Source organism: Albibacterium profundi (genome assembly GCF_042159835.1).
Lineage (GTDB): Bacteria > Bacteroidota > Bacteroidia > Sphingobacteriales > Sphingobacteriaceae > Albibacterium > Albibacterium profundi.
The window spans coordinates 692,059-922,744 of record NZ_JBBVGT010000002.1; the positions used below are offsets into that span (position 1 = coordinate 692,059).

The following is a 230,686-nucleotide window of genomic DNA, read 5'->3' on the forward strand; positions in this document are numbered from 1 at the left end:
ATTCTTGTTGTACCATGTTACTTAGCCTTTTCTAAAATTTCTACTAATCTCCAGTTCTTTGTTTTACTCAAAGGACGTGTTTCCATAATTAATACCTTATCGCCGATACCGCAGGTATTAGACTCATCATGAGCTTTGAATTTTGTAGTCGTTTTAACGAACTTACCGTACATTGGGTGCTTTACTTTACGTACCACAGCCACAACGATGGACTTGTTCATTTTGTCACTTACTACTAATCCAATTCTTGTTTTTCTTAATTTTCTTTCCATTTGGATTTCTAAAATTATTGTTCCTCAGTGGCTGTTTCTTTCACCTCTGCTACATCTGCAGCGTTACGGTTAGTTAATTCCGTTTGTAAACGAGCTATTGTTTTACGTGCAAACTTAATCCTGTTAGGATTTTCAATTGCAGAAACAGCATGAGCAAATTTCAATTTACTGAGAGTAGCTTTCTCTTCAGCGATCTGAGCTATAATCTCTTCAGTTGTCAGATTTAAAATTTCTGAATTTTTCATTTTTTATTTTTCTTAGTCCTAGCAAGAAACTTTGTTTAGATACGATTCGGTTGGTAACGGCAACTAAATCAACAAAGGTTCGCACTAATATTTTATGCCTCTACGTAATCTCTACGAATAACAAATTTAGTTTGAACAGGAAGTTTCTGCGCAGCAAGACGTAAAGCTTCTTTAGCTACTTCTAGAGGAACTCCTTCAGCTTCGAATAACATCCGACCCGGCCTTACAACGGCAACCCAATATTCAGGAGCACCTTTACCTTTACCCATCCGTACCTCAGCTGGTTTCTTAGTAACCGGCTTGTCTGGAAATATGCGGATCCAAACTTGACCTTCACGTTTCATGAAACGCGTAACTGCAATACGTGCTGCCTCTATTTGACGGCTTGTAATCCAAGCCGGCTCTAAAGACTTAATGCCAAACGATCCGAAAGCTAACTCGGCTCCACGGCCTGCATTACCTTTCATACGTCCCTTCTGCATTTTTCTGAACTTCGTTCTTTTTGGCTGTAACATGTTCGTATTATTTAATCCCGATTAAACGGAAAATATTATTATTAAAATTTAATTTCGTCCCTTTGCTCCACCACGTCCATGCTGTCTGCGATCACCGCGACGACGGTCATTTGGTGAGCCACCTTCATGTCTTCCTTTCGGTCCGCTAGCCTGTCCGATATTTGGAGACAGATCACGCTTTCCGTACACTTCGCCCTTGCATATCCATACTTTCACTCCGATTTTACCATATGTAGTATATGCTTCGGCTAACGCATAGTCGATATCCGCACGGAAAGTATGCAAAGGAATTCTACCTTCCTTATACTGTTCTGTACGTGCCATTTCAGCTCCACCAAGACGACCTGAACACATGATTTTTATTCCTTCTGCACCCATTCTCATCGTTGATGCTATTGAAGTCTTCATGGCTCTACGAAATGAAATACGAGCCTCAAGTTGTTTAGCTACACCTTCAGCGACTAACTGCGCGTCTAATTCAGGACGCTTAATCTCAAAAATATTAATCTGAACGTCTTTCTTAGTTAGCTTTTTTAACTCTTCTTTGATTTTATCTACTTCCTGGCCACCTTTACCAATTACTATACCTGGTCTCGCGGTGTGAACCGTAACTGTGATACGCTTTAGCGTACGTTCTATAACAATCTTTGAAACACCACCCTTCGCAATACGCACAGAGAGATATTTTCTTATTTTTTCGTCTTCAACTAATTTATCGGAGTAGTCGTTGCCACCGAACCAGTTAGAATCCCAACCTTTGATGATTCCTAATCTGTTACCTATTGGATGTGCTTTTTGTCCCATTTCTCCTTAATTAGTTTGTTCTTCAACCAAATTTTTATTACTATCTACAACTACAGTCACGTGATTCGAACGCTTACGAATTCTATAACCACGTCCTTGAGGCGCAGGTCTTAATCTTTTTAATTGACGACCGCCGTCTACAGAGATTGTTTTAACATATAGTTCGCTCTCTTCCGGACGTTGACCTTCATTTTTTAACTCCCAATTTTTAATTGCTGACAGCAAAAGCTTTTCAACACGCTGTGCGGCTTCTTTATTGGTATACTTTAAAATATATAGTGCCTTTTCTACACGTTCACCACGAATTAAATCAACCACTAAGCGCATCTTTCGTGGCGAAGTCGGGCAATTATTTAATTTTGCTACTGCTTCCATAGTTTATCTTTTCTTTTCAGAGTGACCTCTAAATGTTCTGGTTGGCGCAAATTCTCCAAGTTTATGGCCAACCATATTTTCTGTTATGTAAACCGGAATAAATTTATTACCGTTGTGTACCGCGAAGGTATGGCCAACAAAATCTGGAGAAATCATTGATCTTCGCGACCATGTTTTAATAACTGACTTTTTGTTGGTTTCATTCATAGAAAGAACTTTTCTTTCTATGTTATGGTCAATATATGGACCTTTTTTAATTGAACGTGCCATTATTTTTTCCTTCTCTCAATGATGTAACGATTCGATACTTTTTTCTTATAACGGGTTTTGAAGCCTTTTGCTAACACACCGTTTCTTGATCGCGGATGTCCTCCCGACGTCCTTCCTTCACCACCGCCCATCGGGTGGTCAACCGGGTTCATCGCAACACCACGAACTCTTGGACGACGTCCTAACCAACGCTTTCTACCTGCTTTACCTAATACTTGATTCGCCCGCTCCGAGTTTGACACAAAGCCCAAAGTAGCCAAACATGTAGCTAAAATCATTCTGGTCTCTCCCGAAGGCAGCTTCACAATAGCATACTTCCCATCACGAGCCGACAACTGAGCGTATGTACCAGCACTTCTTGCAATAGTGCCGCCTTGTCCGGGATTTAATTCAATATTATGAATAATTGAACCTAGCGGAATGTTTTTTAGAGGTAAAGTATTTCCAACTTCTGGAGCCACATTTTCACCAGAAACAATCGTATCACCTACGGACAGCCCATCAGGAGCAATGATATAACGTTTCTCTCCATCTGCGTAATGAAGTAGAGCGATCCTTGCAGAACGGTTAGGATCATATTCTATCGTTGCTACTTTTGCGGGGATATCTTTTTTATCGCGTTTAAAATCTATCAATCGGTATGATTTTTTATGTCCCCCACCGATGTAACGCATAGTCATTTTACCGGAACTATTTCTTCCACCTGACTTCTTAATTTTTACAACCAATGACTTTTCAGGCACATTAGTTGTAATTTCAGAATAATCGGCGCCAATTCTAAAGCGCGTTCCAGGTGTTACCGGTTTGAATCTTTTAACTGCCATGTCTTATTGTATAGTACTGTAAAAGTCAATTACTTCGCCATCATTTAACGTAATGATAGCCTTCTTATATTTTGGAGCACGACCGGAAGATATTCCAGTTTTCGTTTGACGCATCTTAACCTTACCTGTAACAACCGATGTATTTACGGATTTCACATGAACATCAAACATCTTTTCTACCGCATTTTTTATCTGCAGCTTATTTGCTCTATGATCTACTTGGAAAGCATAACGATTTAACTTTTCAGTTAAAATAGAAGCTTTCTCAGTCAATATAGGTTTCTTTAATATTTCCATCTTATTTGGCTAATGCCTCCTCCAAAATTTTAACGGTATCTGCAGTAAGCAATAATTTCCCTGCATTTAATACATCATATGTATTTAATTGATCTGCAGTAATCACTTTTACTTTCTTCAGATTTCTACTTGATAAATAAACATTATTATTAATGGAAGGTAGAACCATTAATGTCTTTTCTGTTGCTACATTTAGATCAGCTAAAAGCTTCGAGTAGTTCTTAGTCTTGATTGAATCAAAGTTCACCTCGTCTAATACTAGAATATTACTGTCTTTAGCTTTATAGCTCAAAGCAGACTTACGAGCAACGACTTTTAACTTCTTATTTAACTTAAAGCTATAATCACGAGGTTGCGGACCAAAAATACGTCCTCCACCATTAAATAATGGCGACTTAATACTGCCGGCTCTAGCCCCTCCAGTACCTTTTTGTTTATGTAGTTTACGAGTTGAACCAGCGATTTCATTACGCTGCTTAGACTTATGTGTACCTTGTCTTTGATTCGCAAGATATTGCTTAACGTCTAAATAAATAGCATGATCGTTAGGCTCAACACCAAATACTGCTTCAGGAAGTTGCACCTTGGCACCTGTTTCTTTACCTGATATGTTTAAAACTTTAACTTCCATCTTCTTATTTATCGACAATTACATAAGAACCCTTTGCTCCCGGTATAGAACCACTCACTACTAAAAGATTCTTGTCTTCATACACCTTCAACACCTGTAGATTTTGCACTTTCACGCGTTCTCCACCCATACGGCCAGCCATACGGATACCTTTAAATACACGCGAAGGCCAAGACGCTGCTCCTACCGAACCCGGTGCGCGCAAACGACTTTTTTGACCATGCGTTTGTGCAGAACCTGCAAATCCATGACGTTTTACTACGCCCTGAAAACCTTTTCCTTTAGAGGTACCTGCCACATCGACAAAATCACCCTCTTGGAATACCGATACAGTCACGATATCCCCTAAGTTTTTCTCTTCCGAAAACAATTCGAATTCAACCAATTTACGCTTAGGCGTTGTGTTTGCTTTAGCAAAGTGCCCTTTCAAAGATGCCGGTGTGTTCTTTTCTTTCTTGTCATCATAACCAAGTTGAACAGCAGCATAGCCATCTTTCTCTTCCGTACGTATCTGCGTTACCACGCACGGTCCAGCCTCGATAACTGTACAAGGAATGTTCTTACCTTGTTCATCGAAAATGCTGGTCATACCTACTTTTTTTCCAATAATTCCTGACATTTCTATTTAATTTCTGTTAACGTCCATCGAAGCAGTAGGGCTTCGTTCAAGACATAGTAATTCCCTAAGGGACGGCAAAGATAGAAAAATTACAATAAGTATCAAACACTTATGTTCTTTTTTCTATTAATTTTTAACTTTTTTTTTACTCCTAAGAACTTCGAGTAAAGGAGGAAGAATAGATAGGATTATAATAGCGAAGATGACTAACGTAAAGTTATCCTTAATAATGGGTAAGCCTCCAAAAAAGTACCCCAAAAAAAGAAAGCTGACCACCCATAAAACGGCGCCAATAATATTATAAGAACCGAAGCGCTGATAACTCATGGTCCCAACACCAGCAATAAAAGGAGCAAAAGTGCGGACAATAGGAATAAACCGAGCATATATAATGGTTTTGCCTCCATGTTTTTCATAAAAGGCTTGTGTCTTATCTAAGTACTCCTTTTTCAAGAACTTTATTCGACCGCTAAACGCCTTCGGACCTATATATTGACCAATATGATAATTTACCAAGTCTCCCAAAAAACCTGCAGCAATTAGCAGGAAACACATAAAGAAAATATTCAGATCAGTTTCAGGTTTGGCGATAATAGCACCAGTAGCAAAGAGAAGGGAGTCTCCAGGCAAGAATGGAGTAACCACAAACCCGGTTTCTGCAAATACGATGAGAAAGAGTATCAAATACGTCCAAGTCTGGTAGGAGTTTACGATCTCCACCAAATGTTCATCAATGTTAAGAACAAAATCTATTAATGTTTGAATTAATTCCAATTTTTTTTATTTGAATATTTTAGGCCTGAGTGTTGAGCATAACTGGCATAACCAACATCAAGACATCCTCATTTTCATCGGACGAAATGGGTGTTAGCAGTCCAGCTCTATTCGACGTACTCATCTCCAACTGAACTTCTTCACAGTCTAAATTATTTAACATCTCGATTAGAAATTTGGCATTGAAACCTATCTCCATATCGTCACCTTCAAACTGACAACTCAGTCTTTCGTGCGCCTCGTTAGAGAAGTCGAGGTCCTCGGAAGAAATATTAAGTTCACTGCCAACAATTCGCAACCTGACCTGATGAGTCGTTTTATTAGCATAAATGACTACTCTTCGTAATGAATTTAGCAACAACAAACGGTCAATGGATAATTTATTAGGATTAACTGTAGGTATCACCGCCTCATAATCCGGGTAGCGTTCGTCGATTAACCGACAAATCAAGTGGATATTCCCAAATTTGAAGAATGCACTTGTAGAATTGTATTCAATTGAAACATCAACATCCTCTGAAGGTAGCGACGCTTTAAGCAGACTAAGCGCTTTTTTGGGTAAAATCATCGATGTCTCTACTTCCGATCGAATGTCAGTCCGTCTGTATCTTACCAACTTATGAGCATCAGTTCCAACGAAGGTTGTATTTTGTGGAGTGAGGTGACAGTAAACTCCTGTCATAGCAGGTCTTAGCTCATCATTGCTAACCGCGAAAATTGTTTTATTGATTGATTCCGCTAGTACAGACGCAGATATTGATACGGATGAAGCGTTGTCTACTACGGGTATCTTTGGAAAATCATCCGCATTTTCACCGCTCAATTTGTATTTACCATCACCTGCACTTATTTCTATCGCAAAGGTTGACGGATCAACTGTAAAAGCTATCGGCTGATCTGGCAACGTTTTAAGTGTGTCCAATAAAATCTTCGCAGGCACCGCTATTCTCCCCTCTTCTTTTGACTCGACTTGCATAAACGTAACCATACTCGTCTGTAAATCCGTAGCAGAAATAGTTAAAATATTGTCCTTAATTTCAAATAGAAAATTCTCCAAAATAGGCAATACTGTGCTGCTACTAGATGCACCATTAACGGATTGCAACTGCTTTAGTAAAACTGATGTAGATACTATGAATCTCATAACGAAAATATATAACGCAATGATACGCAAAAGTTGCGATAATTACTGAATGAAATTAAAAATGAAAGTAAACATGATCATGTTTTTACTTTGTAAATTCGGACGTCAACACATTAACCTAATCATCTTTTATATGGGTTGCATTCTCGCAACTGCGGACGGGCCGACGGACAAAACGATTAAGTGTCCCCCTCAACTTTATCATCGGTACTATTTTCACTTCCAATTGTATTTTTTTCTTTATCGAACTTCTCGTTTAATTCATCCAAGACAGAGTTTTTCCAGAGCTTTGTCCCCGAGAAATAGGCTACTCTGCCAATCAACTGCGCGCCAACGGGTGAAGTCAAAAATAGAAAGAGAACAATCGCTAAAGCTTTCGTTGTAACCGGCAATTCGCCAAAGTACATAACTGAACTCAATAAGATAAAACCGACACCCAGGGTTGTAGCCTTGACGGTTACCGACAATCGTAAGAAGAAGTCTGGCATCCTAACAATGCCAATTGACGCAATTAAAATAAAAATCGACCCCAGACCACTAAACACCATCACCAACAAATCAGTCATCTCTTCTTCTCCTTTCTATATAATAAGAATATGCAACAGTACCTAAGAACGCAATCAGTGCCAAAATCATCGCTACGTCTAAAAAGGTCGAGTTATCACTCAGCACACAGAAAACGGCGATAACTGCGATACCTATTGATATAAACAGTTCCAGAGCAACTGCCCGATCAAAAGTATGGGGGCCTTTAATAAAACGATAACATACCAACAATAACGAAATACTTAAAATTGGCATGATGATATAAACCAAAAAGCTATATAAAGTCATCGCAGCACCTCCAATAATTTTCTTTCTAAACCATTTCTCAAGTCTTCTACAAATTTGTTTCTATCTTTTAAGTACATTACGTGAATAAAAATCGCCTTTTTATCATCGCTGATAGCCAAAATCAGTGTGCCAGGTGTTAATGAAACACAATTAGCCAACATTGTTATTTCGAAATCAGTCTTCGCTTTCATCGGAAACATCACAATGCCGGGCTTCATAAAAAAGCGTGGAGTCACCACATCAAAAGCTACTTGCAGATTCGCCTTGAGCATTTCGTATAGAAAGAATAGCGCAAAACCAATTATTTTCGGGATGCGACTAAAATAACCTACACCTCCCTTGCGTAATGAGGTCATCCGCAAAATAAAATAACCTAAAAAAAAGCCGAAAGCGTAATTGCCCAAAAAGTAATTGCCCGTTAAAGCAACCCATACAAAGGTCAACAATAAGTTAATTAAAAATTGTTTTAACATAACACCTAATTAACATTCAAATAATCAGCCCCAAGTACAGCCTGTACATACGCTGATGTATCCATCATTTCGGCGGCAATCCGTTGGGACACTGCCATAACATAATCTGCTCCAAAGCCTATATAAATACTAACCGCAGTCAGTAAAATCACTGGTAATACCAATAATGATTTGTCAAAGGTTCGTAGAGAATCAAATCTATTAATTCCACTTCGCTCCCCAGGCAACAAAACAGGTTGGGGTTTCCAGAAAACCTCCGACCACATTCGAGCTATCACAAAAAGTGTGATAAAACTAGCGAGTATCAGTGCTCCAATCAATAAATAGCTGTACTGTTGAAATGCCGCCTGAAATAGATTAATTTTAGGCCAGAACCCTGACAAAGGGGGAACACCAACAATTGAAAAAAGGACAATAGCCATAACAAATGAAAGCTTCGGGTACACCGTATACATCCCGCCTAAGTTCAACATATTTCTAGTCCCTTTGATCCGGTATATCAATCCTCCAATTAAAAACAAGTTAGTCTTAGCAATAATGTCATGAAAAAGATAAAACAAAGCGCCCGCCAGTGCCAATTCAGAGAACAAGCCCAGGCCTGCAACCATATAACCTATATGACATATGATTAAATAAGAAAACATTCTTCGGAAATCATTTTTTACCAACATTCCCAAAGCTCCAGTAATGAGCGTCGCCACTGCGACATAAGTCATTAAATTTGTTGTAAATTCTGTTGGAACAACAATAAGTGTAAAGAAACGCATAAGGGCATATATCCCCATTTTAGTTAATAAACCACCAAAGATTGCTGCTATCGACGATGGCGGCGTATGGTACGACGATGGCAACCAGAAATACAATGGAAATACGGCCGACTTTATCCCGAACCCAATAAAGAATAACAAACCTGTCACGTTAATGAGGGGGCGATTGTCGATTTCAGCAATTTTCAAAGAAAGATCTGCCATATTCAAACTTCCTGTAAGGCCATACAGGATAGCGATTGCCGTTAAGAACACAACAGAGGCAAGCATGTTTATCGCCACATACTTAATAGCACTTTCCATTTGGGGTTTCTTCCCACCCAATGTCATCAACACAAAAGACGATATAATAACCACTTCAAACCAGACATACAAATTAAAAACATCTCCGGTCAAAAACGCACCGTTCAGTCCCATGAACAAGAAATGGGAAATAGGAAAATACCCATACTTCATTCTTGCTTGATTTACTCCGACAGTTGAGTATATACTGATACACAGGGCGGAGATTGCTGTTAACAAAACCATCGTACTACTGAACATATCCGACACAAATGTTATCCCAAAAGGAGCCGGCCAATTACCCGCCTGCATGGTTAAAACTCCTTCGTTCCAAGTTCGTGTCATCAAGATAATGCTGACAATCAAGATGGCGAAATTGGATATCACGCTTACGACTCTATGCACAATACTTCGGTTCCACAAAAGCAACAATAGTATTGCAGTCGCCATGTGCATTAATAATGGTAGAACAATAAAGTTATCTATCATATATCTTGTTCATGAGTGTTTAAGTCATCTAAATTTTCGGACCCTGTGGCCAAGTAAACCTTTTTCAACAAAATTATCGCGAACGATTGTAGACCGAAGCTGATAACAATCGCTGTGAGAATCAAAGATTGAGGTATTGGATCTGCATAAATCTCCATAAAAATATTTGAGTCGGAAGGGATCACAGGAGGCCTACCTTCTGTCAGATCACCAAGCAGAAAAATCAGAAGGTTTGCTCCATTTCCGAGCAGTAACAAACCTAACAGTAATTTCACCATACTTCGTCTAAGCATCATATAAATTCCCGATGCATACAAAAGACCAATTAAAAAAACTATAAGTAACTCCATATTATTAAATACTCTCGGAAATCGTAAATAAAATAGTTAACGTAACTCCAATGACAACAATATAAACCCCGATGTCAAAAAACAAAGCAGTACCTACCAACCCGATGATTGGAAGCGCATTTTCCATCCACAAGCCAGTCATAAACGGCTGTCCAAAAAACAAAGGTAACAGACCACTTAGCATGGCCATCGCGAGACCAAAAGGAATCAAATAAAAAGGCGGCCGTCGAAGAATCTTTTTAGTATTGTTAAGCCCATGGGCCAGGGAATGCAAAATAAAGGCGATTGAGGCAATCAACCCTCCAACAAACCCTCCGCCAGGCTCATAATGTCCCCGCAGCAATATAAAAACGGAAAACAACAATAAGAGTGGCAACAAATAGTTTGACGCTGTACGAAGTAAAAGTATTTTCATTCTTATTCAATTTCTGATGATCGTATCTTCAACATCCCAAAAACACCAATGGCAGCAATCGTTAAAACTGTTATTTCGACAAAAGTATCATAACCTCTAAAATCAACTAAGATTACATTTACTACATTTTTCCCCTTTGCTAATAAATAGGCATTATCTGCATAAAACATACTAACCGTTTTATCGGTCGGTTCATTTAAAACCTGCAGAGCAATGACCGAAATTATTAAACCAACAAGCGCGGCTAGAATACCGTCCTTTGTCCGAGCTAAGGTGTCTTTCGTATTTAAGAATGACGGAAGTTTGAGCAATACTAAAACAAAAAGCACAGTGGTTAACGTATCAATTGTAAATTGCGTCATTGCTAGATCAGGTGCACCAAAAAACACGAAGATTAAGCAAATACAATAACCAACCACGCCCGTTCCGATGATAGCAATTAACCGCGAGGGAGAAACAATGACCGTGATCACCGCCGCTACCATAATGAGAAAGACCACGACTTCATATATCTTAATAGCAGTTAAATTATCCAGATTAATTTGCAGATGAACATTCTTAATGAGATAATAGCCGATTAAACACACAAAGAAGAGTGTAATCTTTCGCAAATACGAACGCAGATAGTCGTTATGCATAAAAAGGGTATAACGCCCTGCAATATTCTTAAATCCTCGCGTGATAGTATTCGCGATAGACTCAGGAGAAAGATGTTCTAACTTTGTGATAAAGTCCATTTTGATTCTAGACGGTTTCCACACGAAAAACAAAACAATCCCTAAAAGAATAGTGACTAAGCTTATTATTAACACCGTATTAAATCCGTGCCATATCTTTAACGAGATCCTTTCGCCTTGTTGCATCGGCAAAATAATTTGCTGGATCATTTCATTCATAAAACCAGGGAAACAACCGAACAGGAGACCTAACACTCCTAATAACAACGGAGGCAACCACATTAAAACAGAAAGAGGACGTTCAGTCTCGAGTTCAGCCAAACGCCTTCCGACAAAAGGTTTGATCCCCGCCAAATATCCAGCACAAGCCAATAGCACATTAACTAAGAAAGCGCAAAACGTAAACACGGAGCTGTAACTTCCTGTCAACGTAGCCTCATAAATCAAATCCTTACCTATAAAACCAAAGGTTAACGGTATTCCAGCGCTTGACAACGCAGCTAACAATCCGGCAACAGCGAGTAATGGCATGGTAAAACGCAAACCACTCAGCTTCGTCAAATCCCGCGTCCCAGTTTGATAATCTATAACGCCAGTGATTAGAAACAAACCCGCTTTATACAAGGCATGTACTAGAATGAAAACAATCGCGGCGGTGAAGGCGGCATGAGTCCCCAAGCCAAATAGAAAAACCAAAATCCCCAATGCCGAAATCGTAGAATAGGCCAAAACACTTTTCATGTCGATTCTGAAAATCGAGTGATATGCTGCATATAGCATCGTAACCCCTCCGATAGTTAACAAAGTGGTGTTCCAATAGACCGTTCCACCTAGAATTGGAGTAAATCGCGCTATCAAATAAATTCCCGCCTTAACCATGGTGGCCGAATGTAAATATGCAGACACTGGTGTAGGTGCTTTCATTGCTCCAGGTAACCAGAAATGAAACGGGAACTGAGCGGATTTTGTAAAAGCACCCATAAAAAACAGGAACAGAATTAACCCGTATAAAGGATGGTTCTTTAAGACGTCACTTGAGCCCAACATCTCCTGGATAGAGTATGTTCCTGTAATGCTGCCAATAAAGATCAGCCCGGCCATCAGAAAGAAACCCCCTCCCGCCGTGATTCCCCATGCAACGAGCGAGCTTCTTCGTGACGCTGCGCTTGAATTATTGAAGCCAATTAAAAAGAAAGAACTAATAGCCGTTAACTCCCAGAAAATAAATAATAACAACAAATTATCCGCCAAAACTAAGCCGAGCATTGATGCCATAAACATGCTTAGATAGGCATAAAATCTATTAATATATTGATGCCCCTTCATATATGCGGATGAATAAATGAAGATCAAAAACCCAATCCCCGTAATCAACATAGCAAATAGAACCGAAAGGCCATCAACCTTAAATTGCAAGTTGATTTCCATCGAAGGAACCCAAAAATAGTTATAGAATAAAGTCTGCCCAGAGAGTACGCTCGAAAGCAACAAGAGAAAATAAGAGAATAATCCAGCTGGCAACAACGACAATAACGGAGATACTCTTATACTCAAAGGTTTAGTCAAGCATAGCAATAAAATAGCAACAAGAAAACCTGAGAGGACAGCTATTATCATATATATTAATTTACGCGGTGGTAACAAATATAATAATCCTTGCCAAGATCCGATTAAAATTAAGGAATAATTACATTACGGCTACTTTTTTGGTCTATAACAGCCAAATACATCGTATTTATTACAAGTTTTCATAAATCAGGTTATATTTGTCCTACTATGAGCAAAACTGACGATATTTTAAAGAATGTAGTATCACATGCCAAAGAATACGGATTTGTATTCCCATCAAGTGAAATTTATGACGGACTAAGTGCTGTTTATGATTATGGCCAACTAGGGAGCGAATTAAAAAACAACATCAAAACTTATTGGTGGAAATCAATGGTTCAACTCCATGAAAACATAGTAGGGATTGATTCCGCCATTTTTATGCATCCCAAGATCTGGAAGGCATCTGGCCATGTTGATGGGTTCAACGACCCGATGATCGATAATAAAGATTCAAAAAAACGCTATCGCGCAGACCAACTTATTGAGGACAAGATCACTCGTTATGAAAAAGACAAAAAGCTTGAAAAGGCTAAAGCACTCCAGGGCGATCTCGATGAAGCTGTAAAAAGCGACAACCTAACTCGGCTAAAAGAGATCATTATCGAACACGGGATAGTTTGTCCGGTCTCCGGCACGAAAAACTGGACGGATGTACGTCAATTCAATTTGATGTTTTCTACAAAAATGGGTGCCATGGCAGATGGCTCGGAAGTAGTGTATCTTCGACCCGAAACTGCGCAAGGCATTTTTGTAAACTTTCTCAATGTGCAAAAAAGTGGACGAATGAAGATCCCGTTCGGAATAGCACAGATTGGAAAAGCATTTAGAAATGAGGTAATTGCCCGACAGTTTATAATGCGGATGCGCGAGTTCGAGCAGATGGAGTTACAGTTCTTCGTAAGGCCTGGCACTGAAATGGAATGGTATGAAAAGTGGAAAGAAACACGACTCAAATGGCACCTCGCATTGGGAGGAGATTCATCTAAATACCGTTTTCATGACCATGTGAAACCCGCACACTATGCTAACGCCGCAGTAGACATTGAATATGAGTTCTCTTTCGGCTTCAAGGAAGTAGAAGGCATTCATTCTCGCACGGATTTTGACCTCAGACAACATCAAGAGTTCTCAGGCAAGAAGATGCAATTTTTTGACCCAGAGATTAATCAAAACTACATACCCTATGTTATTGAAACATCAATCGGCCTCGACCGCATGTTCCTAACTGTTCTCAGTAATGCATACCACGAACAGGATCTAAGTACAGCCGAGAAAAAAGATCAACGTACCGTGCTTCATTTTCACCCTGCTCTTGCACCTGTAAAAGCAGCCGTTCTTCCATTAACTAAAAAAGATGGATTACCAGAAAAAGCGCGAGAAATACTTGGTGATCTGAAATTCGACTTCAATACACAATACGATGAAAAAGATTCGATAGGAAAACGTTACCGCAGACAAGATGCAATAGGAACTCCAGTCTGCATTACGGTTGACCACCAGACACTAGAAGACAATACAGTTACCATACGTCATCGCGATTCGATGGAACAAGAACGTGTATCAGCAAAAGATTTGAGTTCGATCCTTCAACAATTGACTGGATGGAGCTCACTCCTAATGACTACGTAAAGACCATTGCGGTTCAAACTGCCTACGGTCATTACTTGCAAACATTCATCAAAAAGATCTGTTCAATTATCAACAACAGATTTTTTTGATGAATACTACCTACGAAATTCATAAAGAGAATTCTCCAATAATTTCTCTAGCCTTACACGACGGGCACTATATCCCGCCCGATATCCTACGGAATATCAAACTCGAGGAACATGAACGTTTCCGAGAAGAAGACCCCTACACGGCCCAAATGGCAGATCTTCCTGTGAATAAGGTTGTCGTAAACACATCCAGATTCTATGTCGACCTGAATCGACTCAAAGACGAGGCTATCTACAAGCAACCCGAAGACGCATGGGGTTTACAAGTGTGGAACGGAAAGTTTCCGGAAGAAATCGAAAAAAAACAGATGGCTTATTACCATCAATTTTATTCTGATATTCAAATACTCATCCAAAACACGATTCAAAATTTCGGTTTTTTTATAATCTTAGACATCCATTCTTATAATCATCGTCGCGAAAGTCCAGATATTGATGCGCCATTTGAAAGTAATCCCGAAATCAACATTGGGTCGAAATACAATGAATCGAAATGGAATATACAGACAAACAACTTCATAAACTTCCTATCAAACTCAACGATCAACGGGCACGCTCCGGATGTGAGAGAAAATATTAAATTTAAAGGGGGCGGCTTCTCTCAATGGGTGAATCAACATTATAGCGAACATGGTTACGTTCTATCGATTGAGTTCAAGAAAACTTTTATGGATGAATGGACGGGAAGAGGAGACATTGCCCATATTCAAGATATACGCCGAGTACTTATCGACTCAATACCATTTTTAACAGACGATATTCAGTCAGCATCCTAATAAAATGACAAACGAAAGCGACAACAATACACCAGAAAGAAAAACGCTCAACCGTATTTTAAGTAAAATTCAAAATAACGAGCCACTCCGGATAACTCTTCCTAATAAAGGCTTGATTAATATGGAAAAGCCGGTTCCATTTATGGTGGTATATAGAATTCCCCCTAGTGGCAAAGATGGGTTTACATCACGTCTTGGAAAGACAGAATCATCCTATTTACATGCACACGACAGTGCGGCGACCTCCGAAATCATTAAAAGTGTAGCAAACACGCTAGCAGACAGGTTTAAAGGCTTTCTTCTACTAGAGGTGTGGTTAGCGGAAGAGGGAAATGTTGCACCTTTTACAGTTCATGTTGGACAGAAAAGCGGAGCCGAGGTAGCTGAAAAGTTAAAAACTGAGCTTTCAAAGATAAAAATTCTAGGAAACTTCTTGAAAGCGAATGTCAACAAAGGTAAAAATGTAGTCGCACCCGATTACTATAAACCACTTATTGAAGCCAAAGAAGCAAACAAATCTTCTATTACTCTTATCGGTCTAGAGATAGCTCCTGTATATATGAACGAAGCGACCGGCAAGGCTTATCCCCTTTTTCTGCGTGACCTCCGTGCAAAATTTAGCAAAGCCATACGAAAGGGTTTCTTTGAATTTGTAAGAATGCACACTTCGTATAATGCAACTAATTTTCAAATGTTGGGAACAACCAGCTTGAGGAAAAATGTCTTTGAAATTGACAAAGAATTAGCCCATTACAGCAATCTATTTGACTTTCTTCTTCTTGTCACACCGATAAATGCGGATGAAGCCTGGAAAGATTTCAAGAAATCTAACTTTTTAAAAGAGCCGGTCTTCCACTATCGACCAATGCCGATCGACCCTGAGCTGATTAAAAGAAAGATATATAATCTGCCCATAGAAGAAATCTCAGACCCGACCTTAGCCTTTCTTTTCCGTGATAAGAGAAAAGAGATCGATCGAATGCTAGACATGATGGCAGAAAGAGAAAAGCCTGATTTTATGCTGACCAGCCTGCAACTATTTGGGCCAATCGATGAAAAACTACTTGAAACAGCTAAAGCTATCCTGATTGCAATTGAAATTCCGGAGACAACCAAGAAAAAGAAGATGATCTCTGCTAAAGAATTTGCCCTCATGGCGGAAGAAGAATTAGAGTGGTTAAAACTTCAGGATCCGTCGATATCGACTGCGGTCCGTATTCGTGATGATATTGAAGGCATCCTGGTCAACAGAGGCACCTTGAACATTAATAAGAATTTCCAAGTGTCAGAAGAACGTGCCTTTGCCCTTCTGCAACATGAAATAGGAACTCACGTTGTTACTTATTATAATGGGAAAGCACAGCCTCTGCAACTTTTCTACATCGGTGTTCCTGGATATGAAGAGCTCCAGGAAGGTCTAGCTGTATTCGCCGAATATATGGCAGATGGTTTAACGCTGAGTCGACTCAGAACCATCGCAGCCCGAGTGGTCGCTGTCCATCAAATGGTTTCAGGCTCTTCATTCATTGATACCTTTTTTTTACTTGTAGATAAATATGAATTTAGTGAAAGTGCAGCATTCTCTTTAGCAATGCGTGTTTACCGTGGAGGGGGATTAACAAAAGATGCGGTATACTTGAAAGGGCTACTGAACATTATTGATTACATTAAAAAAGGCAAGAGCCTGGAACCCCTTCTAATCGGAAAGATACGACAAGGATATATACCTGTCGTACAAGAACTTATACACAGACAAATTTTAACAACAGTACCGATAAAACCTCGCTATTTAGATGAAAAATATTTAGTTAAATATGAAAACATTCGCTCGGGTGGAAACGTTTTCAATATGATTCATGAATAAGTTTTCAACTTATTATTAATAACAAAAATAAACACCTAACCTTAAAAATATGAAAATAGGATTTGTTGTCAACCAAACACCTAAAGAATTAGCGCCCTATACAACGACTGGACTTGCTTTACAAGCCAGCAGAATGGGACATGAAATTTACTATATTGGAGTGGGCGACTTTGTATACCTTCAGGACGAACAGATGGGCGCACATGCTCGCAAAGCTCCTGACCGAGAGTTTCGAACAAACGAAACTTTTCTTAATGCAATCAAAAAAGCGAAAAAGGAGTTAATCACAGCAAAAGAACTGGATGTTCTGATGCTCCGAAACGACCCATCGACGGATTTCGATCATCGTCCTTGGGCACAAAACTCGGGAATAGTTTTCGGCCAGTTGGCCCAACGCCATGGTGTAGTTGTCTTAAACGACCCGAATACGCTAGCAAGCGCTTTAAATAAAATGTACTTTCAATATTTTCCCAAAACGGTTCGACCGGAAACAATAATTACAAGAAATATTGATGACATCAAAGCCTTCTATCGACATTTCAATAAACACATTATCTTGAAACCTTTGCAAGGCTCAGGCGGAAAGAACGTGTTTATGATAAAAGATGATATTAAAAACTTAAATCAAATTGTGGAAGCAATTTCAAGAGATGGCTTCGTAGTAGCGCAAGAGTATCTGCCAGATGCAAAACATGGTGACATACGTCTCTTCCTGCTTGATGGGCAACCCATCACTGTAAATGGGAAAACAGCGGCACTTCATCGTACTCAAGCCAAGAACGATATACGAAGTAACATCCATCAAGGAGGAACGGCGAAGATCGCGAAATTGTCAAAACGATGCTATGAGATAGTGGAAGAGGTAGCCCCGAAACTGATTAAAGATGGGATGTTCTTAACTGGTCTAGACATTGTTGGCGACAAGTTAATGGAAGTAAATGTATTCAGTCCGGGTGGTTTAGGCAACGCTGGAAAGCTAAATAAGGTCGACTTTATGGAGCCTGTGATTAAAGCTATTGAAAGAAAAATAGTCTAAGAACATCAACCAAAGACTTCCTCTAGAATATAATGAGATTTTACACTTCCGAAATTATCGACATGCAGTGCATAATACTCCATTAGATTATTCAGAAGCGCACGACGGTCCTCTAACGATATACGAACGTCATGAACATTTTGAAACGAACTCGACAAGATTGCCGACCATTGTCGGGTTCGCTTTTCATCGAGGTAGAGGTGATGATAGGGAATACTAATACAGAAAACGCCCTCTTTAAGGTCAAAAAATGGCAAATTATCGTTTGAGACTGCCGGATAAAACCCTAAAAACTTACTTAAACGTAACAGGAAGTACAAATGGTAGTTGGCTGAAGCTTCGGATGATTGGTCCAGCCAAAGAATGGAATGATAGATATACTCGAACAGCGGCTCATCGGAGCTTTGTTGCTTTAAGCATTTCGACAATACTTCATTAAGAAAGATAATCAACGACCTTTTCTTGTCATCATATGGAATGCTCTGAAAAACTGGCACCTGTCTCGCCTCAGAAACTCGCTGGATCCCCCCCGTACCCTTATGGTACACGATCATATCCAATAAATGAAGAGGCTGCAATATATTAATATGGATCTTTGCTTTGTTTCTTTTTACACCATTGATAATATATGACTGCAAGCCGAATTTTTCAGTGAAAATCTGACAGATCACACTCGTTTCGCGGTGATCGATAGTCTTCAAAACAATACCTCGCGTTTTATGTAACATAATTACTTATAGTTCAACCCCAAAAATTTTAGGAAGATAAATATAAGCTCCACAGAGCAAAGCAAAAATCGACAATACGAGCACAGCCGCTGCAGCAGCATCCTTCGCTTTTTTAATCTGTCGGTTGGGCGCCAGTGAAACAGCGTTTGCAAGAGACTCGACAGCCGTATTGAATAACTCCGCGGCAAAAACCAGGGAAATAACTAACGTAATACAAAACCATTCGATGACTGAGATATCTAAGAAGAAGCCTAAGACCAATGCAACACAAGCTGCTAAGGCATGAAACTTAAAATTATATTCGCTTCTAAAGCTATCTCTAATACCTTGAAAAGCATACACGAACGAACGTAAAAAATTATGCTTCTTCATCTTCTTCTGTTCGTTGTTCTGAGCGCTCTTCTAATATACTTCTTCTCTCAATCTTCCGAATCAAACCGTAAAGAATCGTTAAAAAACCAATTCCAAATACGACGACTGCCAGAATAAGCAACCATCGATATATTCCCCGATCTAACTCTTGCATGTAACTTCCGATCAAACCAACTCCAATACCGGTTATTGTTAGCAAAATTCCTCTTCCTATGTATTTATTCATCTTCATTGTCGGACATATTAAGTCATTGTATTAAACAAATTTAAGCATAGCGTTCTAAAGGTTTGCTATTTAATTTGATAAACCTGAAAGCGGATTTATCCTGTATTCGCTCCGCATTTATACCGCATTTAAGGCGCAAAATGCGGAACGAATACGAAAGTTCCCTTTCTACAGTTTCCCAGCGAGTAAACCGAATTTTAATCCATTCCACCGCAGTCCTTTCATTTCCGTTTTAAGCATTTATTCTTAACTTTGCATCCTCAAATTTAAGATGCAAATACTTGATGTACAAAGAATATAAACAATTAAATCTTTCAGAAATCGGAAAAGATGTTCTGGATAATTGGAAATCCACGAAAATTTTCGAGAAGAGTATAGCAAACCGCCCCTCTTCTAAGCCATATACCTTTTATGAAGGCCCCCCGTCTGCTAACGGAATGCCTGGAATACATCATGTTATGGCTCGTACAATTAAAGATATTTTTTGCAGATATAAAACGTTGAAAGGGTTTCAAGTAAAACGAAAGGGAGGCTGGGATACACATGGTCTGCCCATCGAGCTCGCAGTCGAAAAAACACTTGGAATAACGAAAGAGGATATTGGCAAAACCATTACGGTTGAGGAGTATAATGAGCATTGCCGTAAAGAAGTGATGAAATATACGGATGTATGGAATGACCTCACTGAGAAAATGGGCTATTGGGTCGACCTTGAAGACCCATACATAACCTACAAAAATGAATACATCGAAACTTTATGGTATATCTTAAAAGAATTCTATAAAAAAGGGTATCTCTATAAGGGTTACACCATTCAACCTTTTTCACCGGCTGCAGGAACTGGACTGAGCTCTCATGAGTTAAACCAACCGGGCACTTATAAAATGGTCAAAGATACAACGATTGTCGCGGAGTTCCGGATTCGCAGAGACCAGGTGCATCCATTACTAAACAGAATATTCACATACGATGAAGAAGATACGGCATTTGTTGCCTGGACCACCACTCCGTGGACACTTCCGGGAAACTCGGCACTGGTGGTCGGAAAGAATATCTCGTATGTAAAGATACAAACGTTTAACCCATATACCCATTTGCCGGTCAGTGTTATTCTGGCCAAGGATCTTGTCGGAAAGTTTTTCAAAAAAGAAGCCAAAGATCAAGATTTTAAAGCATATCAAGCTGGAGACAAATTAATACCCTGGGAGATAGTAGACGAGTTCAAAGGCAGCGATCTTGTTAATCTACGCTACCATCAGTTAATGCCGTATGTAAATTCACCAGAAATAGAAGAGCAGGCTTTCCGTGTGATTTCCGGTGATTTTGTTAGTACGGAAGACGGTACCGGCATCGTGCACGCCTCCCCGACATTTGGTGCTGATGACTTTAGGGTATGTCAGGAAAATAATATACCCCCTATCACCGTAAAAGATGAGAACGGAAAAGACTTGCCTATAGTCGACCGTCAGGGGAGATTCATAAAAGAAATCACCGACTATGCAGAACGTTTTGTCAAGGAAGAGTACTACGCAGACGAAATTCGCAATGCACCCGACTTTAAGCCTACAGATGTTCTGATTGCTATTCAATTAAAAGAACAAAACAAAGCTTTTGAAGTAAAACGCTATGAACACAGTTATCCACATTGCTGGCGAACAGACAAACCGGTTTTATATTATCCGCTCGATAGCTGGTTTATCAAGACGACAGCTGTAAAAGACCAATTAGTGGCATTAAATAATTCCATCAATTGGAAACCAGAAGCTACGGGTTCAGGTCGCTTTGGCAATTGGCTCGAAAATCTTGTGGATTGGAACCTCTCCCGTTCTAGATATTGGGGAACACCCCTGCCTATCTGGCGGAGCGAGGACGAAAAGCAAGAAATTTGTCTCGGATCCATCACTGAATTAAAAGCTAGAATCAAAACCAGCCTTGAATCTACTGTGATTAATGCAAACGAAAGAGCGGTGCTGGAGGACTATCTGACAAAGATCGATGAAAACAGCTTTGACCTACACCGTCCTTATGTTGATAACCTGGTGCTTGTATCAGATGATGGACAAAAACTATTCAGAGAACCGGATCTAATCGACGTATGGTTCGATTCGGGTGCTATGCCCTATGCGCAATGGGGAATTGACCATGAAAAGTTAGCAAAGGGCGAAAAAAATCCATTTAAAGCGGGTTTTGATTTTGCCTATCCAGCTGATTTTATCGCTGAGGGGGTCGACCAGACACGTGGCTGGTTCTTTACCCTTCATGCAATATCGACGATGCTCAACGGGTCAGTGGCATTTAAAAATGTAGTTTCTAACGGACTCGTTCTTGACAAGAATGGGAACAAGATGTCTAAACGTTTAGGCAATGCAGTAGACCCGTTTATTACCATCGAAAAATACAGTGCAGACGCTACCCGCTGGTATATGATCAGCAATGCAGCGCCTTGGGACAATTTAAAGTTCAACGAAGAAAGTCTGGATGAAGTTCGCCGAAAGTTTTTTGGAACTTTATACAATACGTATTCGTTTTTCGCCCTCTATGCCAATATCGATAAGTTTAGTTACTCAGAGGAAGAGGTCCCTTTTCAAGATCGCCCGGAAATTGACCAGTGGATCATTTCCCTTCTTAATACGCTAAGCATTGAAGTGGACCAGTATTATGCTGATTTCGAACCGACAAAAGCAGCACGCGCGATACAAAATTTTGTCGACGAGAATCTGAGCAATTGGTATGTCCGCTTATCCAGACGCCGCTTCTGGAAAGGTGATTATTCGAACGACAAGATATCAGCCTATCAAACGCTCTATACTTGTCTGGTTACCATTTCTAAGCTCATCTCACCGATTGCTCCTTTCTTTAGTGACCGTTTGTTCAGAGATCTCAATTCAGTCACAAACAAAGAGAACGTTGAATCGGTTCACCTTTCCGACTATCCGGAAGGAAATAAAGATTTAATTGATTCGCAACTCGAAGAGCGAATGAAACTGGCTCAGGATGTCTCATCCTTGGTACTCTCGTTAAGAAAGAAAACCGGTATCAATGTCCGACAACCCTTAAACAAAATACTTCTTCCCGTTTTAGATGGCATGTTTGAGGAAAAAATAGAAAGCGTAAAAGATTTAATTCTTTCTGAAACAAATATCAAGCATATTGAATATATTCAGGACACTGAAGGAATTATCACAAAGAAGATAAAACCAAACTTTAAAGCATTAGGGCCCAAAGTCGGCAAAGACATGAAGCTCGTTAGTTCGGCTATTTCTGCACTCGATCCACATCAGATCCGAACATTGGAAAGTGAGGGGCAATTGAAGCTTCCTGGAAGCGAATATACTATCGGATTAGATGATGTAGAAATCATCGCAGAGGACGTTGAAGGTTGGCAAGTAGCAAATCTCGGAAAATTAACCGTAGCGCTGGATGTGAACATTTCAAGTGAACTAAAACAAGAAGGGGTCGCTCGTGAACTGATTAACCGAATCCAAAACTTACGAAAAAACAAAGGTTTTGAGGTTACAGATAAAATAATTGTTAAGATTGCAGGGGAAAAAGAGTTCTCAGAAGCAGTTGAAAACAATTTAGCCTATATTTGCAACGAGATTCTAGCAAGTGACATTCTTTTTGTAGAAGCATTGACTAATGGAGAGGATGTAATTGTTGAAGAGAAAAAACTAAAGATAAATATTGTAAAGGAATAAATTATGGAGAACAAAGAAAAAACTCGGTATAGCGATAGCGAACTGAAAGAATTTAAGGATATCATTTCCGAAAAAATTAGAGTTGCTAAGGAAGAACTAACATCATTGACCCAGTCATTGAGCAGTCCTAATAGCAATGGCACTGACGATACAGCAGGAACATTCAAAACATTGGAAGACGGATCAGCGACATTGGAAAAAGAACAAATAAACCAATTAGCCGCCCGTCAAAAGAAGTTTATAGAAGGATTAGAAGCAGCATTAGTTCGTATAGAAAATAAAACCTATGGAATCTGCAGAGTGACTGGTAAGTTAATCCCGAAAGAACGTCTCCGCGCAGTGCCTCACGCAACATTAAGCATGGAAGCGAAATTAAACCAAAGGAATTAATTTTCCATCCCAACTGTATGAAAGGATTCACCAAACCTCTTATTCTAATTTTCGTCACGCTACTGCTCGACCAAGTTCTCAAATTCTGGATCAAGCTGAACATGACGCTAGGCCAAGAGTTTCATATTATCAAAGATCGGGTTATTATCCATTTCACGGAAAATAACGGTATGGCATTCGGACTGGAGCTTGGCGGTGAGATGGGGAAATTGGCTTTATCGTTATTCAGAATCATTGCAATTATTGCTATTGCTTATGGTCTCTATTATATGATTCGCCATAAATATCATCGTGGACTAATTTTGAATGTCTCATTAATCTTTGCTGGCGCAGTTGGAAACATAATTGACTCTGTATTTTATGGTGTTATTTTCAGTGAAAGCACCTGGTATACCAAAGCCGAACTATTCCCTGAAGGGGGCGGATACTCAAGTCTCCTTCACGGAAAGGTTGTAGATATGTTCTATTTCCCCATTATTAATGGCAACTTCCCCACTTGGCTGCCTCTTTGGGGTGGACAAGATTTTATATTCTTCCGACCAGTTTTTAATTTAGCAGATACAGCTATCTCAGTTGGAGTCATTCTGATCTTACTGGGACAAAAGCGCTATTTTAAAGAAGATGTCCCCACAGTATCCAATCTAAATAACGAGATTGTTGAAGATTAATTCCTCTATCTAATATTATCGAAAGACGTCTTTACTGTAAACTTTTGATCCCGAGTAGCTACTTTGTGAACAAATTTCATTAAATTGGATTATAACTAATAAATCCAAAACCATGAAACATAAAATAGCTTCTCTTAAAAAACTTCAAGACGAAGGAAAAGACATTCATAGACTCCCTTTCTCCATTCGAATTCTACTTGAAAACGTTTTAAGAAATCATGACGGCTTCGCGATTACCGACGACCATCTTGATACGCTCATCAATTGGAATGCGAACGGTACGGATAAGGACATCCCTTTTAAACCGGCTAGGGTTCTCATGCAAGATTTTACAGGTGTACCAGCTGTAGTAGATATTACATCAATACGAGCTGAGTTTGTACGAAAAGGGGGAGACAGTGCAAAGATCAATCCGGCTATTCCGGTCGATTTAGTTATAGATCACTCAGTTCAAGTAGACTATTTCGGAACAGACTATTCCTACCAAAAGAATGTCGAACGAGAATACGAAAGAAATGCTGAACGTTATCAATTATTAAAATGGGCACAGCAAGGTCTTACCAACTTGACCGTTGTCCCACCTGGCATGGGAATTTGTCACCAAGTAAACCTTGAATATTTAGCAAAAGGAGTAGTGGAACGTGATGGATGGGCATTCCCTGACACCTTGGTTGGCACTGATTCACACACTCCTATGGTAAATGGTATCGGCGTTCTCGGTTGGGGAGTCGGCGGTATCGAAGCCGAAGCAGCTATGTTGGATCAGCCTGTGTATTTTACATGCCCTCAAGTTGTCGGGCTCAAACTGAGCGGTGAAATTCCGGCCGGTTGTACGGCTACCGATATGGTCCTCTCGATTACAAAAATTCTAAGAGACACTGGAGTTGTAGGGAAATTTGTTGAAGTCTTTGGAGATGGACTTGATAAATTATCAGTAACTGACCGCGCCACCATATCGAATATGTCACCGGAATTTGGATGCACGGTTACCTATTTCCCTATTGATGATCAGACATTGGAGTACATGGACCGAACCAATCGGTCACAAGAACAGATAAATCTGGTTAAAGAATATTGTCAAGAGAATATGCTCTGGCGTACAGGCACGGAAGAAATCGAATATTCGAAAGTAGTGGAACTCGACTTGAATACCTTAGAGCCTACGGTAGCTGGACCTAAACGACCACAAGACAAAATACTTGTGAAAGAGCTAGATTCTAAATTCTCATCAATTCTTGAGACTGACTTTGATAGAAACTACGTTCCCTTTGATGACAGGAGAGAGCATGCCTGGTTAAACGAAGGCGGATCGGGTACGCAGTACATAGAAGACGATACTGACAAGCATCAAGATACCGTAACTGTGGAACCAAATAATTTACGATCCGTAAAGATCAAGCTTAAGAACGGTGAGTATCGACTGAGCGATGGTAGCATTGTGATTGCCGCAATTACAAGCTGTACAAACACCTCCAACCCAAGTGTGATGGTTGGTGCAGGTCTTGTCGCAAAAAAGGCTGTCGAAAGAGGATTACGTACAAGATCGTGGGTGAAAACCAGCTTGGCGCCGGGCTCGAAGGTAGTTACGAAATACTTAAACCGATCAGGTTTATCGACGGATTTAGAGGCTTTACGTTTTCATACGGTGGGCTACGGATGTACATCTTGTATCGGAAATAGCGGTCCCCTGCCAACACATATTGCAGAGGCAGTTGACAATAGCGAGATGATTGTAGCTTCTGTTTTATCTGGCAACAGGAATTTTGAAGCAAGGGTGCACCCACAAGTTAAGATGAACTTTTTGATGTCACCGATGTTGGTTGTTGCCTACGCTTTAATTGGCCGCGTAGACGTTAACCTGCTTGAACATCCACTATCCTACGATCCGAACGGCGAACCGGTGTACCTCAAAGATATCTGGCCAAGTCAGGAAGAAATTAATCAGACGATAAAAGAAGCAATGCGTAAAGAAGACTTTGAAGAGGTATACAGTGTTATTTTTGATGGCGAAGAAGAGTGGAAAACTCTTCCGGCGCCAGAAGGAAAAGAGTATATATGGGATGATAGCTCTACGTACATTCGAGAAGTACCTTTCTTTCAGGATATATCATCAGAACCTATTCCCCTAACCGATATTGAAAGCGCAAGGGTACTTCTATTTTTAGGTGATTCAGTAACGACTGACCATATATCTCCTGCAGGTTCCTTTAACGAGGAAAGTGCAGCTGGACAATATCTTTTAAGCCAGGGTATTGAGCGGAAAGATTTTAACTCTTACGGATCACGACGCGGCAATCATGAGGTTATGATGAGGGGTACCTTCGCCAACGTCCGTATTAAAAACAAGATCACTGACAGGGAAGGTGGCTTTTCCGTGCATTTCCCTTCGAATGAAACATTGACCGTATTTGATACAGCTATGAAGTACCAAGAAACCAACACTCCGTTGGTTGTGTTAGCTGGAAAAGACTATGGAAGTGGCTCGTCGCGAGATTGGGCTGCTAAAGGTTCTAGCTTATTAGGAATTAGAGCGGTTATTGCTGAAAGCTTCGAAAGAATCCACCGGAGTAATTTGGTCGGGATGGGAGTACTTCCACTTGAATTTCCTGCTGGTGAGAGCGCAGAGTCGTTAGGGCTTTCGGGCAAGGAAGAATTTACAATTACCGGAATTGCGGAAGACTTAAAACCTTTCAAAATGGTGCATGTATCTGCGAAGAAAGAATCTGGTGAAACGGTTGTCTTTGAAGCAAAAGCACGTTTAGACTCTGATATTGATGTCGAATATTTTAAACATGGTGGTATCCTACAATATGTTCTTAGAGGGTACTTGAAGAAATAATAGCTCAGAGGAATCTCCAAGTAATAATAAGGGCCGTGCTTATCAACACGGCCCTTATTATTACTAGTTTTATTGTTATAGCTAATAACACCATTTTAAAAATTAATCTATAAAATCAAAACGGGTATAAGGCTTTAACACATCAGGTATAGCTACGCCATCTTCTGTTTGAAAATTCTCCAAGATAGCTGCCACAATGCGAGGCAGCGCTAATGCACTACCGTTTAATGTATGCGCTAACTGACTCTTGCCATTTTCCCCCTTAAAACGAACTTTCAATCGGTTACTCTGGTACGACTCAAAGTTTGAAACCGATGATACTTCTAACCACCGCTGTTGCGCCGCGCTCCAAACCTCCATATCATAGGTCAATGCAGACGTAAAGCCCATATCTCCACCACAAAGACGAAGTACACGGTACTGCAGACCCAATTTCTGCAATAACGACTGGACGTATAGGTTCATTTCTTCTAAGGTGTCATAAGATTTGTCAGGATGAACAATCTGAACCAACTCTACCTTATCAAATTGATGTAAACGATTTAATCCACGAACATGAGCTCCATACGAACCTGCCTCTCTTCTAAAGCAAGGCGTATATGCGCAGTGTTTTATTGGGAAACTTCCTTCGCTTACAATCGTATCACGATAAATATTTGTAACAGGGACCTCTGCTGTTGGTATCAGGTAAAGATCATCTTCACCGATATAGTACATCTGCCCTTCCTTGTCTGGCAACTGCCCCGTCCCAAATCCTGACGCTTCGTTAATTACAATGGGTGGCTGCACTTCATTATAACCTGCCTGAGCAGCCTCGTCCAAAAAGAAATTAATTAACGCACGCTGTAGCTTTGCTCCTTTCCCTTTATATAAAGGGAATCCAGCACCCGAAATCTTAGTCCCAGTCTCAAAATCGATGATATCATATTTAGTCGCGAGCTCCCAGTGTGGCAAAGCTTCTTGTTTAAAATCAGGTGTTTCGCCATGCTGCAGAACAACCTCATTATCCTCGGCTGTTAAACCAGCTGGCACAGATTCGTGTGGAAGGTTAGGAACAGTAACCAATAGAGAGTAAAAATCACTCTCTAACTTATTGAGCTGATCTGAAAAACTCTTTATCTGTTTCTTAAATTTTGATGTTTTTAGCTTAATCGCCTCAGCTTCCTCACGCTTACCTTGACGCATCAACTCGCCAATCTGGCGCGCTGCGTTATTCGCTTGTGCAGCGATATCATCCGATTCAGACTGAAGCGATCTCTTTCGTTCGTCTAACGCAATCAATTCTTCAATTTTACCGATCTCTTTAAAGCCACGCTTGTTCAAAGCCTCGATAACTTTTTCCTTGTTTTCTCGGATATAACTAATCTGCAACATATCTTTGTGGTTTATGGCAAAGATAATAGTTAATACATAAATCTATTTAAAAAAAACAAAATGCTCTACCTCGTTCCCACACCAATCGGCAATCTAGAAGATATAACTCATCGTGCCATACGGGTATTAAAAGAGGCCGACATTATTTTAGCTGAAGACACGCGTACAAGCACTCCATTACTGAAGCATTTTGGTATTGAAAAACGAGTTTTATCTCATCATCAACACAACGAACATAAAGCTGTTAACGAAATAGTTCGCTTCTTAAAAGAAGGTCAAGAAATTGCACTGATTTCCGACGCAGGAACGCCAGCCATCTCAGACCCTGGTTACTTGCTGGTACGAGAAGCGATTAAAAATGACATTGAGGTTGTGTGTTTGCCTGGGGCTACAGCTTTTGTACCAGCGCTTGTAAATTCCGGCTTACCAAATGATCGCTTCGTATTCGAGGGTTTCCTTCCCATAAAAAAAGGGAGGCAGACACGATTAAAAGTCCTTACAGATGAGCAAAGAACCATGATCTTTTACGAATCGCCACATCGAATAATCAAAACATTGCGAGATTTTTCAGAATATTTCGGATCTAGAAGACAAGCATCTATTTCTCGAGAAATCAGCAAAATATACGAGGAAACGATACGAGGAAGCATCGAAGAGTTAATCATTCATTTTGAGAACAATTTGATAAAGGGTGAGTTTGTAATATGTGTAGACGGAGCCGACAACAACGTTAAAAAGAGTTGAGCAAAATAGGTATATTAGTAATATATTATTGACGAAATATGAACATAGACCGCTATATCAACGAAGAACAAGACCCAAAAACGGTCGAAAAGATATTGGGAAAATTACAAGATATCCTCGACTCTGGAGAACTGGTAACGTATATCGCTGTACAAAAAAAACCGGCAGTAACTCTCTTACCAGACAGCATCGTCTTAACTAACAAACGTATTTTCCTTTGCGAGGCCACGAATCTAGGTCTTAGTACTAACTTTGAAATTTTCAAATGGAGTGACCTAAAAACAATCACGTTCAAAGAAGAGTTCTTCGGCGCAAAATTCACTATTGTACCCACTGATGATGAAAACCTGACGGTGGACTATATACCCAAAGTTCAAGCAAGAAAGCTCTATCAATTTGCAAAAGAGTCTATGGAAAAACAGCAAGAACAAGAACGTCGTGACCAAGAGAACAAACCGGGCAGTGAAACAAGTGACGATCGTCCATCGATCCAACATAACTTCAAATTAATGCCGGAAGAGGAGCCTATTTTGAAAGATGATGATGATGAATTGACCAAAAAATTAAAGAAGCTCAAATCACTTTATGATAAACAGTTAATCACTCAAGAAGAATATAACAGTAAAAAACAGGAACTTCTAAGCCAGCTGTAACCGTGAAAAACAATTATCTATTAGCATTATTAAGTGGCTTTTTACTATGGTTAGCTTGGCCACCATTTACTTATACTACTCCGCTCCTATTCATCGCCTTTATCCCCGTCCTCTTCGCATTGGAAGAGATTATGCGAGGAGAATATAAAAAGAAAGGCAAAAAGATATTTTTGACCGCAGGAATTACATGTTTATTCTGGAATACGGCTAGCATCTATTGGGTGTTTAACGCCGTTAATGAGATCATGCCAACCGTAATTGCGGCATTGATTTCTCTCATTCCTTTTGGTCTCGGAGCCGTGCTCATGGCTATTGCGTTTCGCTTATATTATCAATTAAGAAAGAGATATAGCTACAGTATCGCTGCGGCAGGATTAATTTCTTTTTGGATTGCATATGAGCTCCTACACCAGAGCTGGGACCTTTCGTTCCCGTGGATGAATCTAGGGAATGGCTTTGCGGGATTCCATCAGTTAGTGCAATGGTATGAATACACCGGCGTGTATGGTGGAACGGTATGGGTGTGGCTTAGCAATCTTATTCTCTTCCAAATTCTCTATACCTATCGGCTCAATAAAGGGAATAAAATTGCACAAAAAGGCATCATCATGCCTCTCGTCTGGTTAGCTATTATAATTATCCCATCTGCATTGTCAATCACCCGGTATTTGGGCTACGAGGAACACACAAACCCGGCAGAGGTTGTTGTGGTTCAACCAAATGTCGAGCCCTACAGCAAGTATACAACAATGACAGTTGAGGATCAAATAAACAATCTTATTCGTTTATCTGATTCTATAGCCCAACCCAATACAGAATTCTTTATCTGGCCAGAAACGGCCATTTCGGAACTGACCAACGAAGAAACAATACATACATCACGAATCTTTGTAAGGTTACAGGATTTTTTAAACCGATACAAGAACGGCAACATTCTATCAGGAATCGAGAGCTATTTAATGTATGACACGGCGAAAACGAGTAGTGCACGACCGCTAGAAAATGGTATGTACTGGGATGCTTTCAACGCCGCAGTACTTTTAGAAAACTCGGGCAAAGTTCAGTTTTATCACAAATCGAAACTGGTTCCCGGCGTGGAGAAAATGCCATTCAGAGAATCTCTTTCTTTTATGACACCTTTGTTCGCCGCATTCGGAGGATCAACAGGCGCGTATGGCTCCCAAGCAGAGCCTTCTGTTTTTTATGCTCAGAGCGGCATCGGTGCAGCTCCTGTAATCTGTTACGAATCGATTTGGGGCGACTATGTAGCTGAATACATTAAGAAGGGAGCACAGTTTGTCGCAATTGTCACAAACGATGGTTGGTGGGGTAACACTGCCGGCAAGGATCAACATCTTGCCTATGCTAAGCTCCGTGCGATCGAGAATAGACGCTGGGTCGCACGTTCAGCAAATACCGGAATTTCAGCTTTTATCAACCAACGTGGAGATATCGTTCAACAGACGGAGTGGTGGACACCTACTGCTATCAAGCAAGAAATCAATTTAAACGAAGAACTTACCTTTTACACCAGACATGGCGATTACCTAGCCTACATTGGAGCTGGGGCGAGTTTTCTTTTCCTCATTTTGATTGCACTCAGGCTTAAAAAAACTAAGCCAGTTTAGCAACTAGCGGCAGATTCAAACCACTACCAAATGCACGCGGTGAGACCCGTAAAGCCGGTGGAGTTTGGAACAACTTAAATCCGACTCTACTCATCATACGAACAATACGCTCGACCTCGTTTTTATCATGACCTAATTCCACAATCTGGGAAGTACTCAGGTTCTTCTCTATCAATAAATAGAGAATAGGATCCAGAATTTCATACACTGGTAGACTGTCGCTATCTTTTTGTCCTGGTTTCAGTTCCGCGGAAGGCGCTTTATTTATTGCATGTTCAGGGATCAGCTGTTGATTGCGATTTACATAGCGCGATAATTCAAACACTTGAGTCTTATAAACATCTCCTAACACACTAATAGCTCCTACCAAATCGCCATATAGTGTGCCATAACCCATGGCCGCTTCACTTTTATTTGAAGTATTCAGAACCACGTAGCCTTGTTTGTTTGATATCGCCATCAAAACAACCGCGCGCACTCTTGCTTGAATGTTCTGTTCGGTCAAATCAACTTCTGCACTATCTTCTGTACCAAATACAGGATTCAACATCTCTATAAATGCGTCATACCCCCCTTTAATTGGTACGATCTCGTATTCAAAACCGAAATTATTTGCAAGATCTTCAGCATCTTTCACCGAGTGTCCGGTAGAATACATAGATGGCATTAAAATACCTTTTACATTCTCCGCGCCTAACGCTTCGCAAGCGAGCGCAGCAACGAGTGAAGAATCGATTCCGCCAGACAATCCGATAAGCGCTTTTTTCAGACCATTCTTATCAAAATAATCTCTGATCCCTAAAACCAAAGCCTCATACAATAGCGCTGTTTCCGTATATTTTTCCGTGTCTATCTTTGGTTGTAGTGACTGCAACGATTTCCCTTCCAGCCTAAACAACTTAAAATCTTCTTGAAAAGCTTTAAGCTTATCGAAGTAGCCTTCTGTAGAATTAACAACCACCGAGCGTCCATCAAATATAAGTTGGCCCTGAGCACCGACTTGGTTAACTTCAACCATCCCTGTCGCCAATTGTTGAGATACTGCTTTAATTCGTTCCATACGCTGATCATATTCAGTGTATGAGAAAGGTGAGTTTCGTAAAGATATTATCAAATCGACCGAATCCGCAATTTCATTCTCCAAGACATCATCTAATGTTATTAGCACCCTACTTCCCTTAACCTCAATTTGATCGGCACCGCTACCAGAAACGAAATATGGCGTTTCATGAATTAAACCTTGATCGTTAAGCTCTCTCTTAGAAATAACACGTTCAACTTTTCCTTGACTGCAAAACAAAGCTCCATTATAAACCTGGCCAGAACTGGAATCCCGATAAGGCGCACCAACAATACAGTCAATATTTTTACAAGATCGCGCAATCTCCTGAACGGCTTCATCTACCTGGTTAAGGAAAACACTAGACTTCAGTAGATCTAAGGCAGGCGCTCCACTCACAGCAAGCTCAGAAAACAAAACAAGGTCGGCACCTTGAGCATGTGCTGATTGGATTGCTTCGATTATCTTCCGAGTGTTGACAGCAAAGTCTGCAATCTTGAAGTTGAGTTGTGAAATAGCAAAGTTCATATATCTGATTAACGAGTTTAGAAGAAAATAGCGAAATTAAAAGCCAAATAAGAATCTTTAGGTTTACCGTAGCCATCATCCAGAATTTCAGTAAAACCATTATTAAAAGTTAGACCTGTTACCATACTTAGCTTATGATCCAATTGCCATTCGATCCCTCCACCAATAGCCAAACCCAAACGAAACGTCTTTGATTCGAAATCTTCACGTCCCATATCCTCAACTTCCTTATCACCTGCAATACGAATTCCACCAGTGAAACCAAACTGCCCGTAATAGCTTCGATAATATCGTTGGGTGCTTTTAAGTTTGAGCCCAATCGGCACCTCTGCATATTGTGTTCTATAAGTTGTCGACAATTGTTCCGGTCCCACATCAACGGATGATTTAATGTTATTAATAAGAAAACCTGTCGAGAAGTAATAATTTTCGGACAAACCGAAATCAGCGAGCAAACCATAACCGTAACCCACTTCCCAATCCTTCTCGATATCAACCCCCGCGCCATAGCGGTGCCAACTCACATTAGGTGCAAATGTAATACCCAAGCTAATCGGTTTGTAGGTATAGGTAGACCCATAGTAGTCCTGAGCACTAGAACTTTTGGTAAAACCTACTAAAAGGCAAACCACAAGCGTAATTTTCGTAAAAAATCTAAAATTCAATGCCATTACTAGTGATATCAATATATTAATAACGAACAGTCAGGCATTTTATGCTATGCCGTAGCCAAATCTACCAATTCCAACAAATAAATACCGATTATTTTTTAGAAAAATCGAAATTTGTCAGCTCTTTTATCTCACTAGTCCCGTCGATACCCGGCGAACCCGAATAAACCTGGCCTTGCGGAAGCTGCCCCAGAGGCCGGGACCCGCTTCCAATACGACTATAAATATTATAAAGATCGCTCCTGGAATTTACAGAATAGCCTCCCGCCTTGGTGTCTACTTCTAGATAACCTTCTGCCTTTTCATCGGCAGTCTGAGGCACGACTCCATCGCTAAGATAACTTAACAACACTTCTCCTCCATTTCCATTCGGATATGTGCGACTACCATTGTTGGCGTCCCGGCCACCTGCTAACACAAACAAAGAGCCCAATTCGTCAAACCTTATTGTGATATCCATGTCTGATCCATTATTTTTTCCATCTGTCGCTGAGATATAGGCTTTTTTGGGAATGATGGCATGTTTCACCTCCAATATAACATGTTTTTTCCCGTAAAACTGCAATGATGCTCTATCATGCATAATCAATGTATCAATTACAACATGTTGAGTTGAATCCGCGCCGGAAATGTGCTCACGCTTTTTCTTTTTAATTTCCAACTTTGATATATGAGTAACCGAATCCACTTGTGCAAGCGCTGCGGTCGCAAAGAATATACTTAAAATGGTAAAAACAAAATACTTCATACCTTATAAACACGCTGAGAAACAAAAGGTTTAACCATCTGAATAAAAACAAAAAATCCATTTAGAATCTAGTCTAAATGGATCTGTTTTTATAAATAACACAGACAAATCTGATTACCGTATTATGATATGTCTATTTAAGAATACGAAGTATAGTTCGAATGGCCATTACTGAAGCAACAACTAAAAGTATATTAGCAATCGTGTCAAATAAAAACGTCTCCTGAATAAATCTCACAAACACGCCGGCCATACCGATAGCAATCGCAATAACAAGGGATACATAATAATGCGTTTCATTCGCATTATTATCAGTCTTTACATGTGGTCTTGGTTCATTTTTCGTGTTCATAGCATTTTATTTGCCACAAAAATACAAAATATTTAAATGATTAGAAATCTAATTGACAACAAAAAAGCCTCTACATAAAGTAAAGGCTTTTTAAACTCATATTGGATACGACTACCCTTCAGATAATGCCGCTGCACCGCTCACAATCTCCGTCAATTCGGTAGTGATCGCGGCTTGTCTAGCTTGGTTATATGATAACTTCAATGCCTTTAACAGTTCTCCGGCATTCTCAGTCGCTTTATCCATAGCTGTCATCCTCGCACCATGTTCAGAAGCATGTGAATCCAAAACAGCTTTATACAATTGAATCTTAATCGATTTCGGTATTAAGTCTTCCGTGATCTTTTCTTTGGAAGGCTCGAAAATGTAGTCGACTTCCGTCTGTGTTTCGGTTTCTTCTCTAACAGTAGGCTCCAACGGCAATAATTGCTCTGTACTCAAGATCTGTACAGCTGCATTCTTAAACTGATTGTACACAATCTCAACCCGATCATAATCGCCATCAACGAAACCTTTCATCACCAGCTCTGTAATTGCCGAGGTATTTTCAAAATTCAACTGTGAAAACAACTCACTGTGGTTACCAATCATAGCGTAATTTGCTTTCGAAAAATGATCATGACCCCGCTTTCCTATAGCCAAAATACTAACATTCCCCTTTCTGTGTTGTTCAGCATATTTCTGGGAAATCAGCAAATTCGTCGCCTTGATTATGGACGAGTTAAACGCACCTGCCAAGCCTCTATTAGAAGTAATTACCACCAACAGCACCTTCTCTGGACTTCTGTTTTCCAAATACGGAGATGCATTCCCTTCAATGCTAGCTGAAAGGTTTGACAATATTTCCTTTAATTTAGTGGCATAAGGCCGCAAGTCGACAATTGCATTGGTAGCTCTTTTCAACTTAGCAGCAGAAACCATTTTCATAGCATTGGTGATCTGCTGAGTTGAGGTTACCGATGAAATTCGATTTCTTACTTCTTTTAAATTCGCCATTTCTTAGTATCGATGAAATCTGTATTAATATTTAGCAACGAGCTCCTTAGCGACCTTTTCTAAAACACCGGTCAAATCATCATTAAACTTACCGCTCTTTAGTTCTCTAAGCACCTCTGGATGCCTTAATTCTAATTGCTGTAAGTATTCCTTTTCAAACTCTCTAACTTTCTCCACAGGAACAGTTCTAAATAAACCCTTAACACCTGCATAAACAATTGCTACTTGCTTCTCAACAGCAACCGGAGAGAATTGAGGCTGTTTCAAGATCTCTACGTTTCTAACGCCTTTGTCAAGTACAGCCTTGGTAGCTGCATCGAGATCAGAACCAAATTTTGCAAAAGCTTCTAGTTCGCGATACTGGGCTTGATCAAGCTTCAATGTACCAGCTACTTTCTTCATTGACTTAATTTGTGCATTACCTCCAACGCGCGATACAGAGATACCCACGTTAATCGCCGGACGAACGCCCGCATTAAATAGATTAGACTCAAGGAATATCTGTCCGTCGGTAATAGAAATTACGTTTGTCGGAATATATGCTGAAACATCACCGGCTTGAGTTTCAATGATAGGCAAGGCCGTCAAAGATCCTCCTCCTTTCACCTTATCTTTCATCGAGTCAGGCAAATCGTTCATTGTTTTTGCAATTTCATCATCTGATGTAATTTTTGCAGCACGCTCTAATAAACGACTGTGCAGATAGAAGACATCACCCGGATAAGCTTCACGACCTGGTGGACGGCGAAGCAATAAAGATACTTCGCGATAAGCTACAGCTTGCTTCGATAAATCATCATAAACAATCAGAGCAGGACGTCCTGAATCACGGAAGTATTCACCAATTGCAGCTCCTGCCATAGGTGCGTAAAACTGCATCGGTGCAGGATCTGAAGCAGATGCAGCGACTACCACAGTATATGGCAGTGCACCATTTTCTTCCAAAGTACGAACAATGTTCGCCACTGTTGAGTTCTTCTGTCCGATAGCTACATAAATACAGAAAACAGGTTCGCCTGCTTCATAGAATTCCTTTTGATTGATGATCGTATCGATACATACAGCAGTTTTACCGGTTTGACGGTCGCCAATTACCAGCTCACGCTGTCCACGACCTACCGGTATCATAGCGTCAATCGCTTTAATACCAGTTTGTAGAGGTTCTGTTACCGGCTCACGGAAAATTACTCCGGGTGCCTTCCGTTCAATTGGCATCTCAAAAGTTTCCCCTGTAATAGGCCCTTTACCATCAATAGGCTCACCTAGCGTGTTCACAACACGGCCAAGCATACCTTCACCAACCTGGAGTGAAGCAATCTTATTGGTCCGTTTGATCGTATCTCCTTCTTTTATCTCATCAGAAGAACCGAGCAAAACAACACCCACATTGTCTTCTTCTAAGTTTAGTACGATACCTTTCAGGCCATTTTCAAATTCAACTAATTCTCCAGATTGAACTTTAGTTAAACCGTAGATACGAGCAATACCGTCACCGATCTGCAATACGGTACCTACTTCTTCAAGTTCGGCTTCTGATTTAAAGTTAGACAATTGCTCCCTGAGAATTGCTGATACTTCATCTGGTCTTACCTCTACCATAATTATTTATTAATATATGTTATTTATTCTGATAAATGCTGTTCTAATTTATTCAGCTGACTAGCGATACTCGTGTCAACTTGCTTATCTCCTACACGAAGGATGAAGCCACCAATCAAATCTGGATTCACTTCGTTTGTAAGAATTACTTCATTACCATAATCCTTCTTGATTAAAGAGATAATTTCATTCTGATGTTCTTTTGATAAAGGTACAGCAGAAACAACTGACGCTTCTACGATACCCTTTTCTCTGTTATATTCAGAAACGAATTCCTTGGCAGTAGCGTAAATCACCCCTGCACGTCCTTTTTTTACCAACAAATCAAAAAAAGAAATTACAGCTGCATGAGCCTTTGCTCCGAAAATTGCCTTTAAGATGTTCGACTTCTTATCCAATTTTATAATTGGATTTTTCAATACAGCACGCAAATTAGAGTTCGACTTGATAACGTCAATTACTTGCAGCATATCTCCGTGTATAGCTTCCAAAGCATTCTGCTCTTTAGCCAAGTCAATCAAAGATTTTGCGTATCGAGAAGCTACTTTAAATTCTGACATCGATTTCTTAATTTAACTTAATGTCCTTCAATAATTCTTCGACCAACTTTTCCTGATTAGCTTGATCCTCAAAATTATCTTTCAAAACCTTACGAGCGATATCTAAAGCCAAACCTGATACTTCATTCTTCACTTCGACCAATGCCTGAGTCTTTTGATGTTGTATTTCTAAGCGGGCTTTTTCAATCATTTTAGCACCCTCTTCCTCTGCAGAAGTTTTAGCGTCCAAAACGATTTGATCTTTTAACTCTTTTGCTTCTTTTAAAATCTGGTCACGTTCAGCACGCGCTTGGATTAACAACTGTTCGTTCTCATTAGTCAAACGAGCCAGCTCTTCTTTGGCTTTCTCTGCCGAGTCAAGTGCCTCTTCTATCGAACGCTCCCGATCACTGATCGACTTCATAACTGGCTTCCAAGCAAATTTAGTAAGGAGGAATAGCAAAATGAGGAAACCTATAGTTTGCCAAAATATTAAACCAATCGCAGGGGTAACTAATTCCATTATATATCGTGTTTATTAAATATCATTGTTAAATAAAAAGAATTGATTGGCGGCAATCCCACCAATCAGTTCTTCTTTTAATACTTAGTTACCTAAGAAGGCAACAACCACTGCGAATAGAGCAACCGCCTCAATAAGGGCAGCAGCAATAAGCATTGCAGTTTGAATCTTTGAAGCAGCTTCGGGTTGGCGAGCAATACTTTCCATTGCAGAACCACCAATTCTTCCGATACCAATTCCGGCGCCGATTGCGGCTAAACCGGCTCCAATTGCAGCTAACGTTCCAGTCATTTTAATTTAATTTAATATTTAGTTTAACAATAATGTTCGTTATTAATGATGCTCTTCGATCGCCATCCCGATAAACAGAGCTGATAGAATGGTAAAGATAAACGCTTGGATAAAAGCTACCAACAGCTCAATCAATGAAATGAACAAAACAAAGAGTAATGAGGCAGGGGCAACCGCTACCGATTTGAAAACAAAAATAAGTGAGATCAATGCCAGCACCAAAATGTGTCCTGCAGTAATGTTCGCAAACAAACGAATCATCAATGCTATTGGCTTGGTAAACATACCGATGATCTCCACCGGAATCATCAACGGATATAACCACCATGGCACGTGAGGCTTAAAAATATGCGCCCAGTAGTACTTATTACCATTAACCGTCGTAATAATAAAAGTTATTGCAGCTAAAACCATCGTAACCGCAATGTTACCCGTTACGTTTGCACTCCCTGGGAAAAACGGCACCAGACCTAACATATTATTAAACCATATAAAAAAGAACACGGTTAATAAATAAGGCATAAAGCGCTCATATTTGTACCCTAAATTCGGACGTGCAATATCGTCTCGCACAAAAATAATAATGGGCTCAACGAGCGACTGAAATCCTTTTGGAGCTTTACCCTCACGTTTCTTATATGAATTTGCGACGCCTATGAAAAGAACGCACAAGACGATGATCGAGAAAAAGATGGTGAACACATTTTTAGTGATCGAAAAATCCAATGGCTTTGCGTTTAACACTTCATGATGCCCATCAGCAGCCGTCTCCATCTCTAAATAAGAACCATGCACCATTTCTTCAGAAGCATAGTATATTTTATTGTGATAACGAGTAAAGTATTGGCCATTGCTCTCAGCAACAACTTTCCCTTCGTTATCCAACTGAAACTTCTTTGAGGAGAAAATCGTCAAACCATTGTCTGTCCACAGAATAATCGGAAGATGCAAGCCCTTCCAACCCTCTCCTTCACCAAAGAAATGAAATTCATGAGCATCCGCAATGTGATGTAAAATAAAACTATTAATATCTACTTCCTCTCCATCCTCAGAAATTTGTTCCGGCATTTCCTCATGAGGCTGGACGTCATTTTGGGCATTTACAGTAGAAAAAGCGAAAAAAAGCGCGAGAAAAGCAATAATCTTCGTACTCTTCAATTTAAAAATAGGGCTGAATTCCATCTATTCCGTGTTTTTTACATTTTATTTTGGTCGCGCAAGTTACGCAACAAACAGATAACTTCAAAGAGTGTAAATAAGAAATATATATAAAAAAAGTTTCCGGCTAAAACCTTTTGATTATCAGCACCTTTCAAAAGTAGCATCAGAACCATTGCTAAGCTAAATATCATCTTCAAAGTTAGGCCTCCTAATAGGGCTAAAACGGAGGTTTGTCCACCTTTTTTAATCCCAAAAAAAGACAGTACGTAGACAATTGTTGTCAAGACAAAAAGAAAAACAAATAAAGGAATGTAATATTCGGAAACCAGATCCCTCCCAATCACATTACTGAGCCCATAAGGCAAGCCAAAAACGAAAATCGCAAAAAGTGAAAAATATAATATAAATTTGACTATACTCATTTACTCACCCTTTTTCTTATTAACCGATTTGATAACCGTATAGAGGCTCGAACAAACACCTATCAAACCTAAAATCGCAGTAAAAACCGCCTTTTCATTACCCTGCCATTCATCGATTTTATAACCAATGAACGTAAAAACACCAATAATAGCGATCATTTGAAATCCCAAACCGGAATAATAAGCATATCTGCTTAGCTGGTTTCCCTTTGTCTTTTCATCGGTCGACTTTTGATCCTTATTCGTCATTTCTATTCCGTCTTTAGAATGTTATATAGTTTTCAGCATCGACCGGATTTCCATAATGCCACAGCTCGAAATGTAGATGCGGACCGGTCGACAGCTCTCCGGTATTTCCAACCATAGCAATGACCTCGCCTCCCCTTACAAAACTTCCCACTTTCTTCAAAAGAACCGCACAATGTTTATAAACCGATATAATGTTATCAAAGTGCTGAACAATAATCACATAACCGGTTGCCGGTGTAAACGATGCGAAAATCACATGACCATCGAGCGTCGTTTTAATCGGTTCGTTCAATTTGGTCGCAATGTCCGTCGCGAAATGCTGTAACTCTTCATCATATTGAGCACTAACAATTCCCTTCACCGGACTATAAAACGTATAAGAAGATATTCCTCGTTCACCCACATCGTCATCTAGGGCTTTAGCACTGGTCCCGGAAAGCAACAAATCGCGTAGCACTTGCTCATCCTCAGACAACTCAGTTGTTTCCGTAGCGGGCTTTGCTTCTCGCATCTGCTTTTCCTCGCGCGCTACAGCCTGTTCAATCGTCTCTCCTACACTACCACTCAATACACCTTGTATATTATCCAGATAAAGCTCATTATCGCTAACTAATCTACTCAACGAGTCGATACGACCATAAGCTTCAACCAGATCTCTGCGATTTTCATTGTAATCAGTCACGAAATATTCCTGCAAGGGACTATATCTGGCTACAAGCAAAACGATAAAAAGAACGACAAGCATTAGAGCAACGAAGGATGAGATGAAAACCCACATCGGCGCCTTAAGCGATAGCTTTTCCTTAAAACTATCGTCCTGCAATAGTTTTATCTGATACTTTCGTTTCAGTGTTTCTATAAATGCTTTAATACCTCTTTGCAATTACTAACTTCTTGACTTGTACAAACGCTGCAAATATAAGTAAATGCTTTAACCATTTCACTTACAATATCTTTAATACAAACGATGATCATTCAACAATAGAGACCGATAGCCTATTTTTTAAAAAAATAAAAGACCGTATCTTTGACGCATAATTAATAGATAAGACAGTTTCGATTAAAATAGGCACGAAATTAGCTACCATCGGTTATCCAACGAATGGACTTACAATAAATAACGCCCATAGTTTCAAATGCAGCGAAAAACAAAAACTGATAAATTAACCAAAGACGATGTAAAGCGATATACTCGCAATTTTTGGAAGTTAATAATAGGCGCTATCGCACTCGGCTTCCTATTCATCTTATCCGTAAGGCTAGGTCTATTTGGCCCTTTGCCTTCGTTCAAGGAGCTCGAAAATCCTAAAAACAACCTTTCTAGCGAGGTAATATCAGCTGATGGTAAGGTTTTGGGGTCTTATTTCGCGCAAAACCGTTCCAATGTCACATACGAGGAACTCTCGCCCAATTTAATTAATGCTCTTATCTCCACCGAAGACATCCGATTCTATACGCATTCGGGTATCGATTTTAAACGTACGTTTACCATTATATTCTATAACTTGGTAGGAAAACGGCAAGGAGCCAGTACCATCACTCAACAGCTTGCGCTTAATCTTTTTTCGGAAGGCCGGGCCCGAAACACGTTTAAACGTATTATCCAAAAGTTTCAGGAGTGGATAACAGCTGTACGACTCGAACGAAACTACACTAAGGAAGAGATCATTACGATGTATTTCAATACGGTCGATTTCGGTGCATATAATACCTATGGCATTAAATCAGCTGCGCGGACATACTTTAGCACTACGCCCGCGGAGTTAAGTCCTGAACAGGCGGCTGTTTTAGTAGGTATGCTCAAAGGCACTACTCTGTATTCTCCGATTAAAAACCCTAAGAACTCATTTTCTCGTCGAAATACAGTGCTTGAGAACATGCGCAAGGCTGGATTTATTTCAAGAGAAGAAGCTGACGAACTCAAAGCAAAGCCTCTCGTATTAGCTTTTAATCCGGTAAGCTACGGCGAAGGTTTAGCTCCTTATTTCCGTGCAACCTTAAAAGAAGAACTTAAAAAGATATTTTCAGAAACGTCGCGAACCAAGGCTGACGGCACACCTTACGATTTGGATAGAGATGGTTTAAAGATCTATACGACCATCGATTCTCGTATGCAACGTTATGCTGAAGAAGCGCAGAAAGAATGGTTACAACAACTACAGCAACAATTCAACAGAGAATATCGCAACCGTGACCCCTTTGCCAAGTATCAAGTATTACTCGATCAAGGCGTAAAACAATCGGGGCGCTATTGGTGGTTAAAGCAAAATGATGCATCTGAAGATGAGATTACGGAAAGTTTTAATACACCGACCGAAATGAGCATCTTTAGCTGGAAGGGAGAAATGGATACGGTCATGACTCCAATGGACTCGATACGGTATCATAAACTTATCCTCAGAAACTCTCTCATGTCTATGGAGCCACAAACCGGGCATGTTAAGGCTTGGGTGGGAGGAATCGACTTTAAGCATTTTAAATACGACCAAGTAAAAGTAGGGACGCGCCAAGTAGGATCAACTGCGAAACCATTTACCTATGCGGTGGCAATCGACAACGGCTATTCGCCTTGTTACCAAGTACCCAACCGACCAATTACGATTGGCAATTGGACACCACGAGGTAGATCAATCGGAAGCCCGATTACGCTTCGCCGAGCCTTGGCTCATTCCCAAAACTTCGCAACGGTTGATATCATGCAGCAGGTTGGCCCGGTTCCGGTAGCAAATCTTATCCGCAATATGGGCATCACAAGTCCAGATTTAAAGCCCGTGCCTTCTATTTCTTTAGGCTCTTTCGATGCATCTCTATATGATATGGTTGGAGCCTACTCTACTTTTGTAAACCACGGAATATGGACGGAACCAACCTATGTATTAAGGGTTGAAGACCGAAATGGCGCTGTCATCTATGAACACAACCCCAAAATATCCGTTGTCCTTAATGAACAAACCGCTTACGCCATGGTCGACATGCTACGGAGTGTTGTCGATGAAGGAAGCGGTCACCGTATCCGCTGGATGTTTAATTTTACCAACCCACAAGGCGGAAAAACAGGGACAACGAATAACAACTCAGATGCTTGGTATATTGGTATCACACCGGATCTCGTGACTGGCGTATGGACAGGTGCAGAAAACCGTGCCATTAGCTTTAGCTCCACGGCGATAGGTCAGGGTGCCAATGCGGCTTTGCCTGTTTACGCTCTCTATTTGCAACGAGTATATGCTGATAAAGAGTTACACTATACTCAGGGTGATTTTGAATTGCCGAAAAACGGACTACAGATCACCTTAGACTGTAATGAATACACAGATCAGTTTTATCAAGGACAGGAAGAAGAGGAAACTGTGGAAGACAGACTAGGTTTTTAATATCATCTAAAGCCAGGATAAATAAATTAATAAGGGCTGGAAACAAATGTTTCCGGCCCTTATTAATTTACGGTAAAACAGCTTAGTCGCTATTCGCTCTTAAATTACCTAAAAACAACTTCCAAGCTCTCAAAAATTGCACGCTTCGTTTTCTCCAAATCAGTTTTGGTATGTGCACTCGAAACAAAACCAACCTCATAGCCTGAAGGTCCAAAATAAATACCGCGATTCAACAATTCACGGTGCATCACTTTATACTTTTCCATGCTCGCCGGATCTATGTCCGATGCTGCACGAATTTGCTCCTGATCTGTAAAAGCAATCCAAAAGATCGATCCCACAGAGAATATTTTTACTTTATAGTTCTTCGCTGCAACAAAACGGCGAAGTGCCTCCACAAAGTCTTTTGTCTTACTATTAAGGGATTTATAAACTCCATTTTTTAAGACCGTTAACTGAGCAATCCCTGCCGCCATTGCGATAGGATTGCCCGACAAAGTACCGGCCTGATAAACCCCACCATCAGGAGATATATAACTCATGATGTCACTGGATGCACCATAGGCGCCAACTGGCATTCCACCACCGATAATTTTCCCGTAAGTAATGATGTCAGGCTGGATATCATAATAAGCAGCAGCACCCTCAAAGCCTAAACGGAATCCGGTAATCACCTCATCAAATATTAGTAAAGCATTATTCTCCGTCGTTATTTTACGCAGGTATTCTACATACTCCTGTTCTTGGATCAGCAAACCGTTATTTGCCGGAATCCCTTCAATAATCACCGCTGCAACTTGATCCTTGAATTGTCCAAAGGCGTCTTCAATGGCGTCTTTATCGTTGAGAGGAATAACAATGGTTTCATCGGCAAAGCTTTTCGGAACACCCGCAGAAGAAGTTTCCCCAAAAGTCACCAAGCCAGAACCGGCCTTTACCAGTAAAGAGTCGGAATGACCGTGATAACACCCCTCAAATTTGATAATCTTGTCCTTTTTTGTATAACCTCTTGCCAATCGAATCGCAGACATCACAGCTTCTGTTCCGGAACTTACAAATCGGATTTTTTCCAGATACCGGTTGTTTTGCAGGATCAATTCGGCCAATTCGTTTTCTAACACGGTCGGCGCCCCAAAACTAAGGCCATTCTGTAAGGCTTCCGTAACACTCTCACGAACTTTCTCGTGATTGTGACCCAGAATAAGCGGGCCCCATGAACAGCAGAAATCAATAAATTCATTACCGTCGGCGTCCCAAATTCGGCAGCCGTCACCCTTCTCAATAAACAAAGGCGCCCCGTGAACCGATTTAAAAGCACGTACTGGTGAGTTCACCCCACCTGGAAAATATTGTTTGGCTTTCTCGTAAAGTTGTGTCGATTTTTCTCTAGAAATATCAGGCTTAGAACCGTCGTTATAACCACCCGATTCACTCGAAGAAAACATTTTTTTAATAGAATCTATCATCATTCATTTTTATTTTTTAGGACAGCCAGCCCTTTTCTACCAAATCCCTTGCATGATAGGTTATAATAATATCTGCGCCCGCACGAGCGAATGCATACATATTCTCGAGTACTAATTGCTGCTCATCAATTAAACCCGCTCGCGCACCCATCTTTACAAGCGAATATTCGCCTGATACGTTATATGCTGCCAAAGGCAAGGACGAGCTTTCTTTAACTTCCTTAATAATATCGAGATAGGCCAGCGCAGGCTTCACCATTAAAACATCCGCACCTTCATCCTCATCCAACTGAGCTTCACGAATTGATTCTCGTGAATTACGATAATCCATTTGATATGCCTTACGATCGCCAGATGACGGAGAAGAATCTGCCGCTTCCCTAAAAGGACCGTAATACGCTGACGCAAACTTCACGCTATAACTCATAATCCCTACTTGTTCAAATCCACTATCATCCAGCAAGTTGCGAATACCAGCTACGCGACCGTCCATCATATCGGAGGGAGCAACCATATCTGCACCTGCTTGTGCATGAGATAAGGCCATTTTAGCCAACACCTCAACGGTCTCATCATTTTGAACATAACCGTCCCTCAAAACCCCACAATGTCCATGCGTCGTATAAGCACAAGCGCATATGTCGGTAATAATAAAAATACGGTCTTGGAACTCCTTCTTCAATGCTTTAATCGCCGTCACAACAATGGAGTTATTATGATAACATGAGGATGCGTCTTCCGTTTTTTCTTCGCCAACACCAAAAAGAAGAACCTTGTCGATTCCAAGATTCAAGCCGATTTTCACATCTTCGATCAAGGTATCAACCGAAAAATGATAAATACCAGGCATCGCTTCTATTTCATGCTTAATCCCCTCGCCAGGCATAACAAAATATGGATACACCAACATGTCTCTGGACAAGCGAGTCTCTGCCACCATATTCCTGACAATGGCATTCCGTCTTAATCGTCGTGGTCGTATAATCATTGTATTATTATTTTTATACGTAGTCTTCTATACGTAATTTTTATACCTTTTATAAGGATAAAGCAAAGACAGCTTCCGCCAAACCAATCTCATCTGGCGAATAAGGCAAGGAATAGGACACTCCATATTCTTCGAGTTTCTTGCCGGTCGAATAACCAATACTGATCACACGCTGTCCGGGATCAATCAAGTTCGTTGCGAAGTATGCATCCACATTGCTCGGGCTTGTAAATATAAGAACCTCGGCATTGGATTTCGATACATCATCTGCCAAAACAGTTTCGTATACAGGCAAGTCAATTACTTTAATATCATCCGACATCTGACTTTGAATAGTTTTATACGAACCTTTGGCTCCAGGGAACAAAACGGTTGTATTGGGGTTAGCAGCGGCAAACACCCTGCCTATCTCGGCTGTATCAATACCCTCATCTTGTCCGGTATATGCAGCATCGTGTCCAAATTGCTTCAGCATTGCTTCTGAGCCACGCCCTACAACAGCAAATTTCGTTTTCTTACTTAATCTTGGCTCAAGACTAAAGAAATTCTCTATTCCATTTTTGCTACTAAAGAAAACCCAATCCACATGCTTCAGAATAAAAGGATCAAGCTTATTAATTATTGGGTATATTCGAATCAGGGACTCTCCTTCCAAACTTATATTATTTTTTTTTAGCGCTCGGAACAAATAGCTATTTTCGTCTATATCTCGGCTGATAAAGACGCTGGACGGCAGTTTCCTCTCTTCATTCTTATAGACATCAAAAATCTTCTCAGCTAAACCTTCGGAATGTTCAGAAGCCATAAAGACCCGGTCAGGGAAATGATTACTTGTTTCAGCCATGGAGGTCCATACTTCAAATTGGCCATCCTCATAACGGGAATAACAACCCAAAGGTAGGTGACATCCGCCGTCAAAAAGATTCAACACCTTTCTTTCAATGGAAATTATTTCTTCCACAGCCGTTGAGTTTATTTTCTGTAAGATTTCTTTTAATTCTGTATTGTTCTCATTGATTTGTACGGCCAATACTCCTTGCGCTGGAGCCGGAACAATCTCCGTCGGATTAATAACTTCAACGTGAAACTCACTCAGGTCAATCTGAATACGCTCAACACCCGCCTTCGCAATCATAATAGCGTCATAATTTTCATCACGGAGCTTCTGTATCCTCGTATTGATGTTTCCTCGCAAATCCTCTATCTCCAGATCCGGACGCAAGGCCAAAAGTTGTGATTTCCGTCTGTTGGAAGAAGTCCCCACGATCGCATTGTGTTTCAATGCTAGCTTCTTTTTCGAGTCGACGCAATCCTTTAAAATCAATAGCAATTCCGACGGGTCTTCACGGTCAGAAACAGCTGCGATGATTAACCCCGGAGGATTCGTTGTCGGTAAATCTTTATGCGAATGTACGGCGATATCAATTGTACCTGATAAAAGTTCCTCTTCAAGCTCCTTTGTAAAGAAGCCTTTCCCTTCCAGCTTATCCAAACGTAAGTGTTGAATATGATCGCCCTGTGTCTTAATGATTTTAAGTTCGGCGGGGTAGCCAAATTCTGCTAAACGATCTTTTATATGATTGGCTTGCCAAAGCGCAAGTTCACTACCTCTGGTTCCAATAGTAAAAGTTTTCTCCACAGTAATATCCTTAAATGAAAAAGTAAACAGACGCTAAAATAGTAGAAATTATTCTATCTCGCTATTCTTTACCAAGATCTCTTTCGCCATCACCATGGGCACGCTAATATATTTCTTTTCAAGATAATTTACTACCTTTTCCAACACTGCTCTCGAGTTCTCATCCAGCGTACTCACTTCTCGTGCAAAAACAGTGTTTAGAGCAAAAGAATTGATTTCCTTTACTTTTTGCGGAACTTCACGCATCGCTAATTCCACTTTACGTTGTTTCAATAAAGGCAGAAACTCTTGTATATTCTCGTCAATGATCCGTTCGGCATGGACCAACTCTTCGTATCGATCTTGTAAATTCTTATTAGCAACAGATTGAAGGCTGCTTACTTCAATATAATTAACAGCATTATTAGCCAGCACCTCTTCCGATATATCATTAGGAACAGCGAGATCAATAATCGTCTTTTTACTTTTGTCGTCACCAATCAGCTTCTGATAGAGGTCATTAGTAATAATCGCCTCAGTAGAACCCGTACAGGTAATCAGTACATCAAAGCCCCCGTTATAATTTTCAAGCTCAGATAATGGATAAGCACGGCCGTTCAACTCCTTTGCCAAAGCTTCTGCTTTTTCAAACGTACGGTTAAACACAACAAATTCTGAGTCCTTATGCTTTTGAATATATTTGGCGATATTCTGATTCGTTTCACCAGCACCGACAATCAGGAAGCGTGGATTTTCAACTAACCCCTGTTCTCTTAAACTACGATAGGCCAATGAAACAACGGAAATAGGCTTTCGTGAAATATCTGTATTAGTATATACCTCCTTAGCGGTCTTAACCAATTGATTCATCAACATGCGCATAAAATCTCCTGTAAAACCGGCAGACCTTGAACGTTCGTATGCTTTCCGTACTTGAGCTAAAATCTCCTTTTCACCCACTACTAGACTTTCCAATGAGCAGGAAATACGAAACAAGTGATTAATCGCTTCTAAGCCTTCGTAAGATTCTAATTGGGATAAAACAGGATTGAACTTGCATTCTGGAATGGAAATACTTAACGCTTCGAAGAAACGTGTTTTAAATTCATCATCTAGGTTATTCTCATCATAAAAGACAAACTCCACTCGATTACATGTTCCTATGTAAAAAAGTTCATTTGTTTTTAAGACGTTTTTTAATTGCAACAGCTTCGGATCCAACTCTTCATCACAGATCACTAAGTTACCCAGATCCTTCAGATCCACATTTTTATGCGTATATGCAATTACTTTAAGATTTTTCAAGGTATCGTATAGTGCTTTTAAAACAGCTACAAAAATAAGCAATAAGGTACATGCTCATTGTCAATTGTTTGTAAAACAGGTATATTTAGAACGTTTATAAATAAAATCAAGACTTAACACCCTCATCTTCAATCCACTTCCCATCCGCTTTAATGATTTCTATCAATTCATCCAACGCATCATTCGTATCAACGTTCTTCTTTACCACTTGCTTACCCCGGTAAAGGGTGATTTTCCCCGGCCCCGCACCGACATACCCATAGTCTGCATCGGCCATTTCGCCCGGCCCGTTCACGATACAACCCATGATACCAATCTTCAAACCTTTCAAATGGTTCGTGCGACTTCGAATAAGCTGAGTAGTTTCTTGTAGGTCGAAAAGTGTCCGCCCGCAACTCGGGCAGGATATGTATTCTGTTTTTGATATTCTTGAACGTGTTGCTTGTAGAATTCCAAAGGAAATCGACGCAACGTGTTCCAATGGGGTTGCTCTTGAATCAAGCCAGATTCCGTCCCCGTAGCCTTCTGTTAACAAGCCTCCAAAATCCGTACCTGCATAGATCTGCAATTTAGATATAGGTTCATTCGGGTTCATCAAGTCACCCTTAGGTCCACTAAAATCTTCGGGGTCATATGTCCGCTTGATAATTACCGGCACATCAATCCCGTTTTCTACCAGTTGGCAAAAAAACCAACGTTGATCTGCCATTCCATGCGCTTGGTCGGTCTCTAAAACAAAAACGAGTGTCTTATCAAATTGGAGCTCAGCAAAAAGATCGCCTTCCAAATCGTTGGCCTTAACCCTAACTAAATTGAGTTGAGCATCCCGCTCTTCGGCGGACAAATACTCTTTCAAACTAAATAGCGGATGAATATTGACAGGTTGTCTGAAATTCTTCCAAGTCTCATAGTCATAAATCTGTTTCAGATTGGCGGGCATAATAAAAGATGGGAGCTGATCCGCCAAATAGACGAAATCGACCGACTGCTCACCCATGTGATATTTATCCAACAAAGCGTCGTAACGATAGCCCACAGGTGTTAATATGAACGGGTCGAGCAAGTTCTCCCGAGAAATATCAGCTACAACTCTTGGAACCTGAGAACTACCAATAAAATTATTTACCTCGGTCGTTTCTCTTCTCGTATGGTCTCTCGCCGGCAAGCACATCTCTTTAAAAGAAGAAAACACATCCGGAGAAACTTCTTTTAACCGACGTTCATTATAGCGTTCTACTAGCGCAATAGCCACTGGCGCCTCTAATTCGGGCTCTTCTGTCAATGAAACACGCACCGTATCTCCTAAACCGTCTTCCAAAAGAGTTCCGATACCTACAGCCGATTTGATCCGTCCATCTTCACCATCGCCTGCTTCAGTTACCCCTAAATGTAGCGGATAGTTCATACCCTCTTCAGTCATTTTCTCGACCAATTGCCGATAAGCCTGAATCATCACCTGCGGATTACTAGACTTCATTGAAATAACCAGATTATAGAACTTCAAATCCTCACACATGCGGATAAACTCCATCGCAGATTCAACCATACCCTCCGGCGTATCACCATAATGACTCATGATCCGATCTGATAAAGACCCATGGTTCGTACCGATACGCATCGCGGTACCATATTCTTTGCAAATATTGACAAGGGGAGAAAACTTTTTGTAAATCCGTTCCAGTTCGTTTTGATACTCGGCTTCGGTATAGCTTAGTTCATTAAACTTTTTCTTATCCGCATAATTACCGGGATTAATTCGCACCTTCTCAACAATTCTGGCTGCTACTTCCGCAGCGTTTGGCGTAAAATGAATATCGGCTACCAATGGCACATTGCAGCCCCTCAATCGCAATTGCTTCTTGATTTCAGCAAGGTTCTGTGCTTCCTTAATGCTAGGTGCTGTAATACGCACATATTCACAGCCGGCATCTACCATTCTCAAGGTTTGTTCAACAGAACCTAGCGTATCCATTGTATCGACCGTTGTCATACTCTGAATACGAATGGGATTATTCGCGCCCATCGGCACATCACCAACCGTCACTTCACGTGTTTGGTATCGGGAATAATGCAACAAAGAATTGCAATACACTCCCGGAAGCTTCTTACCAACTGTAGTATCCATATCCATTATTATATACAAAGTTAGGAAATTCCCTTGAAGTGTCGCATACGATAGCAGTTCATAGCCACCCGTCCCAATTGTTTTACTAACTGATAGTTAGCAACAGCACCAACTGCTGCCCCAATTATTGGAACCAATTGCGCCAACTTAGCTAAATCTATGTAATCACGATATTCTTGCTGAAAGGTTCGCCAATCGAAACTATCAATATCTTCTGGCAAATTCTGACTGAAGTGATCCCAATCCGCTATAATCTTATACACCTTGTTCCGGCCTTCTTGACTAGAGAATGTCAGTTGGAATATATATAAAATGAATAAACGTTCCTTAAAATCCTTTACATTATAGCCATATAAAGCCGCCACCTCAAAAAGCATTTTCATCTTAATGGCAAGAAACGCCGGGAAATCCACAAAGCCCATCACCAATCCGCCTGCACCGGTAACCGCCCCCTCTACTGACGCAGTTTTTTGATAAAACTTGATCTGCTTTTTGACATAGGCCTCCCTCAATTGAAAGGAAGCATCTACTTTCGGCTTCGGCGTGATGTATTTCGTGCCGAATAACACGCCGTTCACCATTTTCTCAATCGCATACGTAATCCCCTGATGAACTTTTTCAGGGATCATATTATTCAGCTTCACCTGCACTTTTTTCGTGAACCGGTTTGTCAAGGAAGCCTTTTTCTGCATTTTCATTTGCCAATAAGACAGTTCAGCAGTAATGCGTTCTTCATAAGGAGTCATATACAAATAAACATAATTTTTACGAAGGGTATCTCACAAATACCGTGCTTTTTCATATCTTACCCATGAGGAACACATATGAACTTTTTATCGCATTACTATTATACCCAGTCGACCACCAATCCCTATTACACACTGGGTGCGGTACTGCCCGACCTCTTTCGGAATCACCATCACGAATGGAAATTCCACGAGATCGATATCGTTCCAGATGATGAGGACATGACCTGGCTCCTTAAGGGATGGTTACTTCATATCGAAGTCGACCGCATTTTTCACAGCTCCACACCCTTTGCTGACCACACATCCCATCTGCGGAAGAAACTTGTCCACGTTTTTACACAACCACCCAAACGACCCTTTTTTTTAGCTCATATCGGTTATGAACTGATACTTGACGCCCTTTTAATACAAAGCAAATATCTTGACGCACATCAGTTTTATCAGCAATTGAGTAAATGTGACGCAACTGTACTAGACCGATTTATGACTCAGCTTGGCATTCAAAATACAGAAGGGTTTCACAAGTTTCTGAAAAGCTTCATTGACAGTCGCTACTTGGTTGGTTATAACCGTCCGAAAAGCTTAGTCTATGCGATGGACCAAATTGGCCGACGGGTCTGGGTAGAAAAGTTCACCGAATTTGAAACAAGAAACGCAATGGAGGCTGTCGATTCAACCATGAAGGAATTAGATCCCGCCTTTATCGACGTTTTTCATTGGGTCGAAAAACGTCTTCATCTCGTATAATTCATTCATTACCATGCATAGTCAAATCAGTATTTATTAACGAATATGTTCATTCATTTTGGAAAGATTTATCCCAAAAACTGTAAACCATTTTCATTATCGGACCATGTGTATAGTTATAATAGGATAAGACACACGGAAAATACTCGTTTTAGCTAAACGGTGGTTGAACAGTGGTCAAACAGTGGTCAAACAGACCTCTACCCGTGGGAAAAGGACTGTTTGACTACTGTTCTATAACTGATTAAAGACTATTTTACAAAAACAAGTCTGCAATCGTGTATTAAGTACTTTTTTTATATCTTCAAATCCGATTAACCATAAACTTATTTTATTACCTCATTCGGATCCATGCTAAAAAGACACGTCAAGACCCTTAATTTCATCATCGGCCCTCTGCTTTTTTTAATTGTTAATCTAATTCCTTTTGATGGCCTATCTCCTCAGGGCAGGGCGGTTCTTGCTTGTACCATCTGGGTGGCTTTCTGGTGGATTACCGAGGCAGTTGAGCTTCCCGTGACGTCTGTCTTGCCAATTGTGATCTTCCCCTTAGCAGGAGCGTTAACCGTATCGGAAACAACTAGTTCCTATGGCAATCCTTACATTTTTTTATTTATGGGAGGCTTTGTTATCGGCTTGGCGATCGAACGGTCGGGTCTGCACAAAAGAATAGCTTTTAATATCATTAACGTAGTCGGCACCAGTGAAAAGAACGTTATTCTCGGATTTATGGTAGCCACAGGCTTCTTATCCATGTGGATATCCAATACGGCTACGGCGATCATGATGTTGCCCATCGGCATTTCGGTAGCCAGTCATTTTGGTGATCGACAACCCTTTTCCAAAAATCTCATGTTGGGTATTGCCTATGCCGCCTCAATTGGAGGCATAGGTACCCTGATAGGTACGCCACCCAATATTATTTTGGCCGGCATCGTTAAAGAATCGCTGGGTTATGAAATATCGTTCCTCAACTGGATGCTTTTTGCGACCCCTTTTGCCGTGATCCTCATCTTGATCACTTGGTTCACCCTAACGAGGTACAAAACGGACAAAAATTCCGAACCTGCTAATTATGGACTGAACACCTTAGGTAGAATGTCTGTTGTAGAAAAGCGTGTAACCATGGTTTTTATCCTTGTAGGTTTTTTGTGGATCAGTCGTTCATTCCTCTGGAACAACCTTCTACCGATGCTTGATGATACTATGATAGCGATCCTGGGAGCCTTACTCATGTTTACCGTTCCCGCTGGCGACGGCAAGGGGTCGCTCATGAACTGGGAGTCCGCGAAAAAGATTCCATGGGATGTACTGCTGCTTTTTGGAGCGGGACTGGTCATCGCCAAGGGTTTTTCAACAACCGATCTGACCACATGGTTAGCAGAGCACTTTACCTATTTGGATTTTCTCCCGGTGACTGTATTCACCCTTCTAATCATTGCGAGTATTAATTTTTTAACGGAAATCACCTCCAATACCGCTACAGCTAGTATGTTACTTCCCGTACTAATTACAATTGGCATGTCGTTGAATATGGATGTTCTACCCTTGTTGGCATCGGCAGCTATCTCTGCATCCTGTGCTTTTATGATGCCGGTAGCAACGCCACCCAATGCCATCGTTTTCAGTTCAGGGAAAGTAACGATTTCCCAGATGATCCGAGCGGGATTTGCCTTGAATATAACCGCTATCCTTTTAACTTTTATTTTCGTCCAATTTGTATGGGGACTTATCTTTAAATAACTATGCAGCCTTAAACAGCCAGGCAGTCAGCCACCTCCAATTCGAGATATAATTTCTTTAGATTTGCGAATATGATGAAAAGTCGTGTAGCCATCGCCAAAAAGGCTTTCCCTATCATATTAGCCAATGCCAGTGTCCCCCTGCTCGGTCTGGTTGACACAGCCACAATGGGCCATACCGGCGGCGCTCAGGAAATCGGCGCCATTGCTTTAGGGGCCTTAGTATTTAGCTTCCTCTACTGGGGATTTGGTTTCTTAAGAATGGGCACAACCGGTTATGTTTCTCAGGCCTTCGGAGCGGGACGCTACGATGAGATACGAAATATAGGTCTGCGCTATGCTGTGATTGCAGCTGCTATAGGTGTCCTTTTTATTTTTTTACAGCAGGTCATCCTTCCGATATCTCTTTATCTGCTAGACACGAGCGAAGCAATTAAGCGATTGGTTGGCGACTATTTTCATATCCGAATATGGGGCGCGCCGGCAACGTTAGGTATGTATGCTCTACTGGGCATCCTGATTGGTTTGGGGGAAACCAAAAAGCTATTGATACTGCAATTGATCCTTAATGGTCTCAACATCATGCTGAACGTGATTTTCGTCGTATTTTTAGGCTTCGGGGTTAAAGGAATCGCACTAGGAACCGTCCTTGCTGAGTGGACCGCCCTTCTTTTCGGCATCTGGATGGTTTGGCGAACTCTTAATCGGCTTTCTCCAATTGCAAATCAAACCATCAATTGGAAGCTCCTCTTTGAAAAGAGTCAATTGACCGAAATGATGCAGACCAATGGCAACATCATGGTTCGTACCCTGGCGCTGCTGTTTGGTTTTGCTTGGTTTACCAATCGCGGAGCTGGTTTTGGCGATGGTACTTTAGCAGCCAATCACATTCTTTTGCAGTTTGTATCTTTGTCGGCTTTCTTTCTTGACGGCTATGCTTATGTGGTAGAGATGATGATGGGTAAGAATATCGGAGCGCGAGATGAGCAGGCTTTTAAAACCGAATTGAAGCTAGCCAACGAACTGGCAGGAGCTACCGCTTTAGTCCTGGCCATATTGTTTTTCTTTGGAGGTGAGCTAGCGATTGATGGTCTGACGACCGATCAAACCGTTCGTGAATTCGCCTATCAGTTTCTTCCTCTAGCCTGCCTTTATATCCTTTTTTCTTTCTATGCTTTCCAGTTAGATGGCGTATTCATTGGGGCTACCCTAAGCAAGGAAATGCGTAATGCGAGTGTATTTTCGGTGCTCGTCTTCCTTGCCTGTAGCGTTCTGCTTAGCCATTTTTTTGGAAATAAGGGTCTATGGGCATCTTTTATCATTTACGTCTCCGTACGCGGCCTGAGCCTACACTATTACATGCCGCGGGTAAGAAACTTATTTTAGCACCTTCCGTGCAGCTGCTTCTGGGACTTTTACCGAATCCTGCAACAAATTCCGCTTAGAACGACCAAATTCTAAATCAAAGTGACCATACACTCAATGTGGGTATAATTTGATAATCCGTCTTGATACATTTGTTATCATAGATAACGAAAGAAGGAGTAGTAAATGGAAAATATTATCAAAGCCGAAATCGATTTATTCAGCCAACCGTCTGATAATGCGAGCCTGTTGCTTTCTTTCTCCCGAAAAATATATGCGGCACGTACCAAAGCAGGGGACTTTATGCTATACGTGATTTTAAGATTATGGAACAATAAATAAACAAAACGATGATGATAAAAAGTAATTTAATAACTGCATTAGCTCTGTTATTCTTGTTCTCTTCTGTAGCCTGTTCCAATTTTTCGAATAAGGAAGGTACAGAGAGTCGAGAAGCGAGCAATACCGAAAGTTCCTCAGGCGAGGATATGATTTTGGCATATCAAATTAAATATAAAGGAGAAGAAGGCTTGAAGCCGGCTGGGAGTATTAGACTGTCTTTTTCTGACGGCTCCGTTCGTTCAGAAATGGACATAAAGATACGAGGGCTGAACATGAAAATGACCATGCTTGGCAATGCGGATAAACCCGATGAGACCATTATGCTGAATACAGAGAAAAAAACCTACAGTAAAATGGATGTCAGCGGAATTGCCGACAATGAGATGACGAAGAAGATGCAGGAAATGCAAAAGGACAGCCTGATTGTTGTAGGAGAGGAAAAAATCAATGGATATGATTGTATACAAGTCAATGTGGTGACTACTGTCGAAGTGCCTTCTGCTATAAAGGGTATCATCGGAGCTGATGGTGAAACGGTTACTCAATATTGGATGACGAAAGATATTCCAGGCTATGAGAAGTATCAACGATTATTGGAATCGCAACCCGAATTAATGAGTGAAAGCAGTGCCGCTATTTATCAATACGGTATACCCGTAAAACAAGTCACGCTTGAATCTGGCGAAGTCAATATGATCATGGAACTAGAGTCTGTGGAACAAGTAGATATCCCAGACAGCACATTTGAAATCCCCGACGATTATAAATACAAAAAAACAACACCATGAAAACACAGTTTATACTATACAAGAGATGCGCAGGAGTGCTACTTTGCAGCGCACTCCTGCTCTTTTCCTGCTCCAAAAAGGATGGGACAGGCGTTGAACCCGATGAAAAAGAACAGCAATACCAAACGGATATTTATGTTGCGGGATATGAATCTAATGGACGTGTTCTTATGCCCAAATGCTGGAAAAACGGTATTCCCGTAGACTTGGAAGTCGGGTCTCAGGGCGCTGAAGTGTACGCTATGACAGTGGATAGCGGCGACATCTATCTTGCCGGATACACGTGGGACCCGGAAGGACGGGATCGTATTGCCATGTATTGGAAGAACGGAAAAGCTGTCGAGCTGATCGATGGAAGAGCATATGCGATAGCCGTAGAAAATGGCGACGTTTACGCTGCCGGAACGCATAATATCGACCCGGTATACTGGAAGAACGGAAAACTTATAACATTGAGAGACGTGCCTGGAAACGAATATGTTGCAGGCATAGCGGTGGACGGTAGCGATGTGCATACCGTCATACGTAGGTTCCCCTCCTCTGTCTATGAAGTGGGAACAATCCTATACTCAAAAAACGGAGGAGTGCTTAATACGTTGAGCACTAATGGTGTTGCATTTGCTATTGCCCTTAATGGGAACGACGTTTATGTCGTTGGAACTGAATGGAACGGTTCAAATTCTGTCGCTAAATACTGGAAAAACGGAAAAGCTGTAGCCTTGTCCAATAAAAGTACGAATACAGTCGCAACGGCTATAACAGTGGAAGGAGGAGATGTTTACATAGCGGGAACGGAAACCGCACCAGGTGAATCCTCGACAGTCAAATATTGGAAAAATGGAATAGCTGTAGCCCTAGATCTAGGTGAATATGACGGAGCATACGCAGCGGGTATCGCGGTGGATGGGGATGATGTATACGTAGCGGGACGAGTATTTACAGATGGTAAAATCAAAGCCGCTTATTGGAAAAACGGATCCCTTGTGACTCTCACCGACGAAAATGAGAGCGTTGATGCAGTTTCCATTGTTGTAGTCAAAACCCCAGTGGAATAATCCAAACTTCTGCCACTGAGAGCTGATATTAGCGGCAATAAACGGTGGAAAGCAAGCCATTTTTTAAGTGAAAACAAAAACAAATAATTATGAAGCTGATTAAATATTTAGTGATGATTGTCCTGACAGTGGGACTTGCCTCATGCGGCAAAGATGGGTCAGTGGGCCCCGCAGGCGAAACAGGTGCACAAGGCGCCGATGGTGTCGATGGTATAGACGGTAGAACCATCCTGAACGGAACAGCAAACCCCACAAAGGATGCAGGTCAATTGGGTGATTTCTATTTAAACACCAATAGTTACGTACTCTTTGGCCCGAAAACAGCCTCGGGTTGGGGAAGTGGTAAAAGTATATTGGGGGCTAAAGGAGCCACGGGAGCTAAAGGAGACAAGGGAGACACAGGAGCTAAAGGAGACAAGGGAGACAAGGGAGACACAGGAGCTAAAGGGGATAAGGGGGAAGCCGATTATGTCATTTTAAGTGGGTCCACTGATCCCGCCTCCAATCAAGGCGAGCTGGGTGATTTTTATTATAACACGGCAAGTAAAACACTGTTTTACCGTGCTGGAGTCGGACGCATCAGTACATGGAAGCTAATCGCTAAATTAGCTAATACCATACAATTTTCGTTAAAAACCCAATTACCTGAGGCTGGCTTTATTACTTTAATTGATATCGATCTGCCGTTCGAAGTGCTTGAAAGAAGTGTGGTAAACGCTTATGTACAACCCTATACTCAGTTTACACATTGGTATCCGCTTCCCGGAGTAATATCCACTTCCGGTACGGGTGATGAGTTTCTTATATATTATACAGAGAACAATAGCAAAACAAATGTTCGGATCCACAGACAATCTGGAACGGGTTCCTATCCAAATGACGTTAAGCTCCGCATTTTGGTAACAGAGGCTGATGTGTTTAAAACTATGTCAAAAAAGGTTGATTTTAACAATTATAAGGACGTAAACCGTTATTTCAAATTAGGGAATTAATTACATATAGCTCGGAGGACATCTCCGAGCTATTAACGTTCACTGATTCTTTTCATTCAGGAACTGCATCGTATACGAACAATCATGAGACTAAACGCTTTAATATTCAACAAATACCTCGGCATATTATTATGCAGCACCCTCCTACTTGCTTCCTGCTCTAAAAATAACGGGCCGGATCCTAATAAACAGGAATTGGTAGTCGTTGCATCTGCTACTGAAATTGATAAAGGCGACGAAGTAACTTTTGAAGTTACAGCCGGTGACAAAGCCATAGATGCCGATATTTATATCAATAACACAAAAACAACCAGTACTGCCCACACTTTTAATGAAGCCGGCGCCTACCAGATTGTAGCCAAAAAAGAAGGATACCCGGAAAGCGAAGCCATTACGTTAAAAGTATATCAAGTAGATGTATATGTGGCTGGAGTTCTGAAAAAAGGACAAAAACGCACCGCTGTGTATTGGAGAAACGGTAAGCCGGTAATGCTCACAGATGGCACCCGGCATGCCGAAGCAAACGACATAGCAGTGCACAACGGAGATGTTTATGTAGTGGGATACGAGCATCAAGCTTCCAGACCTGTAGCCAAATATTGGAAAAATGGTAAAGTTGTAGCCTTGACCGATGGGAGTAAACGTGCTGCGGCCCATTCCATTTTATTAGACAAGAAAGATGTATATATAGGCGGATATGAGGGTCAAACCGCCATATATTGGAAAAATGGCCAAGCGGTTGAGCTATCCCAGACAAGCAACGACGCTTGGGTGTTTTCTTTAGCGATAGATAACGGAGATGTTTATGCAGCCGGTTACGAATATAACGGAGTTGTATATGTTGCCAAATATTGGAAAAATGGCAAACCCGTAGCACTGACCGACGGGATCCAACCAGCCGGCGCGCATGCTATAGCCGTGAGCGACGGAGACGTTTATGTAGCAGGATACGAACATAACGGATCCAGAGATGTAGCCAAATATTGGAAAAACGGCACCGCTGTCGCCTTGACCGATGGGAGTAAAAATGCAGACGTATTCTCGATTTTCATAGACAACAAAGATGTATATATAGCAGGAAGCGAGGATATACAGGCTAAGTATTGGAAAAATGGCGCTGCCATAAACCTCACCGATGGAATTAATTTATCGTCTGCCCGTTCCATTCTTATTGATAACGGAGATGTATATGTAGCAGGCTCCGAACTTAACGACTCAAGGGATATTGCCAAATATTGGAAAAATGGTGCTGCAGTCAATCTTACAGATGGAGTTCAGGGCGCTTATACAAGATCAATTTTTATCACCCGGACGCTGGAGAATGAATAATAATAAAAGGTATTTACAATAAAATCAATTAATCATGAATATAAACAATTTTACGCTTAACAAATACGCCAGCGCACTGCTATGAAGCATATTGGTACTCCAGTTCATCTTCTACCGTAATGGTTTCCCGTTTACTGTTTTGCAATACACCGCGCAATAAGCTGGAAAAATTATCCAGGTAATGTATCGCACCTTCAGTCCTTTCGGTCATAATTAAATTCTTAATAGCGTTCATACTATTGAATATGAAATGCGGGTTCATTTGAGCCCGCAAGGCCAGCATTTCTCTTTCCTTTATCTTCTTCTGGGAAAATTCAAATTTAATCTCTTTCTCCCTTTGTTTTTCCATATCAGAATACACTTTAACCAGCTCATCTGTTTTCTCGCTTAAGAAACGCGAAGCCCTGAATTTTTATTCCTTTTTACCCTATCTTTGCATGATGGCCGGTATTGAAAACCACACTGACTATCAGTCAAATACAAACAAGGAGTAACAAATAAGAAACTCCATAAACCCTTAAATAATGACATTAGGATTGCAATCCCCTTAGCTTTATGTAATATTTGGTTAGTTCTATTTTCCCATTTCCCATAAATCCCATATACCAAGCAATATGTCAAAGAACTAATTCTTTCTATATATGTCCGACCGATATACCCAGTTATTCAGAAAACAAGAATCATATTTCAAAAAAAGTCGCCCAAATAGGGAGTAATAAAAGGCTCAGGTCCACCACTTAATGTAAAATACAATATAATATGAAGTGGGAAAGTAATTAATACACTCGCGACGACTCCAGATGGTATAAACAGTACCATCGCAGCCGCTCTCCAATATCGTTTTTCATTTTTAATCGTGTTGATTGAGTCAAAATAATCTAAATTTTATGTTTGATGAGAAGGTAAATATAACAATATATTGCAAAGGATACCATATTATGGAATTCCAATACTGAGAGCAAAAATCGATAAAAAAATAATGAGTAGAGGATCATCAATAAAAATCAGTGGAAAAGGAAATAACCCCACTGATTTTAACGATTGAACAGTAGTCCATTCTGTCTGTTACAGATTCTCAGCTTCTCTCCTAATCTCTTCAGCTTCTCGCTTTTTTTCCTCAGCTGCTTTTCTAAGTTCTGTCTCCGCTTCTAGTTTCGAAATAATTATTTTAGCCCGTTCTGGATCTTTGTTCAAAAAGCATATCAAGACCATCAATTTCATCGTTGGCCCGCTATTATTTTTACTAATCAATGCAATTCCCTTCGAAGGATTATCTCCACAGGGCAAGGCTGTTCTCGCATGTACTCTGTGGGTTGCCTTTTGGTGGATTACCGAAACAGTTGAGCTACCAGTTACATCGATTTTGCCCATCATCATCTTCCCTTTATCGGGTGCACTGACTGTTGCCGAGACAACCAGTGCCTACGGTAATCCTTACATTTTCTTATTTATGGGAGGCTTTGTCGTCGGTTTGGCCATTGAACGATCTGGATTGCATAGGCGGATTGCCTTCAATATTATCAATGTAGTCGGCACCAGCGAGAAGAACGTCATCTTAGGCTTTATGATTGCTACAGGCTTCCTGTCCATGTGGATATCCAATACGGCAACTGCTATTATGATGCTGCCAATTGGCATTTCCGTCGCTAGCCATTTCGGCGATCGGCAACCTTTTTCTAAAAATCTAATGTTTGGTATAGCCTATGCTGCTTCCATCGGTGGTGTGGCAACATTAATAGGGACTCCGCCGAACATTATTTTAGCGGGCGTGGTAAAAGAGTCTCTTGGGTACGATATTTCATTTTTAAATTGGATGCTGTTTGCAACACCTTTTGCTATTATCCTTTTGCTTGTTACTTGGTTTGTGTTGACGAGATACAAGACAAAGATAGAGTCGGGGCCAGTCGATTACGGATTAGACAACCTAGGGCAAATGTCTCTCGTTGAAAAACGTGTTACCATTGTTTTTATTCTAGTAGCATTTCTATGGATCAGTCGTTCTTTTCTTTGGAATGACATCCTGCCTACACTTGATGATACCATCATCGCTATCGTCGGTGCCATGCTGATGTTTACCATTCCTGCCGGCAACGGTAAAGGGCCTTTAATGAACTGGGAAGCGGCAAAAAAAATACCGTGGGATGTGCTCTTACTTTTCGGGGCAGGTTTAGTCATTGCAAAAGGTTTCTCTACGACAGACCTCACCAATTGGCTCGCTGGCCATTTTGCACAGCTTGATTTTCTACCGGTAGCCATATTTACGCTACTAATCATTGCGAGCATTAACTTCCTAACGGAGATCACTTCAAATACGGCGACAGCCAGCATGATATTACCGGTACTGATTACCATCGGGATTTCCCTGAATATGGACACCCTGCCACTATTGGCCGGTGCAGCCATATCCGCATCTTGTGCATTCATGATGCCGGTCGCCACCCCACCCAACGCCATCGTCTTTAGCTCAGGTAAAGTAACCATTCCTGAAATGATTCGCGCTGGCTTTGCTTTGAATATTTCGTCGATTATTCTAATTTTTATCTTTATCCAGTTGGTATGGAGCCTTGTTTTCAAGTAAAGATCTTGATCCCATTCGGCAGCTGCTAATCACGGCTACGAACATAATTTCATTAGCTTTACGCACAAGATGAAAAGTCACTTAGCAATCGCACGAAAGGCATTCCCGATTATATTGGCGAATGCTAGTGCGCCATTATTAGGACTTGCTGATACAGCCGCTATTGGTCACATGGGCGGTGCCCAGGAGATTGGTGCTATTGCTTTGGGAGCTCTGGTCTTCAGTTTCCTCTACTGGGGCTTCGGTTTTCTGCGAATGGGAACCACAGGCTATGTAGCCCAAGCGTATGGAGCCGACCACCACGATGAAGTTCGAAACATCGGACTACGATACGGGGTGATAGCCATAGCCGTCGGAACCATCTTTATACTTCTACAGCAGGTCATCTTGCCTATATCGCTCTATTTGTTAGATACCAGCGACTCCATCAAACAACTAGTTGCAGATTATTTTTATGTCCGAATTTGGGGAGCACCAGCAACATTATGCACTTACGCCTTATTGGGAATCTTGATTGGCTTAGGGGAAACCAAGAAACTACTCGCCCTCCAACTACTGCTTAACGGACTCAACATCACACTCAACATTATTTTCGTTGTTTTCTTAGGTTTCGGCGTTCAGGGTATCGCTCTCGGAACCGTATTGGCAGAGTGGTTCTCCTTTCTTGTCGGCACTTGGATGGTTTGGCGGATATTAAATCGACTTTCTCCAAAAGCAAAAAAAGCTGTCGCCTGGAAGACATTGTTCGAAAAAAGCCAATTCGCCCAAATGATGCAGACCAATGGAAATATCATGATCCGCACATTGGCCCTTCTCTTTGGTTTCGCTTGGTTCACCAATCGCGGTGCAAGTTTTGGTGATGGAATTCTTGCAGCCAACCATATCCTCTTGCAATTTGTATCACTATCCGCATTTTTCCTTGATGGTTATGCCTATGTCGTCGAAATGATGGTCGGAAAAAACCTTGGTGCGCGCAACCAAATAGCATTCAGAACTGAACTCAAGATGGCCAATGAACTTGCGGCAGTTACCGCCTTAATCTTAGCCTTATTATTCTTCTTCGGTGGAGACTGGGCTATCCGTGGACTAACAACCGATGAGACTGTCCGTTCCTTTGCATCCGATTATTTACCGTTTGCTTGTTTGTATATCTTAGTTTCGTTCTATGCATTTCAACTCGACGGAGTATTTATTGGCGCTACGTTAAGCAAGGAAATGTGCAATGCCAGCATATTTTCCGTTTTTACTTTTCTTGCTTTCAGTACCCTGCTTAGCTGGCATTTTGGAAATAAAGGTTTATGGATAGCTTTTATTATTTATGTATCTGTAAGAGGTCTAAGTCTGTATTACTATATGCCCAGAATTAGGAGGCTATTTACGAAACATTAATTAGCGATAAAGACAGAGTTTTATTACCAGTCTATTCGACGTCACTTAGATTCTTTGGCGCCGGTTTTAATCTATATCCCATAACTTTATTCATGATTACACTTACCATTGCATCACCGCTAACATTAATGATGGTTCGACACATATCAAGAGGCCGATCCACAGCAAAAATGAGAGCTATACCCGCTGGACTTACCCCAATGGATTCCAAAACTATGACAAGCATCAACACGCCCGCACCGGGCACTGCTGCCGATCCGATTGAAGCCAAGGTTGCCGTCGCGACAATGGTTAGCTGCTGAGATAAAGTTAAATCATAACCCAACACTTGAGCAATAAATACTGCTGCGACACCTTGATACAAACAGGTGCCGTCCATATTTATGGTCGCTCCGATAGGCAGCACGAAACTACTCACTTCTTTATTTACACCAATATGCTCCTCAACACATTCCATTGTTACTGGTAATGTAGCCGCGCTGGAGCTGGTCGAGAATGCAACTAACTGCGCTGGCGCGAGTTTCTTATAAAAGTTTATTGGACTTGTTTTCGCCCAAAACTTTAAAATCAACGGATATATGATATAAAGAAGAGTCGCCAACCCCAATAACACCGTAAAACTATACATTCCTAAAGCAACAAAAATATCAGCTGATGGTGATTCAGTAATCAACGAAGTAATTAAGGCGAATACTCCTATTGGTGCGGTCAACATGATTATATCGACAATTTTAAGAACCACCTCATTAAGACCGTCAAAGAAATCTTTGACTGGCTTACTGCTACTCGATGGGATCAAAATGAGACCTACACCGGCCAAAATTGTAAAGAAAATAACTTGCAGCATATTACCGTTTGAGCTAGCTGCAAAAAAGGCATTCTCCGGAACGATGTCTACTAATGGCTGCAATGGCCCCTGCTGCTTGGTTAAAGCAGCCTCTGCTTGTTTCTCTTCCGCGGTACTCCCAAAGACACTTAACATTTCATTTCGTGTTGCTTCCGAAACAAACTCGCCTGGCTGGATAATATTCACAGTCGTTAGCCCGACGGATACAGCAATAAACGTAGTCATAACATAAATACCAAATGTGCGAAAGCCCATTTTAGACAACTTCGTTATATCTTTTAAATCCGTTATTCCTTTAATCAACGAAGCAATAATCAGCGGAATAGCGATCATTTTCAGGAGATTAATAAAAATTGTACCAAACGGTTTAATCCAATTTGCTACAAAGGTATTTCCCCAAGGAAACTGAATAAAGAGAATACCGGCTGCAACTCCTGCTATAATTCCCAATAAAATCTGCCAATGCAATGCTAATTTCTTCATATAAGTTTGTCAATATATTGATTTTTGTCAAAAAACACATAACCATTTTAAATTTCCCCACACTGATGTAATCTTTAATCGTTCGGTTTTTTTGTAAGACGATGCGGACTCACAATTTCATCTTACCTTTGTCTCATGGCCGGTATCTATATCCACATCCCTTTCTGCAAGCAAGCATGTCATTATTGCGACTTCCATTTTTCGACTTCAGTTAAATATAAAAACGAAATTATTCAAGCTATCCAGAGTGAGGTTGAATTAAGAAAAGATTACTTATCCGGAGCATCCATAAGTAGTATCTATTTCGGAGGAGGTACACCTTCGCTGCTTTCCGCAAAGGAGATCAACCGGATCATCGACCAAGTTTATCTTATACACCCCGTCGAAAATGATATAGAAATCACGCTTGAAGCCAATCCGGACGACTTAACCAAAGGTAAAATTTCCGAGCTCCGCACTACACCGGTCAACAGATTTAGTATTGGTATTCAATCCTTTTTCGAAGAGGATTTGAAATGGATGAACAGAGCGCACAACGCTCAAGAAGCTGAAAGCTCCATCAAACGAGCGCAAGATGCGGGCTTCAACAACATTACGTGCGATCTTATCTACGGGTATCCGTTGCTTTCCGAAGCAAAATGGACGAACAATATCAACAAGATGATTGAATTTGAAGTACCTCATCTTTCTGCTTACAGCATGACCGTTGAGCCGCAAACAGCATTAGGAGCCTTTATCCGCAAAGGCAAGCAACAGCCCATGAACGAAGGGCAGAGCGCTGATCAATTCATCTTGTTGATGCAGAAGATGCAAGAGAACGGATATGAGCAATATGAAATTTCAAACTTCGCACGGGATAAAAACTACTCACAGCACAATACCAGTTATTGGAAAGGCATACCCTATATCGGCATCGGTCCGTCAGCTCATTCGTTCAACGGAGTTGAACGCCAATGGAATGTGGCAAACAACATGAAGTATCTAGAGTCGATATCGACCGATCAGGTACCCGCAGAAAAAGAACTCCTGAGCTTATCCGATCAATTCAACGAGTACATCATGACATCGTTGCGAACAAAATGGGGGGTCGACTATGCCTATCTCGAGAAGAGGTTCCCTTCCGATTTCCTAACTGAAATAAACGAACCTTTGCAATCATACATCGCCAGAGGGAAGGTTCAAAAATCAGAAAAACATTACATCCTCACGGATGAGGGTAAACTCATCGCCGATCAGATTGCAGCCGACCTATTCATAACCTAAAGAGACAAGACGGGTCACCATCGTTTAGCAGCGTTCAGTTTATTGACGTTATTAGCTTACTCAAGTTAACTAAGCTGGTCCTCCACAAAGCCCATAATCCGCTCAGTCGCCCCCGCCTGTTGCTGCACGTAGCCAACCGCACGATTTCCTGCCTCTATACGTACTTTATAATCCATCAGTTCGTCCATGACAAGTATTAATTCCCGTTCGTTGCTGATCGAGTAAGCAGCTTTCGCCTGGATAAGATCTTTCGCTTCTTGGAATTTATGATAATTAGGGCCAAAAATAACCGGCATCCCATAAGCCGCGGCTTCCAGCGTATTGTGAATACCCACGCCAAAGCCCCCTCCGATGTAAGCGATATCGCCGTAGCCATAAAGAGAGGAAAGCATCCCAACATTATCAATGATCAGAATCGGAGACTTATGTTCGGGAATCATATCAGCCTCGGTATCGGTATCATGATATGCTAAGTCCATATCTACTTCCCGCTGTTTCGACTGATCTCTTTTCAGTTGCTCAGTATGCATATAGTCGCTCAACTCGGAAAATAAGATCCCAGATGAAAATATTTTACGTGTATAATCAATGCTTTCTTTGTTGACTTCATGCGGTGCGATGATCAATTTCCAGTCGGGAAAAACTTGATGAAGTGCCAATAAGCGCTCTAGATCCTGAGGCCAGGTACTGCCGGCAACCATCACCCGATGTCCTGTCGCAAAATATGATATAACTGGTAACTCACGAACATTTTTTGCAATCTTCACAACGCGGTCAAATCGGGTATCGCCACTTAAACTAACATTATCAAAACCAATCCCCTTCAAGAGTCGGACACTCTCCTGGTTTTGCACAAAAAAATGACTAATATAGGATAACATTTGTCGAAAAAGGCCTCCATACCATTTAAAGAAAACCTGATCGGGCCTATAGATCGCCGACACCATATACAAGGGAATATTCTTAGCTTTCAATTCCCGGAAATAAAACAACCAATAGTCGTATTTTGTAAAGAAGACCATTTCAGGGTTGATTAACGCGACAAAACGCTTGGCATTAGACCGTGAATCAGCCGGCAAATAAAACACATGGTCCGCCAACGAGTAATTTCGCCTAATTTCATAGCCCGAAGGTGAAAAAAAGGTAATGACGATAGATTTATCCGGAAAACGCTTCTTAAACTCCTCTAACACAGACCGTCCTTGCTCGAATTCCCCCAGAGAAGCAAAATGAAACCAACTATGTTTCCTTGAGCTATCTACTTCGTTTTTAATCTTCTCCAGCAGTCCCTTTCGGCCGTCTACCCACTTTTTAGCTTTATTCCCAAAAATAGCACCGACTCGAATCAGAAAATGAAAAAAAGAAATACCAATGCTATACAAAACTGTCATAAAGGGAGCCAATTAATATTTTAATTAAAAGAACAACTAAAAATACAAATGTTTGCAAAAAATTTAATATTTTGTTTTTGCCAAATTAATTACCTTCGCCAAAGGTAATCATTATAATAAATCTCAATCATGAATAGAAAACGGATTCTTATTACAGGCGCAGCGGGTTTCCTGGGCTCACACCTCTGCGACCGATTTATAGCTGAGGACTTTCATGTCATCGGTATGGATAATTTAATCACCGGTGACTTACGAAATATTGAACATCTATTCCCGCGCGAAAATTTCGAATTCTATCGCCACGATGTTTCAACCTTTGTCCACGTTCCCGGCAAGCTCGATTACATCTTACACTTTGCATCACCTGCGAGCCCAATTGATTACCTAAAAATACCGATCCAAACCTTAAAGGTTGGTTCACTGGGCACGCACAATCTTCTTGGCCTTGCGCGTGCTAAAGGTGCTCGCATTCTGGTAGCCTCTACATCAGAAGTATATGGCGATCCAACCGTTAGTCCGCAAACTGAAGATTACTGGGGAAATGTCAATCCCGTTGGACCAAGGGGCGTTTATGATGAAGCTAAGCGTTTCCAGGAAGCCATCACCATGGCCTATCATACATTCCATAACTTAGAGACGCGCATTGTCCGAATTTTCAATACCTACGGCCCCAGAATGCGTCTGAACGACGGTCGCGTACTACCGGCTTTTATTGGTCAAGCCCTCAGAGGAGAAGATTTAACTGTATTTGGTGACGGCACACAAACTAGATCATTTTGTTATGTAGACGATCAGGTAGAGGGAATATTCCGTCTGCTGATGAGCGATTATGCGCAACCGGTTAACATCGGCAATCCTGATGAAATTACCATTAACCAATTCGCTGAAGAGATCATCAAATTGACAGGAACCAAACAGCGTGTTGTTAATCATGCACTGCCGGTAGACGATCCCAAACAACGACGCCCCGATATCAGCAAAGCAAAAGAGCTGTTGGGCTGGTCTCCAAAAATAGACCGGAAAGAGGGTTTAAAGATTACATACGAATATTTTAAATCGCTTCCAGAACAAGAAATTAATCATAAAGACTTTTCGTATTACAATAAATAAAAAATAAAATGAAGAAAATTTTGGTAACCGGCGGAACGGGATATATCGGATCACATACCGTTGTTGAACTTTATGAAGCAGGCTATACACCGATCATCGTTGATAACCTATCCAACTCCAACATAGGTGTGCTGGGTCAGATTGAAAAAATAACAGGAAAGAAACCGGAATTCCACAACTTTGATCTTTGCGATGAGAGAAAAGTCCAAGACTTTGTGAGTAGTAACCCCGATATTGAAGGCGTGATTCATTTTGCTGCTTACAAAGCCGTTGGTGAATCAGTTGAAAAACCATTGAAATATTATCACAACAATTTCTTTTCACTCATCAATCTACTTAATGCTTTTTCTGCTAAGCCGGTTAATTTCGTGTTTTCATCAAGCTGCACTGTTTATGGTCAACCCGACGAATTACCGGTAACCGAGGCAGCAGAAGTTAAACGGGCCGAGTCGCCTTACGGAAATACCAAACAGATTGCAGAGGAGATCTTACGTGAATCAGCAGCGAGCAATTCGAACTTTCATATACTCTCACTTCGCTATTTCAATCCCGTAGGTGCACACAAAAGTGCTTTGATTGGTGAATTACCGCTTGGTATTCCTCAAAACCTTGTACCTTTTATCACACAAACAGCCATTGGCAAGCGTGAAAAGATTACGGTATATGGGGATGACTATAATACACCTGACGGATCAGCTATCCGTGATTACATTCATGTGGTCGACTTAGCTAAAGCACACGTAGCAGCCATCCAATTGCTTGAGCAGGGAGGCAACAATAAAAACTACGATGTCTTTAATATCGGAACCGGCAAGGGAAGCTCGGTTCTCGAAGTTATTAACGCATTTGAAAAAGCAACAGGCGAAAAATTAAATTATCAGATCGGCGCACGTCGGAGTGGCGATATCGAAAAGGTGTGGGGCGATGTGAGCAAATCAAGCAAAGAACTAGGATGGAAAGCTGAATTGGACATCGAGGAAATGATGCGTTCAGCTTGGGCCTGGGAAGTATATTTGAAGGACGTAAACCCATTTGATACGGAATAACATCATGAAAAAAATTATCATCACCGGCGGAGCGGGTTTTATAGGCTCCCATGTGGTTCGTCGAATGGTGACCACCTACCCTGATTATGAGATTATCAACTTGGACAAACTCACCTATGCGGGGAATCTAGAAAACTTAAAGGATATCGAAGACAAAGCCAACTATCGCTTTATCAAAGGTGATATTGTTGATGCGGACTTCATCGACCGTCTATTCGAAGAAGAAAAACCGGATGGCATTATCCATCTAGCTGCGGAATCACATGTAGACCGCTCCATCAGTGATCCTTCTGCTTTTGTGATGACCAATGTGATCGGGACGGTTAACTTGCTGAATGCTGCGCGCAATAATTGGGAGGGCGCTTATGACCAACATCGCTTCTATCATGTGTCAACCGACGAGGTGTACGGAGCCCTGGGAGCCGAAGGGCTTTTTACTGAAGAGACGAGCTATGACCCGCATTCGCCCTACTCGGCTTCAAAGGCAAGCTCTGACCACTTTGTTCGCGCTTATGGCGACACCTACGGTTTGAATATCGTTATTTCCAATTGTTCCAATAATTATGGGTCGCATCATTTCCCGGAAAAACTGATTCCTCTAGCTATCAACAATATCAAGCATAACCAACCTATCCCGATTTATGGAAAAGGCGAGAATGTACGCGACTGGCTATGGGTTGAGGATCATGCACGGGCGATCGACTTGATCTATCACAAAGCGGCCGGCGGGTCCACTTACAATATCGGCGGCCATAATGAATGGACGAACATCGATCTGATTCATTTACTTTGCGAGATCATGGATCGGAAACTAAATCGTCCACAAGGCAGTTCTGCTGAACTCATTACCTATGTGACCGATCGCGCCGGACATGATTTGCGTTATGCTATCGACTCAAGTAAATTACAGAAAGACCTAGGGTGGACACCCAGCATTACCTTTGAAGAAGGGCTGGAGAAGACAGTCGACTGGTTCCTTGAAAACGGAGAATGGCTGGAAAATGTGACGAGCGGACAGTACTTGGAATACTATAAACAGCAATATAAAGACTAACGGATACAGGTAAAATATTCTGAATGATTTATTCGTATCGCAAGGCCTCCACAGGGTCTAGCTTGGAGGCTTTCGATGCGGGATAAAAACCAGAAATCACGCCGACGATAACACAGACGGCGATACCTACCACCATCCATAGCCAAGGAATGAGGAAGCTGGCACCCAATATAAGGGCGACACCATTTCCTATAATCAAGCCAAGAGCAATTCCAGCTATCCCTCCCATAATACAGATCACAATCGCCTCTGTAAGAAACTGGCGTCTGATTAATTGTGGATTGGCACCCACCGCCTTTCGCAGTCCTATTTCGCGAGTACGTTCGCTTACCGAAACCAACATAATATTCATAAGACCAATCGACGCCCCGACCAAGGTAATTAATCCAATCACTATAGCACCCATTGTAATATAAGCCAAATTACTCATCAGGGTCTGTACGATGGCATCACTCTTCGTAATCTCAAAATTATTTTCCTGTTTAACCTCCACGCCACGAATATTTCTAAAGAGGGCTGTCGCCTCACCAATTCCGGCATCCATCATTTCAGGCCGATCCAACATAACCGTGATGGTATAAGACGGTCTGGTTGCTGGCATAATAGCCCTTGCCCTTACCAAAGGAATAATGGTTGTATTATCGCCACCCATTCCAGCACTTGATCCCTTGTCTTCCAATACACCAATAATGGTAAAACGCATATTCCCGATGGTGATGATTTTATTCAGCGGATCTTCATTATTCTTAAAAAGACTGCTTTTGATCTTCGATCCAATGATGACAACGTTCGTTCCGAGCTCTAGTTCGCGCGAAGTAAAATTACGTCCCAACCCCAGTTTATAACCACCAGTTTCCAGAAAATGAGCATCTCCTCCCTGAACCGAAACATTCGGATTAGTCTTCTCACTTCCATATTTGACCGTTGAGCCGCCTGTTACCCATACCTTAACCGACACCTTCGCCGGAAAAGTAAATTCATCACGAAAGGCAACCGCTTCATCATAGGTGATATTAGGATAAGTTTTCGGTCGCTCACCTTGTCCGCCAATACGGATATTGAGTCCTCTATTCTGGATATTAAAGGCGCTGGAGCCCATCGCCGAGAATGATTCGGTCATCGATTTCTCAATAGCGTCAATCGACGTAAGAATCCCCACCAATGCGGTGATCCCAATAGCAATAATTAAAGCAGTCAAAAATGCGCGCAGGCGATTGCTCCCGATGGATTGCAGCGAGATTTTGACCGTTTCACGCAAAGACATTTTTACTGCCATAAAATTACTGTTTTACGTTAGACCGTCCTCGGATACGAATGTTACAGAAAGAAGAAGATTAGGCTGGATTTTCTCCGCGCTGCAGCTCAAACACGGTAATCTCAGGCAAAATACCGACACGTCCGGGATAGCCTAGGAAGCCAAAACCGGTGTTAACATAAAGCTGTTGTCGCCCCTCCTGATACAGACCAGCCCACTCTTTATAAATATACTGAACCGGGCTCCATTGGAAGCTTTTAGTACGGACACCAAACTGCATCCCGTGTGTATGACCACTAAACGTAGCATCCACATCCGGATGATCCAGTATTTGCGCGCGCCAATGTGATGGATCATGAGAAAGCAATAGCTTCACAGGCATATCTTCCGTTCCTACTAGTGCCTCTTTCAAATCACCATATTTCGGGAAGCGCGTTCCAGCACCCCAGTTTTCGACACCAATGATACCAATTTCCTCATTGTCAACCTTCAGCTTGCGATTTTCATCCAATAGCAAGTCCCAACCCATCTCACGTTGCGCCTTTTTAATCAGCTCCAAGTTCCGCGCTTTCTCGGGAGATGGTGCATGACCAAAGTGATATTCGCCATAGTCATGGTTACCTAAAACCGAGTAAATACCCAGTGGAGCCTTTAGTTTTGCAAAAATATCTTTATAGTCTTTCAACTCAGACGCAAGATTATTAACCAAATCACCTGTAAAGAAGATCACATCAGGCTTTTCACCCAAGACCTTCTCAATGCCTCCCAAGACCGCCTTCTGATTATAAAAGCTTCCCGAGTGTATGTCAGACAGCTGAACAAGTTTCATCCCATGAAAAGCCTTCGGCAACTTGGGTAAATACAACTTTTGTCTTCTCACCCGATAGTCGTATGCACCCGATACAATCCCCCAACTTAGCGTCGTGAAGGGCACAGCTGCTAGTACGATCCCTGTCTTGGCCAAGAAATCCGATCTAGAAATCCCCTTCTTCTTCTCATTCAGCAGCGCGCCTTCTTCGGGCAGCTTGTCGCTCACCTCAGCTGGCAAAGGCTCGCCGGCATCCCGATTCTTATTAAAGAGCCGTCTCGTCACCCATAGCGCTCCGCGCCGTACATCGTCAATTAGAAAAAATAGAGCGAAGACTACTTTGGTAACGAACGTAATAAAGAAAGCCACAAGGACGATCGACCGGACGGTTAGTCGCAGATCCAGATAAACCGTCGCAATAATCCCAATAAATAATAGTACCGAATATGTCCACCAAAGTATAGAAAAGACCCTTGATTTCGCCCACTTAATATTCGTGGCGCGTAAAGCCTTATAGATATAAATATCTAAAACGAGGAGAATAATCGAATTTAAGATGATAAATCTCATGAATATGACTTAGGCAAGTATTTGCTTTTCTTCTTTTAGCACAAAGTTTTTTAAGATATCGATCCAACGAGGATCATCATTCAAACTTTCCACTAATTGCACTTTTTCTCCACCCGCTTCAACAAATTCCTCCTGATATTCAACCGCAATCTCGTAAAGTGTTTCCAGACAGTCCGCCACAAAAGCCGGGCAAAAAACCAACAAACGTTTTTTACCTTCCTTCGCCAGTTCGTGAATCGTCTGACTGGTGAAGGGCTCTATCCACGGTTCCTTTCCTAAACGCGACTGGAAGCTTACCGTATATTGATCTTTCGTTAAGCCTAAATTCTCAGCAATCAAACGTGCGGTATCAAAACATTGTGCCGAATAACAAAAGTAATTCTTATCTGTAATCGTTTGGCAGCAGTCGGCGCCTTTCAAGCAATGCAGTTTCGTGTCATCTGCTTTTAACAATTGGCGTTGAGGCAATCCATGAAAACTAAAGATCACATGATCATAATTTTCGACACCGTATTTACGACCATTATCAGCAAAAATATCAATCATTTCCGGCAGATTATGGTAAGAGTTCATGAAGTTGATTGCTGGAATCACCTGCCATTTACTAACAATCTCCATAACCTTTTGATGCACAGAACCGGTAGTTGCTGAAGCATACTGCGGAAACAATGGTATCACCTGAATAGACTTCACCTTTTGAGCCCGCAGTTCGTTGAGAGCCGACTCAATTGACGGCTTCTGGTAGCGCATCCCCAGCGCAACTACGTATTCATCGCCCAACAGTTCCTGCAGTCTTTCTTTATTCTGCATACCGTAGATCAACAATGGCGAACCTTCATCTGTCCAAATGGCCTTGTAAATCTTTGCAGACTGCGGAGCACGAAAAGGAATAATAGCACCACGCACCAATAAGTTTCTTGGGATCGGCTTGATATCAATTACCCGTCCGTCCATCAAGAACTCATCTAAGTACCTACGAACATCTGAAACCGATGGGCTGTCGGGGGTGCCCAGATTTATTAACAATATTCCCTTTTTCATCATGCCGCAAAGTTACGAAAACCAAGAAATTAAGAAGTAAACTTGTGATAATCGGAGATTAATATGACCCAAATCAATATTTTATTAGTTCATCACGAACATTTTCCATCAACCACATAGGCGTGGAGGTTGCCCCGCATATACCTACACGGTCATTTTCCTGAAAGATGGTAGCGTCTAATTCGCTCGGGTCAGAGATAAAGTATGTATTCGGATTCGCTTTCAAACACACATCATAAAGAACCTTACCATTTGAAGACTTCTTGCCTGCTACAAAGACAATTTTATCATAGCCTTGAGCAAAGGTACCCAAATCTTCATAGCGACTAGAAACTTGGCGACATATCGTGTCATTCGCACGCACATCATAACCCCTGTTCAAGAGCTCCTCTTTGATTTCATAAAACTTATCGGTACTCTTGGTCGTTTGGCTATATAGCGTAAATTTTTGTGGCAAGTCCACATGATCCAACTCTGCTATATCTTGAAAGACAATGGCCTCTCCATTCGTTTGCCCCTGCAGACCGATCACTTCGGCGTGCCCATGTTTCCCAAAGATCAGCACCTTCTCCTTTTCATCAAAGGTGGTTTTGATACGATTCTGAAGTTTCAGCACAACCGGACATGAAGCATCAATCAGCGTAATATTATTCTCAAGCGCAATCCTATAAGTCTCCGGTGCCTCACCATGAGCGCGAATCAATACCTTCTCATTCTTTAAATTCGGCAAATCTTCATGACCAATAATGCGGAGACCTTTGTCTTTTAGTCGCACTACCTCTTTATCATTGTGAACAATATCTCCTAGACAATACAGATAGCCATCCTCTTCCAAAATCTCCTCGGCCATATCAATAGCGTAAACAACACCAAAGCAGAAACCAGAGTCTTTATCGATTGATACTGATAAGTTTAATCCCATGACATACAAAGATAAGCAATTGCGCTATATTTAGCTAGCACTCTATTTTCTAGCACTCTATTTTAAGGCATCCAACATTTTAAACATTTTCAGTCGCATCGGTTGCGAGCGTCCCATGTGATTGTTGATCAGAAACGAAAAAACAAGTGGTGTACCATCCGGAGCCGTATGGTAGCCCGTATAGCCCAAAACCCCACCAATCGTACCACTCTTCATCTTCATGTTGTTATAAGTTGGCATATTTTCATAATAACTTCCAAACCAGTTTTGCTTTTTAGCATATAAGAGGATCTTCGCCATCGCCATGGTTGTTACCCGACTTTCAGGCGATAGGCCGCTACCATCCTTGATTTTCAACGCGCCTTCATCTTCGCCGATTTTTTCACTCCAATACTCGCGTTCCCAGTCGACCGCCTCGCCTGTCTCCGGATCAGAACCTTCCTGCAGCGCTGCCGTTTTCAATAGCGCCTCGCCATACAGGTTAATGCTTCGTTTCATAAACCAATAACAGATCTGACTGATCGTTGGAGAAAAGTAACGATCTAGCAAGGTCGTCTCTAACGGTATTCCCTCGCCATCCGACTTCATCAAAAAGGCCGTATTAGCAGGCTCCGCCACCGAGACCCCTGCTTCATCCAACGCCATTTGCAAACTCCACGCCGCATCCAAGGCTCCATCAGGAATTGATATTTCAATTTGCTTATTCAAGTCGGAAGCATAGGTTCCTCTCAAAACGATAAACGACGAATAAGGCGCTGAATATGCATACACCTGATCACCTGTACCCGCTTTGCCTATTGTTACCTCATTAATAATTTTCAGATAAGGCTTATTCGGAGACGTACGGAGCAATGAAGCCGGACCGCCCACCTTACCTTTTCCGGATAGAATAATTTTAAATTTATTTTCACGCCAATTTAGCGAGGATACACTAGAGCCATAGTATTGTCCCATATCAACCCAAGTCCACCCGCTTGGCGCCATCTGTCCATTAAACAGAATATCGTCACCGATAATAGATCCATTGATTTTCTTAATACCTGCACGCTTTATCGCCGAGACCCACTGCGCGAGAATGTTTTCTGGTTTAGTTTCTTCAAAATTTTCGCTACCTAGAGAAGGATCTCCCGTACCTTGTATAATCACATCGCCATTCAACACACCGTCGCCGTCGATCTGACCACTATAGCGTAAACTGGTTTCATATTTATAGTTACCCCCCATAACCGAGTAGGCGGTCGCCGTCGTAATCGCCTTCATGGTCGAGGCCGTCGCCAAACCCGTCCCCTCATTTTTTGCATACACCGTTTCCCCGGTATTAGCATTGAGTACGGTGATGGATGCAATTCCGTATTTCATATTCGGATCCTGCTCAAAGGCTTCAAAAGCATTTTCAATCTTTTGACTTAGGTTTTGAGCTAAAGAAGCTTGCGTGAAAAACAGCAAAGTAACAATGAGTGTAGAAAGGTATTTCATAGACATATGGATTAACAATAAGGGTAAAAATACAAATTAGAGGCATATCTAAAGATATATTTTTCTTTTAGGCATAAAAATTGCCTTCCAGTGTATAAATAATCTTCAACCATCACATTATGAATGTAAAAAGAACTTTTGGAACCATTCTGACCGTGCTCGGAATCATCGGATTAATCTATGTAGGTGTGCAATTTGTACAGCACAGCGAAGCCTACAGACAGTTGCTAGTTATAGGTATCATCGGCATCATCTTCTTTTTCTCGGGTATCGGACTTGTCCGCAATACGAAAGACGAAGCTTAGATCAGTCGGTCTTTAACAACCAGTGTATTGGCCAGTTTATCATGCCAACATTGCTGTTTACGGTTAAAGAAGCCGAGCAGAAAACCCAAGCCAAAACTCAGAAAACCCAGTACTTTGCCAAAATTTCGCAAAAGCGACTTGGCGAAGCTGATGGGTTGGCCGTGGGCATCACAAACCCTGATTCGAAGAATTAATTTCCCCGGGCTGCCTTGATATTTAGAACACTCCATAAAGAGCGTTATCAAAAACTTTATAGGAATCAATGCAAGCAGGCCGGTCAATGCTAAAGGGAGACGCTCTTCCGGCAGCGTAATCCCGATAATTGGCACGAGTACTAAGATACAATAAACAGCGAAAGCCAGAAAAAAGTCAATTGCCCACGCTAGCAGTCGCACATCCAGAGTCGCAAAGTACTGCGGTTCCGTCGTTTGGTATTCAACGGCCAACAAACGACTTAATTCGGGCAATTCACGTAACTCCTTAAAGTCGGAAGCCCCTTGCTCTTTGACAAAATCACTCGTCTTTAGATTCAGCAACTTCAACTCCGCCAAGGTATAGGCTTTGCTGGGTTTGCCGTGCTGAACAACCGTATACCGCTTCTCTTCCACAGGCTCCTATTTTTCAATCAATATTGACTCACCCGTACACTAGACAGGCCACTCTCAATATGAATTGTATATCGCTTCTCAGCAGCATCAAAGTTACCTAACACATAAGAGCCATCGCTTTGCTTGCTAAAGCCGTCGAAGTTCTTTGATGACAGTGCAGATTCAGCGATGATACGACAAGCAGCTTCTTTCGGTATCTCCAATTCAAATTCAGCGAGTCCACCTTCAAAATCGACTTCCGACTTGGCAGACTGGGGCATTCCGAGCCTAGCTTTGACACTAGCCACACCGCCCTCGATCGTCAGTTTTTCCAATTTATAGGCGCTTAGATCGAAATTTGCCGTCCCAGCACCAATTTCCAAGCTGATGTCCCAAATCGGATTCGTATTCAAATGCATGATTACCGAGTTATCGTTGCTATCCTCACCTGAACGCTTAGAATCCTCATCAGACATCCTAAAGTCCAAATCAGCTTTAGAACCCGAACGAACTTCTTTTAACGAAAAGTTCGAAAAATCAGAAGCAGCATCGGCCTCAAATAGCTGATCGGTTGGTTCTCCGATGCGATAGGAAATTACCCCACCTTCAATAGACAGCTCTGCAAATTCGATCGCCGTATCATAAGGACTTTTGAAGTTCTTACTAGCCCTAGTCGACGTTCCATGATCTGACCCCGATGAATCCCATTCAAAATTTCGATCGTGATCATTAAATATCCGGCCCAAAAGACCGTTATTCTTGGGTACAGTGAGTCCTTGATAGGCAAAGAGAGCCAATACACCCAAGGTTACAAAAACCATGATATAATTACTTTCGGTTTTCTCCGGCAAAAGGTATCCGATTCCAATTAAAATGATCAATACCGGCCAAAGTGAAAAAACAGCCGACCAGTTAAAGTTGATATATCCTAGATTTGTAAACAGAAGAATGAATCCTACAAAGAGGACCAACAAACCCCAACTTATTCTTTTCACATTCATAATAAAAAACCTTTAGGTCCATATTTAGATCTGCCCCCTTCGAGGTCGAACCACTATTTTATCCACATTTGCACCTTCACTCATTGATAGTACAGATACCACAGCCTTGGCAATATCTTCCGGCAATATAAATTCGCTTGCCGGCACGGTGGTGCCATCCCAAGAGGAGGTTAAAGTAGAACCAGGAACGATCTCAGTGACCTTGACCCCATGTTGCTTTAGTTCCTCGCGAATGACATTAGTTAGACCAGCCAGCGCCGACTTTGTTACAGAATAGGAAGCCGCGCTTGGCACCGCTTCTCTCGCCGCTACGGAGCTAATCGTAAAAACATACCCCTCGCTACGCGCTTTCATAGACTTGGTAACGGTCCGAGACAAGGCATGGGGCGCAAACACATTTACCTGCATATGTTGCCGTAGGGCATTTTCGTCTTCATCCAAAAAATGACCCGGGACAAACAAGCCCACATTATTAATCAGCACGTCTACCTGTTCAACTTCCCGCTCCAACCAGACACATAAGGAACGTACTTGTTCAGGATCAGCAAAATCGCAGGAACGAAGGTACACTTTCACCCCTGCGTTCACTTCTTGTATTTCCTTTTCCAGCCGGAGCAAGTCGTCCTGCTTCCTGGCACAAGCTATCACATGATAACCCTCATGAGCCAAAGACAAGGAAATGGCTCTACCCATCCCTTTTGTCGCTCCCGTAATCAGTGCTGTTTTCATAATTATTTCTACTCTGCTAGCTAGGTTTTAAAAAATTAAAATTACAAATTTTAAAACATTATATTTACCCCAATATATCGTTATTTATGTTTTTTACGCATTTCGGCAAATATCTAATTCTTTTAAAAAAGGTCTTCAAAAAACCTGAAAAGTGGAGTATCTATTGGAAAGAGATTTTCTTAAACATGAATAATATAGGTGTTGGCTCGCTGGGACTGGTAGGCATCATATCTACCTTTATCGGAGCGGTAATGACCATGCAGATAGCCTTCCAGTTGGTTTCCGACCTCATCCCCTCTTCCATTATCGGACAGATTAACCGTGACTCCAGTATATTAGAATTGAGCCCGACCATCACCGCCCTCGTTTTAGCCGGAAAGGTCGGATCCTCTATTTCCTCCCAGATAGGCTCCATGCGCGTATCGGAGCAGATCGATGCCTTAGAAATCATGGGTATCAATGCACCGGGCTATTTAATCCTACCTAAGATATTAGCCGGCATCACGATGGTACCCCTTTTGGTTATCGTCTCTATTTTTCTTGCCTTAGCTGGCGGTTTAATGGGAGGTGCGCTGTCTGGAGCCGTTACGCCGGCCGAATACATCACGGGTATCACGAGCGATTTTAATGGCTATACCGTAGCCGTAGCCTTGGTAAAAGCCTTTGTGTTCGGATTCATCATCACGTCGGTTTCAGCATTTCAGGGCTTCTATGTAACGGGAGGATCTCTGGAGGTAGGTTATGCCAGTACGAAGAGTGTAGTTGTTAGTTGTATTACCATTTTAGCTTGCGATTACATTATAACGGCTGTCATGTTATAACAAATAAAATCCATAATAGGGAACGCATGATTGAGATAGTTGATATTCATAAATCGTTTGGAGATAACGAAGTCCTTAAAGGAATTTCTGCAACATTTGAACCCGGTAAAATAAGTTTGATTATCGGCGGATCGGGCTCCGGTAAAAGTACCTTACTAAAATGTATGGTTGGCTTACACAAGCCCAATGCCGGCAGAGTCCTGTACAACGACGTCGAATTTACGCGATTGTCTTTTGAAGAAAGAATCCCCATCCGGAAAGAAATCGGCATGCTTTTTCAAAATTCAGCCCTCTTCGATTCCATGACCGTAGAGCAGAACATTATGTTCTCCCTGGATATGTTTACCGAGATGAGTCGCGGCGAGAAGGTAGATCGCGCCAACTTTTGTTTGGAGCGGGTAAACCTGAAAGGCACCAACGATCTCTATCCGGCAGAACTGTCGGGAGGTATGAAGAAGCGAGTTGGTATTGCTCGTGCTATTTCCATGACTCCAAAATATCTTTTTTGTGATGAGCCAAATTCAGGACTGGATCCACAAACCTCCATCCTGATCGACGAACTCATCCAAGATCTAACCGAAGAATTTAATACAACCACCATTGTCGTTACCCACGACATGAACTCAGTAATGGGCATTGGCGACTATATTTTATTTCTTTACAAAGGCCATAAAGAATGGGAAGGCTCCAACAAAGAGATTGCCCACACGGAGGTCGAAGAGCTAAACAAGTTTGTCTTCGCTAGTCCCTTTATGAAAGTTGCCAAAAAAAGTTTCTAGTCGCTTAATACATGGCCAAAACATCACAACCCTTACAAACTACTCCCAGCGAGTGGAACGATTACCAACTTGTCGATAGCGGTAATGGAGAAAAGCTCGAACGTTTTGGTGCCGTTACTCTCATCCGACCCGAGCCGAGCGCCAATTGGCCGAAATCGCTTTCCGGCGAAGAGTGGCATCAGAAACATGACGCACGCTTTGTCGCACGCTCCAATACCCAAGGTGAATGGGTTAAAAAATCAAAAAACAAGCCATCCGAATGGCATATCAATTACCATGTCGGTCAGGTCAACATCAAGCTTCGCTTAGCGCTTACCAAATTCAAACATATCGGTATTTTCCCCGAACAAGCCGCCAATTGGCAGTATATCGCGTCGTCCCTCATTAAATTTAAAAATCCGGCACCCAAGGTATTGAATCTTTTCGCTTATACAGGTGGTGCATCCATCGTCGCCAAAGCCTGCGGTGCGGACGTCACGCATGTCGATTCCATTAAGCAGGTGGTCACCTGGGCCAATCAAAATCAGGAACTATCCGGACTAAGGGACATCCGCTGGGTAGTGGAAGATGCGTTTAAATTCGTGAAACGCGAAATGAAACGAGGCAATCTTTACAACGGCATCATCCTCGACCCGCCGGCATACGGTCACGGTCCGAAAGGCGAACGTTGGAAGCTGGAAAATCAGATTGAAGAAATGATCGAACAGGTAAGTGGACTACTGGATCCGAAGGAACATTTCCTAGTGCTTAACACCTACACCCCGGGCTTCAATACAGAGGATATTGAACGAGTGATTAAAACCCATAATCCGCGCATAAGGAACCTGGAAACAGGCGACCTGTATTTACAATCATCGACAAAACGTAAGCTGATTATGAGCAATTACGGTCGCTTTAGAAAATCATTATAATATCCTTATGAAAAACAATATCTTCTTCCAATTGATTTACCTGACGACAGCCTTCGCAGTCTGTTTGTCATCTTGTGGTTCAAGTGTAGATCAAGCCAACGGTCAAGAATCGCATAGCGACAGCCTCACAGTTGACAGCTTAGTTAAGGTCGAGCCGGAAGCCGAAAAACCGGTCTCCTTGATGGTAGACTCTAGCGAGTTTCGCGAGCAAATGCAGGCTTTGGTTAATGGAGACACCACCGGTATATGGCCGGTCGATGATCAACCGATCCCTCTCGCGGGAGCTATCCTACCGCAAAAAAGAATCATAGCGTATTATGGCAATCTATACTCAAAGCGCATGGGTATCCTTGGTGAATATGCGCCGAAAGAAATGCTTTCTCGCCTCGATCAAGAAATAGAAAAATGGAATCAAGTAGATTCCACACGCGAAGCCATACCGGCACTCCATTATATCGCCGTTGTAGCCCAAGGCAGTGCCGGCAAGGATGGAAAATACAGAAATCGGATGCCCGACAGCCAAATCGACTCTGTACTGGCTATTGCTAAGATGCGTGATGCACTTGTCTTTTTAGACATCCAAGTTTCCCTGAGCACCATTCAGGATGAGCTTCCCCATCTTGATAAATACCTCAAACTTCCTCATGTGCACTTGGGTATCGACCCCGAATTCTCGATGAAAGACGGATCCAAACCCGGCAGAAAAATAGGTCATTTTACAGCAGACGACATTAATTACGCCAGTAACTATCTGGCCAAATTGGTCCAGGAACACAACCTGCCGCCAAAAGTATTTATTGTCCATCGTTTTACACAGGGTATGGTCAGAAACTATCAGGACATCCAGTTACATCCCGAGGTACAGACCGTCATCCATATGGACGGATGGGGACCACCGGCATTAAAAAAAGACACCTATAGACGCTATATCTACAAAGAACCCGTAGAGTTTACCGGCTTTAAAATCTTTTATAAGAACGATATCAAACAAGCCCCCAATCGTCTACTAACCCCTGGGGAACTGATGGAACTGAAACCCATACCAGTTTACATCCAGTATCAGTAAATAATTATGCGTAAATTTGATTCTTTATCAATTCAGGTAAAATAAAAAATACAAAACCGATGAAAGCAACTTTAGGAGGCGGATGTTTTTGGTGTACGGAAGCTGTTTTCCAAAAGCTAGAAGGCCTCAATGAAATCATACCCGGGTATATGGGCGGAACGACCCCTAACCCCAGCTACGAGGAAGTATGTAGCGGTACAACAGGACATGCCGAGGTCATCCAAATAAACTACGACGAAGATCAATTAAATTATCAAGATATCTTAGGTGTCTTCTTCAAGACACATGACCCTACCACCCTTAATCGTCAAGGCAACGACATTGGGACCCAGTATCGTTCAGAAATATTTTATCATAACGAAGAACAAAGAGAACAAGCAGAAGCCTTTATCAAAGGTTTAACAGAGCAACAGGTCTTCGACAGGCCGATTGTAACCAAAGTATCTCCGGCCGATACCTTCTATGAGGCAGAAGACTATCATGTCAATTATTTCAACCGCAATCCTAACCAACCTTATTGCGCAGCGGTCATCCGTCCGAAAGTCGACAAATTTGTTAAAAGTTTAGCGTAGAAATAAAACAAATGGGCTAGAATAAGCCCATTTGTCCTTTATCGTCCATCTCCAGATCGTCTGGGTTGGTGATTTCCAATTCAATCTTAGAAGACTCCTTTTTGGCAGGATCTTCCTTTTTATCATCAGCCGACTTCGTATCAGCAGGCTTAGTATCAGTCCCCTTTTCTTCCGCCTGAACCGTATTCGGTTCATCCGAAACTTCCTGATCACCCGCTATTTTTTCTGTCGAAAGCAATTGAAGCTTCTTCACGTCATGCGGCGTTAGTCGGTTGCCTTGTGCCTTCATCCCTTTCACGTCGATAAATTCTGCTAAGTCCTGCTCGTAGCTTTCTGGTGTTTTCGATTTACCTTTTAAGATATCCACCTTAACTATCGGATTATCCGCATTACTGATGACCATCAGCTTAGAACCCGCCTCCTCATTTATCAGGCTTGTCCGCTTTCCGATAGGCATATTTTCAATCAAGAAACGCTTCACATAGTAATTACCCGACTTCCCGTCCTTATGAATCACCGAATACACCCGCTCCGGATCATATTTCTCAATCTTAACAAACTCATGGTCGAAATGCGTACTCAAGTCGAACGAACGCAACTCATAGCTACCATCCTTTAACACCACCAAAATCTTATCGTCCCCATCAAACTCACCCAGGTACAGACCTCGTTCATCCACATTCAAACGGTTCAACGTCTCATCAAACCATATCTTGCGACCAGCTAGCGTAGACACCCCTTCTTTTTTCAGCACAATCTTCTTGATCGGATACTTCGTAACGATATTCCCCTTTGAGCCGCGACCCTTGATTGCTATCTCAGCAAAGTCAATATCAAGTTGTAGCTTCCTTAACTTCGAATGCGCGCGCAACTGCACATTCACGACTTCCGCCTCACCATTTGGATTGGCCGTAAAATATAACATCTTATTCCCCTTGTTGCCTGTTGTCAAGTCATATTCCTTATCACGCGTTACCCCTAAAATCGAGAAACGTTTTACATAAGAAACCCCAGTCTTCCCATCTCGGTAAATCATATTGTAAACCGTACGATCATCCCCCTTCTTAAACACGGCTACGTGAACAATCCCTTTCCCCACAAATACCTTATCCTGAATTTTTGTCACCACCATCTTACCATCTTCCCTAAACACGATGATATCGTCCAGATCAGAGCAATCACCCACATATTCATCCTTACGCAGTCCCGTACCGATAAACCCGTCGGCCCGGTTCACATAAAATTTGATATTCGCCAAGGCCACAGCCGCAGCTTCTACCTTCTCAAAAGTCCGCAACTCAGTTTTCCGTTCCCTTCCTTCACCATACTTTTCCTTCAGCTTTTCAAACCAAGCAATCGCATAATCCGTCAGATGCCTCAAGTGATGCTTCACTTTCTTAATCTCCTCCTCATAGCCCTTCATCTGTTCATCCGCCTTTTTCACGTCGAAACGCGTAATGCTACTCATCGGCTTATCGATTAACCGTTTGTAATCTTCCGGCAAGATTTCACGATAAAACTGAGAGAAGAAAGGCTCAAACAAGGTATTCAAAACCTCCACTACCGTCTCAAAGTTGCCCGCTCCCTCATAGTCTGGATGCTTATACATCCCTTCCTGAATGAAAATCTTCAAGAGCGAACTAAAGAAAATCTTCTCGAGCAACTCATTGAGCTTAATCTCTAATTCCTGCTTCAACAAGCCTCGTGTAAACTTCGCATTTTCGATCAGCACATCGTTTACACTCATAAACTGCGGCTTCTCATTCCTGATCACACAGGTATTCGGAGAAATAGACACCTCACAATCCGTAAATGCATAGAGCGCATCAATCGTCACATCCGGAGAAACCCCAGAGGCCAGGTGCACGATAATCTCGACATGTTGAGCCGTATTATCCTCAATCTTCTTAATCTTTATTTTCCCTTTGTCGTTCGCCGAGATCACACTGTCAATCAAACCGCCCGTCGTCGTTCCAAACGGAATCTCCGTAATCGCCAGCGTTTTCCGATCCCGTTCCTCAATCTTGGCGCGAATCTTAATCCGTCCCCCACGAAGTCCTTCATTATAAGCCGAGCAATCTGCCATCCCCCCCGTTGGGAAGTCCGGAAAAATATTAGGCCGCTCACCCTTCAATGCCAAAATACAGCCGTCAATCAACTCAATAAAATTATGCGGCATAATCTTGGTCGCCAAACCTACAGCGATCCCTTCAGCCCCCTGTGCCAGCAGCAGCGGAAACTTCACCGGCAAGGTCACCGGTTCCCTGTTCCGCCCATCATAACTCAACTGCCACACCGTCGTATCCGGATTGAACACCACATCATTGGCAAATTTTGACAAGCGTCCCTCAATATAACGCGGAGCAGCGGCTGAGTCGCCCGTTATCGGATCCCCCCAGTTACCCTGCGTGTCAATCAACAAATTCTTTTGCCCCAATTGCACCATGGCATCACCAATGGAAGCATCCCCATGCGGATGGTACTTCATTGTATTACCGATGACATTCGCCGCTTTGTTATATCGGCCATCGTCCAATTCCTTCAAGGAATGCAGGATCCGCCGTTGAACCGGCTTTAAACCATCGTTAATATAAGGAACCGCCCTGTCAAGAATCACATAGGACGCATAATCTAGAAACCATCGCTCATATAAACCCGAAAGAGGAATCACCCGACTACCCGATAACTCACCATTCCCTTCTCCCTCCGGCAATTCGTTGTTTTGATTTATTTCTTCACTCATATCAAATAATATATGCAATTAAATTTAGCATTTGCTGTAAAAATACAAATTCAAGTAAATTATACTATTTTTATTTTTTATTTCAAACCAACGAACACATTATTACCGATGAAACAAACACTCACCTGTCTATTTCTTGCCAGCGCAACCCTCGTTGCCTGCAACAATAACGAAAGCACTGAGGCCCCTGCGGTTGACTCCGTAGCCATGAATGCCATCAGTGAAGAAAGCTTTGTCAACACCGTTAAGACCCTGTCGTCCGACGAATTTCTTGGTCGCATGCCCTTCACCGAAGGCGAAACCAAAACCATCAACTATCTCAAAGAACAATTTGAGAGTCTTGGATTGGCGCCCGGCAATGGCGACAGCTATTTCCAGGAGGCACCCCTGGTTGAAATCACCTCCTTCCCCAACCAGACCCTGACCCTAAGCGGTGAGAACGGAAGCATCAACCTCAACCTCCTTGACGATTTCGTTATGGGCAGTCGGCATTTAGAAGAAAACATCCAAGTAGAAGACAGCGAGCTTATCTTTGCCGGCTTTGGAATCGTAGCCCCTGAATATGATTGGAACGACTATGAGGGCCTCGATGTAGAAGGCAAAACCGTTGTAGTGATGGTCAATGACCCCGGTTATTACGACAAGAGTTTATTCAAAGGTGAAACCATGACCTATTACGGTCGCTGGACCTATAAATTTGAGGAAGCCGCCCGCCAAGGCGCTACCGGCATTCTCATCATCCACGACACCGGAGCCGCCAGCTATGGCTGGAATGTTGTACGTTCCGGTTGGAGCGGCCCGCAAATGGCACTCGAGTCAGAAGACAATGGAGCTTCACTTGCCAAATTCGAAGGTTGGTTAAGCGCAGAATCCGCTAAACAAATGTTTGCCCTTGCCGGAGTTGATGCCGACATCATCGAACAAGCCAAAAAGCCCGGCTTCAAAGCCGTGGACCTGGGCCTAAGCACCAGCGCCAGCATCCGCAATGAAGTAGAACACTCCACCTCCAATAATGTTATCGCCAAATTAGAAGGCAGCGAGCGCCCTGACGAAGTGATCATCTATGCCGGCCATTGGGATCACCTAGGTATTGGCGAGCCCTTAGAAGGCGACTCCATTTACAATGGCGCGATTGACAATGCTACCGGCATTGCAGCCATCCTAGAAATTGCCAAGGCATTTACCCAAGCCAGCGTAGCACCCGAGCGTACCATTCTGTTTATGGGACTCACCGCCGAAGAGCAAGGACTTTTAGGATCAGAATACTATGCCACTCACCCCATTTACCCATTATCGAAAACCGTTGCCAACATCAACATCGATGCGATGGGCGCTACAGGTGAAACCAAAGACATCACCGTCATTGGTCTTGGTCAGTCCGAAATGGACGAATACGTTGAAGAAGCCGCTAGTCTACAAGGCCGCAGCATTCAGGGCGACCGCAACCCATCGGCAGGGTCCTTCTTCCGTTCAGACCATTTCAACTTTGCCAAAGTTGGCGTTCCGGCCATCTATGCAGGCGGCGGAAGCAACTATGTTGACCAAAGCGAAGAAGCCCAGAGCAAGCGCGAAATGTTTGCCGGTAGGTATCACACCCAGAAAGACGAGTACGACGAATCTTATTGGCAGCTGGGCGGTATCATGAACGACATCAAGCTGTTCTTCCAAGTAGGTTATACATTAAGCATGGAAACCACTTTTCCTAAATGGAAAGAAGGGTCAGAATTTAAAGAAGCTGGAGAGAAGAGGTAATTACACTTTACCTCTCCAACTTTGTACGTCGACAGTGCTTCGTGTTAGCGACTGGTCTCCACCATAAATAAGATGAGAATGAACCGGTGCCGATTGTATAATCTTTGCAAAATGCTGTAGATTCTTAAATATGTCGTTATTCAGTGTCTGTGTAGCTTTTATTTCAAAAACGTCGAAATATTCTGGAGTCTTCAGAAGCAGATCGACTTCAAGTCCGTTATGATCTTGCCAGAAATAATAGTCACGATGCAAATATCGGTGCTCATTTATTTTTTGAAAATTTGCTATAACCATATTTTCGAAAAGATTCCCTTTCAAGCGGTTCGTCAGAACTTCTTGATGCTCTCTTATTCCCAATAAATAGCAGATCAGCCCCGTATCATAAAAATAAAGTTTTGGAGTTTTGACGAGCCGCTTATTGAAATTTTCATGATAGGGATACAGCAAGAACACAATATAGCTACTTTCTAAGATCGATAGCCATGCTTTAGCAGTGGGTTGGGAAATATTGCATTCATTAGCAATAGCATTGAGACTCAACAATTGCCCTGCTCGCGCGGCGCAAAGCTTCAGAAAAGTCCGAAAGCTATTGGTATCCCGTATATTGATCAACTCCGTTACATCCTTTTCGATATAGGTCTGTATGTAGTTGGTATAAAAATCTGGCGGTTCAATACCTCGATGGTAAACCGCAGGATACCCCCCTTTAAAACATGCTTCTGCATAACTGTCTGGCAAAATCGAGGTGTCCATCATTTCCTCCTGATCCAATGGTAGTAATCGGAACAGAGCAACTCGGCCAGCGAGAGTCTGCGTAATATTCTTAACCAAATGAAAGTTCTGTGAGCCAGATAAGATATATTGCCCCATTTGTCCTAACGCGTCTACTGCTGTCTGCAAATAAGAAAATAGTTCTGGCACGCGTTGAACCTCATCGAGGATAACCCGTTCAGAATACATTTTCAAAAAACCATTCGGATCCTCTCCTGCGAATGAGCGGTTGTCCGGATTTTCAAGTGACACATAAGTATAATCTGGGAACATCGCTTTTAGCAAGGTTGTTTTACCTGACTGTCGGGGACCGGTTACAGCGAGAATTGGGAATTTATCCTTGCGTTCAGAAATCTCTTTTGCCAGATTACGAGCGATTAATTGAGCCATATCAAACATTCATTTAATACAAAAATAAGATAAACTTTGAAATATCTACACGCAAACTTTGAAATATCGAGTTCTAAACTTTGAAATATCTGATAATATATTTTGAAATTTACGTTAAAAAAGGAAAGTCGTACAGAAAAATGTAGTATTTCACAAAAAGTCGTACGTGAAAGTGTATATTGAAAATTATATTTACACCAACTTTATTAATAACCTATAGTTCCTCATAAGCAAAATCATCTTTAGTAGGAATATGAGAATACCTATGAGAACACACCGGAATACCATATTATATCAGCTGGCTCGTTATTAGGAGTTGCATTAGCAAAAAACACATCCTTCCCGGTCGGCAAAGTTGACTTCCTCAATATGCATCCTTTAAGCTTCCACGAGTTTATGCTGGCCTTAAAGAAAGACAGACTTGGAGAACTGATGCAGAGCAATGATTGGGAATTAATAAAAAACTTTAAGAACGAGTACATCGAGCTACTAAAACAATATTACTTTGTAGGTGGCATGCCGGAAGCAGTACGACAATTTGCCGAAAACCGTGATTTCAAGGAAGTAAGAGATATTCAAAAAGCAATACTCTTAGCTTACGAACAAGATTTTTCCAAGCATGCACCAAATGACATTGTTCCACGAATCAGAATGCTATGGAATTCGATCCCGGCACAGCTAGCTAAAGAGAACAAGAAATTTATTTACGGAATCATCCGACAAGGTGCGAGATCAAAAGACTATGAATTAGCTTTAGCATGGTTAATAGATTGTGGTCTTTTACATAAAATAAACAGAGTAACTAAGTCGGCAGTACCATTAAAAGCTTATGAGGATTTCAGCGCATTTAAATTATTTTTGGTAGATGTCGGCCTACTAGCCGCTATGTGTAACCTTGATACCAGAATCTTACTTGACCAATACAGCGTATTCGAAGAGTTCAAAGGAGCCCTTACCGAACAATACGTCCTCAACCAACTAATCGGCAGTCATCACAACATGGATGTATATTATTGGTCTGCCGAAAACGCCCGAGCAGAGATTGATTTCTTGATACAGTTAGGAGTACATACAATTCCGATTGAAGTAAAAGCAGAAGAAAATCTACAATCCAAAAGCTTGCGAACAATTAACGACAAGTACAAGCCGAAGATATCCATACGAACCTCTATGTCCGATTTCAGGAAAGAAAACTGGCTAATAAACCTACCTTTATATGCCATTGATGAATATATTCTGCGTATAGTTACGTCTAACTCTAATACAGGAAACTAAACAAGAGCTATCCTTATCTTAGATAATGTCCCTACGCCCCTATCAGCTCCTCCTCTACATCCAGTTCTACATGTAGATTATTGACAATATGTTTCTGACGGTCGGGTGTGTTTTTACCCATATAATAGCTTAGCAGCTCGCCTACCTTGTTTTCTTTCATGAGCATAACGGGGTCTAGACGCATATCAGCACCAATAAAGAGTCCAAATTCTTCTGGGGAAATCTCTCCGAGCCCTTTGAATCTGGTGATCTCTGGCTTGTTGCCGAGCTTGGCGATGGCGGCAACGCGCTCTTCATCGCTATAGCAATAGATGGTTTCTTTCTTGTTCCGTACTCTGAATAGCGGGGTCTGCAAGATGGATACATGGCCTGCTTTTACCAGATCAGGGAAGAACTGCAGGAAGAAGGTCATCAGTAATAAGCGGATGTGCATTCCGTCGACGTCGGCATCGGTGGCGATAACGATGTTATTGTAGCGCAAACCGTCTAAGCCGTCTTCGATATTTAAGGCGTGCTGAAGGAGGTTGAATTCTTCATTTTCATAGACTACTTTTTTGGTGAGGCCGTAGGCATTGAGTGGCTTCCCTTTTAGACTGAATACGGCCTGGGTTTGTACGTCTCGCGATTTGGTGATGGATCCGCTGGCGGAATCTCCCTCGGTGATGAACAGGGTGGTCTCTTGGTTGCGCTCGTGCTTGTCGTCGTAATGAATCTTGCAATCACGAAGCTTCCGGTTGTGTACGGAGGCTTTCTTGGCACGTTCGTTAGCAAGTTTCTTGATGCCTGCAATGTCTTTGCGCTCACGCTCGGATTGCAAAATACGTTTTAAGAGTGCATCGGCGGCTTGTTGGTTGCGGTGCAGGTAGTCATCAAGGTATTTTTTGATAAAATCATTGATAAAGGTACGTACGGTCGGGCCCTCTGGTCCGATGCTCTGGGAGCCGAGCTTGGTTTTGGTCTGCGACTCGAAGACGGGTTCCTGAACTTTGATGGCGATGGCGGCAATGATGGATGCACGGATATCGGCTGCGTCAAAATCTTTTTTATAAAACTCACGAACGGTTTTAACAATGGCTTCACGGAAGGCGGCTTGGTGTGTACCGCCTTGGGTGGTGTGCTGCCCGTTGACAAAAGAGTAGTATTCTTCTCCGTAGGCTTGGCCATGGGTAAGGGCTACTTCGATGTCTTCGCCTTTTAAATGAACAATGGGATAACGCATGCCTTCGGGCTCTACGGTTCGCTCTAACAGGTCTTTCAGACCGTGTTCTGAATGGAACTTGGTGCCGTTGAAGTTGATGGTGAGGCCAGAGTTGAGGAATACGTAGTTCCAGATCATGTTTTCTACAAATTCCATGCGGTATTTGTAGTTCTTAAAAATGCTTTCATCGGGATGAAAAACCACGGCGGTCCCGTTGCGCTGTGAGGTTTCCTTTTCGTGATCATTCAATAGCTCGCCTTTGCTGAATTCAGCTATGCGGGTTTTGCCTGCACGGTAGGATTGTACGGTGAATGCATTGGAAAGGGCATTGACGGCCTTGGTACCAACGCCATTGAGGCCGACTGACTTCTGGAAAGCTTTGCTGTCGTACTTACCGCCGGTGTTGATCTTGGATACGACGTCTACAACGCTCCCTATGGGGATACCGCGACCGTAATCACGGACGGCTACTTTGGATTCGGTAACGTTGATGTCGATGGTTTTGCCGGCACCCATAACGAATTCATCGATGCTGTTGTCTACAACTTCTTTTAACAGTACATAGATACCATCGTCATAGGCTGAACCGTCTCCTAATTTCCCTATATACATACCGGGGCGAAGCCTGATATGTTCTTTCCAGTCAAGCGACCGTATGCTGTCTTCGTTATAATTTGTCATTTGTTTGCTGCGTATCCTCTATCTGATAAAACGTCTGTAAAAATCCTCTGCGTGAACACCTGCTGTATGAAACCCACTACGTGAACTGGCTATCTGCCGAAATCGTCTTGAACGCGTACAATGTCTTCTTCGTTGGACGGATTGGCCGGATCTGTATGCTGCCAGATTTCTGCCAATACGGCCCAATCGCCTAAGCCTACCAAACGGTGACGCTGCCCTTGCTCTAATTTGATAACATCGCCTTCGTTTAATGTTTGAAGTTCTCCTTCTTCGTCTGTCTGACTGGTGATGACACCAACTTCGCCTTGATAAACTTGCCAGATTTCTGCACGGCGATGATGGTATTGCCAAGATAGCTTTTTATGAGGGGCTACGAACAATATCTTCGGACTTAATTTGCCAGCAATGCGAAGTTCCTTGACATCGATGCCATTGAAAAAGGCATCTGCAAATTGCTGTGCCTGCTCTTCGTCAATAACAAAAAAACCTCCCCAAGGGCGGTTTTCATCGCGTTCCACAATGGTGAACCCATGGTTTACGAGGGTTTGTTCTATATCTTTAAATAGTTCTTCTTTGGATTGAGTTGCCATTTTTTTGTTTTTTGTGCTAATATAATGAGATATTTTTTGTTCTGATAAAAAGGCTGTACTTTTAATCTGGAAATGGAAGTGGAAACTAATGACATTTTTTCGAAAGCTGCATCTTTTGTTATTCATACAAACAAGCCAATTTTCCTGACGGGGAAGGCGGGGACGGGAAAAACGACTTTTCTGAAATACATTCAAAAAAACTGTGCGAAGAAAATGGTGGTCACAGCGCCCATCGGGGTAGCGGCAATTAACGCAGGAGGCACGACACTGCACTCGCTGTTTCATTTGCCTTTTGGGACTTATATTCGCGATCACCAATTGCGCTGGGATGAGCATGATAGTCATATTTATAACCGACAGCGACTGCTAAGCAAGATTAGACTTTCTGTGGAACGCCGAAATTTGCTTCAGGAACTGGAACTATTAGTAATAGACGAGGTATCGATGCTGCGGGCGGATGTGCTGGATGCTATCGACGATGTGCTAAAGTCGGTTCGCCGAGATATGCGACCGTTTGGTGGTTTGCAACTCTTGTTGATTGGTGATCTGTACCAGTTGCCACCGGTGGTGAAGAATCAGGAATGGGCTTTTCTACGGGAGCATTATTCTACGCCTTTTTTCTTTGATTCGATGGCGGTACGGGAGCTGGATCTGGTGCAGATTGAACTGGAGAAGATTTATCGCCAACAGGATCCTGTTTTTATCGATTTACTTAATAGTATTCGGAATAATGCGTGTACGACGGAACATATTCGTTTGCTAAACGATCATTACCGGGCCGATTTCAAACCGGATAAGGACGATGTATTTATTACGCTGTGTTCGCATAATGCGCAGGCGGACCGGATTAATCGGGAACGACTGAAGGAGCTGAAGGGTAAGACGATTGCTTTACAGGCCTTGGTGACGGGTGATTATGCGGAATCGGCCTACCCTACCGAGCAGATCTTGCAATTGAAGATTGGTGCGCAGGTGATGTTTATCAAGAACGACAAAGGGCTGGAAAAGCGCTATTATAATGGTAAAATTGGCTTTATCAAGGATATTAGTGCAAATAAACGGGATATGTGGATTGCTTTTAACGATGGTTCGGAGGAGGTAAAGATCAGTAAGGAAGAGTGGAAAAATGTTAAGTATAATTACGATAAGGCGGAAGATAAAGTTCAGGAAGAAACGCTGGGTACCTTTAGCCAGTTTCCGATTCGACTGGCTTGGGCGGTAACGATTCACAAGAGTCAGGGATTGACATTCGACCGGGCGATTATAGACGCTGGTGCTGCTTTTGCAGCAGGACAGGTGTATGTGGCGCTGAGCAGGGTGCGGTCGTTGGAGGGTTTGGTATTGAGATCAGTAATCAACCCGAGTAATATTTTCACAAACCAATCGGTTGTGGATTATTCGCGGAGGAAGTTGGCGGGTGATGAGTATGATGAACTGCTGCGGGAATCGCAACGCTTGTACTTGATGAACTTGCTCTTGGAGACGTTCGACTGGACTGTGATAAGGGAACAAGCGACGACTCTAAAGAATGAAACGGGCGAGAAGAATATTGCTGATAAGCAGGAGGCGGTGGAATTTCTAAATGCGCTTTCAATTGCTTGCAACATGCATCAGGAGGTCGCAGCGAAGTTTCAAGGGCAACTTAATAGTTTGTTGGCGAATTCGCCGGTCGCATTGCAGCAAATTGATGAGCGGACGGAGAAAGCGACGTCTTGGTTTATAACCAAATTAGAGAAACAAGCGCTAGATCCGCTGGAGAATCATATTAAGCTATGGACAGCGAAGAAGCGGACAAAGAAGTATATCCAACAGTGTAAGGCTCTGCTAATCGACTGTTATCGAAAATTGGATCGACTCAAAAAATGCCGCTCGCTGAGTAAGGCTTTGTTGGAGGAGATGGAGATTGCGGATATCCTGGAACAGGTGAAGGATTTTCACTCGATTCGCATCGATGCTGAATTGACGGGCAAGGGCTCTTCGGTGCTGGAAGGTAGTATTTTAGGCACTGGAGGTGCTGGATCTGCGAAGCCTGCCAAAGCTCCTAAAGGCCAGACGAAGGTGATCAGCCTTCAGTTTTTTAAAGAAGGTAAAAGTATTGGCGAGATTGCTACTCTCCGTGGTTTGACTGAAAACACAATTACCAATCACTTGATTTCTTTTATTGGAACCGAGGTTTTGGCTGAACAGCTGATAAATCTGCAAAAGTTGGATACGATTCTGAGATACATGGAAAAGAACGCCGGACAGACTACCGCTGAGCTGAAGCAAGGTTTAGGCCATGAGGTCAGCTATACGGATATCAAAATAGCGCAGCAGGTGAAAACCAACGCGAAACTGCAAAAAACGCTTGATTAAACTCGGACAGCTAAAGCTTTTACGGAAATTCTCATATACTTTTGCTAGTTCTTGCTCTCTTTCTGCGACGGATCGTTTACCGCACCGGTAAAGAGTATCAAACCACAGTTATTTTCACGGATTAGGAAGAAAAAGGGTTTGTCGAAGGTGAGTGTTTGGACGATCGGCATGGAGGTAACGCTAACGCCTACACCGGTAACCGCCGCGGCTTCGGTTCCTTCTTCGTTGACTTCAATAAATGCTTTTTGCTTTACTTCACTAAGCATAAGTGATTCATCGGCAATACCCGAAAAGTCTGCGCGATCTGTAAAAGCGATGTCCATTCCCATTCGTTTGAGTTCATCATTCAAGGTATTTTCATAAGCAAACTTGAACTTTGGTAACGAGAGATTGGTTTCCCGTTTACTGAAACCTCCGTACACTTCAGCAAGAAAATTACTGTCGTCAAATTTCTTTATAAACGTTTTTAGAGGGGTATCGCCTGTTGGCATGAAAACATACATACTGAACTGACCATCGCCGTAGGGCAATTCGACTCCTTGTACGTCTTTGCTCTGAACGATGTTGAATTTTTCCTGAATGTTCATGAAATCGGTCTGAAGGTCACTCCCACTCGGACGTTTAAAAGGCATTTCTCGCGTACGCTCCGGATCAAATTTCTCCTGCCAAGCGCCTTTAAAATAAATAGCGTTGATGAGGTACATGACCATATCGGCAGGGATGTCATCTACAATGCTTGGAATCTTTCCGTTTGTATTATCACTCACCCAGTCGTTGATCTGGTCAGGTGCTTTGGGGCTTTTGAAATCCAGAGCACTGAGTTCGGCATGATAAAAACTGCGATTGATATCTAAGAAGGAAGGTTTGGCGTTGAATTCTTGCCTATACCATATGGAGTTGGCGATGTCCAATGTGGTATTAGGATCTAGGTGAGGCAATACATCGATAATCTTTTGATAATAAGTATTGATTTCTTCATCGCTAAACCCGTCGAACTTGAGCGCTTGTCTAATTGCCTCTTTAGTTTCCCCTTCTGCGCCATTATTGAGCATGGCGAGGGCTAAACTAGCGCTGACAGGTGACATAAGAATATTATCGCCGTTTTCTAAACTGCTGAGTGCTTCGCCAAAGAGGCTTAGGGTGAATTCGTTATCCTGGGCAAGTTTCTGCTCCTCTTTGGGTGTAAAGTCAAGGTTACGGCGAACCTCATCTTTCTGAAGGTCGGCAGAATCTTGACAGGCCATGGGGGCAATGGCTAAAATGGTAAAAAAACTCAGTATACTAAGGCTCAATGTATTCATCTTATTATGTTTTAATTATGTTCTTTAAAGCAAAAACCGCTCCTTGCTTCTCCTAATACGTAAGAGAATCTAAAAACGCAACAATTAATCGCAAGTTTTGATTGATTTTTGATTGATTTAAAAGGAAACTATCTTTAGATTTATAGACGTAAAACGAGAATCCGTCGTTGATTAACAAAGTAAAGTAGATTATGAGACAAGCTTTAATTGCAGGTGTATTCGTTATTGGAGGAATCCTTTTGGTTATGGCGATGTTGTTGTTTTTACAGCCGGTCGACTTTACGAAGAACAATAACTTGGCGAAAGGGATAGCGGCTGGTAACACGAACGGGGCTGCAAATGAACTGTTGGAACCGGAGAAGATCGAACATTTTATGTACATGGATTCTTGCGAAAAATATGTAATGGAGGACTTTGTTAAAGCAGATGATCTTTTTGAAAAAAATAAAGAAGACTTGAAGCCACGAGCCTCTACAGTTATTTATGAAGCAGGGAAAAAGTTGACTTTGGTGCTTAAGCAACTGGAAGAGGAAGGCCGACTTGGCGATTTTACGCTTGTGTTGGAAGGTAACCTTGCAAACGAGTGGACAGAAGATTTCGAGCTCAATAACACGTGGGCGTATCGCTTGAGTTATGAACGCGCATTGATTGTCTACAAAGCTTTGTTAAAGGAAGAAATTGATTTGCGAAACTACGATATCGAACTTGTGATCTCGGGCGGTGGTTATTATGGGTTGTGCCCTATTAAGGACGAGGAAGCTAAGCGCTTTTCTGTACAATTGATTCCTAACGGTTAACTGCTGCGCTGTATTCTCATATTGAAATCTGACAGACGGAAATTTTAGTTTACTAGCTCCTTTTCGTTCGTTGAAGAGTCCTCTACTTGTTGTGCTTTGTTAACTCCTTCTGGAGATGTGGGTGTATCTGTCCGTAACACTTCGCGGATGTAATTCCCAGCTTCTGTTAACTCGTTAGCTTGCCAATGCGCATCTATCGGTGCACCGGGTTTTAATAACGCAGATGTTTCATCTTTGTCGGTTATGTTCCAATTTGCCCAACTAAGCTGGTGGGTGTCCATCCACTCGACCCACCGATTGGTGGTTTCCAAATTAAAATCACCGTCTCCATTTGACTCACTCACGCCCCATTCGCTTACAATTATGGGCAAGCCTGCTTGCATAGCTTCTTCAGCTTTTTTCCGCAAGTTCTCCTGATGCCACGGGTCGCTTGTATAGAAGTGAAATGAATAAATGAGTTGCCCGTCGCTCGTAATCGGGTCCTTTGCAGTGATATCGACATCCTGATCCCAGCGAGCACTGGGTATTACAATCAAGTTTTTCTGATCATGTACACGAATGGTCTTAATAAGTTCTTCTGAATAGGCTTTTATCTCAGCCCAACTATGCTCTTCTGGTTCATTCCAAATTTCATACAATACGTTCGGAACATCCTTATAGCGCTGTGCCATTTCATCGAAAAAGTATTTTGCTGCATCAATATTCTCATTGGCGTGATGATCATGCCAGTCGATTAGCACGTATACTCCTCGGTCAATTGCATGGTCGATCATGCCGGTAATAAGTGCTTTTTGCTCGTCAGGAAAGTCAAGATAACCGCTGTCGGGCTCGATAGCCATCGAAAAACGCAGTAAATCAACTTGAAAGTCGTCAACTATCCAATCGATAACCTCGGTATTGTAATACTTCCTCCCCTCCCAGATGCTCCAGGAAAAACTAATGCCGCGAAGTCGGGGGGCGACTCCGTTTTCATCAACCATTTTCCCATCTTTAATAGTTAACCAACCGTGCTTGTCTACCGCGGTGGGTATATGGACGGCTTGTGATTGGCGACTGGTACAACTGCTTTGACTTGCAGTAATTAAAAATAATCCTCCTAGGATTACAATGAAACTAGCTAGCTTTTTCATAATCGTCTTCTAATTGATTCCACCAAGTTTTCTTCAATATAATAATAATACCGCCTAAAATAAACAGCGTGACAACAAGTGGCATCGTTGACTGAAGAACCAAATACATCGGCACTAGGGTCAAACATAGCTGTCCGATGATTCCTATGGCCACATTAAACATGTCCTTGCCGAAGTTTTTATTCCGAAATTCGACGCCCTCTTCTTGTTCAAGTTGTCTCCGGATAGGCCTCCAAAAGCCCCAAGGCTTGACAGTTCTATAAAATGATTTCAATATGTTCTCATCTGTCGGCGGTGCGGTAAAAGTCCCAACAATACTGCCTGCCAATGAAATGATGAAAAGTAAAGGAAAATAATAAAGATCTAGCGTATCAAAAAATAGTGGAAATACCAATGCTGATGCAACCCCAGCGAGCATTCCCCAGAAAAAACCATTTGCATTGAACCGCCACCAATGCCATTTCAATATATTGGACGCAATATAACCGCCGTAAAGAGCAGAAACAATCCACTGCAATACGCTATTGATATCATCGACAAATAAACCCAATAAAATTCCTAAGAATGCAATTGAGACGCCCGAGAGGTAACTCATATTACGAACAGACTTGCTTGAAGCCTTCGGATGAACGTACTTGAGGTAAATATCGTTTACAATATAGGCCTGTGCCGCATTGAGGGTCCCTGCAAAGGTACCCATAAAAGCAGCGAGGAGTGCAGCTACAAGTAGCCCGGTGAGACCGACCGGAACGAACTCAACAATAGCCGCTGGCAATAGCCGTTCAAAATCAATCCCGCTCGCAGACGATAAGTCTAACTGATCGTAATAGAGCAAGCCCAACACGGCAAATCCCATAATCAGTGCATAGCGCACTGGTAGCAAAACTATGGACACCAAACCACTCATCTTCGCTGCGTCTGTCGGTGATCGCGTGGATAAGATCTTCTGCATATCATAGTTCGGTGCTGGCCCAGCCAATGAAGCAAAAACACCTTTGAATAACATCATCATAAAGAAAATACCAAACAACGAAAAGCCGTCCTCTTTGATTTTTTGATTGACTTCTGATATATGTGGAGTCCAGTCCATATCGAGCGTCCAACCAAAGAAAGGATTGAACCAGCCCGCCGGAACGTTTAAAGACCGACCTGCCAGATGCTGCATAGCAATAATGGCGATGACAATGGCCGCCACAGTGGTAACTGTATACTTTACTAGATCACCAATAACAATACTTGTCATCCCTCCCGTAACAGCATAAATTACCGTTAAGACCGAAAAGATAATACCATAGAAATGCGGGACAAACTGTGAGTCCACATGAAAAGGGATATATGGACTGACAAGTTCCCAAGGAAGAAAAATCTCTACAAACTTTCCTAAGCCGATAAAACCGTATGCCATGAAACCCAAGCCACTCAATAGAGCAAAGACGACGACGATAATATGTGAAGGCCTCACACCTTCCCCTGTCAGTCCAAAGCGAGTGGCCATCCACTCAGCACCGGTGGTTGCATTGGAACGTCGCAACCAAATCGACAGGTACATCATCATGAATATTTGATTAAAAACGGGCCACAACCAAGGTATCCAGATACTTTTAAGCCCGTATACAAATGCCAAGGTTACCATCCACATCGTGCCGGAAATATCAAACATATCGGATGCATTTGATAAACCCAACATATACCATGGTAATTTCTTCCCACCGAGTAGATAGGACTCCTTATTACGTTGCGCACGCTTCTTGAGCATGAAACCCAGCGTCACCATCACGACAAGATATCCGATGATAATAATGATATCAAGAGTAGATAGCCTCATGAGGGTCCATAAGTAATATTTAGCATCGATTTATTGTCTAGGTTAGAACAAACATAAGACTGTTAAGCTAAACTACATAACACTATTTTAACTTTATATCAATTTGGATGAAAAAAAAGTACTAACTTACTCAAACTAACCAAGCTAAGATTTAGAAGGATGAACCAGGAGATCATAAAGGAAATAACGCCACTGACTGAAAGTGACTTCTATATGCTTTTCGCGAGAGAGAAAGATACCTTCGATTTCCCCCTTCATTACCATGAAGAATATGAGCTCAACCTCATCATCAATGCAAGCGGAGCACGTCGAATCGTTGGAGATCATATCAGTACGATTGACGAGCACGAATTGGTATTCATAGGATCAAATTTACCGCACGGTTGGTTTACTCATGAATGTACGAGCAAGCTTATACGCGAAGTAACCATTCAATTTAGCAATGAAATATTCAATGAAAATTTCTTGAATAAAAATCAATCCAATCATCTCAAAAAAATGTTTGCAGATGCAAAAAAAGGGATTGCATTCCCTGCTGATACGATTATAGGTATAAAAGACAAAATCTTTGATCTAAAATTAAAACAAGGATTCCCCTCCTTTTTAGACTTCATGTATATACTACATGAACTATCCTACTCTCCGTACACTACTTTATCGAACGAAGGTTTCCAAGAGGTCTCCCTGGCTTCAGCAACGAATAGCCGTAGAATCAAAATGGTATTCGACTATATGCATAAGAATTTCAGAAAAGAAATCAGTCTAGAAGGTCTCGCTTTACTGGTCAACATGCACGAAGCCTCATTAAGCAGATTCATTAAGAAGAAAACGGGAAAGACTTTTGTCGACTGTCTCAACGAAATACGCATCGGTCAAGCGAGCCGCCTTATTATTGATACTACTCAAAGTATCTCAGAAATCGCTTATTCTTGCGGGTTTAATAATATATCTTATTTCAATCGAGTATTTAAGAAACAGAAAAACTGTACGCCTAAGGAGTTTCGGGAAAACTTTACTGATACCAGACTTTATATTTAAGGTAATTCAACCTAGGGCGATTCGCTTTGATTCAACGAGAATAAAAACACAAAAAAAATAAATAATAACTCAAATCTAAGAAATCGTAAAGAGAGTTAAAAGTAAAGGGATTGACTCTCGTAAGTCGAGTTTCCAGTTTTATAGGTGTTGATCTTGTTGTTGATTTGAATTTTGGCATTAAATACCACGGGCCCGTCCACGATGTGTGAACGGGCCCGGGAAAAGGGTAGGGCGCCGACCTACTCTCCCACCTGTTACGGCAGTACCATCGGCTCTGGCGGGCTTAACTTCTCTGTTCGGTATGGGAAGAGGTGGACACCGCCGATATAGGCACCTGAAAATCTTGATATGCAAGCCCCTAACAGGGGAACAAGCAATGACATGCATTGGAAGAAAAAAAGAATCGAGAGAGAAAACAACAGTCTATCTGCTTTGAGAAAGCTTCGGGTGATTAGTACCGCTCGGCTTTGGTATTCCTACCTTTACACCTGCGGCCTATCGACGTCGTAGTCTGCGACGGCCCTCAATGGAAGTCTCATCTCGTGGCTAGTTTCGCGCTTAGATGCTTTCAGCGCTTATCTATTCCCAACATAGCTACTCTGCGGTACAGCTGGCGCCATAACAGATACACCAGAGGTTGGTCCATCCCGGTCCTCTCGTACTAAGGACAGCCCCACTCAAACTTCCTACGCCCACAACAGATAGGGACCGAACTGTCTCGCGACGTTCTGAACCCAGCTCGCGTGCCACTTTAATGGGCGAACAGCCCAACCCTTGGGACCTTCTCCAGCCCCAGGATGTGACGAGCCGACATCGAGGTGCCAAACCTCCCCGTCGATATGAGCTCTTGGGGGAGATCAGCCTGTTATCCCCAGAGTACCTTTTATCCTTTGAGCGATGGCCCTTCCATGCAGAACCACCGGATCACTATATCCGTCTTTCGACCCTGATCGACTTGTAGGTCTCACAGTCAAGCAAGCTTATGCTATTGCACTCCACGTACGGTTACCAAGCGTACTGAGCTTACCTTTGAAAGCCTCCGTTACCTTTTTGGAGGCGACCACCCCAGTCAAACTACCCACCAAACAATGTCCCCCGCTACAGCGGGGTTAGGAACCGGTTACAGAAAGGGTGGTATTTCAAGGATGATTCCACGATGCCTGGCGACACCGCTTCACAATCTCCCACCTATCCTACACATCCTGTACCCAGTCACAATGTTAAGCTATAGTGAAGGTTCATGGGGTCTTTCCGTCCCGTTGCGGGTAATCGGCGTCTTCACCGATACCACAATTTCACCGAGCTCATGGCTGAGACAGCGCCCAGATCGTTACACCATTCGTGCAGGTCGGAACTTACCCGACAAGGAATTTCGCTACCTTAGGACCGTTATAGTTACGGCCGCCGTTTACTGGGGCTTCGATTCAATGCTTCGCCTTGCGACTAACATCCCCTCTTAACCTTCCAGCACCGGGCAGGTGTCAGGCCTTATACTTCATCTTTCGATTTGGCAAAGCCATATGTTTTTGTTAAACAGTCGCCTGGGCCGTTTCACTGCGGCTTCTCCATCCCGAAGAATGGAGGAAGCGCCCCTTCTCCCGAAGTTACAGGGCCATTTTGCCGAGTTCCTTAGCCATGATTCACTCGAGCACCTTAGGATTCTCTCCTCGACCACCTGTGTCGGTTTGCGGTACGGGTTTTTATAACCTGAAGCTTAGCGGGTTTTCTTGGAAGTCTGATTACCTGCACTATCAGCGCACCCGAAGGCTTGCTGTACTGTCGGGATTCAGCAAGTACGGCGGATTTGCCTACCATACCTATACCTACACCCTTCAACGAACTATTCCGTCAGTTCGCGGCAGTGTCACTACTCCGTCACCACATCGCAGTTATAAAAAGTACTGGAATATTAACCAGTTGTCCATCGGATTCCCCCTTCGGGTACACCTTAGGACCCGACTAACCCTGATCCGATTAGCGTTGATCAGGAAACCTTGGTCTTTCGGTGGGCGGGTTTCTCGCCCGCCTTATCGTTACTTATGCCTACATTTGCTTTTCCAGAAGATCCAGCACGGCTTACGCCATACCTTCAGCTCCGCTGGAATGCTCCCCTACCGATCTTTCGATCCCATAGCTTCGGTGATACACTTGATGCCCGTTTATTATCCATGCCCGATCGCTCGACTAGTGAGCTGTTACGCACTCTTTAAATGAATGGCTGCTTCCAAGCCAACATCCTAGCTGTCTGTGCAATCGGACCTCGTTAGCTCAACTTAGCGTATACTTGGGGACCTTAGCTGATGGTCTGGGTTCTTTCCCTCTCGGCCCTGGACCTTAGCACCCAGAGCCTCACTGCCGGTTATATTTCATAGCATTCGGAGTTTGTCTGGATTTGGTAGGATGTGACTCCCCCGCACCCAATCAGTAGCTCTACCTCTATGAAACTCAACACCGACGCTGTTCCTAAAAACATTTCGGGGAGTACGAGCTATTTCCCAGTTTGATTAGCCTTTCACCCCTACCCACAGATCATCCGGAAACTTTTCAACGTTTATCGGTTCGGTCCTCCAGTACGTGTTACCGTACCTTCAACCTGTCCATGGGTAGATCACAAGGTTTCGCGTCTACCTCCCCTGACTATGCGCCCTATTCAGACTCGCTTTCGCTGCGGATCCGTGGCTGAACCACTTAACCTTGCCAGGGAAGAGTAACTCGTAGGCTCATTATGCAAAAGGCACGCCGTCACGGAACAAGTCCGCTCCGACCGCTTGTAAGCACACGGTTTCAGGTTCTATTTCACTCCCCTGTTCGGGGTTCTTTTCACCTTTCCCTCACGGTACTAGTCCACTATCGGTCTCTCAGGAGTATTTAGCCTTACCAGATGGTGCTGGCAGATTCCCACAGGGCGTCTCCGACCCCGCGGTACTCAGGATACTGCTAGACCAGGCTCGCTTACGTATACGTGGCTGTCACACGCTATGGCTCCCGTTTTCCACCGGAATTCTACTTCGCTAACCTGTAATCACATCGCAGTCCTACAACCCCGAACATGCCGTAACATGTCCGGTTTGGGCTCTTTCCCTTTCGCTCGCCACTACTCAGGAAATCATTGTTATTTTCTTCTCCTCCGCCTACTTAGATGTTTCAGTTCAGCGGGTTTGCTCTTCTTCGTGACATGTCTTCAACATGCCGGGTTGCCCCATTCGGAAATCCACGGATCAAATCATATGTGCTGATCCCCGTGGCTTATCGCAGCTTATCACGTCCTTCATCGCCTCTGAGAGCCTAGGCATCCACCGTGTGCCCTTTCTTACTTTCTTCTCCGCATACCCTTTTGCTAGTATATGCGGATGCTTTTATTGTCTGTCGGCAAACTCTTCTGCAGCCTACCGGGCAAGCCCAATAGCCTAACATCAAAGCAGCCAACGTCTCTACTGTTGTCTTCTCTTCAATTTTCTTTTTCTTCCAATATGTCAAAGAACGTTCGGAAAACCGATTATACGAAACCAAAAGGCGGATTAGACCTCCCGGAAACATCACGGTCCCTAGATGTGGAGAATATCGGAGTCGAACCGATGACCTCCTGCGTGCAAGGCAGGCGCTCTAGCCAGCTGAGCTAATTCCCCCTCTTTCGATGGTAGTCCCGAGCAGATTTGAACTGCTGACCCCTACATTATCAGTGTAGTGCTCTAACCAACTGAGCTACGGGACTAGCTTTTCCAATGCTGCAAGGGTACCCCATAGGGGACAGGTACTCTTATTCTTCATTCTTTATGTCTTTATCAAGAAAATCTCATGGCGCAACGAGTGACAATAACCGGCCACTCTAGAAAGGAGGTATTCCAGCCGCACCTTCCGGTACGGCTACCTTGTTACGACTTAGCCCCAATTACCGGTTTTACCTTAGTACGCTCCTTGCGGTTACATACTTCAGGTACCCCCAGCTTTCATGGCTTGACGGGCGGTGTGTACAAGGCCCGGGAACGTATTCACCGCGTCATTGCTGATACGCGATTACTAGCGAATCCAACTTCACGGGGTCGAGTTGCAGACCCCGATCCGAACTGTGATCGGCTTTTGGAGATTGGCATACCATTGCTGGTTAGCTGCCCTCTGTACCGACCATTGTAGCACGTGTGTAGCCCCGGACGTAAGGGCCATGATGACTTGACGTCGTCCCCACCTTCCTCACTGTTTGCACAGGCAGTCTGTTTAGAGTCCCCACCATAACATGCTGGCAACTAAACATAGGGGTTGCGCTCGTTGCGGGACTTAACCCAACACCTCACGGCACGAGCTGACGACAGCCATGCAGCACCTAGTTTCGTGTCCCGAAGGACGTATCCGTCTCTGGATACTTCACTAACTTTCAAGCCCGGGTAAGGTTCCTCGCGTATCATCGAATTAAACCACATGCTCCTCCGCTTGTGCGGGCCCCCGTCAATTCCTTTGAGTTTCAACCTTGCGGCCGTACTCCCCAGGTGGAATACTTAACGCTTTCGCTTGGACGCTGACTGTATATCGCCAACATCGAGTATTCATCGTTTAGGGCGTGGACTACCAGGGTATCTAATCCTGTTTGATCCCCACGCTTTCGTGCCTCAGCGTCAATCATACTTTAGTAAGCTGCCTTCGCAATCGGTGTTCTGTGACATATCTATGCATTTCACCGCTACTTGTCACATTCCGCCTACCTCAAGTACATTCAAGCCCGACAGTATCAAAGGCACTGCGATGGTTGAGCCACCGTCTTTCACCCCTGACTTATCAGGCCGCCTACGCACCCTTTAAACCCAATAATTCCGGATAACGCTCGGATCCTCCGTATTACCGCGGCTGCTGGCACGGAGTTAGCCGATCCTTATTCGCCGGGTACATTCAGCCCTCTACACGTAGAGGGGTTTATTCCCCGGCAAAAGCAGTTTACAACCCAGAGGGCCGTCTTCCTGCACGCGGCATGGCTGGTTCAGAGTTGCCTCCATTGACCAATATTCCTTACTGCTGCCTCCCGTAGGAGTCTGGGCCGTGTCTCAGTCCCAGTGTGGGGGGTCATCCTCTCAGATCCCCTAGACATCGTCGCCTTGGTGTGCCGTTACCACTCCAACTAGCTAATGTCACGCGAGCCCATCATTGTCCCATAAATGTTTGATCATAATCCAATGCCGGAAAATGATGTTATGCGGTATTAATCCGGATTTCTCCGGGCTATCCCCCAGACAATGGTAGGTTGCTCACGCGTTACGCACCCGTACGCCACTCTCACCCAAGATAAGCAAGCTTACCCTGGGATCCCGTTCGACTTGCATGTATTAGGCCTGCCGCTAGCGTTCATCCTGAGCCAGGATCAAACTCTCCATTGTAAAAATGTTGGTTTGCTACCTGACCCTATTCACTCAAAATCTGTTAATAGAATCGGTACTGTTATATCTACGGTACCGGTCATTGACTTGGTTTGAACTTCTAACTTTCGTTATCTCTCAAACTACTCGTTACGCTACATGATAATCTTCTCTTTTAAGAACTTCTGCGCCGGTGGCCTCACGGTCCGACTTTTTATATCTTTCAACCAGGGACTGACCCCGATCATCTGATCCTTTTTTCAACACTCCCGAGCGTCGCGCTCAGGACCCCGTTCGTTTCGGGATTGCAAAGGTAAGAGGTTTTTTTGATTCCGCAAAATAAAAAATTTTATTTTTTTTCGCACCCCTCGTCTCCAGCAAATCCCCCGAAATGCCGGGCTGCAAAGATAAGGGCTTTTCCTGTCATGGCAAAATAAAATCCGAAAAAAATACACCAGATCCTACCGCTCAAAAACATCGAAAATAAACCCCAGAACTCAATGAACAATCCGCAATACCTCGTTTGCGGGATGCAAAGATAGGAACTACAAGCCAACTTCCAAACACAAAGAAACTTTATTTTAACAATACCACGCAAAACGCTGGATAACAATACGATTGTTTTTCAGAAATGAGCCGCCACGCCCTGTACGAGCAAAGGGGACGGCGGCGCAAGCGCCTGGAAAACATCAAGGCAGTCTGGAAAAGGCAACAACGGACTAGATTCAATTGACCTCAATAAATTAAAACAACAAACAGCGATAATCCTTTGATAAAAATCGTATGTCTTATGAAAAAAAAATATTACCTTGGACTTAATCAAAACAATAGTATTGAACTTGTGTGATTAACAGTATAGCCATTAGATAACCTTAACGTATAAGCCCCTTGCAACTGATTTTACTTTCACTTGTCATACTTTTACAGAACTTTGTCCAGCAACCTATCGGACAGAATGAAGCATTTATTTTTGAGGACCCCTCTAACACAATGAACGTAACTGCAATTCATCAAGCATTTATTAATGGTGAATTCGAGCGACTAGAAACCCGAGATTATAATCCGGGTTTTACAAAATCGACTTTTTGGCTTGCCCTACGCTTACATCCGCAAGAGGTTACACAAAACTATTACTACGTAATTGGGAACCCACATATCAACTGGATCAACTTTTTTGAAGTAGAAAACAATCAAGCGCGCCTAATCAATGAAACGGGAGATCATATGCCTTATGATAGTCGGCCCATATATTCGAAGAAGTTTGCTTTCCCGATCCAAAGCTCAGCCGACACAGAATCTTTATACTTCGTAGAAATCGACAAGCATCATGAATCTCTCCAGATCAGTCAGCAACTCCTGACAGTCGACGCTTATCATAAAGCTCAATCATCAGAGCAGCTGATCAGCGGTATTTTTATGGGAATGGTTATTTTACTGGTGCTCTTTGGGGTATTCCTTTTTGCAACGATGGCTGACGTTCTGTATTTATTTTATGCAGCCTTTATATTGTCTGGCTTTTTGTGGGTATCAACCAACCTGGGTCTGGGCTATCAATTATGGTGGCCAGACTTTCCGATGTTTGAGAATAAAGCACGTCCTATATTTAGCTGCGCTCAAGCTGTCACAGCTTTATTATTTATCCAGGCATTTTTGAAGCTGAAAAAGCAAGGCTACATATACTATATTAATATAACGCTTGTATATATAGGTTTGGCTATTCTTTTGTTCTTTGCTATTCCGGTCGACTATTCCCAGTTTCCCGAATTGGTTCTATCCGTTCTGATTGTCCATAACACTTGGAACCTCCTGTTGGTCGTTCAATTTTTGTTCATTTGTATCAAGGAAAGTCTGCAAGCGAATCGGAATGCATGGTTCTTTCTGCTGGCATTTACCGTATTAATCGCATTCTCAATCATTGAGCTTTTAGCACATACGGGCACAAGCGTGTTCAGCGATAATTATCTAGCGAAGCATGGTGTACAGACTGGGTATATGATTACGTCGGTTATTTTAACATTTGGGTTGGTTTATCGGTTCAATACCTATGAAAAAGATCAAGAGCGCCTTCTCCAAAATATTAACCGACAGCAGCAACAGCATAGCGAGCAGCTCCGCGAAATACAGGAAAATGAGCGCAACCGCATAGCTGAGCAGCTTCACAACGACGTAGGCTCTATGTTATCCGTCGCATCCCTTCAATTATCGTCGATCAAAGACGCTAATCTGCCGACTGATATTCAACAACAGGTAAATACAGCTGAAGATATTATTCATCAAGTAAACAGCCAAATTCTTGCTATCGGCCATCTACTTGTTCCCTTCCATCTCCAAAAGCTGGGATTTGCGGCGGCGATTAGTTATTTCTGCGACAATATTAATCATGCGCAAACCATTAATCTCGAGTATAAAATCATTGGTTTTGAGAACATGGATCGTTACAAGAAACCAGCTGTAATCGATCTATACAGAATTGCACAGGAGCTCTTGTCGAATATCGTACAACATTCATCAGCCAAAAATGCATTTTTGCAGATTATTGAACACGAAAGCCAGATAACCATCGTTGCCGAGGACAATGGCAGTGGAATAAAAACTGATAGCCCACAGGCTAAAGAAAAGAAATTGAGTATATCAAGTAAGATTAATTATTTTAACGGCCAGATAGACGTATTAAACAAAAAAGAAGGAGGCGTGTTGATTTATATCCGAATACCTTCGAGCAAATTGATTCAGAATGAAAATTAAAATCTTGTTTGTTGCTGATCGGTCTTTTGCTGCCGAAGAGCTTATTTCATCTGTAGGCGAAGATGAAATATTCGAGCTGCAACCTTCGGTAAATACAAGAAAAGCCCTGGTGGTCTCACTTCGTCAGGATCTGCCGGATATTCTGGTTCTGGATATTAACCTGCCGCTTGTTGACGGCATTGATGCGCTACTGGCGATCTCACGAAAATATCCGTCTGTAAAAACGATTGTCATCAGTGACTATCGCTCACCGCGGCTGATTGCTGAAATTAAAACCTTAGGGGCAAAGGGGTATTTCGTCAAGGGAATTCGATTCGATGAGTTCAAGAAAATGGCATTGGAGGTGTATGAAGGGCTAACCTGGGGAGAGCACCTTGACGCAACGGCTGTGATTCCAAAACCATATTATTTAAGTGAGGAGTTAAGGGCTTATCACCTGACTGAGCGAGAAGTGGAGGTCATCCAACTGACACTGAAGGATTTCAATCGGAAGGAAATTAGCGATTTCCTTTTTCTAAGCGAATTTGCGATACAAACCATTATGGAAAATATTTATGTAAAGCTTGGTATTCAGAATGAAAATCAATTAATTAGCTTCGCAAAAGAGAAAAAGATTGTTGATTAAACAGAAACACGAAGCGAGATGAGAAGTAATGAAGTTCGTATTAGCAAGAAGAAGCCCATATTTCCGGTAATTCCTTCGTTAAAAAGGTATCTGCATTCATACCAACGTGCGGCAAACCTTCCTCTACGCTATTCCGAGTTACTTCATTTTGATGAGACGGTACCTGTACTCGACAAGAATGGCAATGATACCTTATGGGAAAGTCCGCTCTATCCCTCGCATGAAATAGATCGCATCCATGAGAGATTAAAAATTATCTACGCAAAATTAAAAGCATCGGGAAATTATCGTGTAGTAGAACATAAAGCCATTGAACGCATCGAATATTGCACATTTGGAAATACGCATCCATTTCGAGTTAAGATTGTCAATCGACTCAACGATGTCTACGATTACTTTTATGTAAAACAAGCAGATGCTTCAAGGATATACGGACTGGAACTTGAGGAGATTTTATCGCCAAACCAGGTCAACTATTTAGTGGACGGAGATACGTTAATCGAAGAACATATTGCTGGAATACCGGGAGACGTCTTCGCAAGTCACCGCTTTGACAAATCGGATTATAACCATCGACGTATTGCAAAGGAATTCGTTAAATTTAACGAACGCTGTGTGATCACGCTACTGGGAGATATGCGATCCTATAACTTCGTTGTACAAATCACCCCAGATTTTGATGATTTCCAGTTCCGCATCCGGTCGATTGACTTTGACCAACAAGGCTATGAAGGCAACGTAAAAATTTATCTACCTCAGTTTTTCCGAGACAATTATGCATATGTGCAAATCAGCATGGCAAATCTGACGGAAAAGACGGTTCTCCAATACCAACAAGAGGAACGCTCATCGCTGATTCAAAGAGCGCGAATGGAAAGACACCGTATAGCCGATTTACGGGATGCGTCATCCGATCATGTGATTACGACCGATGAGAATATTAATCGTCTAAAGAAAGGACTGGCTAAGTATTTCAAGGAAGACAACTATGATCATTGTAAAACGATGACTGACCTAATTGAGCAAAATCTCCGCAACGTGATTAACCAAATTGGCAGTTGATGGCTATGCAGAGAGACCGAATTGTTAAACTTTGTTAAAAGGAGTACGCCCTTGCTCATATTAAATATATTGACAATATCTTGGTAGCGAAAAAATATAATTGCTACATATTTTTAATTCAACTATCTTTGCAAAATGTTTAAAAACAAACGTATAGTACAAACGCTTGCAATCTTGATGCTCGCTGTCGTTGGCTTTTCTGGCTGTAAGAGTAAATTCGAGAAGCTTCGCGCCAGCAATGATACTGGCAGAAAATACCAAGAAGCTATCCGATATTATAATGAAGGAAAGTTTTCTAAAGCTCTTGTTTTATTCGATGATCTGGTGCAAAGATACCGCGGGCGTCCTGAAGCAGAAGATTTAAATTATTATTTCGCATATACCAACTTTCAGTTAAAAGACTATACAACAGCTCGCTATCAATTCCAGAGCTTTGCAGAAATGTACCCCGGCAGTCAGCGAGCTGAAGAATGCAGGTATATGGCGGCCTATTGTTATTATCTGGAATCGCCAGTATATTCACTAGATCAATCCAATACGCTAAAAGCGATTGAGGCACTGCAATTATTTATCAATATCTATCCGGAAAGCGAACGTGCAGAGGAAGCGGCCAACCTGATTGATAACCTTCGGGCAAAATTGGAGCGCAAATCATACGAAAATTCTAAAATTTATTTAGATATTGGTGACTACTTGGCTGCTGTGATTGCTTTTGACAATTCGTTGAGAGATTACCCAGACACCAAGTATGCTGAGGAGCTGGAATACTATAAAATTGAGGCACAATATTTATATGCTTTGAACAGTTCAGAGCGTAGACAGGAAGAACGCTTTAATGATGCAATTGAATTTGCGGATGAGTTCGTTGATGATTATCCAGAAAGTGAACACTTAGAGGACGCTCTTAAATATAAAGCTGATGCAGAAAAAGGAATTGTACGAGTTCAACAAACCTTGGCAGAATGGTCTGTTTTACAGCAGGAAGCAGAGGAAAGACAACAGCGAAGAGAAGAAAAAGCTAAAACTGAAGAAATTATAGAAGAAACACCTGTTAGTCCTCAAGGATAACTCTTGGTACTAAAAAGGTAGAAAATAAAAGACTATGGACAATAATACAGAAAAACAAGTGGTTCCAGTTCCAACCACAACCGTTACTCGTGATTTACGCGACCTCGATAAAAACACCGAGAACATCTATGAATCGATCGTCATCATCGGTAAACGTGCAAATCAGATCGCAAGCGATATCAAAGAAGAACTTCACAGTAAACTCGCTGACTTCGCGACTGTTAATGATAATTTAGAAGAGGTGTTCGAGAATCGTGAGCAAATCGAGATTTCTAAACATTACGAACGCATGCCTAAGCCTACACTGCTGGCTGTGAACGATTTTATGAATGACAAGATTTACTACCGAAATCCTACTGCAGAGCAGGATTAAGTCCATACCTCCGCGCCTATGCTCAAAGACAAAAACATCATACTCGGGGTATGTGGAAGCATAGCGGCTTATAAATCAGCTTTTTTGCTTCGGCTTTTAGTAAAGGCTGGAGCAAATGTACAGGTGATTATGACGCAAGATGCGGTAAATTTTATTACCCCGCTTAGCCTTTCCACATTATCCAAACGCCCTGTTTTAACTGATTACTTCAACGCCAAGACGGGTGAATGGAACAATCATGTCGACTTGGGACTATGGGCAGATCTGGTACTTATAGCGCCGGCGAGTGCGAACAGCATTGCTAAGTTTGCAACAGGTATCTGTGACAATCTACTTTCTGCAGTTTACCTGTCAGCACGTTGCCCGGTCTACCTGGCTCCGGCGATGGATTTAGATATGTGGGCGCATCCTTCTACTCAGTCTAATATTAGTCGATTAAATTCCTACGGCAACCACTTGATCCAACCAGCGAAAGGCGAACTTGCGAGTGGTTTGTTTGGGGAAGGACGACTGGCCGAACCGGAAGAGATTGTTGATCATCTACAAAAGGAATTAAAAACCGAATTACGTTTTCGAGGAAAGAAGGTACTGGTTACGGCAGGTCCGACACACGAAGCGATCGACCCAGTGCGCTTTATCGGCAATCATTCGAGCGGAAAAATGGGTTACGCGATTGCACATGTTCTCCAAGACATGGGTGCTGAAGTGACCTTGATTAGTGGGCCGAGTTATGAGCAGGTGCCAAACGGGGTTAAACTAATAAAAATTACGTCTGCTCAAGAACTACTGGATGCCTGTTTAGAAAATTTTGACAATACTGACATCACTGTTATGAGCGCGGCAGTTGCCGATTATCGACCTAAAGTCATAGCCGACCAAAAAATCAAAAAGAAATCAGATTCGCTGTCCATCGAATTGGAGAAGACTCGTGATATTCTTAAAACGCTAGGCACCCGGAAGACAGATAAGCAAATCTTAATTGGTTTTGCCTTGGAAACACAAAATGAGATCGAAAATGCAGAGGGCAAACTTGTGAGTAAGAACCTAGATTTTATCGTACTCAATAGTCTTCAAGATCAGGGTGCAGGATTTGCAGGCGACCAAAACAAAATAACCATTATCAACCGTACAGGCGAGCATTACCATTTCGAGCTAAAGGCCAAGGTTGATGTAGCAAAAGACATAGCCAATCACATACTGAGCATACTTTAGGTGGCTTTTTTGCGTATCTTTGAGTTAAAGATCAATCAACTTTTATTAGACATATAAATTAACATTTGCATGCTGGTACGTTTGTCGATAAAAAATTATGCATTAATCGATGAGATTGACATACAATTTGGAGGTGGGCTGAATATTATAACTGGGGAAACGGGTGCTGGTAAATCGATAATTTTAGGCGCATTATCCCTTATTCTAGGTCAACGATCCGAAAGCAAATATTTTTATAATCAAGAAAAAAAATGCGTAATTGAGGGTTATTTTGATATCCAACATTATGATATTCGTGATTTTTTTGATAAGTATGACTTGGATTATGAACCGCAGACGATTATCAGACGTGAAATATACCACGAAGGCAAATCACGCGCATTCATTAATGACACACCCATCAAGCTTAATTTGCTAAAATCTCTCAGTGAAAAGTTAATTGCGATACACTCGCAGCATGCTACGCTGGAGGTCAACACACAAGCATTTCAGTTACTAAGTATTGACAGTGTTGCAGAGAACAAAAAGCTTCTGCAGGAGTTTCAAGATGCCTATCATCACTTCCTGCAAGTAGATAATGAGTATCAAACCCTATCACAACAGAATACACAACTGCAAACAGAAATGGATTATCATCAATTTTTGTTTGACGAGCTTCAGACAGCAGACCTAAATGCAGAGGAACAACATCAACTTGAGGAAGAACAGTCGCTGCTTAGTCACGCTGAAGACATTAAACGCAGTTTGCAGCAGGCAAACTACCTGCTTGATGAGCAGGACCAATCGTCCCTTAGCTTACTAAAACAGGGCTTGCAACAACTACAGCAGGTTGAGCAGCTTTTCCCTAAGCTGGGTGAATTGAGCGGTCGGCTGAACAGTAGCTTGATAGAGCTTAAAGATATTAGTAATGAGATCAGCCTCCTAGACAGTGAAACTACAGTTGACGCCGAACGAATGCAGTATCTGGAAGATCGACTAAGTCTGATATACAAACTACAACAGAAACATCAGGTGGACGACATCCGCTCCTTGCTACGAATACAGGAAGAGCTTGATGAAAAGATCAATGCGGTCATGCTTAACGACGAGAGACTCGGCGAGTTGACAGAAGAGCGAAGCAAAGCCTATAAACAGAGTCAAGAACTCGGAAAAAAACTAACCGAGAGTCGTCTAGCAGCGATTCCACTAATCGAAGAATCTATTAAAAGTTCCTTAGCAGAAGTCGGCATGCCACATAGCATCTTTAAAATTAAGCTCAGCTCGTTCCCTGATGAAAAACTCAAAAAGAGCGGACGCGACGAAGTGGTTTTCTTGTTTTCAGCGAATAAAGGGCAAGAACCGCAATCCGTGAGCAAAGTTGCATCCGGTGGTGAACTATCGCGACTTATGCTGGCTATCAAATCGCTAATTGCCAAAACTTCGGCGTTACCTACTATAATATTTGACGAGATTGATACAGGCATATCGGGTGACGTGGCCGTGAAAGTCGGAGAGCTCATGCGCGACCTGACGGACAATTTACAAGTAATTGCTATCACACACTTGCCACAGATTGCTTCCCAAGGGATTCATCATTTTAAAGTTTATAAGAAACAGCAAGACAGTCGAACCCTAACGAACATCCGATTATTAGACCATGAAGATCGGGTAAATGAATTAGCACAGATGCTAGGCGGAAAAGATCTAAGTGAAACGGCTGTCTTACATGCAAGGGAACTACTTAATCTTCATATGAAAAACTAACATTTTTATTATTTATAATCAGCACTAGACAAAAGGTATGGGTAATTTGGCAAATTAGCATCTTTTTCCAACCTTTGGTTTAGTTTTTAAAAGCAAATTAATCAATCCATTATGGCATATAATTTATTAAAAGGAAAAAAAGGTATCATCTTTGGAGCGTTAGATGAGCGCTCTATTGCGTGGAAAACAGCTTTACGGTGCGTCGAAGAAGGTGCAGAAATTGTACTCACAAATGCTCCGGTAGCATTACGTATGGGAACGATTGATCAACTTGCTAAGGAGTGCAACAATGCTCCGGTAATCCCCGCCGATGTGACCAACCCAGCAGACATTGAAAACCTATTCGACCAAGCGATTGAACACTTTGGAGGCAAGGTTGATTTTATTTTGCACTCAATTGGTATGAGTATAAATGTGCGTAAAGGCATCCATTATACGGAAAACAATTACGACTATATGCATAAGGGGTTTGACATTTCTGCCATCAGTCTTCATCGAATTCTTCAAACAGCGATGAAAAAGGATGCAATCAATGAATGGGGTTCTGTGGTAGCGCTTAGCTACATTGCAGGTCAACGTGTATTCCCCGACTACAACGATATGGCAGATGCTAAGGCTCTCTTAGAAAGTATCGCTCGCAATTTTGGTTATCAGTATGGCGTAAAAAAACATGTGAGAATCAACACCATCAGCCAATCCCCGACTCGCACTACGGCAGGTTCTGGAGTCAAAGGCTTTGATGGCTTTGTAGATTACGCGGACAAGATGTCTCCACTTGGAAATGCTACTGCAGATGAATGTGCTAACTATGCTGTCTCTTTGTTTTCTGATCTAACCAAAATGGTGACTATGCAAAATCTTTTCCACGATGGCGGTTTCTCATTTACAGGTGTCAGTGAAGCCATTATCCAACATATGGGAGAAAGCGAAGATTAATTCGCTCTAAAACTTATATTAATAAAAAAAGGACCACAGAGAAAACGTGGTCCTTTTTTATTACTGCAGCTCGAAGGATTGGTGTCTCGAGGGAATTTCTACCTGATAGCCTTTTTCTTCAAGCACAGCTTTGAAGACCGTCTGTGTATCTAGCTCACCATGAACAAGGAATACTTTCTTCGTAATTGCGGGGTCCTGCGACGATAAAAATTGCATCAAATCGTTTTGATCACCGTGTGCACTCATCGACTGAACACTTTGGACTTGAGCATTCACTTTAAATTTTTCACCAAAAATAGAGACAGAGGCCGCTCCCCCTTTTAGGCGACCGGCCAGTGAACCGGGTTCACTATAACCGACGAGTAAAATCGTGTTCCTCGTATCTTCAACATTATTTTTTATGTGATGTTTTATTCGTCCAGCTTCAGCCATTCCTGAAGCAGAAATAATGATGCACGGCTCCTTTCTAAAGTTAAGAGATTTCGATTCTTCAGCATCCTCGACAAAATGAAGACCCGGAAAATCAAAAGGATCATCATCATTTTTCATCACATCCTGGACTTTGTCATTGAAGTTCCAAGGATGGGACTTAATAACCAGAGTTGCCTTTTCAGAAAGCGGACTGTCGACATAGACAGGTACCGCAGGGAGGTGTCCTTTTAAACTTAGGTTATTTAAGTGATACAAAAGTTCTTGCGTACGTCCCACACTAAACGCTGGAATAATCACCTTGCCTTGTCGCCCTACACAGGTTTCATCAATTATCCGTCGCAGGTTCTCCTCTGCCGGCTCTGGTTTTTGATGTAATTCATCACCATACGTAGACTCTAATAAAACATAATCTGCCTGTCTAAAAATTTCTGGCGATTTTAAGATCAAATCTCCGTATCGTCCAACATCACCAGAAAAGGAAACTTTGATTGTTTTTCCGTTTTCTGTGATATCGAGATGAACTGAAGTACTTCCTATAATATGCCCCGCATCGGTATAGGTCAAGCTCACATCTGAGTTTATTTGGAAAGGAGTCCGATACTTCACCTTTCTGATTAAAGATAGCGCCATATAAGCATCTTCTTTATCATATAAGGGTTCAACCTCTGGCTTACCTTGTTTCCGTCGTTTCTTATTCAAATATCGGACATCTGACTCCTGGATATAGGCAGAATCAAGCAAAAGGATCTTACATAAATCTCTTGTAGCAGGTGTACAAAATATTTTCCCTCGAAAACCTTGTTTTACTAGGAAAGGAAGCAAACCAGAATGATCAATGTGTGCGTGTGAAAGGACAACATAGTTGATATCCTTCGGATTAAAGCCAAAATCGCGATTCATAACATCGCTATCGAGACCTCGGCCTTGAAACATGCCACAATCCAGCAGTATTTTTTGGCCGTTGTCTAGATGAATCAGATGCTTACTACCAGTTACAGTTTGTGCAGCACCATGGAAGGCTATTTTCATAAAAATTAAATTTTGAAATTAACATAAAACGTCAATTTAATAAAAAGTCAGTATAAACGAAGAACGGCAGCCATGTAGTAGCTGCCGTTCTTCGTTTATTTGATTTAATAACCACCGTGATCTTACTTCAATTCTTTAAACTGAAGACTAGGTGAATTAAACAGTCCTTGATAATCTAAATAATCAGTCGTTGTCAGGATAACCTTCGCCGTTACGTCGCTATTAGGGGCCTCAATCGTAACTCCATCATCTGCAAGAGGATCTTCAATATACACTGTAACCAAGCCGATGGTATAGTTAACTGAATATGACTGAGCCGCGAAGGTAGTAGGTAGAACATCGTAGGTCTGTTCGTTATCAAAGCTCAAGGCGACTGCCACGCCACCCTGCAACATGTAGTATTCAGTAAGATCTTGAAGTGGAATATCGAAAGCTATAAGAGAATTACTTATACGTTCCCAACCACCTGGATCGAGAGTCACAACAAAAGCTGTGTTGGGGTTTTCGATCGGTTGAACATTATCATCATCATCACATGCTGAAAATCCAATTAACAGCAGCGAGCATATTAGTAGTAGGTGCTTTTTCATATTTTGATTTGTTGTTTAATAATTAGAGCAATAAATAGTTAAAAGGTTTAATGCAAACAACACGCCAAAATAAAAAAGGGCATGATTAAATAGATATTTATCATGCCCTTCAAGTCTTAACCGTGAAGAATCAATTATTTCTCTTCTTTTTTATCATCCTTCTTGCTTGGTTTAGGAGTTACATCTGTGGGTTTCGATGATTTACTCTTACCTTCCTTCGCTGATTTAACAACCATCTCAGATTTATCGGAATTAAAATCAATCATCAACGTACTGCCCTCCACGAGCTCACCTTTGAGAATTTCTTCTGCAACAGGATCTTCCAGATATTTCTGTATCGCACGTTTTAACGGCCTTGCACCGAAGTTAGAGTCAAATCCTTTTTCAGCAATGTGTTTTTTAGCCGCATCGGTCAACTTAATTGTATACCCTAATCCTTCGATTCGTTCGAAAAGAGTTTTCAGCTCGATATCAATAATCTTGAATATTTCATCCTGACCAAGCGAGTTAAAGACGATGACATCATCTACCCTGTTAAGAAATTCAGGAGCAAAGGTACGCTTTAACGCATTTTCGATGACACTTCTTGAATGCGCATCTACCTGTCCTGCCTTGGCAGATGTGGTAAAACCTACACCCTGACCAAAGTCTTTTAGTTGTCGAGCACCAATATTCGATGTCATAATCACGATGGTATTACGAAAATCCACCTTTCTTCCAAGGCTATCGGTTAATTGACCCTCATCCAATACTTGTAATAATAAATTAAATACATCAGGGTGAGCTTTCTCGATTTCATCTAATAGAATAACCGAATACGGCTTTCTACGAATCTTTTCAGTCAGCTGCCCCCCTTCTTCATAGCCTACATACCCCGGCGGCGCACCAACCAGTCTCGATACGGCAAATTTTTCCATATACTCGCTCATGTCGATTTGAATCAAAGAATCTTCGCTGTCGAACATAAAGCGCGCAAGCTCTTTAGCTAACTCCGTTTTACCAACTCCAGTAGGTCCTAAGAAGATAAAGGAACCAATCGGTTTTTTAGGATCTTTCAATCCTGCTCGAGTACGTTGGATAGCACGTACCAGTTTCTGAACAGCATCATCTTGCCCGATAATTCGGTTCTTCATCGCCTCGCCCATACCCAATAGCTTCTGACTATCGGTCTGACCAACGCGTTGTACCGGTATGCCTGTCATCATCGAAACCACCTCAGCGACATTTTCTTCGCCAACAGTATAACGCTTAGTTTTGGTCTCTGCCTCCCAAGCCTTCTTTTCCTGCTCCAATTCATCTAACAGGCGCTTCTCGGTATCACGCAACTTAGCGGCCTCTTCGTATTTCTGGCTTCTGACCACCTTGTTCTTTTCAATCTTAATTTCTTCGATTTTCTCTTCGATATCAATAATCGATTGGGGAACATGAATATTATTCAGGTGAACACGTGAACCAGCTTCATCTAACGCGTCAATTGCTTTATCCGGCAAGAAACGATCAGTCACATATCGCGTAGTCAAGGTAACACAAGCATTAATTGCTTCAGGAGTATAGGAAACGCCGTGATGCTCTTCATATTTTTCCTTAATACGATTTAAGATTTCGACAGTTTCCTCATGTGTAGCTGGCTCAACAAGAACCTTTTGGAAACGACGATCTAGCGCGCCATCCTTTTCGATGAATTGTCTGTACTCATCGAGCGTCGTTGCACCAATGCATTGAATCTCTCCGCGAGCCAAAGCCGGCTTAAACATATTCGAGGCATCAAGTGAACCTGATGCACCTCCTGCACCTACAATGGTGTGAATCTCATCAATAAATAAGATTACATCAGGCGATTTCTCCAGCTCATTCATAACCGCCTTCATTCGCTCCTCGAACTGGCCTCGATACTTCGTGCCCGCAACTAAAGACGCTAAATCCAAAGTCACAACCCGCTTATTAAAAAGCACCCGTGACACTTTCCGTTGCACGATCCGTAAAGCTAAACCTTCCGCAATAGCCGACTTACCAACACCTGGCTCACCAATTAAGATTGGGTTGTTCTTCTTTCTTCGTGAAAGGATCTGAGAAACACGTTCTATTTCCTTTTCGCGCCCTACGATGGGGTCTAAACGACCTTCTTCGGCAGCGCGGGTCAAATCACGCCCGAAATTATCTAATACCGGGGTCTTCGATTTGATATCAGAAACCTTTTTCGGTTGTCCATAATCTTCTTCCTGATAATCATCATCTCCTGCAGCAGAGCTTGCCTGATCTGAGATTTCAGTTCGATTTTGTTCAACCTCGGCCTTAAAAATATCATAGTTAATGTTGTATTGTTGAAGTATCTGAGAAGCAATGTTGTCTTCATCTCTTAAAATTGACAACAATAAATGCTCTGTTCCAATAACATCACTCTTAAATATCTTAGCCTCTAAATAGGTAATTTTTAAAACTTTTTCAGCTTGTTTTGTTAGGGGTATGTTACCAAGATTTGCACTTGTAATAGAAGTACCTTTAACCGCTTCTTCTATTGATCGACGTAAGCGAGAAGTATCAACATCGTTGTTTTCAAGTATCCTGATCGCCATCCCGTCTCCTTCCCTGATTAGACCAAGCAACAAATGTTCTGTGCCGATATAATCATGCCCAAGTCTCAATGCCTCTTCCCTACTATAAGAAATGACATCTTTTACACGTGGCGAAAATTTCGCATCCATATTTATCCTTTTTTTATACGCTCTAATATATTAATAATCAACTAATCTATTAAAGGTTTTTTAAAGTTTTAACAAGAACTGAGCCACAGCCGTTAACCTGTCAACTTAGTATACTTTTTATGAAATAAAAGAAAAAATTGGCATAAAACGTTTATTAATGGCGATATTTGAAGAAACTAAGTAAGAAAATATGTCAGACGAGAAAATCATTTTTTCGATGGCTGGAGTGAGCAAAATCTATCCGCCACAGAAACAAGTTTTAAAAAATATCTATTTGTCTTTTTTTTATGGCGCCAAAATTGGCGTCATTGGTTTGAATGGATCAGGAAAATCGTCCCTGTTAAAAATTATTGCAGGAATCGACAAATCCTATCAGGGCGAAGTTGTTTTCTCCCCAGGCTATTCTGTCGGCCTGCTGGAACAAGAGCCAAAACTTGACCCTGAAAAAACAGTAAGAGCGACTGTTGAAGAAGGTTGTGCCGATATTATCGGCATTTTAAAGGAATACGAAGAAATTAATGAGAGGTTTGGTCTGCCAGAAGTTTATGAAGATTCCGATGCAATGGACAAATTAATGATCAGACAAGGCGAACTTCAGGATAAAATCGATGCAATGGGGGGCTGGGAGTTGGATAATAAACTGGAGCGGGCCATGGATGCTTTACGTTGTCCGGAACCAGATACTAAAATAGCTACACTCTCAGGAGGAGAACGTAGACGCGTGGCACTATGCCGACTTCTATTACAAGAGCCTGATGTTCTTCTACTCGACGAGCCAACAAACCACTTAGATGCTGAATCGATCGACTGGTTAGAACAACACCTACATCAATATAAAGGAACGGTGATAGCCGTTACACACGACCGTTACTTCTTAGATAACATAGCCGGTTGGATATTAGAGCTGGACCGTGGCGAAGGAATACCGTGGAAGGGCAATTACTCTTCCTGGCTTGACCAGAAAGCGAAGCGACTAGAACAAGAAGAAAAAACCGAAAGCAAACGCCAAAAAGCGCTTGAACGCGAATTAGAGTGGGCTAGAATGGCTCCTAAAGCGAGACATGCAAAATCAAAAGCCCGTCTTTCTAATTATGAAAAACTTGCTTCAGAAGAGACGAAAGAGCGTGAAGAAAAACTGGAACTATTCATCCCGCCGGGTCCGCGTTTAGGAAATATAGTTATTGAAGCGCAAAATGTAAGCAAGGCTTATGGAGATAAAATTTTATTTGAAGACCTTAACTTCTCCCTGCCTCCAGCAGGTATAGTAGGTATCATCGGGCCAAACGGTGCGGGCAAGACTACATTATTCCGCTTAATCACCGGACAGGAACAGCCCGACAAAGGAACGTTCAAGGTAGGTGAAACTGTGGTATTGGGCTATGTCGATCAGATGCATGACGATCTGGATCCAGAAAAATCCGTTTGGGAGAACATTACCGATGGACTGGATAACATCCAGTTAGGTAATCGAACCATCAACTCGCGTGCTTATGTTTCTAAATTCAATTTTAACGGAGCTGATCAACAAAAGAAAGTCGGTGTACTTTCCGGCGGAGAACGAAACCGAGTTCACTTGGCAATTACGCTAAAGAAAAGCTCAAACGTACTGTTGCTGGATGAGCCAACAAACGATATCGACATCAATACGCTTCGTGCCCTTGAAGAAGGTTTAGAGAATTTCGGTGGTTGTGCGGTGATTATTTCTCACGATCGGTGGTTTTTAGATCGGATTTGTACCCATATCCTAGCCTTTGAGGGTGACTCCCAAGTATACTTCTTTGAAGGAAACTACACCGAGTATGAAGAAAATAGAAAGAAACGCTTAGGCGATTACACCCCACAGCGAATTAAATACAAGAAACTAGGCTAAACACAGCCGAGTAAACAGGCTGATTTTAAACATCAAACTGAATCCATTTATCCCCATTGCCTCCATAGGTGAGGTATTGGGGGTAAATTATTTCTGCTAATAACTCGAGATCATCGGCAAGTTGGGATTCGTCATCCGATAAATTACTTTCTCTATCCACGAGATAAATACGATTATTCTTTACCGCATTCGTTTCCTTCCATTCGTCTAAGGAAAGTAACACAGCTAGATCACCGAACAGATGTTCAAAATGATCTGCTAATACCAAAATCAGGTCAGGATTGAACTTTCCACTGCCATCACCAACTTGTGCATCATAAACGCGGGCTCCCGCCATTCTCAGCAAACCAGACAGGCGTTCATTCATTTCATATTCAGGAGAATTAACAGCCGTCATGACCAGGACACGAGGTTTTTGATCTTCAGCAATAAATTTCAACTTGTGTATGACGATGTTGATCCGCTCTTCAAGATCAGCAGGAATGTGAATATCCATAGTTGTAACTTTGGTTACAAATGTACAAATTCACCTTAGGATATTTAGCACCCAAACAAAAGAAGTCGCCCACAAATGCAGGCGACTCCTTGTCAAAACTGATATCCTCAATAAAAATTGACGATAGTTTATTTATTCTGATAATGTAATTGTTCGGTCAATCGATACATTATCTCCCGATAATGGATTACCGTTCTCATCAACCAATGATAAATTGATAGTCACTTCACCTTTTGGAGCGTTTACAATTTCATAAGGCCCCCAGTTGTCTAAAAGAAAATCCTGACCGTTAACGGTAGCTTTCACTTTATTACCATCTGTTAGATCCGTGTTCCATAAATAGAAATCTAGTAATACACGTTCAGCATCAGCTCCTTTATATTCTCCTTTCGGACGACTGTAAAACAAAGATGCATCGGTTGGAAGATCCAGTTCTTCTATTGCGCCGTTCTCGTCAATACGAAAATGCTTTAATACCGCAGCGCCATCTTCTTTAATCGACTCGTGATATGAGCGTGACAAGAAAGACAACAAGTAATGCTCTGTTCCTGTTTTGACAGTAACAGAATGCTCAGGCTCATACAGCGCTGAATAAGGAGTATTATCCAAGATAAAGTGGATGTGTTGACCTTGACCAGAATTCGCCATATGATGAGCGTTTGAATCATCTGTATGTTCGGTCAGTGTGAAGTTTTCCACATTGTATTTAACTGTTATTTTAGCAGAGTCTGTACCCACTTTTTCAGATGTTAGAGACGCAACCTCAAGGTTTGCCCCTGGAAATATCTTTGAGTCTTCCACGGGTAATACTTCAATAGAACTTTCTATTGCAGCCTCGGTGCTGTCAGAGCTGGATGCATCGGAATTTTGACTTCCCGAGTTACAAGCTGTGAAACCTAAAGTTGCAAATGCGAGAGCGGCAAGGCTCAATTTAAATGTTTGTTTCATTGTTTTGATTTTTCTTCTATCTAATAATTATACTGTAACAAGTAAAACTAGCAATTGTTTACGAAATGGCGAATAAATAGCAAAATCGACAGGACATACTGAGGCAATTCATGATTTGTTAATAATTAAATAACCTGATTATCAAAAGGAAACACTAATTTACCAATAGAAAAAAACAGATATCCTTTTCTTTAAACGACCACTAACGATTAAACTTATGACATGGAAGAAATTCAATGGAGAGATTCTAGGTGAGGACATCCTTGAAGAAGCAAACCGTGTAATTGCGCGAGAGCACGAACTAGGCAATCATTTAAAAGTTTGTATCGGAACCGATTCGCAAGTGAAAGGCAATTTTATTGATTTCGCAACGGTAATTGTTTTCGTACGTGAAAAACGAGGTGCTTTTATGTTTATCCATCAGGAAAAAACGAAAGAAAAAATGGCTATTAAAACGCGAATGTTGGCTGAAGTACAGCGTTCCATCATGGTGGCCTACGATCTATGTCCTTTACTAGAGCGATATGAAATCGACCTCGAAGTACACGCAGACATCAATACGAATCCACAATTCAAGTCGAACCAAGCATTGCACGATGCTATGGGCTATATTTTAGGAATGGGGTTCGTTTTCAAAGCTAAACCTGAGGCGTTTGCTAGTTCAGCCTGTGCGAATAAGATGGTCCAATAGCTGGCTATTCCCTTTCATTATCATCCAAGACCGCCCTATGCTGTTTTATATGGCAAGAGACCCTATCTCCTTTTTTCAGCCCACTTCCCACATTCCGATATACCCGAAGATAGATTTCATCATTTCTGATCAAGAACTCTTCATAAAAGCCTCTAAAAAAAATGGAATCAACATAGAAAGAAGCGTCTTCATCGGCTTCGATATCAATCCATTCCGGATGAATCGCATAACATTTATGAGTAGCTTCCACGTTCAACGTACCCATCTGCTCTCGCCGTAAAATATTACTTTTTGCCAACATTCGTGCTATATACCTACTAGGCGGCTCGTTATATAAGGTAGATGGGTTGTCCACGGCAGCTAAATCACCGTCTTTCAGAATAACCAACTGATTGGCCATACCTAACACCTCCGCTGGGTCATGAGACACAATGATCACGCTTAACTTGCTCGTCTCCACAATAGCTTTCAAATCCCGTTGTAACTGATCACGAAAAGCCGCATCAACCTGATTGAAAGGCTCATCCATTAATAAAAGCAGCGGCTGTGTAACCAAGGCTCTGGCAATCGCCGCTCGCTGTTTTTCACCACCGCTCAGGTCACTTATCCGTTGATCCTTCAGATGTTCCATTCGCAAGGACTCCAGTATCTGCATCGTACGCTGAGCTTTGTGGTCTAAATTTTCATTACTTAAGCGAGACGCTACATTATCATAGACCGTCGCAAAAGTATTGAGGTCATCGAAACCTTGGGAAACCATACGCATCTCTGGATGTCCGGGCACAAGCTGTTCACTCGGCCCCTGCACCTGATAACCCCTAAAATGAATGTCTCCTTGATCGGGTTCAGACAATCCATAAATTAATCGCAATAAGGTGCTTTTACCGCTCCCACTCTTCCCAATGATTGCAGTAATTTCATTTTCCGCTACGCTAAAAGCAATATTTTGAAGTCCACCTGAATCACGATGGTCTGAAAACTTCTTCGAAACATTCCGTACGGCTAATAAGGGTAGATTGGGTTCATAACTAGCTGTTGCCGGTAATCCACATGAATCATTCGAGGGTAACACTGACATATATCAAATATGATTTATATATAGCAAAGTTACGAAAATAAGCGACTCTCTACCGATCGAATACGCCTTTAACATCAACCAGTAAGATTCCTTGATCAGTTTCATTGAACTGAACGACCTGATTACCACCCACCTGAAGGTTGCTTGCAACAAAATTGAGCACGCCACTTAGAACTTTCGGACGATCCCGAATCGGCGACTGATCTGATGTTTCACTTCGCTCAGAATGATTTTTAAGTTCCTGACTTTCCGTAAACTCTTCAAAAACGGGCTTTATAACTACGTTTTCACTCTCTACATTCGCTACTATTACTTCCGCGTTCATCGATTTTCCGACTTCCAGCTCATCAGCAAGAACCGCCACCCGATCAGGTGCTTCTGTGATAACCATTTCTTGGTCGGCCAGTTCGTTTTGAACCGCCATACTGGTTGACTCAACAGCCTGCATTCCCGGCTCCACCACCGTATGGACAGTTCCTGTTTCATTCACATTGCTACCCATTTGATTATAAGCCAAACGTCGCTCGTTGCGATCTTGCCCATCAGCAGTCGACGACTGGTCTGAATCGGCTTCTAAACCAAGAACCTCTTGACTATTTTGCTCAATAAAGCCATCGCTTTCTGTCTTGGACAAATCCTGGGGTGTCTTTGGAGCCAAATCATCTACCTTTTTGTTTTCTGCCGTTAGATAGATTTTTTCCTCACCCTGAAAGTTCCAAATGATAAAACCAAACAACAAGAGCCCGGCAGCAATTCTTATGACCCATGAAAGACTAATGACACGACCAAAGCGTGGAGTTTGGTGATTTAAAGTCACTTCCTGGTCCAATTCGGCCGAGATCTTACCCCATAGCGACGTTGGAACTTCTGAAGGATAGTTCTCCAGCTTCGATTTAAAAATGTCGTCAATATCCGGTTTACGATTTGATGCCATGTAATTCCCTTTCTATAATCTTCATTTTCTGCTGCAGGCGTGAACGTGCCCTTGATAACTGCGATTTAGACGCTCCTTCAGTAATATTCAATCGTTCAGCAATTTCCTTGTGAGAGAAGCCTTCAATTGAATACATATTAAACACCAAACGGTAGCCTGCCGGCAATTCGCGTATCATTTCCATCAACTCCGTGACAGTGGCTCGATCCGAGTCGATTGTTTGAAGACTCAGCTGGCCCTCATTATCTAGCGTATCAATGCTTGTTATGAATGTCTGCTTTTTGCATGCTTCAATCGCAGTATTCACTATTATTCTTCGCACCCAGCCTTCAAAAGAACCCTTTCCTGTAAAAGAGCTAATACGTTTAAATACCTTAATAAACCCGACCTGCATGATTTCCTCGGCCTCAAACTGACTATCTGCATATCGCAAACAAACGGTCATCATTTTCGGCGCATAAGCTTGATACAGCATTTCCTGTGCTTTTCTGTCATTTTTTATACAGCCCTCTAACAAGCTCTCTAGGTTCATGTAGGTCAGTGATCGTTGTTTTAAAAGAAAAGCATAAGTCCAAAGCTAAGGTTTTTCAAGCCCTTTTGGTCGGGACTATCAATAAACATATCATTAAAATAGTATTTGGTGTAGACACCGAAACTGCCAACACCTAAGCGCGCAAAACCACCGTAAGTAACCGGAGCAAAATTAAACCCATCTTTTACCTTTTGTTTTCCTTCTTCATCACTTTTAAACTTTTGACTGCCTTGCAATAGAATTCCCATTACAGGTCCTACTGCTAGTTTTATTCGGTTGCCATTGTCATCAGCAGGTGTTTGGAACTCAAAAGTCAAGGGAATGCGAAGATAACTGGATGAAAAACGATTCTTACTATAGTTGATCGACGATTCCATATACGCTAGAGGCTTCGTATCTTCTGCCATAATAATATCCTTTTCCAAGCGAATATGCGTCCAGTCGAACCCTGCTGCTGCGAGTATACGGAACTGATTGCTGAACTTGTAGCCCATTTGCAGAACGTCGAAGCCAACGTTAACTGATTTCCATCCTCTGTACTCTAGGAACTCGTTTTCCGGTGTTAATGCAAGCTTACCATCGTCCATTAACTTCGTCAAACCCAAATCAAAGCGTGCGAAAGTTATGCCCGCAAATACACGGCCTTCATCATTATCGTCGTCCGACTGACTGGAGTCTCCTGAAACGATATCCTTACCAGTCGAATCCTTTATGCGCTTGTCAATCTCTTCTTTGCCATATTCAAATATTATTTTGACTTTTTTCTTTTCACCGTTCCGGTCAATTTCCACAACAGTACTGTCCGCTACCCTTCTTATCGAATCTGGATTTCGTTGATTCTCAGCTCTTTCCTGTGCTATTACGCTGGTCACCCCTAGAGTTAATGCCAATCCTAAAAGTATGATTGATTTCATATTTCTTCGCTTAATGATGTTTAATTTATTAATTTTCATTGATTTAATTATAAAGTTTGTTCTCGCAGTCGTTTATTTTATAAGCTTATTATCTATTAGACTGTCTAAGAAGAGAAAAGGTTGCACCGAATAGAAAATATATTATAATTTTACCTAAAAAATCTGATACATTGAAAGGAATTATACTTGCCGGAGGTTCCGGCACACGATTACACCCACTCACATTAGCGGTCAGCAAGCAATTAATGCCGGTTTACGATAAGCCGATGATCTATTATCCGTTATCTACGTTAATGCTAGCTGGCATTCGGGAGATTCTAATTATTTCAACACCTCATGATTTGCCTCAATTCAAAAAATTATTGGGGACGGGCGCAGACCTTGGTTGTAAATTCAGTTACTCAGAACAAGCTACCCCCAATGGTTTAGCTCAGGCATTCGTAATTGGTAAAGAGTTTATCGGCAATGATAAGGTGGCTTTAATCCTTGGTGACAATATATTTTATGGAGACGGCATCTCTAAGCTCTTGCAACAGAAGACACTAGACGAAGGGGCTACGATATTCGCCTATCAGGTATCTGACCCCGAACGATACGGTGTGGTCGAATTTGACGATGACAACCAGGTGATCTCTATTGAAGAAAAGCCAGCTCAACCCAAATCTGATTACGCAGTTCCCGGACTTTATTTTTATGATAATTCTGTTATCCAGATTGCAGAAAATTTGGAGCCTTCCGCACGCGGCGAATATGAAATCACGGATGTAAATAAGGCCTATTTAGAGCAACGTAAATTACATGTAGGTATCTTCAGTCGCGGTACCGCCTGGCTGGATACCGGAACCTTCCCTTCACTTATGCAAGCAGGACAGTTTGTCCAAGTTATTGAAGAACGTCAGGGCTTAAAAATCGGCTGCATCGAAGAGGTGGCCTATCGGATGAATTTTATTGACGGCGAACAATTACGGAAAATTGCAGAACCGCTTGTAAAAAGCGGATACGGCCAATATTTGTTAGAAAAAGTACTTAAAAAAGTTAAATAAGATTTATGAAAATCGCATTAATAACTGGAATTACCGGACAAGACGGGGCTTATTTAGCAGAATTCCTGTTGAAAAAGGGATATTTTGTTCATGGTGTTAAACGTCGCAGTTCTCTATTTAATACAGACCGCATTGACCATCTATACCAAGATCCACATGAGAAAGAAAGACGCTTCAAATTGCACTATGGAGATTTGACCGATGCGACCAATCTGATTCGCATTGTGCAGGAAGTTCAACCGGATGAGATATATAATCTAGCTGCACAGAGCCATGTCAAGGTCAGCTTTGACACACCAGAATACACAGCTAACGCCGACGGACTTGGAACCTTACGCTTGCTTGAAGCTGTCCGTATTTTAGGGATGACTGATAAATGCAGAATTTATCAAGCTTCAACATCTGAATTGTACGGTTTGGTGCAAGAAGTTCCACAAAATGAAAACACCCCTTTTTATCCTCGTTCGCCTTACGCTGTAGCTAAATTGTATGCCTATTGGATTACGGTTAACTACCGAGAAGCCTATAAGATGTATGCTTGCAATGGCATCTTGTTTAATCACGAAAGTCCGGTACGGGGCGAGACCTTTGTTACCAGAAAAATTACTCGCGGCGTTAGCAAGATTGCTTTAGGGCTCCAAGATTGCTTATACCTAGGGAATTTATCTGCACAGCGAGATTGGGGTCATGCGAAGGACTATATTGAAGCTATGTGGCTTATGTTACAACAGGACACACCCGAAGATTATGTAATTGCTACCGGTATCACCACCACTGTGCGCGAGTTCGTAAGACAGAGCTTTGAAGAAATTGGTATCGAAGTGGAATTCGCCGGCAAAGATGAGAATGAAAAAGGCGTTATTGTCGACTTTGATGAGGAGCGAGTTGCTGCCTACGGATTAAACAAAGAAAGCATCAAGATGGGACAGACCGTCGTGCGTGTCGACCCTCGATACTTTAGACCGACAGAAGTTGAATTACTTATCGGTGACGCTTCTAAAGCAAATAAGCAACTGGGATGGAAACCAAAATATGGCTTAGCTGCCCTTATAGAGGAGATGATGCAATCTGATATCAAAGAGATGCAGAAAGACGATTATCTTAAAAAAGGCGGCTTCAAAATCTTCAATTATTTCGAATAATGAAGCCGCGAAAGAACACCTTATCTCTTTAAAGTGGTCTTATCCATACATTTCGGAAACTTACGGGATTGCCGTGATCTTGCAAAGAGATTGGTCCTGGTCCATGCGCCTTATATTTCGGTAAACCGATGTATTCCGTAGTGCCTTCTAATTCGACATTGTTCTGAACAAGGATACCATTATGCAGCACGGTTACTCTTGCTTTTGACTTCACACTACCGTCTTCATTAAAGCGAGGAGCAGTCCAGATAATATCATAAGTATGCCATTCGCCCGGCTTTTTTACTGCTGAAACCAGGGGAATATGTTGTTTGTAAACACTTGCTGCTTGTCCGTTTACATACGTTTTATTATTGTACGTGTCTAATACTTGTATTTCATAGATGCCTTGCATGAAAACACCGCTATTCCCGCGTCCTTGACCTTCTCCTTTTATCACTAAGGGACTGCGCCATTCGATATGCAATTGGTAGTCCTCAAATTGCTGTTTGGTTTCTATACCTCCCGAGCCTGGCTTGACGGTAAAAATCCCATCTTCGACCGTCCATGGGGCCGCCTTTTTATCGTTCGAGCTAACCCATGCGTCGAGCGATGAACCATCAAACAGCACAATGGCATCAGATGGAACGTGGTTTTCACCTTCTATGGTGACCGTTTTCGGGACTGGCGTCCACACTTCGGTATCTTCAGGTTTCATTTTTTCTTGCGCTTGAACGCTCAAACATGCACTGACTAAAACACTAGCGGCTAAAAAGTACTTCATTAGAATTGTTTTATTTGGTTTTTAAATTTATAGACTTAAGAAAAAGCATTGATGCCCGTAATATCTAATCCGGTAATCAATAGATGTATATCGTGCGTGCCTTCGTAGGTCACCACGGATTCCAAGTTCATCATGTGGCGCATAATCGAATATTCACCTGTAATCCCCATAGCTCCCAATACCTGTCGCGACTCGCGGGCAATCTTCAGAGCAACTTCAACACTGTTTCGTTTTGCCATGGAGATCTGAGCTGGTGTAGCACGATCTTCGTTTTTCAATTGAGAAAGTCGCCATACAAGCAACTGTCCTTTAGTGATTTCAGTGATCATTTCCGCCAATTTCTTCTGTTGCAATTGAAAGCCTGCTATTGGTTTCCCAAATTGTGTCCGTTCTTTCGAGTATCGCAATGCCGTATCATAACAATCCATTGCCGCGCCCAAGGCTCCCCAAGATATACCATATCTCGCTTGATTTAGGCAACTTAGCGGCCCTTTCATCCCTTTCACGTTTGGCAGAATATTCGCTTTAGGTATTCTAGCATGATCGAAAACCAATTCGCCTGTAGCCGATGCACGCAAACTCCATTTGTTATGTGTTTCGGGCGTCGTAAAGCCTTCCGTATTCCGTTCCACGATGATGCCATGAACTACATCTTGTTCATTTTTCGCCCATACAATGGCAAGGTCAGCAAAAGGCGCATTGCTAATCCACATCTTACTCCCATTAAGGATGATATCATCGCCGTCTTCCGTATAGCTGCATAGCATATCTGACGGATTTGAACCATGATCGGGCTCCGTAAGACCAAAACACCCCATGAGCTCTCCGCTCGCAAGCTTTGGCAGATACTTACGCTTTTGTTCTTCATCACCGAAAGCAAAAATGGGATACATGACCAGCGATCCTTGCACGGAGGCGGTCGACCGGATCCCTGAATCTCCTCTTTCCAGCTCCTGCATCATGATTCCATAGGCAAGATAATCCAAGCCGGAACCACCATATTCTTGTGGCACGGTTGGCCCGAACAGCCCAAGTTCAGCCATTTCTGGCAAAAGCTCTTTGGGAAATGTTGCTTCCTGCGCGTGCTGTTCGATAACCGGCAACAATTTCTTATTGACCCAAGTTCTGACCGTGGAGCGAATCATTTTATGCTCCTCGGAAATCAACTCATCCAATAAATAATAGTCCGGCGACTGGTAATTACTCATAATAACAAAAAATGAGGTTTATGTCTTCCCAAATGTACAATATTTGAATTATAATTTCCCCTGCTTAAAAAAATATTTAGATTTGCTCTATGGGGAGAATCGTTTATATTGAATTAGAAAATGCGCGCTTTTTTGCATATCACGGATTCTATCCGGAAGAGCAGATTCTAGGTAATGAATATGAAATCTCCATAAAAACCCAATATGATTTTGCTGAGCTTGATACGGAGGACCTGGAGCATACGGTCAACTACGAAGCACTCTACCAGATCGCCAAAGATGTTATGAGCCGACCGAAAAAACTCCTGGAAACTGTAGCCAACGAAATTCTTGATGAACTGATCAAGCAATTTCCAAGCGTTAAGCAGGCTGAGGTACACATCGTAAAAACAAACCCTCCCTTTGGTGGCGACCGAGCGAATGCAAAAGTTAGCTTACTGTGGACAAATTAATTTTTAAAGAATGGAATTCACTCCAATAAACCAAGATATACTTAAACAGATTATCAGCATAACAGGTGAAGAAAGAACGTTTTACAAACAAGAAGATATAGAACGTTATTCCCACGATGAAACCGAAGATTTGATCTTTCATCCAGAGGTGGTAGCACTTCCTGAATCTGCTGAAGAGGTGTCGGCGCTCGTAGAGCTTTGTAATGAGCATCAAATCCCGATTACACCACGCGGTGCTGGAACGGGATTAAGCGGAGGAGCGTTACCAATTCATGGGGGACTGGTGATTTGCATGGAACGGATGAACAAGCTGATCGAAATAGATGAGCGTAACTTACAAGCAACCTTGGAGCCCGGTGTTATCACAGAGAACCTCATTGACGCGGTCGCCGAGAAAGGCTTGCTTTACCCAGTCGATCCGGCGAGCAAAGGATCCTGCTTTATTGGGGGGAATGTTGCCCACGGAAGCGGTGGACCACAGGTAGTCAAGTATGGCACCATCCGAGAATACATACTAAACCTAGAGGTCGTACTTCCATCAGGAGAAATCATCTGGACTGGCGCGAACACCTTAAAGTTTTCATCGGGCTATAACCTCACTCAGTTAATGATTGGATCCGAAGGAACGCTCGGCATTGTGACTAAAGTTGTCGTAAAGTTGATTCCTAAACCGAAAGAGAATATTCTTATGTTAGCCTCTTTTAAATCGAATGAAGCTGCATGTGAAGCCGTCTCTCGAATATTTATGGCCGGGCAAACCCCTTCGTCCCTAGAATTTATGGAGCGCAAGGGCGTGGAGTGGGTTATAAAATACGATCAAATCGCTTTTACCTTGGTTGATGGCATTGAAGCATTCTTACTAATCGAGGTCAACGGAGACAGTATGGATGAATTATTCTTACAATGTGAGCAGATCAACATCGTATTAGAAGAAAATGATTGCCAAGACGTATTATTAGCTGACACCAGCGCACAAAAAGAAGCCTTGTGGAATATGCGCCGCACGATGGCTGTTTCTGTGAAATCCAATTCGGTCTACAAAGAAGAAGACACCGTGGTCCCACGCGCTGAGCTCCCTAAGCTGATTAAAGGGATTAAGGAAATTGGCGCCCGTTACGGATTTGAATCGGTTTGCTATGGTCACGCAGGAGACGGAAATCTACACGTGAATATTATCAAAGAGAACATGAGCGACGAGGACTGGAACCATAAGTTAGACGATGGTATCAAAGAGATCTTTGAACTGACGGTCAACTTGGGCGGCACACTCTCTGGCGAACATGGCATTGGCTATGTACAGAAAGACTATATGCCGCTTAAGTTCAATGCCACTCACATCGCTTTGATGCACGGCATCAAAAACGTGTTTGACCCAAAGGGAATCATGAATCCGGGAAAGATGTTCAACTCTCCTGCTTAAAACATCACAGAAAAGAACATTTTTAGTCGCAACTCTTACATTGAAGACAATATGTCATGCAAACCACAAAGACACATGACATATTGTCCTATTTATTTACTAAAACTTCTCTTTTTAGCAAACGGTCTATAATTTGATTCTTGTGTAAGTGAAATTAAAAAATAGAAAATCACTTAAAATAAAGGAACAACATGATGACACGTACAAAATCACTTCAAAAAAATCACAGCGTAGACCCTTGGCTCAACGATGTGTTCAACTCATTTTTCAATGACCACGGATTGAGCAACAGTTTTTCTAGTAAAAGCCCTGCAGTAAACATCGTGGAAAAAGACAACGGCTTTGAAATCGAATTAGCAACTCCGGGCCTTAAAAAGGAGGACTTCAATATCAGCATTGAGAAAAATGTGCTGACCATCAGCGCAGAAACCAAAAGCGAGGAAAATGTAGAAGAAAAAAAATACAACAAACGGGAATTTAACTATACGTCGTTCTCCCGTAGCTTTACTCTTCCGGACAACATCAACGATGAAGACGTTAATGCAAAATACGATGACGGCGTCTTGACCGTCTCGCTAAACAAAAAAGAAGAAGTCGACACCAAGAAGACGGTTGTAATTTCTTAACGTAAAAAAAACAAAACAAAAAAGTGGGAACCCAAGTCTAGGATTCCCACTTTTTTTATGGCCAAGCCGAAAGTTTGAGCATGACCTCGTTCTACTTATTTACCTATCAGTTTTCTATCAACTCCCTATTGCACCCGGTCCCCATGGTGGAAACAGGAAACCAAACGCGTTCCGTTGGACAGTCTCCCCCCAGCTACCTAAAACAAGGGCATCGAAAGCCCCAAAAAGGTGCATTTACTTTAGCATATTGTTGCATAAGTACGCATAGCGTTTCAAAACTTGGTTATTCATAGGCGCTTGAGCATATTCGCGAATTAGTTAATTTTTTTATAAATATATTATGGCAATTATCGATAAAAAAGGAAAGATCCGGGGTAAAATAGGAAACTACATTCACCGCGAGGTAAATGGCAAGCAGGTTTTGCAATCGACTCCCGGGTCAATAAAACCCAAAGGTGGGACTATTGAGATGAACAAGCACTTTCGTAGTGCGGCAGAGTTGAGCGGCATGGTCTACCGAGATCTTAAAAACTACGCGTGGGATCGCTCGTATAGCTACCTTCATGGGCGATTGACCGGCTTGTTGAGACATTTATCCCTCCCAGACTACGAGGAAATGGAGGGTGGACATTACATGGCGCTCGACAGAAACGACAGCCTAAGACACCTGTTCCCGATATTACCAACCGCGGTCAAAACCGGGAATCGTCTCCGTATCAATATTCCGAAAGTCAATACGACTAAAAGAAACAAGAAATTGGCAAACGCTGACTATGCGGCATACGAAGTCACCCTGATGGGCTTCGCAACTGACGAGAAGGACGAAAGCAACCCGCACATCCTTCAGGTAGTCAACACTGATCGTTTCAAGATTGCGAATGGTTTCGACAAGAAGCATATTGACATCGACCTAAGCGAGGCCCTCACGTTCAACAGCGGCTTATTGCTCGCCCTGATTCGCGCCGAACTTTTTCAGTTCAAAAATTCGGCAGCCTTCTTGAATTCTAAGGAAATCAATCCAGTAAGTATACTAGGGACGTGGAAACTGAGTTGAGAGACATAACCCTTAACTCAGTTTTAGCTTTTTCTGAATATCCTGCACGTAAGACCGGAACTTCTTGTCTGTTTCAATAAGATCTACTACAGTTTGGCATGCGTAAATAACGGTCGAATGATCGCGCCCTCCGAAGAAGGAACCGATCGACTTTAACGAGGTTTTTGTATGACTTTTCGCCAAGTACATCGAGATTTGTCGGGCTTGAACGATTTCTCTTTTGCGAGTTTTCGACTTCACCATTTCAACCGGGACCTCAAAGTAATCACATACCAACTTTTGGATATAGTCGATCGAGATTTCCTTATGGCTATTCTTAATAAAGTTTTTAAGCATCGACTTCGCTAGATTCAAGTCGATCTCCTTCTTGTTCAATGTAGACTGCGCCAAGAGAGACACCATTGCGCCTTCCAGTTCCCTGACATTATTGTCAATATTATTGGCTACATACTCTACCACCTCGTAGGGCAGGTCGATACCATCAGAATACATCTTTTTCTGAAGGATCGCCATGCGGGTTTCAAGGTCAGGAACCTGCATATCTGCAGACAAACCCCATTTAAAGCGACTTAACAGGCGCTCAACTAAGCCCGACAAATCCTTCGGAGGCTGATCGGACGTTAAAATGATCTGTTTTCCCGACTGATGCAAATGATTGAAGATATGAAAAAAGATATCTTGTGTCTTTTCTTTATTCGCAAAGTTATGCACGTCATCCATGATAATCACGTCCATCGCTTGATAGAAATTCACAAAATCATTGATTGTTCTGTTTTTTAACGAATCTACAAATTGTTGGCAGAACCGTTCGCAGGAAACATAAATGACTAGCTTATCTGGGTGGTTCTTTTTAATTTCATTACCAATAGCTTGGACAAGATGCGTTTTACCCAAGCCTACACCGCCGTACACCATCAGGGGGTTAAAAGATGTCCCGCCTGGTTTCTGCGCAACAGCGTAGCCAGCGGACCGCGCTAGACGATTGCAATCCCCTTCTATAAAATTATCAAACGTATAGTTTTGATTTAACTGAGGGTTAACTTGCAGCTTCTTGAGACCAGGAATTACGAACGGATTTTTAATGTCTTTATTCAACGCTACAGGCACTGGTATAGATTGCTTATTCGCTGCAGATCCGTTACCATTGGAAGGAATGTTTGTTGTATACGGATTACTGTTCGATGAATTTTCAACAACAATATTATATTCCAACCTTCCGTTCTCTCCCAACTGCTGCTTAATAGTTTTACGTAACAGACCTACAAAATGTTCCTCAAGCCATTCGTAAAAGAATAAGCTTGGCACCTGAATGGTTAATACATCACCCTCAAGACGTAGGGCTTTGATCGGCTCAAACCACGTGGTAAAACTTTGTGCTGGAATATTATCTTTAATCACTTGAAGGCAATTCTTCCATACGTCCGTACACGTTTTTTCCATGTTTATTTTCTTAATATTCTGATTTACAATACTCGCGGGTTTTTATGTTAATAACCCTTTGGAAAATCGAAGGTCATAAAAAAAAAGTATTAAAAAAAGTTAATTTTAAATAAAGGAACAACTAATTGAAATACAGCGTATTATATCAAATAAAACAACAATACTACTCTATTAGTTAGGTTTAAATTTTATTTATCAACATTCTCGAATAAGCACTTTTTCCTCTTCTTAATTCAGGTAAAAATCAACCCATTTTTCCCGTCTTAATATAGGCAAAAAAGACTCTATTTGCGAAATAAAAAATGCAATTATTCCTAGCGTATTGATGTTCACTATTTTGAGGATATTTTATTCAAGTAACTCTTTCATAATTTATTGCCTAAACTCACCGAAAATCCCTCTCAACACGTTGGCGATTTCACCTAATGTTGCGTAAGATTCAACCGCATCTAAAATAAAAGGCATTGTATTCTGACCGTTCCTCGCAGCCTCCTTCAGTTTCATTAACGCATCGGTTACTTTTTCTTGAGCTCTTTCCTTTTTCAGCGCCTGCAACTTTTGAACCTGCAGTTGTCGGATTTGATCGTCTACACGAAAAAGACCTTCCTGTCTAGATTCCTCTTCGACAAACCTATTAACTCCAACGACAATTTGCTCCCGACTTTCTATCTTAAGCTGATGGTCATAAGCTGCACGCGATATTTCATCTTGCATAAAGCCTACTTCTATCGCTTTGACTGCACCACCGATCACATCGATTTGTTCCATATATCCGACGGCCGACTTCTCAAGTTCGTCGGTTAAACTCTCGACAAAGAAAGAACCTCCGAGGGGATCGACTGTATTAGCAACCCCACTTTCATAAGCGATGATCTGTTGCGTTCTCAACGCGATCTTAGCCGCCTTCTCGGTTGGCAACGAGATTGCTTCGTCATAGCCATTGGTATGTAGCGACTGTGCACCACCCAAAACGGCAGCTAATGCCTGATTGCTTACCCGCACAATATTATTGTGCGGCTGTTGAGCTGTCAGGGTTGACCCACCTGTTTGCGCATGAAAACGTAGTGATTGGGCTTTCGGGTTGCTTGCACCCATATCCCTCGTAATTTTGGCCCACATTCTCCGAGCAGCTCGAAACTTAGCGATTTCTTCGAAAAAGTCGTTGTGGCAATTAAAGAAGAACGACATACGTGCAGAAAACTGATTAATATCCAAGCCTTTCTCAATAGCAGCCAATAAATACGCTTTGCCATTCGCCAGCGTAAAAGCAAGCTCTTGTGCTGCGGTTGACCCCGCTTCACGGATATGATAACCTGAAACGGAAATGGTATTCCAACGTGGCACATGTTCATTACAATATTCAAAAACATCTGTAATAAGTCGCATCGATGGCTTGGGGGGATAGATATAGGTGCCTCGTGCGATGTACTCTTTTAGGATATCATTTTGGATAGTTCCGGAGAGCTGCGCCAAATCGGTTCCCTTTTTCTTGGCAACGGCGATATACATCGCCAACAGAATAGAAGCCGTGGCATTAATGGTCATGGAAGTCGTAATTTTCCCCAAATCGATACCATCAAAAAGCACTTCCATGTCAGCGAGCGAGTCGATCGCAACGCCAACCTTTCCGACTTCACCCTCGGCCATAACGTCATCCGAGTCATAACCGATCTGCGTTGGCAGATCGAAAGCTACAGACAAGCCGGTCGTCCCTTGGTTCAATAGATAATGATAACGCTTATTCGACTCTTCGGCTGTCGAATACCCGGCATATTGACGCATTGTCCACAATCGTCCGCGGTACATATCTTTCCGAATACCCCGAGTAAAGGGAAAATCGCCCGGAAGTTCTTCCATCGGTCTACAATAGGCATATAATTCTTTAACCTCGATGCCCGAGGATGTATGTCGTTTTTCCGTCATAATTCATAAAGTTAATCTTTTCAGATGGCTTTTGCAGCGATAAACCACATCCGTCCCTTCGAAACGATAAGGAGAAAAACAATTCTGATTATTTTGCTGTATATTTGTAACAGTATATTTAGACATAAAACAATATAGCAATGGTAGAAGAAACTTCAACAATTTCCCCAGTTTCATTTACAGAAGGGGCTGTTCGCGAACTAAATAAGCTTAGAGATCAGCAAGAAATAGGAGAAGACTTTGGTTTACGCATCGGTGTAGAAGGCGGAGGCTGCTCCGGATTGAATTATATCTTAGGTTTTGACCAAAAGAAGGAGGGCGATACCGAATATACGATTGATGGTGTCCGCGTGTTTATGAATCAAGCACATGGCTTGTACTTGGCCGGCATGCAAATAGACTTCCAAAGCGGCTTAAACGCACGTGGCTTCATCTTTAACAATCCGAATGCAGAATCAACCTGTGGCTGCGGCACATCGTTTTCTGCTTAATTTACTGAAAAGAAACCGTGATTAAATTGAAAGTGAGGTGCTACTCTCAAGGCCGTTTACACAGATAATAGACTTTGTTCTATTTAGCAATATTTTTATTGCTTGTTGTGCAATGGCTCAGGTAGGGTTAACGTATCTTCTTTTGAACACGCCAATCGACTATCCGACCGTTTTTTTCACGGGTTGTGGCACGCTGTTCCTTTATAATTTCAGCATGATCATGGCCAAACCAGCAAACCCCTTGGCTTCACCGCACCGACGGGTGCACTGGATTTATTCTCACTACAGGCTTGTGCTGTTTGTGAGTGCGTTCGCCTTGGTGGCGATGGTTCCGCTTGCGTTTCGATTTTCCATACCTACGCTCACCCTACTCGCACTGACGGGTTTGATCGCCATTTCTTATAACCGCCCACTATTCCGGTCACTTTCCAATCTACGCAACCTACCCGGTGCCAAGCTTTTTATTATATCCATTGTATGGACGCTCAGCTGTGTATGTGTGCCGATTGTCGAGCTGGGAGCGAGGGGCTATGCTGTGACTTGGACCGATACTTTTTTATTGGCAACCAAGCGCTTTATGTTTATTACTGCTATTACCATTCCGTTTGATATACGTGACTTGTTCCAAGACAAAAAATACAATCTGAAAACATTGCCGGTTCTACTGGGAGGCAAGAAATCGTTGTTATTGTGCCAAAGTCTCCTCATCATGTATATTGCGATTTTGTTAATCTTTGTGGATCAGATCTCTTCGGATACGATCGCTCTAATACTGGTCACTTTACTAACCGGATGGCTCATCTTCAAATCAAAATGGAAAAAGAATGAATATTTTTATTTCCTATTCTTAGATGGTACGCTAATCCTCCAATTCCTAAGCGTGTTTATTTTTCACCTGTTAACTGGCTCCTTGTAGCTGTTGATAGCCCGCAATCACCTTGTCTGCTAAAACTTTAGATATTTTATAGTAAGACTCGACCGTCCATCCGGCAACATGCGGCGTTAAAACAACATTGTCGAGGCTGGCTAATTTAGAAAACCACTCCTGTTTCTGTTGTTCTATGACCTTTTCGATGGGAAGAACATCTAAACAGGCTCCCAAAATCATCTTCTTATCAATTGCCTCTAAAATAGCTTCGATATCTACAATTCCACCTCGGGCACCATTCAAGAAGAAAATGGGCTTTTTAAACTTTTGAAGAAAATCCCGATCGACCATTGCGCGTGTTTCGGTTGTCAGAGGAATGTGCAGACTCAAAACATCTGCCTTTTCGAACAACTCATCCATAGCAACCTCCTGCACGACTTCAGTACCAAATCCTGTTTTATATTTATCATAGGCAAGTATTTCAACATCAAAACCACTCAGTTTCCTTGCCATCGCACTGCCATTGTTTCCATAACCAATTAACCCAACCGTGCGACCCGTCAACTCAATTCCTCGATTCTCTTCTCTCCGCCACTGACCGTGTCGTACCTCAGCATCAGCAACGATAATTTTATTAAATAAAGCAAGAAGCATCCCTAGCATATGTTCGGCCACCGCGTCACAGTTACCCTCAGGAGCTGATACCAATGCTATGTTTTTACTTTCCGCGTAGACCGTGTCAATATTATCAACGCCCGCACCGGCACGCCCAATAATTTTCAATTTCAGTCCACGATCTAAAAAAGGGACATCGACTTTAAATTTTGACCGGACAATAAGCCCGTCGTAATCACCTATCACCGACGCAGCTTGTCTATGTTGAATATCAGGTTGATAGTCGACTTGAATACCCGCTTTTTCCACCGATTCTATAAAAACCGGATGAATATCATCAACAATCAATAGTTTAAATTCATTCTTATTCATTCGTTATTCTTGATTCTGTTATTTCATTAGTCAATTCGACAAAGTCCGCTACCGACAACCGCTCTGCTCTTAAATCCAAAAAACGGCTTTCATTCATCCTGTCTTTATTTATCAACGACGAAAGGGCATTCCTTAGCGTCTTTCGACGTTGGTTGAAGCCCGCTTTGACCACTTGCTTAAATAATTTCTCATCACAATCGAGATGCTCTACGTGATTTCTGCTTAAGCGAATCACTCCCGATAGAACTTTCGGCGGAGGGTTAAATGCCCCTGCTTTCACGGTAAACAGATATTTCATATCATAATAAGCCTGTAGCAGCACACTCAGGATACCGTATTCTTTGCTGCCCGGTTGCGCAATACAACGCTGGGCCACCTCCTTTTGAAACATACCGACAACCTGGTTGACCTGTTGTCTTTCATCAAGTATCTTAAATAGTATTTGCGATGAAATATTATATGGGAAGTTGCCGATGATCGCAACCGGCTGATCGCCTACCAAATTGGAAAGTGGCAAAGCGAGAAAATCATGCAATATCAATCGATCTTTTAGCGCTGGGTACTTTTCATGTAGATATTGAATCGACTCCTTATCGATATCAATAAACCACGTATTTTTCTTTCTTTCGATCAGAAAATCAGATAAAACTCCCATGCCGGGGCCAACTTCAACCACAGCGTCCAGCCCATCCGTCATTTCTAATGCATCAACAATTTTTCTCGCGGTGTTCTTATCGGTCAGAAAGTGCTGCCCTAAATGCTTTTTCGCTTGTACCGTCATAAATATGGTGGATAGATAGCACAAAGGTACGTGAATATTTAAAAGAATAAAGATGGAGGCGACTTAGCAAATTGAATTAATCTAGCATTTTTTATACTTTTGATTTCATAAAGCATGAACATGAGCGAAAAGAAATTAAAAGTTGGAGTATCCATCGGAGATGTGAACGGTATTGGTCTTGAGGTGATTATCAAAACCTTTGCGGACCAAAGAATTACCGATTTCTGCACACCTATCGTATACGGAAATACAAAAATAGCTTCCTATTACCGTAAGAATATCGGTTTAAACGATTTTAGTTTTCATGTTATAAACCATCCCGACCAAGCGAATGAAAAACGCGCAAATATGATTAATTGCTGGGATGAGGATGTAAAAATTACACCGGGAGAAGAGAACGAAACGGGTGGAAAGTATGCATTCCTATCGCTCGAAGCTGCTATGAACGATCTTCTAGAAGGAAAATTAGATGCGCTGGTCACGGCTCCGATCAATAAAAATTCCATTCAGAGCGATTCCTTCAGCTTTCCAGGACATACCGAGTACTTACAGTCACGCACCGGCGCGAAAGATTCACTTATGTTTATGATCAGTGACAACTTACGAATTGGAGTGGTTACTGGTCACGTTCCACTGAAAGATGTGTCGGATAAAATCACGAGCGAACAGATTGTATCCAAACTACAGGTCATGAACCAATGTCTACGAAACGACTTTTGGATAGAAAAGCCGAAGATTGCGGTGCTGGGTTTAAACCCCCATGCTGGTGACAATGGCCTCATTGGAACCGAGGAGAAAGAAATAATTGAGCCGGCTATTGAACGTGCTCACGAGCTTGATATTTTTGCTTTCGGGCCCTATCCGGCCGATGGTTTTTTCGCGGGCAATAACTATAAGAACTTTGACGGCATTCTTGCCATGTACCACGATCAGGGTTTAATTCCGTTCAAATATATCGCTTCACATAATGGAATTAATTTCACAGCCGGCTTGCCTATTGTTCGCACTTCCCCTGATCATGGAACCGCATTCGATATTGCAGGGAAGAATATGGCGTCGGCAGATTCTTTCAGATCAGCCTTATTTGCAGCTCTGAATATTGTAAAACAGAGAGAAGAACAAAAAATCCTTCTTTCTAACACATTAAAAACAAAAAGACTATCGAAAGACAGGGACTAATACAGCTATTATCTAAAATACTTTCACAAGTTATAAATATTCCCTAAATTTGCGGGCTTTAATTACCGTGCTTTGAATTATTTGAACACCTTTCGTATCCCATATATCGGCTTAAAATTAGGTCAGCACATATTTGAGTTTGAAATAAATAAGCTCTTTTTCAATGAATATGAATATTCTATTGTCAAGGACGGGGATCTGAAAGCGATTGTTACGATTGAGAAACAAGAAACACTAATGCTTGTTAATTTTGACATCGAAGGGTTTGTAAAGTTAAGTTGTGACCTATGTCTCAATAACTTCCCCTCTAAATGTCATATTGAAGAGAAATTAATTGTAAAATTCACAGATAACGAAGAGGTGAACGAACAAAGTGAGGAGATATTAGTTTTAACAAAAAAGGATTATGAGTTTGACATTGCATCTCTAATCTATGAATATATCAACTTGGCAATTCCATTTAACAACCGTTGTGAAGATCCAGGTAATACGGCCGCTTGTGACCGTGAGATGATTAAAAAGCTAGAGACTCTTTCTTCAGATCAAAATAATGATGAAAAGTCTAAAACAGACCCAAGGTGGGAAGCATTAAATAAAATTAAGAAACAATAAAATTAAAATAAGATGGCACATCCGAAACGTAAAACATCTAAATCTAGAAGAGACAAAAGAAGAACTCATTACAAAGCGACCGCTCCGAGTCTAACAACTTGTCAAACCACAGGCACTGTACATCTGCCTCACCGTGCATATGAAGTAGACGGTGTATTATACTACAACGGCAAAGTACTTATTGAAAACGCAACCGTTGCTTAATTTATTTTTTTAGGTACGAAAAACATCTTAAGGTTCACTAAAAAAGTGCTACCTTGGGATGTTTTTTCACTTTATTTAAATAAAATAGAATGAAGATTGGCGTAGACATTATGGGCGGTGATTATGCCCCAGAATCAATTGTTTTAGGAGCGCTGGATGCTCGAAAAGAATTATCGCCAGATCAAACTATCGTTCTTATTGGTGATAAGGACCAAGCCCAACAAATCATTCAAAAAACGGGCGAAAATCCGGATGGTTTTGAATTTGTACATACTACAGAGGCCATCCGCATGAGTGAACATCCCACCAAAGCTATAACTCAAAAACCTAACTCCAGTATCAGTCTTGGCTTTCAAATGCTCAAAGAGGGGGCTCTCGACTCCTTTGCATCAGCAGGTAATACCGGAGCTATGCTTGTCGGGTCAATGTTTAGTGTCAAGAATATCGAAGGGGTGTCGCGGCCTGCTATAGCGACCAACATCCCTAAGGAGAAAAGCGGTTATGGTATTCTACTGGATGTAGGTGCGAATGCCGACTGTAAAGCGGAGACCCTACTTCAATTCGCCATTTTAGGTAGCCTTTTTATCGAACACATCTACCAGGTGAAAAACCCAAAGGTGGGTTTATTAAATCTGGGAGAAGAAGAAGAAAAAGGAAACAATCTGACACATGCCGCGTTTCCATTATTAAAGGAAAAAAAGTCAATTAACTTCATCGGAAATATCGAAGGGAGAGATTTGTTTAATGATCGTGCTGACGTCATGGTTTGTGATGGTTTTGTAGGCAATATTGTTCTAAAACTTGCTGAATCCTTTCACGCGTTGGTCGAGAAACGAAACTTTAAAGATGAATTTTTTGACCGCTTCAATTATGAGCAATATGGGGGTAGCCCCATTCTTGGTGTAAATGCACCGGTGATTATTGGCCACGGCATATCAACTCCGTTAGCCATAAAAAACATGATCTTACTTTCGCGGTTGATGATAGAATCTAACATCACAGATAAAATTAGATCCGCTTTTAATTAAAAATAAAATGTCTAAAATTAATGCTGCCATAACGGCTGTTCATGGATATGTCCCTCCTTATGTTCTAACAAACAAAGAGCTAGAATCACTTGTGGACACCAACGATGAGTGGATTACCACGAGAACCGGTATTCGAGAGCGTCGAATATTAAAAGATCCCGAAAAGGCAACTTCAGATCTAGCGGTCCCAGCTGTACAGGGACTTCTAGAGAAGCGTGGAGTCAGTGCTAATGAGATTGAGTTGATTATTTTCGCGACGGCAACTGCAGATATGGCATTCCCCGCAACAGCAAATATTCTTGCAGACAAAATAGGCGCTACGAATGCATGGGGTTACGACTTACAAGCAGCCTGTTCTGGCTTTTTGTACGCGTTGACAACTGGAGCTCAATACATTGAATCTGGGAAACATAAAAAAGTATTGGTCGTTGGTGGCGATAAAATGTCATCGATTGTCGACTATACGGATCGAACGACGTGCATCTTGTTTGGTGATGGCTGTGGAGCCGTACTGTTGGAGCCTAACGATGAAGGGAACGGAGTGATCGACTCGGTATTAAAAAGTAATGGAGCGGGCAGACATTATTTGTATCAAAAAGCTGGCGGCTCATTGAATCCGGCGAGCCATGAGACAGTCGCTGCTCGCGAACACTTCATTTATCAAGAGGGAAAATCAGTATTTAAATTCGCAGTAACCAACATGGCAGATGCAGCTGCTGAAGTAATGGAAAGAAACAACCTTGTTGGGGATGACATTGCCTGGCTTGTGCCACATCAAGCAAACAAGCGCATCATCGATGCGACAGCCAATCGAATGAACATCGGCGAGGATAAAATCATGATCAATATTGATCGTTACGGAAATACAACAAATGGCACAATTCCACTCTGTTTGTGGGACTGGGAAGACAAACTAAAAAAAGGCGACACGTTAATATTGGCGGCCTTCGGCGGTGGTTTTACATGGGGTTCAGTGTACCTCAAATGGGCCTATTGATTCATTAGCTAAATATCGCTATATTTAATTATAACATTATCAAACCATACAAATAAAACTCGATGGATATCAAACAAATACAAGACCTGATAAAATTTGTTGCCAAGTCAGGCGTCAACGAGGTTTCAATTGAAGAACAAGACTTTAAGATCACGATTAAGGCAGGGAAAGAGCCAACTTATGTTACTGCAGCTGTACCAGCAGCAGCTCCAGCCCCAGTTCCAGCGGCTGTCCCTGCACCAACGGCAGCGGCTCAAACAGAGAGTGCTGCACCGGCGCAACCACAACCATCTGCAGACGACTCATCAAAATATGTGACCGTTAAATCACCGATGATTGGCACATTCTACCGTTCATCCAGTCCTGACAAGCCGGCTTTCGTGAATGTTGGAGACTCCATTTCAACAGGCCAGGTGATCTGTATCGTTGAAGCAATGAAGCTTTTCAATGAGATCGAGTCTGAAGTATCTGGAAAGATTGTAAAAGTGCTTGTTGATGATGCACAACCGGTAGAATATGATCAACCATTATTCTTGGTGGACCCTAGTTAAATAAACGAAATACATGATGTTTAAAAAGATACTCATTGCTAACCGTGGTGAAATTGCGTTACGCATTATTCGCACATGTAGAGAAATGGGAATAAAAAGTGTCGCGGTGTATTCAACCGCTGACCGCGATAGTTTACACGTTCGTTTTGCTGATGAGGCAGTATGTATTGGTCCGCCTGCCAGTAAAGATTCTTATTTGAATATACCCAATATATTATCTGCAGCAGAGCTAACCAACGCAGATGCCATTCATCCGGGCTACGGTTTTCTATCTGAAAACGCAAAATTCTCAGCAATATGCGCCGATTATGGCATTAAATTTATCGGTGCAACCGCTGAACAGATCAACGCTATGGGCGATAAGGCTGCGGCAAAAGAAACGATGGCAAAAGCCGGCGTACCAACCATCCCGGGTTCTGACGGACTCATCGCTGACGTAAACGAAGGCTTAGAGGTTGCTGAAACAATCGGCTACCCAATCATTTTGAAAGCGACTGCTGGTGGCGGAGGAAAAGGCATGCGTATTGTTTGGAAGAAAGAAGACTTTGAACACGCTTGGGATTCAGCGAGACAAGAAGCAGGTGCTGCTTTTGGTAATGATGGAATTTATCTAGAGAAATTCATCGAAGACCCTAGACATATAGAGATTCAGATCATTGGTGACCAATTTGGTACCGTTTGTCACTTATCGGAACGTGATTGCTCTATTCAGCGCCGTCATCAAAAACTAGTTGAAGAAGCACCTTCTCCTTTTATCACTCCGGAACTTCGGAAACGAATGGGTGACGCTGCAATTGCAGGAGCGAAAGCTGTAAACTATGAGGGCGCAGGAACCATCGAGTTTTTAGTGGATAAACACGGTGACTTTTACTTTATGGAAATGAATACGCGGATTCAGGTTGAGCATCCGGTAACAGAAGAGGTTATCAACTTTGACCTGATAAAGGAGCAAATAAAAGTGGCCAGCGGTGTTCCGATTTCCGGCAGCAATTACGAGCCCACGATGCACGCAATTGAGTGCAGAATCAACGCCGAAGATCCGTTCAATAACTTCCGCCCTTCACCTGGAACCATTACAAATTTCCATTCGCCGGGGGGACATGGCGTTCGTGTGGATACGCATGTTTATGCCGGTTATACCATCCCTCCGTTCTATGATTCGATGATCGCGAAACTGATCTGCGTTGCTCAAACACGTGAGGAAGCGATTTCAACGATGGAGCGAGCATTAAGCGAGTTCGTCATTGAGGGTGTCAAAACTACGATACCATTACATTTACGTCTAATGGCTGATCCTAATTTCAGAGCAGGAAATTTTACAACGAAATTCATGGAGACATTTGACCTTTCAGAGTAATCTCGGTCATAAATGATGATATAATTTTTAAAATACCATTCTTTGCAAAAGAATGGTATTTTTGTTTTTTAAGATTATGAGTGAAACAAAAAGTAAAAAGCTACTAGATACAATCAAGCAAAAAGGGAAAAACCTAGAAGCTGAGATGTCTTTTTTTGAGCACCTGGAAGTGCTCCGCTGGCACCTGATCCGGGTGGCCATCGCTATTTTTGTTTTTATGGCCCTGGCATTCTCTTTCTATGATTTCATATTTGATGATATCATTATGGGGCCTTTGAAAACAGACTTTTGGACATATAGGATGATGTGCCAACTGGCTGACAAATTCAGCTTAGGTGCTGAGTTCTGTGTAGACGACATCCCCATAACGCTTATTAATACGCAATTGGCCGGACAGTTTACTTTACAAATAAATTCGTCGTTGCTTATAGGTGTTATGCTTGGTTTCCCCTATCTTTTGTATGAAATCTGGCGTTTTGTAAAGCCCGCTTTATCAGAAATCGAGAAAAAATCTGCTCAAGGTTTTGTTTTCTATGCGAGCATGCTTTTTGTCATCGGAGTTTTATTTGGCTATTATATTATTTCGGCCTTATCTGTTAACTTCTTAGCTCATTTTCAAGTAAGTGATGAGGTATCGAATCAGATTATGATTAGTTCATACCTGTCGTCTATTGCCACTATTTCTCTAGGTACCGGGATTGTTTTTGAGCTGCCGATTGTTATCTTCATCTTATCGAAGGTGGGAATCATGACGCCAACGTTTATGAAGTCAACCAGACGATACGCATTCATCATTATTTTGGTTATAGCTGCAATTGTTACGCCTACACCTGATATTATGACGATGCTTGCCGTAACATTCCCACTGCTGCTATTGTATGAAATTAGTATCATCATATCTGAGCGCGTGGAAAAAAACAAAAAGAAAAAAGAAAAAGAATTTTATAACTCATAACATATGAAAACAATTAAAAATATTGCAATAGGAGCGGATCATGCGGGATTTGAGTACAAGGAAACACTAAAAAACTATGTGCATGAACTGGGATTCACGTCGAACGACTTCGGCACCTATGACGACAGTTCGGTCGACTACCCCGATTTTGCACACCCCGTAGCCAAGGCCGTCGAAGAAAGTGAAGATGTTTTTGGCATCTTAATCTGCGGTAGTGCGAACGGCGTGGCAATGTCTGCAAACAAACACCAAGACGTACGGGCAGCTCTATGCTGGAAAGCGGAAATCGCATCCCTTGCCCGTCAACACAACAATGCAAACATTGTGTGTATTCCAGCAAGGTTTGTCTCCATCGATGAAGCAAAAGAGATTGTAAAAACATTCTTTTCGACCGACTTCGAAGGAGGAAGACACGCCAATCGTGTAAATAAAATATCATGCTAAAGTTTAACTATTAAAATATCTCATGCTAAAAAAGACTTCTTTATTAACAGCCTTCATAGCAGTCACGGCGACTACATTTGCGCAGTCTGACGCTATCTCTAAGAAATACGCTCAAGAAATCAATGTAGAAAGCGCTACCAAACACCTAACAATTCTAGCTTCAGATGAATTTGAAGGCAGAGATACCGGTAAACCCGGAGGACACAAGGCCGCGCAATACATTGCCGACGAATTCAAAAAACTAGGTCTTGAAGCTCCTGTTAACGGCAGCTACTTTCAACCGGTTGATTTGATAGAAACTTCTCTTAAGGTTTCAGAATTTGCGATTAACAATAAGTCATACCAGGTAGGCGAAGGTTTTTATATGACAGCAACCGGCGAACAGACCATTACAGCGGATGAAATTGTATTTATCGGTTACGGGATTTCGAATGAAAACTATAATGACCTTAAAAACATAGACATTGAAAATAAAGTTGTCTTACTGATCAACGAGGGTGAACCAGTAAACGCCGATGGAACCTATTATGTTAGTGGAACCAAAGAAGTATCAGCTTGGTCTACACAAAGAAATAAAAGAATCCAGTCGGTCGCCTCTCTTAACCCCAAACTGATCATCGCTGCTTCATCGCAAATTGACAGCTTCCTTGAGCGATTCGGGGATCGGCTTAACAGACCGCGACTAATGCTTCGTGAGGACTATAAAGAAGCTCCTAACAGTCCGGCGGTAGCACATGTAAACTTTACGCTAGCGAATGAACTTCTTAAAGGCAAGAAGATTGAGGACCTCCAAGCAAAGATTAATAAATCTGGCAAACCTCAGTCAACTGTTATAAAATCATTGTTCAAAACAAGTTATGGTATCAAAACATCAGATGTAAAATCAGACAACGTTTTAGGATACCTAGAAGGCAGTGATTTAAAAGAAGAAGTAGTTGTTATCTCCGCTCATTACGATCACGTAGGAATACAGAACGGCGAAATATATAATGGCGCCGATGATGATGGGTCAGGCACAACGGGTGTCATCGAAGTGGCACAGGCATTTGTGAAAAGCAAAAAAGATGGAAATGGTCCGAGAAGAAGTATCTTATTCTTACTGGTTACTGCTGAAGAAAAAGGATTAATGGGATCCGACTATTATACGAGAAACCCGATTTTCCCATTAGAGAATACGGTTACAGATCTGAATATAGACATGATTGGACGCGTAGATCCTCCACATGAAGACAATCCAAACTATATTTATCTTATCGGGTCAGATAAATTAAGTTCAGAGCTTCATGCCATTAGCGAAACAGCGAACCAACAGTTCACAAAACTTAATCTAGATTACAAATACAATGACCCGAATGATCCTGAACGAATTTACTATCGTTCTGATCATTATAACTTCGCAAAACATGGTATCCCGGTAATATTCTATTTTAATGGTGTTCATGAGGATTATCATAAACCTACTGACACAGTTGACAAGATAAATTTTGAGCTCTTAGTAAAACGTGCTAAATTGGTATTCCACACCGCATGGGAAGTGGCTAATCGCGACAAGAAACTTGTCGTAGACTCGAATAAAAAATAATTAACATGGCATCGAAACCGGCACAGACATTTCAAACGGATAGCGAGAAGAAAGCTTTTGACATGGATCATCGCAAGGTGATCAACTACAACATCAATAAGTATGACTCTGCCGTTGAAGTGGGCTTGTCGAGATTCAATAACTTAGAAAATTCAAAAAGAAAGGGATATAGCTTAAAATGGAGGGTGATGGAAAATCTGGACAAGTATTTACCAGATTTTGAAGCCAATTTCCAAAAAAAAGGAGGAAAGGTTCTTTGGGCAAACGATGCTAAAGAAGCTCAGGAGCTTATTTGGCAAATAGCCCAAGAGGAAGGTGCAAAGTCGGTTATCAAATCGAAATCGATGACTACCGAAGAAATTGATTTGAATGAATTTCTCGAAACCAAAGGTATTCATGCGATAGAAAGTGACCTTGGCGAATATATCGTACAATTACTGGGTCAGAAACCTTACCATATCGTTACTCCGGCTATGCACCTTAATATAGCAGAAATAGCTAAATTATTTCATGAGAAATTTGGCACCCCCTTGGATGCTACGGCTGAGCAGCTGACTCTAAAAGCAAGAGTGCTGCTTCGCGAAGAATTTACATCAGCAGACATCGGTATTACTGGTGCCAATTTTCTTATTGCAGATACCGGGAGTATTGCCCTAACCGAGAATGAAGGAAATATCCGATTAAGTACTACCTTCCCGAAGGTACACATTGCCTTGGCAGGGATCGAGAAAATCATCCCTTCTATCAGCGACCTAAATCTATTTTTGCCCTTATTAGCTACGCATGGAACAGGGCAAAACTTGACCGTATACAATAGTATTATTGGCGGGCCACGCCAAGAGGGCGAAGTTGACGGTCCGGAAAAAATGTATGTTATCCTACTTGACAATGGGCGAACAAATGTGTTAGCTAAAGAGGATCAACGACAAGCTCTGTATTGCATTCGCTGTGGCGCATGTTTAAACGCTTGTCCTGTCTATAAGAACATTGGAGGACATACCTATAATACGACTTATAGCGGACCTATAGGATCCATGATTACGCCACACATGAAGGGGATGGACGCTTTTAAACACCTAAGTTATGCATCCAGTCTATGTGGCAAGTGTACGGAGGTATGTCCTGTAAAGATAGACATCCATAATATGCTGTTAGCGAACCGACGGGATGCGGTGAAAGAGGGGCATACATCCATGGCAGAACGCGTAGGCTGGAAAATATTCTCCCAGGCTATAACAAGACGGTCGTTAGTAGATAAAGTAGGTGGAAAAACTAAAAATTGGTTTATGAAGACCTTCTTTAAAAAGAGCTGGGGCAAACGTCGAGCGTTACCCACAATTGCTAATAAGTCTTTCAGCCAACAGTGGAAGGAAAATAACGATCCTAAATCTTAACGAAGTGCCGATAAGGAGTGCAATGGATCTATATTTGAACTTCCGCTAGGGGGTTAAACAGATATACTCGCCCAGTACCTTGTTCTACACAGCGGTACCTTTTTCTCAACTTATCTCCTTTTTCAAAACGCCGACCGGAGGCAATCGCAAAAATAGCTTTATTAGGTAGGTCTTCTAAAGCAATCACGCCTTTTTTCTTCACGCTGTCTTTATGTAATAGACGGAATAGCTCTAAGTCACTACTGCTCGAGGCACGCGGGTTACGGAGGTAATTAACAACTGCCGCTTGGATATCGCACGGAAAACAATTCAGTAAAAGAAAAGGCTCCATCAGCATCTTAAAATTATTCTTCCATGCAGTACCATGAGGTTTAACTTTGTTTTTATGCTCCTGCCAGGTTTTCAGATGTGCAAATTCGTGTACCGTCGTCACTAAAAAGGCATAGGGATTCAGATCACCATTCACCGAAATTCGATGCCCTTTCGTCTGATAGGGATGTCTATAATCGCCGTATTTGCTAATTCGTCCTTTGGTAATCTTAAACTCGCAGGGAGCATCTCGAATCCATCGCTCGATGATAGGCAAGGCATCAGCCGGTAGATAACGAGCTAACACAGATTCCTTCATTTTAGCGCAATAATTGATACACAATTAAGCTAGCTACATAAGCCATAGCGGTCATATATGTAAATTGAATAATCGGCCACTTCCACCCATTGGTTTCTCGTTTAACTACAGCAATTGTGCTCAAGCACTGCATAGCAAATGCATAGAACACCATGAGCGAGAATGCTGTGGCGGTAGTATAGATCTTTTCACCCGTCACGGGGTCAGTCGCTCGCTCCATCTGCTCCCGAATATTACGGGTATCGTCATCGCTACCTTCAACGCTGTAGATGGTAGCCATTGTCCCTACAAAAACTTCCCTTGCAGCAACGGACGTGATAAGAGCGATACCAATCTTCCAATCGTAACCTAAAGGGCGGATGGCTGGCTCAATTGCTTTACCGACAATTCCAACATATGAGTTTTCCAATTCCTCAGATGATCTCATTCGGTCAAGTTCTTCAGGAGCGTATTGATTAATCATTTCTGGAGATTCATACTTCATTTCAATCGCTTCCATCCTACTTGGCGGCCCGTAACTCACAGCGACCCATAAAACGATTGATATGGCAATAATAATTTTACCGACGTCGACAACAAAAGTGAGCACCTTATCGTACATTGTCATAAATACATTCCTCCAACGAGGTTTACGGTACACAGGCAACTCCATAATAAAGTAGGATCCAACCTTTCCTTTAATTATTCCCTTCATAACCCAAGCGACAAACACAGCTCCTACAACGCCTAAAATATAAAAACCCAAAAGTGTTAGACCGCGTAAGTCGAAAAAGCCAAAAACCTTTTCATCAGGAACCACAAGTGATATCAGGAGGATATACACCGGTAAACGAGCAGCACAGCTAATCAGTGGCGTAACCATGATCGTTATAATTCGGTCTTTCCAGTTCTCAATATTCCTAGCAGCCATGATGGAAGGTACCGCACATGCCAAGCCCCCAATCATTGGCACCACCGACTTCCCGTTTAACCCGACCTTCCGCATCAGCTTATCCATCAAAAAGGTTATCCGTGCCATGTAGCCCGTGTCTTCTAAGATGGCGATAAACCCAAATAATATGGCGATCTGCGGAATAAACACGAGTACACCGCCCAGACCAGCAAGAATACCATCCAATAGTAAATCCGCAAACACCCCTGCCGGCAAAAACTGATGACCAATCTCGTCTAGCCATTCAAATAATCCCTCAATTAGTGTCATGGGGTATTCTGCCCAAGAGAAAATTGCTTGGAATATCAGTAAAAGGAGAAAGAAAAATATAACGAAGCCCCAAACCTTATGTGTAAGAACGTTGTCTATTTTATCGGTGACGGATTCCTTCTCTTCTTTTGGAGCTACCTGAACAATATCCTTGATTAGTGTATCAATATATTGATAACGATTAAGCGTTTCTTTAACCTGCTCATCGTCAGACACAAAAGCATATTGAGTGATAATCGAATCTACTCGATCTGTATTTCCGTTTACATATTTTCTGTCTGATAAGTATTGGTGAGCAAAAAGCAGACTGGCATACTCAGTATCCCGATCAGTCTCTTCGGCTAAATCAGCAACGAGCGTTTTCGAACTTTCGGGAATTGTGTAAATATGATTATGAACAGCAACTTTCGGCGCATCAAGAATGGCCTGTTTCAACCCGCCGATATTAACATTATGCCGGGCACTAATCTTTACTACTTGCACCCCCAGCTCGCTCGAAAGTTTATCGGCGTCTACCCTGATACCTTCCTTCTCAGCAAGATCATTCATATTTAATGCCAAGATAGTAGGGATTCCCAAGTCAGCTACTTGGGTATAAAGTAGCATGTTTCGTCTCAAATTGGTAACATCAACGATTACAACGACCAAGTCAGGGTGGTAAGCGTTATGCTTATCTGCCAAAACATCTGACACAATAGCTTCATCTTCCGTTTTCGGATGCAGACTATAGCAGCCCGGAAGGTCAATAACTTGCACGACTTCATGATTAGGCAGTCTGCACGAGCCAATCTTTTTATCAACTGTCACGCCCGGAAAATTTCCTACTTTCTGATTTAAACCTGTCAACAGGTTAAAAAGAGATGACTTACCCGTATTCGGATTCCCAACTAAAGCGACTTTCAAATTATTTATTTTTAAGGATGAGCTACTAGGATTACTTTTGATGCTTCGCTTTTACGCAAACTGAGCTGATAACCAGAGACTTTGATTGCAATCGGATCACCCAGTGGAGCAATTCGTTCTAAAAGCACTGGTTCGCCAGGAAGGCAACCCATTTCCATCAACTTAATAGATAAAGAAAGATCTGTAATTTCTTTAATTATTCCTCGCTCGCCAATTTTTAGGTCAGACAATTTCATGCGCTTAGCTTTTAGCTAGCAAAAATACAATTATTTAGAACCATTACAAGTAAGTAATGCCAATAAGCGGAGAATAGTTATATTTTTGTCTTCTTTATCGCCAGAACGAGAACAAGATAGGCAAAATAACCCATGCCTATCCCCACATGATCCGCAAAGATATCCCAGTATTCAAATTGCCTATTGGAGGTGAAAAACTTTTGTATTAATTCGGTTCCAATAGCAAAGGAACTCGCAAAAAAAAGAACCATTACATTTGGCCAGCTGATTAAATTGGGTTCATTCCCATTCATCAACGAACCAAAGAACATTAATACGGTGAAAACAAAAAAGAAGCCCGTGTGAACTAATTTATCAATACCCGGAAAAGAGTGACGAGAGTCGGTGACATCCGGCATCGGCGATGATATTAAGATGAGTACGAGTATCGCCCATATAATAGCCCATAGATAATGTTTCATTCGGAGAGAATTTAATCAATACAAAAAACACGGAGAAGAACATCTCTCGTTCAAATCCGTGTTTTTTTTCGAAGCTTCAGACTTACAGGTTATTTACCTATCAGCTCTTTATAACCATCAGCCGTTAGCAAAGATTCGACATCGGACGGATTATCTAACTTTACACGAACCATCCATCCGTCGCCGTAAGGGTCATTATTAACTAACTCAGGATTAGCATCCAGTTGTTCATTGACCTCCAATACAGTGGACTTTGCAGGCATAAAAAGATCTGAAACTGTCTTTACAGCTTCGATGGTTCCGAAAAGATCATCTTTATTGACTTCATCCCCAACGGTGTCAATATCAACAAAAACAATATCACCCAGTTCACTTTGTGCAAATTCAGTAATACCGATTACCGCTTCATCACCTTCTAAACGAACCCACTCGTGATCTTTGGTGTATTTCAATTCTGATGGAAAATTCATAGTTGCTATTTTTATTTCAAATTTATTAATCTAAATGGATATTAACAAAATAAAGCACAAACCAATTATAAGCTCTTTAGAGCAACCTTGATTAAATGCTCGACCGTGCTATCGGGTTCATTTTTATGAATTGAAAGAAGCACTTTTTCAGCTTTTTGTTTAACGAAGCCCAGCATAACCAAGGCTGATAGGGCCTCATCAATTACAGTCTGGTTCTTAGATACCTGCGTTAACGTATCTGGGCCTTCCTTCTTCAATTTATCCTGTAGTTCAAGAATAAGTCGCTGTGCACTTTTCGGTCCAATCCCTTTAATTCGCTGAACCAAACCTACATCACCGTTCACAATAGCGGTTTGTATCTCTGCGGGTGTAATCGAAGATAGCATCATTCTAGCAATACTAGCGCCAATTCCGGATACAGAGATTAAATGTTGAAAAAGCCGTCTTTCACCCTCCTCATAAAAGCCATAAAGGGTGTGAGCATCCTCCCTGACCTGGAAACTTATATAAAGCTTACACTGTTCGTGCGATTTAATCTGCTCATACGTGTTTAAGGAAATCACAATATGATAACCCACACCGCCGACATCCAAAACTACATGAGTTGGGCCTTTATAAACTAGCTTACCATTTAAGTAATCATACATAGCCAAATAATTATACCTTATTTACGCCGCTTTTTGGCGGATTTGGAATGAGATTGTACGTCTACCACTGCAATGGTCACCATATTAATAATCTCCCGAACCGAGCTATCTAATTGCAGAACATGCACAGGCTTATTCATCCCCAATAATATAGGGCCTACAGCTTCTGCGTCCCCTAGCTCCTGCAACAGCTTATATGCAATATTTCCAGATTCTAGATTTGGAAACACTAAGGTGTTTGCAGCTTTCCCGGAAAGGGTGCTAAAAGGGAAGTTATCAACCAACAGCTCTGAATTAATCGCAAAGTTAGCCTGCATCTCTCCATCCACAACAATTTCTGGATGTAATTCATGCAGTCTACGTACAACGTCCCTGGTTTTCACGGGAATCGCCCCATCGCTTGAACCAAAGTTACTATAGGAAAGGACCGCTAAACGAGGCTTGATATTAAAACGTCTCACCGCCTTATCAAGCAATACGCTTATATCGACCAATTCGTCGACCGTCGGATTTTCATTAATTGTCGTATCCCCAAAGAACACAGGGCCTTTTTTTGTTAACATCATGTACATCCCAGCGACGCGACTGCCCGATTGAGTACCTATCACTTGCAGTGCAGGTTTAATCGCAGTGGCATAATTCTTCGTTAACCCGGAGATTAATGTATCGGCCTCTCCAAATTCAACCATACAAGCTGCAAAATAATTCCGATCCAACATCAATTTATTCGCTCCGCTTTCGGTAACACCGCGTCGCTGTCTTTTCTTAAATAAGAATTGCGCATACTTAATGAAGCGCTCACTATTCTGTTCTTCAAACGGATCAATGATTTCCACCTCTCCCAACTCTAAAGCATATTCTTTAATCAACCGATCAATTTTCTGTCGGTTACCCAACAGAATCGGGTAGGCAATACCTTCATCCTTAACAATCTGAGCTGCTTTCAGAATTTTGTAATTATCAGCTTCGGTAAAGACTACACGTTTAGGATCTTTCTTGGCTAGGATCGTTACGTCCCGAATGATCCGATCGTCCGAACCAAGTCGGTTTCTTAATTCAGTAACGTAAGCATCAAAATCGTCGATTGCGTTACGCGCTACACCAGTCTCAATGGCAGCTTTTGCTACGGCAGGTGCGACTGAGGCAATCAAGCGAGGGTCATTAGGTTTCGGAATAATATATTCTTTCCCAAATTTCAGGTTACTTTCTTCATAGGCTTCATTTACCGCTTCGGGCACTGATTTTTTAGCTAATTCAGCAATCGCATATACAGCAGCAATCTTCATTTCCTCGTTGATGGCTGTTGCACGGACGTCCAGAGCACCTCTGAAAATATATGGAAAACCAAGGACATTGTTAACCTGATTCGGAAAGTCGGAACGACCAGTCGCCATAATAATATCTGACCGTGTACTTGTTGCCAAATCATAATCGATCTCCGGTTCTGGATTCGCCATTGCAAACACAATCGGTTTCTTATTCATTGACTTTAACATATCGACCGACAAGACATTTCCCGCAGAAAGTCCGATGAAAACATCGGCACCCTTTACAGCCTCCTCCAATGTGTGTATATCTCGATCTGTTGCAAATTCACCTTTGGTCTTTTCGAGCACTTGACGGTCGGTCCGGATCACACCGGAACGATCTAGCATAACAATATTCTCCTTCTTTGCTCCCAAAGACATATAGATCTTAGTACAGGAAATAGCTGCGGCACCAGCACCATTTACAACAATCTTTACTTTATCAATTTTCTTCTTCTGAATCTCACATGCATTAATTAATGCCGCACCCGATATAATAGCAGTTCCATGTTGATCGTCATGCATTACAGGTATTGACATTTCCTTTTTCAGCCGCTGCTCAATTTCAAAACACTCTGGAGCTTTAATATCTTCTAGATTGATTCCTCCGAAGGTCGGCTCTAACGCTTTGACAATATTAACGAACTCGTCAACATTTTTGGTGTCTAGTTCAAGATCAAAGACATCTATATCCGCAAATATTTTAAATAACAACCCTTTACCTTCCATGACAGGCTTTCCCGCATCAGGACCGATGTCGCCCAAGCCTAAAACCGAAGTTCCATTACTGATAACTGCTACTAGATTGCCCTTTGCAGTGTATTTATAAGCGTCTTCTTTATTATCCGCAATTCGTAAACAAGGCTCAGCAACTCCGGGCGAGTAAGCTAATGACAAATCGCGTTGTGAATTCGTTGGTTTCGTTGGAACAACCTCAATTTTCCCAGGCCTCCCGCTACTATGGTAATCGAGCGCGTCCTGCTTTTTATTTTTCACCTTCATAAAGAGTAATTTTTAATTTAGATAAACAAAGTTATAAGAAAAATCATCAAACAGCATTTCGAGGAAATAATAATCCATGCTGAGATGCAACTTTGAAATCCCGATAGATCCTTGATATTTCATTGCCCTCAAACACGGCACTCATTCCTGTATAGACATATAGCTTGTCGACTAACATACGACATAGATTCGCGGCTTCGTTTACCTCCACACTAAATTTTCGACTTAGCTTTTCATCGACATCGGTACCAGCAACGATTCCCGCCCAAAGCATATCCAACATCTCGAAAACCCGATCTCTGCTTTCCTTGACGCGGCAGATTTCTTCATCGTACCATGGTAACGTAATAGACTTTCCACTTGTGTACTGTAATACCTTTTTCGAGAAATTCATCGTCATTCCCGTAAGCATCACCAACATATTGATCTCAGCTAATATCATAAACGGGAACCGATACAATGGCGATTCTCTCTTATCGGAAGCGTTTTGCAGATCAAATTGAAAATCGCTTGGCACCAGCGCATTTGCAATTTTAAAATCGCAACTAGTCGTAGCCTTCAGGCCATAAACATGCCAAGTATCTAAAATTTCTACTTGATTTCGGGGAACTAAAAACGACTTGTAAGTATCACCTCCGTCAATCATTGCATTTAATGAGAACCAATTAGCGTGAGCAGAACCACTGGCATACTTCCAATGACCATCGATCACAAAACTGCCATCTCTTGATAAGGCCGTCCCAGTAGCCGCACCGCTTCCCGCAACACATGTTCTCTTATTGGAAAATATGTCACGGGCAGCCTGCTTCTCCATAAAACCGGAAAACATATTAGCCCCTGCCCCGAGATTGATTACCCAAGCAATAGCACCGTCCACTTCCGCAAAACGCTCCATTAACCGGGCAAAGGACGGCAAATCCAATTCTGCTCCGCCGATATCTTTCGGAACTAATAAGTGGAACAATTCATTCTCATAAATGTAATCTAGCTGAACTTTTGTCATCTTTTGGATGCGCTCAGCTTGCAATGCTTCTCTTACCAATTGTTCCGAGTTTAAAAACAGTTGCTTAACTTGTTCGGTGTAGGTCATTTATATTACACTTTGTGACGTTCAATTATCAGCAATTCCGGACTTTATTCTTTACCTTTGCAGAAAAAATAGAACCGCTTATTGCAGTCAAATAAGGCCATATTTTTATTAAAAAACAAAAATTCAATGAAAATAGATTTTAATTTCGTCGAGCAGTTTGAAGATCGACATATTTCTCCAAGCGAAGCAGACGTTCCTGCCATGCTAGAAGCCATTGGCGTAAGCTCAATTGATGAATTAATTGATAAAACAATCCCTGAAAACATTAGGTTAAAATCTCCTTTAAACCTTCCGCCTGCACTAAGTGAAGTTGACTATTTGAAAAAAATGAAGCAAATCGCTTCGAAGAATAAGGTATTTAAATCCTATATCGGTCAAGGTTACTATAACGTAACCCTGCCAAATGTCATACTCCGCAATGTGCTGGAGAATCCAGGATGGTATACGCAATACACTCCTTATCAAGCAGAAATAGCACAAGGTAGACTACAAGCATTGTTAAATTTCCAAACTTCTGTTATTGATCTGACTGGTATGGAAATCGCCAATGCTTCCTTGCTAGATGAGGCCACAGCCGCTGCAGAAGCTATGTTTATGCAGTACAGTGTTAGAAAGAATAAAGCAGCAAACACCTTTTTTGTATCGGAAAACATATTCCCTCAGACGATTGATGTTATTCGTACGCGAAGCGAATCTTACGGAATTGAACTCATCGTAGGTGATTTTAACAACATCGAATTAAATGAGAATCTATTTGGCGCACTTGTACAATACCCAGCAGCTAATGGAGAAGTAACTGAATTTCAAGAATTAGCCGACAAACTTCATGCTCAAAACATGACTCTTGGTGTAGTTGCGGACATCATGAGTTTGGCATTGTTAACGCCTCCAGGAGAATGGGGTGCTGATGTTGTCGTTGGTTCTACCCAGCGCTTGGGAATCCCGATGGGTTTTGGCGGACCACATGCAGCTTACTTTGCTACCAAAGAAAAATATAAAAGAAATATTCCAGGCCGTATTATTGGTGTAACTATAGATGCTACCGGGAAGTATGCCTTGAGAATGGCTTTGCAAACTCGTGAACAGCATATCCGCCGTGATAAAGCGTCCTCAAATATCTGTACTGCACAAGCTCTACTCGCTATTATGGCCGGATTCTACACAGTTTACCACGGCCCAAAAGGCATAAAAAATATTGCATCTCGCATTCATGGAACCACCTTAGTTTTAGCAAAAGCTTTAGAGAATCTTGGATATACGATAACGAACAAGTCGTTTTTTGACACCTTAACAGTTGAAGTAGGAGATCTACTGGAGCCAATACATGCTGATGCTTTAAATAGTGAAATCAACCTTCGTTACGATAAATTGGGCACCATTGGTATTTCTATTGATGAAACCACCGACAAAGCCGATTTAGAAGCACTTATTAAGGTATTTGCAAAAATTAAAGGTCAAGGGAACAATGAAATCGTGATTAGTGAGCTTGCAGAAGATCTGCAAACTTGTATCCCAGAGACATTACAAAGGACTTCCGAATACCTTACACACCCGGTATTCAACTCTTATCATTCGGAGCATGAAATGCTCCGCTATATTAAATCGTTAGAAGCAAAAGATCTTTCATTATGTCACTCCATGATCCCTCTAGGTTCATGTACAATGAAACTTAATGCTACGACAGAAATGATCCCTCTGACCTGGCCGGAAATTGGAAACATCCATCCTTTCGCACCTACCGATCAAACGAACGGTTACATGCAACTATTTGATGAATTGAACCAGTGGCTATGTGAAATAACTGGGTTCAAGAGAATGAGTTTCCAACCTAACTCAGGAGCCCAGGGAGAATATACGGGGTTAATGGTTATTCGGGCTTACCATCAAGCCAATGGCGAACAACAACGAAATGTTGCTCTTATCCCAGCTTCTGCTCATGGCACAAACCCTGCTTCGGCATCCATGGCGGGCATGAAGATCGTTGTCATCAAGTCGGACGAAAAAGGGAATATAGACGTCGAAGACCTTAGAGCACAGGCTGAAAAACACAAGGAGAACCTTTCCTGCCTTATGGTTACTTATCCTTCCACTTACGGAGTATTTGAAGAGTCCATCGTAGAAATGTGCGATATTATACACAAAAACGGGGGCCAGGTGTATATGGATGGCGCTAACATGAACGCCCAAGTCGGATTTACCAGCCCTGGATTTATTGGAGCCGATGTTTGTCACTTAAATCTTCACAAAACATTCTGCATTCCTCACGGAGGCGGCGGACCAGGAATGGGGCCAATTGGTGTCGCAAGTCACTTGATAGATTTTCTTCCAGGACATCCCATCGTGGAGCTTGAGGGCAGCCACTCCATCTCTTCAGTAGCAGCTGCACCATGGGGTTCTGCATCGATCCTCGGCATCTCGCATGGATACATCGCAATGATGGGCGCCGAAGGCCTAACTAATGCCACTCGCTTCGCCATACTAAATGCAAACTATATCAAAGCGCGCTTAGAGAAACATTATACCGTACTTTACTCAGGAGCCAATAACACATGCGCTCACGAAATGATTCTCGACTGCCGATCGTTTAAGACCGTTGGTATTGAAGTAACGGATATAGCTAAACGCTTAATGGACTATGGCTTTCACGCACCAACCGTTTCTTTTCCGGTAGCGGGCACCTTGATGATTGAACCAACAGAATCAGAATCAAAGCCCGAATTAGATCGATTTTGTGATGCTTTGTTATCTATAAGAAAGGAGATCCAAGCTATCGAGGACGGCGGAGATAAAGTTAACAACCCGTTGAAAAACGCTCCGCATACTGCACAAAATATTGCGAGCAGTGGATGGGATCGCAGTTATACTCGAGAAGAAGCAGCCTTCCCGTTAGACTATATTCGTGACAATAAGTTTTGGCCGTCAGTTGGCCGTGTTAACGACTCATACGGCGATCGAACACTTATTTGCGCATGTCCACCGATCGAAGAATATATGGACACCGAGTCTTAAATCATTAGGTTATATATTATAAGAAAGCCGCGATGAATATCATCGCGGCTTTCTTTTGTATGACCTTTAGTTGCTTAGGCGATTTTAATCCTCGCTTAGCTCATTCATTTCATCTAATTTTTCACCAGTGACTTCCGTTCTGATTTTCGCTTCAAGTTCGTCCATTAAATCTGGATTGTCTAACAAGAGTTTTTTAACTGCATCTCTTCCCTGGCCCAAACGAGTATCACCATAACTAAACCATGATCCAGCCTTTTTAATAATATTGAAGTCTACTCCAAGGTCAATAATTTCTCCAACTTTTGAAATACCTTCACCAAACATAATATCAAATTCCGCCACTCGGAACGGCGGGGCCACCTTATTCTTAACAATTTTAACCTTAACTCGATTTCCCGATACCTCGTCTGTATCCTTAATCTGTGATGTCCTTCTAATATCCAACCTAACCGAAGCATAAAACTTCAAAGCATTTCCTCCAGTTGTTGTTTCGGGGTTACCAAACATAACACCTATCTTTTCACGCAATTGGTTAATGAAAATACAGCAACAGTTAGTTTTTGAAATCGTACCAGTCAATTTTCTTAAAGCTTGAGACATCAATCGAGCCTGTAGACCCATTCTTGAGTCACCCATCTCACCTTCGATCTCAGCTTTCGGAACCAATGCCGCCACTGAGTCAATCACGATGATATCAATAGCTCCGGAACGAATCAAATTATCAGCAATCTCAAGTGCCTGCTCTCCATTATCCGGTTGCGCTATCAGAAGGTTTTCAACATCCACTCCTAGTTTACTGGCGTAGTATTTATCAAAAGCATGTTCCGCATCGATAATTGCAGCTACTCCGCCTTTCTTTTGGGCCTCTGCTATCATATGAGTAGCCAGCGTAGTTTTACCGGAAGACTCCGGTCCATATATTTCCACCACACGGCCCTTAGGAACTCCTCCAATACCCAAAGCAATATCCAAACCCAAGGATCCAGTAGATATGGAATCAATTGGTTCAACCGCAGAATCACCTAATTTCATCACAGCGCCTTTACCATAAGACTTCTCTAACTTATCCAATGTCAATTGTAAAGCCTTTAACTTTTCAGCATTCTCATTCATAACGACAATCTAAATATGATAACAATTAATTTATATACTAATAATTTTAGCCAAAATACAATAAAGTATTAACATTTACAAATAATACTAATTTATTTTGCTTTGTTATTTTCTTTACTGTATACCTCCTCGTAATAACGACAGAAATAACTTATCGGACAGATATCGCATTTGGGGTTTCGTGCAACACAAATATATCGTCCATGTAAGATTAACCAGTGATGAGCAAGGTGAACGATCTCGGATGGCAAGTTCTTAACTAAATCTTTTTCTACTGCTAGCACTGTTTTAGCATTTGTCAATCCAATTCTCCTTGATACTCTAAACACATGAGTATCAACCGCCATCGCGGGATGGTTGTAAATCACCGAAACGATAACATTTGCTGTTTTCCGCCCCACACCGGGTAACTTGATCAATTTTTCGACCGTATCTGGCACCTCTCCATTAAAATCCGCCACTAACATTTTCGCCATGCCTACTAAATGCTTCGCTTTGTTGTTTGGATAGCTGATACTCCTGATGTAATCGAACACAAGATCGGAAGTGCTGTCCGCTAGCGACTGCGGATTGGGGAATCGTTCAAAAAGTGTAGGCGTCACCATGTTTACACGTTTATCTGTACACTGTGCAGATAGAATGACGGCAACCAAAAGTTGATATGGATTATTATAATTAAGCTCCGTCTCCGCATTAGGCTGGTTTTTTGAAAAATAATCGACGAAAGCTTTATATCTATCTTTTTTGAGCATAGTCAAAGATAGAAATTAGATTATCTAAACAAAAGCTATAAAGTCTTCGAGAACTCCAATAAATTTTGAATAATCTTTTCGCGAGGATTTCTTAATTCTTGATCTAGTAATAAAGCTAGTTTGGCATCAATATTCATCGCATCTTTCTTAACCGACTTATGTAACAAGTCTATCTTACTTTTGTTATATTTTTGATTGTTAGGGGTAAATATTTCATCCATAAGCATAATAAATAGCAATTTAGAATAAATATAACGCTACTAGCTCGGGATTAGTATTTAATTTCTTTAAATAACTAAAACAATATTAATTTTAAAGACAATCAACCTTGCATATTGAGCACCGATCAAGGCCAAAAGTTTCTTACTTATCCTTATATAGTTTATCAGCTAATTCAATCGCTTTGTAAGCATTCGCTATTCCGCCTGTGATACTAATGTCACTCAAATACACTCGCTTGTTGGTATTATCTTGTCTGATTTTGACTTTATTATCAATTTTTACAACCGACCTTAGGATAATATCTTTTACTTCTACAGCCGTAAACCTTGGGTAATATGAACGGATGATAGCAGCTAAGCCTGCGACAGTCGGTGCCGCCATACTGGTTCCACTTAATTCATCATATTCAGAGTCAGGTACTGTCGAGTAAATATCAACGCCTGGAGCAAATAAATCAACCGTCTGTTTGCCATAATTTGAGAAAGAGGCGATCAAGTCATTTTCATCCCAAGAAGTTGCCCCGACCTCTATCCAAGCTTCTCCTTTTCCTTGATTAAAACCTAAACTATCAACATAAATCGGATTCGGATAACTCGAGATCTCATCGTTATCTTTACTATCATTACCTGCAGCGTGGATTAATAAAACGTCCTTCTCCATCGCATATTGAACTGCGTCGTCGACCACCTGTTTGTCTTTAACATAAGCTTTACCAAAACTCATATTAATAACTTTTGCTCCATTATCAGCAGCATAACGTATGGCATTGGCTACATCCTTGTCTCGCTCATCTCCGTCTGGTACTGCTCGTACTCCCATAATCAGCACATGATCCGCAACTCCGTTCATTCCGATGCTATTGTTTCTAACAGCACCAATTATCCCTGCGACATGTGTTCCATGCTTCCCGTCTGGACCTTCAATATCTGCGTTTCCATAAATCCGTTCACTGCTGTCTTCATAATTATCACCTACGATATGTCGCGAATCAAAGTCCATATTAAGATGATACTTTAATTGATTAGAGTAATACTCAAAGGCTTCGTCAAGTTCTTCATAAAACTTCTCAAAGCCTTTTTCTTCAACTTCCGACTGAACGATCCTTAGAGCTCGCGACTCATTTTTATTTTTTGCTTTATAATTTCTGAATTGCGCAGCCGTTGGTGTTGGTTCTCCGATGCTCACCACAATGCTATCTATAACCTCTTTAAGCATTCCGTAGTTCAACTCGCCCCTACGCGCTTGCTTTAGCTTCGCCATATAATCAGTCGTCATCTTCTGATACTCGTTGAACGCGCGTTTTTCCTTTTCATCAAGCGGGGTAGATGGCAAAACAGATATATATTTCGGTTGTAGTTCTCTGAGCAACCTCACTAGTTCGAGATTATCATACCGTACATTCTCACCATCTGCGTTACCAAGAAAATTCCACCCGTGTATATCATCGATATAACCATTCCCATCATCGTCAATTCCATTCCCTGCAACTTCGCCTTGATTCACCCACATGACATCTTTCAGATCTTCATGATCCGTCTGCACACCACCATCAATCACCGCTACAATAACGGTTTCTCCTTGCTTATTTTTTAAAAGCGTACGATAAGCCTTTTCAGTACTTAAACCATGTACGCCATCTTCGACGAAATCAAGATTCTGCCAATTAGCTATGCCCGCTTTATACTCTTGCGCAAGTAATGACGTTGTAATCGACGTCAACAGGACAAAAAACAATATGCTAGTTTTATTAATCATATTACTCCATGTATAATCACTTATCACAAAGATAAAATAATATCACTCTGAAAATGGTTAAAAAGAGTTAAAAGTAAAGGGATTGACTCTCGTAAGTCGAGTTTCCAGTTTTATAGGTGTTGATCTTGTTGTTGATTTGAATTTTGGCATTAAATACCACGGGCCCGTCCACGATGTGTGAACGGGCCCGGGAAAAGGGTAGGGCGCCGACCTACTCTCCCACCTGTTACGGCAGTACCATCGGCTCTGGCGGGCTTAACTTCTCTGTTCGGTATGGGAAGAGGTGGACACCGCCGATATAGGCACCTGAAAATCTTGATATGCAAGCCCCTAACAGGGGAACAAGCAATGACATGCATTGGAAGAAAAAAAGAATCGAGAGAGAAAACAACAGTCTATCTGCTTTGAGAAAGCTTCGGGTGATTAGTACCGCTCGGCTTTGGTATTCCTACCTTTACACCTGCGGCCTATCGACGTCGTAGTCTGCGACGGCCCTCAATGGAAGTCTCATCTCGTGGCTAGTTTCGCGCTTAGATGCTTTCAGCGCTTATCTATTCCCAACATAGCTACTCTGCGGTACAGCTGGCGCCATAACAGATACACCAGAGGTTGGTCCATCCCGGTCCTCTCGTACTAAGGACAGCCCCACTCAAACTTCCTACGCCCACAACAGATAGGGACCGAACTGTCTCGCGACGTTCTGAACCCAGCTCGCGTGCCACTTTAATGGGCGAACAGCCCAACCCTTGGGACCTTCTCCAGCCCCAGGATGTGACGAGCCGACATCGAGGTGCCAAACCTCCCCGTCGATATGAGCTCTTGGGGGAGATCAGCCTGTTATCCCCAGAGTACCTTTTATCCTTTGAGCGATGGCCCTTCCATGCAGAACCACCGGATCACTATATCCGTCTTTCGACCCTGATCGACTTGTAGGTCTCACAGTCAAGCAAGCTTATGCTATTGCACTCCACGTACGGTTACCAAGCGTACTGAGCTTACCTTTGAAAGCCTCCGTTACCTTTTTGGAGGCGACCACCCCAGTCAAACTACCCACCAAACAATGTCCCCCGCTACAGCGGGGTTAGGAACCGGTTACAGAAAGGGTGGTATTTCAAGGATGATTCCACGATGCCTGGCGACACCGCTTCACAATCTCCCACCTATCCTACACATCCTGTACCCAGTCACAATGTTAAGCTATAGTGAAGGTTCATGGGGTCTTTCCGTCCCGTTGCGGGTAATCGGCGTCTTCACCGATACCACAATTTCACCGAGCTCATGGCTGAGACAGCGCCCAGATCGTTACACCATTCGTGCAGGTCGGAACTTACCCGACAAGGAATTTCGCTACCTTAGGACCGTTATAGTTACGGCCGCCGTTTACTGGGGCTTCGATTCAATGCTTCGCCTTGCGACTAACATCCCCTCTTAACCTTCCAGCACCGGGCAGGTGTCAGGCCTTATACTTCATCTTTCGATTTGGCAAAGCCATATGTTTTTGTTAAACAGTCGCCTGGGCCGTTTCACTGCGGCTTCTCCATCCCGAAGAATGGAGGAAGCGCCCCTTCTCCCGAAGTTACAGGGCCATTTTGCCGAGTTCCTTAGCCATGATTCACTCGAGCACCTTAGGATTCTCTCCTCGACCACCTGTGTCGGTTTGCGGTACGGGTTTTTATAACCTGAAGCTTAGCGGGTTTTCTTGGAAGTCTGATTACCTGCACTATCAGCGCACCCGAAGGCTTGCTGTACTGTCGGGATTCAGCAAGTACGGCGGATTTGCCTACCATACCTATACCTACACCCTTCAACGAACTATTCCGTCAGTTCGCGGCAGTGTCACTACTCCGTCACCACATCGCAGTTATAAAAAGTACTGGAATATTAACCAGTTGTCCATCGGATTCCCCCTTCGGGTACACCTTAGGACCCGACTAACCCTGATCCGATTAGCGTTGATCAGGAAACCTTGGTCTTTCGGTGGGCGGGTTTCTCGCCCGCCTTATCGTTACTTATGCCTACATTTGCTTTTCCAGAAGATCCAGCACGGCTTACGCCATACCTTCAGCTCCGCTGGAATGCTCCCCTACCGATCTTTCGATCCCATAGCTTCGGTGATACACTTGATGCCCGTTTATTATCCATGCCCGATCGCTCGACTAGTGAGCTGTTACGCACTCTTTAAATGAATGGCTGCTTCCAAGCCAACATCCTAGCTGTCTGTGCAATCGGACCTCGTTAGCTCAACTTAGCGTATACTTGGGGACCTTAGCTGATGGTCTGGGTTCTTTCCCTCTCGGCCCTGGACCTTAGCACCCAGAGCCTCACTGCCGGTTATATTTCATAGCATTCGGAGTTTGTCTGGATTTGGTAGGATGTGACTCCCCCGCACCCAATCAGTAGCTCTACCTCTATGAAACTCAACACCGACGCTGTTCCTAAAAACATTTCGGGGAGTACGAGCTATTTCCCAGTTTGATTAGCCTTTCACCCCTACCCACAGATCATCCGGAAACTTTTCAACGTTTATCGGTTCGGTCCTCCAGTACGTGTTACCGTACCTTCAACCTGTCCATGGGTAGATCACAAGGTTTCGCGTCTACCTCCCCTGACTATGCGCCCTATTCAGACTCGCTTTCGCTGCGGATCCGTGGCTGAACCACTTAACCTTGCCAGGGAAGAGTAACTCGTAGGCTCATTATGCAAAAGGCACGCCGTCACGGAACAAGTCCGCTCCGACCGCTTGTAAGCACACGGTTTCAGGTTCTATTTCACTCCCCTGTTCGGGGTTCTTTTCACCTTTCCCTCACGGTACTAGTCCACTATCGGTCTCTCAGGAGTATTTAGCCTTACCAGATGGTGCTGGCAGATTCCCACAGGGCGTCTCCGACCCCGCGGTACTCAGGATACTGCTAGACCAGGCTCGCTTACGTATACGTGGCTGTCACACGCTATGGCTCCCGTTTTCCACCGGAATTCTACTTCGCTAACCTGTAATCACATCGCAGTCCTACAACCCCGAACATGCCGTAACATGTCCGGTTTGGGCTCTTTCCCTTTCGCTCGCCACTACTCAGGAAATCATTGTTATTTTCTTCTCCTCCGCCTACTTAGATGTTTCAGTTCAGCGGGTTTGCTCTTCTTCGTGACATGTCTTCAACATGCCGGGTTGCCCCATTCGGAAATCCACGGATCAAATCATATGTGCTGATCCCCGTGGCTTATCGCAGCTTATCACGTCCTTCATCGCCTCTGAGAGCCTAGGCATCCACCGTGTGCCCTTTCTTACTTTCTTCTCCGCATACCCTTTTGCTAGTATATGCGGATGCTTTTATTGTCTGTCGGCAAACTCTTCTGCAGCCTACCGGGCAAGCCCAATAGCCTAACATCAAAGCAGCCAACGTCTCTACTGTTGTCTTCTCTTCAATTTTCTTTTTCTTCCAATATGTCAAAGAACGTTCGGAAAACCGATTATACGAAACCAAAAGGCGGATTAGACCTCCCGGAAACATCACGGTCCCTAGATGTGGAGAATATCGGAGTCGAACCGATGACCTCCTGCGTGCAAGGCAGGCGCTCTAGCCAGCTGAGCTAATTCCCCCTCTTTCGATGGTAGTCCCGAGCAGATTTGAACTGCTGACCCCTACATTATCAGTGTAGTGCTCTAACCAACTGAGCTACGGGACTAGCTTTTCCAATGCTGCAAGGGTACCCCATAGGGGACAGGTACTCTTATTCTTCATTCTTTATGTCTTTATCAAGAAAATCTCATGGCGCAACGAGTGACAATAACCGGCCACTCTAGAAAGGAGGTATTCCAGCCGCACCTTCCGGTACGGCTACCTTGTTACGACTTAGCCCCAATTACCGGTTTTACCTTAGTACGCTCCTTGCGGTTACATACTTCAGGTACCCCCAGCTTTCATGGCTTGACGGGCGGTGTGTACAAGGCCCGGGAACGTATTCACCGCGTCATTGCTGATACGCGATTACTAGCGAATCCAACTTCACGGGGTCGAGTTGCAGACCCCGATCCGAACTGTGATCGGCTTTTGGAGATTGGCATACCATTGCTGGTTAGCTGCCCTCTGTACCGACCATTGTAGCACGTGTGTAGCCCCGGACGTAAGGGCCATGATGACTTGACGTCGTCCCCACCTTCCTCACTGTTTGCACAGGCAGTCTGTTTAGAGTCCCCACCATAACATGCTGGCAACTAAACATAGGGGTTGCGCTCGTTGCGGGACTTAACCCAACACCTCACGGCACGAGCTGACGACAGCCATGCAGCACCTAGTTTCGTGTCCCGAAGGACGTATCCGTCTCTGGATACTTCACTAACTTTCAAGCCCGGGTAAGGTTCCTCGCGTATCATCGAATTAAACCACATGCTCCTCCGCTTGTGCGGGCCCCCGTCAATTCCTTTGAGTTTCAACCTTGCGGCCGTACTCCCCAGGTGGAATACTTAACGCTTTCGCTTGGACGCTGACTGTATATCGCCAACATCGAGTATTCATCGTTTAGGGCGTGGACTACCAGGGTATCTAATCCTGTTTGATCCCCACGCTTTCGTGCCTCAGCGTCAATCATACTTTAGTAAGCTGCCTTCGCAATCGGTGTTCTGTGACATATCTATGCATTTCACCGCTACTTGTCACATTCCGCCTACCTCAAGTACATTCAAGCCCGACAGTATCAAAGGCACTGCGATGGTTGAGCCACCGTCTTTCACCCCTGACTTATCAGGCCGCCTACGCACCCTTTAAACCCAATAATTCCGGATAACGCTCGGATCCTCCGTATTACCGCGGCTGCTGGCACGGAGTTAGCCGATCCTTATTCGCCGGGTACATTCAGCCCTCTACACGTAGAGGGGTTTATTCCCCGGCAAAAGCAGTTTACAACCCAGAGGGCCGTCTTCCTGCACGCGGCATGGCTGGTTCAGAGTTGCCTCCATTGACCAATATTCCTTACTGCTGCCTCCCGTAGGAGTCTGGGCCGTGTCTCAGTCCCAGTGTGGGGGGTCATCCTCTCAGATCCCCTAGACATCGTCGCCTTGGTGTGCCGTTACCACTCCAACTAGCTAATGTCACGCGAGCCCATCATTGTCCCATAAATGTTTGATCATAATCCAATGCCGGAAAATGATGTTATGCGGTATTAATCCGGATTTCTCCGGGCTATCCCCCAGACAATGGTAGGTTGCTCACGCGTTACGCACCCGTACGCCACTCTCACCCAAGATAAGCAAGCTTACCCTGGGATCCCGTTCGACTTGCATGTATTAGGCCTGCCGCTAGCGTTCATCCTGAGCCAGGATCAAACTCTCCATTGTAAAAATGTTGGTTTGCTACCTGACCCTATTCACTCAAAATCTGTTAATAGAATCGGTACTGTTATATCTACGGTACCGGTCATTGACTTGGTTTGAACTTCTAACTTTCGTTATCTCTCAAACTACTCGTTACGCTACATGATAATCTTCTCTTTTAAGAACTTCTGCGCCGGTGGCCTCACGGTCCGACTTTTTATATCTTTCAACCAGGGACTGACCCCGATCATCTGATCCTTTTTTCAACACTCCCGAGCGTCGCGCTCAGGACCCCGTTCGTTTCGGGATTGCAAAGGTAAGAGGTTTTTTTGATTCCGCAAAATAAAAAATTTTATTTTTTTTCGCACCCCTCGTCTCCAGCAAATCCCCCGAAATGCCGGGCTGCAAAGATAAGGGCTTTTCCTGTCATGGCAAAATAAAATCCGAAAAAAATACACCAGATCCTACCGCTCAAAAACATCGAAAATAAACCCCAGAACTCAATGAACAATCCGCAATACCTCGTTTGCGGGATGCAAAGATAGGAACTACAAGCCAACTTCCAAACACCGCGCCACTTTATTTTCAGGGGGAAACGCAACGGCCTGAAAAACAGCACGATTGTTTTTCTAGCACCCCCCACAAAAACAAGAAGGCGCCAAAGGGGAACACCCCCGCCCAGCATACCCAACCCACAAACAGCGCCGACGGCGCTATGCCCAACCCACCCAACCCCAAGAAAACCACGGCGACCCCCAGTAGGACAAACAGTGGTTAAACAGTGGTTAAACAGTGGTAAAACAGTGGTAAAACAGTCCTCAAACAGTGGTAAAAGGACTGCTTGAGGACGGTTTGACCAAAGATTGACTACAGATAGATTAGAGTATAGGCTTAATATGATAGCATTAACCTCTCATTATATTTGATAGACTCTCTCTAGAGGAGCAAAATCATTTGAGATTATTGTATCTTTAAATTTAACTATACATCATCATACCAAATGAAAATAATTCTGAAACACCGTATCAGCGTAATCCTTATCTTACTTTCGTCCGTTCCATTTTTAGATACGGATGCACAGACGATCGAAAAGCCGAATGTTATCATCATCAACACGGACGACCTAGGTTACGGAGACCTAAGTGCTTATGGTGCAACCGAGATCAAAACACCGCATATTGACGCCTTAGCGGAGAACGGCATTCGGTTTACCAATGGCCACGCCACATCAGCTACTTGTACTCCATCGAGATACGCCTTGTTAACAGGCGAATATCCCTGGCGTAGAGATACAAAGATTTTGCCCGGCGACGCAGCATTGATTATCCCCACTGACAAAACCACAGTTCCTTCGCTGTTTCAAAAAGCAGGATACGCAACCGGCATTGTCGGCAAATGGCATCTAGGGTTGGGGAAAACATTAGAAAAAGATTGGAACAAACCGATAACACCCGGACCGAACGAAGTTGGTTTTGACTATTCTTTTATATTTCCCGCGACCGCAGATCGTGTCCCGACAGTTTTCATGGAGAACGGACTGGTGTTAGGTCTTGAAGCGGATGACCTGATAGGGGTTAACTACAAGGAAGCAATCGGCAACGACCCTACGGGTATATCCAATCCAGAACTGCTTAAGATGCGTGCTTCTCCAAACCATGGCCATAATAATACGATCGTCAATGGAATTGGCCGTATCGGTTATATGACCGGTGGTCAAAAAGCTAGATGGACGGATGAGGAGGTGCCGATAACATTTCTAGTAAAAGCAAAAGACTTTATCCAAAAAAATAAAAATAAACCTTTTTTCCTTTATTATGCACTAACAGAGCCTCATGTTCCGCGTATGCCTTCAACTATTTTTAAAGGTAAAAGCAAATTAGGATATCGTGGAGATGCTATCTTACAGATCGACTGGGCTGTCGGAGAAATTACGAAACAGCTTAAAGCGTTGGGAATAGAAAAAAATACTATCATTATATTCACAAGTGACAATGGTCCCGTACTCAACGATGGCTATGTTGATTATGCTGTCGAGATGAACGGCAAGCACCGACCCGCTGGTCCTTTGCGTGGCGGAAAATACAGTGCTTTTGAAGGCGGAAGTCGGGTACCTTTTATTATTTCCTGGCCCGGAAACATCGAAGCCTCAATCTCTGATGCCTTGGTTTGTCAGGTAGATTTCCTACGATCTTTCGCCCATTTGATCAAGCAACCACTCTCTGAAGAACAGGGACAAGACAGCCAAAACACGTTATCTGCGTTCCTCGGCCAATCTAAGCAAGGGAGAGATATCTTGATTAAGCAAGGAGGTGCGCTAAGCGTTACCAAAGGCCGTTGGAAATATATCACTCCCAATCCGGGTGTCGCTGTAGCGAAGCTGACCAATATAGAAACTGGAAATTCAAAAGAGGATCAACTATATAATTTAAAAGAAGACCTAAGCGAGCAAAATAACGTTGCAAAACAACATTCTGAAAAAGTAGCAGAATTGAAGCAGATACTTTCCCAAACTACCTCACCTTAATAAATGAAAACGGACAATCGTTTGCGTTGCTTAAACATTTGGTTTTAGCTTCCATCTCTCTTATTATTGTAGCTGAAACCTAATTTCATCATAACGATAATTCTATTATGAGTACAAAAAGAAGAGACTTTCTAAAGCTAACGGGCCTTACTGGCTTAGGCTTGATGGGCAGTAGTTTAGCAGGCTGTGCAACCTTGGGCGCTAGCTCCAAACCCTACGGTGGGTCACATAAGCAACGTTTCAATATGAGCGGTTATGCTGCACCGAAAATAGAAACCGTAAGAGTTGGGATCATCGGACTAGGTATGCGGGGTCCTGGTGCAGTTAACCGAATTAGCCATATAGATGGTGTAGAGATTAAAGGCCTGAGTGATTTAATTCCTGAGCGGGTTGATTCAGTTAAGAAAAATCTTAAATCCAGCCGTCATAATCCAGCTTCTTATTCAGGGTCGGAGGATGCGTGGAAAGCCTTATGCGATCGAGATGATATCGATCTAATTTACATTTGTACACCGTGGCACCTCCATGCTCCGATGGCCGTATATGCGATGGAAGCGGGAAAACATGTGGCTGTCGAAGTTCCAGCTGCAGTTACGGTAGAAGAGTGCTGGCAGCTTGTAGAAACTTCGGAAAAAACGAAAAAGCACTGCATGATGCTTGAGAATTGCTGCTATGACTTCTTTGAGTTGATGACATTGAATATGGCTAGACAAGGTTATTTTGGAGAGATTATCCATGCTGAAGGTGCATATATCCATGACTTGCTCGACTTAAATTTCTCAAAGAATGGTTACCAAAACATGTGGCGTTTGAAGGAAAACTATCGTGACGGAAATCTTTATCCGACACATGGTCTTGGACCTGTTTGTCAGATTATGGATATAAATCGTGGCGACAAAATGGATTATCTGACCTCTATGGCATCGAATGATTTTCACATGGCCGATAAAGCAAAAGAGTTAGCTGCAAAAGACGATTTTTACAATGAGTTTGTTGGAAAAGATTACCGTGGCAATATGAATACAACCAGTATTCGTACCGCTAAAGGACGAACAATCATGATTCAACATGACGTTACTTCACCTCGCCCGTACTCACGAATCCATCTAGTAAGTGGCACGAAAGCTTTTGCGAGGAAATACCCCAGTCCTGCACGAGTGGCAAAAGGACATCAATGGCTTAGTAAAGAAGAATTTGAAAAGCTAGAAACTACTTACACCCCTGAAATCGTAAAGAAAGTTGGTGAGATGGCGAAAAAAATTGGCGGACACGGTGGTATGGATTTTATGATGGATTGGCGATTGATTGATTGTCTACGTAATGGACTACCTCTAGACCAAGATGTATATGACGCCGCCTTATGGAGTGTTATCGGTCCATTAAGTGAATGGTCAGTTGCCAATAGGTCGGATTCAATCGATGTCCCTGATTTTACTGCAGGCTCATGGAAAACCAACACACCAGTTAACTTGACCTTGGAAGGTGGAGGCACAACCGGTGTGACAGTGTAAACTACTTTACATCCGACGGGGGCGGTTCGAATTGCCCCCGAACTTTCGGACGTTGTACGTAAAACTTAATATAAAATACTGGTTTAACATAATACTCTCACGATCCTCAATGAATTGCTCGCTGATATTTCTTGAAATATTGGTGTTGGTATTGAGGATATCATAAGCAGAGATGGCAATCTCTCCCTGCTGTCGCGCAAAAAGTTTCTTACCTATGGAAGCGTTCCACAAAATGAAGCGTTGAGAGTCATCGCTTGTTAAACCAGTATTGTAATTGTAATTGAAGGTTGACGATATACGCATCCCTTTCAAAAAGATGAATGTAAAATCATTTCTTAGGTTCTGATTATAGAAGTTATAACTCAAATCGGGATTCATATTATTACGAACAACACTGTAGTTACCTCCGTACGAAAAGCTAAAGATAATTTTCTGACTAATTTTGCTATTAACTGATATACGTTGATTAATGCCTGATGAATTTGCATAGGAAATTTCATTATTGAGCAGACCAATATCTCTAGTATGAAACACACCGGTATTCATACTAAGGTTAATTTTTAGCTTCTCTATCGGGATACCGATATTAGCATTCCCCCTTAACCGATAATATCCGTCTACGTTCTCAGGTTTTGTAAATCGCCCGCCTTTCCCTAATAGCAAGTCTGGACTAATAAGCGTATCCTGTTCAGCAATGAAAGTCGAGTTTACAATGTGATTATTCGAGAATTCAGCATCTATATTCGCAGCAAAATTCGCGCTTGTTTCCCGGTTCACTGTTTTGTAACGCAAGGAGAAGCGATGGCCATACTCCTGCTTTAGATCGGGGTTCCCCACTCTCACATTCAACGAGTTTTGATTATTTATGACATTTTGTAGCTGATTAATGTTGGGTGCATTGGTCGCTGTATTGTAATTAACACGAATATCTTTACTCTTGGAAAAACGATAAGTGAGACTAGCGTTCGGCAGGTAACTATTAAAGCTACTCGAATTGAGTTCCTCGTCTGGGAAAAATTGATGGTTTTGCAACCGTGCTCGCTGCATGTCTAAGCCCAAATCGAACCGAAAATCCTCCACATTATACTGGTAACCGAGGCCTCCGCTATGGTAAACATAGTCATTTCTGAATTCATTGGACAGCTGCTCATTGAGCTCAACAAACTGCCCTGTTTCTGCTAAAAACTCGAATGTCTCCCGGTTCGAGTAATTATTCGTATTTCGGATACTGTAATTGATTTGAAGTCTGCTGTTCTCGCTGATAGGTTCTGTATAGGCCAATCTGCCAGTTAACCCATTACCGTTTGCGTGAGTGTTGTTCTCATTGTTGACAGTATCAATTCTATTTAACAAGTAATCTTGATAGAATTCATTCATTGATAAATTATAAGCGAGCCCCTTGTTACTATTTAAGGACCCGTTAACACTTAGTGACACAGTTCTTCCCTTATCATTTAGGCGACGTCGATAGCTGAAATCACCAGATATATTGAAGTTTTTATGGTCGTTCTGATTGTCACGGACCGATGCATTAACGGGCTCTTCTGTAGACAGCATTGTATTATTGGTCGAGCTTAAAAACATCCCACTTTTTTGATATTGAATACTTGGTCTAAAAGAGATCGAGTTGTTGCTATCAACCTCATATTCAAATCGAATATTCGCTCGGTGACTCAAGTTTTTTCCAGATGTATTTAGCTGTTGCACATTCAGCTGATTACTCTTATTCCCGATTAAATACTCACGATTAATCAAGCTCTCGGTATAGCTATCCGTTTTGTTAAATGAATAATTTGCGTTTAAATCTACTTTATCACCCCATTCATTATTATAATTCATGGCAATATTGTTGGTATTTCTTAAGCCGGCCCCAGCATTATTCCTGCCCCTGCCACGAGATCTACCCCTGCCATCTAAGGTCTCACCACCAGCGAGGTTCTCCATGGAAAAATCACGTTGGTTTACGTTATTTGAAACGGCATTAAACGATATCCTTCGCTCACCGTTAAATATATTATAGCTACCACCCGTATTATATCTTTCCGAATTACCGTAACCACCAGCAATTTTACCGAAATATCCATGCCGTCTATCCGGTTTTGTTACAATATTGATTACCTTTTTCCTTTCGCCGTCATCAAAACCGGTAAATTTAGCCTGATCACTTTGTTCGTCGATAACCTGTAATTTACTAATAATATCTGCCGGTATTGTTTTCATCGCGATTCGCGGATCGGTACTAAAGAACTCTTTACCGTCGACCATGATTCGCTGAACCTCCTCACCTTGAAATGTGAGCTTACCTTCACCGTCGATCTCTGCTCCAGGTAGCTGACCGATCAATGCATCGGCATCAGCATACGGTTCTGTAGTAAAAGCCCCAGCGTTAAATTCGGTCGTATCACCTTTTAGCACGACCATCGGCGGTTCTGCGTTAATATCTACTGCACTTAAGATAGTCATATCTAAAGGAAGCAGTACATTAAATGCTTCTGAGGTATTTTCGGCATTCAGAACGAATTTCTTTTGATAGGGTTTAAAGCCTACAAAATATATTTTTAGGGTATAAGAACCATTAGGAATATTTACGAAGTGAAAATTACCTTTCTCTTCAGAACTGGCTGACTTCATTAAAGAATCAGCGGCCGAACGAAGCTCGACCCTTGCCCCCATAAGTGGGTCGTTAGTCAAGCTATCTCTAACAACGCCTGACACAGAAGACTGAGCCGAAGCCATCAACGCGATAAACACGAGAAATGGTGCAAGGAATAGACCTTTAATCATAGTTTAGGTAAAATGTTATGTATCTATCCTTTAGAGAAAAACCAAAGCGTTAGGTTTAATCGTAACCATTTTATTACAATCAAATCTAACGCCTAAGTGGATTACGGTTCTCTAAGGAAGATTATTCAAGTCGACCTCAGGCTTTTCTTGTGTAGGGGGCCTAGTGAATGAAGTACCGATGGACGTGTAATCATCAAAAAAACCACAGTTTCTTAAATAGAAAGAACCATCTTTTTCGCCACCAGCATAATCAATTCGATATCCTGTACGCGCTGTGTTGTCAGCAGAAAAGACCCCTTCAGTCAGTTCCGTCCAGTTGTTATTCTTATCACCAACCCATTGATTGGAAAACAACACGTTGCGCTCAAATATACCTTGCTGTGGCGCAAAGTTTTCTAAGAATGAATGAAAGCCCGTCAACCACGAGTTTGTTTTCGGCCGACTAAAGCTAGCTATCAGCCGCCATTCACCTTCTTCCGGAGCAAAGAACCAAGCGCTGTACTCAGTATGATTGTTACCAACGGGCTCGCCTTTGAGAAGAAATTTATAGGTATTTCCCGCCTTCCAATTGTAACGCAAAAAGCTTTGTCCACCAGAACCTTCATTGCCGAATTCGCCAGTATTGACGCCTTTACCCTTCTTCAATAGTTTGATCTTTTGATCCTCCGGTATCTCGTCTGGGTTATCGGTAACGAACGGACTCCAAACCGAAAACAGTATTCTTCTTTCCGTTTCCGAATTCACTTGTATCCCGAAATAACCTCCATTGAACCCATTTGCCATGTAATAGGATCCGACTACATCATCTCCCTCAGGAACGGTAATTTCATTATAATACCATTTAGCTTCTATTTCTTCCGGCATGGGGTATCGCATATGAACGGAAGGTCCCCTACGACCCCAGTAGAAAAAGTTACCCTCGTTGTTTTTTACAAATTGGGTGCGCTTGTCAATCGCCGTGCCAGCAATCTTATAACTAGCAATAGAAGGAAAATATTTTCCTTCTTTCGAAACACCTCTAAGTTCCACCTCCACATAGCCCGTATCTACAAGGTTCCATTCGCCAACGTACGTATCAACAAACTCCTGTCCTTTTAATACAATCTTTTTTGATTCGCCACCGATTTTCACATCTAGAACAGCTGCACCAGACGGAGAAGATGCATTTAGCCATAGCTCCAATGAGCCCGTTTTTCCGACACGAAAGAATGTCTTGAATGTCGCGTCAGCATCATCCCATCTCCGGATGCCTTCGTTTGTTATAACTCTTGAGTTCGATTGGTTTTCCACAGTTTGCCACGTGTTGCCACCAATCGGTATAGTCTGACTCTGAGCGGTTAGATTTCGTTGGGCGAATACGGATTCACTCAATAATGCGAATAAAACGCCAACAGTGATCGAGCAAATGAATTTCCAGTGATTATTAAGCATATAAACCTATAATAATAATTTTCGTTTACTTTATATTGTTTTCAAAGCATCGCTAATTTAAGGCATATTTCCGGTATTATTCGTAAATATAGACTCTGAATTCGGCAAGATGCGTATAAAACGCTTTCCCTTCGATAGCAACGAGTTTAAGGTATCTAGCGTCCACAGGCTCAAAGGTGTACTCTTGGTATTCTTTGTTTTCGGGATCAAAGCTTTGATCGTCAATTATTGTAAACCATTTGATACCGTCCATACTACCTTCTATTCTAAATTTTGTCATCCCCATCGTATTGTTCTGACGTGCAGCCATCGATATTTTACTGACTAGTGAGCTGCTTATCATGTCAAATTGAGCCCAGTGAGGATAACTAGGTGCACCGGCGTCCCATCTAGTATGCCATATAGTATTTAAGTCTCCGTCGATCAACGCTGACGCTAATCCTGTATTTTCTCCCGGATGGTGTTCGCTATTTGCTGTAGCAATCCATCCGTCAGTCACGGCTAATAATTCGGAAACCACTTTTACCGGATAGATCTTTCTGGGCGACTGATTCCCTGCATCATCGGTTACAGCCACCTCTAACATATACTCAGCTCGTTCAATATCTTCAATAAAAAAGAGTCCAGATGTAGTATCACTCAATTCTGAATTATAAGAATCTTCTGCTAACCGAACATTAATCGACACCTCATGTCCAGTGCTATTAAACCACCTGACCGCTATGTCTCCGAAACTAAAAGGATTTACAGATAGTGATTCATAAACCACATTGACCGCCAGAGGTTTCGGGCTTGCCGTGATCTTATAGTCTTTTGAAACTTGGCCATCGATACCGATAGCAGTGAAAATAAATTCGTACTCCTGTCCAATCTCTAAATCATCCAAGATTAAATCATCTGAAAAGTCCGTCACTTCTAATTGCTGATCTTCACCGTCCTTCATATACGAGATAGAGATAGCCTTAATCCGTTCTGAATCTATTTCAGGCCAGTGCAATCTAATTACACCATCATAATCACTTATAACTTGTATGTAATCGGGTTTAACGGGTGGACGATCAGTCCCATCCCCCTTGTCTTCGACATCAACTGCCTCCGGCAGTATAAGCTTATCTTCTATGCACGCCGTTGCGAACAATCCTAATAAAATAAATAATAAAAAATTTCGCATATTTTTAGTACATTAATTTACAAATTCAATCTCGTATTGGTCCAAAAAAACACTACCGTCTAAGGCCCAGTCTGGCTTCGTCTCAATTCGGAGCCAATAGAATATTTGGGATAAAAGATCAACATTCCCAACAATAACATTTTGGTCATCGTCAACATTACACGGCGTTACCAAGCTGCTCATACTCGAATATAATGGCAAAGACGACGTAGCGACCAAGGCTGATTTACTCTCAATTGTATTTTCAAATCGATCACCAACTTTCGTGTTTAGCCTCCAATATCCCACTAGATGATTATAATTGGTACTCTCTTCATCCAAGAAAGGTAGACAAGCACTCTCCATAACTTCATCAGCTGTCAATGCTTTATCATAGATCCGGATTTCCCCGAAGTTAAGATCATCGCGAGAAAGAACACCTGCATTATGAGAATTGCGTACTCCGACGAAGAACGGTGCTGTCGATTGTATCTTAGCGGCATTTGCATTTTCTACATCATACGATGACTCTTTTGTTAAACGGCCATCATTATACAATTTCAGTGTGAAGACATTTTCTTTGACCTCAAAAGTTAAAACAAAATGATGCCATTGAAAATCATCGATGTCACCTTGGAATGGAAATTCAATATCCGTTCCGTCTTCTAACTGCGCGTAGAAAGTCAAATGATTCGATTGAGTAGCTACGCCCCAACCTTTCCCTTTCGTTTGAAAACTTGTCCGGCCTGTTTTGCCAAAAATCATTGGCTCACCAACCCATGGGTATTTCGCATTTCTTTTCAACCTGAATTCAACAGTCATACTCGTGCCGTCAAAATCATAGTCATTTGCGTTAGCTGCTTCATAGACTGGCGCTGTATAACTATTTGTACCAGTTTGGTAAAAGTCTGGCGCTTCAATGAACGTCGGAATAAGTTCGGTCGACTCAAAGTTTTTATGGTGATATACTGAAAATGTGTTCCTCTCACGCAAAGAGCCTTCCCCATAACTATTACCTGTTCCACCGTGATTTGATGTAACGACTACCAGCCATTCCTCTTTTTCGTAGGCCTCACGGTTCTCTAATGCTTCAAAAATTTCCGCTAAGTAACCGTCGACTACATTAATAGCTTCTAAATACGACGGATTTTCTATTGAAAAACCATCGGCCACTCCCGCTTCCAAAACACTTCGGAAATTAACAAACATCACTTCCGGATCCTTATTAACAAGCTGGAATACTGCGGAGTCTTTCACTGCGACATCATTTTCGGGAATTATACGACTTTCAGCTTCAATCAACAACGTATTCACTAAGTTACTCCATGGTGAAATAGCTACTGTGTTATACTCGGGTCGTGCTTCTAGCAAACGATAAAACAAGGATGGATAGAAATCAGGCAATGAGTGAGGATCGTTTGGATCAGGAAGGGCCCTAAAAGTCTCATCTTCGACAAGGTGCTTATCAACACTCACTCCAGTCACCATACTCGTCCACGTTGAAGCATCATTGGTTTTGGCTTCACTAATTCCGCTCCAAGTATATTTTCCGTTTTCTATCAGTTTAGAGATTGTCTGCGGCACTGCCTGTTCTATCTCACTCCCAACTACACCATCAATGCTTACAACTAATACTTTTCTTTGTATTTCGCTATTCGTGTTAGTTTCATACTCCTCAAAGACTGGGGATGGATTCTCATACATTGTACATGAAGAAACTGTTCCTAAGGTGACCATAGCCAAACACATAAAAGAGACATAGTTTCTAAAATTATCACGCTTCATTTTGAATATTTTCATTGCTAAATTTTAATTGTTAGTCTTCATCATAAAAAGCTCCGAATTCAGCCATTGCAGCATGAACTCCGCCATTATAATTGTACTTATTGAAAGTTATCCTTATGTATCTAAATTCCTTCAGTTGGTCGAATACAATTTCCTGGCGACTATTATTATTTAAGAGAGGGAAGTTCCCTAAATCTGTCCATGATACATTGTCTTCACTTATCTCTATTTCAACTTCCTGAGCGCGAGTTTGATTAGTAAATCGTTGATGGAAATAGAGCCCTTTGACATCTAACGCCGCCTTCATATCTAATATGAAATAATGTGGGGGAGGAGGATTTGCCCCTGCCCATTGTGAATGCCAATGGGTATTTACATTACCATCAAACATCGCTGCGATTCTACCCTGTGGTGCAGCCCCTTCCGCTGGCTCTTCGGAACTTAGGCCAATCGCTTCCCAGTCGGCGCGCGGATAATCAAATTTTGTTGGTATCGGCGTGTCTCCACCCTCATTCGTTAACGGGTTATATTTCCATATCTCAGTTTTAATTGCAGGATACCCTTTAGCTTCCACTTTTGAGCGTGACTGCGCACTTACTGGTATCCCCCATGCACTCATGAATCTAAAATAATCCCTTTGCGTAAAATCACACAAAGCCTCATAGAAAAAGTCTTTCCGATCTTGAATATTGTTGCTGAGTCTTTGAGCGTCTCTCGTTTTTGTATAAAGGTAGGCCATAAACTCCCAACCATCCTCACCTGTCGCAGGGTTAGAAATCAAATTAAATAGTTGAACAAAAGGAACAAGTTTAAAAAATGGGTTGTCTTCTGCATCAAAATCTTTTGCGCCATCTTCAGCAGCGAACGCCAACGCAATTGGAAACTGTTCCGGCAAGGCTGGGTGCGTAGGAAAGGAATTGTTTCGGTGTGCTCCCTTAAATATAAATAAGTTATTAGTGGTTTCCCCTAGTCCGTCCCAGCTCCAATTCCCTTGCTGATAATTATGTCCAACTTCGTGATACGACCCCCATGATCCTCCTCCTTTTATTGAATTAATATCTACCCATTCAGACGACCAACCTTCATCTAGTTGTGCCATCCATGGGTAGCCGTTGTGGCCATATCCCGCTGAAATTTGAATATCGAGCACACCTCTCTCGGGCAAATCCGGAGCACGATGTTTATAATCTGGATTACCGACGGTCAGTCCCATCCAATTGTAAAAGTCTTTTTCGTAGATATTGTCCCATTCTTCCAATACTGCGGTGGGACTTTTTAAAACACCCTTACTCACTAATCTTAATAAAATTTCACGCTGCATCGTATATATTACGTGCTTTGATCTTAATTCAAGCCAAGGTACTGACGATTCGCGCAATCGCTCTAGCCATTCTCCATCCTGCGATTCACCTAAAATGAAATCCGGTGATTTAACAGCGCCCGTGAATTTGACATTCACGGGCGCTTCTATTGGCTGCCTACTCTTTATCCAAATTAACCCTCCGTACAAATTTCTCAAATAATTAACGCCAGGAAAGAGCGCCTTCACTGTATAAATAACCGGATCTCGTCGTAAGGATGTTTTTCCCGTAAGATTATCAGTATGAACTCCAATCTGAAGAGTTAACCCTTCAACCCCTGGGGGCACAACAACTTTTATTAATTCTCCGGCAGGGGCATATAAACCTACACTATGAACTCCTCGCGGCGGAACATTCACTCGTAAGTATTCCGTCGGCACGTAATTTAAATCGAGTTCCACTTCATGGTTTTCAAGTCTAGTTTCCGTCGCGGCAACCATCCCGGGAAAAATTCGTGCTTTATGATACAAACTACGATCGATTGTGCTCATCGCAGTATCAACCGTTACGTTGCTCGTTTCAGCTCCGGAGTCTACTCCATCCTCAAATTCATACCCATAATCTTTGGTACAACCGGCACTCAAAATCAGAACAGAAAAAAGTATCAACAAAATCTCTTTATTCGTCATAATATTTATACTAAACATCTTATTACATTTTTATAGTCTATGGTCTAATATTGGTATAACTCGGAGTCCAAGCTTTTCCGTCCAAGCCCCAACTTTCGGGAATTCTAATACCCAACCATGTATAAATTTGAAATGTTAAATCGACAGAATTGGGAACTACTTGGTAGAATGCATCGTTGACCGGAGGACATAAATTAGGTGAAACATCTACAAAGCTTTCCCACCGATACGCTCCAGATAGTTTAAAATTGTTACCCTCTACAATGGGTGCATGATTTTCCAATACATCGCCGCTGCCCTCGCCAGATGGCCAGTATCCAACTAGATTAGTATAATAGGGATGTGCTTCCGTTACAGCAGTATTACATGCGGTACTCGCCACTACATCGTCTGGCAATGCAGCATCATAAATCTGAAGATTAGTTATCTGTAGATTTGGGTTTGCTACGTCACCGGCGCCATTTCGACCTATTCTTAACGGTTGAACTGAATTTAAGGCACCTCGTCCGGTAATGTCAATTATATCTCCGCTTCTTTCTCCATTTGTAAACATTTTCAGCTTCCGAGAGCTTCCTTCGCTATAAAAAACGACCGTTATCGTATGCCATTCACCATCATTTACATTGACGCCCGAACCAAAGTTCTGCCAACTTCCATTACCGCTAACGTTCATTGACCAATTCACCCCTGACATATATATTAGCCATCCCGGAGCAGCAGTATTAATTCCATTCGACTTAGAAAGAAACACCGGCCAGGACCTGGCATTCCCATCGCCTTTTACGTTAAACTGGATCGTGTAGTCGTCCATCCCGATATTATACGCATCCTCATCTGCAAGCGTAGCAACAACATTGTCGGCATTGCTTCCATAATAAACTGGAGAAAAACCTACATAAGGAATGTTATCTGAGTCCGGTTTTGGTATATAACGACTCGAAAACTTAGGACTATATATCATCGTGAATGTATTCCTACTTTCATCATTATAAGCTACGGGATCAATGGTACCATCATTTTCATCACCCTTACCGCTTGTAATAATAATCATCCAGTTTTCACGAGAATACTCTGGGCGTTGCATAATCGCATCCTTCAACTCTGCAATGAGAGCATCGACATTACTTATTGCACGCACATATTCAATTGCATTTGGATCATAACCAAACGTTTTACCCGCTGTTTCCACTCCGCCGAATTGAGTTATAATCAGTTCTGCGTCGTGTTCTTGGATCTCAGCAACCGTGGCTTCTTTTACACTTTCGTCTGTATCAAAACGCGCTTTCTCAACCGCATCTTCGGCTAAATGGCTTATGAATTCACTCGATGCTCCAAAAGCAGCAGTTCTTGATTCAGGCCGTGTTTCTTTAATCCTTGACAAAACTGTTGGAAAACTATTTAAATCAATTCCCGTGAAGTCTTCTCCAATCACTGCATGCTTACTACTGGTTACACCTGTCATTAGTGTCGTCCAGCCTGATGCATTCCCCATCTCTACGGGTTCGAAATCAGCCAGCGAACCATATGAATATATTGAATTTCGGCTCATCTCGCTTATATTCGGAATCTCAGTATCATCAATATCCAATAATACACTTCCTTTGATACCGTCGACGATCACGAGTAAAACCTGAGAATTTTCAGGCACTCCGCTATTCAGATTATCTGGATATTCCTCATTTAATAGATTAGGGAAATCAGTATTACATGATGTCATAGCAACAATGGAAAGGAGGAAGATCGTCGTCCTAACAGTCCTGTTTATCATATAATTAATAATATTTCTCGACATAGTTGTTATTTATATAAGATTAGCTAGTTGTTCTTTATTTCGACACGAATAATATTCCCCGCATCTTGGTCATTAAATTTCCCTATATAGCCAATTAACAGCACAGCAGGATGACCTAACGTCGATGAAGTCTCGACAACTTTATGAATCTTTCCTTCAAAGGCCCCGACATTGTTATATTTCTGTGTGACAGTGCCGTCATTATTAAGAATCAGGAAACCTCGTCTTGTAATATTATTATATTTTTCAAAAGTCCCAGAGACGATAATCATTCCACTCTTTAGTTGATAGGCGAAATTGGGCTCGCCGCCTTCAAATTCCGAAACCTCGAAGCTCTGATCTATTGCCCCATCACCATTGATTCTAACAATTCTGTTTGCCTGTTGTCCATTGAAAGAGGAAAAAGCTCCCACCAATAGGTAAGTGTCAGAAACAGGGTCGTATTCGATGGAAGAAACGACATCATTTGCTCCTGATCCAACGTTAAACGCCGGGTCAACATGACCGTCTTCATCGAGCATAACTATGTAATTAGCAGATTCACCATGAAATGTGGTAAAACTTCCAACTAATACAATCTTATTGTCTGCCGTCTGAACAGCATCCAAAACAAATCCGTTACCTCCCAAATTAAATTTACCCGCTGCTTTATCAAAATTGTAAGTAGAATCAATCTTACCATGCGTATCCATTCTAACGACCTGGGGCACCGTCACAATGTCCATCGGCTGATAGTCACGTGTTGCACGTTCGTAATAGTAAGAACCATATTGTCTAAAATCTCCAACAACCGTTATTTGTTCACCCTTGTCTGGTGTTTGGGAGACAAAAGACTTCAATACCGTACCAAACACTCCACCATTAAAGGTTGCTACAGTATCCCATCCGTTTAAAGGCTCATCGGGCGTTAGGTTAATCATTTCTTTTCTTATCGAGTCAATAGAAAAGTCAGCATTTAACCGCGTAATACCATTAATTCCACCAATATCATTATAAGAATTAAAAGCCCCGGATACGATATATTTACCGTCTGACAGGCGATTAATAGACAGTAAAGTACCATTAGCCCCTTTTGTGGAATTGATATTCTCTTGGTACGCCCCCAAACTTGATATAGAGACTATACGATTTATCCAAGTGCCAGCACCTGCTTTATTTTCAAAGTTTGTGAAACTACCTACGAGTACATATCCCGACTGAAAATCAATTAAGTCTTGAACTGGCGAATTAGTACCATTAACAACTTCGTAGTTTTCATCTAAGGACACGTTCCCTTCAATATTGAACCGAGGTCCGAAGAATACTTGCCCTTCCAAGCTAATTGATGCTCCGCCTGAGCTTGCTTCTTCCGGCACGATTACTTGAATCGTACTATCAGTTACACTCATAACCTCAGCTGGTTCATCGTTAATGAAAAAATCAAATTTCCCTTCCCATGCGGCAAGTCCTTCTACACTAAAAGTTACACTTGACCCTGGCAGACCACTTTCCGGCGTCGGGTAATCACCTATAAATCTAACACCGAGAGCTTCTTTCCCTCCAGCGTATGGATCTTCCCCTATGATTTCCTTATTTTGACATGCAGTAAAAATTGCCGATAAAAGAATACTTAATAGGATTACTGAAACTCCTTTATTATGAAAAAACTTCATTTCTTTCTTTTGATTTAAGGATTAAAAACTATTCTTCGTTAACAACAGGGTCTATCCCCTTACTTGTAGCGGAGAGAATAAAATTACTGGACGTAAAACCAAAAACATGATTACGATACTGCAGTACGTGTATTGCGCCATTAGTTGGTTCTATATTCGACGAGGCAATTGGAATATTGATAAGAGAGCCTTTTGGTTTACTAAAATCAGATATATATGAAAGCCATAATTGGCGATAGCCCGCATATTTGACGCCACCTGCATCATTATAAATTACCCCAATATTCATCGACCTGCCTCCATAGGAAGTAAAGCCTTGCCCACCGAACGCCTCTAGATCTAACGTATCAACTTGAGCGTAATCCTTGAGCATGTATTTTCCTTTGAAGATATAAAGCGATAACATTTCTTGCCATACTTCAGACTTTATCTGACTTAGCTCGCTAACGGTATCTTTACCGTCATTTCTAAGATATTGGTTTAAGCTCCTTACCGATTTATAAATAGATGAACTAGGGGGAGCAAAAAAAGTGATTTCCTCATTTTCTAGCACCTCTTTCATTCCCGCCACATCAATTACTTTCATTAACGTATCAAAGTATGCAGGTTTCGCATTTAAATATTCATACACTGTACCGTCATACTTCCCGTTATGGGTGCCCGAGTCTAAATAATAGTCTTGTTTATTGCAAGCGGTCACGATTATACTCGAAACAAAAAGTATTAAAAAGATATTTCTTGATCTCATTTAATTTGTTTTTATTGTTAGCTATCGCCAGTAATTATTAAGTACCATGTACGGATTATTATCCATAGCCGATTCATCTATCGGCCATGTCCAGGCCCCTCTATTAAAGGCATCTACACCGATTGGTGCAAAAGAATAATCAGAATCTACAGCCTTTTTAGTTCTGACTAAATCATAAAAATAGTGTCCCTCTCCCATTAATTCTCGACACCGTTCCCAATATATATTATCTTTCAGCTGTTGCCCGGAAGAAGTAAATGCAGTTGCGCCTGCGCGCTCGCGGATCATATTAACGCTGGTCCGCGCCTCTTCATCTCTCCCTAATTCGGCCAAAGCTTCAGCATGCAAGAGAATGACATCGGCATAGCGGAAAACCACTTGGTTGTCATCGGGGTTTTGGTCCTCGCCTTCTTCAGCAAAGATGTTTACAAATTTGAGTAATTGCATACTACCATCGGTGTTATACATATCTTCATCAAACCAGATTTCCTTCCTCCGGTCAATTGCAGTAAGCGGATAGATTTCATCCATGAACTTAGGATCGTAAGACACATATGATTTCGTAGTAATTTTATTAGGGTAATGGAGAACATAGTCGGAAAACTGCGCAACGATACTAAATCGCTCACCATAGTTCAGGCTCTGTAGAATCTCGAACAGCCCCTCTTTAGTTCGCCCCTTAAAGATTTCCTTCGTTTCTTCTAAGGGTAAAAGCTCATAAGCTCCCGGATTATTCAATATTTCATCTCCCAACTTGGCAGTAGCTTCATAGTAGGGTGTTTTTTCTTCTGCGAAACCGGCGTTCCACATATTCATATGCATAAGCAAGGCGATTGCACTCCCCCGCATTGCCCTAACTGCTACAATAGAAGGGTCGTCAAACGTCCACGGAAGGTCATTTTTCACTGCCATTAAATCAGCAATACAGTTGTCGAGTACTTCTATTTGATTCATTCTCGGCAGAGGCTCGCTATTATAAGCATCGGTATAGTAAGGTACATCCCCATATAGCCTAACCATAAAAAAGTAAGCAAGGTTCCGGAGAAATACAGCCTCTGCTCTATATTTAACGCGATCAGTTTCACTGAGTACACCAGGCTCCAAACGGTCCATCTGTTCATAAAGGATATTTGCAGACTGCACCATATTATAAAAGTCATCCCACTGGGTAGGTCTTTGAAAACCAAAGAAGCTACCATCACGGGCTAAGTATGCTTTCAAATTATTCTGTCTGAGCTCAGTTATGTATTCACGTCCGTTCACGTTCGGTTTTACTGGCGCTCCCCTCATATCGCCAGTAGCGGGGAAGAACATATTAGTCATAGTCGCGTCTCTAAACCGACTATAGATGCCAGCGGTGTAAGCTTCAACGTCTTCCACTGTTTTCCAATAATTATTACCCGAAAGGTTATCAACCGGAGTGACATTTAAAAAATCTTTGCAGCTGGAAAAAACTAAAGTCAGTCCAGTGAAACAAAAAACCACCAATATTTTATACTTGTTTTTCATAGCTTATGATTCTAAAATTGAACTTGTAAACCAAGTGTATAACTTCTTTTATTAGGATAGCCTCCGGAGCTATCACGCCCTAGTGCGGTTACCAATTCAGGATCTGGTCCAGAATAATTGCTAAACGTATAAACGTTGTATGCAGTACCATATAACCTTATCGAACTAATACCGTATTGTTGTGTAAAGTTGCGGTCTAGATTATAGGAAAGGGTAATCTGATTAATTTTAAAATAAGATCCGTCTTCTTGGAAGAGAGTTTGATCATACCTATACGGTTGATAATAATTATAACGGGTATAATCATAAGGATTCGGATACATGGCTTGGTCACCCGGATTTCTCCAATAGTCCATCTCTTCAACAGGAACTAGAGCTCCCATATTTAACGGATTGGCGAAATTTTGGAAACGCTGTGCCAAAGCATTATTTAGTACATCTCGATAAAGAGTGTATGAGAAATTCAGATTCATTGACCAGTTTTTATACTGTAAGAATGAGGAGATACCGCCAGTCACCTTTGGCTGTGAGTTACCCACGATTACGTAATCATTTTCGTCCAGGATATAATCACCATTCAGGTCAGTGAAGTAAGGATCACCCGCACGATAGTAACTCCCTTCTTCCGTACTCACACTCGAACGGTATCTTAATCCAGTCAATGGGTCAACTGGAACGCCTTGATCGGTCACAAAAACACCTTTATTATGAAGCAATACATTTGACAAGCTATTAATCCCTAGTCGATAAAGTATTGCCTGATTGGTAGCTGTATTGTCTTCTAATAACAATTGCCTAACTCCATCCGGTAAACTCGCCATCACATCTTTATTCAGCGCTCCATTTGCTGAGACAGTCCATTGTACAGGACTCGACGCATTCAATGGTCGCACAGTAAAAGAAAGCTCATAACCATAGTTAACCATACTTGTTTCATTTGTGCTGATTCCGCCGAATGCATTGTGGTTAGCTATCTCCTTCTGTCGTAATAGTGCATCAACTTGTTTATAATAGGTGTCAAATGTGATATTATACTTCCCACCAAGAAACCCTAAATCGAATCCTCCGTTCCACTGAGTGGTCGTGCTAGGAAGCAATGACGTATTGGGAATAGCTCCAAGATCTAAGGCCACCGTAGGATTATTATTGTAGTTAGTAACGTTACCTACATATTTCCCATATACGTCGTAAATAGATCCCGTAGGAACAATGTTCTTACCCCAACTTAGACGTATAGAACCGTAGTCCAACCAATCCGCGTTTTCGAGGAAGTTTTCACGATAAAAGTTCCATCTAACGGCTACAGATGGGTTCTTGGAATAAGGAGATTCTGGGCCGTTCGTAGACGATCCATCGAAACGATAAGAAAGGTCTACCACATATTTTAGATCGTAGTTATAAGAAGCAGAACCCGCAAAAGCAACTGATCTGGCATCAGTCAAATTGTTCAAAGTCCCGCCACGTGAGTTAAACCAATCATATCCTAATGGTCCTTGAATTTGATCACTTGGTGTGCGTTTATTCAGAATAACATCTGCTCTGAAATCGGTTAAGTTTAATTCGTTAAATGCATAGATACTGAACGTGTGTTTGTCTTGCCAAGACTTGACGTACGATATCATATTCCGGTTATAAAGAGAGCTTCTCCGGTCATTGTACGCATATACTTCAGAAAAGTTATTATTTAACGCAGATGGCTTAAAACTATCTTCAGTTGCAGTATTATAAGTATAACTGAATGTAGTAGTCCCCCGTAAACCCTGTATCGGCTCGTATTGAAGTTCTAGATTTGTAGAGATATTGGTGGTCTTATTTTCATTTTTAACGGACAAGGCTCCCAATAACTCGTTACTAGCGGTATAGAGCGAAGGAGAAGGCAAAAGAGATGACGCTGCTCCCCCGCCTGCAACGCCAGTTTGTTTTAAACTATTTCCACTACCCTTGCTGTTATTCCCTACAGCAGAATTAATAGCCGCAAAAAGTTTAAAACGGTTAGTTGGTTGATATTGCATATTCATATTAAGTGAATAGCGAGTAAAGCCCGTATTTTCTATAATACCCTTTTCATCATAGTATCCGGTATTCACTTTATAGTTGAACAGTTGATCTCCTCCAGAAATATTAACATTATGCGTCTGGTTATAGGTAGTACGATAAAAATACGATTGCCAATTAGTAGAGTTATTATAATACGGGTTTAAACTATCCGCCAGAAAGCTCGTCTTGTTAACCAAATCAAGTGCATTATAATAGCTTGTATCATTCTGTAGAATTTGGTTTATTCGAAGCATCCGTTCTTCTTTTCCACCAATTACTTCACGAAGTTGGGGGGGCGTGCTCACAAAGAAGTTAGACGTATATTGGATAATAGGAATTTTTGATTTCCCACGTTTTGTTGTTACCAAGATCACACCGTAAGCCCCTCTTGACCCATATAAAGAAGTAGCCTGCGCATCTTTTAACACCTCTATTTGTTCAATATCTTCTGACGGTATAAGTGACAGGGGGCTAATTCCCGGACCAGCTTGCTCAAATCCATATTGATAATTTACGTTATCATCAACAGGAACCCCATCAATAACAAATAATGGAGCAGTAGGCGTCAAATACGCATCATTACCAGCGCCAGTCACATTAATATTTGATATGCCTCGAATTACGGTAGAACCACGCATACCTGGTGAACCAACGTTATTTTGAATATTTAAACCGGCTACTTTCCCTTGCAGAAGTTCCATTACGTTAGCAACCGGAACGTTTTGCAGTTCCTTACCTGAAATGACAACACTCGATCCTGTCATCGTTTCTCGGGTTCTTTGCTGATAGCCGACTACAACAGCCTCCTGCATTACATTTGATTCAACATCCATATACACCGTCAATCGATCGACCTCATCATCAATGATTTCGACAGTATTTTCAAACCCGATAAATTTAAAGGTCAGCTCCGCTCCCACTGGTACTGAAACCGTGAAAGATCCGTCTGCATTCGTCACAGCAATTCCTTTCGAAGGGCTCCCCGTTAGGACTGATACCCCAGGCAGGGGTAAGTTTGCTTCTCGGTCAATTACTTCTCCTGAGATTATTTTTTGTCCGTATAAACTGAGATTTAGTAAACAAAAAAATAATAGGCTACAAGTTAATCTATAAAAATTATTCATATTATATAATTAATTCGATAATTCTAGTACTGGTTATTCATTTTCAAACTTTGGACGCTCTTGAGCAAATCGAAAAATAACCTCCCAGTCCCCTTTTTCAAAAATTGCAAAATCGAATACCAAGGAAGCTTCTTCTCTTCTATTTCCAAATCCTAGTCGCTCGTATCTAAAATTCAAGTGAGCTCTTGTCCCATCTACTGTAGTATATTTTGTTTCGTAAGGAATCAGTGGGATTGGGTATGCTACTTGATATTTAACATACTCATCAGTCTTTTCCATATTGAAACCGTGCATAAGATTATCCCAGTCAGTGAGGGCGAACTTATTCGGATCTATCGGAGAGTTAAGAGAATCCTTAAAAAGGAACTTAATACTATTACCGTCACCTATGTTATTACCATTTTCATCTACGACTTTACGGAAATATACCTCAATGTTACTCGTACCCAAAAAGTTTGATGTCCTATGTCCGCGCATGCCACTAACGCTCGTGGGTCTAACAAAGGGCTGTGTAGCACCTCCTGTTGTTTCATCAAGGTTAGATGGTTCGTAGGGTCTTTCTTTCATAGGTGTCAATCGCATATCTGTAAAGTACCGTCGTCCGCCGCTATTTGAAACTTCGACATCAAACACATAACCTGAATCCGGCGCAGTTCTTACGAAAGACGAGTTTGCAGCAGCCCACATTTCAAATGCTCCATTATGCTCACGTATATCAAAGAGGGGCTGGTTCTCTATGGTTCGCTTATTTTCTATTTCCTCAAGAGATTTTTCTGTGCCCAGATATGGCTTTTTCCACACTTGAACCGGAAAATTTTCCGTCAATTCCTTCGCCGGATCTCCGTTCATTTTACGAATGTTAATAATCTTAAATGTCAACGGCTGAGACGCATTACCCGCATTAAAATTATTATTCATCAGTGTATTTCGTCCAAGAACAGGTCTGTAATCCGTTTGTGTAAATCTTGAGTCAACACCTAATGAATCTAAGTCATCCGGTAAAAACTTATCTACGCATGAAGTCATTAGCATAACAATAGTCATGAAAAGACATAGCTTTGAGATTGAATCAAGTACGTATTTATTGTTCATATTATTTTTTAATTTTCCCATTGTCCGAGTTTATTAAACCCAAAATCATGACTGGGAGATAGTACATGGATAATACCGTTTCGTGTTCTAATATTCACCGAATTAGTTGGAGTTCTCTGCCAATACCGCTCGAAGATTGATTCGTTAGGATCGGTAAAAATCAACTGCTGTTGTGCCCCTTCGACAAAGCCTGATGCATTTAGCTTATCATATTGAATATGCATTTCATAGTGATTTTTAAGGCTGGGAAGAACTACGCCGTCTATTAAATGGCTAACGGAATCAGTAGTGATTAAATCCGAGAATATATACCGACACATAATAGAATCGAGGCTAATTCTGTCGATATCTTCGAGATAGAGTGGCACGTTATTGCTGGTCGCACGTTTATTATTCAAATTTTGAATTGCTAACTCAAAGCTTTTATTGGTTAATGCGAACAGAGTTACATTTTCATGTCTCAATGTATCTCTAAGTGGAACCAGTCGATCCAGCACTAAAAGTAACGAATCATATACACCTGGCCTAGATTCCAAGTAATCATATGTGCTGCCATCGAAAACTTGGATTTCATTTTCGTATCGCGCATAATATTCATCACCTTTCTCACAGCCCACTAGCAAAAAGAGCGAGGCAAAGCCAACTAGTAAGAAGAACGTAAGATTAAATTTGATCATTTAAATTTGATTTATTAGTGGTATTATTTTTAATCCCAATAGGCATTTTGGGAAAGACTTGTATTATTCTTTAATACTTGGTCCGCTACAGGCCAGTATACCCCTCCTGAATTTATTAATTTGCTAAATTCAGGGTCGCTCTGCATGAGTCGATGGAAGCGGACTTGATCATACCAACGATGTCCCTCGCCCATTAACTCTCGTCTTCGCTCTCCAAAAATTTCGTTAATTAACTCTTCTCTCGAATCAGTTATTATGGAACTTAAGGATCGACGGTTACGAATCGAGTTTAATAGTGGCAAAGCTTCCTCAATTTTACCTAAAGCTGTTAAAGCTTCGGCCCGCAGTAAAATAATTTCCTCTAACCTAGTGAATACAATGGCTGAACTGAAAATAGCAAAGTTGCCTTCCGTACTTCCACCTCTTAAAACTTTGATCTTACTGAAGATCGGGGTTGCACCGCTATAATTCGTAAAATAGTTTGTTCTAACTAAGCCAGAAACGGTATCGATACCGAATCTTATATCGCGATTTTCTGGATCATTAAAAATCACAGAGATGCTATCTTTAGGCACGAAAATCTCTGGGTTTTGTTTTAATACTAAAGGTTGTGCAAGTGTAAGTTGCTCAATATGCCCACTCGCAGTCGACTCTCCATGACCGTCGACAAAATTAAATGCAACAATCTGTTTCGCATTCTTACCATTAAAAAATTGATCGCTAGAGGTTAATTGTTCGATTGTTGAATAATCAATACCAGACTTCGTATAATTATTAATTACAAATTCGGTATAGGCGTCGGCGTTTAAATAATTTCCGGACCAAGCGGCAATGTGAGCTAATATTGCATATGCAGAATTTTTAGTAAGAAGAACACCATTCCATCTGCCCTCGGTTTCATTATAGTATTCTGCTGGCGCTACTCCATACTTATATGGTAATTCTTGAGCAGCCGCAAGCAACTCTTTCTCAGCAAATGCGAGCACCGTGGCTTCGTCCGTTCTTGGTCTTGCCTCGAAGGAACCGTTATCATGCGAAGAGGTGATTAATGGAACATCTCCCCAAATTCTAGCCATGTAAAAATATGCGAAAGCACGCAATGCACGAGCTTGCGCAATATCGATTTTAAGGTTTACTTCCGTATAGAGCGGATCAATTTCATGCACCTCATGTGCACGCTCAATAAAGAGGCTAGCACTATTAATCACTGCATAAAACCTACGCCAATTCTTCAGCTGCTCAACGACAGGGAAAGCAGCGTTTAGGCTCCCGGTATTAATTGCACTTAAATCCGATCGTGAGTAGGAAACAAAGTCTCCGTTACGTAATTCGCCCCACAACCAATGAGCATTATTATCAGCTAACGCGGCCCGAAACAATCCATAAGTTCCGATTAAAGCCGAACGAGTGTCAGTGATACTCTTCCATTGTAAACCTTCGGTCGCCAAATGTGTCGAATCTACCTCCAGTGTTTTTTTGCAAGAGGTGGAGCTCATCATTATAGCTGTCAATAACGCAAGACACGTTGTCCTATTTAATAAATATTTTTTACTAAGTATCATATGTCTATTTCTTACAATTCAATTTTAAATCCGACGATAAACGTTCTCGGAATTGGCAAACCATAACCAGAGTATTGTCCCATTAAGCTAACCAACTCTGGATCAGCCCCGCTAAATGGTGTAATTGTTAACAGGTTTGCGCCCGTGGCATATACATACAACCGCTTGAAACTCCCGCCTATGTTTTTGAAAAACGGCGTGTTGCCAAGTTCATACCCGAGTGTTGCCGATCTAACCTTTAAATAGGACGCATCTTCTAAAAAGAGATCTTGCTCAATACGATAGGGCACAACTGGACTCCAAGGATTATAGATTGGGTATTTCGTGAGGTCTAAACGCTGTTGCCATGAATAAATTTCTCTGATGGAGTTAATATCATTCGATTGTTCCCTATTGATAAAATCATACTGATTGGCCGCTTCAGCATTTAAAATATCATGCCCTAATGCAAAGAATAGCTGTACTCCAAAATCCCAGTTTTTATATTTAATCTCGTTTGTCCACCCTCCGGTAAGCTTCGGCATCATATTACCCTTGAACACCCTATCTTCATCGTTAATTAAATAATCGCCATTTAGATCCATCCATTGCGGATCTCCCCCGGCTAAAGGTATATGCTTAAACGAGAGCTTCTCGCCAGTTTGAGGGTTTACCGGAATGTCCATATCGCTTTCATAAATCCCCCGATTCTCATATAACCAGAATTGATCAATCGGCTCGCCCACTTTAAGCTTTCTATTATCAATTGTAATTTCATCCAGTCCTTCGGGGAGAGCGTTCAACTGGTTTTTGTTAAAGCCCAAATTAACTGAAGATATCCAGTTAACCTGCTTCTGCGTAAGCTGCGCTGAGAGAAGCACTTCAACCCCTTTATTGTTAACAGCCATACCTGAAGCATACTTACCGGTGTAGCCATATTCAGCTGGCACTGGGATGTGCAAGATCATATTTTCATAGGTATTCGTATAAGCGGTGGCGGACACGCTCAGCCTATTCTCCCAGAAAGATCCGTCTAACGTAATGTCCAACTGATCAGAATATGGGTTAGAAATATCGTAACCTACCCACCCCTGTGTATATGGCCTAGATATGCCCGCGATAGCATTGTAAGAAAACAATGTTGGTTCTTGTGACCACCCTAAGTCAACTCTGTATTGGGGACCGAAAGCATATCGGTCGGTTTGGAAGGTCTCGCCTAGTCTCGCAATTGACAAGGTAGCATTTAACGCATCAATTTTTGAATCTTTAGCGATCATTGATTTAAGGTTCAAGGTCGTACTCAATGCCGGACTAAAGAACCATCGATTGTCGGGCGTTAGATTGGATGATCCATCGCTTCTCAACACAGCAGAAACAGTCAACAAGTCATCATATTTGTATTTTGCACTTCCATAGAATGACAGCATTTTGAGTCGTTCACGATCTGTATAACGATGAACAAGAAAACCTTGCGGGGTTAAATAGTCTCCGCTGCCCGGATTTCCTTCTACCACATTAATCTTAATAAAATCACTAGGGCCGTTATAGGCCGTCGCGTAATTATATTTATGAGTATCCGACCACCATACCTGTCCTAAATCTAGGCTAATAGATTCCTTTTCATTAATATCATTTCGATACGTCAAAGTATTACTAAAAACTAACCGCTGGTTATATCCAAAGTAGTTCGAGACAAAGTTGTTAGTCTCCATTAATGTAGACGGCCAAAATACGTCACGGATCCCCTCATTGTAATCCACAGACATACGACTTACGTAGTTGAAATTCTCATTGAATTTAAAATTCAATGAGAGGTACCCTTGGGCTATATTATTTATGTTGTCATCAATGGCCTTATCATATTCATTAAGGAACGCTCCATAAACTCCTTTATTCGGCGGAAGAGGTGTACTTAAGTCCGGTAAATAACGGGTTTCTGCATAGCGGTCTCTCATATTCCTATTCCGATCACGATCCATACGAACAGCATTTACCATGCTGGAGATCGTTAACCATTCAAACGGGGCCATGTTAATATAAAACGACGCATTGTATCGACTCAAGCTAGTTTCATCGGCATTGCCAGAGTTTTTCATTGCGCTTCCAAAAAAACGAAAATTCGCTCGTTCCGACCCGCCTGTCAGACTCATGTCTACCGTGTATAAAGGTTTTGCCTGGTAGTATAATTCATCCCACCTTGAAGGCCCATAATAGTCGGAATTAGTTGAGTCTCGAAGATATGCAGCATAATTCAACGCTTCTTGATTACCCGCATATTTCCCATAAAATGGTTGCCTAAAGCGATCTTCATAATCTGCATTAGTTGGTGTTATACTTTCAGGAGCAGCCATACCGTAATAGCTATTTATGCTTATCTGCCTATATCCTGACTGTGCATTTTTTGTACTAATCCAGATCGCACCATTCGCTGCCATCGGGCCTAGCTTAGCTAACTCTAACGGATTTTTAATTACTTCGATTGAACTTATATTACTAGGGTCGATCGAAGACAACAAGTTAGTAGCAGGGCCAATTCTGTTATAATCATATTTTTGAATATCGTAAGCATACGGATGATCTTGAATGAGTGGAATTCCATTCAAATAAACAATTGGCTGCTGATTATAGATGTCTCTTGAATTAAAAACAGGAGCAACAAGCCCTCTGACCATCATCGATTGGTTGACCCCAGGCTCGCCACTGTTCTCCTGAACATATAATCCTGCAATTTTCCCTTTTAGGTACTGTTGCAAAGAAACAAAGGGCGTCGTCTGAACATCGGACAGCGACAATGAATCACGCACTCCTTTAACAGCTATGGTATTGATGTTCTTTAGAATTTCAAGACCTGTCTCATCCAATGTGTCAGTCATTAGGGTGTCGGGTTGGACGCTACGATGTGGACTCAATTCAGCTAGAGCGAAAAAAGGAACCAGAAGCATCATGCAAATGAGGTAGTGTTTTAATGATATTGCACAAACCATTGATTGTTTCATCATATGTTTAGTTGTATTTATCCGGTTTATAGTTGTAAGTCGTTTTGTAATTTCGAATCAAAAACATTCACCTAGAAAGGGGTTTCCTTCTTTTATTTTGATGTTAAAAATTGGTTAGAATGTAACTGTTCCCTCTATATACTATGTAAATTTATGTCATACTTATACTGCGAGTATATAGATTTAAACACAAACCCACAAGGGCATTACCAACACAAACGGTTGCGCAATTTTCATAACTAAAGAACAAACGGTTGCGTAATTTTCGTCATATGCAAATTGTAACAATTTAACAAGGATAGTGTATAAATAACAATAAGATATTAATCGTTTCGCTGTTCCGAGAAAGCGGCTATAGGGTCCGGTGCTGTGGAAACAGATACCATGTACTTATTTTTTTGTACCTTTCATACTATGAGCAATATATTTCCACCGCCACTAGTAAGACGACTCAAAGAAGAATATGATTTTGAGGAAAGCTTATATTTTGATACTGACAGCACAAACGACCAAGCTAAAAAAGCACTCATTATAGTAGACATGCAAAACGACTTTCTACCAAGGGGATCTTTGGCTGTTGCGGGTGGGGACGAAGTGTTACCCGTTGTAAACAAGATACAATCCGAATTTAATCTCATAGTAGCCACGCAGGACTGGCATCCGGTAGACCACGCTAGTTTTGCTTCTAATCATGCAGGAAAAAATGCCATGGACATCATCGACCTAGACGGTCTTCAACAAATTTTATGGCCGGACCATTGTGTTCAGGGAAGCAAGGGGGCCGAGTTTTCGGTCGACCTAGAGACCCATCGGATTGAGCTAATTGTACGGAAAGGAACGAACAAACGAATTGATAGCTACAGTGCCTTCTTTGATAATGGTCATAAGAAATCTACCGGCTTAGCAGGATATCTCATAGAACGAGGGGTGCAACAGGTAACGGTTTGCGGATTGGCGGCTGACTTTTGTGTTTACTATACTGCTATGGACGCATTAGAACTTGGTTTCCAAGCAGAAATACTTCTGGACGGGACGAGAGCAATTGATCCCGACGGATTCGAAAAAAAAATACAGCTTTTTAAAAAGAAAGGGGGCAAGCTTATATCGAAAAAAGAAAGGTCCCCAAACGGGGAGAATGGAGACCTTTACTAACCAATTATAAACCTAAATTATGAAAGAACAAATATAGTGTACATATTACACTTATACAAATCTCTTCTGTCATGACTATGCAAGAAAAATGTCACTTATTATTTACGAAATCACTCAATTTTATCTCAACACGAGAATTAGCCTCCATTGGGACAATCATATCTATATTTAAATAGGACAATTTGCAGTCTCCTGCATTTTCTGCATTGATAACCAACTTTTTCAATTCCGAATTTTCCCAATAGATATCGAGCGTATAACCACCTCGAGCACGTAGTCCTTTTACATGACCTGTAGACCAGACAGCAGGAAGTGCTGGTAGGATAGCTATTTCACCGGTGTGAGACTGGAGCAACATTTCGGCCACACCTGCAGTGGCTCCCATATTCCCGTCGAGTTGAAACGGTGGGTGCGCATCCAGGAGATTAGCATAGGATCCCGAACCAGAACCACCAGCTCCCGAAGGCTTCATTATCATCCTGTACAGTTTATAGGCTCGGTTTCCATCATTTAATCGTGCCCAAAAGTTGACCTTCCACGCAAGAGACCAGCCAGTTGCATCATCTCCTCGTGCATCTAAGGTTACACGCGCCGCTTTTGCTAAATCTGGGGTTTCCGATGGTGAAATCTGTCGACCGGGATGCAGGGCAAATAAATGAGAAACATGACGGTGTCGGCTTGTAGAATCATCTACATCTTCTTTCCATTCTTGCAACTGCCCCCAGCTTCCGATCTCAGGTGGTAGAATTTTCTTTTTGACAGCTTCAGCTTCCTTTACAAACTTATTATCTTCCAAAATCTTTGCAGCCTTAATACTATTGTTCAAAACGTCCCAAGCTATTTGATGGTCCATCGACGCACCGCCAGAAATACCGCCATGTTCCGGGGAATACGAAGGGGAGGATACTAAAAATCCATTCTCGCCCTCAATTAAATAGTCCATCCAAAACAATGATGCAGCTTTCATCACTGGATAGGCTTGGTCTTTCAGGTAGGCGGTATCCAAGCCAAATTCGTAATGGTCCCACAAGTGTTGTGCTAACCACGCAGCTCCCCCTGGAAAAAAGCCCCATGGAACATCCCAGCCCGGTGCAGTATATCCATAGGCGTTGTTCATTGTGTTTACCACCCACCCGCGCGTATTAAAGAAGTCCTTTGCGCTTTGCGTACCAGGTTCAACCAAACTCTCGATATAGGTTAATAATGGTTCGTGACATTCAGCCAGATTTGTAACTTCTGCAGGCCAATAAAGCATTTGTTGATTGATGTTCATGTGATAATCAGCTGCCCAAGGAGGACTAACACTGTTATTCCATTTACCCTGCAAGTTCATGGGCATTGTACCGGGCCGCGATGCGGCAATCATAAGGTATCGGCCGTACTGAAAATAAAGTTCCTCCAGAGCCGAGTCATCTGCTCCTTCGAAATACTTTCGCTGTCTTTCGTCGGTGGGCAACTCACTCACTTTTCTATTTCCGAGTGAAATCGATACACGATTAAATAGACCTTGATAGTCTCGGATATGCTGTGTGAATATATCATCATAATCCAGTGTTTCTATTTTATTAAATCGATGATTTACGATTGCTTTATAAGCATTACCGGTATACGTCGGGTAATCCAATTTATAATCAGTTGCAGCCGTATGATAGACAATGACATAGCTAGCCTCCGTGACTGTTAGCAGACCTTCTCGATAGCTTTCCCTACCATCCGTTATAATTTTAAACGCAGTTTGAAACGCTTGTCCATTATCATTAACATGGGCATCAAAACGCCAAACTCCATTTGTATATTCTTCTTGGTCCACCACGTGTGGAGTCTGGAAACGGATGGTGTATTGAGTGGGTTTACTAGAAGAAAACTTATAGACCATCACACCACTTGGATAATTTCCGAAATATTCTCGCCTATACGTGTCTGAACCTATTTTGTAACTTACAGTACCTACTGCTTTGCTAATGTCAAGTTCTCTTTTATAGTCCGATAGGTTTTTGGAACCATGATCCAAACTAACGAATAAATCACCCATTGTCTGTTGTGCGCCATAGTCTCCCCAATCAGATTTGCCATCCGTCGTTTTCGGTCCTACTCCGGTGAAATGCGCCTTTACCAGCTCATTTGCTTTCTCCAACTCGCCGTCCCTGATCAAGCTTCTTACTTCGTCAAGATATTTCCATGAACCTGGTTTATTTCCGTAATTATAGTCTGGACTAGAATTTGGCCCTCCGCTCCACAAGGAGCCTTCCGTAAACTGCAACTGCGCACTTTCTATTCCACCGAAAAACATAACACCCATATATCCATTTCCTATTGGAAGCGCTTCGGTCATCCAATCGGTCGCCGGCTTATCATACCATAAACTCAGTCTATTTTGTCCTTGAGCAATGTCGATCCAACATAAAAGAAGTAGCAAAACAGCGTACTTAATATAACACTTCATAATAATTGAGACTTATTTTCCTGAGGTCTATTTTGTGATAAATCTATTTTCCGTTCCCTCCTAATGGTTTTATCGCTCGATCCAGATGAACGTACCCGCCGTCAACATATAGAAGCTGCCCTGTAGTGTGGCTTGATCGGTTCGACAGAAGAAATGCTGCAGTATCCGCGATTTCATCCGATTGGGTCATCCGGTTTCCAAGAGGAATTTTTTCGGTTATTCTACGCAGAGCTTCGTTACTTTCAGAATTACTAACTGTTTCAATCCATTTTTCATACTGCGGAGTCCAACATTCTGAAACAATAATCGCATTAACACGAATACCATATTTCGCTAAATCTACAGCCCATTCGCGTGTCAGTGCATTTCGGCCACCATTAGATGCCGCATAACCCGATGTGCTGCCTTGTCCCACATCAGCCGTTTTTGAACTGATATTGACAATGGCACCTTTCGTTTGCTTTAGCGAAGGCAGGGCATGATGTGCCATAATATAATAATGGATTACGTTTCGGTGCAGACTCCGTACAAAATCATCATAGGTCCCAGTCTCTAAACTCACGCCATCATTGAGCCCCGCATTATTTACAAGACCATCTATTTGGTTGTAAGCCGAAAGTGTTTCGTCAATTGCCCGTTTGCAATCTGCTGGATTAGTCAACTCCGCTTTAACGGCAAGTGCTCTTCCTCCGTAGCTTATGATCTCCTCCAGTACACTCTGATTATCCAGATCATTCCTTCCCACGATAACCGGAATGGCACCTTCTTGAGCTAAGGTCAAGCAAATGGATCTTCCAATCCCCTTTGCGCCACCAGTAACAATTATAACTTTGTTTTTTAATGCTAAGTCCATAAACTAAGGTCTATATGCAATCACGTTTTGTTTTTGAACGCCTAAACTATCCGCCCCTAATTCAAGAACATCACCCGGCTTTAAATAGACTGGAGGATTCATTCCTAAGCCGACGCCAGCAGGTGTACCTGTAGAGATAATATCTCCCGGCAAAAGGGTCATAAATTTACTAACGTACGAAATAATGAAAGGAACGTCGAAAATTAGGTTCTTCGTATTACTCTTCTGTACAATTTCACCATTTAACTTCAACCAAATATCAATATCGTTAATATCTTTTATTTCATCTCTTGTAGCCAGTACGGGGCCTAATGGAGCAAAAGTATCGCATCCTTTCCCTTTATCCCAAGTTCCACCACGCTCTAGTTGGTATTCCCGCTCAGATACATCGTTATGCAGTAAATAGCCTGCTATATAATCCTCGGCATCCGCTTCTTCGACATAACTTGCTTTCTTGCCTATAACCACGCAAAACTCAACTTCCCAATCCGTTTTTGTCGAACCTTTGGGTATCATAATATCATCATCCGGCCCTATAACAGCAGTCGTTGATTTCATAAAAATGATAGGTTCAGAGGGAATCTTAGCGCCCGTTTCTGCCGCATGATCTTTGTAGTTCAGACCAATACAAAGAATTTTCGAGGGTCTTGCGATAGGACTAGCAATACGAATATCACTGTTTAACTTTTCGAGTTGATTATTCGCCACGAAATCGGCTAATCTCTTTAAACCTCCGCTCGCAAAAAAAGCTTCATTATAATCCTCTCCAAAACCTGAGGTATCGAAGTTTTTACCATCTATTTGAACCCCTGTTCTTTCCTGCCCTAACTTACCATATCTTATTAATTTCATGACTTTCTATTTAAGGTTTGAATATTTTAATTATTAAGAGTTATAAATCCGCCATCAATCGGATAATCGCTTCCTGTAATAAAACTTGCTTCATCGGACGCCAAATACAAGGCTAAAGCGGCGATCTCTTCCGGTCTTGCCATTCGCTTTATGGGCTGACTGTCAGACAGATCCTTGAACATCTTTTCCTCCTGCCCTGGATAATTTTTAGAAATAAAGCCATCGACAAACGGTGTATGCACCCGTGCCGGAGAAATGCTATTGCAACGGATATTATAATCAATATAATCCCGGGCGACGGACAATGTCATTGCAGCAATCGCTCCTTTGCTCATTGAGTAGGCAAAGCGATCGGCCAGGCCGACATGTGCAGCTATAGACGCCATATTTATGATTGAAGCACCTTCTTGCTTCATCATAATAGGTAAACAGGCATATAATAAATTATATGCGCCTTTTACGTTCACTTGATACACTTGATCAAAGTCGCTTACAGACGTGTTATCAGCGCGACCTATATTTGAAATTCCTGCATTGTTAATTAATACATCGACCCGTTCAAAGCTTTTAAGCAAAGAAACCACTTGATCTTGATCCGAAACATCGCAGTTATACGCTTGCGCAGTACCTCCTTTTTTCATGATCATGTCGACAACGGAGGACGCATTATCGGTATTATAATCAAAAATACGGACATCGGCACCACTTTCCGCGAACAACAAACTCATTGCTCGCCCAATTCCACTACCCCCTCCGGTGATTATTACTATTTTATCTTTTAATTTAAACATAACGGTTATTATAAAGAAATCCCACGTCTCCACGGGATAAAGTCATCTTGCCCCAGTTGTACTGCTTTAGGCTGCAATTCGCCAGAAGCCACTGAAATAACGTAATCTAAGATCCGCTCACCCGCTTCTTTGATGGACTCTTCCCCTTCGATAATCGTACCGCAATTAACATCAATAATATCATTCATCTTCTCAAAGATCGTTGTATTCGATGAGATCTTAATTACTGGAGCAACAGGATTTCCTGTTGGTGTTCCTAATCCCGTAGTAAAAAGTACGACATTCGCACCGGCGCCCACTTCAGCTGTTGTACTCTCCACATCGTTGCCGGGAGTACATAGTAAGTTCAAACCCGGTTTAGTGCACACGTTCGGATAGTCTACAACGTCAACGATGGGCGAGGTCCCTCCTTTCTTTGCTGCGCCGGCCGATTTGATAGCATCGGTAATCAGCCCATCTCGAATATTGCCAGGAGATGGGTTTGCATAAAAACCTGAACCGTCTTCTTCCGCTCTCTTATTATAATTCTTCATTAAATTCATGAACTTTAATGCTGTCTGTTCGTCCACGCAACGGTCGCTCAGCTCCTGTTCGACACCACAAAGTTCGGGGAACTCGGATAAGATTACACTACCGCCTAACGCGACCAATAAGTCCGACGCATAACCTACGGCTGGGTTAGCTGAAATACCGGAAAAACCGTCAGAGCCGCCACACTCTAGCCCAATAGTTAATTTTGAGAGTGGTGCATCTTGGCGCTCGTGTTGGTTAGCCTGCATTAGGCCAGTGAACGTGGATTTAATCGCGGCTTGTATCATGCGCTCTTCCGTTCCATACTTTTGCTGTTCAAGTATATACAAAGGCTTATCAAACGTCGCACACCTCGCATAGATTTCCTTTTTCAAAATCGATGCCTGTGCGTGTTGACACCCCAAGCTCAAAACGGTTGCACCCGCCACATTGGGGTGAGTGATATAGCCAGCCAGCAAGCCACACAATGAGTCTGAATCCAACCTCGTTCCTCCACAACCCATACTATGTGTTAGAAACTTAACTCCATCAACATTTCTAAATATCCTCTTTGATCCTCGAACATCTTCGGAGCCGTCGAGATCAACCGAAATAATCTCCTCTATGGTCTTACCTGCTTGATAAAGCTCAATAAGTTGCCGAGTCTCTGCTTGATAATTTTTAATAGCCTGATAGCCCAATTCTTCCTTCAATGCATCTTTCAGCACCTCAATATTTTTATTTTCGCAAAAGACCAATGGTATCACTAACCAATGGTTTGCAGTACCGACTTTCCCATCACTACGTACGTATCCTTTGAAAGTCCGCTCAGAAAAACGATCTGTATCAGGAATATTCCAATTCAGCTTTCTTTCCTTAAGCGTAAACTCCTCCGTCGCATGTTCGGTATTTAGCGTAGTCAACAGCTCGCCTCTTCTTAATTCATTCTTATTTCTACCTACTAATACACCGTACATCAGGATCTCACTATCTTGGGGAAGATCATACAGTGAAAATTTATGTTTAGCTTTTACACGATTCGGAAGCTTAAACTCTATCCCATTAAACGATATGTTATGCCCCTCTTCTAAATCTTGTAGGGCCACCAATACATTATCTGCAGGATGAATCTGCAAATATTGAGTCAATTTATTCATATCTCTTCCGAATCTCTTAAATTAAAAATTTCTTCCATAAGCTGCCACTTCTCATCTGGATTTCCATCCTGTAAACTTTGCTGATAGCCACCCATTAAGGTCTCCCATTTCTGAACTTGCGGATCTGACTGATCAAGACGCGCCTTTTTTTCGAAGCTAAAATCATCTTCTGTATAGATGAGCATAAATAATCGCGTATGAAACCGGTAGATGATCATGTCATGAATGCCTGACCGGCTAAACGAACTTTTTATCTCGGGCCACACATTCTCATGTAAAGCGATGTACTCGCGAATGAGCGTGGGATCATCTTTTAAATCGAGAGTTAGTGCATATTTTTTCATAATTTATATACAAATTAAAGAATTAAAACCAGAAAAAACTTACATGCAATTAACCGATCACTCAACAATATTAACTTACTTTTGTAATAAACGAGCTTTTAAAGAATAAAAACATTAATTTGTTAGTCTACATTAACAATTGTTAAAGTAAAACAGCATGAAACCTCAACTACTACAAGTCCCCACCGGACCGCATTATTCATTTAGCATACGGCGCGATGATGTTCCTCATGTAAATAATAGATGGCATTATCATAATGAGCTTGAACTCATATATTTCGAGCGAGGCAAAGGTACCCGCTTTATCGGTGATCACATTGGCAACTTCGATAAGGGTGACGTTGTTTTGCTAGGATCCAACCTTCCTCATTATTGGCGTTTTGATACTATCTTTTTCGAGAAACCAGATGAACATAAAGCGGATGTACATGTAATTCATTTTAACAACAACTTTTGGGGTGATACCTTTATCAACTTACCTGAGAATATACAACTAAGAGCTCTCTTTGAACGTGCTAAACGAGGTCTGGAGGTACGAGGAACGATGAGAAGTAAGATCATCCGACTAATCAACGAAATGGCAAGCGCGAAGGACATGAAAAGAATTATCTTATTATTAGAGACTCTTAGCATTTTGGCCGAATCTGAAGAGGTAATCACCATTTCTTCGAAAGGCTTCAACTTGCATATGGAGGAAGACGAACGCGACCGGATCAATATGGTATACAACTTCGCAATCAATAATTTCAAGCGAAAGATATCGTTAGAGGAGCCAGCGGCTATCGCAGGATTGAGTAGTAACTCATTTTGTAGATATTTTAAATCACGGACCGGGAAAACTTTTTCACGTTTTTTGAACGAAATCAGAGTCGGTCACGCCTGTAGACTGCTTGTTGAAAATAAGCTTAGCGTAAAGCAAATTTGCTATGAGAGCGGCTTTAATAACTTCGCCAGTTTTCATAAAAACTTCAAAACAATAACACAAAAAAGCCCGCTAACTTTCCAAAAGGATCTTATAAGGAAATAGATTACTACAAAGGTTCTTACCTTATAAAAGGAAAAATATCACTCTCAACATGTGCTTCGTCCATAATTGTTGCCATCTCTTCAACAATATGAGGATACTGCAATGCAAGGTTTTTTTGTTCTTCAGGATCTTCTTTCAAATCATAAAGTTCAATTGCCTCGTCTGGGTTATCTTTAACATTTAGTCGAACCGCTTTCCAATCGCCCTTACGAACTGCCTGTTTCCCACCTTGTTCATGGAACTCCCAGTAAAGATAGGAATGCTCCTGCTGCTCACCTTTGTCGATCAAGGCAGGCAAAATAGAAAGCCCGTCTATTTTATGCTTAACATCTACATCAGCTATTTCCGCGAATGTAGGCAGCAAATCCCAAAAAGCACTGACATGGGTATTAGTCGCTCCAGACGCAATCTTCCCTGGCCATCTGGCAATAAATGGTACGCGAACCCCTCCTTCGTAAACGTCACGTTTGTAGCCTCGGTATATACCATTACTATCGAAAAAATCTGGGTCGGCACCGCCTTCTTTGGCCGGCCCATTATCACTTGTGAATATAACTAAAGTATTTTCATCAATTCCTAATTCTACCAACTTTGCCATGACCTGTCCCACATAAACATCTATTCGATTTACCATCGCAGCATAAGCAGCTTTTGGATAAGGTTGCGAAGCATAGCCCGTGCGAGCCTCGCCGGGCACATAGTCATTCCCATGGTAAGGGACTTCCTCAAACTTCCCCTTGTATTTTTGAAATAAACTATCTTCCGGAACGACTAACTCCGCATGCGGCAACGTATAAGGTAAAAATAAGAAGAAGGGTTTATCAGCGTTGGACTCGATAAAACCGAGAGCCTCCTTTTGAATCAAATCTGGCGCATAACCATCTGCATTCTGCGGATTGTTGTTTGGAAGTTCTATTCGCGTGTCATTACTCCATAAATGTGGAGGATAATAGCGATGTGATTGTCTTTGACAATTATAACCATAAAATTGGTCAAACCCCTGATTTAAAGGGTCACCCTCTGTACCAACAAATCCTAAGCCCCATTTACCAAAAGCACCAGTCTTGTAACCGCTCGACTTTAACACTTCTGCGATTGTCGTCAAGGAGTCTAAGATCGGTTCTTGCCCTTCGGGCTGTATCTCTTTATTTCCCCGAATATGAGTGTGACCTGTATGCATACCAGTCATTAAGGCAGAGCGAGATGGTGCGCAAACCGGGCTACCAGCATAAAATTGAGAAAGCACCATTCCGTCATGAGCCATCTGGTGCAGGTTGGGTGTTTCAATATATTTTTGTCCATTAATACTAATATCTCCAAACCCAAGATCATCAACAAGAATAAGTATGATGTTTGGGCTTGTCTGCTCCGCTGGAACTTTCTCGGAGCATGCCGTGGCCAATAAAGTAAACGTGAGTAGCACTAGCAATTTAATGAATGATGGCATGGTTTGTAGTTTTAGGATTCGAATATACATTTAATTTGAACAAGGAATAAACTCCTTGGTTCAAGACTTACCGACGTTCTACTCTTTAGTTTGCATTCATATGTTAACTTTTTATTAAGTTGAACCGAATTTATTGCAGAAGGCATGCGATATGCAGATTTAAAACGCTGGAGAGCACTTGATCAACTTGCTAGTGACCCTTATATCATTGAAGGATTCAAAGTATTCGGACCCATGGAAGAATGGTATGACAACTTGGTGGAGCAGGGCACGTCAGGTCAAACTGCCAACGTTTCAAGCAGCGAGGAAAGCGATTACTTAAGACCCTACCGTGTAATTCTTAATGCAAGTAACTTTGTCCAAAATGGTTACAGCTGGCATCCGGCGCATTACTTAGAGCCAATCGCTATGGAACACTTTATTATTACCAGTGAGACTCCAGGCGATGTTAACACATCGGTTATTTATCAAAACCCGGGTTGGCCAATGCAAGCGAACGAAGGCGCTGAATAAAAACACAACAACAAACAATACTTATATAATAAAAAAGAGGCTGTCCAGCCTCTTTTTTATTATATAAGTACCTCTACTCACCAATCAGAACCCCTGAAACATTCCAAGAACTAAAACTTGTCCCTTCAGGTGCACCTTGTGGAATTTGTACTCTGACAGTATGTTCTCCTGCATTCAAGTCTCCCAGGTTAATAAAAATAGGACTTGTCAAGGTTCCAGGACACCAGTTTGAACGGCTCAGATCCGAAGATGATAAGCCATTGCTAAAATTACCTGATGCCGGATTATACAGTCGATAAGATCCACAGTCCGTTCGCCAGGGCGTGAAACTGAAAGCTTCGCTGCCGTCGAGGTAGATCGTATTTTCTTTTGGAACAAATTCGTCGCCATTCCCCCAACCTCCATGTCCCGTAGTAATGAAACGGAGTTTAGCATTTTTCATGTCTTTCTGAAGCGTAAACTTGACCTCTAATCCCTTTTCCACATCAAACATGGTAGCGTATTCCTGCCCAGCCATTTCCATTACATTTAGGGTATTGAATAGCGGAACTATTTGCTGGGATTGAGAATCATCGGGCCGCCCAGGATGAATAGTTAAATCCAAACTTACTATATGTCCTCCTCCGTCATAATTACCAATAAACACACCTATCCATGCCTCTCGGTCAGTTAAAAGTGGTGCAAATTCGGTAACATCATGCCTATAGGAAACACTATCTTGCCAATTTTTGCCTTTTAATTGTATATGATTAAATTGCTTTACACCAAAAGGTGTAAAGAACCGCATAAGCTCGACTAAAGGTGTATACTGATCAGTCCGAACCACACCTTGATACTTCTTACCGTTTCCATTCTCATAAATGGGAAGAGCCGAGGCTCCCTTCTTCAGCCCATCCAGGAACGAAATGCCATTGTCTGTCGGGATCATAAATACAGTTCCAGTTCTATCATATGCGTCTCCATTTGACTTTTCTACCAATTCCACAAAAATGCTATTGCCGTTTTCAATGTGAGGTATCTTTACTTTTTTGAGAATAATAGTACCATTTGCGAAACGAAGCACACTATCCGACTTAGGGTCAGCAATAAAATTGATCTGTTCGTTATCAAATATGGAGAGGTTGACAAAACGACTTTTCCATAATAGATCCTTATAACTCAGATCATCAACCGAATTTTCAATATTTGGCAGCTGTAGTGATTCCGGCATCTTATCTATATATTCAATTTCTTGCGCGGTAACTGCATAGTTCCCGTTTCTTACCATCTCCAAAACCAGCCCTAAATTCTGTCCCAATTCAGTAGGCGCCCCTTTAACGCGAAGATCATTTGTAAACCATAATTCTATTGTATTGGAGTTAACTGAAGTAACTGCCTTTGTACACTCATAACCAAGTATTTCTTTTTTTTCTTCCGTGATCGTAAAAGTATGCTTCGATAACAAGTCTGGGTCGCTCATTACAATTTGCTTACCGTTTTGAAGAAATGCTTGTTTAATATAACTATTGTTGGCGCGGTCGACAAAAAAGCGTTCAAAAGGACGCGCGCCCTTACCATTAATAATAGCTTCCGACGCAATGGCTGTCTGAGAACTCGATGTATACAAAATGATTGGATCCTGATTTTGCAAAAGCTTACCGTTAGAGCTTCTATAGTAGCTGACCTTAACAACGGAATCAGTATTTTGCGATTGAACCGAAAACGTAACGAGAAACGATAATAATAAAAGAAAAAATCTCATGTTGATAATATTGAATTTTAGTATACGATAATCTCATCAGTAAATAAATAGCCCCCCTGTGGATTCGTCGCTTTAACGCGTAGATAGCGTGCCATTTTACCCTCTAAATCGAATGTAAATTCTTTAAAGTTCAATCTGGAGCGGGTTGTTGGCACATCGTTCTTTATACTTTTCCACTCTTTGAAATCCTTCCCATTGTCGGATACCTCTAAAACTACCTTGCCAGGCATATATACACCCGGTCCGGTAACCTGCATAAAACGAATCGAGAGTGAATTGAATTCTTCTCGCCGCTCGAAGTCAATCGTCACGTCGAGTCCGCCTTTTGTAAAGCCCTGCCATTCGCCATCTCCATAACTATGGCCGCCTTTAATTCCATTCACCAAGGTCTTTGCTCCATGCGCTTCGTAGGTATCCCAAGGGTTATTATAGACCACTTCTTTACCGATCGCACGATGAATATCGACCTGCAGACTATCAATTGCACCTAAACGAGTCGAGTCAGCAAACACCGCGCTCTTGATCAAAGTTGATTTTAATAACTCTAAAGGCTCAACGTATGCAGGTGAATTCTTCGTCGGATCAGTCCCGTCGATTGTGTACCGTATGGTAGGTTCATATTGTTCTGACGAAATAGTAACCTTCGAACTTTCAGTACTGTCATCATACAATGCTTTGATCATCGGCTTGTAGGTCGGCCGGTAATAATTAACATTATGTCGTTGCAATAACAAATAATGACTCTGCAATCTATTTTCGAAGTCATCCCAATCTTTTTGTTCAGCTGCGGTCCATGCCACTTCCGACAATGCCAACACGCGAGGATAAGCCATATATTCGACATGCTCCTGGGTGGGCATGTACTCAGTCCATAAATTTGCTTGGACGCCTAGGATATGCTTCTGGTTATTGTCTGCAATCTCACCGGGTATCGGTTCATAGTCGTATACTTTCGATAAAGGCGTAAAGCCGCCGATTGCTTCTGGTTGATCCATCGGGTTGCTTTGGTAAGAATCAAAGTACATAGGAGAGCCAGGTGTCATAATCACATCGTGCCCGGTATTCGCAGCTTCTATTCCGCCCTCTTCTCCTCGCCAAGACATTACGGTCGCCCCTTCTGCTAACCCACCTTCAAGAATTTCATCCCAGCCGATAATTTTACGGCCTTTTGATTTCACATATTCGTTGATGCGCTTTATTAGATAGCTTTGCAGTTCATCCACATTTTCCAAGCCTTCCTCTTCCATTCGCTTTTTACACTTAGGACATGTCTTCCAGCTTTCTTTGCTTGCCTCATCGCCACCTATATGAATTAATTCGGAAGGAAATACCGCCATAACTTCATCCAACACATTTGTTAAAAAGGTAAATGTCTCTTCATTACCAATACAAAATTCGGAATTAATATATGGTGAGCCGGAGCACGATAGCTCAGGATATACAGCCAATACTTCTTCTGAATGGCCTGGCATTTCAATCTCCGGAATCACAGTAATACCCTTTTTTGCTGCATAATCAACCAAGTGCCTAGCTTCTTCCTGAGTATAAAAACCGCCGTGAGCATTAGGAGATCCCATTTCGACGTAGCGTCGCGGACTGTTCCACCAATCCTTCCATAGGGCGAAGTTCCGCCAGGCTGCCTTCTGCGTCAGCTCCGGATATTGATCAATTTCCAATCGCCAGCCTGCACCATCAGTTAAGTGCCAATGAAATTTATTTAATTTATAAATAGCCATTAAATCAATATATTTTTCCAAAAAGGACATTGGAAAAAAATGTCGTGAAACATCCAAATGTAGCCCACGATAACCGAATCGCGGCGAATCTTCTATTGTCAGTGCAGGCACCACGTAGCCCTTATCCTGTAGATAAGAAATTTGCACAAGAGTCATAATCGCGTTTATCATTCCAGGGCTATCCCATGCAGTTATAACAATGCCTTGAGAATCAACCTTAACACGATAGGCATTTTTTGGAAGTTTATCTCCATCTTCAGGAGGAATCAAACGAATACCTACGTCGGGAATCCTCTTTCGCTTTTTTATTAACTCTACCTCTTCGAAATCAATATATGGGAGGTCTTTAAGCAACTCTGACACATCCATAAACTCTTCGAATGCTGAAACTTGGAGACCTGGGGTTGCCAAATTGTACGAACCTGACTCCATAATTAATTTTTGCGGCTTTGGTATTAAGGGTATAGATTCTTGTGCAAACAGATTGAGCGGTAGCAAACAAGCGATGAGCATCGATAATATTAATGATTTGTTCATTTTTATCATGGTATAGTTTAATATCCAACGCTAAATTACGAAAAAAGCTCAAGCTATTATTTAGCTTTGTCTTCAACCGTCATTATGTTGATTAATTAGTAGTTTTGTGAACTTTGCATATTCTTAGAAGATGATTAATTTATTCAGGAGGTATACTCCCGTTAATCTAATATATTTAATTCCAATAGCTCTCTTACTTTGTATCGGTGCTTTTATCAACGTGCCAATTGATCTCAGACCCGTTTTTTTTGCTCCGGCTCTTTCAAACCTTATCGGCAATGTTTACGAAAAATCAATTACGCCAGAATCAAGCATCTTAATCACGTTGAGCCTAACAATCTTGCAAGGGATCTTATTAAATCATATTATTAGCAAGTACAATTTATTAGGAAAGGTTAATTACCTAACAGCACTGATCTTCGTGACACTAGCAAGCATTATTACGCCCTTTCTTACCCTGTCATCGGCACTGTTGTGTAATTTTTTGTTAATCTGGATGATAGACAAGCTATTGTCGGTATATCGAGCCGGAGAAATCATGGCCGTGTTATTTGATATGGGATTAATTATCGCAGTAGGGTCTTTATTCTATTTCCCATTTATTGCCATGTTTCCCGTTATCTGGTTTGCACTTATTATCTTCCGATCATTCAATTTGCGTGAGTGGATCGTCGGAGTGATGGGATTCATTACGATCTACTTCTTACTTTTCATCATTTACTTATGGTTTGATATGCTCGATGCATTTAAAATGATCTGGCATCCGCTTACTCGAACTTTTCCCACATCACTCAATATTGATTTATATGATTACTGGGTACTCCTAGCTCCGCTGTTCATTCTGATATTATTCATTATTTCAATTAGGCAAAACTTCTTCAAAAGCCTCGTCTTTATTCGCAAGGCATTTCAATTACTGTTTTTTATGTTGTTGTTGGCAACTGTCTCTTTCTACCTCAACAGCAATCTAGAAGAATATCATTTCCTTCTTTGCGTCGCCCCACTTGCAATTTATATGGCATACTATTTCACTCACGCTAAAACAAGGTGGTTATATGAAAGTGCGTTCGCTCTTTTATTTTTAGCTATACTATATTTTCAATGGATATAAAGTATCTTTAACCTTTTTTAACAAAAATAGCATGCAAAGCAGGTAAAAAATAAATAGATTTGCATGCAAAATACATTTTTTGCGTTAACAACTATCCATGATTCTATCAAAATTATCCATCCGTAACTTTGTTTGCTTGACGTTGCTTTTTGTTTCTTCAGGAGCTATGGCGCAATCATTGACCAGCTCCCCCTATTCAAAATACGGTTTGGGAGAACTAGGTGGAGAAAACCTTCCTCAATTGAGGGCAATGGGGGGCATCTCTACTGGGATACGCAGTCTAGGTTCCTATTATAATATCAATACTGAAAATCCAGCCTCTTATTCCAGTATCAGGTTAATGGCGATTGACATTGGTGTATATGGAAACTTTTCGACACAGCAACGCGAAAATATAAAGCAAAGCAACAAAAACTTTTCCTTGGGATATCTCTCGTTTGCGGTTCCCGTGTCTCAGAAATCCGCGCTTAGTTTCGGTTTTAAGCCTTATTCAAGTGTTGGCTACAGGTATTCAGCGCCTGGAACAATTGATACCATGAATATAAACAGTGTATATTCGGGAGAAGGCGGACTTACTAAAGCCTACTTTGGCTATGGTCAACAAATTGGCGAGCACTTTAGCATCGGCGCAAACGCTGGTTACATATTTGGGAAAATAGAGGAGAACCAAGAAGCACAATATCCGTTGAATTCTGGTGCACTCAATTCTAAAATTGAAAATAGCAGGGCGATCAATGGCTTTTCACTAGACTATGGAATACAATACTTTACGAATATCAACGACAACTATGGATTAGTAATCGGCTATTCAGGCAATTCAGGTCACTCCCTACGTTCCAAAGCTACTCGATCGGCAACTAGAACCTTTGGCAACGAAACTGATATAGAAGACAATATCGCCTTAGATACCATCAGCTACAAGGAGTTTGCCCGTCAGGATATCATCATGCCTTTAGAGCATAAGGTGGGTGTCAGTTTCAGGAAGCATAACTCATGGCTAATTGGTGGGGATTTCCATTATGGAAAATGGTCTGATTTCCAAGAAGGTGATGTAGCTGGTAATTTTGAAGATCGTTATGGATTTGCCATCGGAGGTAGCCTGACTCCCGACTATACCTCGAATCGGTATTTTAGCTTAGTCGATTATCGTCTTGGGTTTCGGTACGATAAAACTCAATTGCGCATAAATGAGCAGGATATAAACGATATGGCCATCACTGTCGGACTCGGCCTTCCGTTGCCATCCAACCGACAGAGTACTTTTTATAAAATAAATCTCTCAGCAGAATTTGGTCAGAGGGGAACCCTGAGTAGTAACCTAGTTAAAGAGAACTACATCACGCTCCGACTCGGATTTACTCTTAATGACCGCTGGTTCCAACGTTATAAATATGACTAAATAAGATGGTTCGTAGATATCTATATATCGTTCCTTTCCTTTTCCTGTCACTCGTTGCCTGTGAAAACGATCTGGAGGAAGTAGAACGGGTATCTCAAGATATAAACGAAGAACCTATCGATGTTTCACATGGAGTGAAAGTTATCTACAGCGATTCCGCTATTGTAAAAGCCCAATTGACAACACCAAAGATGTTACACCATAAAACTGAAAACCCATTCTATGAGTTTCCAGAAGGTGGCTTATTGATACTTTACGATTCCACTCGGACGGAAACACAACGGGTACGTTCAGATTATGCAATCCAACATGTCAATACCGGCATTACTGAGCTAAAGAAGAATGTAGTTGCCACTCGTGCAGACGGCATGACACTGAAATCGGAAGAGCTTATATGGGATGAGAACACAGGTCGATTCTATTCGAACCTTCCAGTAGAAATAACCGTAAATGACCAAATCGCATATGGCACATCATTTTGGGCTACGGAAGATTTTTCCCATTTTGAAATCACTTCTCATACCGGTGATATTCGACTTAATAGCGACGATCGGCTCTGATTATTTCTTTAAGATACAGGACTTTTCGACGCTATCTTTTTAATTTATCTTTTTAATTTTTACATTTAATTGTATCTTGCGCCCGCATTTGTAAAACATGTATATTACACGTTTGAATTCAAAGAGCAAACGAATTAACAAACTAAACTAAGTATAGAAGATTCTATGGGAATAATGACTTTTTTGCGAAACCGCGCAGGCTTATTGGTTGTATGGGCAATCGGGATCGCTCTTATTGCATTTTTATTAGGTGAGATTATCCCTCAGATGCTGGGGAATATGAATGCGAATCAAAATCAAATCGGCGAGATTAATGGGGAGGAAATAGAATATCTAACCTTTAATCAAGAGGTGGAAGCTGGTATTAATAATATGCGTCAGCAAATGGGTGGATCAAACGATCAAATGAGCGCCTATGTTGTCGAGAACGTCTGGAACCAATATATTTCCAATGCTTTACTTGAGGAAGAGGTGGAAAGAATAGGCTTGAGCGTGGGGTCAAGCGAGTTAAATGACATGGTTTCCGGACAAAACCCGTCTCCACAAATTGTACAATCTTTCACAAACCCTCAAACAGGAGAGTTTGATCGTAATCAATTAAGTGTTTTCTTAACTAATATCCGAAACGAGCCGGCAAGCAGCGTTCAAAAACAGCAATGGGAGAATTTCTTACAAGTGATTAAAAACGATCGCTTGCAGCAAAAATATAATCAGTTAATCCAAAACAGCGTCTATGTTACGTCCTTAGAAGCGGAAGAGGAGCATAAACAACGAAACAAGATTGCAAACTTTAGCTACCTGCTGCTCGATTACTCTTCTATACCAGATCAAGATGTAGAGGTAACAGATGCGGATTATCAAGCGTACTATGATGAGCATAAAGAGGAGTTCTATAATCCTAACGAAACAAGAAGTATTCGTTACGTGGTCTTTAATGCTGAGCCAACAGCTGCCGACTCATTAGCTGTAAAAGAAAAAGCAACAGAATTGGCTCATGGATTAGAAATTGCAGAAAATGATTCATTGTATGCTGCTATCAATTCCGAAACTAAGTATCCAGTTACGTACTATACGAAGGGCAATTTATCACCGGCTTTGGATTCTGCTTTATTCAATGCATCTGCGGGAACAGTTGTGGGTCCATTCTTATCGAACGGAACCTACGAAATGGCTAAGGTGCTTGAAAGCAAAGTTGGACCCGATTCAGTAACAGCTAGTCATATTCTACTGAATCCTGCTTTAGAAGGCGGAGTTGATCAGGCAACTGCAAAAGCTGACTCTATTAAAAACCTTATTCAAAATGGTGCAAGCTTCGCAGATTTAGCTTCTCAGTTCGGGACCGATGCATCGAGAGAAGAAGGCGGTAAATTAGGAACCTTCGGAAGAGGCGCCATGATCCCCGATTTTGAAAATGCCGTTTTCGACGGTAAAACTGGTGATGTCCTTGTGGTTCCGACCCAATACGGTGTGCATGTAATCAGAATAGACAATCAAATAGGATCATCAAAAGTTGTAAAGGCTGCGATTATCGATCGTTCCATCCAAAGCAGTAAAGAAACTTTAAATGCGGCTTACAGTGAAGCTTCAGAATTCTTCGGACAAGTTAACGAGGACAACTTCAATGATCTTGCTGCTGATGCGGGTTACACCATTCAAAACGGCACTGAGATTGCACCAATGCAAACCTTCATTCAAGACCTCGAGAACCCGCGTGAACTGATCCGCTGGGCATATAAGGCAGAAGAGGGTGATGTAACGGACAAGGTATATGAATTACCAAACAAATATGTTGTTGCCCAGTTATCTGAGATCAGAGAAGAAGGATACCTTCCGCTTAACAGCGTTAAAGAAGATATTAAAACTCAAGTTATCAATAAAGCAAAAGCAGCTATTCTGACCGAAAAGCTGAATAGTGCGATGAATGGCACGTCTACTATCGAGGAACTCGGTCAAAAGTTAGATAAAACTGCTGTGAAGGCAGAAAATATTGTGTTCGCAAACCCGATAATCCCAGGCGTAGCTCAAGAAGGCAAAGTGATCGGAACCGTATTTGGTCTTCAACCGAACACGTTGTCAAAAAGTATTGAAGGAAACCGTGGTGTATACGTTGTTTCTGTCCATGATTTTATCAATCCGCAACAGGCTCAAAACCTTGATGCAATCAAGCAGCAAAGTATAAACATGCTTCAACAGCGCGCGCCGGGCAGTGTATTCCAAGCACTTTTAGAAAAAGCAGATATTACCGATAATAGAGCAAGATTCTATTAATTTTAAAATACCTAACTTTGTATCCGGATAGAGATTCTCTCTTTATCCGGATTTTTTGTATATAAAGCATGGAAATTCAAGATAAAATAGTAAATAAAGTTGCGGCAAGTGGTCTAATCACTTTTGACCTTGCAACCTTAGCGCCGAAAGGCGAGCTGGTTTTATTTGATATCAAAGACCATTTATTCCACGGTTTAATCCTTCGAGAGAAAGATTTTAGGGCGTTCGTGAAAGAAAACGACTGGTCGCAATATGAAGGTAAGAACGTAGCTATCACCTGTTCGACAGATGCAATTATCCCGACTTGGGCTTATATGCTAATTTCTAATAAGCTCGAGCCTTATGTGAGCGAAGTTACCTTTGGGTCCATCGAACAACTCAGATCCATCCTCTACGAAAAGGCACTTGGACAATTGCATATGGAGCAATTCGTCGACCAACGAATTATGGTGAAAGGTTGCGGTGATATCAAAGTTCCAGAGTCTGCATTCATTACATTGACGAGAAAATTAAGTAAAGTTGCAAAAAGTATTATGTACGGTGAAGCCTGCTCATCCGTGCCAATCTTTAAGCGAAAAGCTTAAAGGCATATTTTTTGCCATACCTTCTATATGAAGAAAATAATATTAGTAGCTTTTATCTCATTCTTATGGTTCAATGGTTTTTCGCAGGATTTGCCACATCTGAACGAACCCGTTTTTAAGCCAGGTGAGGTATTAAAGTATAAATTAAAATATGGTTTTGTTTCTGCAGCAAACGGTACATTGAAGGTCAACAAGAGCACATTGAAATTCGACGGAAAACCGACCTATCATCTGTCGGCAGAAGGGAAAACATCAAGTGCATTTAGTCTTCTTTTTGGTGTGCACAATCGTTACAACTCGTATATTGACCAAGACACATTTCTCCCCTACTTCTATTCTGAAACGATAAAGGAGGGTAAGTACAGAAGAAACGATAAAGTTCGCTTCTACCAAAAGCAGCGGAAAATAAAAGGTAATGAAGGTACTTTTAAAGGAGCTAGTCAAACATTTGACTTGCTCTCTGCTTATTATTTTGCCAGAAACCTTGATCTATCGAAGATAAAAGTAGGCCAGTCTTTTAATATGACTTATTTCTTAAACGATGAAGTCAGCACACTAGGGATTACATATCTCGGCAAAGAGCGCATCAAGACAGATATGGGAACCTTCAACTGTTTAAAATTCAGCCCAGAAATTAAACCTGGCCGGATTTTCAGGAAAGATAGCAAACTTTACTTGTGGGTCACTGATGATGGAAACAGAATACCCGTAAAAGCGGAAGTTGAGATATTAGTTGGGTCTGTAACCCTGGAGCTAACTGATGCATCGGGGTTAAAGTATCCCTTAAAGAAAAATTAAAAATGATTGAAATAGACGGCGTCCTAGTTAGTGAGGATCTCATCAAAGAAGAATTTGTTTGTAATCTCAATGCTTGCAAGGGTGCTTGTTGTATTGAAGGAGACTCTGGCGCACCATTAGAGAAAGATGAGCTTGAGATACTGGAAAGAATATATCCTGCTGTGAAGCCATATATGACAACTACAGGTATCGAAACGATTGAAGCGCGAGGAACCCATGTTGTTGACGATGACGGAGATCTCACTACACCCTGTGTTGATAAAAATAAAGAATGTGCTTATGTGACCTGGGAAAATGGAATCACAAAATGTGCCATTGAAAAAGCTTTTGAGGACGGTAAGATAGACTGGCAAAAACCAATCTCCTGCCATCTCTATCCCATCCGAATTACTCAGTATCCCGAATTTGATGTGCTTAACTATGATCGATGGCATATCTGCCATGCAGCCTGCTCTTTTGGAAAGCAATTAAACGTTCCAGTTTATAACTTCGTAAAAGCTCCCTTAATCAGAAAATACGGAGAAGAGTGGTTTAAAGAGCTTGAAGATACTGCTAAGAGCGACGTCCTTTAATTCAGATCTACGTTAATAGTGTCTTTGGAAGCGGCAGTTGTGTCAGTCTTAAACTCGATAAACGATGCATCTTCGGCTGGCTTCTTCTTCGAAAACGAAACTAATTTTCTAAAGAACTCGCCGAACGTATCGAACTCCTGACGATAAACAAGCCCGAAGGCACTCACATACTCATCTTCTGGATTTAAGAAATTCCTGTTATTTAGTCGGTTCGACGCTCTAAATAACAGATTCCCACTTTTCCTTATCAAATACAAAGCCTCTACATCACTCGCAATATCCTTTCCAAAAACATTAAAATCGTTCAGTTCGCCTCTACGGTCTGTTACGCCTCCCGTCAAGATTAGTCGATCATTTAGCAATCTTATGGAAGCACTAGCTTCATTGAAAGACCGGATGTTGAAATCAACAAAATTCAAGTTTAATGATTGAGAGATAATGTTATTTAATTGATTAAAAGCCAACTCAGTACCTGCACTAAAGACAGTCGTATTCAGCTCTCTCGTAAGATCAGTGCCAGTTCCCGGAGCAAAGCTACGTCGTACAATTAAACTCAACGCCTGTTGGTTTACATTGTTTATGTCGCTCAAATAGCTCTGGAGTTCATCCTCTACATATGAATCGGTAGGGAAATCGATTCCAAAAGTTATATCGGGTTGTAAGAGATTTCCGTTGAGTATCATTTCGGCTTGCGCTTGAACACGCTGATCCGTACCTGCGCGCCCCGCTGCGGTGTAAAGTGGCCTAACACTGGTTCGTACCTGATACGTCGCCGTAAGATTAATCAACGCCTCCTCAGGGTTGCCCGTCCATCGAATCGACCCTCCGCTTTCAATCTCAAATATTTTATTGATGAAGTCCTGAGCTGTGAATTCAAATTTTCCCTGTTGTATCGCATAATCCCCAAACATCTCAAAGTCGCCTAGACTTGTGATATGCAAAGATAAAAGCCCTTCACCCCGTCCTGATAACTTCCCTAGGTCTGTAAATATATTTACTTCCGATTCTGGGTCAACCGACAAGTCCATCGTCATTGTAAGCCCTTCAAAGGAATTGGGCTTCGGTGTTGCCGTCGAATCCGCATTGACAAAAGTTATGAAATCTTGTTCTGTAATCTCCCCGGCTGCATTCAATGGTATATTAATAACCGTTCCCCGGTTTGTAGCTGCTACGATTTGAATATCAATATCATCTGTCGGTCCATTAAATCGGAAACTACCCGTTCCGTATGCGACACCATAATATAATGGATTGTCCTTCGCAGTCGTATTCAATGCCATAAAATTATTAGCGGAAATATCTACATGGATTTCAGGGTTGATGGGATTAGACATATCCACCGACCCATTTGCGACGGCTTGTTGATTGTTCTCATCAACAATAATTAAGTCTTTCAAGAGGATCTTACTGTTGCTGACACTTATCTCATCATCAATTCGATAGGGAGTCTGCAAATAATTCACAACCATCCTGCTATTGTTCAATCGAGCAGTGCCATTAATCACGGGATTCAATGATGTTCCGGTGATCGTCAAATCGGCAGTAGCTGTACCCGATAGGTCTGAAACTAAATTTCGCAAAAATGGGCTAAAAATAATCAATGGATTTTCATCCATATGGGCTTGCAAATTCAGCGGGCTCTCTTCATTTGATGCATCATACACTCCATTGAGAGTTAACGATTCCACTCCACCATCTTGGATATCAACCTTTACCCGAACCACCCTCGTTTCAGGATCAAGCGCGGCACCTACCGTCATGTCGCCAATTGCTGTTTCATTGTAGACAATATCATCGGCTCGAATATCGCTTTGAATGAAAGGTTGTTCTAATAGGGATCGAATTTGCACTTCACCGTTCATCATGCCAGCTAAATCAATGCCAAGCGGTACTGTAAGCGGATTAAACGTTTCCAACAAAAAGTCGGAAAAAGTTATTTTCAGAATATCATCATCATTTTTTGATATTGCTCCATCGATGGCTACAATTTGCTCTCCCTGCGATAGCTCTAAACCATTAATCAGTGTCTTTCCTTCCTCGAAGTCAAACTTTACCTTCTCCTCAATTCGCCAATCTTCGTTATTAATAATCATGTCCGATGGCAGTAAACTGAGTCGCGACGAAGACTCTTCACCAAACTCCACAAGGCCGTTCAAGTCGAGTTGATTGGTTTCATCAAGATCAGACATTTTAATGTTAAAACGTAAACTATCATTCCGCAGAATATTGGCAATGTTTACATTATTAATGAATAGGCTATCCGTAAAGCTGACACGATCTGAGGTAACGAATAAATTTAAAAACTGATTATTTGCAGTCTGGTCAAAAATTAAGTTGTTTATCGTTACCCCTTTATATATTCCGACAGGCACAAAACCGCTTAATGAGCTGACTCCATCAACTGAAGAAAACTTTCCCGTCATAATCACCTCCTCAGGAATCTCTAGACCGGGTACGAAAAGCAACGAAAACGGCGTAAAATCTTTCAAGGTTAAATCGAAAGAAAACTCTTGATTTCCTCCATTGATAATATTCACATCCAACGATGGTACATACTGCTTAGCAATCCCTTTAAAATAGGACGGAAAGGTATTCAAATCAATCTGTCCATTTATACGAGCATCCAAGACATCCGACTGAATCGCAATAGTCCGATTATCCTCAAGTCCTTCCGCTATTAAAACCACTGAATCCGTTCTAAAAACTGTATCCGGTGTGATAAGAGAAACATCCCTTAAAGAAAGCTGGCCAATAACAGTATTCAGTTCCTTACCAGAGAAGTTTCCAGATACAACACCGGCTAGCTCTAATGAGTCCTTTGTGAGTTTCAAGCGATAAAGATCAGCTTTGTCGACATCTGCATGTATATCCGCGATAAGTTGCCCGTTGCTAACATCAACCTCTCCCACAAGAGATAAACGTAAATTGGTATCGTCTATATCCACATTACCCGTAAAATATCGATCTGAATAGGTTCCGTCAACCAAAATATCCGTATAGCGATAACCCTGATACTCCAAATAATCGATTGAGGCATTTACCTCTTCGTAAAGATCAGCCAAAGCGAAACCGAGACCGCTCCCTTCAATCGTTCCAGCAACTGATCCGATGATTGGGTTGTTTAACAAGAGTCCTAACTCAAAACCCGGAGTCAATAGTTTCCCACTATAGGACCCTTTGTTTTTAAGGGATAGTTTCAAATCTGCAACCACATCGCCCAATTTCGACTTGAAGATGCCTTGCGTTATAAAATCGTTATAGAAGCCCGTCACCCGACCCTGATAATGAATATCCCCAATCCGGTCAATCACCGCCGGCAACATAAACGTATTCTGTCCGCTAAATCCTGCTACCAACCTCTCGAGATCCTGTCGGTTTGTCAACAGCCTAGAAAGATCCATATCGAATAGCGTGTTATTGATATCGGGTAGTCCACGAATTGTAAGATCACCTTCCAGCCATGTTTGTTTGCCAGCGCGTATCTGAACCTGACTAGCATGGATATCTTCGACAGTGCCCGTTAAGTTTCCACTAAAGAGCACATTAAAATCCGTAACACCCACGCCCGGTGAAAAATAAGCTATATCACGAGAAACAATACGAGAATTCTGAAGGTTTCCAGTTACCTGAACATCTTCGATAAAATTCGAAAATGCCGAAAGAGAGTCGTATTCGAAGAGAATATAATCCTTGATATAACTAGAGTTCAACTCGAGGTCAAGCGCAGCAAATTCCATCCGGTTGCTGTCGACAGTCAGATCGGTTGTAATATTTTTCACCACAAGACCCGATTTCTCGCGGAAGGTCAAGTCACTGATTTTAGTCTGAAACAGATGGTTCACATAATCTATTTCCAGTAATGTTCCACCTAGCCCATAAATATGAATATCGTTGTAATTAATGCCGTCAACCTCTTGTCTTTTCAAGTAATTTATATATCGGAATTCGATACCACTGAAAGAAGCATCAGGCAGAATTAGCTCGAACTGCTTCTTCTCTTTTTGGGTGTCTGCGCGTTGAGGTGCAAGATAGTCCTGAATAAATGTAAAATTTGTTGTAGAGTCACGGTACTTTTTTATAAGTACTTTGCCTTCTTTTATCGTCAGATCGTTGACAATAAGTTTCGAACTAAGCAACGAACGGATATCTAATTGAGCGCCGAATTCACCAAAGTATAAAAGAGTGTCTTGTTCTTGGTCAGCGACGAAAAGTTCCTCGATCTTTATCGAATTAAAAGGTTCGTAATAAATAGATCTTAAATGAATTTCAGTATCCAACTCTTCCGACAAGTAATTGGCCGCCCGATCCGCAATGTAGTTCTGAACCGGCTTCAATTGCAATGAAAGGGTCAAGGCTATAAGAAGTACAACAATCCCAAGCAACAACCACAATGCTATTTTTAGTACTTTTTTGATACTTTTGTCTTTTATTTAAATAACAAACAATTTGGCAACCATCCTTGGCATTGAGTCCACATGTGACGAAACATCTGCATCTATTTGTATAGACGGAAAAATATACTCAAATATTATCGCAAACCAAGCCGTACATGGGAAATATGGTGGTGTGGTCCCTGAACTCGCGTCCCGGGCGCATCAGCAAAACATTATCCCCACGGTCGACCAATGTATTATAGATGCAAAAATACATAAAAATGACATAGATGCGGTTGCTTTTTCGCGAGGACCCGGACTTTTGGGTTCTCTATTGGTCGGCACTTCCTTTGCCAAAGCCTTCGCACTCTCTAAAAACATTCCATTAATTGAGATTAATCATATGCAAGCGCATATATTGGCCCACTTCATCGAAGATCCAAAACCGGAATTTCCTTTTCTGTGTCTCACTGTATCTGGCGGACATACACAGATTGTGAAAGTCAACAACTACTTCGAGATGGAATTGATCGGGCAAACATTAGATGATGCGGCCGGCGAAGCTTTTGACAAAACTGCTAAGATCCTCAATTTACCTTATCCGGGTGGCCCCTTGATCGACCGCTATGCACAACAAGGAGATCCGCTAAGGTTTCAATTTCCCGAGCCCAATGTACCTGAGTTTAATTTCAGTTTCAGCGGTCTAAAAACATCCATCTTATATTTCATACAACGGAATACGGCAAAGAACCCATCATTCGTCGAAGACAACCTTGTTGACATTTGCGCCTCCATACAAGATCGGATCGTCAGCATCCTCTTAAACAAACTAGAAACAGCAGCTAAATCTCTGGGTATCAAAAACATTGCAATAGCGGGTGGTGTATCCGCAAATAGTGGGTTAAGAAGCACATTAAAGGAAAGAGGGGCGGAAAACCAATGGAATATCTTTATTCCAAAGTTCGAGTATTGTACAGATAATGCAGCTATGATAAGTATTGCGGGCTATTATAAATACTTAGAAAAAGATTTCACTACACAGGATGTCGCTCCTTTAACACGGTGGTCAGTCGAATAATTCTTTTTTAGCTTTTTTTTGTGGACTTTTGCATCATATAATATAACACAATGGATACTCCAAGCTTAATATTTCTCGCCATCTTTGTGATCCCTTTTGTGGTTCTACTCATCTGGATTGCTCGAAAAGACAAACGAACCAAAACACGCCAATGGGGATTGCTCGCCTTGATCGCACTAATTATCGCTGCATTATACGTAGCCTTCTTCATTGCGCC

Annotated in this window: 192 protein-coding genes, 4 tRNA genes and 6 rRNA genes (2 of these 202 running past the window's edge); 80 read left to right on the forward strand and 122 right to left on the reverse strand. The window is 41.9% G+C overall.

What is annotated here, in order from left to right; translation table 11 throughout:
• From rplN to mbhE, 20 genes are all read right to left on the reverse strand, one after another.
• A protein-coding gene (rplN, locus tag WKR92_RS04500) for a 50S ribosomal protein L14 (RefSeq protein ID WP_375556633.1) crosses the window boundary here: on the reverse strand, positions 1-16 show its 5' portion. Its footprint begins 353 nt before the window's first position; only the first 16 of its 369 coding nucleotides appear in the window; it begins with the start codon at positions 14-16; its stop codon lies beyond the left edge, outside the window.
• Between the two features lies 1 nt (position 17).
• A complete protein-coding gene (gene rpsQ / locus WKR92_RS04505; protein ID WP_375556634.1) occupies positions 18-272 on the reverse strand; it encodes a 30S ribosomal protein S17 in 255 nt (84 codons plus the stop codon).
• Between the two features lie 14 nt (positions 273-286).
• A complete protein-coding gene (gene rpmC, locus WKR92_RS04510; protein WP_375556635.1) occupies positions 287-517 on the reverse strand; it encodes a 50S ribosomal protein L29 in 231 nt (76 codons plus the stop codon).
• Between the two features lie 92 nt (positions 518-609).
• Positions 610-1,032, reverse strand: coding sequence for a 50S ribosomal protein L16 (gene rplP / locus WKR92_RS04515; protein ID WP_375556636.1), 423 nt, complete (start codon positions 1,030-1,032; stop codon positions 610-612).
• A gap of 48 nt (positions 1,033-1,080) precedes the next feature.
• Entirely contained in the window at positions 1,081-1,836 is a 756-nt protein-coding gene (gene rpsC, locus WKR92_RS04520) for a 30S ribosomal protein S3 (RefSeq protein WP_375556637.1), read from the reverse strand.
• A gap of 6 nt (positions 1,837-1,842) precedes the next feature.
• Positions 1,843-2,211: a 50S ribosomal protein L22 gene (rplV, locus tag WKR92_RS04525; protein WP_375556638.1), complete on the reverse strand. Its 369-nt coding sequence runs from the start codon at positions 2,209-2,211 to the stop codon at positions 1,843-1,845.
• A gap of 3 nt (positions 2,212-2,214) precedes the next feature.
• Positions 2,215-2,481 carry a 30S ribosomal protein S19 gene (gene rpsS, locus WKR92_RS04530; RefSeq protein ID WP_375556639.1) on the reverse strand — a complete coding sequence of 89 codons (267 nt, stop codon included), beginning with the start codon at positions 2,479-2,481 and terminating at the stop codon, positions 2,215-2,217.
• The gene (gene rplB, locus WKR92_RS04535; RefSeq protein ID WP_375556640.1) at positions 2,481-3,305 is read right to left on the reverse strand and encodes a 50S ribosomal protein L2; all 825 of its coding nucleotides are present in this window, start codon (positions 3,303-3,305) and stop codon (positions 2,481-2,483) included. The genes rpsS and rplB overlap by 1 nt, the downstream gene beginning before the upstream one ends.
• A 3-nt stretch (positions 3,306-3,308) precedes the next feature.
• A complete protein-coding gene (gene rplW / locus WKR92_RS04540) occupies positions 3,309-3,602 on the reverse strand; it encodes a 50S ribosomal protein L23 (RefSeq protein ID WP_375556641.1) in 294 nt (97 codons plus the stop codon).
• Between the two features lies 1 nt (position 3,603).
• Entirely contained in the window at positions 3,604-4,233 is a 630-nt protein-coding gene (gene rplD, locus WKR92_RS04545) for a 50S ribosomal protein L4 (RefSeq protein WP_375556642.1), read from the reverse strand.
• A 4-nt stretch (positions 4,234-4,237) separates the two neighbouring features.
• The gene (gene rplC / locus WKR92_RS04550; RefSeq protein WP_375556643.1) at positions 4,238-4,852 is read right to left on the reverse strand and encodes a 50S ribosomal protein L3; all 615 of its coding nucleotides are present in this window, start codon (positions 4,850-4,852) and stop codon (positions 4,238-4,240) included.
• Positions 4,853-4,978: 126 nt separating this feature from the next.
• Positions 4,979-5,626 carry a DedA family protein gene (locus tag WKR92_RS04555; RefSeq protein ID WP_375556644.1) on the reverse strand — a complete coding sequence of 216 codons (648 nt, stop codon included), beginning with the start codon at positions 5,624-5,626 and terminating at the stop codon, positions 4,979-4,981.
• A gap of 19 nt (positions 5,627-5,645) precedes the next feature.
• Positions 5,646-6,770, reverse strand: a complete 1,125-nt coding sequence (gene dnaN, locus WKR92_RS04560) for a DNA polymerase III subunit beta (protein WP_375556645.1) — start codon at positions 6,768-6,770, stop codon at positions 5,646-5,648.
• Between the two features lie 179 nt (positions 6,771-6,949).
• Positions 6,950-7,336: a monovalent cation/H(+) antiporter subunit G gene (mnhG, locus tag WKR92_RS04565; RefSeq protein WP_375556646.1), complete on the reverse strand. Its 387-nt coding sequence runs from the start codon at positions 7,334-7,336 to the stop codon at positions 6,950-6,952.
• The gene (locus WKR92_RS04570; RefSeq protein WP_375556647.1) at positions 7,329-7,571 is read right to left on the reverse strand and encodes an MrpF/PhaF family protein; all 243 of its coding nucleotides are present in this window, start codon (positions 7,569-7,571) and stop codon (positions 7,329-7,331) included. Before WKR92_RS04570 ends, mnhG begins: the two co-directional genes overlap by 8 nt.
• 29 nt (positions 7,572-7,600) lie before the next feature.
• A complete protein-coding gene (locus tag WKR92_RS04575) occupies positions 7,601-8,077 on the reverse strand; it encodes a Na+/H+ antiporter subunit E (RefSeq protein ID WP_375556648.1) in 477 nt (158 codons plus the stop codon).
• A gap of 5 nt (positions 8,078-8,082) precedes the next feature.
• Positions 8,083-9,615: a proton-conducting transporter transmembrane domain-containing protein gene (locus tag WKR92_RS04580; RefSeq protein ID WP_375556649.1), complete on the reverse strand. Its 1,533-nt coding sequence runs from the start codon at positions 9,613-9,615 to the stop codon at positions 8,083-8,085.
• Positions 9,612-9,965 carry a Na+/H+ antiporter subunit C gene (locus WKR92_RS04585; RefSeq protein WP_375556650.1) on the reverse strand — a complete coding sequence of 118 codons (354 nt, stop codon included), beginning with the start codon at positions 9,963-9,965 and terminating at the stop codon, positions 9,612-9,614. Before WKR92_RS04585 ends, WKR92_RS04580 begins: the two co-directional genes overlap by 4 nt.
• A 4-nt stretch (positions 9,966-9,969) precedes the next feature.
• Positions 9,970-10,380: a Na+/H+ antiporter subunit B gene (locus tag WKR92_RS04590; protein ID WP_375556651.1), complete on the reverse strand. Its 411-nt coding sequence runs from the start codon at positions 10,378-10,380 to the stop codon at positions 9,970-9,972.
• A 2-nt stretch (positions 10,381-10,382) separates the two neighbouring features.
• Positions 10,383-12,674 carry a hydrogen gas-evolving membrane-bound hydrogenase subunit E gene (mbhE, locus tag WKR92_RS04595; RefSeq protein WP_375556652.1) on the reverse strand — a complete coding sequence of 764 codons (2,292 nt, stop codon included), beginning with the start codon at positions 12,672-12,674 and terminating at the stop codon, positions 10,383-10,385.
• Between the two features lie 159 nt (positions 12,675-12,833).
• Here mbhE and WKR92_RS04600 point away from each other — a divergent pair, with 159 nt between their 5' ends.
• The 4 genes from WKR92_RS04600 to WKR92_RS04615 all read left to right on the forward strand — a co-directional run bounded on the left by WKR92_RS04600 (position 12,834) and on the right by WKR92_RS04615 (position 18,062).
• Positions 12,834-14,297 (forward strand): glycine--tRNA ligase, encoded by a 1,464-nt coding sequence (locus WKR92_RS04600; protein WP_375556653.1) that lies wholly within the window; start codon positions 12,834-12,836, stop codon positions 14,295-14,297.
• An 88-nt stretch (positions 14,298-14,385) separates the two neighbouring features.
• On the forward strand, positions 14,386-15,162 hold the full coding sequence (locus tag WKR92_RS04605) for an N-formylglutamate amidohydrolase (RefSeq protein WP_375556654.1): 777 nt from the start codon (positions 14,386-14,388) through the stop codon (positions 15,160-15,162).
• A gap of 4 nt (positions 15,163-15,166) precedes the next feature.
• Positions 15,167-17,026: a peptidase MATCAP family protein gene (locus tag WKR92_RS04610; protein ID WP_375556655.1), complete on the forward strand. Its 1,860-nt coding sequence runs from the start codon at positions 15,167-15,169 to the stop codon at positions 17,024-17,026.
• A 49-nt stretch (positions 17,027-17,075) separates the two neighbouring features.
• Positions 17,076-18,062: a glutathione synthetase gene (locus tag WKR92_RS04615; protein WP_375556656.1), complete on the forward strand. Its 987-nt coding sequence runs from the start codon at positions 17,076-17,078 to the stop codon at positions 18,060-18,062.
• 5 nt (positions 18,063-18,067) lie between these two features.
• On the opposite strand, the gene recO is transcribed toward WKR92_RS04615, so the two are convergent.
• Genes recO through WKR92_RS04630 form a run of 3 tightly spaced genes read right to left on the reverse strand, consistent with a single transcriptional unit; the run spans position 18,068 to position 19,394 of the window.
• Complete coding sequence (recO, locus tag WKR92_RS04620) at positions 18,068-18,790, reverse strand: DNA repair protein RecO (protein ID WP_375556657.1); 723 nt, start codon at positions 18,788-18,790, stop codon at positions 18,068-18,070.
• A 6-nt stretch (positions 18,791-18,796) separates the two neighbouring features.
• Positions 18,797-19,162 (reverse strand): diacylglycerol kinase, encoded by a 366-nt coding sequence (locus WKR92_RS04625; protein WP_375556658.1) that lies wholly within the window; start codon positions 19,160-19,162, stop codon positions 18,797-18,799.
• Entirely contained in the window at positions 19,149-19,394 is a 246-nt protein-coding gene (locus WKR92_RS04630; RefSeq protein ID WP_375556659.1) for a signal peptidase, read from the reverse strand. Before WKR92_RS04630 ends, WKR92_RS04625 begins: the two co-directional genes overlap by 14 nt.
• A 278-nt stretch (positions 19,395-19,672) precedes the next feature.
• On the opposite strand from WKR92_RS04630, the gene ileS reads away from it, so the two are divergent.
• The 4 genes from ileS to acnA all read left to right on the forward strand — a co-directional run bounded on the left by ileS (position 19,673) and on the right by acnA (position 26,983).
• Positions 19,673-23,086 (forward strand): isoleucine--tRNA ligase, encoded by a 3,414-nt coding sequence (ileS, locus tag WKR92_RS04635; RefSeq protein WP_375557955.1) that lies wholly within the window; start codon positions 19,673-19,675, stop codon positions 23,084-23,086.
• Positions 23,087-23,089: 3 nt separating this feature from the next.
• Positions 23,090-23,476, forward strand: coding sequence for a TraR/DksA family transcriptional regulator (locus WKR92_RS04640; RefSeq protein ID WP_375556660.1), 387 nt, complete (start codon positions 23,090-23,092; stop codon positions 23,474-23,476).
• Between the two features lie 17 nt (positions 23,477-23,493).
• Entirely contained in the window at positions 23,494-24,144 is a 651-nt protein-coding gene (locus WKR92_RS04645; protein WP_375556661.1) for a lipoprotein signal peptidase, read from the forward strand.
• Between the two features lie 91 nt (positions 24,145-24,235).
• Positions 24,236-26,983, forward strand: a complete 2,748-nt coding sequence (gene acnA / locus WKR92_RS04650) for an aconitate hydratase AcnA (protein ID WP_375557956.1) — start codon at positions 24,236-24,238, stop codon at positions 26,981-26,983.
• A 102-nt stretch (positions 26,984-27,085) separates the two neighbouring features.
• Here acnA and serS read toward each other — a convergent pair whose 3' ends face one another.
• Positions 27,086-28,357, reverse strand: coding sequence for a serine--tRNA ligase (serS, locus tag WKR92_RS04655; RefSeq protein ID WP_375556662.1), 1,272 nt, complete (start codon positions 28,355-28,357; stop codon positions 27,086-27,088).
• Between the two features lie 60 nt (positions 28,358-28,417).
• Here serS and rsmI point away from each other — a divergent pair, with 60 nt between their 5' ends.
• Genes rsmI through lnt form a run of 3 tightly spaced genes read left to right on the forward strand, consistent with a single transcriptional unit; the run spans position 28,418 to position 31,382 of the window.
• Positions 28,418-29,101, forward strand: a complete 684-nt coding sequence (gene rsmI, locus WKR92_RS04660) for a 16S rRNA (cytidine(1402)-2'-O)-methyltransferase (protein ID WP_375556663.1) — start codon at positions 28,418-28,420, stop codon at positions 29,099-29,101.
• Positions 29,102-29,139: 38 nt separating this feature from the next.
• On the forward strand, positions 29,140-29,754 hold the full coding sequence (locus WKR92_RS04665) for a PH domain-containing protein (protein ID WP_375556664.1): 615 nt from the start codon (positions 29,140-29,142) through the stop codon (positions 29,752-29,754).
• Positions 29,755-29,756: 2 nt separating this feature from the next.
• Positions 29,757-31,382 carry an apolipoprotein N-acyltransferase gene (lnt, locus tag WKR92_RS04670; RefSeq protein WP_375556665.1) on the forward strand — a complete coding sequence of 542 codons (1,626 nt, stop codon included), beginning with the start codon at positions 29,757-29,759 and terminating at the stop codon, positions 31,380-31,382.
• Here lnt and WKR92_RS04675 read toward each other — a convergent pair.
• The 13 genes from WKR92_RS04675 to WKR92_RS04735 all read right to left on the reverse strand — a co-directional run bounded on the left by WKR92_RS04675 (position 31,369) and on the right by WKR92_RS04735 (position 41,404).
• Positions 31,369-32,970: an NAD+ synthase gene (locus tag WKR92_RS04675; RefSeq protein WP_375556666.1), complete on the reverse strand. Its 1,602-nt coding sequence runs from the start codon at positions 32,968-32,970 to the stop codon at positions 31,369-31,371. The two genes, lnt and WKR92_RS04675, sit on opposite strands and share 14 nt — an antisense overlap.
• A 17-nt stretch (positions 32,971-32,987) precedes the next feature.
• The gene (locus tag WKR92_RS04680; protein WP_375556667.1) at positions 32,988-33,641 is read right to left on the reverse strand and encodes an outer membrane beta-barrel protein; all 654 of its coding nucleotides are present in this window, start codon (positions 33,639-33,641) and stop codon (positions 32,988-32,990) included.
• A 91-nt stretch (positions 33,642-33,732) separates the two neighbouring features.
• Positions 33,733-34,389, reverse strand: coding sequence for a hypothetical protein (locus WKR92_RS04685; RefSeq protein WP_375556668.1), 657 nt, complete (start codon positions 34,387-34,389; stop codon positions 33,733-33,735).
• A gap of 133 nt (positions 34,390-34,522) precedes the next feature.
• Positions 34,523-34,741 carry a hypothetical protein gene (locus WKR92_RS04690; RefSeq protein WP_375556669.1) on the reverse strand — a complete coding sequence of 73 codons (219 nt, stop codon included), beginning with the start codon at positions 34,739-34,741 and terminating at the stop codon, positions 34,523-34,525.
• Positions 34,742-34,852: 111 nt separating this feature from the next.
• Positions 34,853-35,737 carry an ATP synthase F1 subunit gamma gene (atpG, locus tag WKR92_RS04695; RefSeq protein ID WP_375556670.1) on the reverse strand — a complete coding sequence of 295 codons (885 nt, stop codon included), beginning with the start codon at positions 35,735-35,737 and terminating at the stop codon, positions 34,853-34,855.
• Positions 35,738-35,761: 24 nt separating this feature from the next.
• Positions 35,762-37,336, reverse strand: coding sequence for a F0F1 ATP synthase subunit alpha (gene atpA, locus WKR92_RS04700; RefSeq protein ID WP_375556671.1), 1,575 nt, complete (start codon positions 37,334-37,336; stop codon positions 35,762-35,764).
• 23 nt (positions 37,337-37,359) lie between these two features.
• Positions 37,360-37,896: an ATP synthase F1 subunit delta gene (gene atpH, locus WKR92_RS04705; protein ID WP_375556672.1), complete on the reverse strand. Its 537-nt coding sequence runs from the start codon at positions 37,894-37,896 to the stop codon at positions 37,360-37,362.
• A gap of 7 nt (positions 37,897-37,903) precedes the next feature.
• Positions 37,904-38,398 carry a F0F1 ATP synthase subunit B gene (gene atpF, locus WKR92_RS04710; protein ID WP_375556673.1) on the reverse strand — a complete coding sequence of 165 codons (495 nt, stop codon included), beginning with the start codon at positions 38,396-38,398 and terminating at the stop codon, positions 37,904-37,906.
• 84 nt (positions 38,399-38,482) lie between these two features.
• Entirely contained in the window at positions 38,483-38,689 is a 207-nt protein-coding gene (gene atpE / locus WKR92_RS04715; RefSeq protein ID WP_118193253.1) for an ATP synthase F0 subunit C, read from the reverse strand.
• A gap of 42 nt (positions 38,690-38,731) precedes the next feature.
• Complete coding sequence (atpB, locus tag WKR92_RS04720; protein WP_375556674.1) at positions 38,732-39,871, reverse strand: F0F1 ATP synthase subunit A; 1,140 nt, start codon at positions 39,869-39,871, stop codon at positions 38,732-38,734.
• A 14-nt stretch (positions 39,872-39,885) separates the two neighbouring features.
• Positions 39,886-40,272, reverse strand: a complete 387-nt coding sequence (locus WKR92_RS04725) for a hypothetical protein (protein WP_375556675.1) — start codon at positions 40,270-40,272, stop codon at positions 39,886-39,888.
• Positions 40,273-40,521, reverse strand: coding sequence for an AtpZ/AtpI family protein (locus tag WKR92_RS04730; RefSeq protein ID WP_375556676.1), 249 nt, complete (start codon positions 40,519-40,521; stop codon positions 40,273-40,275).
• A gap of 13 nt (positions 40,522-40,534) precedes the next feature.
• The gene (locus WKR92_RS04735) at positions 40,535-41,404 is read right to left on the reverse strand and encodes a M23 family metallopeptidase (RefSeq protein ID WP_375556677.1); all 870 of its coding nucleotides are present in this window, start codon (positions 41,402-41,404) and stop codon (positions 40,535-40,537) included.
• Positions 41,405-41,657: 253 nt separating this feature from the next.
• On the opposite strand from WKR92_RS04735, the gene WKR92_RS04740 reads away from it, so the two are divergent.
• On the forward strand, positions 41,658-43,895 hold the full coding sequence (locus tag WKR92_RS04740) for a transglycosylase domain-containing protein (RefSeq protein WP_375556678.1): 2,238 nt from the start codon (positions 41,658-41,660) through the stop codon (positions 43,893-43,895).
• Positions 43,896-43,999: 104 nt separating this feature from the next.
• Here the strand turns inward: WKR92_RS04740 and hemL are convergent, their stop codons facing one another.
• The 6 genes from hemL to WKR92_RS04770 all read right to left on the reverse strand — a co-directional run bounded on the left by hemL (position 44,000) and on the right by WKR92_RS04770 (position 52,143).
• The gene (gene hemL, locus WKR92_RS04745) at positions 44,000-45,361 is read right to left on the reverse strand and encodes a glutamate-1-semialdehyde 2,1-aminomutase (RefSeq protein WP_375557957.1); all 1,362 of its coding nucleotides are present in this window, start codon (positions 45,359-45,361) and stop codon (positions 44,000-44,002) included.
• 16 nt (positions 45,362-45,377) lie between these two features.
• Positions 45,378-46,349, reverse strand: coding sequence for a porphobilinogen synthase (gene hemB, locus WKR92_RS04750; RefSeq protein ID WP_375556679.1), 972 nt, complete (start codon positions 46,347-46,349; stop codon positions 45,378-45,380).
• Between the two features lie 49 nt (positions 46,350-46,398).
• Positions 46,399-47,988, reverse strand: a complete 1,590-nt coding sequence (gene hemC / locus WKR92_RS04755) for a hydroxymethylbilane synthase (protein WP_375556680.1) — start codon at positions 47,986-47,988, stop codon at positions 46,399-46,401.
• A 48-nt stretch (positions 47,989-48,036) separates the two neighbouring features.
• Positions 48,037-49,272 carry a glutamyl-tRNA reductase gene (gene hemA, locus WKR92_RS04760; RefSeq protein ID WP_375556681.1) on the reverse strand — a complete coding sequence of 412 codons (1,236 nt, stop codon included), beginning with the start codon at positions 49,270-49,272 and terminating at the stop codon, positions 48,037-48,039.
• A 106-nt stretch (positions 49,273-49,378) separates the two neighbouring features.
• A complete protein-coding gene (gene ispG / locus WKR92_RS04765; protein WP_375556682.1) occupies positions 49,379-51,397 on the reverse strand; it encodes a (E)-4-hydroxy-3-methylbut-2-enyl-diphosphate synthase in 2,019 nt (672 codons plus the stop codon).
• Positions 51,398-51,417: 20 nt separating this feature from the next.
• On the reverse strand, positions 51,418-52,143 hold the full coding sequence (locus WKR92_RS04770) for an EcsC family protein (protein WP_375556683.1): 726 nt from the start codon (positions 52,141-52,143) through the stop codon (positions 51,418-51,420).
• Positions 52,144-52,221: 78 nt separating this feature from the next.
• On the opposite strand from WKR92_RS04770, the gene WKR92_RS04775 reads away from it, so the two are divergent.
• The 7 genes from WKR92_RS04775 to WKR92_RS04805 all read left to right on the forward strand — a co-directional run bounded on the left by WKR92_RS04775 (position 52,222) and on the right by WKR92_RS04805 (position 60,506).
• Positions 52,222-52,893, forward strand: coding sequence for a hypothetical protein (locus WKR92_RS04775; protein ID WP_375556684.1), 672 nt, complete (start codon positions 52,222-52,224; stop codon positions 52,891-52,893).
• A gap of 351 nt (positions 52,894-53,244) precedes the next feature.
• The gene (locus WKR92_RS04780) at positions 53,245-54,636 is read left to right on the forward strand and encodes an SLC13 family permease (protein ID WP_375556685.1); all 1,392 of its coding nucleotides are present in this window, start codon (positions 53,245-53,247) and stop codon (positions 54,634-54,636) included.
• Positions 54,637-54,707: 71 nt separating this feature from the next.
• The gene (locus tag WKR92_RS04785) at positions 54,708-56,021 is read left to right on the forward strand and encodes an MATE family efflux transporter (RefSeq protein WP_375556686.1); all 1,314 of its coding nucleotides are present in this window, start codon (positions 54,708-54,710) and stop codon (positions 56,019-56,021) included.
• A gap of 329 nt (positions 56,022-56,350) precedes the next feature.
• Complete coding sequence (locus WKR92_RS04790; protein ID WP_375556687.1) at positions 56,351-57,130, forward strand: DUF4412 domain-containing protein; 780 nt, start codon at positions 56,351-56,353, stop codon at positions 57,128-57,130.
• 35 nt (positions 57,131-57,165) lie between these two features.
• Positions 57,166-58,185, forward strand: a complete 1,020-nt coding sequence (locus WKR92_RS04795; protein ID WP_375556688.1) for a hypothetical protein — start codon at positions 57,166-57,168, stop codon at positions 58,183-58,185.
• Between the two features lie 89 nt (positions 58,186-58,274).
• Positions 58,275-59,177, forward strand: a complete 903-nt coding sequence (locus WKR92_RS04800) for a hypothetical protein (RefSeq protein WP_375556689.1) — start codon at positions 58,275-58,277, stop codon at positions 59,175-59,177.
• An 84-nt stretch (positions 59,178-59,261) separates the two neighbouring features.
• A complete protein-coding gene (locus WKR92_RS04805) occupies positions 59,262-60,506 on the forward strand; it encodes a Kelch repeat-containing protein (protein WP_375556690.1) in 1,245 nt (414 codons plus the stop codon).
• 79 nt (positions 60,507-60,585) lie between these two features.
• On the opposite strand, the gene WKR92_RS04810 is transcribed toward WKR92_RS04805, so the two are convergent.
• Positions 60,586-60,855, reverse strand: coding sequence for a histidine kinase (locus WKR92_RS04810; protein ID WP_375556691.1), 270 nt, complete (start codon positions 60,853-60,855; stop codon positions 60,586-60,588).
• A 716-nt stretch (positions 60,856-61,571) separates the two neighbouring features.
• Complete coding sequence (locus tag WKR92_RS04815) at positions 61,572-61,880, reverse strand: hypothetical protein (protein ID WP_375557976.1); 309 nt, start codon at positions 61,878-61,880, stop codon at positions 61,572-61,574.
• On the opposite strand from WKR92_RS04815, the gene WKR92_RS04820 reads away from it, so the two are divergent.
• Entirely contained in the window at positions 61,762-63,084 is a 1,323-nt protein-coding gene (locus tag WKR92_RS04820) for an SLC13 family permease (protein ID WP_375557958.1), read from the forward strand. The genes WKR92_RS04815 and WKR92_RS04820 overlap by 119 nt on opposite strands.
• Before the next feature lie 69 nt (positions 63,085-63,153).
• Entirely contained in the window at positions 63,154-64,473 is a 1,320-nt protein-coding gene (locus WKR92_RS04825; RefSeq protein WP_375556692.1) for an MATE family efflux transporter, read from the forward strand.
• Positions 64,474-64,504: 31 nt separating this feature from the next.
• On the opposite strand, the gene WKR92_RS04830 is transcribed toward WKR92_RS04825, so the two are convergent.
• On the reverse strand, positions 64,505-65,803 hold the full coding sequence (locus WKR92_RS04830) for a dicarboxylate/amino acid:cation symporter (RefSeq protein WP_375556693.1): 1,299 nt from the start codon (positions 65,801-65,803) through the stop codon (positions 64,505-64,507).
• A 135-nt stretch (positions 65,804-65,938) separates the two neighbouring features.
• Here WKR92_RS04830 and hemW point away from each other — a divergent pair, with 135 nt between their 5' ends.
• On the forward strand, positions 65,939-67,066 hold the full coding sequence (gene hemW, locus WKR92_RS04835; protein WP_375556694.1) for a radical SAM family heme chaperone HemW: 1,128 nt from the start codon (positions 65,939-65,941) through the stop codon (positions 67,064-67,066).
• A gap of 65 nt (positions 67,067-67,131) precedes the next feature.
• On the opposite strand, the gene WKR92_RS04840 is transcribed toward hemW, so the two are convergent.
• Positions 67,132-68,457 carry a 3-deoxy-D-manno-octulosonic acid transferase gene (locus WKR92_RS04840; protein WP_375556695.1) on the reverse strand — a complete coding sequence of 442 codons (1,326 nt, stop codon included), beginning with the start codon at positions 68,455-68,457 and terminating at the stop codon, positions 67,132-67,134.
• A gap of 129 nt (positions 68,458-68,586) precedes the next feature.
• On the opposite strand from WKR92_RS04840, the gene WKR92_RS04845 reads away from it, so the two are divergent.
• Genes WKR92_RS04845 through rfbB form a run of 3 tightly spaced genes read left to right on the forward strand, consistent with a single transcriptional unit; the run spans position 68,587 to position 71,667 of the window.
• The gene (locus tag WKR92_RS04845) at positions 68,587-69,567 is read left to right on the forward strand and encodes a UDP-glucuronic acid decarboxylase family protein (protein ID WP_375556696.1); all 981 of its coding nucleotides are present in this window, start codon (positions 68,587-68,589) and stop codon (positions 69,565-69,567) included.
• Positions 69,568-69,575: 8 nt separating this feature from the next.
• On the forward strand, positions 69,576-70,613 hold the full coding sequence (gene galE / locus WKR92_RS04850) for a UDP-glucose 4-epimerase GalE (protein WP_375556697.1): 1,038 nt from the start codon (positions 69,576-69,578) through the stop codon (positions 70,611-70,613).
• A 4-nt stretch (positions 70,614-70,617) separates the two neighbouring features.
• Entirely contained in the window at positions 70,618-71,667 is a 1,050-nt protein-coding gene (rfbB, locus tag WKR92_RS04855) for a dTDP-glucose 4,6-dehydratase (RefSeq protein ID WP_375556698.1), read from the forward strand.
• 28 nt (positions 71,668-71,695) lie between these two features.
• Here the strand turns inward: rfbB and WKR92_RS04860 are convergent, their stop codons facing one another.
• From WKR92_RS04860 to dacB, 5 genes are all read right to left on the reverse strand, one after another.
• Positions 71,696-72,943: an ABC transporter permease gene (locus tag WKR92_RS04860; RefSeq protein WP_375556699.1), complete on the reverse strand. Its 1,248-nt coding sequence runs from the start codon at positions 72,941-72,943 to the stop codon at positions 71,696-71,698.
• Between the two features lie 58 nt (positions 72,944-73,001).
• Positions 73,002-74,300: a metallophosphoesterase gene (locus WKR92_RS04865; protein ID WP_375556700.1), complete on the reverse strand. Its 1,299-nt coding sequence runs from the start codon at positions 74,298-74,300 to the stop codon at positions 73,002-73,004.
• Between the two features lie 9 nt (positions 74,301-74,309).
• Positions 74,310-75,344 carry a ferrochelatase gene (gene hemH / locus WKR92_RS04870; protein ID WP_375556701.1) on the reverse strand — a complete coding sequence of 345 codons (1,035 nt, stop codon included), beginning with the start codon at positions 75,342-75,344 and terminating at the stop codon, positions 74,310-74,312.
• Positions 75,345-75,414: 70 nt separating this feature from the next.
• Complete coding sequence (locus WKR92_RS04875) at positions 75,415-76,263, reverse strand: 4-hydroxy-3-methylbut-2-enyl diphosphate reductase (protein WP_375556702.1); 849 nt, start codon at positions 76,261-76,263, stop codon at positions 75,415-75,417.
• 57 nt (positions 76,264-76,320) lie between these two features.
• On the reverse strand, positions 76,321-77,739 hold the full coding sequence (gene dacB, locus WKR92_RS04880; protein WP_375556703.1) for a D-alanyl-D-alanine carboxypeptidase/D-alanyl-D-alanine endopeptidase: 1,419 nt from the start codon (positions 77,737-77,739) through the stop codon (positions 76,321-76,323).
• Between the two features lie 119 nt (positions 77,740-77,858).
• Between dacB and WKR92_RS04885 the strand changes: the two genes are divergently transcribed.
• Positions 77,859-78,044 carry a hypothetical protein gene (locus WKR92_RS04885; RefSeq protein WP_375556704.1) on the forward strand — a complete coding sequence of 62 codons (186 nt, stop codon included), beginning with the start codon at positions 77,859-77,861 and terminating at the stop codon, positions 78,042-78,044.
• On the opposite strand, the gene WKR92_RS04890 is transcribed toward WKR92_RS04885, so the two are convergent.
• Genes WKR92_RS04890 through WKR92_RS04900 form a run of 3 tightly spaced genes read right to left on the reverse strand, consistent with a single transcriptional unit; the run spans position 78,041 to position 80,361 of the window.
• The gene (locus tag WKR92_RS04890) at positions 78,041-78,652 is read right to left on the reverse strand and encodes an RDD family protein (RefSeq protein ID WP_375556705.1); all 612 of its coding nucleotides are present in this window, start codon (positions 78,650-78,652) and stop codon (positions 78,041-78,043) included. The two genes, WKR92_RS04885 and WKR92_RS04890, sit on opposite strands and share 4 nt — an antisense overlap.
• A 17-nt stretch (positions 78,653-78,669) precedes the next feature.
• Positions 78,670-79,632, reverse strand: coding sequence for a toast rack family protein (locus WKR92_RS04895; protein ID WP_375556706.1), 963 nt, complete (start codon positions 79,630-79,632; stop codon positions 78,670-78,672).
• A gap of 24 nt (positions 79,633-79,656) precedes the next feature.
• Positions 79,657-80,361, reverse strand: coding sequence for an SDR family NAD(P)-dependent oxidoreductase (locus WKR92_RS04900; RefSeq protein WP_375556707.1), 705 nt, complete (start codon positions 80,359-80,361; stop codon positions 79,657-79,659).
• Between the two features lie 86 nt (positions 80,362-80,447).
• Here WKR92_RS04900 and WKR92_RS04905 point away from each other — a divergent pair, with 86 nt between their 5' ends.
• The 5 genes from WKR92_RS04905 to msrA are packed head-to-tail and all read left to right on the forward strand — an operon-like array spanning position 80,448 to position 84,510.
• Positions 80,448-81,182 (forward strand): MlaE family ABC transporter permease, encoded by a 735-nt coding sequence (locus WKR92_RS04905; RefSeq protein ID WP_375556708.1) that lies wholly within the window; start codon positions 80,448-80,450, stop codon positions 81,180-81,182.
• A gap of 26 nt (positions 81,183-81,208) precedes the next feature.
• The gene (locus tag WKR92_RS04910; RefSeq protein WP_375556709.1) at positions 81,209-81,961 is read left to right on the forward strand and encodes an ABC transporter ATP-binding protein; all 753 of its coding nucleotides are present in this window, start codon (positions 81,209-81,211) and stop codon (positions 81,959-81,961) included.
• An 11-nt stretch (positions 81,962-81,972) separates the two neighbouring features.
• On the forward strand, positions 81,973-82,872 hold the full coding sequence (locus WKR92_RS04915) for a class I SAM-dependent methyltransferase (protein ID WP_375556710.1): 900 nt from the start codon (positions 81,973-81,975) through the stop codon (positions 82,870-82,872).
• Positions 82,873-82,879: 7 nt separating this feature from the next.
• Positions 82,880-83,938 carry a hypothetical protein gene (locus tag WKR92_RS04920; protein WP_375556711.1) on the forward strand — a complete coding sequence of 353 codons (1,059 nt, stop codon included), beginning with the start codon at positions 82,880-82,882 and terminating at the stop codon, positions 83,936-83,938.
• Positions 83,939-83,997: 59 nt separating this feature from the next.
• Complete coding sequence (gene msrA, locus WKR92_RS04925; RefSeq protein WP_375556712.1) at positions 83,998-84,510, forward strand: peptide-methionine (S)-S-oxide reductase MsrA; 513 nt, start codon at positions 83,998-84,000, stop codon at positions 84,508-84,510.
• 16 nt (positions 84,511-84,526) lie between these two features.
• Here msrA and WKR92_RS04930 read toward each other — a convergent pair whose 3' ends face one another.
• Positions 84,527-87,253, reverse strand: a complete 2,727-nt coding sequence (locus tag WKR92_RS04930) for a DNA gyrase/topoisomerase IV subunit A (protein ID WP_375556713.1) — start codon at positions 87,251-87,253, stop codon at positions 84,527-84,529.
• A gap of 12 nt (positions 87,254-87,265) precedes the next feature.
• Here WKR92_RS04930 and WKR92_RS04935 point away from each other — a divergent pair, with 12 nt between their 5' ends.
• On the forward strand, positions 87,266-89,005 hold the full coding sequence (locus WKR92_RS04935; protein WP_375556714.1) for a M28 family metallopeptidase: 1,740 nt from the start codon (positions 87,266-87,268) through the stop codon (positions 89,003-89,005).
• Here the strand turns inward: WKR92_RS04935 and WKR92_RS04940 are convergent, their stop codons facing one another.
• On the reverse strand, positions 89,006-90,166 hold the full coding sequence (locus WKR92_RS04940) for an ATP-binding protein (protein ID WP_375556715.1): 1,161 nt from the start codon (positions 90,164-90,166) through the stop codon (positions 89,006-89,008).
• 369 nt (positions 90,167-90,535) lie between these two features.
• On the opposite strand from WKR92_RS04940, the gene WKR92_RS04945 reads away from it, so the two are divergent.
• Positions 90,536-91,441: an ATP-binding protein gene (locus WKR92_RS04945; RefSeq protein ID WP_375556716.1), complete on the forward strand. Its 906-nt coding sequence runs from the start codon at positions 90,536-90,538 to the stop codon at positions 91,439-91,441.
• Positions 91,442-91,472: 31 nt separating this feature from the next.
• Here the strand turns inward: WKR92_RS04945 and WKR92_RS04950 are convergent, their stop codons facing one another.
• Both WKR92_RS04950 and WKR92_RS04955 read right to left on the reverse strand, forming a co-directional pair.
• A complete protein-coding gene (locus tag WKR92_RS04950) occupies positions 91,473-93,320 on the reverse strand; it encodes a DNA topoisomerase IV subunit B (protein ID WP_375556717.1) in 1,848 nt (615 codons plus the stop codon).
• Between the two features lie 89 nt (positions 93,321-93,409).
• On the reverse strand, positions 93,410-93,910 hold the full coding sequence (locus tag WKR92_RS04955; RefSeq protein ID WP_375556718.1) for a cupin domain-containing protein: 501 nt from the start codon (positions 93,908-93,910) through the stop codon (positions 93,410-93,412).
• Positions 93,911-93,982: 72 nt separating this feature from the next.
• Here WKR92_RS04955 and WKR92_RS04960 point away from each other — a divergent pair, with 72 nt between their 5' ends.
• Entirely contained in the window at positions 93,983-96,265 is a 2,283-nt protein-coding gene (locus WKR92_RS04960) for a helix-turn-helix domain-containing protein (protein WP_375556719.1), read from the forward strand.
• Positions 96,266-96,309: 44 nt separating this feature from the next.
• Here WKR92_RS04960 and WKR92_RS04965 read toward each other — a convergent pair whose 3' ends face one another.
• Positions 96,310-97,566: a serpin family protein gene (locus WKR92_RS04965; protein WP_375556720.1), complete on the reverse strand. Its 1,257-nt coding sequence runs from the start codon at positions 97,564-97,566 to the stop codon at positions 96,310-96,312.
• A gap of 191 nt (positions 97,567-97,757) precedes the next feature.
• Here WKR92_RS04965 and WKR92_RS04970 point away from each other — a divergent pair, with 191 nt between their 5' ends.
• Entirely contained in the window at positions 97,758-98,363 is a 606-nt protein-coding gene (locus WKR92_RS04970) for a hypothetical protein (RefSeq protein WP_375556721.1), read from the forward strand.
• A 44-nt stretch (positions 98,364-98,407) separates the two neighbouring features.
• On the opposite strand, the gene WKR92_RS04975 is transcribed toward WKR92_RS04970, so the two are convergent.
• Both WKR92_RS04975 and WKR92_RS04980 read right to left on the reverse strand, forming a co-directional pair.
• Entirely contained in the window at positions 98,408-99,493 is a 1,086-nt protein-coding gene (locus WKR92_RS04975) for a glycoside hydrolase family 5 protein (RefSeq protein WP_375556722.1), read from the reverse strand.
• Positions 99,477-101,318: a sodium:solute symporter family protein gene (locus tag WKR92_RS04980; protein ID WP_375556723.1), complete on the reverse strand. Its 1,842-nt coding sequence runs from the start codon at positions 101,316-101,318 to the stop codon at positions 99,477-99,479. Before WKR92_RS04980 ends, WKR92_RS04975 begins: the two co-directional genes overlap by 17 nt.
• Before the next feature lie 159 nt (positions 101,319-101,477).
• On the opposite strand from WKR92_RS04980, the gene WKR92_RS04985 reads away from it, so the two are divergent.
• Positions 101,478-102,356: an AraC family transcriptional regulator gene (locus WKR92_RS04985; RefSeq protein ID WP_375556724.1), complete on the forward strand. Its 879-nt coding sequence runs from the start codon at positions 101,478-101,480 to the stop codon at positions 102,354-102,356.
• Between the two features lie 226 nt (positions 102,357-102,582).
• On the opposite strand, the gene rrf (WKR92_RS04990) is transcribed toward WKR92_RS04985, so the two are convergent.
• The 5 genes from rrf (WKR92_RS04990) to WKR92_RS05010 form a co-directional block, all read right to left on the reverse strand.
• A 5S ribosomal RNA gene (gene rrf, locus WKR92_RS04990) occupies positions 102,583-102,694 on the reverse strand.
• Between the two features lie 94 nt (positions 102,695-102,788).
• Positions 102,789-105,676 (reverse strand): 23S ribosomal RNA (locus tag WKR92_RS04995).
• 232 nt (positions 105,677-105,908) lie between these two features.
• Positions 105,909-105,982 (reverse strand) — tRNA-Ala (locus tag WKR92_RS05000).
• 9 nt (positions 105,983-105,991) lie between these two features.
• Positions 105,992-106,068, reverse strand: a tRNA-Ile gene (locus WKR92_RS05005).
• A gap of 118 nt (positions 106,069-106,186) precedes the next feature.
• Positions 106,187-107,716: ribosomal RNA gene (locus WKR92_RS05010) — 16S ribosomal RNA — on the reverse strand.
• Together the 16S, 23S and 5S rRNA genes with 2 tRNA genes alongside form the textbook arrangement of a ribosomal RNA operon.
• Before the next feature lie 867 nt (positions 107,717-108,583).
• Here WKR92_RS05010 and WKR92_RS05015 point away from each other — a divergent pair.
• The 8 genes from WKR92_RS05015 (at position 108,584) to WKR92_RS05050 (ending at position 117,459) form a co-directional block, all read left to right on the forward strand.
• Positions 108,584-110,440, forward strand: coding sequence for a sensor histidine kinase (locus tag WKR92_RS05015; RefSeq protein WP_375556725.1), 1,857 nt, complete (start codon positions 108,584-108,586; stop codon positions 110,438-110,440).
• Positions 110,430-111,065, forward strand: coding sequence for a response regulator transcription factor (locus WKR92_RS05020; RefSeq protein ID WP_375556726.1), 636 nt, complete (start codon positions 110,430-110,432; stop codon positions 111,063-111,065). The genes WKR92_RS05015 and WKR92_RS05020 overlap by 11 nt, the downstream gene beginning before the upstream one ends.
• An 18-nt stretch (positions 111,066-111,083) precedes the next feature.
• On the forward strand, positions 111,084-112,127 hold the full coding sequence (locus WKR92_RS05025) for a hypothetical protein (RefSeq protein ID WP_375556727.1): 1,044 nt from the start codon (positions 111,084-111,086) through the stop codon (positions 112,125-112,127).
• 135 nt (positions 112,128-112,262) lie between these two features.
• Positions 112,263-113,195, forward strand: coding sequence for an outer membrane protein assembly factor BamD (locus WKR92_RS05030; RefSeq protein WP_375556728.1), 933 nt, complete (start codon positions 112,263-112,265; stop codon positions 113,193-113,195).
• Positions 113,196-113,229: 34 nt separating this feature from the next.
• A complete protein-coding gene (locus WKR92_RS05035; RefSeq protein WP_375556729.1) occupies positions 113,230-113,568 on the forward strand; it encodes a DNA-directed RNA polymerase subunit omega in 339 nt (112 codons plus the stop codon).
• An 18-nt stretch (positions 113,569-113,586) separates the two neighbouring features.
• Positions 113,587-114,780, forward strand: coding sequence for a bifunctional phosphopantothenoylcysteine decarboxylase/phosphopantothenate--cysteine ligase CoaBC (gene coaBC / locus WKR92_RS05040; protein ID WP_375556730.1), 1,194 nt, complete (start codon positions 113,587-113,589; stop codon positions 114,778-114,780).
• A 69-nt stretch (positions 114,781-114,849) separates the two neighbouring features.
• Positions 114,850-116,523: a DNA repair protein RecN gene (gene recN, locus WKR92_RS05045; RefSeq protein ID WP_375556731.1), complete on the forward strand. Its 1,674-nt coding sequence runs from the start codon at positions 114,850-114,852 to the stop codon at positions 116,521-116,523.
• 111 nt (positions 116,524-116,634) lie between these two features.
• Positions 116,635-117,459, forward strand: coding sequence for an enoyl-ACP reductase FabI (locus WKR92_RS05050; protein ID WP_375556732.1), 825 nt, complete (start codon positions 116,635-116,637; stop codon positions 117,457-117,459).
• A 60-nt stretch (positions 117,460-117,519) separates the two neighbouring features.
• Here the strand turns inward: WKR92_RS05050 and WKR92_RS05055 are convergent, their stop codons facing one another.
• The 3 genes from WKR92_RS05055 to WKR92_RS05065 all read right to left on the reverse strand — a co-directional run bounded on the left by WKR92_RS05055 (position 117,520) and on the right by WKR92_RS05065 (position 122,212).
• Positions 117,520-118,920, reverse strand: coding sequence for an MBL fold metallo-hydrolase RNA specificity domain-containing protein (locus WKR92_RS05055; RefSeq protein ID WP_375556733.1), 1,401 nt, complete (start codon positions 118,918-118,920; stop codon positions 117,520-117,522).
• Positions 118,921-119,042: 122 nt separating this feature from the next.
• A complete protein-coding gene (locus tag WKR92_RS05060) occupies positions 119,043-119,510 on the reverse strand; it encodes a hypothetical protein (RefSeq protein ID WP_375556734.1) in 468 nt (155 codons plus the stop codon).
• Between the two features lie 134 nt (positions 119,511-119,644).
• On the reverse strand, positions 119,645-122,212 hold the full coding sequence (locus WKR92_RS05065; RefSeq protein WP_375556735.1) for an ATP-dependent Clp protease ATP-binding subunit: 2,568 nt from the start codon (positions 122,210-122,212) through the stop codon (positions 119,645-119,647).
• A gap of 190 nt (positions 122,213-122,402) precedes the next feature.
• Between WKR92_RS05065 and ettA the strand changes: the two genes are divergently transcribed.
• Complete coding sequence (gene ettA / locus WKR92_RS05070; protein WP_375556736.1) at positions 122,403-124,082, forward strand: energy-dependent translational throttle protein EttA; 1,680 nt, start codon at positions 122,403-122,405, stop codon at positions 124,080-124,082.
• A 25-nt stretch (positions 124,083-124,107) separates the two neighbouring features.
• Here the strand turns inward: ettA and WKR92_RS05075 are convergent, their stop codons facing one another.
• Both WKR92_RS05075 and WKR92_RS05080 read right to left on the reverse strand, forming a co-directional pair.
• Entirely contained in the window at positions 124,108-124,578 is a 471-nt protein-coding gene (locus tag WKR92_RS05075; RefSeq protein WP_375556737.1) for a substrate-binding domain-containing protein, read from the reverse strand.
• Positions 124,579-124,710: 132 nt separating this feature from the next.
• Positions 124,711-125,526: a hypothetical protein gene (locus WKR92_RS05080; protein WP_375556738.1), complete on the reverse strand. Its 816-nt coding sequence runs from the start codon at positions 125,524-125,526 to the stop codon at positions 124,711-124,713.
• Between the two features lie 217 nt (positions 125,527-125,743).
• Between WKR92_RS05080 and WKR92_RS05085 the strand changes: the two genes are divergently transcribed.
• Positions 125,744-126,217, forward strand: coding sequence for a ribonuclease H-like YkuK family protein (locus tag WKR92_RS05085; RefSeq protein ID WP_375556739.1), 474 nt, complete (start codon positions 125,744-125,746; stop codon positions 126,215-126,217).
• 4 nt (positions 126,218-126,221) lie between these two features.
• Here the strand turns inward: WKR92_RS05085 and WKR92_RS05090 are convergent, their stop codons facing one another.
• Genes WKR92_RS05090 through WKR92_RS05105 form a run of 4 tightly spaced genes read right to left on the reverse strand, consistent with a single transcriptional unit; the run spans position 126,222 to position 129,675 of the window.
• Positions 126,222-127,295 (reverse strand): ABC transporter ATP-binding protein, encoded by a 1,074-nt coding sequence (locus WKR92_RS05090; RefSeq protein WP_375556740.1) that lies wholly within the window; start codon positions 127,293-127,295, stop codon positions 126,222-126,224.
• Positions 127,296-127,344: 49 nt separating this feature from the next.
• Positions 127,345-128,229 carry a hypothetical protein gene (locus WKR92_RS05095; RefSeq protein ID WP_375556741.1) on the reverse strand — a complete coding sequence of 295 codons (885 nt, stop codon included), beginning with the start codon at positions 128,227-128,229 and terminating at the stop codon, positions 127,345-127,347.
• Entirely contained in the window at positions 128,213-128,761 is a 549-nt protein-coding gene (locus tag WKR92_RS05100; RefSeq protein WP_375556742.1) for an RNA polymerase sigma factor, read from the reverse strand. Before WKR92_RS05100 ends, WKR92_RS05095 begins: the two co-directional genes overlap by 17 nt.
• A gap of 20 nt (positions 128,762-128,781) precedes the next feature.
• Complete coding sequence (locus WKR92_RS05105; RefSeq protein ID WP_375556743.1) at positions 128,782-129,675, reverse strand: outer membrane beta-barrel protein; 894 nt, start codon at positions 129,673-129,675, stop codon at positions 128,782-128,784.
• Positions 129,676-129,845: 170 nt separating this feature from the next.
• On the opposite strand from WKR92_RS05105, the gene rfbA reads away from it, so the two are divergent.
• On the forward strand, positions 129,846-130,718 hold the full coding sequence (gene rfbA, locus WKR92_RS05110; protein WP_375556744.1) for a glucose-1-phosphate thymidylyltransferase RfbA: 873 nt from the start codon (positions 129,846-129,848) through the stop codon (positions 130,716-130,718).
• Positions 130,719-130,723: 5 nt separating this feature from the next.
• Positions 130,724-131,860 (forward strand): GDP-mannose 4,6-dehydratase, encoded by a 1,137-nt coding sequence (gene gmd, locus WKR92_RS05115; RefSeq protein ID WP_375556745.1) that lies wholly within the window; start codon positions 130,724-130,726, stop codon positions 131,858-131,860.
• Between the two features lie 28 nt (positions 131,861-131,888).
• Here the strand turns inward: gmd and WKR92_RS05120 are convergent, their stop codons facing one another.
• Together WKR92_RS05120 and WKR92_RS05125 are read right to left on the reverse strand one after the other, a co-directional pair.
• On the reverse strand, positions 131,889-132,623 hold the full coding sequence (locus WKR92_RS05120) for a 3-keto-disaccharide hydrolase (protein WP_375556746.1): 735 nt from the start codon (positions 132,621-132,623) through the stop codon (positions 131,889-131,891).
• Between the two features lie 35 nt (positions 132,624-132,658).
• Positions 132,659-133,831, reverse strand: a complete 1,173-nt coding sequence (locus WKR92_RS05125; protein ID WP_375556747.1) for an acyl-CoA dehydrogenase family protein — start codon at positions 133,829-133,831, stop codon at positions 132,659-132,661.
• 89 nt (positions 133,832-133,920) lie between these two features.
• On the opposite strand from WKR92_RS05125, the gene folB reads away from it, so the two are divergent.
• The 4 genes from folB to WKR92_RS05145 all read left to right on the forward strand — a co-directional run bounded on the left by folB (position 133,921) and on the right by WKR92_RS05145 (position 137,383).
• Positions 133,921-134,283 carry a dihydroneopterin aldolase gene (gene folB, locus WKR92_RS05130; protein ID WP_375556748.1) on the forward strand — a complete coding sequence of 121 codons (363 nt, stop codon included), beginning with the start codon at positions 133,921-133,923 and terminating at the stop codon, positions 134,281-134,283.
• A 10-nt stretch (positions 134,284-134,293) separates the two neighbouring features.
• Positions 134,294-135,703, forward strand: a complete 1,410-nt coding sequence (locus WKR92_RS05135; protein ID WP_375556749.1) for an FAD-binding oxidoreductase — start codon at positions 134,294-134,296, stop codon at positions 135,701-135,703.
• A gap of 191 nt (positions 135,704-135,894) precedes the next feature.
• The gene (locus WKR92_RS05140; RefSeq protein WP_375556750.1) at positions 135,895-136,329 is read left to right on the forward strand and encodes an Hsp20/alpha crystallin family protein; all 435 of its coding nucleotides are present in this window, start codon (positions 135,895-135,897) and stop codon (positions 136,327-136,329) included.
• A 340-nt stretch (positions 136,330-136,669) separates the two neighbouring features.
• Complete coding sequence (locus WKR92_RS05145) at positions 136,670-137,383, forward strand: hypothetical protein (protein ID WP_375556751.1); 714 nt, start codon at positions 136,670-136,672, stop codon at positions 137,381-137,383.
• 12 nt (positions 137,384-137,395) lie between these two features.
• On the opposite strand, the gene dnaA is transcribed toward WKR92_RS05145, so the two are convergent.
• A complete protein-coding gene (gene dnaA, locus WKR92_RS05150) occupies positions 137,396-138,823 on the reverse strand; it encodes a chromosomal replication initiator protein DnaA (RefSeq protein WP_375556752.1) in 1,428 nt (475 codons plus the stop codon).
• A 372-nt stretch (positions 138,824-139,195) separates the two neighbouring features.
• Positions 139,196-140,746 (reverse strand): acyl-CoA mutase large subunit family protein, encoded by a 1,551-nt coding sequence (locus WKR92_RS05155; protein ID WP_375556753.1) that lies wholly within the window; start codon positions 140,744-140,746, stop codon positions 139,196-139,198.
• Between the two features lie 140 nt (positions 140,747-140,886).
• Here WKR92_RS05155 and WKR92_RS05160 point away from each other — a divergent pair, with 140 nt between their 5' ends.
• Positions 140,887-141,237, forward strand: a complete 351-nt coding sequence (locus WKR92_RS05160) for a HesB/IscA family protein (protein WP_375556754.1) — start codon at positions 140,887-140,889, stop codon at positions 141,235-141,237.
• A 142-nt stretch (positions 141,238-141,379) separates the two neighbouring features.
• Positions 141,380-142,153: a UbiA family prenyltransferase gene (locus WKR92_RS05165; RefSeq protein WP_375556755.1), complete on the forward strand. Its 774-nt coding sequence runs from the start codon at positions 141,380-141,382 to the stop codon at positions 142,151-142,153.
• On the opposite strand, the gene WKR92_RS05170 is transcribed toward WKR92_RS05165, so the two are convergent.
• A complete protein-coding gene (locus tag WKR92_RS05170) occupies positions 142,136-143,092 on the reverse strand; it encodes an NAD(P)-dependent oxidoreductase (protein ID WP_375556756.1) in 957 nt (318 codons plus the stop codon). The genes WKR92_RS05165 and WKR92_RS05170 overlap by 18 nt on opposite strands.
• Positions 143,085-143,873 carry a 16S rRNA (adenine(1518)-N(6)/adenine(1519)-N(6))-dimethyltransferase RsmA gene (gene rsmA, locus WKR92_RS05175; RefSeq protein WP_375556757.1) on the reverse strand — a complete coding sequence of 263 codons (789 nt, stop codon included), beginning with the start codon at positions 143,871-143,873 and terminating at the stop codon, positions 143,085-143,087. The genes WKR92_RS05170 and rsmA overlap by 8 nt, the downstream gene beginning before the upstream one ends.
• A 120-nt stretch (positions 143,874-143,993) precedes the next feature.
• Here rsmA and pdxA point away from each other — a divergent pair, with 120 nt between their 5' ends.
• From pdxA to WKR92_RS05230, 11 genes are all read left to right on the forward strand, one after another.
• Complete coding sequence (pdxA, locus tag WKR92_RS05180; protein WP_375556758.1) at positions 143,994-145,052, forward strand: 4-hydroxythreonine-4-phosphate dehydrogenase PdxA; 1,059 nt, start codon at positions 143,994-143,996, stop codon at positions 145,050-145,052.
• Between the two features lie 72 nt (positions 145,053-145,124).
• Positions 145,125-145,664 (forward strand): YceD family protein, encoded by a 540-nt coding sequence (locus WKR92_RS05185; RefSeq protein WP_375556759.1) that lies wholly within the window; start codon positions 145,125-145,127, stop codon positions 145,662-145,664.
• A 12-nt stretch (positions 145,665-145,676) separates the two neighbouring features.
• A complete protein-coding gene (gene rpmF, locus WKR92_RS05190) occupies positions 145,677-145,868 on the forward strand; it encodes a 50S ribosomal protein L32 (protein ID WP_375556760.1) in 192 nt (63 codons plus the stop codon).
• Between the two features lie 89 nt (positions 145,869-145,957).
• The gene (gene plsX / locus WKR92_RS05195; protein ID WP_375556761.1) at positions 145,958-146,896 is read left to right on the forward strand and encodes a phosphate acyltransferase PlsX; all 939 of its coding nucleotides are present in this window, start codon (positions 145,958-145,960) and stop codon (positions 146,894-146,896) included.
• Between the two features lie 7 nt (positions 146,897-146,903).
• Positions 146,904-147,893, forward strand: a complete 990-nt coding sequence (locus WKR92_RS05200; protein ID WP_375556762.1) for a beta-ketoacyl-ACP synthase III — start codon at positions 146,904-146,906, stop codon at positions 147,891-147,893.
• Between the two features lie 62 nt (positions 147,894-147,955).
• A complete protein-coding gene (gene accB / locus WKR92_RS05205; RefSeq protein ID WP_375556763.1) occupies positions 147,956-148,444 on the forward strand; it encodes an acetyl-CoA carboxylase biotin carboxyl carrier protein in 489 nt (162 codons plus the stop codon).
• 16 nt (positions 148,445-148,460) lie between these two features.
• A complete protein-coding gene (gene accC / locus WKR92_RS05210; RefSeq protein ID WP_375557959.1) occupies positions 148,461-149,801 on the forward strand; it encodes an acetyl-CoA carboxylase biotin carboxylase subunit in 1,341 nt (446 codons plus the stop codon).
• Between the two features lie 76 nt (positions 149,802-149,877).
• Entirely contained in the window at positions 149,878-150,756 is an 879-nt protein-coding gene (tatC, locus tag WKR92_RS05215; RefSeq protein ID WP_375556764.1) for a twin-arginine translocase subunit TatC, read from the forward strand.
• Positions 150,757-150,759: 3 nt separating this feature from the next.
• Positions 150,760-151,200: a ribose 5-phosphate isomerase B gene (rpiB, locus tag WKR92_RS05220; RefSeq protein ID WP_375556765.1), complete on the forward strand. Its 441-nt coding sequence runs from the start codon at positions 150,760-150,762 to the stop codon at positions 151,198-151,200.
• A 22-nt stretch (positions 151,201-151,222) separates the two neighbouring features.
• Positions 151,223-152,782: a M28 family peptidase gene (locus WKR92_RS05225; protein ID WP_375556766.1), complete on the forward strand. Its 1,560-nt coding sequence runs from the start codon at positions 151,223-151,225 to the stop codon at positions 152,780-152,782.
• Positions 152,783-152,787: 5 nt separating this feature from the next.
• Complete coding sequence (locus WKR92_RS05230) at positions 152,788-154,176, forward strand: LutB/LldF family L-lactate oxidation iron-sulfur protein (RefSeq protein WP_375556767.1); 1,389 nt, start codon at positions 152,788-152,790, stop codon at positions 154,174-154,176.
• A gap of 28 nt (positions 154,177-154,204) precedes the next feature.
• Here WKR92_RS05230 and WKR92_RS05235 read toward each other — a convergent pair whose 3' ends face one another.
• From WKR92_RS05235 to WKR92_RS05270, 8 genes are all read right to left on the reverse strand, one after another.
• Positions 154,205-154,804, reverse strand: coding sequence for a sprT domain-containing protein (locus WKR92_RS05235; protein WP_375556768.1), 600 nt, complete (start codon positions 154,802-154,804; stop codon positions 154,205-154,207).
• 1 nt (position 154,805) lies between these two features.
• Complete coding sequence (feoB, locus tag WKR92_RS05240) at positions 154,806-156,908, reverse strand: ferrous iron transport protein B (RefSeq protein WP_375556769.1); 2,103 nt, start codon at positions 156,906-156,908, stop codon at positions 154,806-154,808.
• An 11-nt stretch (positions 156,909-156,919) separates the two neighbouring features.
• Positions 156,920-157,144: a FeoA family protein gene (locus WKR92_RS05245; protein WP_375556770.1), complete on the reverse strand. Its 225-nt coding sequence runs from the start codon at positions 157,142-157,144 to the stop codon at positions 156,920-156,922.
• Between the two features lie 77 nt (positions 157,145-157,221).
• Positions 157,222-157,605, reverse strand: a complete 384-nt coding sequence (locus tag WKR92_RS05250; protein ID WP_375556771.1) for a VanZ family protein — start codon at positions 157,603-157,605, stop codon at positions 157,222-157,224.
• A gap of 89 nt (positions 157,606-157,694) precedes the next feature.
• Positions 157,695-158,075 carry a glycine cleavage system protein GcvH gene (gene gcvH, locus WKR92_RS05255; protein ID WP_375556772.1) on the reverse strand — a complete coding sequence of 127 codons (381 nt, stop codon included), beginning with the start codon at positions 158,073-158,075 and terminating at the stop codon, positions 157,695-157,697.
• A 65-nt stretch (positions 158,076-158,140) separates the two neighbouring features.
• Complete coding sequence (gene ruvA / locus WKR92_RS05260) at positions 158,141-158,722, reverse strand: Holliday junction branch migration protein RuvA (protein ID WP_375556773.1); 582 nt, start codon at positions 158,720-158,722, stop codon at positions 158,141-158,143.
• Positions 158,723-158,739: 17 nt separating this feature from the next.
• Positions 158,740-161,031, reverse strand: coding sequence for an NADP-dependent malic enzyme (locus WKR92_RS05265; protein WP_375556774.1), 2,292 nt, complete (start codon positions 161,029-161,031; stop codon positions 158,740-158,742).
• A gap of 46 nt (positions 161,032-161,077) precedes the next feature.
• Entirely contained in the window at positions 161,078-162,121 is a 1,044-nt protein-coding gene (locus WKR92_RS05270; protein WP_375556775.1) for an acyl-CoA dehydrogenase family protein, read from the reverse strand.
• Between the two features lie 126 nt (positions 162,122-162,247).
• Here WKR92_RS05270 and gcvP point away from each other — a divergent pair, with 126 nt between their 5' ends.
• On the forward strand, positions 162,248-165,130 hold the full coding sequence (gene gcvP / locus WKR92_RS05275; RefSeq protein ID WP_375556776.1) for an aminomethyl-transferring glycine dehydrogenase: 2,883 nt from the start codon (positions 162,248-162,250) through the stop codon (positions 165,128-165,130).
• A gap of 84 nt (positions 165,131-165,214) precedes the next feature.
• Here the strand turns inward: gcvP and recA are convergent, their stop codons facing one another.
• From recA to WKR92_RS05315, 8 genes are all read right to left on the reverse strand, one after another.
• Complete coding sequence (recA, locus tag WKR92_RS05280) at positions 165,215-166,243, reverse strand: recombinase RecA (RefSeq protein WP_375556777.1); 1,029 nt, start codon at positions 166,241-166,243, stop codon at positions 165,215-165,217.
• Positions 166,244-166,335: 92 nt separating this feature from the next.
• On the reverse strand, positions 166,336-166,995 hold the full coding sequence (gene nth / locus WKR92_RS05285; protein WP_375556778.1) for an endonuclease III: 660 nt from the start codon (positions 166,993-166,995) through the stop codon (positions 166,336-166,338).
• A gap of 363 nt (positions 166,996-167,358) precedes the next feature.
• Entirely contained in the window at positions 167,359-168,972 is a 1,614-nt protein-coding gene (locus WKR92_RS05290; protein ID WP_375556779.1) for a S8 family peptidase, read from the reverse strand.
• Between the two features lie 198 nt (positions 168,973-169,170).
• Positions 169,171-169,282, reverse strand: a 5S ribosomal RNA gene (gene rrf, locus WKR92_RS05295).
• 94 nt (positions 169,283-169,376) lie between these two features.
• Positions 169,377-172,264: ribosomal RNA gene (locus WKR92_RS05300) — 23S ribosomal RNA — on the reverse strand.
• Positions 172,265-172,496: 232 nt separating this feature from the next.
• Positions 172,497-172,570: transfer RNA gene (locus WKR92_RS05305), tRNA-Ala, on the reverse strand.
• A 9-nt stretch (positions 172,571-172,579) separates the two neighbouring features.
• A tRNA-Ile gene (locus tag WKR92_RS05310) sits at positions 172,580-172,656 on the reverse strand.
• A 118-nt stretch (positions 172,657-172,774) separates the two neighbouring features.
• Positions 172,775-174,304, reverse strand: a 16S ribosomal RNA gene (locus WKR92_RS05315).
• Between the two features lie 976 nt (positions 174,305-175,280).
• Between WKR92_RS05315 and WKR92_RS05320 the strand changes: the two genes are divergently transcribed.
• Both WKR92_RS05320 and WKR92_RS05325 read left to right on the forward strand, forming a co-directional pair.
• Positions 175,281-176,804, forward strand: a complete 1,524-nt coding sequence (locus WKR92_RS05320; RefSeq protein ID WP_375556780.1) for a sulfatase family protein — start codon at positions 175,281-175,283, stop codon at positions 176,802-176,804.
• A 107-nt stretch (positions 176,805-176,911) separates the two neighbouring features.
• The gene (locus WKR92_RS05325) at positions 176,912-178,315 is read left to right on the forward strand and encodes a Gfo/Idh/MocA family protein (RefSeq protein WP_375556781.1); all 1,404 of its coding nucleotides are present in this window, start codon (positions 176,912-176,914) and stop codon (positions 178,313-178,315) included.
• Positions 178,316-178,321: 6 nt separating this feature from the next.
• Here WKR92_RS05325 and WKR92_RS05330 read toward each other — a convergent pair whose 3' ends face one another.
• From WKR92_RS05330 to WKR92_RS05395, 14 genes are all read right to left on the reverse strand, one after another.
• Complete coding sequence (locus tag WKR92_RS05330; RefSeq protein ID WP_375556782.1) at positions 178,322-181,099, reverse strand: TonB-dependent receptor; 2,778 nt, start codon at positions 181,097-181,099, stop codon at positions 178,322-178,324.
• Positions 181,100-181,210: 111 nt separating this feature from the next.
• Positions 181,211-182,530, reverse strand: a complete 1,320-nt coding sequence (locus tag WKR92_RS05335; protein WP_375556783.1) for a DUF3472 domain-containing protein — start codon at positions 182,528-182,530, stop codon at positions 181,211-181,213.
• Positions 182,531-182,606: 76 nt separating this feature from the next.
• On the reverse strand, positions 182,607-183,701 hold the full coding sequence (locus tag WKR92_RS05340; RefSeq protein WP_375556784.1) for a discoidin domain-containing protein: 1,095 nt from the start codon (positions 183,699-183,701) through the stop codon (positions 182,607-182,609).
• A gap of 12 nt (positions 183,702-183,713) precedes the next feature.
• A complete protein-coding gene (locus WKR92_RS05345) occupies positions 183,714-185,480 on the reverse strand; it encodes a LamG-like jellyroll fold domain-containing protein (protein ID WP_375556785.1) in 1,767 nt (588 codons plus the stop codon).
• A gap of 16 nt (positions 185,481-185,496) precedes the next feature.
• On the reverse strand, positions 185,497-187,473 hold the full coding sequence (locus tag WKR92_RS05350) for a M60 family metallopeptidase (protein ID WP_375556786.1): 1,977 nt from the start codon (positions 187,471-187,473) through the stop codon (positions 185,497-185,499).
• Positions 187,474-187,492: 19 nt separating this feature from the next.
• The gene (locus WKR92_RS05355; protein WP_375556787.1) at positions 187,493-189,247 is read right to left on the reverse strand and encodes a LamG-like jellyroll fold domain-containing protein; all 1,755 of its coding nucleotides are present in this window, start codon (positions 189,245-189,247) and stop codon (positions 187,493-187,495) included.
• Between the two features lie 23 nt (positions 189,248-189,270).
• Complete coding sequence (locus WKR92_RS05360) at positions 189,271-190,899, reverse strand: DUF5008 domain-containing protein (RefSeq protein WP_375556788.1); 1,629 nt, start codon at positions 190,897-190,899, stop codon at positions 189,271-189,273.
• A 28-nt stretch (positions 190,900-190,927) separates the two neighbouring features.
• Entirely contained in the window at positions 190,928-191,647 is a 720-nt protein-coding gene (locus WKR92_RS05365) for a fasciclin domain-containing protein (protein WP_375556789.1), read from the reverse strand.
• A 21-nt stretch (positions 191,648-191,668) separates the two neighbouring features.
• Positions 191,669-193,156 (reverse strand): RagB/SusD family nutrient uptake outer membrane protein, encoded by a 1,488-nt coding sequence (locus WKR92_RS05370; protein WP_375556790.1) that lies wholly within the window; start codon positions 193,154-193,156, stop codon positions 191,669-191,671.
• 11 nt (positions 193,157-193,167) lie between these two features.
• The gene (locus WKR92_RS05375; RefSeq protein ID WP_375556791.1) at positions 193,168-196,317 is read right to left on the reverse strand and encodes a SusC/RagA family TonB-linked outer membrane protein; all 3,150 of its coding nucleotides are present in this window, start codon (positions 196,315-196,317) and stop codon (positions 193,168-193,170) included.
• A 33-nt stretch (positions 196,318-196,350) separates the two neighbouring features.
• Positions 196,351-197,430: a DUF5007 domain-containing protein gene (locus WKR92_RS05380; protein ID WP_375556792.1), complete on the reverse strand. Its 1,080-nt coding sequence runs from the start codon at positions 197,428-197,430 to the stop codon at positions 196,351-196,353.
• Positions 197,418-198,086, reverse strand: coding sequence for a hypothetical protein (locus tag WKR92_RS05385; protein ID WP_375556793.1), 669 nt, complete (start codon positions 198,084-198,086; stop codon positions 197,418-197,420). The genes WKR92_RS05380 and WKR92_RS05385 overlap by 13 nt, the downstream gene beginning before the upstream one ends.
• A 29-nt stretch (positions 198,087-198,115) precedes the next feature.
• A complete protein-coding gene (locus WKR92_RS05390) occupies positions 198,116-199,585 on the reverse strand; it encodes a RagB/SusD family nutrient uptake outer membrane protein (protein ID WP_375556794.1) in 1,470 nt (489 codons plus the stop codon).
• Between the two features lie 74 nt (positions 199,586-199,659).
• Positions 199,660-202,626, reverse strand: a complete 2,967-nt coding sequence (locus WKR92_RS05395) for a SusC/RagA family TonB-linked outer membrane protein (protein WP_375556795.1) — start codon at positions 202,624-202,626, stop codon at positions 199,660-199,662.
• Positions 202,627-203,037: 411 nt separating this feature from the next.
• Between WKR92_RS05395 and pncA the strand changes: the two genes are divergently transcribed.
• On the forward strand, positions 203,038-203,775 hold the full coding sequence (gene pncA, locus WKR92_RS05400; RefSeq protein WP_375556796.1) for a bifunctional nicotinamidase/pyrazinamidase: 738 nt from the start codon (positions 203,038-203,040) through the stop codon (positions 203,773-203,775).
• Between the two features lie 91 nt (positions 203,776-203,866).
• Here the strand turns inward: pncA and WKR92_RS05405 are convergent, their stop codons facing one another.
• From WKR92_RS05405 to WKR92_RS05430, 6 genes are read right to left on the reverse strand one after another with little or no spacing between them, the layout of a single operon-like run.
• Entirely contained in the window at positions 203,867-206,218 is a 2,352-nt protein-coding gene (locus WKR92_RS05405) for a glycoside hydrolase family 95 protein (protein ID WP_375556797.1), read from the reverse strand.
• 43 nt (positions 206,219-206,261) lie between these two features.
• Positions 206,262-207,071, reverse strand: coding sequence for an SDR family oxidoreductase (locus tag WKR92_RS05410; RefSeq protein WP_375556798.1), 810 nt, complete (start codon positions 207,069-207,071; stop codon positions 206,262-206,264).
• A gap of 3 nt (positions 207,072-207,074) precedes the next feature.
• Complete coding sequence (locus WKR92_RS05415; RefSeq protein WP_375556799.1) at positions 207,075-207,923, reverse strand: fumarylacetoacetate hydrolase family protein; 849 nt, start codon at positions 207,921-207,923, stop codon at positions 207,075-207,077.
• 26 nt (positions 207,924-207,949) lie between these two features.
• On the reverse strand, positions 207,950-208,714 hold the full coding sequence (locus WKR92_RS05420; RefSeq protein ID WP_375556800.1) for an SDR family NAD(P)-dependent oxidoreductase: 765 nt from the start codon (positions 208,712-208,714) through the stop codon (positions 207,950-207,952).
• Positions 208,715-208,722: 8 nt separating this feature from the next.
• A complete protein-coding gene (locus WKR92_RS05425; RefSeq protein WP_375556801.1) occupies positions 208,723-210,381 on the reverse strand; it encodes a UxaA family hydrolase in 1,659 nt (552 codons plus the stop codon).
• Complete coding sequence (locus tag WKR92_RS05430) at positions 210,378-210,725, reverse strand: L-rhamnose mutarotase (RefSeq protein WP_375556802.1); 348 nt, start codon at positions 210,723-210,725, stop codon at positions 210,378-210,380. Before WKR92_RS05430 ends, WKR92_RS05425 begins: the two co-directional genes overlap by 4 nt.
• Positions 210,726-210,882: 157 nt before the next feature.
• Here WKR92_RS05430 and WKR92_RS05435 point away from each other — a divergent pair, with 157 nt between their 5' ends.
• A complete protein-coding gene (locus tag WKR92_RS05435) occupies positions 210,883-211,752 on the forward strand; it encodes an AraC family transcriptional regulator (protein ID WP_375556803.1) in 870 nt (289 codons plus the stop codon).
• Positions 211,753-211,768: 16 nt separating this feature from the next.
• Here the strand turns inward: WKR92_RS05435 and WKR92_RS05440 are convergent, their stop codons facing one another.
• The gene (locus WKR92_RS05440; RefSeq protein WP_375556804.1) at positions 211,769-213,199 is read right to left on the reverse strand and encodes an arylsulfatase; all 1,431 of its coding nucleotides are present in this window, start codon (positions 213,197-213,199) and stop codon (positions 211,769-211,771) included.
• A 144-nt stretch (positions 213,200-213,343) separates the two neighbouring features.
• On the opposite strand from WKR92_RS05440, the gene WKR92_RS05445 reads away from it, so the two are divergent.
• Positions 213,344-213,712 carry a hypothetical protein gene (locus WKR92_RS05445; RefSeq protein WP_375556805.1) on the forward strand — a complete coding sequence of 123 codons (369 nt, stop codon included), beginning with the start codon at positions 213,344-213,346 and terminating at the stop codon, positions 213,710-213,712.
• A 73-nt stretch (positions 213,713-213,785) separates the two neighbouring features.
• On the opposite strand, the gene WKR92_RS05450 is transcribed toward WKR92_RS05445, so the two are convergent.
• Both WKR92_RS05450 and WKR92_RS05455 read right to left on the reverse strand, forming a co-directional pair.
• Positions 213,786-215,453, reverse strand: a complete 1,668-nt coding sequence (locus WKR92_RS05450; RefSeq protein WP_375556806.1) for a GLPGLI family protein — start codon at positions 215,451-215,453, stop codon at positions 213,786-213,788.
• Positions 215,454-215,470: 17 nt separating this feature from the next.
• Positions 215,471-217,726 (reverse strand): glycoside hydrolase family 20 protein, encoded by a 2,256-nt coding sequence (locus tag WKR92_RS05455; RefSeq protein ID WP_375556807.1) that lies wholly within the window; start codon positions 217,724-217,726, stop codon positions 215,471-215,473.
• A 130-nt stretch (positions 217,727-217,856) separates the two neighbouring features.
• On the opposite strand from WKR92_RS05455, the gene WKR92_RS05460 reads away from it, so the two are divergent.
• The 7 genes from WKR92_RS05460 to WKR92_RS05490 all read left to right on the forward strand — a co-directional run bounded on the left by WKR92_RS05460 (position 217,857) and on the right by WKR92_RS05490 (position 225,018).
• Positions 217,857-218,837 (forward strand): DUF6427 family protein, encoded by a 981-nt coding sequence (locus WKR92_RS05460; RefSeq protein WP_375556808.1) that lies wholly within the window; start codon positions 217,857-217,859, stop codon positions 218,835-218,837.
• 97 nt (positions 218,838-218,934) lie between these two features.
• The gene (gene bamG, locus WKR92_RS05465; protein ID WP_375556809.1) at positions 218,935-220,236 is read left to right on the forward strand and encodes a BamG family beta-barrel-assembly machinery protein; all 1,302 of its coding nucleotides are present in this window, start codon (positions 218,935-218,937) and stop codon (positions 220,234-220,236) included.
• Between the two features lie 5 nt (positions 220,237-220,241).
• Positions 220,242-220,796, forward strand: a complete 555-nt coding sequence (lptC, locus tag WKR92_RS05470; RefSeq protein WP_375556810.1) for an LPS export ABC transporter periplasmic protein LptC — start codon at positions 220,242-220,244, stop codon at positions 220,794-220,796.
• Positions 220,797-220,961: 165 nt separating this feature from the next.
• Positions 220,962-223,064, forward strand: coding sequence for a SurA N-terminal domain-containing protein (locus tag WKR92_RS05475; RefSeq protein WP_375556811.1), 2,103 nt, complete (start codon positions 220,962-220,964; stop codon positions 223,062-223,064).
• Positions 223,065-223,132: 68 nt separating this feature from the next.
• Complete coding sequence (locus WKR92_RS05480) at positions 223,133-223,648, forward strand: DUF2480 family protein (RefSeq protein WP_375556812.1); 516 nt, start codon at positions 223,133-223,135, stop codon at positions 223,646-223,648.
• A gap of 27 nt (positions 223,649-223,675) precedes the next feature.
• Complete coding sequence (locus WKR92_RS05485; protein WP_375556813.1) at positions 223,676-224,446, forward strand: DUF3108 domain-containing protein; 771 nt, start codon at positions 223,676-223,678, stop codon at positions 224,444-224,446.
• Between the two features lie 2 nt (positions 224,447-224,448).
• Positions 224,449-225,018, forward strand: coding sequence for a DUF3109 family protein (locus WKR92_RS05490; RefSeq protein WP_375556814.1), 570 nt, complete (start codon positions 224,449-224,451; stop codon positions 225,016-225,018).
• On the opposite strand, the gene WKR92_RS05495 is transcribed toward WKR92_RS05490, so the two are convergent.
• Entirely contained in the window at positions 225,015-229,400 is a 4,386-nt protein-coding gene (locus WKR92_RS05495) for a translocation/assembly module TamB domain-containing protein (protein ID WP_375556815.1), read from the reverse strand. The genes WKR92_RS05490 and WKR92_RS05495 overlap by 4 nt on opposite strands.
• 64 nt (positions 229,401-229,464) lie before the next feature.
• On the opposite strand from WKR92_RS05495, the gene tsaD reads away from it, so the two are divergent.
• Both tsaD and WKR92_RS05505 read left to right on the forward strand, forming a co-directional pair.
• Complete coding sequence (gene tsaD / locus WKR92_RS05500; protein WP_375556816.1) at positions 229,465-230,469, forward strand: tRNA (adenosine(37)-N6)-threonylcarbamoyltransferase complex transferase subunit TsaD; 1,005 nt, start codon at positions 229,465-229,467, stop codon at positions 230,467-230,469.
• A gap of 50 nt (positions 230,470-230,519) precedes the next feature.
• Positions 230,520-230,686 carry the 5' portion of a hypothetical protein gene (locus WKR92_RS05505; RefSeq protein ID WP_375556817.1) on the forward strand. 31 nt of this gene lie beyond the right edge of the window, so the window shows 167 of its 198 coding nt (coding positions 1-167); it begins with the start codon at positions 230,520-230,522; the stop codon falls past the right edge of the window.

Excerpts from the sequence above, each read along its gene's own strand:
- rpmC (WP_375556635.1), bottom strand. The coding sequence starts at position 517 with ATGAAAAATTCAGAAATTTTAAATCTGACAACTGAAGAGATTATAGCT.
- WKR92_RS05095 (WP_375556741.1), bottom strand. The coding sequence starts at position 128,229 with ATGGCATCAAATCGTAAACCGGATATTGACGACATTTTTAAATCGAAG.
- WKR92_RS04805 (WP_375556690.1), top strand. The coding sequence starts at position 59,262 with ATGAGACTAAACGCTTTAATATTCAACAAATACCTCGGCATATTATTA.
- pdxA (WP_375556758.1), top strand. The coding sequence starts at position 143,994 with ATGAGCGAAAAGAAATTAAAAGTTGGAGTATCCATCGGAGATGTGAAC.
- serS (WP_375556662.1), bottom strand. The coding sequence starts at position 28,357 with ATGTTGCAGATTAGTTATATCCGAGAAAACAAGGAAAAAGTTATCGAG.
- WKR92_RS05270 (WP_375556775.1), bottom strand. The coding sequence starts at position 162,121 with ATGACCTACACCGAACAAGTTAAGCAACTGTTTTTAAACTCGGAACAA.
- WKR92_RS04975 (WP_375556722.1), bottom strand. The coding sequence starts at position 99,493 with ATGAAAAAGCTAGCTAGTTTCATTGTAATCCTAGGAGGATTATTTTTA.
- WKR92_RS04575 (WP_375556648.1), bottom strand. The coding sequence starts at position 8,077 with ATGTTAAAACAATTTTTAATTAACTTATTGTTGACCTTTGTATGGGTT.
- rfbB (WP_375556698.1), top strand. The coding sequence starts at position 70,618 with ATGAAAAAAATTATCATCACCGGCGGAGCGGGTTTTATAGGCTCCCAT.
- WKR92_RS04960 (WP_375556719.1), top strand. The coding sequence starts at position 93,983 with ATGGAAGTGGAAACTAATGACATTTTTTCGAAAGCTGCATCTTTTGTT.
- WKR92_RS05055 (WP_375556733.1), bottom strand. The coding sequence starts at position 118,920 with ATGAAAATAGCCTTCCATGGTGCTGCACAAACTGTAACTGGTAGTAAG.
- WKR92_RS05230 (WP_375556767.1), top strand. The coding sequence starts at position 152,788 with ATGGCATCGAAACCGGCACAGACATTTCAAACGGATAGCGAGAAGAAA.
- lptC (WP_375556810.1), top strand. The coding sequence starts at position 220,242 with ATGGTTCGTAGATATCTATATATCGTTCCTTTCCTTTTCCTGTCACTC.
- atpF (WP_375556673.1), bottom strand. The coding sequence starts at position 38,398 with ATGGAATTAGTTACCCCTGCGATTGGTTTAATATTTTGGCAAACTATA.
- recO (WP_375556657.1), bottom strand. The coding sequence starts at position 18,790 with ATGTTACATAAAACGCGAGGTATTGTTTTGAAGACTATCGATCACCGC.
- WKR92_RS05460 (WP_375556808.1), top strand. The coding sequence starts at position 217,857 with ATGATTAATTTATTCAGGAGGTATACTCCCGTTAATCTAATATATTTA.
- WKR92_RS04920 (WP_375556711.1), top strand. The coding sequence starts at position 82,880 with ATGAAAAACAATATCTTCTTCCAATTGATTTACCTGACGACAGCCTTC.
- bamG (WP_375556809.1), top strand. The coding sequence starts at position 218,935 with ATGATTCTATCAAAATTATCCATCCGTAACTTTGTTTGCTTGACGTTG.
- WKR92_RS05370 (WP_375556790.1), bottom strand. The coding sequence starts at position 193,156 with ATGAAAAACAAGTATAAAATATTGGTGGTTTTTTGTTTCACTGGACTG.
- rsmA (WP_375556757.1), bottom strand. The coding sequence starts at position 143,873 with ATGACGGTACAAGCGAAAAAGCATTTAGGGCAGCACTTTCTGACCGAT.
- WKR92_RS05060 (WP_375556734.1), bottom strand. The coding sequence starts at position 119,510 with ATGAAAAAGCACCTACTACTAATATGCTCGCTGCTGTTAATTGGATTT.
- WKR92_RS04955 (WP_375556718.1), bottom strand. The coding sequence starts at position 93,910 with ATGGCAACTCAATCCAAAGAAGAACTATTTAAAGATATAGAACAAACC.
- rpmF (WP_375556760.1), top strand. The coding sequence starts at position 145,677 with ATGGCACATCCGAAACGTAAAACATCTAAATCTAGAAGAGACAAAAGA.
- ileS (WP_375557955.1), top strand. The coding sequence starts at position 19,673 with ATGTACAAAGAATATAAACAATTAAATCTTTCAGAAATCGGAAAAGAT.
- WKR92_RS05245 (WP_375556770.1), bottom strand. The coding sequence starts at position 157,144 with ATGAAATTGTCTGACCTAAAAATTGGCGAGCGAGGAATAATTAAAGAA.
- dacB (WP_375556703.1), bottom strand. The coding sequence starts at position 77,739 with ATGAAATACCTTTCTACACTCATTGTTACTTTGCTGTTTTTCACGCAA.
- WKR92_RS05025 (WP_375556727.1), top strand. The coding sequence starts at position 111,084 with ATGAGAAGTAATGAAGTTCGTATTAGCAAGAAGAAGCCCATATTTCCG.
- WKR92_RS04845 (WP_375556696.1), top strand. The coding sequence starts at position 68,587 with ATGAATAGAAAACGGATTCTTATTACAGGCGCAGCGGGTTTCCTGGGC.
- WKR92_RS04630 (WP_375556659.1), bottom strand. The coding sequence starts at position 19,394 with ATGAAGATGAATAAATACATAGGAAGAGGAATTTTGCTAACAATAACC.
- WKR92_RS05445 (WP_375556805.1), top strand. The coding sequence starts at position 213,344 with ATGCGATATGCAGATTTAAAACGCTGGAGAGCACTTGATCAACTTGCT.
- WKR92_RS05350 (WP_375556786.1), bottom strand. The coding sequence starts at position 187,473 with ATGTTTAGTATAAATATTATGACGAATAAAGAGATTTTGTTGATACTT.
- galE (WP_375556697.1), top strand. The coding sequence starts at position 69,576 with ATGAAGAAAATTTTGGTAACCGGCGGAACGGGATATATCGGATCACAT.
- WKR92_RS04840 (WP_375556695.1), bottom strand. The coding sequence starts at position 68,457 with ATGACAGTTTTGTATAGCATTGGTATTTCTTTTTTTCATTTTCTGATT.
- WKR92_RS04610 (WP_375556655.1), top strand. The coding sequence starts at position 15,167 with ATGACAAACGAAAGCGACAACAATACACCAGAAAGAAAAACGCTCAAC.
- WKR92_RS05375 (WP_375556791.1), bottom strand. The coding sequence starts at position 196,317 with ATGAATAATTTTTATAGATTAACTTGTAGCCTATTATTTTTTTGTTTA.
- WKR92_RS04940 (WP_375556715.1), bottom strand. The coding sequence starts at position 90,166 with ATGGCTCAATTAATCGCTCGTAATCTGGCAAAAGAGATTTCTGAACGC.
- mbhE (WP_375556652.1), bottom strand. The coding sequence starts at position 12,674 with ATGATAATAGCTGTCCTCTCAGGTTTTCTTGTTGCTATTTTATTGCTA.
- WKR92_RS05425 (WP_375556801.1), bottom strand. The coding sequence starts at position 210,381 with ATGAATAAATTGACTCAATATTTGCAGATTCATCCTGCAGATAATGTA.
- WKR92_RS04790 (WP_375556687.1), top strand. The coding sequence starts at position 56,351 with ATGATGATAAAAAGTAATTTAATAACTGCATTAGCTCTGTTATTCTTG.
- WKR92_RS04680 (WP_375556667.1), bottom strand. The coding sequence starts at position 33,641 with ATGGCATTGAATTTTAGATTTTTTACGAAAATTACGCTTGTGGTTTGC.
- WKR92_RS04800 (WP_375556689.1), top strand. The coding sequence starts at position 58,275 with ATGAAGCTGATTAAATATTTAGTGATGATTGTCCTGACAGTGGGACTT.
- accC (WP_375557959.1), top strand. The coding sequence starts at position 148,461 with ATGTTTAAAAAGATACTCATTGCTAACCGTGGTGAAATTGCGTTACGC.
- WKR92_RS04580 (WP_375556649.1), bottom strand. The coding sequence starts at position 9,615 with ATGATAGATAACTTTATTGTTCTACCATTATTAATGCACATGGCGACT.
- WKR92_RS05475 (WP_375556811.1), top strand. The coding sequence starts at position 220,962 with ATGGGAATAATGACTTTTTTGCGAAACCGCGCAGGCTTATTGGTTGTA.
- WKR92_RS04685 (WP_375556668.1), bottom strand. The coding sequence starts at position 34,389 with ATGAAGTATTTTGTTTTTACCATTTTAAGTATATTCTTTGCGACCGCA.
- WKR92_RS05160 (WP_375556754.1), top strand. The coding sequence starts at position 140,887 with ATGGTAGAAGAAACTTCAACAATTTCCCCAGTTTCATTTACAGAAGGG.
- WKR92_RS04980 (WP_375556723.1), bottom strand. The coding sequence starts at position 101,318 with ATGAGGCTATCTACTCTTGATATCATTATTATCATCGGATATCTTGTC.
- WKR92_RS04725 (WP_375556675.1), bottom strand. The coding sequence starts at position 40,272 with ATGAGTATAGTCAAATTTATATTATATTTTTCACTTTTTGCGATTTTC.
- WKR92_RS05140 (WP_375556750.1), top strand. The coding sequence starts at position 135,895 with ATGATGACACGTACAAAATCACTTCAAAAAAATCACAGCGTAGACCCT.
- rplV (WP_375556638.1), bottom strand. The coding sequence starts at position 2,211 with ATGGAAGCAGTAGCAAAATTAAATAATTGCCCGACTTCGCCACGAAAG.
- WKR92_RS05410 (WP_375556798.1), bottom strand. The coding sequence starts at position 207,071 with ATGGACTTAGCATTAAAAAACAAAGTTATAATTGTTACTGGTGGCGCA.
- tatC (WP_375556764.1), top strand. The coding sequence starts at position 149,878 with ATGAGTGAAACAAAAAGTAAAAAGCTACTAGATACAATCAAGCAAAAA.
- WKR92_RS05105 (WP_375556743.1), bottom strand. The coding sequence starts at position 129,675 with ATGAAATCAATCATACTTTTAGGATTGGCATTAACTCTAGGGGTGACC.
- WKR92_RS05135 (WP_375556749.1), top strand. The coding sequence starts at position 134,294 with ATGGAATTCACTCCAATAAACCAAGATATACTTAAACAGATTATCAGC.
- WKR92_RS04775 (WP_375556684.1), top strand. The coding sequence starts at position 52,222 with ATGAACTTTTTATCGCATTACTATTATACCCAGTCGACCACCAATCCC.
- WKR92_RS04605 (WP_375556654.1), top strand. The coding sequence starts at position 14,386 with ATGAATACTACCTACGAAATTCATAAAGAGAATTCTCCAATAATTTCT.
- atpE (WP_118193253.1), bottom strand. The coding sequence starts at position 38,689 with ATGACTGGAACGTTAGCTGCAATTGGAGCCGGTTTAGCCGCAATCGGC.
- hemB (WP_375556679.1), bottom strand. The coding sequence starts at position 46,349 with ATGATTATACGACCACGACGATTAAGACGGAATGCCATTGTCAGGAAT.
- WKR92_RS04915 (WP_375556710.1), top strand. The coding sequence starts at position 81,973 with ATGGCCAAAACATCACAACCCTTACAAACTACTCCCAGCGAGTGGAAC.
- WKR92_RS05200 (WP_375556762.1), top strand. The coding sequence starts at position 146,904 with ATGTCTAAAATTAATGCTGCCATAACGGCTGTTCATGGATATGTCCCT.
- WKR92_RS04780 (WP_375556685.1), top strand. The coding sequence starts at position 53,245 with ATGCTAAAAAGACACGTCAAGACCCTTAATTTCATCATCGGCCCTCTG.
- WKR92_RS05030 (WP_375556728.1), top strand. The coding sequence starts at position 112,263 with ATGTTTAAAAACAAACGTATAGTACAAACGCTTGCAATCTTGATGCTC.
- WKR92_RS04615 (WP_375556656.1), top strand. The coding sequence starts at position 17,076 with ATGAAAATAGGATTTGTTGTCAACCAAACACCTAAAGAATTAGCGCCC.
- WKR92_RS05290 (WP_375556779.1), bottom strand. The coding sequence starts at position 168,972 with ATGATTAATAAAACTAGCATATTGTTTTTTGTCCTGTTGACGTCGATT.
- dnaN (WP_375556645.1), bottom strand. The coding sequence starts at position 6,770 with ATGAGATTCATAGTATCTACATCAGTTTTACTAAAGCAGTTGCAATCC.
- WKR92_RS04590 (WP_375556651.1), bottom strand. The coding sequence starts at position 10,380 with ATGAAAATACTTTTACTTCGTACAGCGTCAAACTATTTGTTGCCACTC.
- WKR92_RS04625 (WP_375556658.1), bottom strand. The coding sequence starts at position 19,162 with ATGAAGAAGCATAATTTTTTACGTTCGTTCGTGTATGCTTTTCAAGGT.
- ettA (WP_375556736.1), top strand. The coding sequence starts at position 122,403 with ATGTCAGACGAGAAAATCATTTTTTCGATGGCTGGAGTGAGCAAAATC.
- WKR92_RS05080 (WP_375556738.1), bottom strand. The coding sequence starts at position 125,526 with ATGAAACAAACATTTAAATTGAGCCTTGCCGCTCTCGCATTTGCAACT.
- plsX (WP_375556761.1), top strand. The coding sequence starts at position 145,958 with ATGAAGATTGGCGTAGACATTATGGGCGGTGATTATGCCCCAGAATCA.
- WKR92_RS05020 (WP_375556726.1), top strand. The coding sequence starts at position 110,430 with ATGAAAATTAAAATCTTGTTTGTTGCTGATCGGTCTTTTGCTGCCGAA.
- ruvA (WP_375556773.1), bottom strand. The coding sequence starts at position 158,722 with ATGTATGATTACTTAAATGGTAAGCTAGTTTATAAAGGCCCAACTCAT.
- rpiB (WP_375556765.1), top strand. The coding sequence starts at position 150,760 with ATGAAAACAATTAAAAATATTGCAATAGGAGCGGATCATGCGGGATTT.
- rpsS (WP_375556639.1), bottom strand. The coding sequence starts at position 2,481 with ATGGCACGTTCAATTAAAAAAGGTCCATATATTGACCATAACATAGAA.
- hemL (WP_375557957.1), bottom strand. The coding sequence starts at position 45,361 with ATGATAGATTCTATTAAAAAAATGTTTTCTTCGAGTGAATCGGGTGGT.
- WKR92_RS05250 (WP_375556771.1), bottom strand. The coding sequence starts at position 157,605 with ATGAAACATTATCTATGGGCTATTATATGGGCGATACTCGTACTCATC.
- folB (WP_375556748.1), top strand. The coding sequence starts at position 133,921 with ATGGGGAGAATCGTTTATATTGAATTAGAAAATGCGCGCTTTTTTGCA.
- WKR92_RS05145 (WP_375556751.1), top strand. The coding sequence starts at position 136,670 with ATGGCAATTATCGATAAAAAAGGAAAGATCCGGGGTAAAATAGGAAAC.
- WKR92_RS04875 (WP_375556702.1), bottom strand. The coding sequence starts at position 76,263 with ATGGGATTAAACTTATCAGTATCAATCGATAAAGACTCTGGTTTCTGC.
- WKR92_RS05235 (WP_375556768.1), bottom strand. The coding sequence starts at position 154,804 with ATGAAGGAATCTGTGTTAGCTCGTTATCTACCGGCTGATGCCTTGCCT.
- WKR92_RS04810 (WP_375556691.1), bottom strand. The coding sequence starts at position 60,855 with ATGGAAAAACAAAGGGAGAAAGAGATTAAATTTGAATTTTCCCAGAAG.
- WKR92_RS05380 (WP_375556792.1), bottom strand. The coding sequence starts at position 197,430 with ATGGGAAAATTAAAAAATAATATGAACAATAAATACGTACTTGATTCA.
- rplC (WP_375556643.1), bottom strand. The coding sequence starts at position 4,852 with ATGTCAGGAATTATTGGAAAAAAAGTAGGTATGACCAGCATTTTCGAT.
- WKR92_RS05325 (WP_375556781.1), top strand. The coding sequence starts at position 176,912 with ATGAGTACAAAAAGAAGAGACTTTCTAAAGCTAACGGGCCTTACTGGC.
- WKR92_RS05085 (WP_375556739.1), top strand. The coding sequence starts at position 125,744 with ATGACATGGAAGAAATTCAATGGAGAGATTCTAGGTGAGGACATCCTT.
- recN (WP_375556731.1), top strand. The coding sequence starts at position 114,850 with ATGCTGGTACGTTTGTCGATAAAAAATTATGCATTAATCGATGAGATT.
- WKR92_RS05485 (WP_375556813.1), top strand. The coding sequence starts at position 223,676 with ATGAAGAAAATAATATTAGTAGCTTTTATCTCATTCTTATGGTTCAAT.
- WKR92_RS05120 (WP_375556746.1), bottom strand. The coding sequence starts at position 132,623 with ATGAAGTACTTTTTAGCCGCTAGTGTTTTAGTCAGTGCATGTTTGAGC.
- WKR92_RS04930 (WP_375556713.1), bottom strand. The coding sequence starts at position 87,253 with ATGAGTGAAGAAATAAATCAAAACAACGAATTGCCGGAGGGAGAAGGG.
- atpA (WP_375556671.1), bottom strand. The coding sequence starts at position 37,336 with ATGGTAGAGGTAAGACCAGATGAAGTATCAGCAATTCTCAGGGAGCAA.
- WKR92_RS04585 (WP_375556650.1), bottom strand. The coding sequence starts at position 9,965 with ATGGAGTTACTTATAGTTTTTTTAATTGGTCTTTTGTATGCATCGGGA.
- rplW (WP_375556641.1), bottom strand. The coding sequence starts at position 3,602 with ATGGAAATATTAAAGAAACCTATATTGACTGAGAAAGCTTCTATTTTA.
- WKR92_RS04935 (WP_375556714.1), top strand. The coding sequence starts at position 87,266 with ATGCAATTAAATTTAGCATTTGCTGTAAAAATACAAATTCAAGTAAAT.
- pncA (WP_375556796.1), top strand. The coding sequence starts at position 203,038 with ATGAGCAATATATTTCCACCGCCACTAGTAAGACGACTCAAAGAAGAA.
- WKR92_RS05035 (WP_375556729.1), top strand. The coding sequence starts at position 113,230 with ATGGACAATAATACAGAAAAACAAGTGGTTCCAGTTCCAACCACAACC.
- WKR92_RS05090 (WP_375556740.1), bottom strand. The coding sequence starts at position 127,295 with ATGTCAGTGTTACCCTCGAATGATTCATGTGGATTACCGGCAACAGCT.
- WKR92_RS04895 (WP_375556706.1), bottom strand. The coding sequence starts at position 79,632 with ATGAATGTGAAAAGAATAAGTTGGGGTTTGTTGGTCCTCTTTGTAGGA.
- WKR92_RS04830 (WP_375556693.1), bottom strand. The coding sequence starts at position 65,803 with ATGAAGAAATTAGCATTGCATTGGCAGATTTTATTGGGAATTATAGCA.
- WKR92_RS04950 (WP_375556717.1), bottom strand. The coding sequence starts at position 93,320 with ATGACAAATTATAACGAAGACAGCATACGGTCGCTTGACTGGAAAGAA.
- WKR92_RS05490 (WP_375556814.1), top strand. The coding sequence starts at position 224,449 with ATGATTGAAATAGACGGCGTCCTAGTTAGTGAGGATCTCATCAAAGAA.
- gcvP (WP_375556776.1), top strand. The coding sequence starts at position 162,248 with ATGAAAATAGATTTTAATTTCGTCGAGCAGTTTGAAGATCGACATATT.
- rsmI (WP_375556663.1), top strand. The coding sequence starts at position 28,418 with ATGCTCTACCTCGTTCCCACACCAATCGGCAATCTAGAAGATATAACT.
- WKR92_RS04675 (WP_375556666.1), bottom strand. The coding sequence starts at position 32,970 with ATGAACTTTGCTATTTCACAACTCAACTTCAAGATTGCAGACTTTGCT.
- ispG (WP_375556682.1), bottom strand. The coding sequence starts at position 51,397 with ATGGATACTACAGTTGGTAAGAAGCTTCCGGGAGTGTATTGCAATTCT.
- WKR92_RS05265 (WP_375556774.1), bottom strand. The coding sequence starts at position 161,031 with ATGAAGGTGAAAAATAAAAAGCAGGACGCGCTCGATTACCATAGTAGC.
- WKR92_RS04910 (WP_375556709.1), top strand. The coding sequence starts at position 81,209 with ATGATTGAGATAGTTGATATTCATAAATCGTTTGGAGATAACGAAGTC.
- WKR92_RS05390 (WP_375556794.1), bottom strand. The coding sequence starts at position 199,585 with ATGATGAGCTCCACCTCTTGCAAAAAAACACTGGAGGTAGATTCGACA.
- WKR92_RS04640 (WP_375556660.1), top strand. The coding sequence starts at position 23,090 with ATGGAGAACAAAGAAAAAACTCGGTATAGCGATAGCGAACTGAAAGAA.
- WKR92_RS05340 (WP_375556784.1), bottom strand. The coding sequence starts at position 183,701 with ATGCGAAATTTTTTATTATTTATTTTATTAGGATTGTTCGCAACGGCG.
- WKR92_RS05125 (WP_375556747.1), bottom strand. The coding sequence starts at position 133,831 with ATGAGTAATTACCAGTCGCCGGACTATTATTTATTGGATGAGTTGATT.
- WKR92_RS05450 (WP_375556806.1), bottom strand. The coding sequence starts at position 215,453 with ATGAGATTTTTTCTTTTATTATTATCGTTTCTCGTTACGTTTTCGGTT.
- WKR92_RS05415 (WP_375556799.1), bottom strand. The coding sequence starts at position 207,923 with ATGAAATTAATAAGATATGGTAAGTTAGGGCAGGAAAGAACAGGGGTT.
- WKR92_RS05480 (WP_375556812.1), top strand. The coding sequence starts at position 223,133 with ATGGAAATTCAAGATAAAATAGTAAATAAAGTTGCGGCAAGTGGTCTA.
- WKR92_RS05455 (WP_375556807.1), bottom strand. The coding sequence starts at position 217,726 with ATGAACAAATCATTAATATTATCGATGCTCATCGCTTGTTTGCTACCG.
- WKR92_RS04970 (WP_375556721.1), top strand. The coding sequence starts at position 97,758 with ATGAGACAAGCTTTAATTGCAGGTGTATTCGTTATTGGAGGAATCCTT.
- hemW (WP_375556694.1), top strand. The coding sequence starts at position 65,939 with ATGGCCGGTATCTATATCCACATCCCTTTCTGCAAGCAAGCATGTCAT.
- mnhG (WP_375556646.1), bottom strand. The coding sequence starts at position 7,336 with ATGACTGATTTGTTGGTGATGGTGTTTAGTGGTCTGGGGTCGATTTTT.
- rplB (WP_375556640.1), bottom strand. The coding sequence starts at position 3,305 with ATGGCAGTTAAAAGATTCAAACCGGTAACACCTGGAACGCGCTTTAGA.
- WKR92_RS04665 (WP_375556664.1), top strand. The coding sequence starts at position 29,140 with ATGAACATAGACCGCTATATCAACGAAGAACAAGACCCAAAAACGGTC.
- WKR92_RS05435 (WP_375556803.1), top strand. The coding sequence starts at position 210,883 with ATGAAACCTCAACTACTACAAGTCCCCACCGGACCGCATTATTCATTT.
- accB (WP_375556763.1), top strand. The coding sequence starts at position 147,956 with ATGGATATCAAACAAATACAAGACCTGATAAAATTTGTTGCCAAGTCA.
- WKR92_RS05170 (WP_375556756.1), bottom strand. The coding sequence starts at position 143,092 with ATGAATAAGAATGAATTTAAACTATTGATTGTTGATGATATTCATCCG.
- nth (WP_375556778.1), bottom strand. The coding sequence starts at position 166,995 with ATGCTCAAAAAAGATAGATATAAAGCTTTCGTCGATTATTTTTCAAAA.
- WKR92_RS05155 (WP_375556753.1), bottom strand. The coding sequence starts at position 140,746 with ATGACGGAAAAACGACATACATCCTCGGGCATCGAGGTTAAAGAATTA.
- rplD (WP_375556642.1), bottom strand. The coding sequence starts at position 4,233 with ATGGAAGTTAAAGTTTTAAACATATCAGGTAAAGAAACAGGTGCCAAG.
- WKR92_RS05430 (WP_375556802.1), bottom strand. The coding sequence starts at position 210,725 with ATGAAAAAATATGCACTAACTCTCGATTTAAAAGATGATCCCACGCTC.
- WKR92_RS05405 (WP_375556797.1), bottom strand. The coding sequence starts at position 206,218 with ATGAAGTGTTATATTAAGTACGCTGTTTTGCTACTTCTTTTATGTTGG.
- WKR92_RS04785 (WP_375556686.1), top strand. The coding sequence starts at position 54,708 with ATGATGAAAAGTCGTGTAGCCATCGCCAAAAAGGCTTTCCCTATCATA.
- WKR92_RS05365 (WP_375556789.1), bottom strand. The coding sequence starts at position 191,647 with ATGAGATCAAGAAATATCTTTTTAATACTTTTTGTTTCGAGTATAATC.
- WKR92_RS05355 (WP_375556787.1), bottom strand. The coding sequence starts at position 189,247 with ATGTCGAGAAATATTATTAATTATATGATAAACAGGACTGTTAGGACG.
- WKR92_RS04985 (WP_375556724.1), top strand. The coding sequence starts at position 101,478 with ATGAACCAGGAGATCATAAAGGAAATAACGCCACTGACTGAAAGTGAC.
- recA (WP_375556777.1), bottom strand. The coding sequence starts at position 166,243 with ATGAATGAGAATGCTGAAAAGTTAAAGGCTTTACAATTGACATTGGAT.
- hemH (WP_375556701.1), bottom strand. The coding sequence starts at position 75,344 with ATGATGAAAAAGGGAATATTGTTAATAAATCTGGGCACCCCCGACAGC.
- WKR92_RS05440 (WP_375556804.1), bottom strand. The coding sequence starts at position 213,199 with ATGCCATCATTCATTAAATTGCTAGTGCTACTCACGTTTACTTTATTG.
- rplP (WP_375556636.1), bottom strand. The coding sequence starts at position 1,032 with ATGTTACAGCCAAAAAGAACGAAGTTCAGAAAAATGCAGAAGGGACGT.
- WKR92_RS04825 (WP_375556692.1), top strand. The coding sequence starts at position 63,154 with ATGAAAAGTCACTTAGCAATCGCACGAAAGGCATTCCCGATTATATTG.
- WKR92_RS05100 (WP_375556742.1), bottom strand. The coding sequence starts at position 128,761 with ATGAACCTAGAGAGCTTGTTAGAGGGCTGTATAAAAAATGACAGAAAA.
- WKR92_RS05360 (WP_375556788.1), bottom strand. The coding sequence starts at position 190,899 with ATGAAGTTTTTTCATAATAAAGGAGTTTCAGTAATCCTATTAAGTATT.
- WKR92_RS04865 (WP_375556700.1), bottom strand. The coding sequence starts at position 74,300 with ATGAGATTTATCATCTTAAATTCGATTATTCTCCTCGTTTTAGATATT.
- WKR92_RS04965 (WP_375556720.1), bottom strand. The coding sequence starts at position 97,566 with ATGAATACATTGAGCCTTAGTATACTGAGTTTTTTTACCATTTTAGCC.
- WKR92_RS04860 (WP_375556699.1), bottom strand. The coding sequence starts at position 72,943 with ATGGCAGTAAAAATGTCTTTGCGTGAAACGGTCAAAATCTCGCTGCAA.
- WKR92_RS05225 (WP_375556766.1), top strand. The coding sequence starts at position 151,223 with ATGCTAAAAAAGACTTCTTTATTAACAGCCTTCATAGCAGTCACGGCG.
- WKR92_RS05050 (WP_375556732.1), top strand. The coding sequence starts at position 116,635 with ATGGCATATAATTTATTAAAAGGAAAAAAAGGTATCATCTTTGGAGCG.
- dnaA (WP_375556752.1), bottom strand. The coding sequence starts at position 138,823 with ATGGAAAAAACGTGTACGGACGTATGGAAGAATTGCCTTCAAGTGATT.
- gcvH (WP_375556772.1), bottom strand. The coding sequence starts at position 158,075 with ATGAATTTTCCATCAGAATTGAAATACACCAAAGATCACGAGTGGGTT.
- WKR92_RS04740 (WP_375556678.1), top strand. The coding sequence starts at position 41,658 with ATGCAGCGAAAAACAAAAACTGATAAATTAACCAAAGACGATGTAAAG.
- WKR92_RS05385 (WP_375556793.1), bottom strand. The coding sequence starts at position 198,086 with ATGATCAAATTTAATCTTACGTTCTTCTTACTAGTTGGCTTTGCCTCG.
- atpB (WP_375556674.1), bottom strand. The coding sequence starts at position 39,871 with ATGGAATTCAGCCCTATTTTTAAATTGAAGAGTACGAAGATTATTGCT.
- WKR92_RS04905 (WP_375556708.1), top strand. The coding sequence starts at position 80,448 with ATGTTTTTTACGCATTTCGGCAAATATCTAATTCTTTTAAAAAAGGTC.
- WKR92_RS04570 (WP_375556647.1), bottom strand. The coding sequence starts at position 7,571 with ATGCCAATTTTAAGTATTTCGTTATTGTTGGTATGTTATCGTTTTATT.
- WKR92_RS04730 (WP_375556676.1), bottom strand. The coding sequence starts at position 40,521 with ATGACGAATAAGGATCAAAAGTCGACCGATGAAAAGACAAAGGGAAAC.
- WKR92_RS04900 (WP_375556707.1), bottom strand. The coding sequence starts at position 80,361 with ATGAAAACAGCACTGATTACGGGAGCGACAAAAGGGATGGGTAGAGCC.
- WKR92_RS05320 (WP_375556780.1), top strand. The coding sequence starts at position 175,281 with ATGAAAATAATTCTGAAACACCGTATCAGCGTAATCCTTATCTTACTT.
- msrA (WP_375556712.1), top strand. The coding sequence starts at position 83,998 with ATGAAAGCAACTTTAGGAGGCGGATGTTTTTGGTGTACGGAAGCTGTT.
- WKR92_RS05330 (WP_375556782.1), bottom strand. The coding sequence starts at position 181,099 with ATGATTAAAGGTCTATTCCTTGCACCATTTCTCGTGTTTATCGCGTTG.
- rpsQ (WP_375556634.1), bottom strand. The coding sequence starts at position 272 with ATGGAAAGAAAATTAAGAAAAACAAGAATTGGATTAGTAGTAAGTGAC.
- rpsC (WP_375556637.1), bottom strand. The coding sequence starts at position 1,836 with ATGGGACAAAAAGCACATCCAATAGGTAACAGATTAGGAATCATCAAA.
- atpG (WP_375556670.1), bottom strand. The coding sequence starts at position 35,737 with ATGGCGAATTTAAAAGAAGTAAGAAATCGAATTTCATCGGTAACCTCA.
- WKR92_RS04645 (WP_375556661.1), top strand. The coding sequence starts at position 23,494 with ATGAAAGGATTCACCAAACCTCTTATTCTAATTTTCGTCACGCTACTG.
- coaBC (WP_375556730.1), top strand. The coding sequence starts at position 113,587 with ATGCTCAAAGACAAAAACATCATACTCGGGGTATGTGGAAGCATAGCG.
- WKR92_RS05065 (WP_375556735.1), bottom strand. The coding sequence starts at position 122,212 with ATGGATGCGAAATTTTCGCCACGTGTAAAAGATGTCATTTCTTATAGT.
- WKR92_RS04815 (WP_375557976.1), bottom strand. The coding sequence starts at position 61,880 with ATGATGGGCAAAATCGATGTAACTGGTAGCTCAACTGTTTCGGTAATC.
- WKR92_RS04690 (WP_375556669.1), bottom strand. The coding sequence starts at position 34,741 with ATGAACACGAAAAATGAACCAAGACCACATGTAAAGACTGATAATAAT.
- WKR92_RS04770 (WP_375556683.1), bottom strand. The coding sequence starts at position 52,143 with ATGACTCCTTATGAAGAACGCATTACTGCTGAACTGTCTTATTGGCAA.
- WKR92_RS05075 (WP_375556737.1), bottom strand. The coding sequence starts at position 124,578 with ATGGATATTCACATTCCTGCTGATCTTGAAGAGCGGATCAACATCGTC.
- WKR92_RS05395 (WP_375556795.1), bottom strand. The coding sequence starts at position 202,626 with ATGATGAAACAATCAATGGTTTGTGCAATATCATTAAAACACTACCTC.
- WKR92_RS05345 (WP_375556785.1), bottom strand. The coding sequence starts at position 185,480 with ATGAAAATATTCAAAATGAAGCGTGATAATTTTAGAAACTATGTCTCT.
- gmd (WP_375556745.1), top strand. The coding sequence starts at position 130,724 with ATGAAAATCGCATTAATAACTGGAATTACCGGACAAGACGGGGCTTAT.
- WKR92_RS04600 (WP_375556653.1), top strand. The coding sequence starts at position 12,834 with ATGAGCAAAACTGACGATATTTTAAAGAATGTAGTATCACATGCCAAA.
- WKR92_RS04885 (WP_375556704.1), top strand. The coding sequence starts at position 77,859 with ATGAATGTAAAAAGAACTTTTGGAACCATTCTGACCGTGCTCGGAATC.
- atpH (WP_375556672.1), bottom strand. The coding sequence starts at position 37,896 with ATGTCAGAATTTAAAGTAGCTTCTCGATACGCAAAATCTTTGATTGAC.
- WKR92_RS05335 (WP_375556783.1), bottom strand. The coding sequence starts at position 182,530 with ATGCTTAATAATCACTGGAAATTCATTTGCTCGATCACTGTTGGCGTT.
- WKR92_RS04945 (WP_375556716.1), top strand. The coding sequence starts at position 90,536 with ATGCATCCTTTAAGCTTCCACGAGTTTATGCTGGCCTTAAAGAAAGAC.
- WKR92_RS05420 (WP_375556800.1), bottom strand. The coding sequence starts at position 208,714 with ATGTTTAAATTAAAAGATAAAATAGTAATAATCACCGGAGGGGGTAGT.